220 protein-coding genes, 2 pseudogenes and 1 riboswitch (2 of these 223 cut by a window edge) are annotated in these 230,686 nt (G+C 48.9%); of the genes and pseudogenes, 204 read left to right on the top strand and 18 right to left on the bottom strand.

All coding sequences use genetic code 11. The annotated features are described in order from the left end of the window. The 15 genes from ACX1C1_RS21440 to ACX1C1_RS21370 all read left to right on the top strand — a co-directional run. A protein-coding gene (locus ACX1C1_RS21440; RefSeq protein WP_458954174.1) for a phage tail tape measure protein crosses the window boundary here: on the top strand, positions 1-2,790 show its 3' portion. The gene continues 1,026 nt to the left of window position 1, outside the view; 2,790 of the gene's 3,816 nt are visible here — the last part of the coding sequence; its start codon lies beyond the left edge, outside the window; the stop codon is at positions 2,788-2,790. Beyond that, positions 2,687-3,334 carry a distal tail protein Dit gene (locus ACX1C1_RS21435; protein WP_458954173.1) on the top strand — a complete coding sequence of 216 codons (648 nt, stop codon included), beginning with the start codon at positions 2,687-2,689 and terminating at the stop codon, positions 3,332-3,334. The genes ACX1C1_RS21440 and ACX1C1_RS21435 overlap by 104 nt, the downstream gene beginning before the upstream one ends. Positions 3,335-3,351: 17 nt before the next feature. Next, positions 3,352-3,750 (top strand): phage tail fiber protein, encoded by a 399-nt coding sequence (locus ACX1C1_RS21430; RefSeq protein ID WP_458954172.1) that lies wholly within the window; start codon positions 3,352-3,354, stop codon positions 3,748-3,750. 10 nt (positions 3,751-3,760) lie between these two features. Further along, a complete protein-coding gene (locus ACX1C1_RS21425; protein WP_458954171.1) occupies positions 3,761-4,999 on the top strand; it encodes a hypothetical protein in 1,239 nt (412 codons plus the stop codon). A gap of 14 nt (positions 5,000-5,013) precedes the next feature. Next, positions 5,014-5,517, top strand: a complete 504-nt coding sequence (locus ACX1C1_RS21420; RefSeq protein WP_458954170.1) for a hypothetical protein — start codon at positions 5,014-5,016, stop codon at positions 5,515-5,517. Positions 5,518-5,524: 7 nt separating this feature from the next. Next, positions 5,525-7,333 (top strand): phage tail spike protein, encoded by a 1,809-nt coding sequence (locus ACX1C1_RS21415; RefSeq protein ID WP_458954169.1) that lies wholly within the window; start codon positions 5,525-5,527, stop codon positions 7,331-7,333. 54 nt (positions 7,334-7,387) lie between these two features. After that, the gene (locus ACX1C1_RS21410; RefSeq protein ID WP_458954168.1) at positions 7,388-7,951 is read left to right on the top strand and encodes a hypothetical protein; all 564 of its coding nucleotides are present in this window, start codon (positions 7,388-7,390) and stop codon (positions 7,949-7,951) included. Between the two features lie 72 nt (positions 7,952-8,023). Beyond that, positions 8,024-8,269, top strand: a complete 246-nt coding sequence (locus tag ACX1C1_RS21405) for a hypothetical protein (protein WP_458954167.1) — start codon at positions 8,024-8,026, stop codon at positions 8,267-8,269. Further along, complete coding sequence (locus ACX1C1_RS21400; RefSeq protein WP_458954166.1) at positions 8,205-8,969, top strand: hypothetical protein; 765 nt, start codon at positions 8,205-8,207, stop codon at positions 8,967-8,969. Before ACX1C1_RS21405 ends, ACX1C1_RS21400 begins: the two co-directional genes overlap by 65 nt. 45 nt (positions 8,970-9,014) lie before the next feature. Further along, a complete protein-coding gene (locus ACX1C1_RS21395) occupies positions 9,015-9,857 on the top strand; it encodes a hypothetical protein (protein WP_458954165.1) in 843 nt (280 codons plus the stop codon). A gap of 64 nt (positions 9,858-9,921) precedes the next feature. After that, positions 9,922-10,218, top strand: a complete 297-nt coding sequence (locus ACX1C1_RS21390) for a hypothetical protein (RefSeq protein ID WP_458954164.1) — start codon at positions 9,922-9,924, stop codon at positions 10,216-10,218. A gap of 5 nt (positions 10,219-10,223) precedes the next feature. Continuing rightward, positions 10,224-10,427, top strand: coding sequence for a holin (locus ACX1C1_RS21385; protein WP_458954163.1), 204 nt, complete (start codon positions 10,224-10,226; stop codon positions 10,425-10,427). Beyond that, positions 10,414-11,904 (top strand): phosphodiester glycosidase family protein, encoded by a 1,491-nt coding sequence (locus ACX1C1_RS21380; protein WP_458954162.1) that lies wholly within the window; start codon positions 10,414-10,416, stop codon positions 11,902-11,904. Before ACX1C1_RS21385 ends, ACX1C1_RS21380 begins: the two co-directional genes overlap by 14 nt. Positions 11,905-12,083: 179 nt before the next feature. Continuing rightward, positions 12,084-13,169 (top strand): hypothetical protein, encoded by a 1,086-nt coding sequence (locus tag ACX1C1_RS21375; protein WP_458954161.1) that lies wholly within the window; start codon positions 12,084-12,086, stop codon positions 13,167-13,169. Positions 13,170-13,241: 72 nt separating this feature from the next. Then, entirely contained in the window at positions 13,242-13,625 is a 384-nt protein-coding gene (locus tag ACX1C1_RS21370) for a hypothetical protein (RefSeq protein WP_458954160.1), read from the top strand. Between the two features lie 221 nt (positions 13,626-13,846). Here the strand turns inward: ACX1C1_RS21370 and ACX1C1_RS21365 are convergent, their stop codons facing one another. Next, a complete protein-coding gene (locus ACX1C1_RS21365) occupies positions 13,847-13,963 on the bottom strand; it encodes an excalibur calcium-binding domain-containing protein (protein WP_458957758.1) in 117 nt (38 codons plus the stop codon). A 183-nt stretch (positions 13,964-14,146) separates the two neighbouring features. Then, positions 14,147-14,515: pseudogene (locus tag ACX1C1_RS21360) on the bottom strand (NucA/NucB deoxyribonuclease domain-containing protein); the annotation flags it as partial. Positions 14,516-14,905: 390 nt separating this feature from the next. On the opposite strand from ACX1C1_RS21360, the gene ACX1C1_RS21355 reads away from it, so the two are divergent. The 4 genes from ACX1C1_RS21355 (at position 14,906) to coaD (ending at position 17,433) form a co-directional block, all read left to right on the top strand. Further along, positions 14,906-15,691, top strand: a complete 786-nt coding sequence (locus ACX1C1_RS21355; RefSeq protein ID WP_458954159.1) for a restriction endonuclease — start codon at positions 14,906-14,908, stop codon at positions 15,689-15,691. Between the two features lie 23 nt (positions 15,692-15,714). Further along, positions 15,715-15,909, top strand: coding sequence for a hypothetical protein (locus ACX1C1_RS21350; protein ID WP_458954158.1), 195 nt, complete (start codon positions 15,715-15,717; stop codon positions 15,907-15,909). 383 nt (positions 15,910-16,292) lie between these two features. Next, complete coding sequence (gene rsmD / locus ACX1C1_RS21345) at positions 16,293-16,892, top strand: 16S rRNA (guanine(966)-N(2))-methyltransferase RsmD (RefSeq protein ID WP_458954157.1); 600 nt, start codon at positions 16,293-16,295, stop codon at positions 16,890-16,892. Positions 16,893-16,914: 22 nt separating this feature from the next. Continuing rightward, positions 16,915-17,433 carry a pantetheine-phosphate adenylyltransferase gene (gene coaD / locus ACX1C1_RS21340; RefSeq protein ID WP_458957757.1) on the top strand — a complete coding sequence of 173 codons (519 nt, stop codon included), beginning with the start codon at positions 16,915-16,917 and terminating at the stop codon, positions 17,431-17,433. Positions 17,434-17,466: 33 nt separating this feature from the next. Here the strand turns inward: coaD and ACX1C1_RS21335 are convergent, their stop codons facing one another. Then, the gene (locus ACX1C1_RS21335; protein ID WP_458954156.1) at positions 17,467-18,729 is read right to left on the bottom strand and encodes a nucleoside recognition domain-containing protein; all 1,263 of its coding nucleotides are present in this window, start codon (positions 18,727-18,729) and stop codon (positions 17,467-17,469) included. A 101-nt stretch (positions 18,730-18,830) separates the two neighbouring features. Here ACX1C1_RS21335 and ACX1C1_RS21330 point away from each other — a divergent pair, with 101 nt between their 5' ends. Beyond that, the gene (locus ACX1C1_RS21330) at positions 18,831-19,667 is read left to right on the top strand and encodes a S16 family serine protease (RefSeq protein WP_458954155.1); all 837 of its coding nucleotides are present in this window, start codon (positions 18,831-18,833) and stop codon (positions 19,665-19,667) included. Positions 19,668-19,687: 20 nt separating this feature from the next. Here the strand turns inward: ACX1C1_RS21330 and ACX1C1_RS21325 are convergent, their stop codons facing one another. After that, the gene (locus ACX1C1_RS21325) at positions 19,688-20,929 is read right to left on the bottom strand and encodes a nucleotidyltransferase (protein WP_458954154.1); all 1,242 of its coding nucleotides are present in this window, start codon (positions 20,927-20,929) and stop codon (positions 19,688-19,690) included. A 177-nt stretch (positions 20,930-21,106) separates the two neighbouring features. Here ACX1C1_RS21325 and ACX1C1_RS21320 point away from each other — a divergent pair, with 177 nt between their 5' ends. From ACX1C1_RS21320 to trmD, 18 genes are all read left to right on the top strand, one after another. Then, the gene (locus tag ACX1C1_RS21320) at positions 21,107-21,637 is read left to right on the top strand and encodes a YceD family protein (protein WP_458954153.1); all 531 of its coding nucleotides are present in this window, start codon (positions 21,107-21,109) and stop codon (positions 21,635-21,637) included. A 202-nt stretch (positions 21,638-21,839) separates the two neighbouring features. Then, positions 21,840-22,013, top strand: a complete 174-nt coding sequence (gene rpmF / locus ACX1C1_RS21315) for a 50S ribosomal protein L32 (RefSeq protein ID WP_116043433.1) — start codon at positions 21,840-21,842, stop codon at positions 22,011-22,013. Between the two features lie 214 nt (positions 22,014-22,227). After that, complete coding sequence (gene fapR / locus ACX1C1_RS21310) at positions 22,228-22,824, top strand: transcription factor FapR (RefSeq protein ID WP_458957756.1); 597 nt, start codon at positions 22,228-22,230, stop codon at positions 22,822-22,824. After that, positions 22,808-23,797, top strand: a complete 990-nt coding sequence (plsX, locus tag ACX1C1_RS21305; protein ID WP_458954152.1) for a phosphate acyltransferase PlsX — start codon at positions 22,808-22,810, stop codon at positions 23,795-23,797. The genes fapR and plsX overlap by 17 nt, the downstream gene beginning before the upstream one ends. A 10-nt stretch (positions 23,798-23,807) precedes the next feature. Further along, positions 23,808-24,794: a beta-ketoacyl-ACP synthase III gene (locus ACX1C1_RS21300; protein WP_458957755.1), complete on the top strand. Its 987-nt coding sequence runs from the start codon at positions 23,808-23,810 to the stop codon at positions 24,792-24,794. Positions 24,795-24,829: 35 nt separating this feature from the next. Then, positions 24,830-25,762, top strand: coding sequence for an ACP S-malonyltransferase (gene fabD / locus ACX1C1_RS21295; protein WP_458954151.1), 933 nt, complete (start codon positions 24,830-24,832; stop codon positions 25,760-25,762). A gap of 48 nt (positions 25,763-25,810) precedes the next feature. Next, complete coding sequence (fabG, locus tag ACX1C1_RS21290) at positions 25,811-26,560, top strand: 3-oxoacyl-[acyl-carrier-protein] reductase (protein ID WP_458954150.1); 750 nt, start codon at positions 25,811-25,813, stop codon at positions 26,558-26,560. A gap of 90 nt (positions 26,561-26,650) precedes the next feature. Next, positions 26,651-26,884 carry an acyl carrier protein gene (gene acpP, locus ACX1C1_RS21285; protein WP_087572610.1) on the top strand — a complete coding sequence of 78 codons (234 nt, stop codon included), beginning with the start codon at positions 26,651-26,653 and terminating at the stop codon, positions 26,882-26,884. A gap of 164 nt (positions 26,885-27,048) precedes the next feature. Continuing rightward, positions 27,049-28,290, top strand: coding sequence for a beta-ketoacyl-ACP synthase II (fabF, locus tag ACX1C1_RS21280; protein ID WP_458954149.1), 1,242 nt, complete (start codon positions 27,049-27,051; stop codon positions 28,288-28,290). Next, positions 28,280-28,981: a ribonuclease III gene (gene rnc, locus ACX1C1_RS21275; RefSeq protein ID WP_458954148.1), complete on the top strand. Its 702-nt coding sequence runs from the start codon at positions 28,280-28,282 to the stop codon at positions 28,979-28,981. Before fabF ends, rnc begins: the two co-directional genes overlap by 11 nt. 264 nt (positions 28,982-29,245) lie before the next feature. Then, complete coding sequence (smc, locus tag ACX1C1_RS21270; RefSeq protein WP_458954147.1) at positions 29,246-32,833, top strand: chromosome segregation protein SMC; 3,588 nt, start codon at positions 29,246-29,248, stop codon at positions 32,831-32,833. Positions 32,834-32,893: 60 nt separating this feature from the next. Then, positions 32,894-33,901 (top strand): signal recognition particle-docking protein FtsY, encoded by a 1,008-nt coding sequence (ftsY, locus tag ACX1C1_RS21265; RefSeq protein WP_458954146.1) that lies wholly within the window; start codon positions 32,894-32,896, stop codon positions 33,899-33,901. Between the two features lie 227 nt (positions 33,902-34,128). Further along, positions 34,129-34,533, top strand: coding sequence for a putative DNA-binding protein (locus ACX1C1_RS21260; RefSeq protein WP_458957754.1), 405 nt, complete (start codon positions 34,129-34,131; stop codon positions 34,531-34,533). Then, complete coding sequence (ffh, locus tag ACX1C1_RS21255) at positions 34,512-35,900, top strand: signal recognition particle protein (protein ID WP_458954145.1); 1,389 nt, start codon at positions 34,512-34,514, stop codon at positions 35,898-35,900. The genes ACX1C1_RS21260 and ffh overlap by 22 nt, the downstream gene beginning before the upstream one ends. A gap of 39 nt (positions 35,901-35,939) precedes the next feature. Further along, complete coding sequence (gene rpsP / locus ACX1C1_RS21250; RefSeq protein WP_068686962.1) at positions 35,940-36,212, top strand: 30S ribosomal protein S16; 273 nt, start codon at positions 35,940-35,942, stop codon at positions 36,210-36,212. Positions 36,213-36,239: 27 nt separating this feature from the next. Then, positions 36,240-36,470, top strand: coding sequence for a KH domain-containing protein (locus ACX1C1_RS21245; protein ID WP_308093152.1), 231 nt, complete (start codon positions 36,240-36,242; stop codon positions 36,468-36,470). A gap of 91 nt (positions 36,471-36,561) precedes the next feature. Then, a complete protein-coding gene (rimM, locus tag ACX1C1_RS21240) occupies positions 36,562-37,086 on the top strand; it encodes a ribosome maturation factor RimM (protein WP_458954144.1) in 525 nt (174 codons plus the stop codon). A 4-nt stretch (positions 37,087-37,090) separates the two neighbouring features. After that, positions 37,091-37,843 carry a tRNA (guanosine(37)-N1)-methyltransferase TrmD gene (gene trmD / locus ACX1C1_RS21235; protein ID WP_458954143.1) on the top strand — a complete coding sequence of 251 codons (753 nt, stop codon included), beginning with the start codon at positions 37,091-37,093 and terminating at the stop codon, positions 37,841-37,843. Between the two features lie 42 nt (positions 37,844-37,885). Here the strand turns inward: trmD and ACX1C1_RS21230 are convergent, their stop codons facing one another. Continuing rightward, the gene (locus tag ACX1C1_RS21230) at positions 37,886-39,268 is read right to left on the bottom strand and encodes a CAP domain-containing protein (protein WP_458954142.1); all 1,383 of its coding nucleotides are present in this window, start codon (positions 39,266-39,268) and stop codon (positions 37,886-37,888) included. 214 nt (positions 39,269-39,482) lie between these two features. Here ACX1C1_RS21230 and rplS point away from each other — a divergent pair, with 214 nt between their 5' ends. From rplS to ACX1C1_RS21195, 7 genes are all read left to right on the top strand, one after another. Continuing rightward, positions 39,483-39,824, top strand: coding sequence for a 50S ribosomal protein L19 (gene rplS / locus ACX1C1_RS21225; protein WP_308093146.1), 342 nt, complete (start codon positions 39,483-39,485; stop codon positions 39,822-39,824). 184 nt (positions 39,825-40,008) lie between these two features. Next, a complete protein-coding gene (gene lepB, locus ACX1C1_RS21220) occupies positions 40,009-40,629 on the top strand; it encodes a signal peptidase I (protein ID WP_458957753.1) in 621 nt (206 codons plus the stop codon). Between the two features lie 32 nt (positions 40,630-40,661). Next, the gene (ylqF, locus tag ACX1C1_RS21215; RefSeq protein ID WP_458954141.1) at positions 40,662-41,555 is read left to right on the top strand and encodes a ribosome biogenesis GTPase YlqF; all 894 of its coding nucleotides are present in this window, start codon (positions 40,662-40,664) and stop codon (positions 41,553-41,555) included. A 46-nt stretch (positions 41,556-41,601) separates the two neighbouring features. After that, positions 41,602-42,219, top strand: a complete 618-nt coding sequence (locus tag ACX1C1_RS21210) for a ribonuclease HII (protein ID WP_458954140.1) — start codon at positions 41,602-41,604, stop codon at positions 42,217-42,219. Between the two features lie 145 nt (positions 42,220-42,364). Next, complete coding sequence (locus tag ACX1C1_RS21205; protein ID WP_458954139.1) at positions 42,365-44,425, top strand: hypothetical protein; 2,061 nt, start codon at positions 42,365-42,367, stop codon at positions 44,423-44,425. Further along, positions 44,422-44,730, top strand: a complete 309-nt coding sequence (locus ACX1C1_RS21200; RefSeq protein WP_458954138.1) for an EscU/YscU/HrcU family type III secretion system export apparatus switch protein — start codon at positions 44,422-44,424, stop codon at positions 44,728-44,730. The genes ACX1C1_RS21205 and ACX1C1_RS21200 overlap by 4 nt, the downstream gene beginning before the upstream one ends. Beyond that, positions 44,720-45,091, top strand: a complete 372-nt coding sequence (locus ACX1C1_RS21195; RefSeq protein WP_458954137.1) for a YraN family protein — start codon at positions 44,720-44,722, stop codon at positions 45,089-45,091. Before ACX1C1_RS21200 ends, ACX1C1_RS21195 begins: the two co-directional genes overlap by 11 nt. A 106-nt stretch (positions 45,092-45,197) precedes the next feature. On the opposite strand, the gene ACX1C1_RS21190 is transcribed toward ACX1C1_RS21195, so the two are convergent. Continuing rightward, complete coding sequence (locus tag ACX1C1_RS21190) at positions 45,198-46,781, bottom strand: YifB family Mg chelatase-like AAA ATPase (RefSeq protein ID WP_458957752.1); 1,584 nt, start codon at positions 46,779-46,781, stop codon at positions 45,198-45,200. A 329-nt stretch (positions 46,782-47,110) separates the two neighbouring features. On the opposite strand from ACX1C1_RS21190, the gene sucC reads away from it, so the two are divergent. From sucC to ACX1C1_RS20695, 99 genes and pseudogenes are all read left to right on the top strand, one after another. Continuing rightward, positions 47,111-48,271, top strand: a complete 1,161-nt coding sequence (sucC, locus tag ACX1C1_RS21185) for an ADP-forming succinate--CoA ligase subunit beta (protein WP_458954136.1) — start codon at positions 47,111-47,113, stop codon at positions 48,269-48,271. A gap of 111 nt (positions 48,272-48,382) precedes the next feature. Next, a complete protein-coding gene (gene sucD / locus ACX1C1_RS21180) occupies positions 48,383-49,315 on the top strand; it encodes a succinate--CoA ligase subunit alpha (protein ID WP_458954135.1) in 933 nt (310 codons plus the stop codon). A 183-nt stretch (positions 49,316-49,498) separates the two neighbouring features. Further along, on the top strand, positions 49,499-50,623 hold the full coding sequence (gene dprA / locus ACX1C1_RS21175) for a DNA-processing protein DprA (protein ID WP_458954134.1): 1,125 nt from the start codon (positions 49,499-49,501) through the stop codon (positions 50,621-50,623). A gap of 28 nt (positions 50,624-50,651) precedes the next feature. Next, on the top strand, positions 50,652-52,751 hold the full coding sequence (gene topA, locus ACX1C1_RS21170) for a type I DNA topoisomerase (protein WP_458954133.1): 2,100 nt from the start codon (positions 50,652-50,654) through the stop codon (positions 52,749-52,751). A 162-nt stretch (positions 52,752-52,913) separates the two neighbouring features. Next, entirely contained in the window at positions 52,914-54,242 is a 1,329-nt protein-coding gene (gene trmFO / locus ACX1C1_RS21165) for an FADH(2)-oxidizing methylenetetrahydrofolate--tRNA-(uracil(54)-C(5))-methyltransferase TrmFO (RefSeq protein ID WP_458954132.1), read from the top strand. 169 nt (positions 54,243-54,411) lie between these two features. Continuing rightward, positions 54,412-54,957 (top strand): ATP-dependent protease subunit HslV, encoded by a 546-nt coding sequence (hslV, locus tag ACX1C1_RS21160; protein WP_458954131.1) that lies wholly within the window; start codon positions 54,412-54,414, stop codon positions 54,955-54,957. 24 nt (positions 54,958-54,981) lie between these two features. Beyond that, positions 54,982-56,385: an ATP-dependent protease ATPase subunit HslU gene (gene hslU / locus ACX1C1_RS21155; protein WP_458954130.1), complete on the top strand. Its 1,404-nt coding sequence runs from the start codon at positions 54,982-54,984 to the stop codon at positions 56,383-56,385. A 29-nt stretch (positions 56,386-56,414) separates the two neighbouring features. After that, positions 56,415-57,185, top strand: a complete 771-nt coding sequence (gene codY / locus ACX1C1_RS21150) for a GTP-sensing pleiotropic transcriptional regulator CodY (RefSeq protein WP_458954129.1) — start codon at positions 56,415-56,417, stop codon at positions 57,183-57,185. Between the two features lie 220 nt (positions 57,186-57,405). Then, entirely contained in the window at positions 57,406-57,813 is a 408-nt protein-coding gene (gene flgB, locus ACX1C1_RS21145) for a flagellar basal body rod protein FlgB (protein ID WP_458954128.1), read from the top strand. Between the two features lie 5 nt (positions 57,814-57,818). Beyond that, positions 57,819-58,271: a flagellar basal body rod protein FlgC gene (gene flgC / locus ACX1C1_RS21140; RefSeq protein ID WP_458954127.1), complete on the top strand. Its 453-nt coding sequence runs from the start codon at positions 57,819-57,821 to the stop codon at positions 58,269-58,271. A gap of 27 nt (positions 58,272-58,298) precedes the next feature. Further along, on the top strand, positions 58,299-58,601 hold the full coding sequence (gene fliE / locus ACX1C1_RS21135) for a flagellar hook-basal body complex protein FliE (RefSeq protein ID WP_458954126.1): 303 nt from the start codon (positions 58,299-58,301) through the stop codon (positions 58,599-58,601). Between the two features lie 42 nt (positions 58,602-58,643). Further along, the gene (fliF, locus tag ACX1C1_RS21130) at positions 58,644-60,227 is read left to right on the top strand and encodes a flagellar basal-body MS-ring/collar protein FliF (protein WP_458954125.1); all 1,584 of its coding nucleotides are present in this window, start codon (positions 58,644-58,646) and stop codon (positions 60,225-60,227) included. Between the two features lie 11 nt (positions 60,228-60,238). Beyond that, positions 60,239-61,255, top strand: a complete 1,017-nt coding sequence (gene fliG / locus ACX1C1_RS21125) for a flagellar motor switch protein FliG (protein ID WP_458954124.1) — start codon at positions 60,239-60,241, stop codon at positions 61,253-61,255. After that, positions 61,248-62,087: a FliH/SctL family protein gene (locus tag ACX1C1_RS21120; protein WP_458954123.1), complete on the top strand. Its 840-nt coding sequence runs from the start codon at positions 61,248-61,250 to the stop codon at positions 62,085-62,087. Before fliG ends, ACX1C1_RS21120 begins: the two co-directional genes overlap by 8 nt. After that, positions 62,074-63,402 carry a flagellar protein export ATPase FliI gene (gene fliI / locus ACX1C1_RS21115; RefSeq protein WP_458954122.1) on the top strand — a complete coding sequence of 443 codons (1,329 nt, stop codon included), beginning with the start codon at positions 62,074-62,076 and terminating at the stop codon, positions 63,400-63,402. Before ACX1C1_RS21120 ends, fliI begins: the two co-directional genes overlap by 14 nt. A gap of 8 nt (positions 63,403-63,410) precedes the next feature. Further along, positions 63,411-63,857, top strand: a complete 447-nt coding sequence (gene fliJ / locus ACX1C1_RS21110) for a flagellar export protein FliJ (protein ID WP_458954121.1) — start codon at positions 63,411-63,413, stop codon at positions 63,855-63,857. Between the two features lie 82 nt (positions 63,858-63,939). Next, positions 63,940-64,845, top strand: a complete 906-nt coding sequence (locus ACX1C1_RS21105) for a MotE family protein (protein ID WP_458954120.1) — start codon at positions 63,940-63,942, stop codon at positions 64,843-64,845. A gap of 63 nt (positions 64,846-64,908) precedes the next feature. After that, the gene (locus ACX1C1_RS21100; RefSeq protein ID WP_458954119.1) at positions 64,909-66,279 is read left to right on the top strand and encodes a flagellar hook-length control protein FliK; all 1,371 of its coding nucleotides are present in this window, start codon (positions 64,909-64,911) and stop codon (positions 66,277-66,279) included. Positions 66,280-66,326: 47 nt separating this feature from the next. Then, positions 66,327-66,812: a flagellar hook capping FlgD N-terminal domain-containing protein gene (locus ACX1C1_RS21095; protein ID WP_458957751.1), complete on the top strand. Its 486-nt coding sequence runs from the start codon at positions 66,327-66,329 to the stop codon at positions 66,810-66,812. After that, a complete protein-coding gene (locus ACX1C1_RS21090; RefSeq protein WP_458954118.1) occupies positions 66,809-67,201 on the top strand; it encodes a TIGR02530 family flagellar biosynthesis protein in 393 nt (130 codons plus the stop codon). The genes ACX1C1_RS21095 and ACX1C1_RS21090 overlap by 4 nt, the downstream gene beginning before the upstream one ends. Before the next feature lie 96 nt (positions 67,202-67,297). Further along, positions 67,298-68,110: a flagellar basal body rod protein FlgG gene (gene flgG / locus ACX1C1_RS21085; protein WP_458954117.1), complete on the top strand. Its 813-nt coding sequence runs from the start codon at positions 67,298-67,300 to the stop codon at positions 68,108-68,110. 75 nt (positions 68,111-68,185) lie between these two features. Continuing rightward, positions 68,186-68,413, top strand: a complete 228-nt coding sequence (locus ACX1C1_RS21080) for a flagellar FlbD family protein (RefSeq protein ID WP_458954116.1) — start codon at positions 68,186-68,188, stop codon at positions 68,411-68,413. Then, positions 68,410-68,874 carry a flagellar basal body-associated FliL family protein gene (locus tag ACX1C1_RS21075; protein ID WP_458954115.1) on the top strand — a complete coding sequence of 155 codons (465 nt, stop codon included), beginning with the start codon at positions 68,410-68,412 and terminating at the stop codon, positions 68,872-68,874. Before ACX1C1_RS21080 ends, ACX1C1_RS21075 begins: the two co-directional genes overlap by 4 nt. Before the next feature lie 35 nt (positions 68,875-68,909). Beyond that, positions 68,910-69,911, top strand: a complete 1,002-nt coding sequence (fliM, locus tag ACX1C1_RS21070; RefSeq protein WP_458954114.1) for a flagellar motor switch protein FliM — start codon at positions 68,910-68,912, stop codon at positions 69,909-69,911. Further along, complete coding sequence (fliY, locus tag ACX1C1_RS21065; RefSeq protein ID WP_458954113.1) at positions 69,901-71,148, top strand: flagellar motor switch phosphatase FliY; 1,248 nt, start codon at positions 69,901-69,903, stop codon at positions 71,146-71,148. Before fliM ends, fliY begins: the two co-directional genes overlap by 11 nt. 20 nt (positions 71,149-71,168) lie before the next feature. Then, complete coding sequence (locus ACX1C1_RS21060; RefSeq protein WP_087570964.1) at positions 71,169-71,531, top strand: response regulator; 363 nt, start codon at positions 71,169-71,171, stop codon at positions 71,529-71,531. 15 nt (positions 71,532-71,546) lie between these two features. Next, positions 71,547-72,179, top strand: coding sequence for a flagellar biosynthetic protein FliO (locus ACX1C1_RS21055; protein WP_458954112.1), 633 nt, complete (start codon positions 71,547-71,549; stop codon positions 72,177-72,179). 7 nt (positions 72,180-72,186) lie between these two features. Continuing rightward, entirely contained in the window at positions 72,187-72,930 is a 744-nt protein-coding gene (gene fliP, locus ACX1C1_RS21050; protein WP_458957750.1) for a flagellar type III secretion system pore protein FliP, read from the top strand. 21 nt (positions 72,931-72,951) lie between these two features. Further along, entirely contained in the window at positions 72,952-73,221 is a 270-nt protein-coding gene (gene fliQ / locus ACX1C1_RS21045; protein WP_458954111.1) for a flagellar biosynthesis protein FliQ, read from the top strand. Between the two features lie 13 nt (positions 73,222-73,234). Beyond that, a complete protein-coding gene (gene fliR, locus ACX1C1_RS21040) occupies positions 73,235-74,029 on the top strand; it encodes a flagellar biosynthetic protein FliR (RefSeq protein WP_458954110.1) in 795 nt (264 codons plus the stop codon). 13 nt (positions 74,030-74,042) lie between these two features. Next, on the top strand, positions 74,043-75,134 hold the full coding sequence (flhB, locus tag ACX1C1_RS21035) for a flagellar biosynthesis protein FlhB (protein WP_458954109.1): 1,092 nt from the start codon (positions 74,043-74,045) through the stop codon (positions 75,132-75,134). A gap of 27 nt (positions 75,135-75,161) precedes the next feature. Further along, positions 75,162-77,192 (top strand): flagellar biosynthesis protein FlhA, encoded by a 2,031-nt coding sequence (gene flhA, locus ACX1C1_RS21030; protein ID WP_458954108.1) that lies wholly within the window; start codon positions 75,162-75,164, stop codon positions 77,190-77,192. Beyond that, positions 77,189-78,502 (top strand): flagellar biosynthesis protein FlhF, encoded by a 1,314-nt coding sequence (flhF, locus tag ACX1C1_RS21025; protein WP_458954107.1) that lies wholly within the window; start codon positions 77,189-77,191, stop codon positions 78,500-78,502. The genes flhA and flhF overlap by 4 nt, the downstream gene beginning before the upstream one ends. Further along, the gene (locus tag ACX1C1_RS21020; protein ID WP_458954106.1) at positions 78,495-79,358 is read left to right on the top strand and encodes a MinD/ParA family protein; all 864 of its coding nucleotides are present in this window, start codon (positions 78,495-78,497) and stop codon (positions 79,356-79,358) included. Before flhF ends, ACX1C1_RS21020 begins: the two co-directional genes overlap by 8 nt. Positions 79,359-79,385: 27 nt before the next feature. Then, positions 79,386-80,846: a protein-glutamate methylesterase/protein-glutamine glutaminase gene (locus ACX1C1_RS21015; protein ID WP_458954105.1), complete on the top strand. Its 1,461-nt coding sequence runs from the start codon at positions 79,386-79,388 to the stop codon at positions 80,844-80,846. A 44-nt stretch (positions 80,847-80,890) separates the two neighbouring features. Further along, positions 80,891-82,948, top strand: coding sequence for a chemotaxis protein CheA (locus ACX1C1_RS21010; protein WP_458954104.1), 2,058 nt, complete (start codon positions 80,891-80,893; stop codon positions 82,946-82,948). Positions 82,949-82,961: 13 nt separating this feature from the next. Then, a complete protein-coding gene (locus tag ACX1C1_RS21005) occupies positions 82,962-83,423 on the top strand; it encodes a chemotaxis protein CheW (RefSeq protein WP_458954103.1) in 462 nt (153 codons plus the stop codon). Between the two features lie 3 nt (positions 83,424-83,426). Next, on the top strand, positions 83,427-84,050 hold the full coding sequence (locus ACX1C1_RS21000) for a chemotaxis protein CheC (protein ID WP_458954102.1): 624 nt from the start codon (positions 83,427-83,429) through the stop codon (positions 84,048-84,050). Next, the gene (locus ACX1C1_RS20995) at positions 84,047-84,544 is read left to right on the top strand and encodes a chemotaxis protein CheD (protein WP_458954101.1); all 498 of its coding nucleotides are present in this window, start codon (positions 84,047-84,049) and stop codon (positions 84,542-84,544) included. The genes ACX1C1_RS21000 and ACX1C1_RS20995 overlap by 4 nt, the downstream gene beginning before the upstream one ends. 1 nt (position 84,545) lies before the next feature. Then, positions 84,546-85,010 (top strand): hypothetical protein, encoded by a 465-nt coding sequence (locus tag ACX1C1_RS20990; RefSeq protein ID WP_458954100.1) that lies wholly within the window; start codon positions 84,546-84,548, stop codon positions 85,008-85,010. Between the two features lie 4 nt (positions 85,011-85,014). Beyond that, positions 85,015-85,800 (top strand): FliA/WhiG family RNA polymerase sigma factor, encoded by a 786-nt coding sequence (locus ACX1C1_RS20985; RefSeq protein ID WP_458954099.1) that lies wholly within the window; start codon positions 85,015-85,017, stop codon positions 85,798-85,800. A gap of 16 nt (positions 85,801-85,816) precedes the next feature. Then, on the top strand, positions 85,817-87,223 hold the full coding sequence (locus ACX1C1_RS20980) for a DUF342 domain-containing protein (protein ID WP_458954098.1): 1,407 nt from the start codon (positions 85,817-85,819) through the stop codon (positions 87,221-87,223). 43 nt (positions 87,224-87,266) lie between these two features. Then, on the top strand, positions 87,267-87,593 hold the full coding sequence (locus ACX1C1_RS20975) for a hypothetical protein (RefSeq protein ID WP_458954097.1): 327 nt from the start codon (positions 87,267-87,269) through the stop codon (positions 87,591-87,593). Positions 87,594-87,616: 23 nt separating this feature from the next. Continuing rightward, complete coding sequence (locus ACX1C1_RS20970) at positions 87,617-88,222, top strand: DUF6115 domain-containing protein (protein WP_458954096.1); 606 nt, start codon at positions 87,617-87,619, stop codon at positions 88,220-88,222. After that, a complete protein-coding gene (locus tag ACX1C1_RS20965) occupies positions 88,215-88,724 on the top strand; it encodes a hypothetical protein (RefSeq protein WP_458954095.1) in 510 nt (169 codons plus the stop codon). Before ACX1C1_RS20970 ends, ACX1C1_RS20965 begins: the two co-directional genes overlap by 8 nt. Positions 88,725-88,919: 195 nt before the next feature. Next, the gene (gene rpsB, locus ACX1C1_RS20960) at positions 88,920-89,618 is read left to right on the top strand and encodes a 30S ribosomal protein S2 (protein WP_068681116.1); all 699 of its coding nucleotides are present in this window, start codon (positions 88,920-88,922) and stop codon (positions 89,616-89,618) included. A gap of 131 nt (positions 89,619-89,749) precedes the next feature. Next, complete coding sequence (gene tsf / locus ACX1C1_RS20955; RefSeq protein WP_458954094.1) at positions 89,750-90,400, top strand: translation elongation factor Ts; 651 nt, start codon at positions 89,750-89,752, stop codon at positions 90,398-90,400. A 111-nt stretch (positions 90,401-90,511) separates the two neighbouring features. Continuing rightward, positions 90,512-91,240, top strand: a complete 729-nt coding sequence (gene pyrH / locus ACX1C1_RS20950; RefSeq protein WP_458957749.1) for a UMP kinase — start codon at positions 90,512-90,514, stop codon at positions 91,238-91,240. Next, positions 91,240-91,794, top strand: coding sequence for a ribosome recycling factor (gene frr / locus ACX1C1_RS20945; RefSeq protein WP_458954093.1), 555 nt, complete (start codon positions 91,240-91,242; stop codon positions 91,792-91,794). The genes pyrH and frr overlap by 1 nt, the downstream gene beginning before the upstream one ends. Before the next feature lie 95 nt (positions 91,795-91,889). After that, positions 91,890-92,663 (top strand): isoprenyl transferase, encoded by a 774-nt coding sequence (locus ACX1C1_RS20940; RefSeq protein WP_458954092.1) that lies wholly within the window; start codon positions 91,890-91,892, stop codon positions 92,661-92,663. A 28-nt stretch (positions 92,664-92,691) separates the two neighbouring features. Continuing rightward, complete coding sequence (locus tag ACX1C1_RS20935; RefSeq protein ID WP_458954091.1) at positions 92,692-93,486, top strand: phosphatidate cytidylyltransferase; 795 nt, start codon at positions 92,692-92,694, stop codon at positions 93,484-93,486. Between the two features lie 18 nt (positions 93,487-93,504). Next, positions 93,505-94,644: a 1-deoxy-D-xylulose-5-phosphate reductoisomerase gene (locus ACX1C1_RS20930; RefSeq protein WP_458954090.1), complete on the top strand. Its 1,140-nt coding sequence runs from the start codon at positions 93,505-93,507 to the stop codon at positions 94,642-94,644. A gap of 91 nt (positions 94,645-94,735) precedes the next feature. Next, complete coding sequence (gene rseP, locus ACX1C1_RS20925; RefSeq protein WP_458954089.1) at positions 94,736-96,010, top strand: RIP metalloprotease RseP; 1,275 nt, start codon at positions 94,736-94,738, stop codon at positions 96,008-96,010. A gap of 10 nt (positions 96,011-96,020) precedes the next feature. After that, positions 96,021-97,469, top strand: coding sequence for a proline--tRNA ligase (proS, locus tag ACX1C1_RS20920; RefSeq protein ID WP_458954088.1), 1,449 nt, complete (start codon positions 96,021-96,023; stop codon positions 97,467-97,469). A 276-nt stretch (positions 97,470-97,745) separates the two neighbouring features. Then, complete coding sequence (locus ACX1C1_RS20915; protein WP_458954087.1) at positions 97,746-102,053, top strand: PolC-type DNA polymerase III; 4,308 nt, start codon at positions 97,746-97,748, stop codon at positions 102,051-102,053. Between the two features lie 201 nt (positions 102,054-102,254). Then, positions 102,255-102,716 (top strand): ribosome maturation factor RimP, encoded by a 462-nt coding sequence (gene rimP, locus ACX1C1_RS20910; protein ID WP_458954086.1) that lies wholly within the window; start codon positions 102,255-102,257, stop codon positions 102,714-102,716. A 36-nt stretch (positions 102,717-102,752) separates the two neighbouring features. After that, positions 102,753-103,850, top strand: a complete 1,098-nt coding sequence (gene nusA / locus ACX1C1_RS20905; RefSeq protein WP_458954085.1) for a transcription termination factor NusA — start codon at positions 102,753-102,755, stop codon at positions 103,848-103,850. A 39-nt stretch (positions 103,851-103,889) separates the two neighbouring features. Beyond that, the gene (gene rnpM, locus ACX1C1_RS20900) at positions 103,890-104,207 is read left to right on the top strand and encodes an RNase P modulator RnpM (RefSeq protein WP_458954084.1); all 318 of its coding nucleotides are present in this window, start codon (positions 103,890-103,892) and stop codon (positions 104,205-104,207) included. Continuing rightward, positions 104,197-104,550: a L7Ae/L30e/S12e/Gadd45 family ribosomal protein gene (locus tag ACX1C1_RS20895; RefSeq protein WP_458957748.1), complete on the top strand. Its 354-nt coding sequence runs from the start codon at positions 104,197-104,199 to the stop codon at positions 104,548-104,550. The genes rnpM and ACX1C1_RS20895 overlap by 11 nt, the downstream gene beginning before the upstream one ends. Beyond that, positions 104,519-107,332 (top strand): translation initiation factor IF-2, encoded by a 2,814-nt coding sequence (gene infB, locus ACX1C1_RS20890; RefSeq protein ID WP_458954083.1) that lies wholly within the window; start codon positions 104,519-104,521, stop codon positions 107,330-107,332. Before ACX1C1_RS20895 ends, infB begins: the two co-directional genes overlap by 32 nt. An 8-nt stretch (positions 107,333-107,340) precedes the next feature. Continuing rightward, positions 107,341-107,697, top strand: a complete 357-nt coding sequence (gene rbfA / locus ACX1C1_RS20885) for a 30S ribosome-binding factor RbfA (protein ID WP_458954082.1) — start codon at positions 107,341-107,343, stop codon at positions 107,695-107,697. Further along, positions 107,694-108,683, top strand: coding sequence for a DHH family phosphoesterase (locus ACX1C1_RS20880; RefSeq protein WP_458954081.1), 990 nt, complete (start codon positions 107,694-107,696; stop codon positions 108,681-108,683). Before rbfA ends, ACX1C1_RS20880 begins: the two co-directional genes overlap by 4 nt. Positions 108,684-108,685: 2 nt before the next feature. After that, positions 108,686-109,594 carry a tRNA pseudouridine(55) synthase TruB gene (gene truB / locus ACX1C1_RS20875; protein ID WP_458954080.1) on the top strand — a complete coding sequence of 303 codons (909 nt, stop codon included), beginning with the start codon at positions 108,686-108,688 and terminating at the stop codon, positions 109,592-109,594. A 32-nt stretch (positions 109,595-109,626) separates the two neighbouring features. Beyond that, on the top strand, positions 109,627-110,574 hold the full coding sequence (locus ACX1C1_RS20870; RefSeq protein ID WP_458954079.1) for a bifunctional riboflavin kinase/FAD synthetase: 948 nt from the start codon (positions 109,627-109,629) through the stop codon (positions 110,572-110,574). 180 nt (positions 110,575-110,754) lie between these two features. Then, positions 110,755-111,024: a 30S ribosomal protein S15 gene (gene rpsO / locus ACX1C1_RS20865; RefSeq protein ID WP_116043562.1), complete on the top strand. Its 270-nt coding sequence runs from the start codon at positions 110,755-110,757 to the stop codon at positions 111,022-111,024. Positions 111,025-111,129: 105 nt separating this feature from the next. Next, a complete protein-coding gene (pnp, locus tag ACX1C1_RS20860) occupies positions 111,130-113,235 on the top strand; it encodes a polyribonucleotide nucleotidyltransferase (RefSeq protein ID WP_458954078.1) in 2,106 nt (701 codons plus the stop codon). 199 nt (positions 113,236-113,434) lie between these two features. Continuing rightward, positions 113,435-114,442 carry a polysaccharide deacetylase family protein gene (locus tag ACX1C1_RS20855; RefSeq protein ID WP_458954077.1) on the top strand — a complete coding sequence of 336 codons (1,008 nt, stop codon included), beginning with the start codon at positions 113,435-113,437 and terminating at the stop codon, positions 114,440-114,442. Between the two features lie 90 nt (positions 114,443-114,532). Further along, on the top strand, positions 114,533-115,798 hold the full coding sequence (locus ACX1C1_RS20850; protein ID WP_458954076.1) for a M16 family metallopeptidase: 1,266 nt from the start codon (positions 114,533-114,535) through the stop codon (positions 115,796-115,798). Beyond that, entirely contained in the window at positions 115,779-116,225 is a 447-nt protein-coding gene (dut, locus tag ACX1C1_RS20845) for a dUTP diphosphatase (protein WP_458954075.1), read from the top strand. Before ACX1C1_RS20850 ends, dut begins: the two co-directional genes overlap by 20 nt. A 186-nt stretch (positions 116,226-116,411) precedes the next feature. Next, the gene (gene dpsA, locus ACX1C1_RS20840) at positions 116,412-117,311 is read left to right on the top strand and encodes a dipicolinate synthase subunit DpsA (RefSeq protein ID WP_458954074.1); all 900 of its coding nucleotides are present in this window, start codon (positions 116,412-116,414) and stop codon (positions 117,309-117,311) included. Then, a complete protein-coding gene (locus tag ACX1C1_RS20835) occupies positions 117,308-117,898 on the top strand; it encodes a dipicolinate synthase subunit B (RefSeq protein WP_458954073.1) in 591 nt (196 codons plus the stop codon). The genes dpsA and ACX1C1_RS20835 overlap by 4 nt, the downstream gene beginning before the upstream one ends. 196 nt (positions 117,899-118,094) lie before the next feature. Next, positions 118,095-119,309, top strand: coding sequence for an aspartate kinase (gene dapG, locus ACX1C1_RS20830; protein WP_458954072.1), 1,215 nt, complete (start codon positions 118,095-118,097; stop codon positions 119,307-119,309). Between the two features lie 129 nt (positions 119,310-119,438). Then, positions 119,439-120,314 (top strand): 4-hydroxy-tetrahydrodipicolinate synthase, encoded by an 876-nt coding sequence (gene dapA, locus ACX1C1_RS20825; protein WP_458954071.1) that lies wholly within the window; start codon positions 119,439-119,441, stop codon positions 120,312-120,314. A gap of 278 nt (positions 120,315-120,592) precedes the next feature. After that, complete coding sequence (locus ACX1C1_RS20820; RefSeq protein WP_458954070.1) at positions 120,593-122,275, top strand: ribonuclease J; 1,683 nt, start codon at positions 120,593-120,595, stop codon at positions 122,273-122,275. Positions 122,276-122,446: 171 nt separating this feature from the next. Beyond that, positions 122,447-123,286, top strand: a complete 840-nt coding sequence (locus ACX1C1_RS20815; protein ID WP_458954069.1) for a ClpP family protease — start codon at positions 122,447-122,449, stop codon at positions 123,284-123,286. Then, a complete protein-coding gene (locus ACX1C1_RS20810; protein ID WP_458954068.1) occupies positions 123,283-123,501 on the top strand; it encodes a YlzJ-like family protein in 219 nt (72 codons plus the stop codon). The genes ACX1C1_RS20815 and ACX1C1_RS20810 overlap by 4 nt, the downstream gene beginning before the upstream one ends. Positions 123,502-123,565: 64 nt before the next feature. Continuing rightward, positions 123,566-126,337: an FtsK/SpoIIIE family DNA translocase gene (locus ACX1C1_RS20805; protein WP_458954067.1), complete on the top strand. Its 2,772-nt coding sequence runs from the start codon at positions 123,566-123,568 to the stop codon at positions 126,335-126,337. A 117-nt stretch (positions 126,338-126,454) separates the two neighbouring features. Further along, entirely contained in the window at positions 126,455-127,267 is an 813-nt protein-coding gene (sleB, locus tag ACX1C1_RS20800) for a spore cortex-lytic enzyme (protein ID WP_458954066.1), read from the top strand. Positions 127,268-127,445: 178 nt separating this feature from the next. Next, entirely contained in the window at positions 127,446-128,720 is a 1,275-nt protein-coding gene (yfmF, locus tag ACX1C1_RS20795; protein ID WP_458954065.1) for an EF-P 5-aminopentanol modification-associated protein YfmF, read from the top strand. A 5-nt stretch (positions 128,721-128,725) separates the two neighbouring features. Further along, entirely contained in the window at positions 128,726-130,012 is a 1,287-nt protein-coding gene (gene yfmH, locus ACX1C1_RS20790; RefSeq protein ID WP_458954064.1) for an EF-P 5-aminopentanol modification-associated protein YfmH, read from the top strand. Further along, positions 130,009-130,755 (top strand): elongation factor P 5-aminopentanone reductase, encoded by a 747-nt coding sequence (ymfI, locus tag ACX1C1_RS20785; RefSeq protein ID WP_458954063.1) that lies wholly within the window; start codon positions 130,009-130,011, stop codon positions 130,753-130,755. The genes yfmH and ymfI overlap by 4 nt, the downstream gene beginning before the upstream one ends. A gap of 101 nt (positions 130,756-130,856) precedes the next feature. After that, positions 130,857-131,108, top strand: coding sequence for a DUF3243 family protein (locus tag ACX1C1_RS20780; RefSeq protein ID WP_458954062.1), 252 nt, complete (start codon positions 130,857-130,859; stop codon positions 131,106-131,108). A 179-nt stretch (positions 131,109-131,287) separates the two neighbouring features. Next, positions 131,288-132,055, top strand: coding sequence for a DUF3388 domain-containing protein (locus ACX1C1_RS20775; RefSeq protein WP_458954061.1), 768 nt, complete (start codon positions 131,288-131,290; stop codon positions 132,053-132,055). Between the two features lie 69 nt (positions 132,056-132,124). Beyond that, positions 132,125-133,033, top strand: a complete 909-nt coding sequence (locus ACX1C1_RS20770; RefSeq protein WP_458954060.1) for a RodZ domain-containing protein — start codon at positions 132,125-132,127, stop codon at positions 133,031-133,033. Positions 133,034-133,128: 95 nt separating this feature from the next. Continuing rightward, positions 133,129-133,620, top strand: coding sequence for a YajQ family cyclic di-GMP-binding protein (locus ACX1C1_RS20765; protein ID WP_458954059.1), 492 nt, complete (start codon positions 133,129-133,131; stop codon positions 133,618-133,620). 70 nt (positions 133,621-133,690) lie between these two features. After that, positions 133,691-133,873: pseudogene (locus ACX1C1_RS20760) on the top strand (TRAM domain-containing protein); the annotation flags it as partial. Next, positions 133,873-134,448, top strand: coding sequence for a CDP-diacylglycerol--glycerol-3-phosphate 3-phosphatidyltransferase (gene pgsA, locus ACX1C1_RS20755; RefSeq protein ID WP_458954058.1), 576 nt, complete (start codon positions 133,873-133,875; stop codon positions 134,446-134,448). The pseudogene ACX1C1_RS20760 and the gene pgsA, both read left to right, overlap by 1 nt. 111 nt (positions 134,449-134,559) lie before the next feature. After that, positions 134,560-135,813 (top strand): competence/damage-inducible protein A, encoded by a 1,254-nt coding sequence (locus ACX1C1_RS20750; RefSeq protein WP_458954057.1) that lies wholly within the window; start codon positions 134,560-134,562, stop codon positions 135,811-135,813. A gap of 306 nt (positions 135,814-136,119) precedes the next feature. Further along, a complete protein-coding gene (gene recA, locus ACX1C1_RS20745; protein ID WP_458954056.1) occupies positions 136,120-137,178 on the top strand; it encodes a recombinase RecA in 1,059 nt (352 codons plus the stop codon). Between the two features lie 90 nt (positions 137,179-137,268). Continuing rightward, on the top strand, positions 137,269-137,973 hold the full coding sequence (locus ACX1C1_RS20740; RefSeq protein WP_458954055.1) for a regulatory protein RecX: 705 nt from the start codon (positions 137,269-137,271) through the stop codon (positions 137,971-137,973). A gap of 180 nt (positions 137,974-138,153) precedes the next feature. After that, positions 138,154-139,704 carry a ribonuclease Y gene (gene rny, locus ACX1C1_RS20735; protein WP_458954054.1) on the top strand — a complete coding sequence of 517 codons (1,551 nt, stop codon included), beginning with the start codon at positions 138,154-138,156 and terminating at the stop codon, positions 139,702-139,704. 113 nt (positions 139,705-139,817) lie between these two features. Beyond that, positions 139,818-140,612, top strand: a complete 795-nt coding sequence (locus tag ACX1C1_RS20730) for a TIGR00282 family metallophosphoesterase (protein WP_458954053.1) — start codon at positions 139,818-139,820, stop codon at positions 140,610-140,612. A 143-nt stretch (positions 140,613-140,755) separates the two neighbouring features. Next, positions 140,756-141,016, top strand: coding sequence for a stage V sporulation protein S (locus tag ACX1C1_RS20725; protein ID WP_006036664.1), 261 nt, complete (start codon positions 140,756-140,758; stop codon positions 141,014-141,016). Between the two features lie 120 nt (positions 141,017-141,136). Continuing rightward, entirely contained in the window at positions 141,137-142,072 is a 936-nt protein-coding gene (locus ACX1C1_RS20720) for a dipeptidase (RefSeq protein WP_458954052.1), read from the top strand. 218 nt (positions 142,073-142,290) lie between these two features. Next, positions 142,291-144,039, top strand: a complete 1,749-nt coding sequence (locus tag ACX1C1_RS20715; RefSeq protein WP_458954051.1) for a 2-oxoacid:acceptor oxidoreductase subunit alpha — start codon at positions 142,291-142,293, stop codon at positions 144,037-144,039. Continuing rightward, a complete protein-coding gene (locus tag ACX1C1_RS20710; protein WP_458954050.1) occupies positions 144,026-144,892 on the top strand; it encodes a 2-oxoacid:ferredoxin oxidoreductase subunit beta in 867 nt (288 codons plus the stop codon). Before ACX1C1_RS20715 ends, ACX1C1_RS20710 begins: the two co-directional genes overlap by 14 nt. A gap of 118 nt (positions 144,893-145,010) precedes the next feature. Beyond that, positions 145,011-145,583 (top strand): phosphate propanoyltransferase, encoded by a 573-nt coding sequence (gene pduL / locus ACX1C1_RS20705; protein WP_458957747.1) that lies wholly within the window; start codon positions 145,011-145,013, stop codon positions 145,581-145,583. A gap of 106 nt (positions 145,584-145,689) precedes the next feature. Continuing rightward, positions 145,690-147,240, top strand: a complete 1,551-nt coding sequence (gene miaB, locus ACX1C1_RS20700) for a tRNA (N6-isopentenyl adenosine(37)-C2)-methylthiotransferase MiaB (RefSeq protein WP_458954049.1) — start codon at positions 145,690-145,692, stop codon at positions 147,238-147,240. Positions 147,241-147,261: 21 nt separating this feature from the next. Continuing rightward, on the top strand, positions 147,262-147,750 hold the full coding sequence (locus tag ACX1C1_RS20695; protein WP_458954048.1) for a RicAFT regulatory complex protein RicA family protein: 489 nt from the start codon (positions 147,262-147,264) through the stop codon (positions 147,748-147,750). 86 nt (positions 147,751-147,836) lie between these two features. Here ACX1C1_RS20695 and ACX1C1_RS20690 read toward each other — a convergent pair whose 3' ends face one another. Beyond that, the gene (locus ACX1C1_RS20690) at positions 147,837-148,460 is read right to left on the bottom strand and encodes a biotin transporter BioY (RefSeq protein ID WP_458954047.1); all 624 of its coding nucleotides are present in this window, start codon (positions 148,458-148,460) and stop codon (positions 147,837-147,839) included. 119 nt (positions 148,461-148,579) lie between these two features. Here ACX1C1_RS20690 and ACX1C1_RS20685 point away from each other — a divergent pair, with 119 nt between their 5' ends. The 16 genes from ACX1C1_RS20685 (at position 148,580) to add (ending at position 172,586) form a co-directional block, all read left to right on the top strand. After that, on the top strand, positions 148,580-150,922 hold the full coding sequence (locus tag ACX1C1_RS20685) for an ATP-binding cassette domain-containing protein (protein WP_458954046.1): 2,343 nt from the start codon (positions 148,580-148,582) through the stop codon (positions 150,920-150,922). Positions 150,923-151,139: 217 nt separating this feature from the next. Beyond that, positions 151,140-151,703, top strand: coding sequence for a signal peptidase I (gene lepB / locus ACX1C1_RS20680; protein ID WP_458954045.1), 564 nt, complete (start codon positions 151,140-151,142; stop codon positions 151,701-151,703). A 133-nt stretch (positions 151,704-151,836) separates the two neighbouring features. Beyond that, complete coding sequence (locus ACX1C1_RS20675) at positions 151,837-153,321, top strand: sensor histidine kinase (RefSeq protein ID WP_458954044.1); 1,485 nt, start codon at positions 151,837-151,839, stop codon at positions 153,319-153,321. Further along, complete coding sequence (locus ACX1C1_RS20670) at positions 153,321-154,010, top strand: response regulator (protein WP_458957746.1); 690 nt, start codon at positions 153,321-153,323, stop codon at positions 154,008-154,010. Before ACX1C1_RS20675 ends, ACX1C1_RS20670 begins: the two co-directional genes overlap by 1 nt. A 24-nt stretch (positions 154,011-154,034) precedes the next feature. Further along, positions 154,035-157,076: an efflux RND transporter permease subunit gene (locus tag ACX1C1_RS20665; RefSeq protein ID WP_458954043.1), complete on the top strand. Its 3,042-nt coding sequence runs from the start codon at positions 154,035-154,037 to the stop codon at positions 157,074-157,076. A 185-nt stretch (positions 157,077-157,261) separates the two neighbouring features. Then, entirely contained in the window at positions 157,262-157,558 is a 297-nt protein-coding gene (locus ACX1C1_RS20660) for a DUF3889 domain-containing protein (protein ID WP_458954042.1), read from the top strand. A gap of 214 nt (positions 157,559-157,772) precedes the next feature. Beyond that, positions 157,773-160,166: a DUF7408 domain-containing protein gene (locus tag ACX1C1_RS20655; protein WP_458954041.1), complete on the top strand. Its 2,394-nt coding sequence runs from the start codon at positions 157,773-157,775 to the stop codon at positions 160,164-160,166. A gap of 80 nt (positions 160,167-160,246) precedes the next feature. Then, positions 160,247-161,179 (top strand): ABC transporter ATP-binding protein, encoded by a 933-nt coding sequence (locus tag ACX1C1_RS20650; RefSeq protein WP_458957745.1) that lies wholly within the window; start codon positions 160,247-160,249, stop codon positions 161,177-161,179. Beyond that, positions 161,172-162,104, top strand: coding sequence for an ABC transporter permease (locus ACX1C1_RS20645; RefSeq protein WP_458954040.1), 933 nt, complete (start codon positions 161,172-161,174; stop codon positions 162,102-162,104). The genes ACX1C1_RS20650 and ACX1C1_RS20645 overlap by 8 nt, the downstream gene beginning before the upstream one ends. Before the next feature lie 80 nt (positions 162,105-162,184). Next, entirely contained in the window at positions 162,185-163,939 is a 1,755-nt protein-coding gene (locus tag ACX1C1_RS20640; RefSeq protein ID WP_458954039.1) for a hypothetical protein, read from the top strand. A gap of 25 nt (positions 163,940-163,964) precedes the next feature. Beyond that, entirely contained in the window at positions 163,965-164,954 is a 990-nt protein-coding gene (locus ACX1C1_RS20635; RefSeq protein ID WP_458957744.1) for an AAA family ATPase, read from the top strand. Further along, positions 164,951-165,943: a DUF58 domain-containing protein gene (locus ACX1C1_RS20630; RefSeq protein WP_458954038.1), complete on the top strand. Its 993-nt coding sequence runs from the start codon at positions 164,951-164,953 to the stop codon at positions 165,941-165,943. Before ACX1C1_RS20635 ends, ACX1C1_RS20630 begins: the two co-directional genes overlap by 4 nt. 58 nt (positions 165,944-166,001) lie before the next feature. Further along, entirely contained in the window at positions 166,002-168,005 is a 2,004-nt protein-coding gene (locus ACX1C1_RS20625; RefSeq protein ID WP_458954037.1) for a vWA domain-containing protein, read from the top strand. After that, positions 167,989-170,943, top strand: a complete 2,955-nt coding sequence (locus ACX1C1_RS20620; RefSeq protein ID WP_458954036.1) for a VWA domain-containing protein — start codon at positions 167,989-167,991, stop codon at positions 170,941-170,943. The genes ACX1C1_RS20625 and ACX1C1_RS20620 overlap by 17 nt, the downstream gene beginning before the upstream one ends. A gap of 92 nt (positions 170,944-171,035) precedes the next feature. After that, on the top strand, positions 171,036-171,347 hold the full coding sequence (locus ACX1C1_RS20615; protein WP_458954035.1) for a rhodanese-like domain-containing protein: 312 nt from the start codon (positions 171,036-171,038) through the stop codon (positions 171,345-171,347). Positions 171,348-171,539: 192 nt separating this feature from the next. Then, positions 171,540-172,586 carry an adenosine deaminase gene (gene add, locus ACX1C1_RS20610; protein WP_458954034.1) on the top strand — a complete coding sequence of 349 codons (1,047 nt, stop codon included), beginning with the start codon at positions 171,540-171,542 and terminating at the stop codon, positions 172,584-172,586. Here the strand turns inward: add and ACX1C1_RS20605 are convergent. Further along, positions 172,579-174,222, bottom strand: coding sequence for a PucR family transcriptional regulator (locus ACX1C1_RS20605; RefSeq protein ID WP_458954033.1), 1,644 nt, complete (start codon positions 174,220-174,222; stop codon positions 172,579-172,581). The two genes, add and ACX1C1_RS20605, sit on opposite strands and share 8 nt — an antisense overlap. 233 nt (positions 174,223-174,455) lie before the next feature. Between ACX1C1_RS20605 and ACX1C1_RS20600 the strand changes: the two genes are divergently transcribed. The 15 genes from ACX1C1_RS20600 to ACX1C1_RS20530 all read left to right on the top strand — a co-directional run bounded on the left by ACX1C1_RS20600 (position 174,456) and on the right by ACX1C1_RS20530 (position 190,509). Next, positions 174,456-175,469 (top strand): aminotransferase class V-fold PLP-dependent enzyme, encoded by a 1,014-nt coding sequence (locus ACX1C1_RS20600; protein ID WP_458954032.1) that lies wholly within the window; start codon positions 174,456-174,458, stop codon positions 175,467-175,469. A 2-nt stretch (positions 175,470-175,471) separates the two neighbouring features. Continuing rightward, positions 175,472-175,978 carry a 2-oxo-4-hydroxy-4-carboxy-5-ureidoimidazoline decarboxylase gene (uraD, locus tag ACX1C1_RS20595; RefSeq protein ID WP_458954031.1) on the top strand — a complete coding sequence of 169 codons (507 nt, stop codon included), beginning with the start codon at positions 175,472-175,474 and terminating at the stop codon, positions 175,976-175,978. Between the two features lie 97 nt (positions 175,979-176,075). Next, positions 176,076-176,450 (top strand): hydroxyisourate hydrolase, encoded by a 375-nt coding sequence (gene uraH, locus ACX1C1_RS20590; protein ID WP_458954030.1) that lies wholly within the window; start codon positions 176,076-176,078, stop codon positions 176,448-176,450. Between the two features lie 45 nt (positions 176,451-176,495). Continuing rightward, positions 176,496-177,821: a 5'-deoxyadenosine deaminase gene (locus tag ACX1C1_RS20585; protein ID WP_458954029.1), complete on the top strand. Its 1,326-nt coding sequence runs from the start codon at positions 176,496-176,498 to the stop codon at positions 177,819-177,821. Between the two features lie 30 nt (positions 177,822-177,851). Beyond that, complete coding sequence (locus tag ACX1C1_RS20580) at positions 177,852-178,886, top strand: XdhC family protein (protein ID WP_458954028.1); 1,035 nt, start codon at positions 177,852-177,854, stop codon at positions 178,884-178,886. Next, positions 178,786-179,460 (top strand): nucleotidyltransferase family protein, encoded by a 675-nt coding sequence (locus ACX1C1_RS20575; RefSeq protein WP_458954027.1) that lies wholly within the window; start codon positions 178,786-178,788, stop codon positions 179,458-179,460. The genes ACX1C1_RS20580 and ACX1C1_RS20575 overlap by 101 nt, the downstream gene beginning before the upstream one ends. A 16-nt stretch (positions 179,461-179,476) precedes the next feature. Beyond that, entirely contained in the window at positions 179,477-181,009 is a 1,533-nt protein-coding gene (locus ACX1C1_RS20570; RefSeq protein WP_458954026.1) for an ABC transporter ATP-binding protein, read from the top strand. Next, entirely contained in the window at positions 181,006-182,163 is a 1,158-nt protein-coding gene (locus tag ACX1C1_RS20565; protein ID WP_458954025.1) for an ABC transporter permease, read from the top strand. The genes ACX1C1_RS20570 and ACX1C1_RS20565 overlap by 4 nt, the downstream gene beginning before the upstream one ends. Position 182,164: 1 nt before the next feature. After that, positions 182,165-183,094 (top strand): ABC transporter permease, encoded by a 930-nt coding sequence (locus ACX1C1_RS20560; protein ID WP_458954024.1) that lies wholly within the window; start codon positions 182,165-182,167, stop codon positions 183,092-183,094. A gap of 32 nt (positions 183,095-183,126) precedes the next feature. Then, complete coding sequence (locus ACX1C1_RS20555; protein ID WP_458954023.1) at positions 183,127-184,008, top strand: FAD binding domain-containing protein; 882 nt, start codon at positions 183,127-183,129, stop codon at positions 184,006-184,008. A 31-nt stretch (positions 184,009-184,039) separates the two neighbouring features. Then, on the top strand, positions 184,040-186,328 hold the full coding sequence (pucD, locus tag ACX1C1_RS20550; protein WP_458954022.1) for a xanthine dehydrogenase subunit D: 2,289 nt from the start codon (positions 184,040-184,042) through the stop codon (positions 186,326-186,328). Beyond that, positions 186,325-186,786: a (2Fe-2S)-binding protein gene (locus ACX1C1_RS20545; protein WP_458954021.1), complete on the top strand. Its 462-nt coding sequence runs from the start codon at positions 186,325-186,327 to the stop codon at positions 186,784-186,786. Before pucD ends, ACX1C1_RS20545 begins: the two co-directional genes overlap by 4 nt. A gap of 20 nt (positions 186,787-186,806) precedes the next feature. Then, positions 186,807-187,970 (top strand): BMP family ABC transporter substrate-binding protein, encoded by a 1,164-nt coding sequence (locus tag ACX1C1_RS20540; protein ID WP_458954020.1) that lies wholly within the window; start codon positions 186,807-186,809, stop codon positions 187,968-187,970. 67 nt (positions 187,971-188,037) lie between these two features. After that, on the top strand, positions 188,038-189,021 hold the full coding sequence (locus tag ACX1C1_RS20535) for a Rieske 2Fe-2S domain-containing protein (protein WP_458954019.1): 984 nt from the start codon (positions 188,038-188,040) through the stop codon (positions 189,019-189,021). A 168-nt stretch (positions 189,022-189,189) separates the two neighbouring features. Continuing rightward, entirely contained in the window at positions 189,190-190,509 is a 1,320-nt protein-coding gene (locus ACX1C1_RS20530; RefSeq protein ID WP_458954018.1) for a deoxyguanosinetriphosphate triphosphohydrolase family protein, read from the top strand. Positions 190,510-191,347: 838 nt separating this feature from the next. Here the strand turns inward: ACX1C1_RS20530 and ACX1C1_RS20525 are convergent. Together ACX1C1_RS20525 and ACX1C1_RS20520 are read right to left on the bottom strand one after the other, a co-directional pair. Beyond that, positions 191,348-191,755: a hypothetical protein gene (locus tag ACX1C1_RS20525; RefSeq protein WP_458954017.1), complete on the bottom strand. Its 408-nt coding sequence runs from the start codon at positions 191,753-191,755 to the stop codon at positions 191,348-191,350. After that, a complete protein-coding gene (locus ACX1C1_RS20520; protein ID WP_458954016.1) occupies positions 191,712-191,915 on the bottom strand; it encodes a hypothetical protein in 204 nt (67 codons plus the stop codon). The genes ACX1C1_RS20525 and ACX1C1_RS20520 overlap by 44 nt, the downstream gene beginning before the upstream one ends. Before the next feature lie 235 nt (positions 191,916-192,150). Between ACX1C1_RS20520 and ACX1C1_RS20515 the strand changes: the two genes are divergently transcribed. Together ACX1C1_RS20515 and ACX1C1_RS20510 are read left to right on the top strand one after the other, a co-directional pair. Further along, positions 192,151-194,568, top strand: a complete 2,418-nt coding sequence (locus ACX1C1_RS20515; protein ID WP_458954015.1) for a heavy metal translocating P-type ATPase — start codon at positions 192,151-192,153, stop codon at positions 194,566-194,568. Further along, positions 194,565-195,257 carry a sulfite exporter TauE/SafE family protein gene (locus ACX1C1_RS20510; RefSeq protein WP_458954014.1) on the top strand — a complete coding sequence of 231 codons (693 nt, stop codon included), beginning with the start codon at positions 194,565-194,567 and terminating at the stop codon, positions 195,255-195,257. The genes ACX1C1_RS20515 and ACX1C1_RS20510 overlap by 4 nt, the downstream gene beginning before the upstream one ends. Positions 195,258-195,271: 14 nt before the next feature. On the opposite strand, the gene ACX1C1_RS20505 is transcribed toward ACX1C1_RS20510, so the two are convergent. Then, positions 195,272-195,760: a hypothetical protein gene (locus ACX1C1_RS20505; RefSeq protein WP_458954013.1), complete on the bottom strand. Its 489-nt coding sequence runs from the start codon at positions 195,758-195,760 to the stop codon at positions 195,272-195,274. A gap of 183 nt (positions 195,761-195,943) precedes the next feature. Then, a riboswitch (cobalamin riboswitch) is annotated at positions 195,944-196,157 on the top strand. Positions 196,158-196,370: 213 nt separating this feature from the next. On the opposite strand from ACX1C1_RS20505, the gene ACX1C1_RS20500 reads away from it, so the two are divergent. From ACX1C1_RS20500 to ACX1C1_RS20425, 16 genes are all read left to right on the top strand, one after another. Then, complete coding sequence (locus tag ACX1C1_RS20500) at positions 196,371-197,384, top strand: ABC transporter substrate-binding protein (protein WP_458954012.1); 1,014 nt, start codon at positions 196,371-196,373, stop codon at positions 197,382-197,384. Positions 197,385-197,390: 6 nt separating this feature from the next. After that, complete coding sequence (locus ACX1C1_RS20495) at positions 197,391-198,428, top strand: FecCD family ABC transporter permease (RefSeq protein WP_458954011.1); 1,038 nt, start codon at positions 197,391-197,393, stop codon at positions 198,426-198,428. Position 198,429: 1 nt separating this feature from the next. Next, on the top strand, positions 198,430-199,215 hold the full coding sequence (locus ACX1C1_RS20490) for an ABC transporter ATP-binding protein (protein WP_458954010.1): 786 nt from the start codon (positions 198,430-198,432) through the stop codon (positions 199,213-199,215). 421 nt (positions 199,216-199,636) lie between these two features. Further along, positions 199,637-200,704, top strand: coding sequence for a nicotinate-nucleotide--dimethylbenzimidazole phosphoribosyltransferase (gene cobT, locus ACX1C1_RS20485; protein ID WP_458954009.1), 1,068 nt, complete (start codon positions 199,637-199,639; stop codon positions 200,702-200,704). A gap of 12 nt (positions 200,705-200,716) precedes the next feature. Next, positions 200,717-201,304 (top strand): bifunctional adenosylcobinamide kinase/adenosylcobinamide-phosphate guanylyltransferase, encoded by a 588-nt coding sequence (gene cobU, locus ACX1C1_RS20480; RefSeq protein ID WP_458954008.1) that lies wholly within the window; start codon positions 200,717-200,719, stop codon positions 201,302-201,304. After that, positions 201,301-202,278 (top strand): adenosylcobinamide-phosphate synthase CbiB, encoded by a 978-nt coding sequence (cbiB, locus tag ACX1C1_RS20475; RefSeq protein WP_458954007.1) that lies wholly within the window; start codon positions 201,301-201,303, stop codon positions 202,276-202,278. The genes cobU and cbiB overlap by 4 nt, the downstream gene beginning before the upstream one ends. After that, entirely contained in the window at positions 202,260-203,072 is an 813-nt protein-coding gene (gene cobS, locus ACX1C1_RS20470) for an adenosylcobinamide-GDP ribazoletransferase (RefSeq protein ID WP_458954006.1), read from the top strand. The genes cbiB and cobS overlap by 19 nt, the downstream gene beginning before the upstream one ends. A gap of 21 nt (positions 203,073-203,093) precedes the next feature. After that, entirely contained in the window at positions 203,094-204,206 is a 1,113-nt protein-coding gene (cobD, locus tag ACX1C1_RS20465; protein ID WP_458954005.1) for a threonine-phosphate decarboxylase CobD, read from the top strand. Beyond that, positions 204,203-204,913 (top strand): adenosylcobinamide amidohydrolase, encoded by a 711-nt coding sequence (locus ACX1C1_RS20460; protein WP_458954004.1) that lies wholly within the window; start codon positions 204,203-204,205, stop codon positions 204,911-204,913. The genes cobD and ACX1C1_RS20460 overlap by 4 nt, the downstream gene beginning before the upstream one ends. Positions 204,914-205,171: 258 nt before the next feature. Further along, on the top strand, positions 205,172-206,965 hold the full coding sequence (locus ACX1C1_RS20455; protein WP_458954003.1) for a stalk domain-containing protein: 1,794 nt from the start codon (positions 205,172-205,174) through the stop codon (positions 206,963-206,965). A 212-nt stretch (positions 206,966-207,177) separates the two neighbouring features. Then, a complete protein-coding gene (locus tag ACX1C1_RS20450) occupies positions 207,178-208,005 on the top strand; it encodes a hypothetical protein (RefSeq protein WP_458954002.1) in 828 nt (275 codons plus the stop codon). Between the two features lie 23 nt (positions 208,006-208,028). Next, on the top strand, positions 208,029-210,509 hold the full coding sequence (gene hrpB, locus ACX1C1_RS20445) for an ATP-dependent helicase HrpB (RefSeq protein WP_458954001.1): 2,481 nt from the start codon (positions 208,029-208,031) through the stop codon (positions 210,507-210,509). A 43-nt stretch (positions 210,510-210,552) separates the two neighbouring features. Beyond that, a complete protein-coding gene (locus ACX1C1_RS20440; protein ID WP_458954000.1) occupies positions 210,553-210,849 on the top strand; it encodes a DUF1294 domain-containing protein in 297 nt (98 codons plus the stop codon). A gap of 71 nt (positions 210,850-210,920) precedes the next feature. Further along, complete coding sequence (locus ACX1C1_RS20435; RefSeq protein WP_458953999.1) at positions 210,921-213,038, top strand: HelD family protein; 2,118 nt, start codon at positions 210,921-210,923, stop codon at positions 213,036-213,038. A gap of 83 nt (positions 213,039-213,121) precedes the next feature. After that, positions 213,122-214,267: a DUF3900 domain-containing protein gene (locus ACX1C1_RS20430; RefSeq protein WP_458953998.1), complete on the top strand. Its 1,146-nt coding sequence runs from the start codon at positions 213,122-213,124 to the stop codon at positions 214,265-214,267. A 102-nt stretch (positions 214,268-214,369) separates the two neighbouring features. After that, the gene (locus ACX1C1_RS20425; protein WP_458953997.1) at positions 214,370-215,689 is read left to right on the top strand and encodes a hemolysin family protein; all 1,320 of its coding nucleotides are present in this window, start codon (positions 214,370-214,372) and stop codon (positions 215,687-215,689) included. 92 nt (positions 215,690-215,781) lie between these two features. On the opposite strand, the gene ACX1C1_RS20420 is transcribed toward ACX1C1_RS20425, so the two are convergent. Together ACX1C1_RS20420 and ACX1C1_RS20415 are read right to left on the bottom strand one after the other, a co-directional pair. Then, the gene (locus ACX1C1_RS20420; RefSeq protein ID WP_458953996.1) at positions 215,782-216,075 is read right to left on the bottom strand and encodes a DUF3817 domain-containing protein; all 294 of its coding nucleotides are present in this window, start codon (positions 216,073-216,075) and stop codon (positions 215,782-215,784) included. Between the two features lie 31 nt (positions 216,076-216,106). After that, positions 216,107-216,727: a TetR/AcrR family transcriptional regulator gene (locus tag ACX1C1_RS20415; RefSeq protein ID WP_458953995.1), complete on the bottom strand. Its 621-nt coding sequence runs from the start codon at positions 216,725-216,727 to the stop codon at positions 216,107-216,109. Positions 216,728-216,893: 166 nt separating this feature from the next. Here ACX1C1_RS20415 and ACX1C1_RS20410 point away from each other — a divergent pair, with 166 nt between their 5' ends. Then, positions 216,894-219,119, top strand: a complete 2,226-nt coding sequence (locus ACX1C1_RS20410) for an MMPL family transporter (protein WP_458953994.1) — start codon at positions 216,894-216,896, stop codon at positions 219,117-219,119. A 187-nt stretch (positions 219,120-219,306) separates the two neighbouring features. Next, complete coding sequence (locus ACX1C1_RS20405) at positions 219,307-219,969, top strand: hypothetical protein (RefSeq protein WP_458953993.1); 663 nt, start codon at positions 219,307-219,309, stop codon at positions 219,967-219,969. Between the two features lie 11 nt (positions 219,970-219,980). On the opposite strand, the gene ACX1C1_RS20400 is transcribed toward ACX1C1_RS20405, so the two are convergent. Beyond that, positions 219,981-221,393 carry a hypothetical protein gene (locus ACX1C1_RS20400; protein ID WP_458953992.1) on the bottom strand — a complete coding sequence of 471 codons (1,413 nt, stop codon included), beginning with the start codon at positions 221,391-221,393 and terminating at the stop codon, positions 219,981-219,983. 182 nt (positions 221,394-221,575) lie between these two features. Here ACX1C1_RS20400 and ACX1C1_RS20395 point away from each other — a divergent pair, with 182 nt between their 5' ends. Next, a complete protein-coding gene (locus tag ACX1C1_RS20395) occupies positions 221,576-221,860 on the top strand; it encodes a hypothetical protein (protein ID WP_458953991.1) in 285 nt (94 codons plus the stop codon). A 108-nt stretch (positions 221,861-221,968) separates the two neighbouring features. On the opposite strand, the gene ACX1C1_RS20390 is transcribed toward ACX1C1_RS20395, so the two are convergent. After that, a complete protein-coding gene (locus ACX1C1_RS20390) occupies positions 221,969-222,592 on the bottom strand; it encodes a DedA family protein (protein WP_458953990.1) in 624 nt (207 codons plus the stop codon). Positions 222,593-222,793: 201 nt separating this feature from the next. On the opposite strand from ACX1C1_RS20390, the gene ACX1C1_RS20385 reads away from it, so the two are divergent. From ACX1C1_RS20385 to ACX1C1_RS20350, 8 genes are all read left to right on the top strand, one after another. Continuing rightward, positions 222,794-223,048: a hypothetical protein gene (locus ACX1C1_RS20385; protein ID WP_458953989.1), complete on the top strand. Its 255-nt coding sequence runs from the start codon at positions 222,794-222,796 to the stop codon at positions 223,046-223,048. A gap of 47 nt (positions 223,049-223,095) precedes the next feature. Continuing rightward, a complete protein-coding gene (locus ACX1C1_RS20380) occupies positions 223,096-224,034 on the top strand; it encodes a serine hydrolase domain-containing protein (RefSeq protein ID WP_458953988.1) in 939 nt (312 codons plus the stop codon). A gap of 246 nt (positions 224,035-224,280) precedes the next feature. Beyond that, complete coding sequence (gene fosB, locus ACX1C1_RS20375) at positions 224,281-224,709, top strand: metallothiol transferase FosB (RefSeq protein WP_458953987.1); 429 nt, start codon at positions 224,281-224,283, stop codon at positions 224,707-224,709. Further along, positions 224,696-225,502, top strand: a complete 807-nt coding sequence (locus ACX1C1_RS20370) for a GNAT family N-acetyltransferase (RefSeq protein ID WP_458953986.1) — start codon at positions 224,696-224,698, stop codon at positions 225,500-225,502. The genes fosB and ACX1C1_RS20370 overlap by 14 nt, the downstream gene beginning before the upstream one ends. A gap of 203 nt (positions 225,503-225,705) precedes the next feature. Further along, a complete protein-coding gene (gene hisA, locus ACX1C1_RS20365) occupies positions 225,706-226,461 on the top strand; it encodes a phosphoribosylformimino-5-aminoimidazole carboxamide ribotide isomerase (RefSeq protein ID WP_458953985.1) in 756 nt (251 codons plus the stop codon). A gap of 159 nt (positions 226,462-226,620) precedes the next feature. Continuing rightward, positions 226,621-227,430 (top strand): inositol monophosphatase family protein, encoded by an 810-nt coding sequence (locus ACX1C1_RS20360; RefSeq protein ID WP_458953984.1) that lies wholly within the window; start codon positions 226,621-226,623, stop codon positions 227,428-227,430. A gap of 7 nt (positions 227,431-227,437) precedes the next feature. Beyond that, the gene (locus tag ACX1C1_RS20355; protein WP_458953983.1) at positions 227,438-227,983 is read left to right on the top strand and encodes a hypothetical protein; all 546 of its coding nucleotides are present in this window, start codon (positions 227,438-227,440) and stop codon (positions 227,981-227,983) included. Between the two features lie 12 nt (positions 227,984-227,995). Continuing rightward, on the top strand, positions 227,996-228,727 hold the full coding sequence (locus ACX1C1_RS20350) for a ZIP family metal transporter (protein ID WP_458953982.1): 732 nt from the start codon (positions 227,996-227,998) through the stop codon (positions 228,725-228,727). Between the two features lie 686 nt (positions 228,728-229,413). On the opposite strand, the gene ACX1C1_RS20345 is transcribed toward ACX1C1_RS20350, so the two are convergent. The 3 genes from ACX1C1_RS20345 to fabZ (ACX1C1_RS20335) form a co-directional block, all read right to left on the bottom strand. Next, positions 229,414-229,860, bottom strand: coding sequence for a GNAT family N-acetyltransferase (locus tag ACX1C1_RS20345; protein ID WP_458953981.1), 447 nt, complete (start codon positions 229,858-229,860; stop codon positions 229,414-229,416). A 138-nt stretch (positions 229,861-229,998) separates the two neighbouring features. Further along, a complete protein-coding gene (gene fabZ / locus ACX1C1_RS20340) occupies positions 229,999-230,439 on the bottom strand; it encodes a 3-hydroxyacyl-ACP dehydratase FabZ (protein ID WP_458953980.1) in 441 nt (146 codons plus the stop codon). Between the two features lie 142 nt (positions 230,440-230,581). Then, a protein-coding gene (gene fabZ, locus ACX1C1_RS20335; RefSeq protein ID WP_458953979.1) for a 3-hydroxyacyl-ACP dehydratase FabZ crosses the window boundary here: on the bottom strand, positions 230,582-230,686 show its 3' end. 336 nt of this gene lie beyond the right edge of the window; 105 of the gene's 441 nt are visible here — the last part of the coding sequence; its start codon lies beyond the right edge, outside the window; its stop codon occupies positions 230,582-230,584.

The following is a 230,686-nucleotide window of genomic DNA, read 5'->3' as shown; positions in this document are numbered from 1 at the left end:
TACACCGGAACGCAGGCTTCCTTCCAATCCACGATGCAGGAAGCGAGGGTTGAGCTTGGAGAAGCTTTCATTCCTGCTTTGGAACGAATTCTGGAATTGCTGACTCCGATAATCAAGGGATTCGCGACCTGGGCAGATGGGAATAAGAACACGGTTACTGGTTTGACGGCGGCAGCTGCCGCGGTTACCGCACTTATCGCTGTAGTCGGTGCGCTGGCAGTTGCATTCGTGGCACTCAATGCGGTAATGGGTCCAATCGGATGGACTATTCTGGCAATAGGTTCATTGATTGCAGGGGTAGGAGCTTACACGATCGCATCCAATCAAGCCTCTGAAGCTGTTCGGACTTTTACCGCCAACCAAGAGCAGCTTAATAAAGCCCTCAGAGAGTCACCCATTAATCTGAGCGCAAATGAATATAAAATGCTTCAGGGTAATATGGAGCAACTCAACGAGATCATGGAACGTCGGAACAAACTCGAAGAAGAGTATAACAAGCGGATGTCCGATGCCCAGAATGGGCTCGGCTCCATTGAGAACACACATGCCTTATTAGATGTGGCTGATGCAATTAAAGCGATCGATAAGGAGCTTAAGGCTCTTGACTTCGATAATGTGGAAGAAGCACGATTCGCGCTTCGTGGGATGCAGCAGGCTTCTGAACAGGCACTTGGTGCCAAAGTCGCCCTTACACGTGAAACGATGCGCGAGAAAATCGCATTGGCCGATACCGTGTCCGAGCTTAAGACGTTATCCGATGAATATGACAAGCTCAATTCCATTGCGAAATTGACCGAACAGCAGAAGGCGCGGCTGGCCGAGGTGATCAAGCAGCTCAAGCAAGAATACCCCGACCTAATCGCCGAGTTGGACGAGGAGAATCGCTGGCATATTAAGAATAAAGACGCACTCGATGGATACATCTCCGGTGAGGAGAATCGAGTGAATGCTGCTATTAAGTCAGCGAAGACGGTCATACAGGTTGCGAAAACGGAGGCGGAAGAACGTGTTCGCCTTGCGCGTGAATCGATTTCGGAGTTGGAACGGCTGGAGGGGAAAGGGGATTCCGCCAAAGCGGCGCCGTTTATATCCGGGGCTCTTGGAAATTTCTTGGGATCTCAGTCGGAAGCTGCTGTCGAAGGCGCTAAGAAGCGCTTGGTCGATCAAATCAGCCAAGGCAATTACGATATAAACGAAGCATCGAAGTTGCTTGATGATCTGACCGTTGGTATTGATGCATTTCGTACTCCGGATCCGCCCGGCACTCCTGTAGAAGAGAAGAAGAGCGGAAGTAAGCCGAAAACCAAAGCCGAGCTCGAACGTGAAGCCTTCCAGGAATCGTTAAAGCTGCTTGAGTACAAGCACAACATGGACCTGCTAATTGAGCAGCAGGAAGTCGAATCGCTCGAGCGCCTCCGGAAGAAGTACGAGCATAACGCTGACATCCGGATGGAGCTTGAAGTTAGGATCCACCAGCTCAAGAAGCAGATGGCCGATGACGAAGACAAGCGCCGCGAGGAGGAAACGAAAAAGACGGAGCAGGCCGCGCGGGATCGTTTTGAACACTCGTCGAATTGGATCCTACAGGAGGAGCGCCGGATGGTGTTGGCCGGCGAGTCGGAGGAAGCGATTGCCAAGATGAAGATGGAGGCGTGGACGCGGGTACGAAACAGGTACGCTAAGGATAGCGACTACTACAAGCAGGCGGACACACAGTTGTACAATCTCCGAGTGGAATTGATCCGGAGGACAGAGAAGGAGCAGCAGGAAGCGGCTCGGGAGCAGGAGACGTTGGCGAAGGATGCGGTCAAGCGCACCATCGATGCGATCGACAAAGCGAAACGTGCGGAGTTGGACTCGCTGGATGACCGCCGGATGGCGATTCAGGCGTTCTATGATGACCAGGCAGAGGCCATAGACGATTCCGAGCGGTTGAAGGAGCGCAATGAGCTCGTCGCCGAAATGGATAAATACCAACACGCTACGTCTGAGCGCGGCCAGAAAACATATTTGGAGCTTAAAGAGAAGCTCCGCCAGATGGATGTCGATCAGCAGAAGCGAAATCTTGAGGATCAGCGCGATCAGGAACTCGATGCGCTGGACAAGCAGAAGAAGGACATCGAGTCATTTTATGATGACCTTCGGTTATCGACTGAGGACCTGGCCGGCGACCTGACCAAATTGTATAAGCTTGCCGACGATGAGCGCCTGAAGTCATTTAAGACGACAAATGAACAGATCAAGCTGGAGATGGCCACGCTGGTGCAAGCACTGGCATCCTACCAGTCTTCCATTTCAATGCCCTCATCTGGTGGGGGAGGCGGTGGATCGTCGGGAGTGGATGCTTCTAAAATCGCTCAAATGCAAGCGAACAGCGCCGCGTGGCATACAGCCGATGCCGCGGGCAAAAAGCGGTTATCCGAAGATAACAAAGCGATCGGGGAAAGTATGGGGGCGGCGTACAATAGCTCAGAGGGCAAATGGTATAAGAACGGCGCGCCATTGTATCACACAGGTGGTATCGCCGGCGAAATGAATTTCCGCTCGCCCTATGATCTCGCTCCTGATGAGATCACCGCTATTCTGCGTCGCGGTGAACCGGTATTGACGAAAGACCAGATAAGCAGTTTGGTTTCCTCTCAATTCGGTGGTAGCAACATTCATATCGAGAAGTTCATGGAGGTCTATGATCCGGTCTTTGAAGACGGCATTGACCTTCGTTCGTTTGGCCGGGATGCTGGCGGAGAAGCGGCCGAAATTCTCCGCAAGCAGCTTGCTGGAGGTGGATGAGATGTATGGTTTTACGTATCGAGGCCGACATTGCTCCGAGTTGGGACTCGATCTGCTATCGTATAGCGTTAACTCTCCGGAATTGCGCGAGGCTGAAGACGAAGTCACGGGTAAAGCCGGCACAGTTGACTATGGTACCGAATGGGGGAAACGAACCATCGATCTGAAGGTCGACATGAAGCAGATAGGAACTCCTGTGAAGCTTCAACAGTCCCTCATTCTGAATTGGATCAAACCGACACTGCCGGCGGCCTTACTTGTCTTCGACGAGATGCCTGACCGGTTTTATTATGCAAAGTTCACCGGCAAGTTGGGGACGCAGCAGTTCGGTAGTTATGGCCAGTTCGATTTTGCAATGAAGTGCACAGATCCATATGTTTACGGACCTGAACAGATACATGAGATGCTCGTCACTAATAGCCCGCAAAGTATGTTTGTGCCGGTGGGCGGAACGGAGACGTCATATCCAGTCATCCGCTTGACCAATGTGGGGAGCAATACAATTAACGGCTTTACGGTAAAAACCATTTCAGAGGTCGATTGACCAGGGAGGCAATACACATGGGAGCAATGAGCAATTATCTCGAAACAGCAATCCTTAATGCCGTTTTTCGCAACACGGCATTCACTTCGCCATCTACCGTTTATCTCGCGCTTTATATAAGCGATCCGACCGAGGCCGACTCGGGGACGGAGGTTACAGGCGGATCATATGCGCGGCAATCTGTTGCGTTCTCGGCGCCTACGCAAGTAAGCAACAAGGCCACCATTTCAAATTCGGCGGACATTACATTCCCCATTGCGACTGCTAACTGGGGCACGGTGTCGCATGTTGGATTACGCAGCGCGTCGACAGGTGGTAACTTGCTTTATTACGGCCCAGTTACGAATGCCAGATCAATTCTTTCAAATGACCAGCTCAAATTTTTGGCCGGGGAGCTTGTACTCGACCTCGACTGAGGTGACGTAGATGTTCAACCTAGCCGGATTTAATCGGCAACCCTTCAACCGCAGCGAAGTACAGGAGGTACTTTGTTCCGCTACTCTTTCGGCAGATTCGGGCTCTGGTGCTACATTTCTCCGTACGGTTCGGGGGGGATCGGGATCGTCCGCAGATTCGGCGATAATCGCTGGCAATAAACTTGAGCTCGGAGTTCGCGCCGCTCTGTCAGCAGACTCGGTGCTTTCCGCTGCTCCTCGACTTGCGCGTTTGATGAGAGGTGTGCTGGTCGCGGAAGGAATGTTGGAAGCGTCTGGCCGCTCTGTACTACGTCCGCGCGCGCTTATATCAGCGGTTGGTGAGTTGTCCGCACGTAGTCTGTTGACTCGGGCGACGAAAGCGGCAATTTCAGCCGACTCAGGGCTTGCTGCAAACAGTCGGCGAGTAGCTTACTTTGAAACAGATTTGCCTGCTGAAGCTTCGTCTGCTGCTGTAGCTGTTCGGGTCGTTCGATCTGACTCCGTATTATCGGCTAATGCCAGTTTATCAGCTGGTGGTAATCTGACACGGTTATTCGTCGCAGACTTATCTGCTAAAGCGTCGGTAGTAGCAAATGAAATGCGAACCGCAACCATGGCGGCTGTGCTCAGTGCGGATTCATTAATTACAAGCAAAACTATACACGTCATCACCTGTGCTTCCTCGCTTATAGCGGACGCAAATATCCAAGCGGGCGCCGTGCGGCTGTTGAGGGGGAGGGTCGATCTTTCAGCAGATGCATCAATCATATCGAAAGTGACGCGCATAGTGCGTAATGGTGGGTTATATACTGCAAGCGGAAGCATGACCTCCGATACCGCATTGGTTGCTGTTGGCGCTGCCCGCATGAGCGGGAGATCAGTAATTCAGGCTATATTTCACCGAGCGCTGATGTTTGAAGTGGCGTTGTCAGCAGATAGCGCGCTAAATGTAGCCTTGAAACGCATCCAGTACAGTTCCGTGGGTTTGTCTACCAATTCGAATTTACTGGCTCACTTCAAACGATACAAAGCTTACGAGGTGGTATTCACCGGTTCTTTCGCACCGGGCGATTTCATAATGGTTGATTCGCGCAAGCTGCTATTTTTGTTATATGGCGAAGATGCCCGCCATCTGATGAAGGGCGACTGGTTTGGCATATCGCCCGGAGTGAATCACATTGAATACAGCGATGTAGAAATGCAAAGAGGCGTACTACTGCGGGTAACAGCGCGGGACACTTTATCTTAGTAGGGAGGTCAAGCATGTTTAATCGATCACAGTTTAACAGCACAAGATTTAATCAGCCCGATGAGATGCTAAGCCTCTCCTCCGAGTTGAGTGCAACCGCCGAAAGTTATGCTGACCCAACTGTTCATATACAGTTGGAGCTAAATTTGTCAGCCGAATCCGGACTGCGGTTTTTCGTCGTAAGTGCCGCGAGATTGTCGGTGGAAGCTGCGGTGTCCGTGAATTTGTTCCGGTTGTCGCTCCAGAAAGCAAGTCTATCAGGCAAGGCTAGTCTGCGCGGCAACTTATCTCATTACCGGATCAACGAGATAAGCTACTCCGGCATCTTGCCCCCTAACGGGATTGCAGAGATTAACTCTAAGGAGATGACTTTCACCATTGACGGGCAGAATGCCATTCCGCTAATGGAAGGGGATTTTCTTCTTCTGCCACTGGGTATGAATCAGCTCGTTTACGTGGACGGGGAAATAACGCGCAGCGTGTTGCTACAAGTCATCAATCAGGAATTGACCGTATAAGGGGGCGTTGGCCATCAAACAAACGAATCAAACATTGGAATTGTGGTCGGGCGGAACCCGGAGAGCATTCCTTCTCAACGCCATGCAAGTAATGGTTCGAGAAGTGGTGAACGGTGAATTTTACACTCGTTTCACATATCCACGCCTAGACAACGATTCGGAGAGGTACAGTCTGCTGGTTGAAGGTAACGACATCAAGTTTCCCAACGACGTGGAGCGCGGACAGATTTTCCGCATTCGCAATGTACAAGAAATACGGAAGGGCGGGAAGATTTACAAAGTGGTTGAGGCTCACCATATTGCATTCACGCTCGGCAATTATTTTCTCGACGACTATATTGATTTCGCAGCGGGGAAGTCACTCGTAGAGATGTTGACAATGCTTGGAGCCAATACGCCGTTTTCGTTTTCTGTCGAGGGCAGCTTCCCGGCACAGGATATTTTTGATTGGGGCGAAGATATCAAAATAAATCTGCTGCAGCAGCTCCGACAACTGTACATTGCGGAATTGTCCTTCGACAACTATGATATCACCCTAACCACACGTAAGGGCGGAAACCATGGTGCGCGCGTGCGCTATCGGCATAACATGGTTGGGATTAAGCGTAAGAGCCATGACATGGAGAGAATTACTCGACTCTATGGCTACGGGAAAAACGGACTAACCATCGAGGGGCTGCCAAGTCATTCGGTCAAATATATCGATTCTGTATACTTTGATCCAACCAATCCTTTCATGGGCAAAGTTGAATTCCCTGACATCGAGACACAGGCCAGACTGCTGGATGAAATGCAGAAGCATCTCGTCAAGTATGAACTGGCGTCGATCTCGTATGACGTCGATTTCGTCCAACTTGAAAAAATCGATCATGACTACTTAGACGAGCAGATCCGTGAAGCTGGCGACACGGTGACTTGCTTCGATGAGGTGCTTGGGTACTCGTTCGATGCTCGCGCAATCGAATTTGAGCGGTTCCCGTTCGAGCGAAAGTCAGGACGTGTCGTTTTAACAAACTTCCGAGAATTCAAAACGGCAGATTATATTTTCCAAGCGACGGTTGGATCCAAGAAGGCCATCTCGTTTACGAATCGGAACGCAGTGCTGAAGGGCCAGAAATATGATGACAGCATCACGCTTGTAGATGGATATGGAATGCGTGTCGCTGATGATCAAGACCGGACGATGGTACGGATCGGCCAGACAGCTCCGGGAGAGTATGGACTTGCGTTATTTAACAAGTCAGGCGTCCGTACGATATGGCAGGATTCGGCGACGGGGAATGCGTATTTCAGCGGCACGTTGCAGGCGGCTAATGGTAGCTTTTCGGGATCGATTACGGCGACCTCCGGCACGATTGGCGGCTGGACGATTAGTAGCGGAAACTTATCCGGGTCAGGCTCGATTGTCGGCGGGAGTATAATCGGGAGTATCGTTATGGGGACGACGATAACAGGCGGTACGATTACGGGTACGACTGTGCAATCAGCGGTGAGTGGAGACTTCGTTCGTTTAACTAGCGGGTTCGCTACTATTACGATTCACAACGATAATAATCTTCAAGCGAGTTTGCAAATACAAGGCGGAGGTTCTGGCGGTCAGATTTGGAGCCCTCGGGGTGGAGCGATACAATTAGGCGTCTCGGGTGGGATACTAAATTCGATGGCGAACCATAACTTTTATGCCTACACAACGTTTAATGCGGGAGTTCATTTCGACCTATCCGCGACTGTTACCGGACTCACAATCGCTCGCGTTACCGGGCTTCAAGCCCAACTAAGCTCGTTGGATGCAAGAATAACGGCATTAGGTGGATAGTCGTCCGGAGCCTTCCGTTGTATAATGGTGGAAAACTACCGGAGGTATGACGACATGAAGAAGTTATCGTATTTTATCGTGGGGACACTTGTAGGAGCAACGGTTATGACAGCCGGTTCCGCATTCGCAGCGGAGATTAATCAGCTCGTCGGATCGAAAGTAGGCAACGTATGGGAACTTCACGTTGACGGAGAGAAGGTTGGTGACGTGCCAATCATAAACAATAGTAGTTACGCACCGGTTCGTCAGATAGCGGAGATAGCAGGTATGGGTGTCGATTTCGAACAAGGTAAGGTGTTCCTTGAAACGAAGGAAGAAGGCATGAACTCATACGAGCCAACGAGAGTAGAGATTATAGAGTCCAGGCTCCGGTATCTAGATGCAGTTATAGTAGGCGAGAAGAACGCTATTTTCGGGTATGAAACTCTTATTAAACAGGAGTCTTCGCCGGAAAATGAGGTAGTCGCAATCTACCGCGGCAAAATTGTGGACATCAAAGGGCGAGTCGCCGAGTACGAGTCCGAAATCACTGAACTCGAAGCGGAACTTGCCGAGATTGAGAAAAATCCTTTGTATTCAGAGTCGGGCACGACAGGAAACAATCCGCTGCATAAGTAATATTTAATACTATAATTCGCTTATTGTCCCAGCCCTAACAGGTTTGGGCTTTTTGCGTTGGGAGGAATTCGATTGGCTGTCATTAATCAGAAACTTGTCATTGAGGCGGATCCGAATCGGCCGAAAGAAGAAATTTCGAACATTATTACGGGTTTCCTCCATCTCTGGCCGGGAAGCGAGGCGGTTATTTTGAAGTCTGTGCGAGCGGAAATTGACAGAGCGATTGAATCGTTTGAGAAAGGAAGTGAACAACATGCAAATGATGTACTCGGGGATGGTCAACAGTCCGGTCACGGAACTGGCTGCGGCGATCAATAACAGCCAAACAACGGCGACGCTGGTTAACGGTGCAGCACTGCCAGCAGCTCCGAACCTTGCTGTAATCGGGCAAGGTGAGCTTGCTGAAACGATTCTTTACACAGGCAAATCTGGCAATAACCTGTCAGGCATTACACGTGGCCTTCAAGGCAGTCCGCGATCGTGGGGCGCCGGTAGTAAAATTGCGCGTAACTTCACCGAACGAGATTATGAATCAATGCGCCAGAATATTGAGAATCATGATGCGCAGTTGGCGGATATTACGAATCCTCCTCGAGCTGAGTATAGAAGTAACTTGAATAAGGCTTGTCCAACATTTGAATGGACATCACCTGACTGGAATGTACAAACTTATGATACGGATGAATTTCTTGATTCGCTAGATCCAACAAGGATTAATATCAATACTTCTGGTGTTTATCTTATTAATGCGTGGATCACTATTGAGGAAAATGTAAACGGTCAACGTAACATTCAAGTTGTGAAAAATGCAGACAATGAGGCAATTGGATATATCACGGGTTTTGGATCGGCGAACGCGACGCGTCTTAATGTTACAACAACCGCATACTTAAATGTTGGTGAATACATTAGAATCAGAGTGTATCAGGATGATTTCCCTAATACACTGAATATATTAGGGACATCTTCGACGGGACCAGGTTCAAAATTTTCGATTATTAAGTTATGCCCACCTTGAAGGGATGAAGCGTACGGAGCTAGGCTTTACGCGCCTACGCAGATTGTGAAGCTTGACAGTAAATACTTTATTGTTGACTGCTGGCATCACCGTATAATTTGGACTGAGGATAAAACAAAGCGAATTGCGGAGTGGAATACAGTAGATTATGAGTTTGCGGGCCCGCATTCGATTGCAAGCGATGGCGATTTATATGTCGTAGATAACACAGGTCGCGGTGAGGTTATAGTTCTTGACTCCGAACTGAAATTTCTGCAAAAGTTCACTGCAGACTCGCCTGAGCTGCCGCATAAAGTTCTTTATGACTCTGCAACACATTCTTTTTATGTACTATCCACACCTTACGTTATGTGTTTGAAAAAAACTGGAGGAACTCTGTATTTAGATTACAAGAAATATCTGCCGTGGCTAGATGGTACTTACCTGCGTTCAATACAAATAATTGACGGTCTTATGTACTTTATATCCGGTCCAGCAAAAATCATTGTTACAGACTACGCTAACGAATCGTTTGATATTGTAAATGAGTATCCTGTACCACATGAATTGCAGGGCATGAATGACATTAACAAGGTGGGCAGTTATTTCTACCTCACTTCGACGCAGAATAGCTTAGGTGACATTGTTCCTATGATAGTACGCCTGCAAAACCTATCCAGCCTTGCCAGTAGCAATTTTGAGGATGTTTACAACACAATTGGATTTACGTATCGACCGTACTACATCAGCATTTTTGATAGCAGGGTGTATATTACTGAGATCGGAGATAACAATGGGGTGTTCTCATTCCCTGTAGCCGACACGGCTCTTTCGTCGGTTACACATGACATAAGCTTTACAGGGGTTACACCTTCTGATACTAAGCGCAGGGCAATGTATCCCACATAAGAATCATTTGGCGCAACAACGGCTCCGCATAAGCGGGGCCTATTTTAATAGGGGAGGTAATGCGGTGGACATACAAATGATTTTCGCCCTCATTGCTGTAGCTGGTACGCTTAGCGGACTATGGCTAGGGTGGACCGGGAAATCGCGGACGGTCAAACAAGATACAGCCGCAGAAGTCGCCCAAGACATCACGATTAAATCAGACATGGAATATTTAAAACGCGGCGTAGACGACATCCGATTTGAACAACGGACTCAAGGGCAGCGCATTGATGCGATGTCTGAAAGGTTAACCCGAGTCGAGGAAAGCACAAAATCAGCGCACCGACGCATTGATCGCGTCGAGGCTAAGGGAGATTGATACTAATGACGAAAACGTGGATAAAAGCAGCTACGGTAAGAGCGGTTAAGACGGCAGCGCAAACGGCAATCGCATCAGTTGGAGCGACAACTGTATTTAACCAAGTGGACTGGCGTATTGTTGGTGGCACGGTGTTGCTTGCTACCGTCTCCAGCTTTTTGACGTCGCTGGCGGGACTGCCGGAGGTTACAGACGATGATCGGTCATAAGCGTATCCGGATCAGGTCTGGAAAAGTCGAGGAGGGGCCGCTGACGTATCCGCGCAGCGGCCAGTACAGCAAAGGTGAGGGCTGGACGGATATCCGAGTTGCCGACGTCCCGGCGGCGGCGATACTGCAAGTGGAGTTGGTGACGGCCAAGGGAAAAACCGTGAGTCAGATCCTCGCCGACATGGTTAAAAAGTACGGTGGCAACTGGATATGCTTCAACGCCCCCTATTTCGCCGATGACGGCAGGCTCCTCGGTTTGACTCATCGCGACGGCAAGGCGATATATCCGGACGTTGCCGGCAAAACGGAGCAGCGGCCGCACCTGTACCGCAAGGATGGCCGATTTGGCATCGGCCGCCAGGACAAACCGGAGGGGCTCAGACTGGCTGTATCCGCCGTCCCAACACTATCCGCTGGGGGGAAAGCTATTGATCCACCGCGCGCCTCCGAAAAAACTCCGTCAGACGTGCAGGGCACAAACCCGCGTATGATTGCCGGAATCAAGCCTGACGGCACGCTCGGCCTAATCGTCGTTGACGGCCGCGGTACCTATGATAAGGGGCTGACGACTAAAGAGGCGGGCATCATGGCCGTGCATTACGGCTTTCCTGAATCTGTCAACCTGGATGGAGGCGGATCAGTGTCGCTGGCAACCAACAACCGGCAGCTGCTCGATGCGCTGGAGATCGACAAGGCCAACCGCAAACGGCAGCACCACGTCGCGGACATGTCGGAGGATTATAAGGAGCGAGTCGTGCATCACGCCGTCTGCATCCAGTTTGACCCGGACAAGCTGCTTCCGGATTATATTGTCGATCATATCCCGCGCGACACGCCGCATGATCGCCGCCCCGGACATAAGCTCCAGGCGACGACGATTACGATACACAATACGGCCAACCCCTCAAGTACGGCACGGAACGAACGGAACTGGCTCACTAATACGAGTAACGATGCGACGGCATCGTACCATATCGTATTGGACGAAACGAATACGATCGAGTGTATCCCATTGAATGAGTCTGCCTGGGCGGCCGGGGACGGCACCAACGGGGCAGGGAATCGCACATCGATCCATATCGAGATTTGCGAGAGTGGCAACTATGCGTGGACGGTGGAGCGAGCCGTTGAGCTCGTTGCAAAGATGCTCAAGGAGCGCGGGTGGAGAGCCGATCGTTTGCGCCGCCATTACGATTGGCCGCGTGCAGACGGGTATCGCAAAATATGTCCGCGACTCATGCACGACGGCGGCAGCTGGGCGGAATGGGATGCATTTAAGTCACGCGTCGCGATTAAGTTGGAGCTTGAACCTGTAAGCGATCAGGTGGATATCCGCGTTAATGGAAAAATATTGGAGCAAAAGGGAACGCTGAAAAACGGAGTGACGACGGTGCCGGTGCGCGCGATCGCGGAGGTATTCGGAGCGGTAGTCACTTGGGACGGGGAGTCTCGGACTGTTCAAATGCAGATTAAATAAGAACGACAATTCACCACGCAATATTCATTTCGGTAAATACTAATCGTTTTTTCGTGTTCCACTTTCATGATGGATGTTATATTATTTAGGCTAGCTAGCATCTTTTGGGATTGTAGGAGATTTTTATGATTAAGAGACTTTGAAACCTCGCAGAAAACAAAAAAGGAGAATTGGTGTCATTGAAAAAGATAATAAGTCTTGTTCTAACCTTCGCATTATTTTTTGTAGCCGTAACTTCATCAGTAGGAGCAGATTCTAGCAAGGAATTAAATGTAGCTCCACAAATTCCAGCAGAGGGAATTACTAAAGAGTATTTGGAGGATTTCACAAACTCATTCACAAAAGAATATCTAAAAGAGAATCCGGAATTTGCTGGTGCTCTTAATGAACTAAAAAAGATATTGAAATCTAATGAAACTGATGTGAAAATAATTGAACAACAATTGCTCCAAACTGATGCTATGATGACACTTGCTAAGAAGCTTGGGGACAATGAAACAGTATTGCGCGCTGCAATTAACTCACCAGAGAGCCAAGAACAATTTACAAGGATTGATGCCTTGGCCCAAGAATATTACGAGCAATACAAATTGACTGGAATTTTGCCAGAAACTGATTTCCCTGAATTAGTAACTTTTGCAGCGACAGAAGAAAGAGAGTATGGTAATGATTATATTTATAGTGTAAACACCGGTGATGCTGTAATCGCTCTATCAACAGTGGGAATAGTTGAAACTGAGGCTAGATTAGCTACAAGACTTGTTACACTCGGAGCGCTTTCTACTGTTGATGGTCCATTACCAGTTGCAGATTTAGTTTGTCTGGTTATAGGTATTTCTCTACTTTGGCATCATACCGCTAGTAAACTAAGCACGACCACTACCGCAGTATCAAATCAAATAGGTACTTATTATGGTGCTACAGCAAAAGCAAATGCCCAAAAGGTACAAATTGGCGCAGCTGTAGTTACAGCCAAAATAAGACAAGGATTCAATCATTTTGAGGCTTTTAGAAATAATGTGAAGCCAGGCGGGATACTATTAGGAGTAGAATTGACTTTTGCTTTAGCATCAGAGCGTCTTAAAAAGAATGGTGATGTTTGGTCTATCCAAAAATCATCAGCTAAAGCATTAGCCGCCAATATTTCTTTTGGTTCAAGTCCTGAAGAAGACCCAGCTCACATCTCAAATGGAATGTTTATGAATCGCCCACATTTTCATGCTACAGTCGTATACGTGCGAACAGGTGGTCATTCCTTCTGGTAATCGAAAAATAAAAACAGCTAATCCCAGTGCATTTTTTTTGCACTGGGTTGACTAATTGGAGGTGTATTTATTATGTGCAATTTTTTGTATATTGTGACTGATGACGAAATTCCAGGAAATCTTCTTGATTATTATCAGGAAAACCATGATATTCATTTTAATAAGATTAATGAATACCTAAAAGAAAAAGTTTCTCAACACTATTACCTGATACACAGACAATGTTCCTGTGACTTTATTAGAGATGTAGATAATAATTATACTGAAGTTTCATCTATTTTGAGACAACTTATAAGGCCATTTGAGGTTATATTGCTGGATCAAACTAAACATCCTAATATTGAAATAGATGATGTAATTGCAAATGGGTTAGCATCAGAAAAGATATCATTGGATAATTTTTTGCTAATTTATCCTACAAAATTAATTAGTTCAAAGAAGTATTTAATTACTTGACTCTTGCAAAAAAGCTAACTTGGTCTTAAAACACACAGACTGGCTTTGTTAGCTGTCAAATGGCGTTATGAGATTATCTTCAGACCTCTCTTCTGCATTGCTTGTTCAATGACAGCAGTATTTGCCCCTTTTGCTCATGACGAAATCTTCGGACTACATTGAGAGCCCCTTTCGGGATGTCCTTTCCATGGATTGTGAAGCATTTTTGTTTAAATTTTTTTTTATTCGCATCCTACCCCATCACCATCCCGATCTAGGTGTTTAGCATAACCAGGATCACCAACATATATTGGGTCAGCTCCGGCTGCGCGAACAGCTGTGCAGTTCTTGTAATACACATCTGAAACTGGTTCTTTGGTCGGAATAGGAGTGGGCTTGGTTGTAGGCCTTACTGTAGGCTTTACAGTAGGTTTCGCCGTTGGCTTAGCGGTTGGTGCTTTTGTTGGTTCTTTCGTAACTACAGGAACCTCTGTTGCTTTTGCAGTCGCATTTAGGAGAGGGAATAGGTTCTTAGGCTTTTCCACAATGAATAGAATCTTTGCGCCGTCTGGATAGTCCTCTAGTTGATTGCCTACCCAACTGCCTGCTCCTCGGTTGTCGCTCGCATCTATGTATGCCACACTTGCCCCAGCACCACCTTCCTCACACATGGCCATCGGCCATTCATCACGATCGTAGCCGTCTTTAGTCTCGATACCTGCTAAAGACATCTTGCGGTTCCGTTCAGCTCCGTCTCGATCGATCGTACACACATCGGTGTATCCCTGTGCGATGGCTCCCTGGATATGCAATGCAGTCTCAGGATACTTATCGCTTGGAAAAATGAGTTCATAATCATATTCATCTGGTACGTTTTGAGTAGTAGGAGAAGGAGTTACTGCTGCAACCACTTCTTGCGATTGAATTGTAGCTGTGGGGTTTAATACGGTTTGGTTGCCGGGCTCTTCTTCAGAATTCCCAAAAATAATTGCGAGCAGGGCGATTGCTGCCCAAGCAGAACCCAGAACCCTCATTGGAGATTTAAGTCTCTTCCATTGAAACAGAATCATAATATAGGGAATTGCCAACCAGCCAAATAACTTCAGTAGAAACTTCATTCGACTTCTCCTTTTAATTTGATTGAGATAAGTTTACAGCAAATGACGAAGTATGGCGATATATGGAATGAACTGATACAAAAGATTTATCAGCTTGGGCACTTTAATAGTTCATTTCGACTACACATCTCTAGAGAAATAGATATAATAGGTAGTAATTAATAACTAAGGAGATTTGTGGATATGGCGAGGAGAAGAAAGAAGGAACAGCTCGATCCAGCTCAGGCTATGGTTGGTTTACTGATGCTCGGATCATTTTTTGGGATGTATAAACTGACTAATTCATTCATTAGCGGCTCGATTGCCGCTGGGTGCATTCTCGGAGCGTATATTGCAGTTGTCCTATTGTACAATCAAAAGCGAATTGAACGATTAAAGCGGTCCGGCATTGCAGAAATCGATAAGATGGGATGGCGTGAATTCGAAATTTACTTAGGCCATCTTTTTAGAATGCATGGATACACTGCAGAAGTAACTCAGGCGGCAGGTGATTATGGAGCCGATCTAGTCATCAAAAAAGATGGTAACAAGATAGTTGTCCAGGCGAAGCATTATGCGAAGAATGTTGGACTAAAGGCTGTCCAGGAAATCCGTACGGCTATGGATCATTATGGTGCTTCAGCGGCATGGGTTGTGACAAATCGCGATTACACTCAACAGGCATACACGCTAGCCAAGTCAAACGGGGTGGTGCTTGTAAACCGTGAACAGCTTATTGAGATGATATTGGCGGTCAACCCGAATCAGTCTTCTCGGAGCAAGTCGCCTGCAAGAGTCGAGCCGGTACCTGCTCCGGTCCCTGTGGCGCCAGTAGCTGCTGCTCTAGAGGAACCAGATGATTTCGAATGTCCGAAGTGTGGTTATTTGCTGGTAAAACGGAAAGGAACGCGAGGCGAGTTTTACGGTTGTTCCAACTTTCCAAAATGTCGGCATACACGAGCAATTAATGACATTGCAGAAAGCATTTGATGAAGAGGAGGCTTGTTGATACGATGAGTGTAGAAGAATTTTTGAACCAGGTTGTCGTGGTCGATCTATACGATGGTAGCAGACATCAAGGGATTCTGAGATTAGCTGGCACCAATCCTGAAACAGGGGAAGAATTCGTAGAGGTGCATGGCGGTGGAGAAGTGTACTATGTGCCGGTGGTTGACATCGCTACCATAAAGACAGCGTTCCTTAATTGAAAAGTCACATTGAACAAAAAGCGGATTATTGAAGAAAATGAACGATTGGGTACGATGAATTTAGAACCCAATTAGAACCCGACAAGCTCATTATACATACGTAGACAGGCAACAAACCGCATAAAATCAACAAAAAATCGGAGCCCTATTGCTAGGGCTCCTTTTCATGGGAGAGGAGAAACCGGACGAAGAGCTTATGGGGAAACGTAAGTCTTCTCCGCGGTTGTCTACGACATCTTGCGACGCCGATAATGATAGCTTGTCCGAATTCGGAAATATTATACATCTGGGAATTGGAGAAAGTAGCTCATGTGAGCTTTTCTTTATTTGAGAAACGATTGTGTGGTACGATAGGCGGGAATGTATCGAAAGGGGCAATTGGAGTGAGAGTCATATCCGGAGTGGCGAAAGGACGGCCGCTCAAAGCCGTGCCCGGCAATCATACGAGGCCGACGACGGACAAGGTGAAAGAAGCGATTTTTAGCATGATCGGCCCTTATTTCGACGGTGGGGCGGCGCTCGATTTATTCGCGGGAACCGGCGGTCTTGGCATCGAAGCATGGAGCCGAGGCATGGAACGAGTCATATTCGTAGATCGGGAGAAGCTCAGCATTGATATTATCCGCCTCAATATTGCTGCCGCTGGAGCTGAACAGGCTAGCGAAATCTATCGCAATGACGCGGAACGTGCGCTTAAAGCACTCGCGAAACGGGGCCTGCAATTTGATCTCGTCTTCCTAGATCCTCCTTATAAGATGACTACGATGGATACGGTGATGGAAGAGTTGGCGAACAAAGGTATGTTGTCTGAGGACGCGACTATCGTGGTCGAGCATGACGCGGAAGTTTCCTATCCGGAGGAGATGACATCCTTCCGGCAAATCAGGCAAGCCAAATATGGCGATATCGCCGTTTCTATTTATACATATATAAGCGACATTAACAGTGCCGATGGGGGAGATGCAAGTGATGATGAACAATGACAACGGGCAGGCCGGCGGAGAGATGGATACAGATATTGTCAATGTCAAGAAAGAGCGTGTGGCCGTTTATCCGGGGAGCTTCGATCCTGTAACGTTTGGACATCTCGATATAATTAGAAGATCGGCAAGGCAATTCGATCGGTTAGTGGTGGCAGTCCTGAACAATACGAGCAAGAATCCGCTCTTCACGGTCGAAGAACGCAAAGCGCTTCTTGCCGAGGTGACCAAGGATCTTCCTAATGTGGAGATTGACAGCTTCCGCGATTTGACGGTCCGACTCGTGAAGTCGAAAGATGGCGATGTCATTATCAGAGGTATTCGATCTGTAACGGATTTCGAATACGAGCTTCAGCTGGCATCGACGAATCATCTGCTGGATCCGGAAATCGACACAATGTTCATGATGACGAATCCCAAATACTCTTATTTGAGCTCAAGCATCGTCAAAGAGATCGCGATGTTCGAAGGCGAGGTCCGTGAGTTGGTTCCCCCTGAGGTTGAGGTGCAGCTAAAGGCCAAAATCGCTTCTCGTAATAAGTAGCTGAAAGGTGCTTCGTCTTTGCCACGGGGGCAATTAGCTGCTTCGAGGCCCATCTAGTGCTTTTACTACACGGAATAATAATATCGCGAGGGCAGCGAACACCGCTAGCGTCAAGCAGATTCCTGGCGTATACGCCCACAAACCATGCCAGTTCGAAGCCATGACGCTATCGTACGGTAATCGGACTCCGATTGAGGACTCATAATAGATTCCGTTTGCGATAACCGGAAAGCTTGCATGAGGGAATAGCACTTTTACTAGCGAGCTGATTGGCTGCCAGAGCAATAAAGTTAGCAAGAATGCATGCAGCGCGTGGCTTAATCTATGCAGGACAAATGGTCGCAGCATTAAATCTGTACCAGAGATGGAATATGCGGTTTGCATGATACTGCTTAATCCTCCCCAGGACAAGACCGCGGCGATCACTGCGCAGACCATGGCTATATCTGTGCCAGGCAAATCCCATACAGAGGCAGCATATGCGCCGAGATGACCCTCGAACATAGCGGGACCGGCAAAGGTTAGTCCCAGTTTGACTACTGGTGCGAACAGAGGTTCAGCCAGCTTGGCAATCATGGATGCGATAATCATAAATCCGCCGATCATCATTAGTTTCTGAACGCTGACCGTGACGGAATCACCTAATACTTTGCCAAGGCTGCGACCGTCGTTTTCTCGCCCCTTGGCCATTTCGTGAGCGGCGAATCGGAGCAGATATATTTTTGGGCCGGGAGCGGGAGCTTGGGTCGAAGATTCGTTTGTTTCATTACGATTTGTGATGACTTCTCGTTGTTTGGCTCGAAACAAGGAGGAGAGGAAAAACAACCATATTGCTGACATCCACACCGCTCCAGCCACCAGAATACCTGCGAGCGGCTTGTGCAGGAAACCAGCGCCTACAATAACGAGCATAAATAGAGGGTTAGGCATATGTGCAAATGCGAGCAGCTGCTGTCCTTGTCTCTGAGTCACCCGTTCTTGCTTGCGAAGCCTAGCGACGGCTTCCGCGCCTGCGGGATATCCGCCCAACCAGCCGATGACAATGGGCAGCGCCGCGTCACCTGGCAGGCCGAAGATTCGTCGCATGAACGGCTGCAGCAAAGCGCTGAGTCCGTGTGCGAGTCCGAACGCGGTTATAATCTCAAAGAGGACAAGGAAGGGCAGAAGTCCGGGGAAGACGATATTCCACCATACAGTCAACCCTTGAAGAGAAGCTTGGAACGATGCGTCAGGCTGCGTAATGATAGCACCGACAAGCATGATGGAGAGGATGGCGAAAGTGATTGTTTTGAACAAGGCCGTTCAACTCCTTTGGTACATACGCATTACTTCATATGTACGCTTGATTCGGACAAGTTAGACCTTCTGATCCGTGAAGTGAATGGGGGGGGGGAGATATGCGGGAGAGAGGATCAATTGCAAGACGTATGTTCGTGTCTGCGGGAGTAACTACATTTGTGATGTGGTTATTGTTATACGCGCCGACTCCATATGTTGTTTATGAGCCAGGCATCGCTGTGGCAGCCGCACAGCTTGTTTCTTTGCAGCAGAATACGGGACAAATGGAGGACGAACATCCAAACGAGACAGTCGCTCCTACCGGAAACAACAGGATATCGGACGACGGTGGCTCATTTGTTCTTACGGCGGTCAGGCTGACGGGACCTAATCTTTGGGGGGTTGTACGGGCAGGATTTGATCCCAATAAGGACATCCAATATCGAAGTAAAGTTTTCGGAGGGCAATCAAAGCAACAATACGTGGAGCGGATCAACGTGGTGATGAGCGACTCTCAAGCGACAGCAGTACAAGCTGCCTACGAATTTGCCGGCATCTCTTATCATATGGATCATGGAGCGGTTGTACCCGATAACACCAAAGATAAGATTGAAATCGCAGCAAAGGAGATCGGCGGACCTTCCGCAGGACTGGTGTTCGCCTTACAATCGATCGACTTGCTGACGGATGGTGATCTGACCCGCGAACTGCGAATCGCGGCTACGGGAACGATTGATGCCCAAGGGAGCATTGGAGCAATCGGCGGCATCAAACAAAAGACAGTGTCCGTCAGCCGAGATGGCGCCGATCTCTTCTTGGTTCCCAAGGATAACGAGAAGATGGCGAAGAAAACGGCGAGCCGGTTGTCAAGCGACACTGTCATTATCGGAGTCAGTTCGTTGCATGAAGCCGTACAGACCATCGAGGATTTCGCGAAACGCGAGCGGCAACGATAGTTCGTTAAGAAACGTCTTGCTTACATCATGATCGGGGCGTCTCTGTAGTCCCGGTACAAATCCGATGGATTTGCTCCAGGTACACCAAGCATATAGGCAGCGCTGGCAGCCGTATCGAGCTCCAGATAACGATAATTTGCCTGCGTCCGTGCCGCACTCATCAGAACAGGAATGGATGCGGTATGTTTCATTCGCTTTAGTAACTCGCGTCCCTTGTCAGTAAACCCGAGAACACGCAAATATTCGGTGCCTGCCCTTAGTTTGTCTGCAGTAAAGTCTGCCTTGGTATGACCCAGTAGAACAGCTAACAATGCGCGTTGCAGCTTCGTGCGCGTGTAACGTTTCGTCTTGAGTGAGCCAAGCAACGACTCCACCGAGTAATTAGTAAGCAGAGACATGCTCTGGAGTAAACGATGCTCAAGCCCTTCCGAAATTTCGTGCAACTGACGAACCTGTTCGGCGGTACGGGTGATCAGGCTGTGCATGAGTGGATGGCGATAATTGTCCCAACTGATTGGCGCGAGTTGTTGCTCCGTGGATTCAATCATCAATTTGAGCGTAGAGTCAGGTACGTAAGAGGCGATTTCCGGCAAGGAGCGCTGCTCTAGCAAGAGCTTCCGGATCGCTGTGGCGCTTGCTATACGCGTATCGGTGATCGTCGCTTGGTTGTATTCGGCCTTCTCCCTCGCTATCGTATAAGGCTGCATCTTGCCGCGGAGACGTCTATGGGCGATCAAATAATGTAAACCTAACGTATGATTAGGTTGGCCATAATCGAATTCAGCGGCCACGGGGTCACCTTGTTGCTTGGCATATTCGGCAATAGCCCCGCTGTATGCCTGGGGATATGCGACACCGGTCTCAAGCCGCTGCTTCAGCAGCTGCTTGAAAGGCTCTGACTCGTCAGCGGCTAGCTCTGCCGCCCGAAGCAACGGGGAGAGTTGTCCGCTCTCCGTGCCGAAGCAGAAAGCATCGACAACACCTGTAGCTTCGAGCAAGGATACAGCTCCATAAGCGAACCACTCAGCTGCTTGTGTCGCGTATGCGACAGGCAGCTCAATGACAAGATCACATCCTCCGGCAAGCGCCATGCGGGTACGCGTCCACTTGTCGACCAGAGCGGGCTCGCCGCGTTGCAGGAAGTTGCCGCTCATGACGGCAACAACTGCATCTGCTTCCGTTATTTTGCGTGATTGTTGCAAATGATAAGCATGTCCATTATGGAACGGATTGTATTCGACAATCAGCCCTACTGTGCGCATGGTTAGAATCCTTTCATTCGTTGGATGTTCTTACCACTATATCACAAAGCTTGCGACTCATTACAGAGTGAGCTGCATCGCTTTCGATAGGTGTCAAGTAAAAAAGCTTTACGTGAAATTGTTGACAAAACGTAACGAGAATAGATATAATAATCTTTGTTTGTTTGGGGTGATAATATGTTGTTTCATATGCGAGAGATGATGGCCAAAGGCTTGAAGACAACGGTTAAGGAAGACCTGGATGTTAGCGAACTGTTTAAGGGACGTTCGGACGTCATTAAGGCAGGTCCGTTACATGTATCGCTCGAAGTGACAGGCCACGACGGCTACGTAACTGCCGAGGGAGAGCTAAGTGCGGATTTGGAGCTCGCTTGCTCTAGGTGTCTGGACCCGACTAGCGCGCATACGGTTATCCCGTTCTACGAACAATTCAAGATCGGAAGCAAGGAGATCTCTAAGGACGAAGAGTCTGACGAGGAAGATGCGGAAGACGAGAATTTCGTAGAATTGCCGGGAGACAAGCTGGACCTAAAGCCATATCTGGAAGAGGCGCTGCTGCTGTTTATGCCGTTTGCACCACTTTGCGACAAGGATTGCAAAGGACTTTGCCAGGTATGCGGACAGAACCTGAATGAGCACACATGCAGCTGCAATAACGAGAAGATTGATCATCGTTTCGCAGCACTCAAGGACTTGTTTAAGGAGTAGTTTATTTAAAAATCAGGTTCAAAAAGTTCGGTTTTCAGCACCGAGAAGGTTGGACGAAGCCGAGAACTGAGAAGCGGAGCGTAGCAGCGCTACGTGAGCATCGGAAGTTCCGGCTGAGTCCAAGATTCGAAGACGAGTTACTCCCTGAGAAGCTTCGTGATCAAAATCGGACTTTTTGAACTTCACTAAGGAGGTGGGAAATATGGCAGTACCTCAACGTAGAACATCCAAGACTCGCCGCGACAAACGTCGTACGCATTTCAAGCTGGCAATACCGGGCATGGTGAAGTGTGAACAGTGCGGAGAGCTGAAATTGGCTCACCACGTATGTAAAGTGTGCGGATATTACAAAACAAAAGAGATCATTTCCCAATAAGAAGGGTCTCGAAAACGATAGCACTTCATCTTGCGATGGGGTGCTATTTTTTTTCATGAAATCGCGAACCCTATATAACGTACATCAGCTTATTTTCTATCCGCATTGCGTCGGACGAGTTTTTTTTATATACTGTTTTAGTACCAGGTGATAAAATTTACTCCTATACATATATCTTAATGAAGCGCAGGAGGCGGTGCCGATCATGGACCGAATGCCCAAACGGCAGCGGCATCAGCAGCTGACCCAGCATATAGATGAAAATCCTTTTATAACGGATCGGGAGCTTACTCGATTGTTGAAAGTAAGCATACAGACGATTAGACTTGACCGAATGGAGCTTGGCATACCTGAGCTTAGAGAGCGGATGAAGCTGATGGCGGAGCGTTCGTACGACTCCGTGAAGTCGCTGCCGCTGCATGAGGTTATCGGGGAGATTGTAGATCTCGAGCTCGACAAAAGCGGCATCTCGATCTTCGAAATTCGTGATGAGCACGTATTCTCCCGTACATCTATCGCCAGGGGGCATCATGTGTTCGCACAGGCGAATTCGCTCGCGGTAGCTGTTATTAACGATGCGATCGCGCTTACCGTGACGGCGGATATACGATTCATTCGTCCCGTAAGGCTCGGAGAGAAATGTATCGCCAAGGCTTATGTGCGTTCGGTTTCGGGAGAACGCAGTAAGTCAAAGGTCGAATTGTTTACGTATGTGGGTGACGAGATGGTGTTCCAAGGCAATTTCGTCATCTTCCGCTCAACGGGTAATTCAGAAGGTAAAGGAGGCGAGAGCTATGCGGATCGCGATTGACGCCATGGGTGGAGACCATGCGCCAAGTCTGATCGTGAAAGGGGCTCTGGAAGCCGCCTTGGAATGGCCAGACACAGAATTATTATTGGTCGGCGATCAGGCCACGATCGAATCGCTGCTCGGAGGGAACAAGCCCTCCAATATTACGATTCATCATGCCGACGAAGTCATCGGACCGGATGATGAGCCGGTGCGTGCTGTACGCAGGAAGAAAGGCGCGTCGATGGTCGTTGCAGGAACGCTTGTAAAGGAAGGCAAGGCTCAAGCGATGCTTTCCGCAGGCAATACCGGGGCGCTCATGGCGACGGGACTTCTTGTGGTGGGGCGTATGGACGGTATCGAGCGCCCAGCGTTATCGCCTATGCTCCCGACAATGGATGATGTTGGAGTGCTCGCGCTCGATCTTGGCGCCAATATGGACGCGAAGCCCGAGCATCTAGTGCAGTATGCCATCATGGGCAGCATCTATCGTTCCAAAGTACATGGCATCACGAATCCTCGTGTAGGTCTCCTGAATGTCGGCACTGAGGCGATGAAGGGCAATGAAATGACCAAAGCAGCATATGAATTGCTGGAGAAGGCACCGATTAACTTTATCGGCAATGTGGAAGCGCGCGACGTGCTGAATCGCAACTGCGACGTACTCATTTGCGACGGCTTTGCGGGCAATATTATGCTCAAAGCGATGGAGGGCGCAGCAGGGACGATATTCTCCTCGCTCAAGGATGCGTTCGGACAATCGTTGTTGACAAAAGTCGCTGCAGCTATTATGCTTCCGAGACTCAAGCAGCTTAAGAAAAAAATGGACTACAAAGAGCATGGCGGCGCACCGCTGCTTGGCGTGAACGGCCTAGTCGTAAAGTGTCACGGCTCATCCGATGTCGTGGCGGTCAAAAATGCGGTCCGGCAGGCGAGAGTAGCGCTTCAAGTGCAATTAATCGACTCGATAACCGCAGAAATCAACGGGAAGTGAGTGTTCAATGATGAGTTTGCAACCTGTCGGCATTATTGGAACGGGCAAATATGTGCCCGAACGAATTTTAACGAATCAAGAATTGGAACAAATGGTGGAAACAAACGATGAGTGGATTGTCACTCGGACTGGCATTCGCGAGCGCAGGCTGGCAGCAGAGTCGGAGGCAACCTCTGATCTCGCTTATGAAGCGGCCAAACGCGCGTTGGATGCAGCTGGACTAACCGCTGAGGATCTCGATTTGATCTTGGTGGCGACGATCACGCCGGATATGTTTTTCCCATCGACGGCTTGTCTGCTTCAGAATAAGCTCGGTGCGAAGCAAGCGGCAGCATTCGATCTGTCGGCGGCTTGCTCAGGCTTTATCTACGGTCTGGCGACAGCGTCGAATATGATTGCAACAGGCATGTACAAGCATGTGCTTGTTGTCGGAGCCGAAACTTTATCGAGAATTACCGATTATACAGACCGCAACACGTGCATTCTGTTCGGAGACGGAGCAGGAGCAGTGGTGCTGGGTCCGGTCGAAGAGGGACGAGGCTTCCTTTCTTTCGAGCTTGGAGCTGACGGCAGCGGCGGTGAGCTTCTCAAAGTAAGCGGCGGCGGTTCCCGTCTGCCGGCATCAGCGGCATCCATCGAGGACAAACAGCATTACATTTATATGGCTGGCAACGATGTATTCAAATTCGCCGTTCGAATTATGGGGAGCGCGGCTGAGGATGCGCTCGCCAAAGCGGGCAAAACAAAGGAAGATGTGGATCTGCTCGTACCGCATCAAGCGAATATTCGTATCATTCAATCCGCGCTAAATCGTTTGAATCTGCCAGAAGAGAAGGCCATGATTAATCTAGATAAATACGGCAATATGTCTGCCGCTTCGATCCCGGTTGCACTGGCAGAAGCCGTGGAGCAGAATCGGGTCAAAGCTGGAGATTGTCTTGTGTTAGTCGGATTCGGCGGCGGTTTGACTTGGGGTTCATCCGTCCTTATTTGGTAATAATCGGATTTTGAAGGATTGTGGAGGGAACGCATATGGGGAAAACGGCTTTTGTATTTCCTGGGCAAGGAGCTCAGGTAGTCGGAATGGGCAAGGACGCGTTTGATACAAACGAATCGGCTCGCGCGATTTTTGAACGGGCTAACGAAGCCATAGGGTTTGACTTGTCTGCTGTCATATTCGACGGACCGGACGATGTTTTGAAACAAACAGCCAATACGCAGCCTGCTCTGCTAACGGTCAGTATTGCTTACCTGGAACTTCTCAAGGATAGCGGATTATCGCCGGACTTTGTTGCGGGACATAGCTTGGGCGAATACAGTGCATTAGTCGCGGCAGGCGTCATAAGCTTCGAGGATGCGGTGAGAACCGTACGCGCACGAGGCCAATTTATGGAGCAGGCTGTTCCCGGTGGATTAGGCGCCATGGCCGCGGTATTGGGCTCGGAACGCTCGGATTTGTCCAAGCTTTGTGAAGATATTTCGGCTGAAGGCAATGCTGTCGAGCTGGCAAATATCAATTGCCCTGGACAGATCGTTGTATCAGGGACAGCCGCTGGGGTACAATCCGTCGTGGAACGAGGGAAGGAAGCGGGAGCAAAGAGAGTGATTCCGCTTGAAGTAAGCGGTCCTTTCCACTCTTCGCTGATGCGGCCGGCAGCAGAACGTCTTGGCGAACAGCTTGCTGGCGTCGCTCTGACGGATTCAAAAGTGCCGGTCATCGCTAACGTAACAGCTCAAGCGGTTACTTCTGCGGACACGATTCGCGGCTTGCTCGTTGAGCAAGTGTATTCGCCTGTACTATGGGAAGACAGTGTTCGTTATCTTATCGAACAAGGCGTGGATACGTTTGTTGAGATTGGCTCAGGTACCGTACTCGCTGGCTTAATCAAGAAGATCGATCGCAACGTGCGTGTGGTATCCGTTAACAGCGTAGCCTCGCTGGAAGCGATTGAGGTCAATCAATAGAATGGATTGGATTTATGCTATTTGAATTTGAAAAAGGAGGGATTACATATGTTTGCAAACTTAGATGGCAAGAAAGCGCTTGTGACTGGGGCATCACGCGGCATCGGCAGATCGATCGCGATTGCGCTGGCGGAAGCCGGAGCGGACGTCGCAGTCAATTATTCGGGCAGCGAAGCAGCTGCGGCTGAAACGGCAAAAGCGATTGAAGCTTTGGGACGCCGTGCCATTATTGTCAAAGCGAACGTCGGCAAAACATCCGAGTTCGATGCCATGGTCAAGGAAACGATCGAGCAGCTTGGCGGATTAGATATTCTGGTGAATAACGCTGGCATTACAAGAGATAATTTAATTATGCGTATGAAAGAAGAGGAGTTCGATGAAGTCATCGAAACGAATCTCAAAGGCGTATTCAACGGCGTGAAAGCTGTAACCCGCCACATGATGAAGCAGCGCTCGGGCCGGATCATCAATATCTCATCCGTCGTTGGCGTGCTTGGCAACCCTGGTCAGGCGAACTACGTCGCTGCCAAAGCCGGTGTTATCGGTCTGACAAAGGCGAGCGCGCGCGAGCTGGCATCGCGCGGGATTACGGTTAACTGCGTCGCTCCGGGCTTCATCCAAACGGATATGACGGATAAGCTGCCTGAGGAAACTAAAGTAGCGTTATCTGGACAAATTCCGCTTGCTCGCCTTGGTGATGCGTCCGATATCGCGAATGCGGTGCGGTTCCTGGCTTCCGACGCGGCATCTTATATGACAGGTCAGACCGTTCATGTGGACGGCGGCATGTACATGTAACGCCAAAAGGAAATTTCCGGGATTTGCGCAAAGGTAAGGATGGCATTTTAATTACAATTCTCGTATAATACGGTGGAGGAGGTGAACCGGATGTCCGAAGTAGTAGATCGCGTAAAACGTATTGTCATCGACCGCCTTGGCGTAGACGAAGCAGAAGTAACGCTTGAAGCTTCCTTTAAAGATGACCTCGGCGCTGACTCTCTTGACGTTGTAGAATTGGTCATGGAGTTGGAAGACGAGTTTGATATGGAAATCTCTGACGAAGATGCAGAGAAAATCACGACGGTGGGAGAAGTTGTAACTTACATACAATCTCATACCTAATGATGGACAAGTCCCGTTTCAAGGAGCGGGACTTCTCTCCATGTTAAGCGCTTTTATCGTCCTAGAAGCTGAACCTATTTAACTTTAATGATTGGCTTAATTGCTATTAATATAGATCGGGACGGCGAGATGCCGTTATATGTCTGTTTATCGAGGTGACTGAAGTGAAACATAGAGTAGTCGTGACGGGCATGGGTGTAATGACCTCGCTCGGTTCAAATATCGAACAATTTTGGAACAACCTGCTTGAAGGTAAGTCCGGGGTTTCCGTCGTCGAAGCATTCGATTTCTCCGAATATCCGACGCGTATTGCAGCAGAAGTAAAAAACTTCAATCCAGAGGACTATGGTATCGAGCGCAAGGAAGCGCGTAAGATGGACCGTTTCGTTCAATTTGCGTCCGTCGCGAGCAAGCTGGCCGTACAACACTCCGGATTGGAAATCGGCACCAATGCTGATGCAGAGCGCGTTGGCGTAATGATCGGATCTGGTATTGGCGGACTTGGCACATGGGAAGACCAGCATAATGTCCTGCTGGAGAAAGGCCCTAAACGTGTCAGCCCGTTCTTCATCCCGATGATGATCGCGAATATGGCTTCCGGTCAAGTATCGATGTTAACCGGCGCCAAAGGTCCTAACAGCACGGCTGTTACCGCTTGCGCAACAGGAACACATTCTATTGGCGACTCTTATAAGCTAATTCAGCGTGGAGATGCGGATGTGATGATCGCTGGCGGCGCTGAAGCGACTATTCGTCCAACAGGCATGGCTGGTTTCTGTTCGATGCGGGCGATGTCGACTCGCAATGAAGAGCCAGCAAAGGCAAGCCGACCTTTTGATGTCGATCGCGATGGTTTCGTGATGGGCGAGGGCGCAGGCGTGCTTGTGCTTGAATCGCTTGAGCACGCGCAGGCGCGCGGAGCGAAGATCTACGCAGAAGTCATTGGTTATGGCATGAGCGGAGATGCATTCCATATGACAGAACCTGATCCGGATGGAGCGGCACGCTGTATGGCGAAGGCGCTTAAGGATGCCGGAGTCGAGCCTGCTCAAGTGGATTACATTAACGCTCACGGAACCTCGACGCCAGTAGGAGACCGTTCGGAGACGACAGCGATCAAGAAGACGTTTGGCGACCATGCGTACAAAGTAGCTGTCAGCTCGACGAAGTCGATGACAGGTCACTTGCTTGGCGCTGCAGGCGGAGTAGAAGCCGTTATTCTGGCTCTCACGCTGCAGAACGGTGTTATCGCTCCGACGATCAACTTGGATAATCAGGATCCCGAGCTCGATCTGGATTATGTCCCTAACGTACCACGGGAAGCGGATGTACGCATTGCGTTGTCCAATTCATTTGGTTTCGGCGGGCACAATGCCACGATTGTGATGAAAGCGTATGAAGCGTGATAATTTAGACGAGCTGCAGCAGAAGCTGCAGCTCGATTTCAAACGGAGCAGATTGCTGCGGCAGGCGTTCACTCATACATCGTACGTCAACGAACATAAACGTGGCTCGATACAGGACAACGAACGACTGGAGTTTCTTGGAGATGCTGTCTTGCAGCTTCTTGTATCCGAATATTTGTTCGCGACCTATCCGAAGCGTCCTGAGGGTGAGCTTACGCGCATGCGTGCTTCTGTCGTCTGCGAACCATCGTTAGCGATGTTCGCCGAACGGCTGGAGCTCGGCAATCATGTTCTGCTTGGCAGAGGTGAGGAGCAATTAGGCGGAAGACATCGCCAAGCGCTGCTTGCAGATTTGTTCGAATCGTTTATCGGAGCGATCTTCTTGGACTCCGGCATTGACCGCACGCGCGAGTTTCTGGCGGAGCACATGTTCCCGCATATCGAGTCGGGCGACTTTGGTTTGATGATGAAGGACGCGAAGTCGAAGCTTCAGGAGCGTGCCCAGCATTATGGACTGGGACCAGTGGAGTACCGAATTGTTGAGGAACGTGGTCCTGCACATGATCGCGAGTTTATCGTTGAGGTGTATCTAGGCGAAGAACGTTATGGTCTTGGCGCTGGCCGAACAAAGAAGGAAGCCGAGCAACGTTCAGCTGCTGAAGCTTGGAACAAGCTGGCTCAAGAGGCTTAATTCGCTCCCTGAAAGCACGATATGTAGGAAGTCATTCCGATATAGAAACTTTCAGCAAACATAACCGCTAGGTCCTAGAGACTTAGCGGTTTTTTGGTATGTTTTGCGGCCGTGGTCGGCGGATGTTGTGCAGAGGGAATTCGAGTCAAAATGATTCACATATTATCGTTCGTTTAGCTGCGGCAGCTAATGAGGTTGGATGTAATTGATATAACGCAAATAATGAAATTGTGTTACAATGTGGGGTGAGGTGAAACTGAGGTCATGTTTCTGAAACGTATAGAATTAGCGGGATTCAAGTCGTTCGCTGACAAAACCGAGATGGAATTCGTCACGGGTATAACGGCGGTTGTCGGTCCCAATGGATCGGGGAAAAGCAATATCTCCGATGGTATCCGCTGGGTGCTTGGCGAACAAAGCGCGAAGAGTCTACGCGGCGGCAAGATGGAAGATATCATTTTTGCCGGAAGTGATGCTCGGAAGGCAGTCAATTACGGCGAAGTATCGCTTACGCTGGATAACGCCGACGGCGCGCTCCCGCTGGAATATAACGAAGTAACTGTAACTCGCCGGGTTCACCGGAGCGGTGACAGCGAATATTTGATCAATAAGCAGCCTTGCCGGCTCAAAGATATTACCGAACTATTTATGGACACGGGAATCGGCAAAGAAGCTTATTCGATCATCGGTCAGGGCCGCATCGAAGAGATATTGAGTACACGATCAGAGGATCGTCGAGGAATCTTCGAAGAAGCATCTGGCATCGTAAAGTACAAGTCACGTAAACGCGAAGCACAGAAGAAGCTGGATGAAACGGAACAAAATTTGCTCCGTATCCACGATCTGGTGTCGGAGCTGGAAGATCAAGTGGAGCCTTTGCGTAAACAGTCGGAGAAAGCGATTCACTTTAAGGCGCTCAAAGAAGAGCTGAAGACTAAAGAGATATCGATGTATGTACATAATATCGAGACGGTGCACAGCGCCTGGTCGGAAGCGACGGACAAGCTGGAGAAGCTGCAAGAAGAACAGCTTATGTTGTCTACCGTTGTCAGTAAACATGATGCGCATCTCGAACAAGACAGGCAACAGCTCAGGGAGCTCGAGATGCAGCTAGATCAGCTGCATGCTTCGATGCTTGAGCTCAGCGAAGATGTAGAGAAGTGCGAGGGTTACGGCGAGGTGCTCAAGGAGCGCAAGCGCAACCTGGATCAGAATAAACGCGGATTAGAAGAATCGATGGCTGCGCAGGACACGCGTATTGTTGCGTTGACGCAGGATGAGGCTGAATTCCGGAGCAGAGCGGCGGCGCTTGAGCTGACGCTGGCAGATATCCGTGTCAAGCTGGCTGCAGAAGAGTCGAATTTGATTGGCGTAGCAGGCGGCGCTGTCGTAGACGCCGAAGAAAAGCTGAAGAGCGAGCTGTTAGATGTGCTGAGCTCGATGGCACAGACGCGAAATGAGATTCGTTATACGGCGCAGCAGCAAGAGTCGCTGCAACGGCGTATGGAGCGGATTAGCGATGACGAATCGAAGTGGTCGGAGCAACAAACAAAGCTCGATGAACGAAATGCAGAGCTGGAGCAAGCTCTTCAAGAGAAGTTATCTGTTCTGGACAGCGTCAGGAATAAGCTGTTGTCCGAGACGGAGAAAGGTCGCGGGCTTGTTGCGAGTCTGGATGAGGTAACTGCTGCAATCAGAAAGTGGGAGCAGCGCTTGGATAGCCATATTTCGCGTCGCGATACAATGAAAGAAATGCAAGATGCGCTTGATGGCTTCATGCAAGGCGTCAAAGAAGTGCTGAAAGCAGCTCGTCGTGGATCTGGCGGGATATCTGGCGTCCATGGCGCTGTGGCCGAGCTGATTCGAGTACCGCAGCGCATCGAAGTAGCAGTCGAGACTGCGCTAGGCGGAGCGCTGCAGCATATCGTCATGGAAGACGAACGTTCTGCGCGTGCGGCTATCGGGTTCCTGAAACAGCGGCAGCTTGGACGGGCAACGTTCTTACCATTGGATGTCATCCGTGGTCGAATGGTGCCAGAGAACGACAAACGAAATTTCCAGGCTGAGGAAGGGTTCGTAGGCGTTGCTGCGGAGCTGGTCGGTTGTGACGACCGGTATCAAGCCATCGTCAACAACCTGCTTGGCAATGTGTTGCTCGCCGAAACGCTTGAACAAGCGAATCGGATCGCTTCGAAATGCCAATACCGTTACCGCGTTGTAACACTCGAAGGTGATGTTGTGAATGCCGGCGGTTCGATGACCGGCGGCAGCTTACAGAAGCGTGGGGCAAGTCTGCTCGGCAGGGGCCGCCAGATCGAAGCGCTTGATGCTGAGATTAAGGAAGCAGAGACGACCGTTCAGCAATTAAGAGCGAAGCTCAGCGACTTGCGCAAGGAACAATCCATCACGTCTCAGAACGTGGAGGAGCTGCGTACGGAGGCAGAGAAAGGCCGCATAGACGAACAAGCGATACGTTCCGAGCTGCAACAGCTGAAGTCAGAGGACAAGCTCCTGACGGAGCAACGAATGTTGTCTGCCTCTGACAAAACATCGCAAGCGAATGAAAATGAATTGCTGGCGAAGTCGGGTGAGCAGGCGGAGTTGAGGTTAGAATCGCTTATCATCGACGAAGCTAGATTACAAGAAGCGATCAGGCTTGCGGAAGAACGGCGTAAGGCAAGTGAATCGGCCAAAGAAGAACTGCAAGTGCAGCTGACGGATCTCAAAATCGCAGTCGCAAAGACGGATCAAGAGAAACAGAGTTTCGAGGATCAAGCGAGTCGTGTACGCAGCGACATTCATCGAGCCAAAAACGAGCTTGCTAGCTTACGCGCTGTTTCTGCACAGCAAGAAGAAGAGCTGCTCCGTCATAGCGAAGAGAGTGTGGCACAGATCGCCCAGCTTAATGATTTGCGCATCAAGAAGGCGAACTGCGTAGAGAATACCGATTTCAAGCGTGCCGCTCGAGCCCATCGGATCGCCGAGCTCGACAAAGGCGAAAGCGAGACGAAGGAGCAACGCGCCCAACTTCGCGTCGTAGAAGAGAAGATGCGTCAGACGGAGATAGCGTTGAATCGGCAGGATGTTGAGCTGGACAATCTACTTCGCAAGCTGAGCGAAGAATATGAGCTTAGTTACGAGTTGGCCAAAGAAACGTACCCCGTTCCGGAAGATATCATCGGAACACAGGCTGAGGTTCGTGAGCTTAAACGCAAAATTACATCGCTTGGCGAAGTCAATCTTGGTGCTATCGAAGAATATGAGCGGGTGAAGGAAAGATACGAGTTCCTATCCGAGCAAAAAAACGATCTGATCGAAGCCAAAACTGCGTTGTATCAGGTTATCAAAGAGATGGACGATGAAATGTCCAAGCGATTCCGCACGACATTCGAAGCCATCCGCAAACATTTTGTCGTCGTATTCAGCAAGTTGTTCGGTGGCGGGCGTGCCGACCTTGTGCTAGTTGAACCGGATCGCGTGCTTGACACAGGCATTGATATAGTCGCCCAACCTCCGGGCAAAAAGCTGCAGAACTTGCAGCTGCTATCCGGCGGTGAACGCGCGTTGACGGCAATTGCGCTGTTGTTCGCCATTTTGCAGGTCAAACCTGTTCCGTTCTGCGTGCTTGACGAGGTTGAAGCCGCTCTTGACGAAGCGAACGTTGCACGTTTTGCCCAGTATTTGCGTGAATTCTCGGGTCTAACTCAGTTCATCGTCGTTACGCACCGTAAGGGAACGATGGAAGAAGCCGATGTATTATACGGTGTCACAATGGAAGAAGGCGGCGTGTCCAAGCTTGTATCGGTACGACTTGAAGAAGATAGCCGAGACGAGGAATTTGCATCTGCCTAATCGTAGCCAAGCAATTAGTGTGAGATAGATTAATGGATGGCAGGATGGAGGAAACGATTCATGAGTTTTTTTAAGAAGCTGAAGGAAAGCATCGCCGCTAAGACAGAGGCAGTCACTAACGTATTTAAGGAAGGACTCTCAAAAACGCGTACGGCGTTCGTAGAGAAGGTTGAGGAGCTCATCTCCCGTCGGAAAAAAATCGATGAGGATTTCTATGAGGAGCTTGAGGAAATATTGATCGGGGCCGATGTAGGCGTCAATACGGTCATGAAACTCATCGACGAGCTTCGTGCTGAGGTGAAGAAACGCAAGATCGAGGATGCATCGGATTTGCAGCCGATTCTCTCCGAGAAACTCATCGAGCTGCTAAAAGGTGATGATCATGCCGAACTTCGTATGGCGCCAGAAGGGCAAATCACTGTCATTTTGTTTGTTGGTGTTAACGGGGTCGGTAAGACGACGACAATCGGCAAGCTGGCGCATAAGTTCAAGAGCGAAGGCAAATCGGTATTGATGGCAGCGGGTGATACATTCCGCGCAGGAGCGATCGAGCAGCTTGAAGTATGGGGGCAGCGAGTTGGGGTCGATGTGATTAAACAATCGTCCGGCTCGGATCCTGCTGCTGTTATGTTCGATGCCGTGCAGGCAGCCAAGCAGCGCAAGGTTGACGTGTTGCTGTGCGATACGGCGGGCCGCTTGCAGAACAAATCGAATTTGATGGAAGAGCTTAATAAAATTTTCCGCGTGATTCAGCGGGAGCTGCCGGAGGCTCCGCATGAGGTACTGCTTGTGCTTGACGCGACAACGGGTCAGAATGCACTCAGCCAGGCCAAGCTGTTCGGCGAAAAGAGCGGGGTAACGGGACTTGTCCTCACGAAGCTTGATGGAACGGCTAAAGGCGGGATCGTGGTAGCAATCCGGAACGAGCTTAATTTGCCGGTTAAGCTGGTCGGTCTCGGCGAAAAAATGGGCGACCTGCAAACATTCGACTCGGAGCAATTTGTTCATGCCTTGTTTGCTGGGCTGATTAGCAAAGAAGAAGATGATGAAACGAAAACGGCTGACTAATGAGGTCGAATTTCGGTCAATTAGGGATTGGAGGGACGGAATACCGTCCCTTTTGTGCACCTCCAGGTTCAAAAAAGGTTCTACGAAATGTCATGTCAAAGTGACAAGGAAATTAACTTGACAGTGCCATGGGCAATCAGGTATGATAAGTGACGTTGATCATGCTGTAAAGGTTATAGCCTTTACGGTATGGAATTGGAACGGCGAAGGAGGCAGCGGCGATGGGGATGGAACAAGCGGATGCCTTAGCCCGTACGACGAGAGTGAATTTGCTCTTCGACTTCTACGAACGCCTGCTGACTGACAAACAACGAACAATCCTTTCTTATTATTACCACGATGATTTCTCCCTTGGCGAGATCGCTTCGGAATTCGGCATTAGCCGGCAAGCCGTATATGATAATATTAAACGGGCCGAAGGTACGCTAGAGGCCTATGAGGACAAGCTCCTATTGCTGGAGAAGCACGAACGCCTGATGCAAGTCACGGACTTATTGGAACGCGGCATCGATGAGATCGTAATGAATGAATCAGATAGAAACAAGCTTATGGCGGCCATTACGCGACTTAGGGCCGCGGAAGATACGGCGAGAGAAGGAGGCGATGATTCATGGCAGCATTTGAGAGCTTAAGCAGCCGACTGCAGAATGTATTCAGTAAGCTGAAGGGCAAAGGCAAAGTATCCGAAGCCGATGTCAACGATGTGATGCGCGAAGTACGCCTGGCGCTTCTGGAAGCCGACGTTAACTTTAAAGTTGTGAAGGACTTCATTGCGAAGGTGAAGGAGCGGGCTATCGGTCTCGAAGTATCGAAGAGCTTTACACCCGGCATGGTCATCATCGACATCGTCAACAAAGAGCTAACGGAATTGATGGGCGGCACACAGTCGAAGTTAGCCAAGGCGAACAAGCCGCCGACAGTCATTATGATGGTCGGTCTGCAGGGCGCCGGTAAGACAACTACGTCCGGCAAGCTGGCAAGACTTCTCCAGAAGAGCAATCACAAGCCGCTTCTGGTAGCATGTGATATCTATCGTCCTGCCGCGATTAAGCAGCTGCAAGTGCTTGGCGAACAGATTAATGCGCCGGTATTCGCGTTAGGCGACCAAACTTCGCCGGTCGAGATTGCGAAGCAAGGTCTGCAGCACGCCAAGGAAAACGGTAACGATTATGTGATTATCGATACTGCGGGACGACTGCACATTGATGAAGCGTTGATGGAAGAGCTGAAGCAAATTCATGCCAACCTCAACCCTGATGAAGTCTTACTCGTTGTCGATTCGATGACTGGACAAGATGCTGTTAACGTGGCTCAAAGCTTCCATGAGCAATTGGAACTGAGCGGTGTCGTATTAACGAAGCTTGATGGCGATACACGCGGCGGAGCGGCGCTATCGGTCAAAGCTGTTACAGGTCGGCCAATCAAGTTCGCAGCACTCGGTGAGAAAATCGATGCGCTTGAGCCATTCCATCCAGAACGGATGGCATCACGGATACTCGGTATGGGCGACATGTTGTCACTGATCGAGAAGGCGCAATCCAGCATCGATGCTGAGAAAGCGGCCGAGATGGAACGTAAGATGCGTACTGCTGAATTTACGTTCGATGATTTCCTGGATCAGATGGAGCAGGTACGTAAGCTTGGTCCACTGGATCAGATTATGGATATGCTTCCCGGCATGGGCAAGATGAAAGGCGCAATGAAGGACATGAAGGTCGATGAGAAGCAGATCGGTCGGATTGAAGCCATTGTACGATCCATGACGAAGGATGAGAAAGCGAAGCCGGAGCTATTGAACCATAGCAGGCGCAAGCGCGTCGCAGCTGGAAGTGGTACAACGATCGTTGAGGTCAATCGTTTGATTAAGCAGTTCGACGATATGCGCAAAATGATGAAACAGTTCTCATCGATGATGGGTCCTAAAGGGCCCAAAGGTCTTAAGGGCGGCAAGAAAGGCCTGAAAGGCATGCTTGGCAAAAATATGCGGTTCCCGTTCTAACGGTGACCGGATCGATTACTTGAAGGAGGTGAATTTATCATGGCAGTACGTATTCGCTTGAAACGTATGGGTGCTCACAAAGCTCCATTCTACCGCGTAGTTGTATCGGATTCCCGTTCGCCGCGTGACGGACGTTTTATTGAAGAGATTGGTACTTACAACCCGGTTGCAGTTCCGGCTCAAGTCACAATCGACGAAGAAAAAGCGTTGAAATGGCTACAAACAGGAGCGCAAGCTTCTGACACTGTTCGCAACCTGCTCTCCAAAGCTGGAGTTCTTAAGAAATTCCACGAGCTGAAGCAACAGAAATAATCGGATAGAGATACGGAGGGCTTTGTTATGAAAGATTTAATTCTTGTCATTGCGAAGGCTTTGGTTGATCATCCGGACGATGTGCGAATCCATATGAAGGATGATGACCGCACGACGATTTACGAGCTTTCCGTACATCCCGAGGATGTCGGCAAAGTAATCGGCAAGCAAGGGCGTATTGCCAAGGCAATGCGAACAGTCGTTACTTCGGCATCAGTGAAATCGAGTAAGCGTGTCATCGTCGACATTATTTCATAAATTCACACGCGTGAGAGGGCCGGGACAGATGTCCCGGCCTTCTTGTACGTGTTATAATAGTGCGAGTTCAAATAGGAAAAGGACTGATAGCATGAACGGCAAATGGTTTACGGTTGGCAAGCTTGTAAATACGCACGGCATTCGTGGTGATGTAAAGATATTGCCTCAAACGGATTTTGCGGAGCAACGATTCGCGCCAGGCAGTAAGCTAATGCTTGTTAATGAACAGAGCGGCGAACATCAGCAAGTGAAGATCACGAGCTCAAGACTACAGAAAAATGTATATGTCGTTAAACTCGAAGGGTTTAATAACATTAACGAAATTGAAAAATATAAAGGCTGGGTGCTGAAGATCTCTGAGGCGGATCAAGGGCAACTGGATGACGGCGAATATTATTATCATGAAATTATCGGTTGTCGAGTCGTTACGGAAGAAGGCGAAGATCTCGGAGAAGTGACTGAAATTCTAAGTCCGGGCGCGAATGACGTATGGGTCGTTAAAGCAGCTGGCCCTAAAGGGAGAGAATTGCTGCTGCCGGTTATTGATGATGTAGTATTGCATGTTCAGCCATCGGACAAGCTCATCACCGTGCGTCTTATGGAAGGACTGATTTAGCGCGATGAGAATCGATGTGTTAACTCTCTTCCCTGAGATGTTTGAGGGCGTATTCGCAGCTAGCATCCTGGGCAAAGCCAACCATAAAGGTATCGTATCGCTGCAAGCCGTTAATTTCCGCAACTATTCGGGCAATAAACATAATACGGTCGACGATTACCCGTATGGCGGTGGCGGGGGAATGGTACTGAAACCAGAGCCTGTATTCTCGGCCGTCGAGGATCTCTCAGTTGAACCTGGAGTGACTCCCCGTGTTGTACTTATGTGTCCGCAAGGGGAGACGTTTACTCAGCGCAAAGCAGAAGAGCTAGCGCAAGAGCGTCATATCGTATTAATCTGCGGTCATTACGAGGGCTATGACGAACGAATCCGGGAGCATCTGGTAACGGATGAAATCTCGATAGGTGATTACGTGTTAACAGGCGGAGAGATACCGGCTATGACGGTCATCGACAGCGTTGTTCGTTTGCTGCCTGGCGTGCTCGGCAATGAATCCTCGGCAGTTACGGATTCTTATAGTACAGGCCTGCTGGAGCATCCTCATTATACGAGACCGCCGGAATTCCGAGGCTGGGCTGTGCCGGATGTGCTTGTTTCAGGACATCACGGACGTATCGACGAGTGGAGGCGCAAGCAGTCCTTGTTGCGTACGTTACAAAGGCGACCAGACCTGTTAGAAGGCGTTGAATTGACGAAGAAGGAAGCCGTTTGGCTGAAGGAACAAAAACTTGCTTTACAAGCAGAGGAAAACGAATAAGGGAATGCGGCTTCCGATCGGAGGCTGCATTCCCTTATTCGGTTACGGTGTATAATAATTTTGTGTGAAATACACCTGGTATTTGCCGCCAAATGCTACTCCTGTTCCTAACCGTTCCAACTTGGCATTCAGAATCGTTTTGCGATGACCAGTGGAGTTGAGCAAGGCATAATGGGCGTATAGGCTGTTCGAATAACCAGCGGCAATGTTTTCGGATGCAAGCGAATATCGGATTCCAGCGCTTTTCATTCTATCGAACGGTGTTTTATTGTTTAGATTCGTATGGTCGAAATACGCGTTTTTCATCATATCCGCACTATGCGCGCGAGCCGTCGAGCCAGCTATGCTGTCCCAATTGAGTGTAGCGATGCTCCGTTGCGCGCGTTCTGCGTTAACCAGATCGAACAGTTGTTGTTCCATTGCGACCCGTTCCTTGTCGGCAAACAAAGAGGACTTCCGTGGGGATAACGATTGCAACTGAATCCATATCCCAGCTACCCGGTTATTCTCTTGACTATCCAAGAACAATACGTGTTTGTAGCTACTCGAAGCATATTCGTAGTAATGACTTGTTTGTTTGGCTGAGTTCTTGGCCGCTGATGGCAGTGAAGAGAGCACTGCGGATAACGTCATGTCTACATTGACGCCGGCTGTGTACGTCCAGCTGCCGGCATCGTTTGAGAACATGGCTACGATTATACCGCTCCGCACACCAAACATGGCATATTCGGTATATTTGCCGCTGTATGTATGCCATTCGTAATCAAATTCACTTACATCAATCCTTGAAGCCTTCCCAAGCCGATATTGGAGTTCGCCTAGTGAGTCACCGATCATCATGCCCTTTAGGTTCACCAATTGTGTTTTCGGAATCGTCTGGTTGGAGAGCGATTGTACGTTTTGTTTCATTGCATACAAGAAGGTTAGGGCCTCCGCGCGTGTGACACCGCCTGCAGCGTCGTATCCAGCTACAGTGGCTGAAGTTCTTCCTTTGGAGATGCCTGTTTCCAGCAGCCAACCGATGGCGTTGTTCTCGCTGTGGGATACGCCTTTGACTGCAGAGGCGATAAGTAGAGCAGCTTGTCCTCTCCGGAAACGGCCTCTGTCATTGTTAAAGGTGATCGGCCAACCGTGCGAATCCGCGTACTGATAGTAGCTTCGTCCCCAATCGGACGGAATTTCATCTTTTTTGGTTACGTTGCCATAAGCACGAAGCATCAATGCGAGGAACTCGACCTCTGATATGGGATCGTCTGGACGGAAGGTTCCGTCTTCGTATCCATTCGCAAGCCCCTGATCCAGCGCCCAGTCAATATAGGGATTGGACCAATGTTGGGAAACATCAGCGAAAGGTGCGGCGTTCACTGTATAAGATTCCGCAGAGATGGCTAGAATAAAAAATAAAAGTACTAACTTTCGTTTCATAATGGGATGTCCCTCCATGTTGAATTTCGTCGCTGCCAATTAAAGTCAGTATACCCCATCCAGCCTATCTGAGAAATAGGTTGATTTGTGCGCCTGTGTATGATAGAATTTCTAATGTTGTTCGTAAAGTCGGACGGTCCGCTATAAGTGTAGATCGGTTCCCGAGGAACCAGGAGCTTACATGAACGTCTATGGTGGAAGGAGTGAACTCACAATGAATATCGTACAAGCAATTACTCAAGAACAATTGCGTAAAGATCTTCCTAACTTTCGCCCAGGCGACACGCTAAAGGTGCATGTTAAGGTTATCGAGGGTTCGCGCGAGCGTATCCAGCTGTTCGAAGGCGTCGTTATTAAACGTCGCGGCGGCGGCATCAGCGAAACTTTCACAGTTCGTAAGATCTCTTACGGCGTTGGCGTAGAGAGAACGTTCCCGCTTCATTCGCCTAAGATCGACAAGATCGATGTGGCTCGTCGTGGTAAGGTTCGTCGCGCTAAGCTGTACTATCTCCGCGAACTTCGTGGTAAAGCAGCTAGAATTAAAGAGATTCGTTAAGATCAAACGACAAGAGGGGCTTGCGCAAACAAGCTCCTTTTCGTTTTCTACAGGGATGGATACATAACTTCAAGAACGAAAGAAGGCTGAGCCGATGGATTCGCAACACCGTAACGACGATGGAATCAACGAAACGGAAGTGAAGGAAGATACGTCAGTAGAACATCATTCAACTTCAGAACCGATGCGTGATCGATCCGCTACCCACGGAGCTTCTGCCAAGAAGGGTGGAGCGTCGAAGGAAATCGTGGAATGGATCAAGGCGCTGGTCATTGCTGTTGTTCTTGTGTTCATTATCCGCATGTTTTTATTCGAGCCTTTTATCGTAGACGGACCTTCGATGCAGCCTAACTTCGAGACAGGCGAGCGTTTAATCGTCAATAAAATATTGTATTCCATTCGCGAACCGCACTTCGGCGAGGTTGTCGTATTCGATGTTCCGGAGCAAGGTCGCAAATTTATTAAACGAGTGATCGGCGTGCCTGGCGATAAGATTCGTGTAGAAGGCGACGAATTGTATATTAACGACCAGAAGGTCGAAGAGCCGTATATTGCTGAAGCGATCGCAGAAGCTAAGGCAGCAGGCGGAATGTATAACGGTGACGGTCCTCGTTATAACTTCCCTAACGACACAGTGACAGAAATGACTGTGCCTGAAGATACAATCTTCGCCATGGGTGACAACCGCAGCAATAGTACGGACAGCCGAATGATTGGTTTTGTCAAGGATGACGAAATTGTCGGTCGAGCGGATGTTATTTTCTGGCCGCTCAATAAGATCGAGTTTATCAAGCACAAGTACTAGCTAGCTATAGCAGAAGCAATCGAGGTGAAAGCATGGCGATTCAATGGTTTCCGGGGCATATGACCCGCGCCAAGCGTCAAATTCAAGACAAATTAAAGCTGATCGACATTACGATTGAGCTGTTAGATGCCAGGGTACCTCTATCTAGCAGGAATCCGATGGTTGATGAAATATTGCATGGGAAGCCGAGATTGATCGTTCTGAATAAGTCTGATCTGGCCGATCCGCGCACAACAGAGAAATGGATGACTTACTTTGCTCATGAAGGGCACCAATGTGTATCGGTTGACTCGCACACGGGTACACGAGTGAACGAAATCCCGCTTAAAGCGAAGGAAATCCTGCATGAGAAGATTGCGCGTCAAATTGCCAAGGGTATGAATCCGCGTGCGATTCGCGGTCTGATCGTAGGCATTCCGAATGTTGGCAAGTCGACGCTTATCAACCGGTTGGCTGGTCGCAATATTGCTTTGACGGGCGATAAGCCAGGCGTGACGAAAGGTCAGCAATGGATCAAGGTCGGTACTGAGATGGAGCTGCTTGATACGCCAGGTATTTTGTGGCCGAAGTTTGAGGATCAGCTGGTTGGCTACAGACTGGCGATGACAGGCGCAATACGCGAGCAAATTCTCAATGTAGACGATATCGCGTATTTTGCGGTCAAGGAGCTTGTTGATCGATATTGGCCGACGCTCGAAGAACGTTACGGTCTTGAGAACAGACCTGAGGATATCGAGGACAATGAGGAAATTGTTCGTGTGATGGAGGACATCGGCAGGAAACGCGGCTGTTTAATGGGCGGCGGTCGTGTCGACTTGGAGAAAACGTCAGGTATTATTCTGCGCGACTTGAGGGCTGGCAAGTTAGGTCGTATTACGCTTGAAGCGCCGTACGACGACATGCCGGCTAGAAAACCAAAGTCTTAGCTTTGTGCTATTCATGTTCGAAGCATGGGAACGGGGGATAATCGACATGTTGCAATATGAACAACAAGCCTGGGGGAACGGCTTCTCCGCTATTGCAGGGGTTGACGAAGTAGGACGCGGCTGCTTGTTCGGCGACGTCGTTGCAGGCGCGGTGATTCTGCCACCTGGATTAATCATTGATGGAATCGACGACTCCAAGAAGCTTTCTGAGAAGAAGAGAGAGCAGCTGTACGACATTATCGCGGAACAAAGCGTGGCATGGTCGGTCGCTCGTATCGACTCTGTAACGATAGATCGGATAAATATTAAGCAGGCATCACGTCTCGCAATGAAAATGGCGGTCGAATCGCTCAAGATTTCCGCTGACTATTTGCTGGTAGATGCAGAAACTGTGGATCTCGCATTGCCGCAAGAATCGATCATTAAAGGCGATGCGAACAGTCAGAGTATCGCGGCTGCATCGATTATGGCAAAGGTTACTCGTGATCGGCTGTGCATGCAGGAGTGGGAACAGACCTATCCTGATTATGGTATTGCCATACATAAAGGGTACGCCACGAAGCTGCACCGAGAGAAGCTTCTGGAGCATGGCCCGAGCAAGCTGCACAGATTAACATTTTTGAAAAAATTGCTTGGTGAAGAGATCGTTCAGATTGCGTTATAGAATCGCGATCATTATAATACGCCCGCCCATTCTGTTGGCAGCCGGTACTAGCCGGTCAACTTCAGAACAGGCGGGCGTTTCTTTTGATAACAAAATAAATGTTTGTAAAACTGAAAATTGTCCTACAGGTACAGGAGTATAGACGATGGGACTTGCGCAAGGATATCGAACAACTCTTCAGACAGGAGTCATTTTGACCGATATAAACGTTAACGAATCAATGACGGGAATGTCCGGATGTACAGACAGAGGAGTGATGCAAGTGAATATCGGCCAACTGATGCGAGGATTGCTGGGAGATGTAACAAGTGGGGAAACTCGCACGATGGAGCTGAAGGTTGGGCAGGTGGTGCGTGGCGTTGTGCTGCAGACGCTGGAGAATAATGAAGCTATCGTCAATATCAACGGCGTGCAGGTACGGGCCAAGCTGGAAATGGCGCTCGAGCCTGGTCAATCAGCGATGCTGCAAGTTCAGCCGGAATCAAATGGCTCCCTCGTTTTGCTGAAATCGGTTGATCTCAATACTTCGGGACTGCTGGACGATACATTTCGCGAAATCGCCAAACAGCTGGGTTTGCCTGATCAGAAGTGGGCACTTTCTCTAATCCGAGACTTGCGTCAGGAAGGTTTCGCCTTTAATCGGACAACAACAATTGCCTTTCAGCAGGCTGCTATGGCAATGCCGAAAGGCGCCGATACCGAGCAATGGATGACGGCAGCTGCAACAGCCTTCAAACGAGGTATGCCCATGACTGTTACTACGATTGCGTCCTTGCAACAGGTGATGTTCGGCAAGCCGGCACATGAGCTGCTTGATCAACTGCAGCGACAATTAACAACGATGACAGCGACGAGCGAGCATGCAGGTGACTCTCCTGAACGAATGTCGACAAACACGGGATCGCGTGTCCTTACCTTGCTTCAGCAGGGGGCTTCGCTGCTGAGCAATGCTTTGACATTACCCGAGACCGATGCTTTTGCAACAGGGCGCGGTATTGGACAAGGGGGGCCTGCTTCCCAGTTGGAGGGGAGAACCGGAGGTAAACTGCAATCAGAGCCGGCACTCATGACTGGTGGAACTACCGCTGATGGCCGTGGCTCAGCATCTGAGGCAGTAAGCGGAGGGATGAGACAGGGTCAAGCTCTGACCTCAAACAATTGGTTGGGTCAAATGATGAAGTGGATGGGGGTCGACCACGAGCTTCAGTTGGCCAAATCGGCTACGGATTCAGGCTTGCAAGCTGCTGGAGGAAAGGCAACTCCAACAGGAACAAACGATCCTTCTATGAGTCGTACAACTGGGCAGACAACGGCTGAGGCAGCGACATCCAACGCCAGAAACATTGCTTCACCTCAAGTTGGCGTGACGATACAACCGCAGGGTTCGAACGCCGCCGCTATTGTTCAACCTGGCCAACTTGTTGCAGAGCAGCAAGCTGGCGGAGAATCGTCGGCAAGAATTAACACTCCAGATACTGTTACAAGTAAAACGGATATAGGCGCTGGAGCATCTGCAGCAAAACTGGTTGGTTTGCAGGATGGCGACGGGCCTTTGCGCAACGAACTTTCCCAAACGGTACAGGCAAATAACGCCGCCGCACCTGCGAGTGCGAATGCTGGCTCGGAATCGCTTAAAAGCGCGTTAATGAATTTAGTGAACGGATCGGATGTGCCCCCGCAGATTAAGGAAACAGCACAGCAGTTAATCCAGCAGATCACAGGACAACAGCTGCTGCTCGCGCCAGAACGCAATAACTCTGTCTTTACACATGTCACCATGTTCATTCCGCTCAAGGATGCGAGTGGGGAGCAAACAGCTTCCGTCCAGATTCAGACGAGGAGGGGACGGAGAGGTGAGCTTGACGCGGACAATTGCAGGCTGTTATTTAGTCTGACAATGGGTTCGATTGGGGATACCCTAGTGGATGTACAGATTACCGACAAAATCGTTAGCCTACAGCTTTGGAACGATCACCCTGCTATCGCAGATCTGGTCGAGACATCGAGAGAGGAATTATCCAACCGATTAGGCGGAGTAGGCTATCAGCTGCTGTCAATGCGGACGAAACCGTTGCCGCAGCGGGATGACGCGGGGCAGAGCGACAATCAGTCCGTGTCCGGCGGGTTAATCAACAAGCAAACCGCAGCGTCAAGTTCTCCATGGTTAACTGCCACACGTTACAAAGGAGTCGATTACCGGGCATGAACGATGATCACAACGCAGGACAGCGTCCGCACACAAAAAAAGCTGTCGCACTGAAATATGAGCCTGGCAATCGACAAGCACCTGTATTGGTTGCTAAAGGCACTGGTCATATCGCAGATCGAATTTTGGAGAAGGCCAAGGAAAGTGGAGTCCCAGTACAAGAAGATCCTTCTCTTGTAGAGGTGTTATCCAAACTAGACGTCGATCAAGAGATTCCGCCCGAGCTTTATACGCTGGTTGCAGAAATATTAAGTTTCGTCTATCAGTCGGATCGAAAAGCAAGGGAGATTGGTCATGTCGATTGAACGGCAGAGAATTGGGAAGCTGGGGGAAGCAGAGACGGCGCGGAGATTTATACAATCGGGCTTGACCATTCTCTCTTTGAACTGGCGATGCCGAAGCGGCGAGATTGATCTGATCGCCAGAGACGGTGAGATCATCGTATTTGTCGAGGTGCGAAGCAGAAGCGCATCAAGTGGCATGAAGTTCGGTATGGCTGCCGAATCCGTTGACGTCCGCAAACAAATGAAAATCAGATCCGTTGCGCAAACGTATCTCAAACAACATCAACTTCAACAAAGCCGAATCCGATTCGATGTCGTCACCATTACGATCGGGCGAGGGAATGAGGTTGAGCTTTATCGTCATTATGAAGCGGCTTTTTAGCCGCTTTTTTTTGTTGCTTTGTTGCTTTCACAAATTGAAGTTAGGCAAAGATGAGAAAGAAAGGCCGGCGGAAGAGGATCCGTCGGCTAGAACCCGTTGAACAATATCATCCATAACTCGTTTCCAATCTTCGATACTGAATGGCCTCTGCCACATGCTCGTCTTCGACACTAACCGAACCCTCTACATCTGCGATAGTCCGCGCCAGCTTTAACAACCGGTCATAGGCTCTTAAACTGATGCCCAACGCTTCGAAAGCATGCTCCAGCAAGCGTGCGGCAGAAGGCTTGAGATTGGCGGCTTTACGAAGATTTCTGCCAGATAACTCATTGTTGCACACCGCTCCATATGCGATGTTACGTTCTTTTTGCCTGAGCCTTGCTTGGAGTACGCATGCTCTTAACTCGGCCGTCGTCGTCATGCCTCCAGCTTGCTGATTACGATCTAGTGAAATCGGTTTGGGGATGTCCAGTTGCAGATCTATTCGATCTAACAGGGGACCGGATAACTTCGCCTGATATCGAGCGATGTTGGCTGCAGTGCATACGCAGCGCTTATCTCCGTTATCGTGTCCGTAGTAACCGCATGGACATGGATTATAAGATGCCGCAAGCAAAATGTTTGCAGGGAAATGGACGGTTGCTCGCGCGCGAGCGATCGAAATCATTTTGTCTTCCAGAGGTTGTCGAAGAAGCTCCAATACGGATCGTGGAAACTCAGGGAGCTCGTCCAAATATAAGACGCCGTGATGGGCTAGCGTAACCTCTCCTGGACGAGGAATTGATCCTCCGCCAATAAGTCCTCCTGTGGATATGCTGTGATGCGGGGCGCGGAATGGAGGTGTGGTCATTAATCCAGGGGCATTTTCTACAAGTTTGCCTGCCACACTGTATATTTTGGTTACCTCCAATGCTTCATGCTCATCGAGTGGCGGAAGAATACCTGGAAGCCGCCTGATCATCATCGTTTTTCCGGTGCCGGGAGGTCCGCACAAGAGCAAATTGTGTTTGCCAGCGGCAGCGAGCAGCATAGCTCGTTTCCCTTGTTGCTGTCCAATGATATCGGCAAAATCATCGTGAGAATGATCGGCTTCTTGTTCATTGTCGAAATTCGTTCTTCGCACTTTGTGTCCATCATCATGTTCTCTTTGTTGTTCAATTCTTCGATCCCGGAGGTTGTCCCATATCGAATCAGCATGGGACGAGTCTCTTAGCTCGCAAAGATGTGTAATTGCGAACAACTCTATCCCGCTAATCCACTCTGCCTCAGCGCGATTAAGGAGAGGGAGCAGAACGCGTCGTATTCCGGATCTGCGAGCCTCCTCCAACATAGCGAGAACACCGGTAACCGGACGAATTGCTCCATTAAGCGAAAGCTCGCCGATCAGCAAAGTTTCCGCGAAAGGAGCTCCCTGGAGTTGTCCGCTGGCAATTAATATACCGGCTGCGATAGCTAGATCGAATGCCGTTCCTTCTTTGCGGAGATCGGCAGGGGCGAGATTAACGGTGATTCGTTCCATTGGGAACTGAAAGCCGCTGTTCTTGATAGCAGCGCGCACCCGTTCGACGGATTCTCGTACGGCGGGATCCGGCAAGCCAACTATACTCACTTGCGGCAAACCATTGGCGATATCAACTTCGACAGATATTCCTCGTCCTTCTACACCGTAGACGCTGGAGCTTTGAATCATAGTAAACACAACAAAAGCACCTCCCATAGGCAATATTAAATAGCCTGCAACGGGGGTGCTTCCCTACATTAGCGATTATTTTTTATACTTGTCTGCTTTCAAATTATATTTATACTACCGTCATCGAAGCGAAGTGTCAATGATTCCAGGTTGTGCGATTAAATCCAGAACATTGGGTGATACTACTTGGGCGCGGTCCGGTTTAATCTCATTTTGAGATGATATCCATATCAAAAAAGCGTGCGCTTTCAATGAAGAAAAATGCTACAATGATAAAGGTTTGTGTACATAGGACAGATCTCTAGTCTGTGAAATGGAGGATTTCAACAATGAATATCCATGAGTATCAAGGCAAAGCAGTGTTAAAACAATACGGGGTAGTCGTACCTGAGGGTAAGGTAGCTTTCTCCGTGGATGAAGCTGTTGCGGCAGCTGAAGGATTGGGAACTCCGGTCGTCGTCGTGAAGGCGCAAATTCACGCAGGGGGTCGCGGTAAAGCTGGCGGCGTTAAAGTCGCGAAAAACCTGGACGAGGTTCGCGCTTACGCCAGCGAAATTCTGGGCAAGGTGCTTGTAACGCATCAAACTGGCCCTGAAGGCAAAGAAGTAAAACGCCTTCTGATCGAGCAAGGCTGCGATATCAAGAAGGAATATTATATCGGCGTAGTTCTTGACCGCGGCACTGGCCGTGTTACTATGATGGCTTCAGAAGAGGGCGGCACAGAGATTGAAGAGGTCGCTGAGCATTCCCCTGAGAAAATTTTCAAAGAAGTAATTGATCCGGCTGTTGGCATGCAAGCTTTCCAAGCTCGCAAACTGGCATACGCAATCAACATCCCTACGGAGCTTGTTAACAAAGCAGTTAAATTTATGCTTGCATTGTACCAAGCTTTTGTTGAAAAAGATTGCTCGATCGCTGAAATCAATCCACTCGTTGTAACAGGCGATGGCAATGTTATGGCGCTTGACGCAAAGCTGAACTTCGATTCCAACGCTCTATATCGTCATAAAGACATCATCGAGCTGCGCGATCTCGAAGAAGAAGATGCAAAAGAAATTGAAGCATCCAAATACGACCTGAGCTACATCGCACTTGATGGCAACATCGGTTGTATGGTTAACGGCGCTGGTCTTGCGATGGCTACGATGGACATCATCAAGTATTACGGCGGCGACCCTGCCAACTTCCTTGACGTTGGGGGCGGTGCTACCAAAGAGAAAGTAACAGAAGCTTTCAAAATCATCTTGTCTGACGAGAAGGTTAAAGGCATCTTCGTTAATATCTTCGGTGGTATCATGAGATGTGACGTTATTGCAGAGGGTGTAATCGCAGCTGCAAGAGAGCTTGGTCTTGATCGTCCGCTTGTTGTACGTCTTGAAGGTACAAACGTTGAGCTTGGCAAGAAACTGTTGAATGAATCCGGCCTGAACATCGTGGCTGCTGATTCCATGTCCGACGGTGCTCAAAAGATCGTTGCTCTTGTGAAATAATGCTGCCAATGCGCAGTTGACAATAAGTTATTGTTTGATAGAGCCATAACAATGGGTCTGTTGAACCAACCTCGATAAGCAGTTGAATTCAATCAGGGGATGTGAGTTAAGTTGAGTATTTTGGTCAATAAAGATACAAAAGTCATCACACAAGGCATCACGGGCAAGACGGGCATGTTCCACGCGAAAGGAGCGCTCGACTACGGCACGCAGATGGTTGGCGGCGTAACACCTGGCAAAGGTGGCACGACGGTTGATATCACGCTGGAGAACGGCTCCGTTGCTACGCTTCCAGTATTCAATACTGTTGTTGAAGCCAAACAAGCAACTGGTGCTACAGCATCCGTTATTTATGTGCCGCCAGCATTCGCGGCAGATTCCATAATGGAAGCAGTCGATGCGGAGATGGATCTTGTTATCTGTATCACAGAAGGTATTCCTGTTCTGGACATGGTTAACGTGAAACGTTACCTGGAAGGCAGCAAGACGGTACTGATCGGACCGAACTGCCCAGGTGTTATCACGCCAGGAGAGTGCAAAATCGGTATCATGCCTGGTTACATCCATACTGTAGGTCACGTAGGTGTCGTATCTCGCTCCGGAACGTTGACTTACGAGGCTGTTCACCAGCTGACGACTCGCGGAATTGGTCAATCGTCCGCAGTTGGTATCGGCGGCGACCCTGTTAAGGGCTCCGAGTTCATCGACATCTTGAGCCGCTTCAACGACGATCCAGACACGTATGCGGTAATTATGATCGGCGAGATCGGCGGTACTGCAGAAGAAGAAGCAGCAGAGTGGATCAAAGCGAACATGACGAAACCGGTTGTTGGTTTCATCGGCGGCGCTACCGCTCCTGAAGGCAAACGTATGGGACATGCTGGCGCTATTATTTCCGGTGGCAAAGGTACTGCAGCTGAGAAGATCGCAACGCTTGAAGCTTGCGGTATCAAAGTTGCTCCAACACCGTCTGACATGGGCTCCACGCTTGTTAGCGTACTGGAAGAGCAAGGTCTTCTTGAGAAATGTATTACGCGTAAGTAATATCATAAGATCACAATTAAGGTAAGCAACCTTTCTACCCAATATGGGTCAGAGAGGTTGCTTTTTTTGTTGGCCTAGAATCTGCGAATCGGCGATAAAATAGGGGCGACTTGCATTCTTCCTCCATGTAACGCAAAATAGATAAGAATGCAAACCCGCCCTGAATATGAGAGGGATGGGTTAATGGACGACAATAGAAATGAAATCCGGAAATTAATCATGATGTTATATAACGTTCCGGGAATTGGATGGCACACGATTGACAAGGCCATTAAGCATCGGCTGTGGACCATGGATGTTAGAACTGTGGAAGCTTGGATATCAATAGGCTTTCGCCTTGAGCAAGCACAGAAGTTTGTAAATGCCTTAGCACGCGAGAATAGTAGAGAATCTGTCATTACAAGTAACGACGAAGCTATTACTGCATTAACTCCGTGTGACGACGAATTCCCTGTGAACCTTCAACAGATTGCACAGCCGCCTTGGGTGTTGTATGCTAAGGGTCGTTTGGAATTACTGAATCGTCCAATTGTAGCGATCGTCGGGACACGTTTGCCTACAGCATATGGTCGAGAGATAGCTGGCAAATTAGCTCAGGAGCTCTCAGATGCCGGTGTAACCATTGTGAGTGGGCTAGCTAGAGGGATAGACAGCAAAGCACACGAAGCAGCTCTAAACGGCGCTGGAGGTACGATAGCCGTATTGCCTACACCAATCGACACCTGTTATCCTCCGCAAAATCTCTCATTGTATCGCAGTTTGCATCAGAGAGGACTTGTGATATCAGAAACGCCGATTGGCACTAAACTTCATCCCGGACAGTTTCATCAGCGTAATCGAATCATTGCCGGATTAGCTTGCGCAACAATCGTCATTGAGGGCGCAGAGAAAAGCGGCTCCATGATAACCGCCAAGTTCGCACTCGAGAGCAATCGCGAATTGTTTGCAGTGCCTGGTCCGATTACTTCTCCCAAGAGCGAGGGACCGCATGCGCTTATCCGTGATGAGAAGGCTCGCATTATAACCAAAATAGATGATCTATTCCATCAAATATTGTGGCTGAGAGAGTCAGCAAATCGATGGAGTAATTCCGCTGCCGGACGTGCAGGTAAGACGGTTCAAGGGGCAGAAATGTTAAAGCCGGAAGAAGAAAAACTGCTCCGCTTGATACGGGATCGATCGATGTCGATCGATGAACTGCATGAACGCTCAGGTATTCCGTTTGGACATTTGAACGCACATCTGCTAAATTTATGTATAAAACGGAAAATTGGGCTTCAGCCTGGTTCCATATATATGATATTGTAACTTGTCGCATAGAGAGGAGGCACCTCGCATGGCCGATTCATTAGTTATTGTAGAATCACCCGCCAAAGCCAAGACGATCGGCAAATATTTGGGCAGCAAGTTTATTGTGAAAGCCTCCATGGGTCATATCCGCGATTTGCCTAAGAGCCAGATTGGCGTTGAAGTCGAAAACGATTTTAATCCCAAATATATTACGATTCGCGGCAAAGGCAGCGTGCTTAAAGAATTGAAGGATGCCAGCAAAAAAGTGAAACATGTTTATCTGGCAGCTGACCCGGATCGCGAAGGTGAAGCAATAGCTTGGCATCTGGCTCATTATTTGGAATTAAATGAAGGGGACACCTGCAGGGTTGTCTTTAATGAAATTACGAAACAAGCGGTAAAGGATGCATTCAAGCATCCTCGCAAAATCAATATGGATCTCGTTAATGCGCAGCAGGCACGCCGGATTCTTGATCGTCTAGTCGGCTACAAGATCAGTCCGCTTCTCTGGAAGAAAGTGAAGAAGGGCTTGTCCGCCGGACGTGTACAATCGGTTGCAGTTAAACTCATTATTGATCGCGACAATGAGATTGACGCATTTGTGCCTGAAGAATATTGGTCGATTACGGCAAAGCTGAAACAAAAGGGCGTTGCGCTGGAAGCCAAATATTATTCGATCCGCGGAGAGAAACGTGAGCTCGGCAAGGAAGCGGACGTAAACGAAGTACTCGCTGCAATGAATGGCGAATCCTTTGTCGTACAAGAAGTGAAAGAGAAGGAACGTCTGCGTAATCCTGCGCCACCGTTCATTACGAGTTCGCTTCAGCAGGAAGCTGCACGTAAAATCGGCTTTAGAGCATCTAAGACGATGTCTGTTGCTCAACAACTGTATGAAGGCGTCGAGCTAGGCAAAGAAGGTACAGTTGGTCTAATCACTTATATGAGAACGGATTCGACCCGGATCTCTCCTGTCGCGCAAGAAGAAGCGAAGACGTATATATCGGATAAGTATGGTTCGGATTATGTGCCTGAGCAGCCTCGCGTATATACGAAGAAAAACAGCAATGCACAAGATGCGCACGAAGCAATTCGCCCAACATCGATTTATCGCGATCCGGAGTCTGTGAAAGCATTCCTGTCCCGTGATCAATTGCGACTCTACAAGCTCGTCTGGGAACGATTCGCTTCTAGCCAAATGTCCTCGGCCGTACTTGACACGATGACGGTAGATCTAGGAGCGGGAGAGACCGTGTTCCGCGCTTCAGGCTCCAAGATTAAGTTCCCAGGCTTCATGAAGGTCTATGTCGAAGGAAATGACGATGGTACGGAAGAAGAACATAAGTTCCTACCGCCTCTCGTTGCTGGAGACAAGGTCGAAACGGATTCGGTAGAGCCGAAGCAGCACTTTACTCAACCACCGCCACGCTACTCGGAGGCGCGTCTCGTCAAGACGCTCGAGGAGCTCGGAATTGGACGGCCAAGTACATATGCGCCTACGCTTGAGACGATTCAGAAGCGCGGATATGTCGCCATGGAAGAGAAAAAGTTTATGCCAACCGAGCTTGGTGAGCTGGTCATTCAGTTAATGGAAGAGTTTTTCCCGGAAATTCTTGATGCTGAGTTCACAGCAAATATGGAAGGAAATCTCGACCATGTGGAAGACGGTAATGAAGATTGGGTAAAGGTACTCGCGAAATTCTACGAATCGTTCGAGAAACGGTTGGAAGTCGCTGAAGAAGAAATGAAGGAAATCGAAATTCAGGATGAGGTTTCCGACGAGATATGTGAGAAGTGCGGCAAACATTTAGTCTACAAAATGGGACGCTTTGGAAAGTTTCTTGCTTGCTCTGGATTCCCTGATTGCCGCAATACCAAACCCATCGTCAAAGATATTGGCGTCGCATGTCCGAAATGTGCTGAAGGAAAAATCATCGAAAGACGCAGCAAAAAAGGCCGAATTTTCTATGGCTGCGATCAATATCCGGGCTGCGATTACGTCTCATGGGATAAACCAACGGGCAAACCGTGCCCAAGCTGCGATGCCATGTTAGTTGAGAAACGTAGCAAAGCAGGCGTGAAGCTGAACTGCCCGGCTTGCAGTTACTCCGAAGAAGCGCCGGAAGATGATCAGGATGATCAAGATTAATCAGGTCATGCAATTTGTAATGGAATAGGCTAGCCCAGATTCATAACTCGAATTCAAACACGCTGTGCCGCCAACAACGGCGCAGCTGTTTTCACCTTGGCCAAATTGTGCCAATAAACGTCAGAAATTTCTAATAGTTTCTTCGAAAGGATTGAATCATTGATGTCACAGAGAGTTACCGTGATCGGAGCAGGTCTTGCGGGAAGTGAAGCTGCTTGGCAGATCGCGTCCCAAGGCGTGCCGGTTACATTATACGAGATGCGTCCAGTCAGGCAGACGCCTGCCCATCATACGAATCAATTTGCAGAGCTAGTATGCAGCAACAGCCTTCGCGCTAACGGGTTAGCTAACGCGGTAGGCGTACTTAAAGAAGAAATGCGTCGTTTGAACTCACTGATTCTTAGCAGCGCAGACCGGCATGCCGTGCCCGCAGGCGGAGCGCTTGCCGTCGACCGCGACGGATTCTCTGGCGAGGTGACTAGCAAGCTTCGCGAGCATCCGTTGATAGAAGTATTAAACGAAGAAGTGACTCAAATTCCGACAGATGGCATTACCGTCATTGCTACTGGTCCATTGACCGCTCCGGATCTATCCAAACAAATTCAAGGACTGCTCGGCGAAGAATATTTTTATTTCTATGATGCGGCGGCGCCTATCATCGAAAAAGATTCAATCGACATGTCCAAAGTTTATTTGGCTTCTAGATATGACAAGGGTGAAGCTGCGTATCTAAATTGCCCGATGACGGTAGAAGAGTTTGACGTTTTCTATGAAGCCCTTATCCAAGCGGAAACGGCTGAACTTAAAGAGTTTGAAAAGGAAATTTATTTTGAAGGCTGTATGCCGATCGAAGTGATGATGAAACGCGGCAAACAAACGGCGTTGTTCGGTCCAATGAAACCAGTCGGCCTCATGAACCCGCATACGGGCAAGTTGCCTCATGCTGTTATTCAGCTGCGCCAGGATAATGCTGCTGGCACGCTGTACAATATGGTCGGCTTCCAGACCCATCTGAAGTGGGGAGAGCAGAAACGGGTATTCCAACTCATTCCTGGACTAGAGAATGCCGAATTCGTCCGCTTTGGCGTCATGCACCGCAACACGTTTATCAATTCACCAAAGCTGCTTAAATCAACGTACCAAACGCAAACGCGTGAATCGTTATTCTTCGCGGGTCAGATGACCGGCGTTGAGGGATATGTCGAATCGGCAGCGTCTGGTCTGATTGCAGGTTTGAACGCTGGTCGTCTAGCGCGGGGCCTTGAGCCGCTTGTGCTGCCGGAGCAGACGACCCTTGGCAGTATGGCGCAATATATAACAACAGCTGATTTCAAGCATTTCCAACCGATGAACGCCAATTTTGGACTGTTTCCACCGCTCGAGACACGTATCCGGAACAAGAAGGATAAGAACGAAGCGATCGCGAACAGGGCGCTTGAGACTCTGGAATCGTTTAAAGAGCAACATTTGACGCATCTGGCCGTACAATAGTTGATGTCTTTGTGTTATTAGCGTTTTCTAAGCAGTAATTCGTGCTGTATGGCGTTCTATCATCATAGAGTAGAACATGCGGACTTTTATGGTTTGACGTCTTTTGGACACATGAACTAGGTCTATCGGCCCAGTGAATCGATTGAATATCATGGATGGAGGCGGAAAGATGGAAATGAAATTTCATGCCACCACGATTTGTGCAATTCGCCATAACGGGAAAGGCGCAATCGCTGGCGATGGCCAGGTCACATTCGGTAACAGCATGGTCATGAAAAATACGGCGAAAAAAGTTAGACGATTGTATCGAGGCCAGGTTGTAGCAGGTTTTGCTGGATCTGTGGCTGATGCGATAACGTTATTCGAGAAGTTTGAGGCGAAGCTGGAGGAGCACCATGGCAATTTGCAGCGTGCTGCTGTCGAACTGGCGAAGGACTGGAGATCGGATCGCGTGTTGCGTAAGCTTGAGGCAATGATGTTAGTGATGGATAAATCCGGTATGCTGCTTATTTCAGGAAACGGTGAGATCATTGAACCGGATGATGAAATATTGGCGATCGGCTCAGGCGGCACGTTCGCTTTGTCGGCGGCTAGGGCTCTCAAACGTCATGCAACAGGTCTGGAAGCCAAAGAAATGGCGAGATCGGCGCTCGAAGTTGCTGCCGAAATCTGCGTTTACACAAATCATAATATTATCGTGGAAGAAATCGGTTAGACCATTTGCGGGAGGCGATATTGGATGGGGAATGATGTGTTGACGCCGCGCCAGATCGTGGCTGAGCTGGATAAGTATATCGTCGGTCAAAAAGATGCGAAACGTTCGGTTGCGGTTGCGCTGCGCAACCGTTATCGTCGAAGCAGATTGGATGAGGCGCTCAGAGACGAGATCGTGCCTAAAAACATTTTAATGATCGGACCTACAGGTGTAGGCAAAACGGAGATTGCCAGACGTCTCGCCAAACTAGTGAAAGCTCCATTCGTCAAGCTGGAAGCGACAAAATTTACTGAAGTCGGTTATGTTGGTCGCGATGTGGAATCCATGGTGCGAGATCTTGTAGAAACGGCGATTCGGATGGTCAAATCCGAAAAAACGGATCAGGTCCGGGAAAAAGCAGAGAAGCAGGCTAACGAACGCATTGTGTTGCTTCTCGCTCCTAGTGCCGTCAAAGCCAAAACTTCCAAAAATCCGTTTGAGATGTTATTCGGCGGGAATCAGGAAGAAAAGGAAGAAGAGAAGGATACCGAGCAGGATGGCGCTTTGCAGCTTAAACGGTCACAGATCAAGGAGCAGCTGGCAGCAGGTAAGCTCGAGAACGAAATCATCGAAATCGAGGTCGAGGATACGACTCCGAATATGATGGATATGTTGTCTAACGGTCAAGGTCCTGAAGGTATGGGGATGAATATGTCCGAGTTGTTCGGTCAGCTCATGCCGAAGAAACCTAAGAAACGCAAACTCCCTGTGAAGGAAGCCAGGAAGGTGCTTATCCAGGAAGAAGCGAACAAATTAATCGACATGGACGATGTCGTGACCGAATCCGTAGTGCGAGCGGAGCAAAGCGGCATTATCTTTATCGACGAAATTGATAAAATTGCAAGTCCGTCCAGAGGATCAGGCCCAGACGTATCTCGTGAAGGGGTTCAGCGAGACATCTTGCCAATCGTGGAAGGCTCGACGGTAATGACCAAATATGGACCGGTAAAAACGGATTATATATTGTTTATCGCAGCTGGCGCGTTCCATATTGCGAAGCCGTCGGATCTGATACCAGAGCTCCAGGGGCGTTTCCCGATCAGAGTAGAATTGACATCGCTCAGCTTAGACGACTTCATAAGTATTCTAACAGAGCCCAAAAACGCGTTAACGAAACAATATACAGCGCTGTTGCAGACCGAGGGAATCGAAATCGAATTTTCGCCAGAGGCTATCCGTGAGCTCGCTTCGATTGCAGCGGATGTAAACCGAAATATGGAGAATATCGGTGCGCGAAGGCTGCACACGATTCTTGAAAAGCTCTTAGAGGATTTAAGCTTCGAAGCGCCTGAATTATCGCTGGAGAAAATGGTAATCACGCCAGAATATGTGCGAGAAAAGCTTGGCAGCATCGCCAAAGATCGAGATTTAAGTCAATACATCTTGTAGTTGTTACAGTTCCGGGAGGCACATTAGAAATGAGTTTATTGAACAAAACGAGAACGCTTAACCGGCTGCTCCAACGAGCGGCCGGCAAGGCACTTAGCTTTAGAGAAATGGCTGAGGTGTTATGCTCGACGATTCAGAGTAACGTCTTTGTCGTCAGTCGTAAAGGTAAAGTATTGGGCTGCGCCGCAGTCGATATCTATGATCACGATTATATCCGTTCTTTATCGGGGGACGAGCTTAGATTCTCACAGGAATCTAATCATCGATTCCTTGGTACATCGGAGTCTTTGACTAATGTTGAACTCGATTCGGGCATTATGGAAACGTTCACCAAACTCGGGATTCATGAAGTTATGACCGTAGTCCCGATAACTGGGGGCGGTGACCGGCTGGGAACACTGATCCTGACAAGAGCATCTGGGGCCTTTAACGATGATGATCTCGTATTGGCAGAGTACGGCTCAACAATCGTTGGTATGGAAATTTTACGTGAACGCGCCGACGAGATTGAACAAGAGGTGAGAAGCCGCGCAGTTGTTTCCGTCGCGGTCGGATCCTTGTCATTCAGCGAATTAGAGGCGGTTGAGCATATTTTCGAGGAGCTGGATGGCAAAGAAGGATTGCTCGTAGCTTCCAAGATTGCGGATCGAGTGGGTATTACTAGATCTGTAATCGTCAATGCATTGCGTAAACTGGAGAGCGCAGGAGTTATCGAAACTAGGTCGCTTGGAATGAAAGGGACTTACATTCGAATACTCAATCACCAGCTTTTGCAAGAATTGAAAAAGATAAAATCGTAGTCCTAGTTCAATACGTACAAGTAAGTCCTATCTTTTTCAAAAGATAGGGCTTTTTTCTTATTGTAATATTTTAGGGAATTGAAGAAGATATTCCTGTCAGCAAAAAACGACAGAACCGTCTCATTTTTTTAATAATTATTTGTCGAACGAAGAAGGAATGAGAGTTAATCTGTTGAATATTTAAACTAAGATTTTCAAAGCGAAAGTGGTGAAACGTAAAGTGAAATTGTTGAATGGCGCAGCGTTTGGGCGCATGGAAGCGGCTCTATACGCGGCTGAATCCAGGCAACGAGTTATTTCGAACAATATCGCAAATGCAGAAACGCCGTACTTCAAACGCTCGGAAGTTTTATTCGAGGAGCTGCTCGAGCAATCGATGGACACGAGTCGTCTTTCGGGTAAAACGACAGATGTTAGGCATATCCCAATCGGAGCCAATTCTACCAAACTACCTGTGCCTCAAGTCTTAACCGATGATTCGACATCGATGGGCAACAATCAGAATAACGTCGACGTCGATCGTGAGATGTCTCTACTCGCCAAGAATCAGCTTAGCTATAACTTTTATATTCAACAGATCAACCATGATTTAAAGATGATGAGAACTGGCATAGACGGGAGGGCGTAGCTTAAGTGAAACTATCGAATGGATTTGATATCAGTGCGTCGGCTCTCACCGCTCAGCGAATGCGGATGGATGTCATTTCCTCCAACATTGCCAATGCAGAGACGACCCGGGGAAGTTATGTGAACGGGAAGTTCGAGCCATATAAACGGAAATTGGTAGTCCTCGAGCCCAACCAGCAGTCATTCTCGTCAATGCTCTCTCAGCAAATGGGGGGCAAGGAGAAAGTCTCAGGTGTGCGAGTCAGCAGAATTGAGGAAGACCAAACGCCTAATAAGCTGGTCTATAATCCTTCACATCCTGATGCAGATGAGAACGGATATGTACATATGCCTAACGTTGATGTAGCTAAAGAAATGGTCGATATGATCGCAGCCTCGCGAGCGTATGAGGCAAACGTAACAGCGATTAATGCGACTAAAGCCATGTTTGTAAAAGCGCTCGAAATCGGAAGAGGCTAAGTAGACTACTAATACGGAGTGTGAAAAATGATACAAACGATGCAGTTAGGGACGATTGCCCCGACACAATCGCTGGTTAAGCCGGTAACACAAGCGACTCCAGCGGAGCTTACACAATCCTTTGGGCAATACCTGCAGACAGCGATAGAAAGTGTAGGTAATCAGGAGAAGAAGGTACATGCACTAAACGATCAATATTTGCTAGGCAAAGTGGACGTCACACAAGTGCTGATTGCATCGGAACAAGCGCAACTTAGTCTGCAATTAACCTCGCAGGTCCGCAATAAAGTGGTGGAAGCGTACCAGGAAATGATGCGGATGCAACTTTAATTCTGCAGTTATGATCAGCATAGTATTGGGTGAGGTGACAATGTGAACGAGAGAATCGCCCACTATCGCGAAAGGCTCAAGCAGTTCTGGGGCCAGATGGGCAAAAAACAAAAAATATGGTTGGGGGCATCGATTAGTGGATTGTTGTTGGCGGTCATCCTGTTAACCATCGTGTTCACCAGGACGGAGTACGAGCTTGCGTTCAAAAATATGGACGCTACGGACGCCGCGGCCGTTATGACTTACCTTGACGGAAATGGCATCCCGTATGAGCTCAGCAGCAATGGCACTAGCATATCGGTACCAAGCACGGTTGCATCTAGAGTAAAAGTAGATGTAGGATCGCAAGGCTTGGTGCAGAACGGATCGATTGGATTCGAAGTATTCAGCAATAGCGCTTCACAATTTGGCAAAACACAAAACGAGTTCGATGTAATTTACCAAACAGCACTCAATGGTGAGGTTCAGAAACTCCTTAACGGACTTCAAGGAGTGGAAAGCACAAAGGTTCTCATTAACCGACCAGAGAAAAGTGTGTTTCTGACACCGGAGAACGAACCGCAGGCAACAGCAGCGATCGTAATGAATTTCACGACCGGATATCGCCCTTCGCAGAAAGAAATTGACGGTTATTATAATCTGGTCAAAGCGACTGTGACGGATCTTGCTATCGAGAACATTACCATCTCAGGTCCACAAGGCGAGTTAGTATCCTCTGCAGTTGGCGGTGCAGGAGCTGGGAGTTCGGACGCAGTCGAGATGCAATTCCAGATTCAAAGCAAATACGAAACAAGCTTGAAAAACGAAATTCAACAATTTCTTGGACGGATCGTTGGACCAGAGAATCTGGTGGTAAGCGTCGCAAGCTCAATGAACTTCGACAAACGCAGAACCGAAGAAAATCTCGTTCGTCCTCTAACTGACAACGACAATAACGGAATTAAGGTAAGCGAAGAGTCGAATAGTTCATCCTCGACAGGATCATCTACTCCGGCAGGTGGGGTAGCGGGTACGGGTGAAACCGATATTCCCGGCTACGAGGCAAGTTCGCAAGGTCAAAATACCTCGGAATCCAATTCTCAAGTTACGAATTACGATTACGACCGTATCAAAAACAATATTGAATCTGGGCCATACGTCCTGGAGGACCTATCAATCAGCATTGGTATTGAAGAGGCTCAATTAAGCGATGAGAATGCTAGAACTGACATCATGAATTACCTGACTACTGTTGTAAGAGGTCAGCTGGCTGGTTCGGGACAGGATGTTAATGATGACGCATTGGTCAGCAAAAAAGTTTCGTTAATATCCAGAACTTTTGCAGCAAGCAGCTCGCAGACTTCGGGAAGCGGATTGTCGACAGGCTGGGCAGTTGGACTCGGTGTTGCAGCACTAGCACTGATTGGCGGACTCGTGTTCATGTTGAATCGCAGAAGAAAACAAGCGGCGATCGAAGAAGTTGAAATGGTTCCTTCTAATTCTTCTAATTCCAGAGTTGAATATCCGACGCTCGATCTGGAGAGTGTCAATAATGACAGCCAAGCTCGCAAAAATCTTGAAACACTCGCCAAACGCAAGCCTGACGAATTCGTCAACCTCCTTCGCACATGGCTTGTGGATGAATAGAGGTGCCAACAATGTCCAAGAACATGATGCAGGGCTTGACCGGTCGTCAGAAAGCAGCGATTTTGCTCATTACGCTCGGTCCGGAAGTGTCGGCGCAAATATTCAAGCATTTACGGGATGAGGAAATCGAACAACTAACGCTCGAAATTGCGAATGTCCGTAAGGTAGACAGCACTGATCGTGAAAACATTTTAAGTGAGTTCCACCAGATCTGCCTTGCTCAAGAGTATATCTCTCAGGGCGGCATTAGTTACGCGAAAGAGATATTGGAGAAGGCGCTTGGCGAATCGAAAGCACTGGAAGTAATCAACCGATTGACGGCAACACTTCAAGTGAGACCTTTTGATTTTGCGAGAAAAGCAGAGCCGGCTCAAATTCTCAACTTTATACAGAACGAAAATTCGCAAACTATCGCACTCGTATTATCTTACCTACAATCTGAACAATCGTCCCAAATTCTATCCTCGCTGCCGCAAGATAAACAAGCGGATGTGGCTCGTAGAATCGCATTGATGGACAGTACTTCACCGGAAGTCATCTCTCAAGTTGAACGAGTATTGGAACAGAAGCTAAGCGCGACGGTTACACAGGATTATACAAATGCTGGCGGCATCGACTCGATCGTTCAGATTCTGAACGGCGTAGATCGCGGAACGGAACGGACCATTCTCGATGCACTCGAGATACAGGATCCGGAGCTGGCCGAAGAAATCAAGAAACGGATGTTCGTATTCGAAGATATTGTCAACATCGACAATCGTTCTATCCAACGTATTATTCGCGATATCGAGAATTCCGATCTACAGCTTGCGCTCAAAGTGGCTAGCGAAGAAGTTCGTGAAGCAATTTTCCGCAACATGTCCAAGCGGATGGCCGAGTCGTTCAAGGAAGAAATGGAATTCATGGGGCCTGTCCGGCTGCGTGATGTTGAGGAAGCCCAGACTCGAATCGTCGCTACGATTCGCAGGTTAGAAGAGTCGGGTGAAATTATTATCGCGCGCGGCGGAGGAGATGATATCATTGTCTAATTTGATAAAATCCTCCAGTGTTATTCCGGTAGAACAGCTTAAGACCTTGCAATGGCATAATCCATATGCGGCAGCCGCAATGGAACAACAAACGTTAGAAGCTCCGGAAGAACCACAGCCAGATCAAGAAACGATAGCGCTGCGCGATCAAATATTGTCTGATGCTGAATCGTTTGCACAGGAGCGCCTTCAGGAAACATCCCAGGAATGTGAACGCATGCTGGCTGAAGCAGAACAACAAATCGATGTCTGGTGGCTGCAGAAACGCACCGAAGACGAATTGGCATTCGAATCCTCCCGCAAGGAAGGGTACGAGCACGGTTACACGCAAGGATCTACTGATGCTCAGGAGCATTTGCAATCCAGCTGGGAGCTCAAGATTTCCGAAGCAGCGAATGCGCTTAAAGGCGCTTATGCAATGAGAGAACAAATCATTCAGGAAGCAGAACCTTTTCTCGTAGAGCTAAGTGTTGCTATTGCCGAGAAAATCATAGGCAAGCAGTTGTCAACTTCACCGGATATGGCGATCGAGTTGATCAAAAAGTCGCTATCTCGCAGAAGAGAGCAAGGCGTCATCACATTATGCGTCTCACCAGCGCAATTAGCCTTTGTGCAAGCTGCGAGAGAAGAGTTGCATGCCGCGATCGATTCGCAGGCGGAGCTGCAAATATTGCCGGATTCGAGCGTGAAGGATAGCGGTTGTGTGATTCGCTCAGCCTACGGCAGCATTGATGCGAGAATCGATACTCAGCTATCCGAGATCAAACGTGAGTTAATCCAGCTTGCTCATCAAAGTAGTGAAGAGCGAGGTGTGGACGATGATCGGGAATAAGCCGATGGACGTTCAAAAGTATCTGGACCATCTGAGACCGATTGATCCCGTGAGGGTTAACGGCAAGGTCACCCAAGTCATCGGACTAACGGTGGAATCGGAAGGACCGGATGCCAGCATTGGCGATCTCTGCTATATTTACCCTTCGAAGTCTGCCAAGCCATTGAAAGCAGAAGTAGTAGGCTTCAGAGATAACAAAGTCATTCTAATGCCGCTTGGTGATCTGCATGCGATTAGTCCTGGCTGTGACGTAGTTGGAACGGGCAAACCGCTTACTGTACAAGTAGGTTCTGAACTGCTTGGCAAGGTGCTTGACGGTTTAGGGAATCCGCTGGACGGCAGCTCGCTACCTAGTCGGATGCAACATTATTCTACGCATAACGAACCTAGTAATCCGCTTAGTCGCCCTAGAGTAACGAAACCCTTGAGTATCGGCGTAAGAGCTATTGATGGACTGCTTACAGTCGGTCAAGGTCAGCGCGTAGGCATTTTCGCAGGTTCAGGTGTTGGCAAGAGTACATTGCTTGGTATGATAGCTCGTAACACATCGGCGGACGTCAACGTCATTGCGCTTATCGGCGAACGTGGCAGAGAAGTGCTGGAATTCATCGAAAAGGATCTTGGTCCTGAAGGTCTTGCCAGATCTGTTGTCATTGTTGCCACTTCCGATCAGCCTGCATTAATCAGGATGAAGGGGGCGCTAATAGCGACTACGATTGCCGAATATTTCCGAGATCGTGGGCTTAACGTGATGTTGATGATGGATTCAGTCACTCGTTACGCCATGGCACTCCGAGAGGTTGGACTCGCGATTGGTGAACCGCCGGCTACTAGAGGATATACCCCGTCCGTATTTGCTGCTTTGCCAAAGCTTTTGGAACGTGCAGGCACTGGTCCCACAGGCTCCATTACAGCGTTCTACACCGTCCTTGTTGATGGTGACGACATGAACGAACCGATTGCAGATGCGGTCAGGGGCATATTGGATGGACATATCGTCCTCAGCCGCCATTTGGCCCACAAAGGTCATTTCCCTGCTATCGATGTGTTAGCCTCCGTCAGTCGTGTTATGAAAGAAATCGTAACCGAGCAGCAGCAAGATGCGGCTAATGAATTAAAGAGATTGCTTTCTATTTATAGAGATTCGGAGGATCTTATAAATATTGGGGCGTATCAAGTCGGATCGAACAAAGAAATTGATAAAGCGATTGAAGTGATCGAAACGATTCATGCGTTTGCGAAGCAAAAGACGACCGAGAAGGTGACGCTGAGCGAGTCACAAGAGCGGCTGATTGAGCATTTTGACAGGAGTTGAGTGATAAGGTGGCAGCGTTCCAATACTCATTTCAAAAGGTTGTAGATCTAAAGGGCAGTCAGAAGTTGCAGGCGGAATGGCAGCTTTCGGACGCATTGTCCGCGTTGTCGGTGCAGGAGATGTCCCTTCGTGAGCTATTGCTAGCCAAAGAAGAGTGGGAGCAGAAGCTGCAAGAAGCTTCGCTGCAAGCCATCCCGTTATCCGAGGTCGTCATGATTGGTCAGTACATTGATCATCTGCAATCGTGCATTGAGAAAAAACGTTTGGATGTGCTGAAAGCCGAGCGAGTGGTGGAACAGAACAGATCCAAGCTAGCGGACAAGGTTAAGGACGAAAAGGTTTGGCTGAAAGCCAAAGATCATGCTTGGGATAAATTCCGACATGCCCTTCAGATTAAAGAACAGAATGAGCTGGATGAAATGGCCACCGTACGCTTTATGATATCGACACCATAAAGTGGATTTGATCAACGTACTGCAAGAATGCTCATTGCTACTGGCAACGGAGCTTGCTACGCCGGCAGAGGAGTGAATGAAATTGGCGGAGACGGGTGTAGAGAAACAAAATTATAATGCGTTCGAACGATTCATGTTTTTGATGATTCCGATCCTGTTCGTAATTGTGCTGCTCGGTGTGTTATATGCGATGTTCGATATGGAATTTCGTAATAAGGCATTGGAAGTAGGCAATTCGATACCGGTTTTAAAGGAAGTGCTGCCCGAACCTAAAGTTTCCGGAAGCATGATGGATGACGAATCTATCCGCAACATCAAGATGACGGAAAAGATTGAAGAGTTGGAAGCTGAGCTTTCTACCTTGAAAACTGAACTGGCAGCGGCAACTGAGACAACTGCTGCACAAGAGCAGACTGTAAAGGGACTTGAGGACGAGAATGCGCAACTGAAGCAATTGACGGAGTCAGAATTGCTGGAATCTGAGCAATATACGGCAAAGATCGAAGAGTTGTCCAGCATGTTCGCCAAAATGACGCCAAGTAAAGCTGCGCCAATCGTTCAAAATATGAACATTGACGAAATCGTACTGTTGTTTGCCTCCATGCGCTCGGATGACCGCGTGAAAATCATGGAGAAAATGGATCCAAAGATCGCAGCAGAAGCAACGATGAAACTGAAGGATAACGTCAGCGTAAAGGATCTGCAAATCGCTGCGCTGCAAACGAGATTAAATGAGTCGGCCGGATCCGACGAAACACCAGTATCCGCAACGCTTAATCAGGAGCAGCTAAGCGCCACATTTGAAACGATGGATGCCAAGAGCGCAGGCGAAATGCTGCTTAAGATGAAGGACATCAGCCCAAGCAAAGTCATTCGAATATTGAATTCCGTTAGCAACACGGCAAGATCGGGAATTCTTACCGAGATGTCAGGGATTGACGAGGCGGCTACGGCAACGATCGTGACGAAGTTAATGGCCGGTTCCTGATCGGCTTCAAGAAGTATAGTTGAGAAGTCGAACGAATCCATTAAGAAAGGAGGTGAATAGACAATGGAAATGATGATACCAGGAATGGCGACTACTTCCGTGCAGACGCCTGTCGCTAATGTACAAGCAGGAGCAAAGGGTCAGGCAGCTTTTCAGCAAACGTTAGTTCAACAGATTGCTGGAGAAACAAGCACAGAGTCATCTTCCACTCAAACGGGAACTGTTGCAATGGTCGCTGGTAAACCAGGTGTTCAAGCAATTAATGAGACCTCCGCACTTGCTCCTTCACTGGAAGAACTAATGGCTACTATCGATGGTTTAATCGATCAGCTTGATGGAACAAGCGAAGAAGCAGAGGCTGTAACCGAGCATGAGCTCGATGAGCTGACTGCAACGTTGGAAAACTTGAATGCGCTCCTGGCACTTCTCGGCGCACCGGTCGTAAAACTTCAGGCTCAATCGGTGCAACAGGCTTCGGAAGGTCTCGAAGCAATCAGCGCACAGGAATCTTCGGCACAATTGAAGAGCAGCATTCAGGATGCTCTGCTTCAGTTGCAAGCGACTCTGCAACAAGGTTCTCTCAAGCAATTACATGGACAAGCTCCTTATGCCATGATTGCCGAACAGTTGCAAGTCCTGGGTGCTAAGCTGACAGGCGGTCAAGCTCAAGAAACACAGGGAACAAAGGACGTTTCGAAAGTGGATGTGCCGGATTGGTTGGCGGCATTGCCATCAGGAGTGAAGGAAACGCAAACCCATCTGCAACGATTAAGCCATCAAAGCGTGCATCCAGCGTTCATACAAGCGTTGACTGAGCAACAAGTACAGTCTGTCGAAGCAGCTTCCTTACAAGAAGGAATGTCCAGTGGCGGTGACTCGCAATCACCAACTCAATTGCCGCTCATCCATGCAGACAATGTGAGAGATTTTGCTTCACTGCTCAAGGGAACGAGCACGCCAAGCGCCTATGTGCTGGCTGACGAGTTCGCAGAGACGATGGAAGGGCTAATCGTCCAAAAGTTCGATATCAAATCGATTAGCGGCGGAACGGAAGCTAAACTCATATTGTTCCCGGAGCATCTTGGTCAAGTAGATATTAAAATCTCCATGCAGAATGGAATCTTGACAGCCGTGTTCCAAGCGGACAATGCAATGGCGAAGGATATGCTCGAAAATCAAATGCTTCAGTTAAGGGCTGCGCTTCAGGCGCAAGGATTGAATATTGAAAAGCTGGAAGTGACGCAAAGCAGCTCAGCTTCGCATTTAACCAATCAACAGTTCAGCAATGGCCAGCAAGGTGGTAAGCAATCCGGTGATCGCCAAGGCTTCCGAGACGGTGAAATTGTAACGGATACTGCCTTTGAGCAGGATATGGCCGAGCAGGCTGCAATTCAAGGACTCGGATTTGGCCGCTCAATTAATGAGACAGCTTAGAAATAACCGATCGAAGCAGCTAGAAGCCTAGTCGAACGGAGGTGAATATAGTGGCAGACGCAGTATCTACCCGTAATGTATGGCCGAATTACTCCCAATCCAATGTGCAGGCGGCAGCTAACAGGACTCCGTCAGATACACTTGGAAAGGATCAATTCCTTTCGATTCTAGTAACGCAGCTTAGAAATCAGGATCCGATGCAGCCTATGCAAGATAAAGATTTTATTGCGCAAATGGCGCAGTTTACATCCGTCGAGCAGTTAATGAACATGTCGGGCGAGCTAGCGCTCATGCGTCAAAGCATCGGCTCAGCATCCAGTCTAATCGGCAAGTTTATCGAGTGGTATGAATATGACAATCAAGGTAACGTCACTTCGTTAACAGGGAAAGTAGACTCCATTTTGTCCAAAGATGGTTTGTTATACGCCAAGACTGGAGACAAAGAAGTTGCGCTTGATTACGTTGTTGCGATCTCTGAGACTGAGATTACAGCCCCTGCTTCTCCTGATGAAGGGGAGGAGGAGAGCGTATGAGCGAACGAATGACAATCGGTCAGATGTTTCCACTCAAGTCAACACCGTTGCAGCTAGACAAGTCGGACAAAGGCAATGGAGCATCGGGATCAAAGCCAACATCCACCGAGTTTCGTGATCTGCTGCAGTCAAAAGTATTAAAGTTTAGCCAGCATGCGGCGATGAGGATGGAACAGAGAGGCATCAACCTTCAGCCGGATTCGTTGTCACAGATTATGCAAGCTGTGGACGATGCTGCTTCCAAAGGCGCCAAAGACTCCCTAATCGTATACAAGGACGTCGCCATGATCGTGAATGTGCCAAGTCGCACGGTTGTAACGGCAATGGACGGCAACCAAATGAAAAGCAATGTATTCACCCAAATCGACAGTGCGATCATCTTGAGCTAAGGCTGGACCTCTATGAGGGAGCCTAAGGCCGTGGACCGACTGAAGCGGCCGCAGGGCAAGGATCGCGATCATATGGACCATTGGAGGAATTGAGCTATGTTAAGATCGATGTATTCCGGCGTTTCCGGCATGAGAGGATTTCAAACCAAACTTGACGTAATCGGCAATAACATTGCGAATGTGAATACGGTAGGCTTTAAAGCAGGCCGCGTCATGTTCCAAGATATTCTGAGTCAAACAGTATCTGGCGTAACCGCACCTGAAGATGGAGAACGTGGCGGCGTTAATGCTAAGCAGATCGGACTCGGAGTTTCGATCGGCGCGATTGATACGATTCACACAGCAGGCAGCGCAATGACTACCAACCAAGCTACCGATCTTCGTATCGATGGCGACGGATTCTTTGTTGTTTCGGCTGGAGAAGATGCTGAAATGCTTTTAACCCGTGCTGGTAACTTCACGCTTGACGCTGCAAGGCAGCTAGTCACATCCGATGGGATGTTCGTATTGGGAGCAGACGGTGCCCCAATTGTTCTTGACGAAGAAGTTACGGCATTCTCGATCAGTCAAGACGGTACTGTAATTGGTGTTACGGCCGATGGCCAGGTAGAAGTAGCACAGCTTGGTATCGCGAAGGTTGTCAATCCAGGTGGACTTGAGAAACTGGGCGGCAACTTGTATCGAATGACGGTAAACGCTAATCCAGACGGCGAATTCGAAGTGTTGACAGCCAACGATCCAGAGTTCGGCACTGGTGCCATTATCTCTGGCCAGCTTGAGATGTCGAACGTTGACCTTACGGCAGAGTTTACTGAAATGATCGTTGCTCAACGTGGTTTCCAAGCCAACTCTAGAATTATTACAACCTCTGACGAAATTCTGCAAGAAGTTGTAAATTTGAAACGTTAATTTTCTAACCGATAGCGGTTAAGAATCGGGAGGCCGGACCGATCGGCCTCCTCCTACATAGCAAGGGGGTAGCTAATGATTACCGTAACGCGTTTGAATGGAACCAAAGTTATCATTAATGCGCTTCTCATTGAATTGATTGAAGAGGCTGCCGATACCGTGATCACACTCACAACAGGTAAAAAATTGGTGGTGAAGGAGAAGTCCTCCGATCTGCTTCGCTTGAATCAGCAGTTTCTTCAAACAATAGGCCTCGTCGCAGCGGCCCAAAAGAGTGAACAAACGGAGGGTCCTACGTCATGAAAAAAATGTTGCCTTGGTTAATAACAATTCTATTATCCATTACGCTTATCGCTATCGTTTCGATTATATTATTCCGATCCTTGTTCAACGATCCGGCTGACACGGCCGCCGACAAGGAGCAGGTCGAAATCGAGGTGCTTTCGGCAGATGAGCGGGTAGAGGTGACGGCCGAACTCAATGATTTCCGCCGCAATCTGAAGGATCCTGAAAAAGTGGTCATCATCAGCTTTGCGTTCCAGCTCGACGCGAAAAAGACGAAAGAAGATTTCGACAAACTTCTGGAAATCGAAATTAAACCTATGATCAGCCGCACACTAGCGGATACGACTGCAGAGGAATTAGTTGGATCGCAGGGCGAAGACGCTTTGGAGAGCAAGCTGCTCAATATGATCAATCCGGCTATGCCTAAAGGCAAGCTGATTAAAGTAGAAATTACTGATTTTATCATTACCGAACTATAATTCACTAGGCATAATCCTCGAAGGGGGTGAGAGAATTGGTTGATGTATTATCGCAGAACGAGATTGACGCCCTGTTAGCAGCGTTGTCATCCGGAGAGATGGACGCGGAGGATCTGAAGAAAGAAGAAATTACGCGCAAAGTCAGCGTGTACGACTTCAAACGGGCTGTTCGTTTCTCAAAGGACCATATCCGAAGCTTGACTCGCATACACGAAAACTTCGCGCGATATTTGACAACCTATTTCTCGGCGCAGCTTCGTACCTTTGTTCAGATTAACGTCGTAGACGTAGAACAATTGCCTTACGACGAATTTATTCGCTCCATTCCGAAGATGACGATTCTGAACATTTTCGAAGCGGAGCCGCTAGAGGGACGTATGGTGCTCGAGGTGCATCCGAACGTCGCTTACGCGATGCTGGACCGCATGTTGGGTGGACAAGGTACTGCACCGTCCAAGATTAACAATTTGACTGAAATCGAAACGACCGTCATGGAGCGGATATTCGCTAGAACCTTCGATAGCCTGCAAGAGGCTTGGAAGACGATCATAGACATTTCGCCAAGATTAGAAGCACTTGAGACGAATCCGCAGTTTATGCAGATCGTATCTCCCAATGAAACGATTGCTCTTATTTCTTTCAGTACAAAGATCGGCGATACGACTGGGATGATTAACCTTTGTATCCCGCATGTTGTTATCGAGCCTATTATGTCTAGATTATCTGTCCATCATTGGTTCGTGTCTCAAAAGAAAGAACGTATACCGGAAGAAGTCGAAATTCTGGAGCAGCGCGTCAACAAAGCAAAGCTTCCGATCGTTGCTGAACTAGGGGAGTCATCCATTACCATTCAAGAGTTTCTATCACTAGGTATCGGAGACGTATTGTCGCTTAACAAGTCGGTGGATGAGGGAATTCGAATTAAGGTTGGCGATAAACTGAAGTTTATCGGCAGTCCTGGATCCGTAAGAGACCGCATTGCCGTGCAGGTAGACGAAATTGTTAGCGAAGGAGCGGAGGAATATTATGATGAGTAAAGATTATTTATCACAAGAGGAAATTGATGCGTTGCTTCGTCAATCCTCCAATGAACCCGATGATATACAGGGACCTTCAACAGAGGTTCAGCTATCTGATTTTCTCTCTTCGATCGAACAAGATGCATTGGGAGAAATCGGGAATATAACGTTCGGAAGTGCCGCAACAGCGCTCTCGACACTCTTGGGCAAGAAAGTTGACATTACGACACCTCAAGTTACTTTGGTCAGAAGAGAGGAACTCGGGGAAATTTTCCCGAAACCACATGTAGCAGTCAGTGTGCAGTATGTTGACGGCTTTGAGGGCATCAATTCGCTTGTCATCCGTACAAAAGATGCCCAAGTGATTGCAGATTTGATGCTTGGTGGAGAAGGTCTTGTCGAAGCTGGCGAATTAAATGAAATTCATATTAGCGCAGTGCAGGAAGCTATGAACCAAATGATGGGGTCATCAGCGACTTCCATGTCTACCATTTTCAATCGTTTTGTCAACATTTCTCCTCCTGGCATCGATATTCTGGATGTTAGTAAGGGAGATGGAATCGGGCACTTGCCGCCAGTGGATGTATTTATCAAAATTTCGTTCCATCTGACGATCGGCGATTTGATCGATTCGACAATCATGCAGCTCCTCCCTGTATCGTTCGCGAAACAGATGGTGGCCACGCTTATGGGCGAAGCGGAACTTCCGGCAGAGCCGGCTCCAACTCCAGCTCCTGCCAAAGCGGCAGAGGCTGAGCAACATGCTGCGATGCAGCAAACGGCAGCCGCAGCTATGATGGCTCCACCACCGCACGCTCCACAGGTCGAGCAGCCTATGTACGCGAATGGTGGCTACGGTATTCCGGCACCAGGTTACGACATGCATGGCGCATATCCGGGACAACCAGTGCATGCAAATAGTCTCAATCGGAATGTGAATGTACAGCCTGTTCAGTTCGCTAATTTCAACAATGCGCCTTTTGTCCCTCAAGACGCTACGAATCTTAATTTATTACTCGACATACCGCTGAAAGTCACTGTAGAATTAGGTAGAACCCAAAAGCAAATCAAAGATATTCTCGAGCTGTCCCAGGGCTCCATCATTGAGCTGGACAAGCTAGCAGGTGAACCTGTCGATATTCTGGTCAACAACAAGTTAATTGCCAAAGGCGAGGTTGTTGTCATCGACGAGAACTTCGGCGTCCGCGTTACGGATATCGTCAGCCAATGGGACCGCATTCAAAAATTACAATAACATCCTAGGAGGAAATGAACATGGCAAATCGGATTCTAATAGTTGACGACGCGGCTTTCATGCGCATGATGATTCGCGATATTCTGTCCAAGAACGGCTACGAGGTTGTAGGTGAAGCACAGGATGGAGCGCAAGCAGTAGAGAAATACAAGGAACTGAAACCGGATCTCATTACAATGGATATTACAATGCCAGAGATGGACGGGATCTCTGCTCTCAAAGAGATCAAGAAGATGGATGGTAACGCCAAAGTGATTATGTGCTCCGCAATGGGCCAACAGGCAATGGTAATCGACGCCATTCAAGCAGGTGCTAAAGACTTCATCGTTAAGCCATTCCAAGCGGATCGCGTCATCGAAGCGATTAAGAAAACGTTAGGCTAAGGCAGCGACGGTGTTATGAGATTACTAATACGTTCCGCCTTGTTGGCAGCGGTCGGCTTGTCGGCATTGCCGTTGGTCGCTGCTGCCAACAGCAACGCCTTAGGCGAAACTCCTGAGCCGATCCCCGGATCGGAACCTAGTGATTTGCTAGGAGGTATGGTGTGGGTTATCGTCTCGCTTGCCATTGTTATTACATTGATTGTTCTGGTCATCAAATGGTTATCCAATCGTAGCCGAGCATGGGGATCGAATCGGTCGATGCGTTCTCTGGGCGGAGTTGCGTTAGGACAGAACAGCTCTATGCAGGTTGTAGAGATCGCCGACCGCATCTACGTGGTTGGTGTAGGAGAAACAATTACACTGCTAGACAAATTCGAGGATCCGGAACAGGTTGCTGCAGTTATCGCCGCTCTCGCGAAACAAACGGAAGGTTCTTGGAATCCGAAGGATGTTACGGCGTTGATCCGTCGCTGGCGCTCGGGTAAGACAGAAGAGAAGCAGCCGAATGATGAACGCTGGAACGAATCTGCATCCTTCCAACAATTGCTGCAGAACAAATTAAGTCAGCAATCGGGCCGTAAGGAGCAGCTCGAAAATCTATTCAACAAACAAAATACGAATGAACGGTTGATGGATGATGAGAAATAAAAGATGGATGTCCTTCTTCGCCGTTCTACTGCTCTCATTACTGCTTCAAAGTCATACCTTTGCAGAACCGTTGCCCGATATTTCTATTAATATCGGCAACAATGGGGAAGATGGAGGACAGCCAGGCACAAGTGCATTGTCACTTTTGCTTCTAATAACGGTCCTAAGTATCGCACCAGCGATCATGGTATTGATGACTAGCTTCACACGTATCGTCATCGTACTCGGATTTGTCCGTACATCGTTAGGTACACAGCAGATGCCGCCAAACCAAGTATTAATTGGACTCGCCATGTTCCTGACGTTTTTCATCATGGCTCCAACAATTGGCCAAGTTAATGAGGTTGCGCTGCAACCCTACTTAAAAGGTGAGATTTCACAGACGGAAGCATTTGAGGAAGCGGCAATTCCAATGAAGAAGTTTATGTTTTCTCACACGAGGGAAAAGGATTTACTTCTGTTTCTAAACTACACCCAAACGGAAAAACCTTCTACATATGAAGATATTCCTCTAACCGTGCTTATTCCGGCTTATGCAATAAGCGAACTTAAGACTGCATTCCAGATGGGCTTTATGATCTTTATCCCGTTCCTAGTCATCGACATGATTGTCGCCAGCACTTTAATGGCGATGGGGATGATGATGTTGCCGCCGATCATGATATCACTGCCGTTCAAGCTATTATTGTTTGTACTTGTGGATGGCTGGTATTTGATAGTCAAGTCGCTGCTGCTCAGCTTCAACACATGATGAATCGGGAGGGAACCGTGTATGAGTGCTGACTTCGTTATCGGGTTGGCTGGTGATGCGGTGTACACGGTACTGAAAGCCAGTGCTCCAATGCTGGTTCTCGCATTAGTCGTTGGATTGCTAATCAGCGTCTTTCAAGCGACAACTCAGATTCAAGAACAAACACTCGCTTTCGTGCCTAAGATCGTAGCCGTCTTTTTCGCAATTATTATTTTTGGTCCATGGATACTAAACACGGTTGTCGACTTCACTTACCGGCTGCTGAACAATCTCCATCATTACATCGGTTAGGTTGTGAGAGTTGATGAATGCAATCGTACAAGGGTTTCCTATTTTTTTGCTTATTTTTTGTCGAATTACAGCGTTTTTCGTCATAGCGCCTGTCTTTTCTTCGCGAGGCGTGCCGAATACATTTAAGATTGGCTTAGGTTTTTTTATCTCTTTTATCGTATTTCTAACGTATGGGATGGATCAAACTGTCGTTACGGATGCGGAATATGTACTTGCAGTCATTCGGGAAATTTTGATCGGCGTATTGTTGGGATATGTTGTCTACCTATTTTTTATGATCGTTCAAATGGCCGGTTCCATAATGGACATGCAGATTGGTTTCGCTATGGCGAATGTCGTAGATCCGCATACTGGTGCATCTGCGCCGTTACTGGGCAATTTCAAGTATATGCTGATGATTGTCGTTTTTCTATTAATGAACGGGCATCATTACTTGCTGACAGGTCTAATGGATAGCTATCAATGGCTTCCGTTAGCCAATGATATGTTCAGCCGGATGATGAGCGGTGGCATTACTGAATTTTTGACACGTACATTCAGCAATACATTCCTGCTTGCGTTGCAGGTATCTGCTCCCCTCGTAGTAGCGATGTTTTTGACGGATCTAGGTCTCGGATTCCTTACTAAGACGGCACCGCAATTTAATATCTTTGTCATTGGCATCCCGCTTAAGATCATCGTTGGTCTCGTTCTGATGTTCTTGCTGTTGCCTGGTATGGCTGTACTGTTCGAAAAGCTGTTCTCGCTGATGTTTGATTCCTTAGAGCAACTTTTCGGCATTATACAAGTACCACCCGACGCAACCTAGGAGGCCGCTGCTCTTGCGTACGTATCGTTACAAGCTGGATCTTCAGCTCTTCAACCAGGAGAAAACGGAGAAGGCGACTCCAAAGAAACGTGGTGAGTCCCGAGAAAAGGGCCAAGTAGCCAAATCGTCAGATTTGGCTGGCGCTTTGATCCTGTTATTCGTATCAGCATCTTTTATGATGCTAGGGGATTATTACAATACAAGAATCATGGCCTTGTTCGGTAGTTTGTTCCAAGATTGGTTAACGCTGCAGCTGACGACTGAAAACATTATGGAGTTGTTTATCAACTTGTTATGGCAGTCGTTGATGATTCTGTTACCGATTTTTGCAATTGTTATTGTAGTCGGAATCATAGGCAATGTCGTTCAATTTGGATTTCTGTTCACAGGCGACCCGCTTAAGATGAAATTAAGTAAATTGAATCCTATCGAAGGATTTAAACGAATTTTTTCGATGAGAAGTCTTGTCGAGTTTTTGAAAAGTATTCTGAAAGTCATTATTATCGGTGTACTAGTCTACATGGCTATCGCCCAGCAATGGGACAGGTTGTTGAATCTATCGATGCAGCCCATCCAAGAAATTTTCGCCTTCACGGCGAGCATAACCCTTAAGTTAGGGGTCCAGATCGGCGCTGTCCTCGTCGTTCTAGCATTTCTCGATTTCATGTACCAGAAATACGAACATGAAAAAAGTATAAAGATGTCAAAACAAGATATTAAAGATGAACATAAGAAAACGGAAGGTGATCCTCTCACGAAAGGGCGTATTCGTGAACGACAACGAAAGATGGCACTCCAGCGGATGATGCAAGAAGTGCCTAAAGCGGATGTTGTCATTACGAACCCGACCCACTTTGCGATTGCGCTTAAATACGATGCAGCCAATATGGAAGCGCCGACGATTCTTGCGAAGGGGATGGATCATGTTGCATTAAGAATTAAAGAGATTGCCAAGGAACATGGCGTCATAACGATGGAAAACAAACCGCTTGCAAGAGCACTGTATGACAGGGCAGAGATCGGTGATGCCATACCCGGAGATCTGTTTCAAGCAGTAGCCGAAGTGCTTGCGTATGTATATAAATTGAAAGGCCGTGTCAAATAGCGGTCGTTCGCGGGAGGAGGCAGCATCATGAAAGCAAAGGATTTATTAATCATAGTTGGAATTATCGGAATCGTGCTCATGATGATTATCCCGATCCCGATCTTCCTAATCGACCTGTTGCTTATTCTCAACATTTCGATCGCGCTGATGATTCTACTCGTTGCGATGAATACGAAAGAAGCTTTGGATTTCTCGATATTCCCAGCAATCCTGCTCATTACAACATTATTCAGGCTTGCACTCAGCGTATCTACTACTCGAAGCATTCTCCAGCATGCTGAAGCAGGGGAAGTTATCGAGACTTTTGGACGCTGGGTAGGCGGCGGTGAAGTCGCTATCGGATTTATCGTATTCTTAATACTAGTCGTCGTTCAATTCATCGTTATCACGAAAGGCTCTGAGCGGGTAGCAGAGGTTGCTGCAAGGTTCACGCTAGATGCGATGCCGGGCAAGCAGATGAGTATCGACGCCGATCTGAATTCAGGTCTGATTAACGAACAGCAGGCGCGCGAGCGCCGTGCGAAGATCGAGAAGGAAGCCGACTTCTATGGCGCCATGGATGGTGCGAGTAAGTTCGTTAAGGGCGATGCGATCGCTACCATTATCATTCTTATTATCAACCTCATTGGCGGATTTGTAGTGGGTATGGCGATGCATGGTATGGGCTTTGCCGAATCGCTCGAAACCTTCTCGATTCTGACAATCGGTGATGGTCTAGTTGCACAAATTCCAGCGTTATTGATTTCTACTGCTGCCGGCTTGATCGTAACAAGAGCAGCTTCCGAAGGCAGTTTGGCAGATGATGTAACAGGACAATTATTCAGATATCCCAAAATGTTGTACATCGCGGCTGGCACCATTGCTGTACTCGGTCTTACTCCAATCGGACTGTTCAGCACGTGGCCATATGCGATCATCCTCGTAATTGGCGGCTATATGATGCAGAAGCGGCTTGTTCAGAAACAAGAGCAAGATGAGTTGCTGGTGGAAGAACAGCAGATTGAAGAAGTACGAAGCCCCGAGAGTGTTATCAGCTTACTGCAAGTGGATCCAATCGAATTCGAATTCGGTTATGGATTAATCCCATTGGCAGATTCGCAGCAAGGCGGAGACTTGCTGGACCGGATTATTATGATCCGTCGACAATGCGCCTTGGAGTTAGGGCTTGTCGTACCGGTCATACGGATACGAGATAATATTCAGCTTAAGCCTAACGAATATGTGATTAAGATTAAAGGAAACACTGTTGCGCGGGGGGATTTGCTCCTTAATCATTACCTGGCAATGTCTCCTGGGTTCGAAGATGATTCGGTCATTGGCATTGAGACGACTGAGCCGGCATTCGGACTTCCTGCGATCTGGATTGACGAAGCGATGAAAGAAAGAGCGGAGTTATCCGGATATACGGTTGTCGACCCACCATCGGTAGTAGCAACTCATTTGACGGAAATAATTAAACGACATGCACATGAGCTTATCGGTCGTCAAGAAGCGAAGATGCTGGTCGAGAACGTCAAGGAATCGTATCCTGCACTCATCGACGAATTGATTCCTTCTATCTTGACTGTTGGCGACGTGCAGAAAGTACTAGCTAAGCTGTTAAAGGAAAAAGTATCGATCCGAGATTTGGTGACCATCTTCGAGTCGCTTGCCGACCATGGACATTACACCAAAGATCCAGATATTCTTACCGAATATGTACGACAATCACTGTCTCGTCAAATTACTCAGCAGTTCTCTCCAGGAGGAGATACATTGAGAGTAATCACTGTAGGACCGCAGCTAGAGAAAAAAATTGCGGAAGCCGTGCAACAGACCGATCAAGGCAGTTATATTGCTCTTGATCCTATCTCGACACAGCAAATCTATCAGAAGATCGGTGAATATGTCAGCAGGCAGATCCAATCCGGTCAACAACCAATCGTACTCGCTTCGCCTACCATACGAATGTATTTGAGACAGATTATCGAACGTACGATGCAGGAAGTGCCGGTATTATCCTATAGCGAGCTAGAGCCTAATATTGAAGTCCAAAGCGTAGGAGTGGTAAATCTATGAGGGTGAAACGATATGTTGTGGGCGCGTTGCCAGAAGCCGTTTCGATGATACGGACGGATCTTGGCAGCGACGCGGTCATCCTCGAGACCAAGGAAATTAAAGTCGGCGGTTTCATGGGCATGTTCCGCAAGAAGAAGATGGAAGTCATAGCTGCAGTAGAGACTGGCTCGGCGAACCAGCAAGAAATCAATTCGCGCAAAGTTCAGCCAGATGTTTCAGCCATGGTGGAGCAAATATTGCAAACGGCACAACGGACTGGAGCTGCAACAGCCACTATGGAGCAGCCTGTAAGGCCCAAAGCCGTTCCAGCTAGCACGGCTGTGAATCCTTATCAAGAGCAGAATAGAAGCTATCAGGCTGCTATGAGTAACAACGCTCAACCTCAAGTTTCGACTAAGGCAACTGCCGTAGCAGACGCTCGGATGGAGAAGGAACAATTCATCATCAACGAGATTCGTGATTTGCGCGAATATATGGTGAAGCTGACCAGATCTAGGCAAGAAATCGAATCGATGTCTGACTCGTTCATCGCGCTCAAGAATCGGCTGAATGTTCAAGAAGTAGATCCGATTTGGTCAGAGAAGCTAATTCAGGCGTTGTTGGAAGAAGAGAAGATGAAGGGTTCTACATTTACAGGTGAAGAGTTATGGCGTGAAGCTATGATTATGCTTGAGGAATGGATGAAACCATATTGCCATCATGGTATTCGGGCAGATGCAAGAGTGCTTTACTTTGTTGGACCAACCGGCGTCGGGAAAACGACTACAATCGCAAAGCTCGCAGCCGAATATACGATTAAGCAAGGGCGGAAGGTCGGCTTTATTACCTCTGATACCTACCGGATAGCGGCTGTCGACCAATTGCGTACGTATGCAAATATTCTCAATGTGCCGCTGGAAGTCGTTTTCTCGCCTATGGATTTGCCCAAAGCGTATCAAGCTCTTAGCAGCCAGGAGCTGATCCTAATGGATACAGCGGGCAGAAATTTCAGAAGCGAGCTTCATGTATCAGAGGTCAACAGTCTATTGCAGTCGAACGAGACTAGTGAAACCATACTAGTTGTTAGTTTAACGGGCAAGACGGCTGATATGGTCGCCATCGCCGAGAGATTCCAAAAGTATGGGGTTTCGAAAATCCTGTTCACCAAGCTTGATGAGACCTCGGCATTCGGTGCAATCTTTAATCTAGTAATGAATTTGGAACTTCATCCTACTTATATCGCCAGTGGACAGAATGTTCCGGATGATGTTGCAAAATTTGATAGCCGTTCATACCTATCCCTTCTGCTTGGAGATCCTGCTCATGAATGATCAGGCGGAAGCACTGCGATATTTGGTCAGGCAGCAGGAGGTTAACCGGCAGGATACTCGAATCTTGACGGTCACGAGTGGCAAAGGCGGTGTCGGTAAATCGAATTTCAGCTTGAACTTCGCGCTTGCTCTTAAACGGCAAGGTAAGAAAGTCCTTATATTCGATGCCGATATCGGAATGGCAAATATCGATGTGTTAATGGGTTCTTCTTCGACTTACAGTCTCTATCATTTGTTAAAGCAAGAAAAGACGATCTGGGATATTATCCAGCTTGGCATTGAAGGTATACATTATATCGCCGGCGGTTCCGGATTCAGAGATTTGCTTGAATTAACTTCAGATCAAATTGACCGATTCGCGACGGAAGTTGAGAAGTTGCATGGAGAATATGATGTGATTCTGTTTGATACCGGGGCCGGTTTATCCAAAGAAACCGTTCGATTCATCTCTGCAGCACATGAGACAATTGTCGTCACGACTCCTGAACCGACTTCGATTACCGATGCTTACGCGCTAATCAAAATGGTGAAATCGATGGGGATCGACGCCAACTTTAAGCTAATCGTCAATCGCGCATCCGATCCGCGAGAAGGTAGAGAAACGGCTCAGAAAATTAGCTTAGTTGCAAGTCGATTCTTGCATTCAGAGCTCCCGTCACTTGGATATTTGCCGGATGATGTTCATGTATCCAAAGCTGTAAAACGGCAAATACCGTTTCTGATTGCTTATCCTGCTAGTGAAGCTGCGATTGCGCTAACGCGGATCGCTGAAGCCTACCTAGAGCTGCCGAACTCTGGAACGGAGAATGGCGGCGTCAGAGGATTTTTGACAAAATTGTTCAGACTAGCAAGGTAATCCTTTGTTGCTTGAGGAGGAAGGTGAATGGCTCCATATCGCGTATTGGTTGTCGACGATTCGGCTTTCATGCGTAAGATCATAAGTGATCTGATTGTACAGGATAGTCAATTCACGATAGTTGCGACGGCTTCCAACGGGATGGAAGCAATAGCTGCTGTGAGAGAACATCTACCGGATGTCATTACGATGGATCTGGAAATGCCCCAAATGAATGGGCTTGAAGCGCTTCAGCTCATTATGAAGGAGCATCCAAGACCAATCATCATGTTGTCTGGCATTAGCGAAGACAACACCCGCGACACAATTAAAGCTTTGCAATTTGGTGCATTTGATTTCATCCGGAAACCTTCGGCAATCGGCTCTGATAATATTCAGGCTGTGGGAGAACAGCTTCTGGACAAGCTTAGGACTGCTGCATTCGTTAAGACGAGCAAAGAGTTGCTATCGCAACGAAAGTCAGAATTGACGCCAACAGTAGCTCCATTAGACTACAGTGGACTAGTAGGACAAATAACAGCACAACGGAATGACTCAGCTTCCTTAGCCAAAAGTACTGCTTCCGTTCGAAAGAATGAAGTACCTATCCATTTGAAGCATTCAAGGTTGAGAGAAAAGGAAGTTTCGAATCTCGAATCCGACAGGAAAATTATCAAACCTCCTGCGAGTCTGAGTTCGCGACTAGGATCCGAACCGTCAGCTACAAGACCTTCAATAAAAAATGACATCAAGAACGTGTTGAAGTCGGATACTGAGGTTAATCCAGCATCAACACGGTTACATACAAAGGTAGGTTCGAATCAATATACACTCCGAAATGAAAGAAACGTTGACAATTCGTCTGCTGACAATGCCGATTTCAATCGATCTAGCAGCATAAAGTCGAGACGTGTTGGCGGCGAGGGTTTCCGTGATATTGTTGCAATTGGTACTTCTACCGGTGGACCAAAAGCATTGCACGAAGTGATCTGCTCCTTGCCGCAGGACTTTCCTGCACCGGTGTTAGTTGTTCAGCATATGCCGCCCAAATTTACGAAGTCTCTTGCTCAGCGGTTAGATAGTTTTAGCCCTCTAACGGTTGTAGAAGCTGAGCAAGGCATGAGAGTGAAGACCGGTTTTGTATATGTAGCTCCCGGCGGTCAGCATATGGAGCTAGAGAAACAAGACAATGGCTTCGTCATTCGGCTAGGGGAACAACCCCAGCGCAACGGTCACCGGCCATCGGTGGACGTGATGTTCGAATCGCTGGTGCCGTTCCACGAGCTGAATATCCATGCGGTCATAATGACAGGAATGGGAAGTGATGGCGCAAAGGGCATGAAGCTGCTAGCTGATCAAGGAGCAGCTTCGCTTATTGCAGAGTCGGAGGAAACATGCATCGTATACGGAATGCCTCGATCAGCTGTAGAAGCAGGCTCTGTACGAACCGTATTACCACTTGGACAAATTTCTTCCGAGCTAGTGAAAGCCATTAACAATATTGAATAGATTTGCGGAGTATGAACCATCATCCTATCAGGAGGTGCAAGTGAATGGATATGAATGCTTATCTGTCCATGTTTATCGACGAATCAAACGATCATCTTCAAGCCTTAAATGAAAATTTGCTTCAGCTGGAGGGCAGTCCTGAAGATTTGAGCATCGTGCAGTCGATATTCAGATCTGCTCATACGCTCAAAGGCATGTCAGCAACGATGGGCTTCGAAGATTTGGCTGCGCTCACTCACGAAATGGAGAATGTGCTTGATCTAGTCCGCAACAGTAAATTAAAAATGGATCCTTTCATTTTTGATACACTGTTCAAGGGACTGGACGCGCTCGAAGCAATGGTACAGGATATTGTCGGAGGCGGTACTGGTAAAGCAGATGTCACTTCTATTGTCGCCTCGCTGCAAAACATACTGAAAGGCGATTATAAGCTAGAGTCGGCAGCTGCTCCATCCAGCAAGCCCAATGCACAAGCAAATTCAGCTTCCGTATATTTGGATCAGTTCCAATCCTCCATCTTGCTTCAATCCATCGAAGCTGGGCAAAAGCCATTTTATGTTCAAGTAAGTCTGGAAGAGAGCTGTGTGTTGAAAGCTGCTCGTGCCTACATGGTTTTCGATTTGCTTGAACGAAATGGAGAAATTATTAAATCGGATCCGGCTGTCCAGGATTTGGAGCAGGAGAAGTTCGATCGATCGTTTTCAATCTTCACCATATCGACCTTGTCGACGGAACAGCTCACAGAGCAAATTCAGAACATCTCTGAAATTGCTACCGTAACCGTTACACCACTAGACGCTGAGACGCTGGACTCTCTAACTGCTGCACCAGCTGCAGCCGCAGTTGAAGCTCCTGAGAAGCCAGTTGAGCAGGCAACGCCAGCACAGAGTAATAACGAGCAAGACACTGCGCGCAAAACACAGGCAACAGCGCAATCGGCACCTGCGGCCATGAACAAGACAATTCGGGTGGACATCGATCGGCTTGATACGCTTATGAACTTATTCAGCGAATTATTAATTGATAGAGTGCGTCTGGAGCAGCTCGCAAGCGAGATTAAGCGGAACGAGTTGACCGAAACGGTAGAGCATATGTCACGCGTAAGCTCCGATCTGCAGAATATCGTACTTAAGCTTCGAATGGTACCTGTAGATTCGGTATTCAATCGTTTCCCTCGACTAGTACGAGATTTGGCCAAATCTCTAAATAAGAAAATGGAGCTTATTATTACAGGCGCCGAAACTGAGCTGGATCGTACGGTTATTGATGAGATTGGAGATCCGTTAGTCCATCTGATCCGTAATTCAGGCGACCACGGCATCGAATCTGTAGCCGATCGAATTGCTGCAGGCAAACCAGAGACAGGAACGATTCATCTTCGCGCTTATCATAGCGGCAATCATGTTTTCATCGAGGTAGAGGAAGACGGTAGAGGGATCAATCAAGCGAAGGTTTTGCAGACAGCAATCAAAAACGGCGTCGTTTCGGAAGAACAGGCAAGTAAGCTGACTCCGGAAGAAATTCAAATGCTGATCTTTGCACCGGGCTTTAGTACCGCGGACAAAATATCTGATATATCCGGACGCGGAGTAGGACTCGATGTTGTAAAAACAAAGATTACATCGCTCGGGGGCAACGTGACAGTTACTTCGGCTGAAGGAAAAGGTACGAAGTTCTCTGTACAGCTTCCGCTTACTCTATCGATCATATCCGCGATGTTGATTAAGCTTGGCTCGGAGAAGTATGCAATCCCGTTATCATCGATTGTAGAGACAGGTATTATTCAACGCAGCAATATCTTAAATGTTCATGGCAATCAAATGGTCGAATTCCGCAATTCTATCATTCCTCTCGTTTCGCTCAGCGGCGTGTTGCAATCACCGGACTTCGATGAGCGTAATGAGCAAGAAACAGAAATTGTCGTTATTCGCAAAGGAGATAAGCTTGCTGCCGTCATGGTTGACGAGTTTATTGGCCAAAGTGAGATCGTACTTAAGTCGCTCGGCAAATACTTAAACCATATTTACGCCATTTCTGGCGCCACAATTCTTGGCGACGGTTATGTTGCACTTATAATCGATCCTAACGCATTGATCAAATAAGGAGGGTTTACCAATGGGAGAAGAATTGAAAGTCATCGTATTCGCGCTTGGTAAGGAAGAGTATGGAATCGAAGTAGACAAAGTGCGCACGATTGAACGTTTGATACCAATTACACGCGTCCCGAAAACAGCCTCGTTCATTAGAGGAGTCATCAATTTGCGTGGTGTTGTTGTACCTGTCATTGATCTGCGCGGCAGATTTAATCTTACCGAAACGCAATCGACTGAAAATTCTCGTATCATCGTTGTAGCAGTTAATGAGATGGAAGTTGGATTCATTGTTGATTCAGCTAATGACGTGATTGATATCGACACCGATACGATTGATAATCCACCTGAGATCGTAGGCGGCATTAAGGCCAAATATTTGCGCGGAATCGCTAAGCTCGGTGAAGGCAGACTTCTTATTATGCTTAATCTGTCCGAGGTGTTAAACCGAAACGAGATTATCCAGCTCGAGCAGCTGGAGGTATAGGAAGTGACCGAATTTAAATCCTTTGAAGCGTTTGAACTAGATGTACTGAAAGAAGTCGGCAATATCGGTGCCGGCAATGCGGCTACCGCCCTATCTACTCTGCTGAATAAGCCAGTGGATATGGCGGTACCGAAGGTAAGCTTGCTGCCCTTCGAGGAAATTGCCGAATTGGTTGGCGGCGCCGAACAAATCGTTCTTGCCGTTTTCCTGCGTGTAGAAGGTGAAGCGCCAGGCAATATGTTTTTTATTATTGAAGAAGCTTCTGCGAAACGAATGCTGAACCAATTATTATCGATCCCTCATGGCGAAGAGGTTGCTGAATATTCCGAAATGGAATTATCCGCCTTATGCGAAATCGGTAATATTCTTGCAGGATCCTACTTGTCGTCGCTGGCTGATTTTACACGACTTTCGATGGTGCCGTCTGTACCTGCAATTGCTCATGATATGGCAGGTGCCATCCTGAGTTACGGTCTTATGCAATACGGAGAAATGGGCGACTCGGCTTTATTAATCGAAACGACCTTTCTCGAAGACCACCAATCGTTGGAAGGCCATTTCTTCCTTATTCCCGATCCTGGCTCCTTCGGTAAAATATTCAAATCACTGGGAGTCGGTCAAGAATGACGGAACAAACAATGGTTAAGGTAGGTATGGCGGATTTAAATGTAGTAGAAGGCGGCATCTCAGTATTGAAAACAACTGGGCTTGGTTCTTGCGTAGGGCTTACATTGTATGATGCCACAACCAAGGTTGCGGGTATGGCGCATGTTATGCTGCCCTCGTCGGATATTGCGAGAGAAGCACAAATCAACTTGGCTAAGTATGCTGATACCGCAATTCCAGAAATGTTAAGCCGTATGAAAGCTCTTGGAGCTAAGATTGAAAGACTGGAAGCCAAGATGGCGGGTGGTGCGCAAATGTTCGCATTCGCAGGGCAATCGGATACACTTCGGATTGGTCCACGCAATGTGGAGTCATGTATCATTATGCTTGATCGACTGCGGATTCCAATCAAATCTCAAGATACTGGGGGAAATTACGGTCGTACGATTGAATTTGACAGCAGCAATGGAAAGTTGTCTGTTCGGAGTGTGCAGTTTGGAATAAAGGAGATATAAGATGCTTGGAACTTGGAGATGGAACGCGGGATTCGGAATAGCGGGAGTTGGATTGACCGTGATCTTCTCCTTGGGGAATAACCCTATATCCGTCATATTGATGAGATGTATATATGCTTTTGTTTCTTTTTTTATCATTGCTTTCATTGCGAGATTCGTTCTGGCTATCATCCTGAAGCCGCCAGGTATCGCACCGGAATTCTCTGACAGCGAATTAGCGGATCAGCGGGGAGTGGAGCTGGATTTGAAGACGCCGGACGAGTCTGAAGCGTTGAATCAGTTACTTAAGGAGCAGCTGCAGCCTCATACAATTCCTGCTCAGAAGCCGGTTCCTGAGCCTGCTACGTCTGGTGATAGCAACGGTTCGAACAGCTTTAAGCCGTTAAGTCCGCCTCAACTCGTATCTACTGCCGGCAAACAACCCGAAGAACTGGCGAAAGCCGTACGTCATCTGACAGGAGAGTGAGTCAATGCCTGAGCTGAAGACGCCTCATTTGACGAACATCCAGATGTGGCAAGCATGGAAAGAACATGGGGATATTGAAGCCAAAAAAAGTCTGATTGAAAATTATTTGCCATTAGTTGATTTCGTGACAAACCGGATGGCAATCGGATTACCCAAAAATGTGATTAAAGATGATCTGGCCAGCAACGGCGTAATGGGATTAATTGATGCGATTGAAAAGTTCGATTATTTGAGAGGGCTTCAATTCGAGACGTATGCTTCTTGGAGAATTCGCGGATCGATTATCGACGGACTGCGCCATGGCGATTGGGTTCCACGATCCGTGAGAGAGAAAGCGAAGCGTGTTGAAGATGCTTATCAAGTGCTGGAGCAGAAATTCATGCGGTCGGTTACGGATTCTGAAGTAAGTCATTATTTGCAAATTACAGAAAAAGAGTTTACGACGATGTTACAAGATATCTCAGTCGCATCGATCTATTCGCTTGAAGATCCCATCCGGGAAGAAGAATCCGAAACGAGAATGTCATTGCTTGTCGATGATCGAGCCAAAAATCCGGATCAAACGGTTCATGAGGTTTATTTGAAGGAATCGCTCATTAAAGGGATTGAACGATTGACTGAGAAGGAACGGACGGTCGTATCATTATTTTATTACGAAGAACTATCGCTCAGCGAAATAGCCGAGGTTATGTCGCTTTCACCTTCGAGAATTTCCCAATTACATTCGAAGGCGATTCTGCGCCTTCGCGGTGCTTTGGCTAAACATAAAGATCAATTAATGCAGCATTAGGAAGGGCGGAAGTCAGGTGGATAATCAGCAACTGGATTCTTATCTTCGAATACAAACCTCGGCAGACAAACTGTCTGCCTTCATTTCGTTCACTCGTATCACGGACGAATTTGCATGTTCGGCGGAGGAGCTGGATCGATTTGTCCGAAGCAAAGGAGTTATCCATGGTCTTCGTTCCGATATGCTGGTCCAAATCAGTCAAAATCCGCTTGCCTATTGCAGAGAACAAACGATTATTGCACAGGGTTCAAGTCCTATTCCGGGTAGGGATGGAATGATACGTTTTGTATTCGATATGAATAACGAAGATCGCCGCCCTACTGAAAGCGATGATGGCAAGGTTGATCTGAAGCAAGTGAACCAACTAAAGAACGTCAAGCGTGGTCAGTTAATCGCTGAACTGGTTGAACCAACAGCAGGTCCTGCGGGGAAGACGGTTACCGGTGAAGAAATACCACCGAAATTCGGCAAACGTGCTCGATTCAAAATTGGCAAAAACGTCGTTCCTAGCGGAGACGGTGTAGCGCTGTATGCCGCCATAGATGGATTGATTACCATAACGGATAAAGCCAAGATCAATGTGTTTCCTGTCTATGAAGTCAATGGCGATGTGGATTATCGAGTCGGTAATATCGACTTTGTAGGTACAGTCGTCATACGTGGTAATGTGCTGAGCGGATTCCGTGTAAAGGCATCCGGCGACATCCGAATTATCGGTGGTGTTGAAGGTGCTGAACTGGAGTCAGAGGGCTCTATCGAGATTACAGGCGGTATTATGGCGGGGAACAAAGGTTATGTCAAAGCAAACTGCAATATTAAGAGCTCGTTTATTCAAGATGGCAATGTGATTGCCGGCGAGGACGTGCTGGTTTCTCAAAGTATCATGCATTCGAATGTAAAAGCTGGGCATAGTGTCGTATGCTCAGGTGCGAAAGGGCTGATTGTTGGCGGTATCACCCAAGCGGGTGAGTCGATCTCAGCTAGAACAGTCGGCAATGCCATGTCAACGACAACCGTCCTCGAATCCGGTGTCAATCCTCAACTGCGGGACGAGCTGTTGGAGCTGCGTGGATCCATTAGAGCTTCAAACGATAGTTTGGATAAAACGGAGAAAGCGCTAGTTATTCTGGACCAAATGGCGGCAGCTGGTCAATTATCACCAGATCGATTAGCTATGCGAGTAAAATTAAGCGCAACCAAACGTCAAACGGTTGCCTCTATCGACGAGTCTAAAGCGCGAATGTTAGAAATCGAGAAGATGCTCGAGGACTCGGGGCGGGCGAGAATTGATGTTGGCGGCATTGTTTTTGGCGGGGTCAAAATCGTAATCGGTCGATACACCAAATTCGTAAAAGACAGCGCACAGCGCGTCTCATTCCGACTGATGGAAGGCGATATCGCGCTCGTGCCATATCAGCCATAACGAGAATTACGAATGGTTCGGCAATGGTGGAGGAGGAACTGAAGTGACATTTAAGCCATTAGATCTTCAAATGTCCATCCCGAGATTGCAAGAGTATAGCGGTCTGCAGCAACAAGCAGCCCAGAGACCGATCACTGAGCAAAATATGCTCGCCAATCAAATGCAAAAAAACACCGAGGAGCAGCGATTCCAGAGCGCTGCTGTGGAACAATCGTCCAACAATGGTGTAAAGGCCGATCAAGAAAGCGGCGGTGGAGCAGATCACAGCCAATCGGGACGTAATGGCCGATCCAAGGTGGAACAGCCAAATAATGAGGTTCCGGAGACTCCGCATCCTTACAAAGGGCATCGCTTTGACATCAAGTTGTAAAAACAGGAAAGGCGGCGAGCACGTTGGAGCCATGGCATTATATTGCTTTGTTGGGGGCTGTAGTAGCGGTTGGTGCGCTAAGTATGCCTAGAAACCGAGCAGCGAATCAGCCTGTTCAATCCGTGCAAAACATGGAGACGGCACTGGAGCAGTTTATGGAGAATATGGAACGGGATAACGATGATCTCTTGAAGCTAGTGGCCAAGTCACAGGCCGATGCCAAAGCCGAAGGGGAACGAAAGGACTCTCGGATTGCGGCGCTCGAGCAACGTTGCGAGACGTTAGACAATCAGTTGACCGTCACACTGGACAAATTGGCACAAACAGCTGCTACTCCCGTAAGTCATGTGAATTCCGATGCAGGCAAGGAGCTTGATTCTCGAACCATCTCCTTAGGGACATCTACAGCTGCAAGACCTGAATGTAACCTGACTATCGAAGAAATAGAGCGTCCTTCCTCTGTTGAGACAGCTCAGTCGAATACGATCGTCTCCAGATACTCGGAACTATTCTACTTATATGAGCAAGGCAAGTCGATCGAAGCAATCGCCAAAAAGTTAGGCATGAACAAAGGTGAGGTACAATTAATCATCGGGCTCGCCAAGCAGGAAGGGGCTGCCCATGTTTAACAAACGTTCATTTGTGTTAGGTGTTGGAGTTGGTATCATTATCGGCGCTATGCTTCTTCAGTTGTTCCGACTAGGAGAAGAAAGCCAGAATCAACTCGATGAGATCGGACAGCAGATCGAACAAGGAGAATTGCCTACTGCAACGATTGCACCTACAGAAACAACAGTTACTCAGCAGTCTCCTACACAGGAACCGGCACCGACAGCGTCTGCAGATGTCAAGGATGAGACATCGCAGGCCATACAGGAGCTGGTTCCATTCGTCGTTCGGATCGAACCTGGCACTAAACTTAGCGAAACCGCGGACATTCTTTTGGCTTCAGGAGCGATCGAAGACACAGCAGCTTTCATTAATGTCATGAAGTCTTCCGGGTTTGTAGTACGTGCCGGTTATTTTTTGTTCGAGAACGGATTGGTTGAGCCTGAAGAAGCGGCTGCAATTGTTTCAGGCACGCCGATTACAGCAGAAGAGTCCAAACAGTTCAATGGTGGTATAGAGTAAATCCTGCACGATATTAGTAAAAAGTCGTGTAAAGCTTGTTGCACCATGCTTTCGGATGTGATATATTAATTGACGGTGTTAAAAACACACGCCAATCAATTCCGTTGACGGTGCTTTCGCTCGGCGAAAGTTTCGACGGAAGATGCGAATGGCGGAGGGACACACAAAAAAACCATTACAGGAGGTGTTGAAGAAATGGCGGTTATTTCCATGAAACAGCTTCTAGAAGCTGGTGTTCACTTCGGTCACCAGACTCGTCGCTGGAACCCTAAGATGGATCGTTATATCTTCACAGAAAGAAACGGAATCTACATCATTGACTTGCAGAAAACGGTTAAGAAAGTTGACGAGGCTTACAACTTTGTTAAATCGATCGCAGCTGAAGGCGGCACTATGCTGTTCGTAGGCACGAAGAAGCAAGCTCAAGATTCGGTTAAAGAAGAAGCAGAGCGTTGCGGCAACTTCTACATCAACCAACGTTGGCTCGGCGGCACGCTGACTAACTTCCAAACTATTCAGAAGCGTATTGATCGTCTGAAGCAATTGGAGAAATGGGAAGAGGACGGTACTTTCGAGGTTCTGCCTAAGAAAGAAGTTATCATCCTTCGTAAAGAAAAAGATCGTCTTGAGAAGTTCTTGGGCGGCATCAAAGGCATGAAGGGCCTGCCAAGCGCACTCTTCATCATTGACCCACGCAAAGAGCGTATCGCAGTTGCAGAAGCACGCAAGCTTGGTATTCCAATCGTAGGTATCGTTGATACAAACTGCGATCCAGATGAAATCGACTACGTTATCCCAGGTAACGACGATGCAATCCGGGCTGTAAAACTTCTGACGGCTAAGATGGCTGATGCAATTGTTGAAGCTAACCAAGGTGAGCAAACAACGGCGTAAGCTGATTGCCGAACTGACAATTTAGTAAACAACAAAGGGTGGTCAGATGGTGCAAACCTCTCGCTACCCTTTTTTTTAACAAGATGAACATTAGGAATCCCAGGATATATAAACATTTAGGAGGGTTTTTCATGGCAGTTAGCGCTAGCGCGGTTAAAGAACTTCGTGAGAGAACGGGAGCAGGAATGCTCGATTGCAAAAAGGCATTGGACGAAACAGGCGGCGACGTTGATAAAGCGATCGCATTGCTTCGCGAAAAGGGTCTTGCTGCAGCAGCAAACAAAGCTGGACGTATTGCTACTGAAGGCGTTGTAGAGTCTTATATCCACGCAGGCGGCCGTATTGGCGTGCTTGTTGAAGTAAACTGTGAGACTGACTTCGTTGCTAAGACGGATCAATTCCGCGAATTCGCTAGAGATATTGCAATGCAAATCGCAGCTGCAAATCCGAAATTCGTTCGTCGCGAAGAAGTTCCAACTGAAGAGCTTGAGAAAGAAAAAGAAATCCTGAAAAACCAAGCACTCAACGAAGGCAAACCTGAAAAAATCGTTGAAAAAATGGTTGAAGGTCGTATCTCCAAGTACTACGAAGAGTACTGCCTGCTGGAGCAAAGCTTCATCAAAAACCCAGACAAAACAATCAGCGAGCTGCTGAATGAAAACATCAGCAAAATCGGTGAAAACATCTCGATCCGTCGTTTCGTTCGTTACGAACTTGGCGAAGGTCTAGAGAAAAAAGTCGACAATTTCGTAGAAGAAGTTATGGCTCAAGCAAAACTGTAATCCGAACGCGAGAGGCGGGGCGGGGCGTCCGCCCCGCCTCCATTTTTTTGCCGCAATTGCTGAATACAAATAGAAGGACCTCGTAAGAGGTGCGTGATGGAGGTTAACAAGTTGGAGCATCCTGTATACAAACGTATCGTGTTGAAAGTAAGCGGAGAGTCCCTGTCCGGCCAGGAGGGCTACGGCATTGAGGCGTCGGTCATATCGTCAATCGCCAATCAAGTGAAGGAAGTCGTGGCTTTAGGTGTTGAAGTGGCCATCGTCGTTGGCGGAGGCAACATCTGGAGAGGTATTGCCGGGACGGCTAAAGGTATTGATCGTGCCACTGCGGATTACATGGGCATGCTGGCAACCGTCATGAACTCGCTTGCGCTTCAAGACGCGCTAGAACAAATTGATGTGCCAACACGTGTTCAAACTTCGATCGCCATGCAACAAATTGCCGAGCCTTATATTCGCCGTCGCGCAATCCGTCATTTGGAAAAGGGACGCGTCGTAATCTTCGCTGCAGGAACGGGCAACCCGTTCTTCTCGACAGATACGACTGCTGCTCTACGCGCTGCCGAGATCGAAGCAGAGGTTATCCTTATGGCTAAGAACAAAGTAGATGGCGTATATTCAGCTGATCCATTCAAAGACGAAACGGCAGAGAAGTTCGAAGAGTTAACCTACCTCGATATGCTGAACCGTAATCTAGGAGTTATGGACTCCACAGCGTCATCTCTCTGTATGGACAATAACATTCCGTTAATCGTATTCTCGATTACAGAAAACGGAAATATTAAACGTGTTGTACTAGGGGAGAAAATCGGTACGATTGTGAAAGGAAGTGCGAAATAATGCCGCAATCCGTTAAAAAAAGCGCTGATGAGCGCATGGATAAAGCGATTGGCGCGTTCAAACGCGACCTCGCGACTCTACGTGCTGGCAAAGCCAGCCCTGCTCTGTTTGACCGTATTCAAGTTGAATATTATGGATCTTTGACGCCTCTTAACCAACTTGCTAATATTAATACGCCGGACAGCCGGACATTAATGATCCAGCCTTGGGATAAATCGTCTCTTGCGGCAATCGAAAAAGCAATCTTGAAATCTGACCTGGGTTTAACACCATCTAACGATGGTCTTTCGATCCGGATCTCAGTGCCGCCGTTAACGGAAGAACGTCGTTTGGATCTGGTCAAGAGCGCTAAGAAATTTGCAGAAGAAGCTAAAGTAGCGATTCGCAATATTCGCCGCGATGCCAACGACGATATCAAGAAGCTTGAGAAAACAGATATCTCTGAAGACGAATCCCGTCGCCATCAAGAGGATATTCAGAAGTCGACGGATAAGTTTATCGCAGAAGTCGAAAAAGTATTATCCGCCAAAGAAAAAGAGATCTTGGAAGTATAATTGGCGATTAAACTGCCTCTAGCCGCAGCCGCGCTAACGCCTGCGGCTCCGATAGAGGTTTTCTCATTTCTTATTTGTGATTGGGAGGAAGTCAGATGATTAAGCGGCTTTGGGCAAATCGAAGCAAAGCGAAAGCGTCCTTACCGCAAAACGATGAAAGCATTCCACCCGATAATGTGCCCGAGCATGTTGCGATCATTATGGATGGGAACGGCCGCTGGGCGAAACGCCGCGGTTTGCCTCGCATGGCGGGTCACCATTCTGGGATGAAGGCAGTCAAACGCATTACGATCGAAGCCAATCGGCTCGGGGTTAAATATTTGACGTTATACGCTTTCTCGACAGAGAATTGGAAGAGACCCAAAGCAGAGGTGGATTTCCTCATGAAATTGCCGCAGCAATTTCTGGAGATCGAGCTGGATGAATTAATCGCAAATAACGTGCAAGTTAAAATGATGGGCCATCGTGAGGAGCTGCCGCCGCATACGTTAAGCGCTGTCGAAGAGGCCATTGCGAAAACTTCTGGCAATACCGGACTTGTGCTTAACTTCGCACTCAATTACGGCAGTCGCAAGGAAATGCATGAAGCCATACAAAGTATCGCTGCTGATGTTCGTGACGGCAAGCTTCAGCCGGATGACATCGACGAGGAAGAAATTGGTCGTCGTTTGTTGACGAAAGATCTCCCCGATCCGGATTTATTAATTCGGACAAGCGGAGAGTTGAGGCTGAGCAACTTTATGTTATGGCAGCTTGCGTATAGCGAGTTATGGTTCACCGATGTATATTGGCCGGAATTTACGGAAAAACATTTTAATGAAGCCATAGAAGAGTACGGACGCCGCGCTCGCCGTTACGGCGGCGTGTAGCACCAGTCAGAATGGGTGTGACCTTCCTTTGAAACAACGCTTGATTACGGGCATCTTGGCAGGGGCACTGTTTGTCGCGCTTACGATCGCTGGAGGCGCCTTTTACACCGGTTTGCTCATACTGCTTGCTCTTATCGGATTTACTGAATATGTAAAAATGAACGGATTAAAGCCGACTCATCCAGCTGCCTTAATCGGATATGTTGGAGCACTCTTTTTGGTGCTGCCATGGTCGGATTGGGGAATCGATGTTCCTTCATTAATTACGATCGTTTGGATGCTGATGTTTTTGTTGCTAGCCGTTACGGTGTTAGGGAAAAATCAGTTTACGATCGATGGTGCCGCGCTCATGCTGCTTGGCGCTATTTATGTCGGATATGGTTTCTCTGCCATGATTGAAGTACGCGATATTAGCGACAACGGTTTGTTCTGGTCGTTCTTGTCGTTTGGCTGTATTTGGGCTTCAGATATCGGCGCTTATTTTGTGGGTAAAGCAATCGGCAAACATAAGTTATGGCCTACGATCAGTCCGAACAAAACGATTGAAGGCGCTCTTGGAGGAGTGGCTCTGGCATTGATCGTATCCGTTGTATTCGCTTTGTCTGCGCCAGATGTGATCTCCATTCCGAAAGCACTGCTCATCGGACTAGTTGCGGCAGTTGCAGGTCAATTTGGGGACTTAATTCAATCCGCATACAAACGTATTAGATCGATTAAAGACACTGGGAATTTGCTGCCGGGTCACGGCGGTGTACTCGACCGTTGCGACAGCTGGATCATCGTGTTCCCGCTGCTGGTACTAAGCGGACTCATACCGGTTTAAGGCGATGGGGGATGTAAGATGAAAAAAATAGCATTGTTAGGGTCTACCGGCTCAATTGGGACCCAAACACTCGATATAGTCAGACATCAGCGAGAGCGATTTTCTATTACTGCTCTGTCCGCAGGGACGAACCGTGATTTGGTGATCGAGCAGGCGCGAGAATTTAATCCTTTGCTTGTAAGTGTGGCTACAAAGGAACTTGCCGAAGAAGTCAAACTTCATCTGCCTTCAGGCACACGGGTTGTTTATGGTGACGAAGGACTAATCGAGGTCGCAGCGGGAACTGATGCAGATACTGTCGTCACCGCGATTATGGGAAGCAGAGGATTGCCAGCGACTCTTGCCGCAATTGACGAAGGTAAAGCGATTGGACTAGCCAATAAGGAAACCCTTGTTACAGCGGGTCATATTGTGATGGCTCGCGCTAAGGAAAAAGGAGTATCCATCATCCCAATTGATAGTGAGCATTCTGCTATTTTCCAATGTTTGAACGGAGAGCGTCGCAGCGGAGTCCACAGTATTACTTTGACCGCTTCGGGTGGTTCGTTCCGGGATCGGACGCGCAACGAGCTCGAAGGCGTCACCGTAGCAGAAGCACTTAATCATCCCAACTGGGCGATGGGCGCCAAAATTACGATTGACTCTGCGACTATGGTGAATAAAGGTTTAGAGGTTATCGAAGCCAGATGGCTGTTCGATCTTACATACGATCAGATCAGTGTGTTGATACATCCAGAAAGCATCATCCACTCTTATGTAGAATTCGTCGATCGAAGCATCGTTGCCCAGCTCGGCATGCCGGACATGCGCGTTCCGATTCAGTACGCGCTGACCTATCCCGATCGGTATGACACGCCGACGGCTAGGCTTGATTTGGCGTCGATTGGCAAGCTGCACTTCCGTGAGATGGACTTCGACAGATATCCTTGTCTGCGATTGGCATTCGACTGCGGCCGGTTAGGTAATTCGGCACCAGCTGTTTACAATGCAGCTAACGAAGTGGCAGTAGATCGATTCCTGAAGGGTGCAATCACTTTCCTGGATATCGAACGTGTCTTAGAGACGGTAATCGAGCGTCATGAAATCGTCAAGATCAACGATTTGGCGAGTATCGCGGAAGTGGACGCATGGGCTCGCCAACTGGCGGCAAACGTCTGATTACCCGTACCAGAAAGTGGTTCTCTTGTTTCGTACGTGAGAATAATGATAATCTATGTACAGGCCGTAACGAACAGGAGGCAAAACTACTATGGGAACCATTCAGGTCGTATTTATGACCGTGCTCGTTTTTTTCGTAATCGTGACGATTCACGAATGGGGTCACTACTATTTCGCTAAACGGGCAGGGATACTCGTTAGGGAGTTTGCGATAGGTTTTGGGCCCAAGCTGATCTCCGTCAAACGTGGAGAAACTAGATATACATTACGGTTAATACCTGCAGGCGGCTTTGTCCGAATGGCGGGAGAGGATCCCGAGATCGTGGAGGTTCAGCCTGGTCAGACAGTCGCGCTTCGCATCAAGGATAACCAGGTAACGCGGATTTATCTCGATCGATTAGATGAGCGAAGCGACACCGTACGCGGTGAAGTGGAACATGTCGATCTAGAACGTGCATTGGCTATTAAGCTAAACGTAGAGGGCGAGCAGGAGTCTTATGTGGTTCACCCACAGGCACTTGTTATTGCCAGAGGCAAAGATACTCAGATCGCGCCAATCGATAGGCATTTTGGCAGCAAATCGTTAAGAGCCCGTGCGATGTCACTCTTTGCTGGACCTATGATGAATTTTATTCTTGCGTTTGTGCTGTTCGGAGCTTATGTCCAGATGGTTGGGGTTCCGGTAGAGAATCCAACATATATGTCGATCACGAAGGTAGAGGAAGATGCGCCGGCATCGGATGCTGGACTGGTGAAGGGCGATATCGTTAATGCCATTAATGGTGTGCCTATCGGTACCGACCTTGACAAAATGATTGATATTATCGGCAAATCACCGAACGAACCAGTAAAGATTGAAGTCATCAGGGATGGCACGCCGATCAGTCTAAATGTAACGCCTAAACCAAATGAAGATGGTGTTGGCAAAGTCGGAATTAGCGCTGCTCCTCCAATGCGAAACGCAACATTCGGCGAGACCATTACTCGTTCTGCTACGCTAATGAAAGATATGACCGTCTATATTTTTGAAAGCTTTAAAATGCTTATAACCGGCCAGTTTAAGCTGGATGACCTCGGCGGACCAGTTCGTACGGCAGAGATGACAAGTCAAATTGCCAAACAAGGTATTGTGCAACTAACCTCATGGACCGCGCTGCTCAGCTTGTATCTCGGTATTTTCAACCTGTTGCCTGTACCTGCGTTAGACGGCAGCCGATTACTTTTCTTGGGACTCGAAGCCGTAAGAAGACGGCCGATTGATCCCAATAAAGAAAGCATGGTCCACTTTATTGGTTTCGCAATGCTGATGCTGTTAATGCTGGTTGTCACCTATAACGATATTTTACGATTAGTACGAGGGGAGTAGTCTGTCGCTCATGTCGAAGGATAAAGGATTCGTAACGGAAATTACGCCACAAAGCGAAGATTTCTCAAGATGGTATATCGATGTTATCAAGAAAGCGGATTTAATGGATTATTCGCCGGTGCGCGGCTGCATCGTATTCCGTCCTGATGGTTATGAGCTGTGGGAAAATATGCAGCGTGAACTGGATTCGAAGTTTAAGGAAACGGGGCACCGTAATGCGTATTTCCCGCTCTTCATTCCCGAGAGCTTCTTCCAGAAGGAAAAGGAGCATGTGGAGGGCTTTAATCCGGAGCTCCCATGGGTAACGGAAGCAGCCGGAGAGAAGCTGGAAGAACGTCTTGCCATTCGACCGACTTCTGAAACTATGTTTGGCCACATGTATGCGAAGTGGATTCAGTCATATCGCGACTTGCCACTACTTATCAATCAATGGGCTAACGTGGTTCGCTGGGAGAAGCGGACGTTACCATTCTTGCGTACTAGTGAGTTCTTGTGGCAAGAAGGTCATACGGCCCACGAGAATGAAGAAGAGGCACGTCAAGAGACGATGCAAATGCTTGATGTGTACACAAACTTCGTAGAGAACTTCTTGGCCATTCCGGTCATCAAAGGCGAGAAAACACCTTCCGAACGCTTCGCAGGCGCTGTCGATACGTATTCGATCGAAGCGATGATGAAGGATGGACGTGCGGTGCAAGCCGGCACATCTCATTACCTGGGTACAAAGTTTGCGGTTGCATTCGATATTAAATATTTGGACCGTGAAAATACATTACAATTCTGCCACACAACATCGTGGGGCGTTAGTACAAGACTGATCGGTGCGCTTATTATGGTGCATGGTGACGATCGCGGTCTGGCTCTGCCACCTAAGGTGGCTCCTACTCAGGTCATAATGATTCCGATCGGACCTGCAAAGACACGTGAGCAAGTTGTAGGTCGAGTGGACGAGCTACACGCTGAGCTTAAGAAAGCTGGCGTACGTGTGCGCGTCGATGATCGCAGCGACGTAAGCCCTGGCTGGAAGTTCAATGAATATGAGATGCGCGGCGTGCCGCTTCGCCTTGAGCTAGGACCACGCGACATGGAGAACGGGGTAGTCGTACTCGTATCGCGTATTACTGGGGAAAAACGAATTGTGCAGCAAGAAAATCTAGTACAAGAAGTTCAGAAGATGCTGGATGAAACGCAAATCGAAATGTACGAGCGTGCCAAGTCATTCCGCAGCAGCAACTCGCGTTCCGTCGAAACGCTGGATGAGATGAAAGCATTCCTCGAGGAGCAACGTGGTTTCGTAGAAGCGGGCTGGTGTGGATCAGCAGCATGCGAGAAACAAGTGAAGGAAGAGACGGGGGCGACGAGCCGTAATATTCCGTTTGAGCCTGCAACTCACAAATCAACTTGTTTGGTGTGCGGCGACGAAGCCAAACATACTGTCGTATTTGCGCGCGCTTATTAATCTTACGCGTTGCACGTGAGACCTTAAGTGAGTGTTCAAAAAGTTCGGTTATCAGCACCGAGAAGATTGGATCAAGGTAGAAGCTGAGGAGCGGAGCGTAGTGGAAGCTATGTGAGCACCTGCAATGTTTCCGAAGGAAACATACATCGAAAGCATACGCTTAGTTTCGCCTGAATTCTATATTCGATGTCGATTATGCACCTTGGCATCCTTTGTGATGGAAAGTGGACTTTTTGAACAACCTCTTTAAGTACGAATCGACAGGAGTGAACGATTATGACCAACGACAAGCGTCAGCGCTTCGAGCTGCTATTGCAGCAAGCGGGGCTGCCGCAGGAGCTTATTCATACTTATTTCCAAGATGGCCATATCGAGCAAGTCATTGTCAGCGAGACCAACCGTGAATGGACGTTTTGCATCCGCAAAACGTCCATGGTTCCTTTACAGGCCTATACCGGTTTCATACAAGCTGTACGTCAGAAGTTTAGTCATATTGCGGACATCACGTTTGTATTTCAATATGAGCTTGCCGTTGAAACGGAAAATATCGTCATGCAATATTGGCCGCTATTCATGGAATGGGCCCAACGCGAAGTCGCATCTGTCAACGGCTGGCTGCAGAAGGCATCCCTCGAAGCTTCGGGCGACAATATTTCCCTGTCGCTAACGGATGCAACAGGGTTAGAGCTCGCACGGAAGAAGAAAGTGGACGAGGCAATCGTCTCCTTCTACAAAACGAACTTTGATCGGGAATGCAGGGTGAAACTTGCCGTAGGCGAAGCGAATCAGGAAGTGTACGACCAGTTCATGATGAAGATCGAGCAGGAAGAACGCGAAGCCGTGCAGCAGCTGATGGCGGAATCACAATATGATTCGGGTGAAAACGAGGACGGAGATGAAGCCGTTCGACTAGCGGTCGGATACGATATTCGAGAAGAGCCAGTGCCGCTCATGAACATTCTCGACGAAGAGAAAAAGATTACGGTGCAAGGCGCTGTTTTCGGTCTGGACGTCAAGGAGCTTCGCAATGGCAGCACATTGTTTACTTTTAATGTCACGGATTTCTCGGATTCCATCGCGATGAAGATGTTCGCCAAAACAAAGGACGATGTGAAGATCTTGTCCCAGCTTGAGAATGGCAAGTGGGTAAAGGCTCGCGGCAGAATCGAATATGATCGGTTCATGCAGGAGCCGGAACTTGTGATGATGCCTAACGATCTTCATGAAATTGGATCTCCACCTGAACGGAAGGACCACGCCGAAGAAAAACGTGTCGAATTCCATCTGCACACCACGATGAGTACAATGGATGCAGTTACTTCAATTGGCGATTATGTGAAGACGGCGGCGAAGTGGGGACATAAAGCAATTGCAATCACGGATCACAGTAATGTGCAATGTTATCCTGATGCAGTTAAAGCAGGCAAAAAACACGGCATCAAAGTATTGTTCGGTGTGGAAGCAAATATCGTGAATGATGCGGTTCCGATGGTGCTGAATGCTCGGCCGGAGCCACTGGCTACTGCAACTTATATTGTTTTTGATATCGAGACGACCGGTTTATCCGTCGTAAACAATAAAATTATCGAGCTTGCGGGAGTCAGAATGCGGGAAGGTAAAGAGGTGGACCGGTTCTCGACCTTTATCAATCCCCATGAGAAGATTCCATACCATATCAAGCAATTAACGAATATCAATGATGAGATGGTCAAGGATGCACCGGAGCTAGAGCCCAAATTGCGCGAGTTCGTCGAGTACATCGGCGACGATATTCTTGTCGCGCACAACGCACGATTTGACATTGGTTTTATCCAAGCCAACTGCAGAGCGATCGGTTTGCCGGAAGTGACCAATGCTGTATTGGACACACTCGAGTTTGCAAGGTTCCTTCATCCAACGATGAAGAACCATAGATTGAACACGTTGTCTGACAAATATAAAGTGAGTCTGGACAACCATCACCGAGCGATTGATGACTCCCTCGCGCTCGGAGGCGTGTTATTTGGATTGATCGGCGATGCTGCTGAGCGTAACGTACGCGATCTGAATCAGTTGAACGACTATGTCGGTCTCGACTTATCGAATCAGCGGCCGTTCCATTCGAGTATCTACGCGCTTAATGCAGTAGGAAAAAAGAACTTGTTTAAACTCATTTCGTTATCCCATACCGAATATTTTAAGCGTGTTGCTACGATTCCGAAGAGCAAGCTTGTCGAGCTTAGAGAAGGTCTTCTTGTCATTTCCGGTTGTGAAAAAGGCGAGTTCTTCGAAACGGTGCTCAATAAGTCGCACGAAGAGGCAACGGATGTCGCAGAGTTCTACGATGTGCTCGAAATTCAACCTCTTGATTTCTATATGCATCTCGTGGAGAAGGGGCTTGTAGGAAGCCGTGCCGAAATTGAAGATGCGATGCGCCGCATTTGCCAAATCGGAGATGCACTTGGTAAACCGGTTATTGCAACGGGTAATGTTCATTATTTGAACCCGCGCGATAAGATGTACCGCGACATTACAATCCATGGCATTACAGGGTTCAGTCCGCTCAAAAGCATGCGAAAGCCGGATGCGCATCTGCGCACGACGGAAGAGATGCTGGAGGAGTTCGCTTTTCTTGGAGAGGCGCGTTCGCGTGAAGTCGTTGTGACGAATACGTCGCAGCTTGCTGACCGATTCGAAGCTTTTGACATGTTCCCTAAGGAATTGTTCGCTCCGATTATCGAAGGCGCGGACGAAGAAATACGGAATACCTGCTACGATACGGCGAAGTCGATGTACGGCGATAATCTGCCGCAAGTCGTTATCGATCGATTGGAGAAGGAACTTGTCCCTATCATTAAATTCAAATTTTCTGCCAACTATCTGATCTCTGAGAAGCTTGTGAAAAAGTCGAATCAGGATGGTTATCTCGTTGGTTCCAGGGGCTCCGTTGGTTCTTCCGTTGTAGCTACATTCCTTGGGATATCCGAAGTTAATCCGCTTCCCGCGCATTATCTGTGTTTGAACAAGGATTGTAAGAATAGCGAATGGTTTCTTGATGGTAGCGTGCCGAGCGGGTTCGACCTTCCTTCGAAGACTTGTCCGCATTGCGGTCAGATGATGAAGGGAGAAGGACAGGATATCCCGTTCGAAACGTTCCTTGGGTTCAAGGGGGACAAGGTTCCCGATATCGACCTTAACTTCTCAGGCGAATACCAGCCCATTGCTCATAACTATACCAAAGTGCTTTTCACCGAAAAGTGCGTATTCCGAGCAGGCACGATTGGAACAGTAGCGGAGAAGACAGCGTATGGCTTCGCCAAGAAGTATGAAGAAGAGCATCAAAAGAAGTGGCGCGGCGCTGAGCTTGCCCGGCTTGCCAGTGGATGTACTGGCGTCAAACGTAGTACGGGTCAACATCCAGGTGGTATCGTGGTTGTGCCGGACTACATTGACGTCGAGGATATCACACCGGTGCAATATCCAGCCGATGATACGAATGCCGAATGGAAGACGACACACTTCGACTACCATGCATTCGATGAAAATTTGCTTAAGCTGGATATACTAGGACATGACGATCCAACCATGATGCGTATGCTTCAGGATTTGACCGGCGTAGATCCGACGACGATTCCGATGAATGATCCAAAGGTCATGAGCATGTTCAACTCTTGCGCGGCGCTCGAAGTTTCGCCAGAGCGAATCCGTTCATCCGTTGCGACTTATGGGGTGCCGGAGATGGGGACGAAGTTCGTTCGCCAAATGCTTCAAGAGACGCAGCCGTCATCTTTTGCCGATTTGCTGCAAATCTCGGGGTTGTCGCATGGCACCGGAGTTTGGCTCGGCAATGCGCAAGAACTTATCAAAAACGGAACTTGTAATATCAAGACGGTAATTGGCTGTCGTGATGATATCATGTTGTATTTAATCTACAAAGCGGGTATGGATGCGGGGCTTGCGTTTAAGATTACGGAGAGTGTGCGGAAAGGTAAAGGTCTTACGCCAGAGTGGATTGAAGAAATGAAACGGTGTAAGGTACCTCAGTGGTATATCGATTCATGTCTGCGGATCGAATACATGTTCCCGAAGGCGCACGCGGCTGCATATGTCATTTCAGCTGTTCGCACCGCCTTTTTCAAACTATATTATCCAATCCAATATTACGCAACGTACTTTACTGTCCGTGCTGATGATTTTGATTTGGAGCTATTGTGTCAAGGCTATGATGCCATTCTTCGGAAACTGATCGAGATTGAAGCCAAGGGTTTCAGCGCTACGCCGAAGGAAAAAAACATGGTTTCGCAGCTTGAGATGTCGTTAGAGATGACGGCGCGTGGCTTCACGTTTAAGCCGATTGATCTCTATCGCTCTGATGCTATTAAATTCCAGGTCGACGGAGAATCTCTGATCCCACCTTTTGCTGCGATAGCTGGTATTGGTGATAATGCGGCACGAAATATTGCCGCTGCACGAGGCGGTGGAGAGTTTCTATCCATCGAGGACTTCCAGATGAAGTCCAAGGCGACGAAAACGATCATCGAAGTGCTGAATGGTATGGGCTGTTTCCGGGGATTGCCAGAATCCAACCAACTGTCGTTATTCTAAAGCAGATAGCGCTAGAAATCATTTCTTGTCACCTTTTTGGGATTATGTTATAATTTTTGTGGCAATGATGAAGATAGAATCTTTGATGCAGAAGAGTGGGGAAACCCACTCTTTACGTTTTGTATTCGGACATTCTCGTTACTCACAACCATCGGATTCACAATATCCGTTTATGCAACCATTACAGGAGGTTTACCCAATTTGAGCACATCCACTATCAAATCCGCGATTGAGACGATGGTGACACCTTTTCTCAATGAACATGGTTTTGAGCTGGTCGATATCGAATACATCAAGGAAGGCAGTAACTGGTTCCTGCGAATCTTCGTCGACAAAGACGGAGGCATCGACATCGATGAATGCGGACGGATTAGCGAGTTCGTTAGCGAGCAGTTGGATAAAAACGATCCAATCTCCGACGCATATTTTCTGGAGGTTTCGTCTCCTGGGGCAGAGCGTCCGCTTAAGAAACCCGAGGATGTAGTGAAGGCAATAGGCAAACATGTGTTCATGACTACATATGAGCCTGTTGATGGCTCTAAGGAATTCGAGGGGTTGCTCGTATCGTTCGACGGCGTGCAAGCTGTTGTTCGCGTAGGCAAAAAGCAGCATACGCTGCCTTACACCAAAGTAGCAAGCGCTAGGTTGGCCATCGTTTTTTAAATCGGTTTTTATTTCGAAAGGAGGAACAACGTTCCAATGAGTATGGATTTTATTGAGGCGTTGCAAGAGATCGAAAGAGACAAAGGGATCGCAAAGGATGTGCTTCTCGAAGCGATCGAAGCTGCACTGATCTCTAGCTACAAACGCAATTTCAACACTGCGCAGAACGTTAGGGTTGATATTAACCGCCACACTGGCGTGATCAAGGTATATGCTCGTAAGACTGTCGTAGACGAGGTGCTGGATCCGCGTCTAGAAGTAACGGTTGAAGCATCCCGCGAGATTAACCCGCATTATCAACTCGATGATGTTGCTGAAATCGAAGTTACGCCTCGCGATTTCGGACGGATTGCTGCCCAAACGGCCAAGCAGGTTGTGACGCAGCGTATCCGCGAAGCGGAGCGCGGCCTGATCTACAACGCATTTATCGATAAGGAAGAAGATATTGTGAACGGTATCGTACAGCGTCAAGACGTTCGCAATTTGTTTATTGACTTAGGTAAAGTTGAAGCGGTCATGCCGCTGACAGAACTTATGCCAACGGATAAATTCAAGCACGGTGATCGTGTGAAGTCGTTTATAACGAAAGTCGAGAATACGACTAAAGGGCCTCAGATTATTTTATCCCGTACACATCCCGGATTGCTGAAACGACTATTCGAGCTTGAAGTTCCTGAAATATACGATGGCGTTGTGGAGATTCGTTCTGTTGCTCGCGAAGCAGGCTTCCGCTCCAAAATTGCCGTACATTCCCGTAATGACGAAGTCGATCCAGTCGGTTCGTGCGTCGGTCAGAAGGGCATGCGCGTACAGACAATCGTTAATGAGCTGAAGGGCGAGAAAATCGATATCGTGCGTTGGTCCGAGAATGTCGAAGAGTACGTAGCGAATGCGCTCAGCCCGTCCAAGGTGCTTGAAGTGATTGTGTTCGAGCAAGAGAAGATGGCTCGTGTAATCGTACCGGACTACCAGCTGTCGCTCGCGATCGGCATCAAGGGGCAGAATGCTCGCCTTGCAGCGAAGTTGACGGGCTGGAAAATCGATATTAAAAGCGAGACACAGGCCGAGCAAGAATATGGGCGTCCGAAGTCTGCAATGGGTACGATGCATCAGGATTCGATTTCGATCGATTAGATTAGCAGAGCAATAGCCGGTGATGAAGGAGGGTGTGCGGTGAAACCGAGAAAAGTACCGCTTCGCAAGTGCGTCGCCTGTCAAGAGATGATGCCAAAGAAGGAGCTTATCCGCGTTGTTCGGACACCGTCCGGAGAAGTCGCGATCGACCTGACGGGGAAGAAGGCTGGGCGCGGCGCTTATCTGTGCGGCAAAGTAAGTTGCTTTAAGTTGGCTAAGAAATCGAAGGCGCTGGATCGGGCGCTTAAACAGTCCGTCGGCGATGATATATATGATGCACTGGAAAAGGAATTTATTGCGGTGGAGGATCAATTCATCGCGGCCAAGGAGCTGGAGTCTGATGACGATGAAGGCTGACAAGGCATTGTCGGCGCTAGGCATGGCCATGCGCGCAGGCAAGTTGATCACGGGAGACGAGATTGTACTCAAGGCGGTTAGGGCTGGCAAAGCTTGTCTGGTCATCATAGCCGGTGATGCATCTCCGAACACGAAGAAAAAATTTAAAGACAAGTGCGGCACCTACGGAATACAACTCGCCGAGGCATACAACAGGGAACAGCTAGGAATGGCGATAGGTAAGGCCGAACGCGTTGTTCTTGCCGTGACTGATGTGAACTTCGGAAAAATGATCGGAAATCATCTGAGCCAAAATACGGAGGTGGATCCTATTGAGCAACAAACAGGACAGCAAGGACAATAAAGATAAGCTTCGCGTTTATGAGTATGCGAAGTCGCTTAATATGAGCAGTAAAGAAATTATTACCATTCTTAAAAGGTTGAACTTGCCTGTTAACAACCATATGAGCGTCATGGAAAATGAGATGGTTCATAAGGTTGAAGGCTTCTTCCGAGATATTAAGTCAAATGCGGCGGCGAAACGCGCTCAAGAGAGCGGCGGAGCGGCGGTTTCAACAGCTCAAGCTAGACCGCAGGCCGCGCAGCAGCAAGGCAATCGCGGCAACACAACTCAAGAGAGACAGGGGACAATGAACTCTATTAATACGAAAACTCCAACAACCGAACAGCAACAACAACCAAGAGACCAACAGCAACAGCGTGAGCAAAGACCACAGCAGAATACTCGCCCAGCAGGGCAAGGACAAAGCCAAGGCGGCAATCGTCCATCTAGCGGACAGGGAGGCCAAGGTGGCAGCCGTCCGTATAACGGTGGAGGTCAAGGGCAAGGTCAAGGCGGCAGCCGTCCATACAACAGCGGCGGGCAAGGTGGACAGGGCGGCAATCGTCCGGCAGGTCAAGGCAGTCAAGGTGGCAGCCGTCCTTATAACAGCGGCGGCCAAGGTCAAGGTCAAGGTGGACAGAGCAGTAATCGTCCGTCAGGACAAGGTGGTCAAGGCGGAAGCCGTCCGTACAATAATGGCGGCGGGCAAGGTCAAGGCGGCAATCGTCCTGGCTATGGTCAAGGCGGCCAAGGCGGACAAGGTGGCAATCGCAGCGGTGCTCCAGGCGGCGGCGGTCAAGGTGGCAGTCGTCCAGCAGCAGCGCCTCAAGGACAAAGCCGCAGCTTTGATTCGCGTCCGGCTCCTGCACGCTCCGGCGGCGGCGACGATCGTTTCAACAAAGGTGGCGGCGGTGGCGACCGTTTCAACAAAGGCGGCAATACGAAGCGCTTCGAAGACGGCCGTGGCAGCAGTTTTGGCAAAGGGAATAATCGCGGCGGCAAAGGTCGTGGCAAAGGTCCACAGCAGCCCCCACGCGAGAAAATTGACAATACACCTAAGAAAATTATCGTTCGCGGCACGTTAACAGTCGGCGATCTCGCCAAGCTGCTTCACAAGGATGCATCTGAAGTGATTAAGAAGCTCCTATTCCTTGGTGTAATGGCAACAATTAACCAAGAAATCGAAATGGAAGCTATTTTGCTGATTGCAGGCGAATACGGCGTTGAAGTCGAAGTGAAAATTCCTGTTGAGGAAGATTCGTTCGAAACGGTAGAAGAGACGGATGAAGAAGAGAACCTTCAAGTACGTCCACCGGTAGTTACGATTATGGGTCACGTCGATCATGGTAAAACGACACTGCTGGATGCGATTCGCAAAACGAATGTTACCGGCGGCGAAGCTGGCGGCATCACGCAACATATCGGTGCGTATCAAGTCGAAATCAACAGCAAAAAGATTACGTTCCTCGATACACCTGGTCACGAAGCGTTTACGCTTATGCGTGCACGCGGTGCTCAAGTAACGGATATTACAATCATCGTTGTAGCAGCAGACGACGGCATCATGCCGCAAACGGTTGAAGCCATTAACCATGCCAAAGCGGCTGGCGTTCCGATTATCGTTGCTGTCAATAAGATCGATAAGCCGGAAGCAAATCCGGATAAAATTAAACAAGAAATGACTGAGTATGAGCTGGTTCCAGAAGAGTGGGGCGGCGACACGATCTTCGTAGAAGTTTCTGCGAAACAACGTATCGGCTTAGAGGGTCTGCTTGAGATGATTTTACTCGTTTCTGAAGTAAATGAATTCAAAGCGAACCCGAACAAACGCGCTCGCGCTACAGTTATCGAAGCCGAGCTCGACAAAGGTAAAGGCCCAGTTGCTCGTATTCTGGTACAACACGGTACGCTACGTATCGGAGATGCGTTTGTTGCGGGCAACTGCTTTGGACGTATTCGTGCCATGGTTAACGACCGCGGTCGTCGACTCAAGGAAGCGGGACCTTCCACACCTGTTGAAATTACAGGTTTAACAGAGGTTCCACTTGCTGGCGATCCGTTCATGGTATTCGAAGACGAGCGTAAGGCACGCGCGATTGCAGATCGTCGTTCCATCAAACATCGTCAATCCGAGATGGGCGCCAATACTCGCGTTACGCTTGATGACCTGTTCAATCATATCAAAGAAGGCGAAATCAAGGATCTTAACGTCATTATCAAAGCTGACGTGCAAGGTTCGTCCGAGGCACTTAAAGGCTCCTTGGCCAAAATTGATATCGAAGGCGTGCGCGTCAAGATCATTCATAGCGGCGTAGGTGCAATTACGGAATCCGATGTTATCTTGGCTGCTGCTTCTAATGCAATCGTCATCGGCTTCAACGTACGTCCTGATCCACAAGCGGAAGCAACAATCGCGCAAGAAAAGGTTGACGTTCGTATGCACCGCGTTATCTATAACGTAATTGACGAGATCGAGCAAGCGATGAAAGGTATGCTTGATCCAATCTTCAAGGAAGTTATCATCGGCCATGCCGAAGTCCGTAACGTATTTAAAGTTACGAAGGTCGGTGCTATCGCTGGTTCCATGATTATCGATGGCAAAATTACACGTTCGGCGGAAGCTCGCATTGTGCGCAGCGGTATCGTTGTGTACACGGGCAAGATCGATTCCCTCAAGCGTTTCAAGGACGACGCTAAGGAAGTTGCTCAAGGCTATGAGTGCGGTATAACGCTGGAACGCTTTAGCGATATTAAAGAAGGCGATATAATTGAAGCCTTCGTTATGGAGTCGGTAGAGAGGTGATTAAATAAATGGCGAAGATAAGGGTTGGCCGCGTAAGCGAGCAAATTAAAAAAGAGCTTAGCAGCATTATCCAGATGGAGCTGAAGGATCCGCGAATTGGATTCATCACCGTTACTGGTGTTGAGACAACAAGTGATTTGTCCCAAGCCAAAATCTATCTAAGCGTTCTTGGCAACGACGAACAGAAGGAAGCAACACTCAAAGCGCTTGCTAGCGCCACGGGTTTCCTTCGTTCGGAGCTTGGCAAACGGATGAAGCTTCGACACACGCCAGTGCTGTTGTTCAAATTCGATAGCAGTATCGAATACGGCAGCCGAATCGAGTCGCTTCTCGACGAATTAAACAAAGGAAGCAGCGCGAAGTGACCGGGGCAGAGCGTTATAGCGTTTCATTGAAAGAAGCATTGACCTTCATTGAAGGTCATGCTTCCTTTCTTGTTGTCTCACATGTTCAACCAGATGGTGATGCGATCAGCTCAACGGTTATCGTGGCATGGCTGCTCAATAAGCTCGGGAAAAGCGCTGTACTCGTGAACGAAAGTCTGTTGCCAGGCCGTTTATCCTTTTTGCATCGTTATGACGACATTCAATCACTCAAAGCAACAAAGATGACAGGCTCATTTGATGCCGTTATCGCGGTTGATTGCGCCGATTATCGCAGAATCGGAGAGGCATCGGCATTATTTGCCCCGGATGCAGCACTCCTTAACATCGACCACCATCCAACCAATGATGCTTTTGGTACGGTCAATATTATTAAGCCTGATGCAGCTGCAACCGCCGAAATATTGTATGATCTCATCGAAACAGCAGGTTTGACGCTTGATTTGGATAGCGCGACTGCCCTATATACAGGGCTTCTGACAGATACGGGAGGTTTCCGGTATTCGAATACAAGTCCTCGAGTCATGGAAATCGCTGCAAAGCTTCTGGCCATAGGCGTTTCTGGCAGCGAGCTGGCAGATCATTTGCTTGAGAAGATGACGATCGGCAAGCTTAAGCTGCTGCAGACGGCGCTCAGCAGGCTCACCTTTTCTGATAACCTCGAGATCGGTTGGCTCTACCTGACGAAAGATGATCTTCGCGAATGCGGTGCGGTGGCGGATGACCTGGAAGGTATCGTCAATTATGCGTTGAATGTGGACGGGGTTGAAGTCGGCATTCTCTTTAAGGAGACGGAAGCGGGTCAGGTGAAAGCGAGTCTGCGTTCAGCTGGCAAAGCCGATGTTGCATCCATCGCTCAGTCATTCGGCGGGGGCGGTCACGTTCGTGCATCGGGTTGTACGATGGAAGGACCAATTGCAGTGGCATCGGAACGGTTGGTCGAAGCGGTTAGAAAGGCGTTGGTTTAAGGATGGATGGAATACTAGCGGTGTGGAAACCGGCGGGGTGGACTTCACACGATGTAGTAGCAAAGGTGAGAAGACTGCTTAAACTCAAGCGCATCGGACATACAGGTACGCTTGATCCTATGGTTACTGGCGTGTTGCCTTTATGTCTGGGACGATCTACACGAGTCGTGGAATACGTGCAAGAGAGGCCCAAAGCGTATCAAGCTGTGCTGAAGCTCGGCATTGCTACGGATACAGAAGATATGACAGGCGAAGTGCTCGCATCCGAATCCGTCAGACCGTTGACACGCCAAGATATCGAAGGTGTTCTACAAACGTTTCTCGGCGAAATTGAGCAGGTACCTCCCATGTTCTCGGCAGTCAAGGTAGATGGCAAACGGCTGTACGAGCTTGCGCGAGAAGGAAAGTCTGTCGAGCGCAAATCCCGTAAAGTAACGATTCACAGGATCGACCTGGGTGCCTGCGAGCTTGATATGGAGCAACCGGAAATAACGTTTTCCGTCGAATGCTCCAAGGGAACATATATCCGTACGTTATGTGTAGATATTGGCAAGGCGCTTGGTGTACCCGCTACGATGAAAAGTTTGATACGAACGATGTCAGGCGGCATAACAGCCGAACATTGTTTGACACTGGAGCAGATTGAGGAGCTTCAGGCAACGGGTGATCTGGAGAGCAGGCTTGTTGCTGCTGAACAAGCGATCTCGCATATCCCGAAAGCGATCGTAACCGAGGAAGCTGCCTTGAAGGCGCTTCGCGGGCAGAAGCTGTCGTTGCGTACGGTAACGGTTCATGAGCCGTGGTTGCATGGCACGTTATATCGCATCACGGACACGAACAATTCGTTTCTAGGTATTTTTCAATGCGACATGGAAATTTTCGGATTAAGACCTGTTAAGGTATTCTCATAAACTACGTTTAACGGAAATGCAGGTGTATCGCGATGGAACTTATCTCTATCTCTTATCCCTTTACGAGCTTGACGGAGTTAACGCAGGAGAAGCCGGTCGCCATTGCGATCGGACACTTCGATGGCGTACACCGAGGCCATCAGAACGTTATTCGCCAAGCTGTCCAGACGGCTCGCGAACAAGGGATGTTATCAGCGGTCATGACATTCTCGCCGCATCCCAAGGAAGTACTCGGTCACGGGGATCAATATTACAGTTGTCTGACTCCGCTATCAAAGAAAAAGGAGCTCTTTGAAGAGCTTGGCGTAGATCTCATGTATGTCATGCGTTTCGATTTAAGCTTCGCGGCGGTATCGCCTGCGGAATTCGTTAACGACGTGCTGCGTCCGCTTGGCGTGCGACATGCCGTGGTCGGATTCGACTTTACGTTCGGCTACAAAGGAGCCGGTAATGCCGCCGCACTTCTAGAGCTTTGTGAGGGCGACATTGGCGTAAGCATCGTTGAGCCGCTTTATGAGAACGATGTGAAGGTCAGCAGCACATACACGAGAGAATCGCTTGAACTAGGTGATTTAATGATGGCAAACGGCTTGCTCGGTCGTCCGTATGAAGTGACAGGTACGGTCGTTCATGGTGACGGCAGAGGCCGGACAATCGGGTTTCCGACAGCTAACTTGGAGCTGCATGATCCTTATGTGGCGCCAAGACTTGGTGTATACGCGATTACGGCTAGTATAGATGGCGTATCATACCAAGGCGTCCTCAACCACGGGATGAAGCCGACCTTTAACAAATCAGAGATTAAGCCGGTTATGGAAGCGAATCTGTTTGATTTTGATCAGGACATTTATGGCAAAGAGATGACGGTTCAATTTAATCATTTCATTCGTCCCGAGCAGAAGTTTAGCTCCATCGATGAATTAATCAACCAGATCGCGATTGATGCAGAGCGGGCCAGGACGTTGAATCAGCAACCCTAATTCACAAAAAAAGTGCGATGCTCGACAATGATTGATCATTTATGTTATACTATTCGAAGTTGTGACCGGACCTTGTCCGTTATGGACAATGTTCGACAACAGCCGAACCTTGGCTTGGTTGTCCGCTCTCACCGGCGGCGGCGAGGCTAATGGCGATTATGAAAGAAGGAGGTGAAAAGGATGGCAATTACACAAGAACGTAAACATGAGCTGATTGAGACTCACAAGACGCATGCAAGCGACACGGGGTCCCCTGAAGTTCAAGTCGCTATCCTTACGGAAAACATCGTGAACTTGACGCAACACTTGCGGGAGCATAAGAAAGATCATCATTCCCGTCGCGGTTTGCTCAAGATGGTCGGTCAACGCCGTAAGCTGCTGGCTTACCTGAAGAACAAAGACGTAAGACGTTACAGCGCATTGATTGAAAAACTCGGCCTTCGCCGTTAGAACATGCGTAACAGAAAGCAACCTGATTGTCCCTAGGATTAGGGCTACGGGTTGCTTTTTGTAAACTTATAAGTTTTTTGACTATACATGAATGGAGGTTCGCGAATGATACATAAAGTAGATATGATGCTTGGCGGTAGACCATTTAGCTTGGAGACAGGCCGATTGGCGAAGCAAGCGAACGCGGCCGTCACGGTCCGCTATGGCGAGACTGTTATTCTGTGTACCGTTACTGCTTCCACGGAACCTAAGGATTTGGATTTCTTCCCATTGACCGTGAACTACGAAGAACGTTTGTATGCCGTTGGCAAAATTCCAGGCGGATTTATTAAACGTGAGGGAAGACCAAGTGAGAAAGCGATCCTGTCCAGCCGTTTGACGGACAGACCGATTCGTCCATTGTTCCCGGAAGGTTTCCGTAATGATGTCCAGATCGCAAATATCGTCATGAGCGTGGATCAGGATTGTTCGCCTGAGATTGCTGCAATGATCGGTACTTCTGCAGCGCTGACGATCTCCGACGTACCGTTTGACGGTCCGATTGGCGGAGTAGTAGTGGGACGAATTGATGGACAATTTATCATCAACCCGACTGTCGAGCAAGAGACAACATCCGATATCTTTGTAGTCGTGTCTGGCACGAAGGATGCCATCATGATGGTAGAAGCGGAAGCTAACGAAGTTTCCGAAGAAGTGATGCTCGAAGCGATCATGTTTGGTCATGACGCGATCAAAGGCATCGTAGCTACAATCGAAGAGCTTAAAGCAACAGCCGGCAAAGAAAAGATGGCTGTTAAATTACATGCCGTAAATGAAGATGTGAACACTGCAGTTCGTGCTTTCGCATCAGCTGGTTTGGTCGAAGCGATCAAGATTGCAGAAAAACATGCTCGCCAAGAAGCGATTGACGCTGTCAACGGTGATACGGTTGCTCATTTCCAATCGCTATACGCAGAAACGCCAGAACTGCTCTCCGATGTGAAGGAAGTACTCTATGACATCGTGAAGGAAGAAGTTCGTCGTTTGATTACGCATGACAAGGTACGTCCTGACGGTCGTGGGCTTGACGAAATCCGTCCGATCGAATGCGACGTTAATTTGTTGCCTCGTACGCATGGTTCTGGTTTGTTCACACGTGGACAGACACAAGCACTGAGCATTTGTACGCTGGGTGCTATGGGCGACGTTCAAATTCTTGATGGCATCTCGCCAGAAGAAACAAAACGATTCATGCACCACTACAACTTCCCTCCATTCAGCGTTGGCGAAGCTAGACCACTCCGTCCTCCAGGACGCAGAGAGATTGGTCATGGAGCGCTCGGCGAACGCGCATTGTCCAAGGTTATTCCGTCTGAAGCAGACTTCCCTTACACGATTCGTCTTGTGTCAGAAGTATTGGAGTCCAATGGCTCGACCTCGCAAGCTAGTATTTGCGCAAGCACACTTGCCATGATGGATGCTGGCGTTCCGATCAAGGCACCAGTAGCAGGTATCGCTATGGGTCTGATCAAGGACGGCGATCACTTCTCCATTTTGTCCGACATCCAAGGTATGGAAGATCACCTCGGCGATATGGACTTTAAAGTTGCGGGTACGGCAGCCGGCGTAACAGCGATCCAGATGGATATTAAGATCGATGGTATTGACCGCGCAATCCTGCAACAATCATTAGAGCAAGCACGTCAAGGCCGGATGCATATCCTCGGCAAGATGCTTGAAGTCATGCAGGCACCTCGTACGAACTTGTCCAAGTATGCGCCTAAGATCCTGACGCTTCGCATTAACCCGGACAAGATCCGTGATGTAATCGGCGCAGGCGGCAAAATCATCAACAAAATTATCGAAGAGACCGGCGTGAAAATCGATATCGAACAAGACGGCATGGTATTTATCGCTTCTTCTAACGAAGAGATGAACCAGAAGGCCAAATCGATTATCGAAGGGATCGTCAAGGAAGTCGTAATTGGCGAAATTTATCTTGGCACAGTCAAACGTATCGAGAAATTCGGCGTGTTTGTTGAGATTCTGCCGAACAAAGACGGTTTAGTCCATATTTCACAGCTTTCCACAGAACGTGTGGCCAAATGCGAAGACGTTGTGAAGATCGGCGATCAAATTACGGTCAAAGTAACTGAGATCGACCAACAAGGTCGAATCAATCTATCGCGCAAAGTGCTGCTAACGCCGGAAGTGCCAGCTGAATCCAAATAAGATTCGCGGCTATCCACAATTTCATCGATTCAAGCGAAGAGTCAGAGTCTATCTGTCTCTTTTTGTTTTGTATTCAAGACAAGCTGCATAATCTTGTCCTCCTGCTCATAGGATGGTTCATAAACGCATATCGGCTTTGCTGCGGTTGACTTCGATCGCATGCCGAATGTCGGAATGGGATACGCTGGGAGTGAGAGGAATGGCTCTTCGCAAGGCGACTGCGATTGCGGCAAGCATATTAATGGTGCTCGTCTTTGTTCGATTAAACGGGGATATCCTTTCCTTTATCCACGCGATCAAAGCTGGCGAAGATGCGTCCTTTGCTTTTGGCCCGCCATCCTTGTCAGAGGACGAGAAGCGCGAGCTGTATAACCGGATTGTTGCAGAAGCAGAAACGAAATACATAGAGCCTGTCAATGCAAGGATCGATCGGGTGTGGCATGCCATTCCCGGCTATAATGGGCTGGAGGTCGACATCGAGCGCACCTATGAGGAAGCGCTCAAGTCCGCAAGAGCTGAACCGATACCTTTTCGTTACAAGGAGATTGAGCCGAAGATCGGACTTGAGGATTTAGGAGCACATCCGATCTACAAAGGAAATTCGAACAAACGGATGATTGCCTTTATGATTAATGTTGCTTGGGGCAACGAATACTTAGATCCAATTCTAGAGACCTTGGCACGAGAGAATGTGCGGGCAACCTTTTTCTTGGATGGTTCGTGGTTAAACAAAAACGGTGAGCTAGCACAAAAAATAGTGGATGCTGGGCATGAATTATCAAACCATGCATATTCCCACCCGGATATGAAAAACTTGAACCGAAGCGATCAATATTCGCAGATCATGCGGACCGAGAAATTGCTTAAAGAGCGGTTAGGAATCAACAATCGTTGGTTTGCTCCGCCGTCTGGCTCCTACAATGGAGCAACCGTGCAGATCGCGAAGGAACAGGGTCTCCAAACGGTGCTTTGGACGATTGACACTGTTGACTGGATGAAACCCCAGCCTCAGACGATCGTGAATAAGATCAATTCGAAGCTGGAGCCTGGCGCACTTATTCTGATGCATCCGACAGCATCTTCTAGCGCGGCGCTACATGGCATGATTGCCAGCGCCAAGTCAAAGGGATATTTTATTGGCACGGTCAGTGAGACATTGTCGTCTGCCCGAACGCCTGCCGTTCTTGAGGGCGGAGATGGATTCTGATATAGTGGAATCATTCGTGTTAGTGATTGGCAATGTTCGGTCATAGTAAGAATACGGCTTAACAAATCGCCATTAATAGGGGGACGCTCGGTGAACAAATACATACTTAGCAACGGCTTGCGCGTAATGGTGGAGAATATCTCCACTGTTCGTTCAGTCTCATTCGGTATTTGGGTAAAGACGGGATCGCGAAACGAGACGCCGGAAAATAACGGAATCTCACATTTTATCGAACATATGTTGTTTAAGGGAACGGAGAAACGTACAGCTAAAGATATCGCAGATCTGTTCGACGGTATTGGAGGCAACGTTAACGCCTTTACTTCCAAAGAGTATACCTGTTATTTCGCCAAGGTGCTGGACGAACATCTGCCGCTGGCTGTGGATGCTTTGTCGGATATGTTTTTCCATTCGCAGTTCGACGAGCAGGAGCTTGCCAAGGAAAAAAACGTTATATTGGAAGAAATAGCGATGTACGAGGATACACCTGATGACAAAGTACATGATGAATCATCGCGTGCCGCATACGGAGATCATCCGCTTGCTTATTCGATTCTCGGGCTGAAAGAACGTCTTGAAGCCATGGGACCTGACGCATTGCGGGGTTATATGAATGAACGGTATACGATTGAGAATACAGTCATTAGCGTAGCGGGAAATGTAGAGGATGAGAAGCTGCTAGCGATGCTGGAGCAATATTTTGGAGCGTTTAACCGTCACTCTGAGCCCGTTCTTCTTACACCACCTGCGTTCCATGGCGATTATTTGTTCTATAAGAAGAAGACAGAACAAAACCATCTCTGTATTTCGTTCCCTGGCTGCTCGAACGCGGATCCGCTTCTCTATCCCATGGTACTGCTCAACAATGCGATGGGCGGCGGGATGAGCTCACGTCTCTTCCAGGAAATTCGAGAAAAACGCGGTCTTGCTTATTCCGTCTACTCGTACCATACGGGATATGCGGATTCGGGACTATTTACGGTCTATGCGGGAACAGCGCCTAAGCAAACAAAGGATGTGCTTGAGCTTACGATGGAGCAACTTCATGAGTTGTCCGTCAAAGGGCTTGCCGATGATGAGCTCCACCGCGGCAAGGAGCAGCTAAAAGGTTCGTTAATATTAAGTCTCGAGAGCACAAGCAGCCGAATGAATCGTATTGGCAAAAACGAGCTTATGTTAGGCCGACATTATACGCTTGACGAGCTTCTGGCTCGTATCGATAATGTAACAATGGATCATATCCGCGAAGTGACGAAACGGATGCTGGCAACGCCATTCGCAGTCGCAACGGTAGGAACAACAGATAAAGAAATTGCAGGGTTGAGGAGAGATCAGCTTGTACCAGGTTCTGTTTAAACGGTTAGAAGGCAACGAAGATATCGCGATTCCGCGAAAAATGTCAGAATGGGCGGCAGGCTTTGATCTGCAGGCCGCGGTTGACGAGCCGGTTGTACTTGCCCCGGGAGAACGTAAGCTAGTTGCAACCGGATTTGCGATGGCCATGCCAAGTGAGTTGGAGGCACAGATTCGTCCGCGCAGCGGACTTGCGTATAAACACGGTATTACTTGTCTCAATTCGCCAGGAACGATCGATGCGGATTATCGCGGCGAGGTGAAAGTGCTGCTTGTTAATCTCGGACAGGAACCGTTTACGATAACTCGCGGTGAGCGCATCGCGCAGATGGTATTCCAGGTTGTGCCACAAGTTTCGATCGAAGAGGCGCAAGAGCTTCCTGATACGGTTCGTGGTGCAGGTGGATTTGGCCATACTGGGGTTAAATAAGATCATTAAACAAGATGATTAGGTCCAAGAAAATAAGTTGTCCTTAGTAGTCATTGGAACATGACGACTGGGGCGGCTTTTTTTTGTTGCCCGCAACTGTTCACCCCGCTTTGGGCGATGGCATATGATGGTCTATACCTTTTTGCTTAACTTTACATTCAATGGCTTAGAGAGGAGTGAAGCCTGATGCTTACTGGCGTTCAAGTGCTTATGCTCGGTGGCGATGCCCGGCAGCTGGAGGTCATACGCAAGCTGAGCGAGCTGGACGCTTCCGTAACGGTATGCGGCTTCGACGGTTTACATTCGTCGCTGGACGGCGCGGTACATGCTGAATTCGAGGAGGCGTTGTTCGAGAACGTCGATGCGCTGTTGCTTCCTGCCGTAGGAACAGATGACAACGGCCAGATCCATGCGGTATTCAGCGACCTAGAGATTGTGCTTACTGAGCAGCATATGGCTAAGCTGCCTTCGCATTGCACCGTTTACACCGGGATGGCGAAACCTTATTTGAAGCAACTATGCACACAGTTCGGCCTTAAATTGGTCGAATTATTTGATCGCGACGATGTCGCCATTTATAATTCTATTCCGACAGCGGAAGGCGCGCTTATGATGGCGATTCAGCACACGGATATTACGATTCACGGCTCCCAATGCATGGTTCTCGGATTCGGAAGAACCGGGTTTACGATGGCTCGAGTATTGCATGGATTAGGGGCGAAAGTCACAGTTGGCGTACGACGTTCCGAGCATTATGCGAGGGCGTCAGAGATGGGCTTCGAGCCGTTCTACACAGGGGCTTTGCTCCAAAAAGCGGGCAATATTGACTTGCTTTTTAATACAATTCCGACTATGATAGTCACAGCGCAAATTATAGCGAATTTACCATCGCGAGCGGTCATTATCGACCTCGCTTCGAAGCCTGGCGGCACAGATTTCCGCTTCGCTGAGAAACGTGGCATTAAGGCCATGCTTGCACCCGGTCTCCCCGGTATCGTCGCTCCCAAAACAGCTGGACGTATCATAGCGGAATGCTTGGCACAGTTGATTACGGATGATACGAACATGCGGGGGAATGGGATATGAACTGGAATGGAATTACGGTAGGTTACGCTTTGTCCGGCTCTCATTGCACATTTGCAGAAGTAATGCCGGAGATTAAGCGTTTCGTCGATGCTGGCGCAAACGTGGTGCCGATCGTATCGAATACGCTCATAACGACTGACACAAGGTTCGGCACGGCAAAGGAATGGCAAGAACAGCTAACGAGCATTACGGGCAACGAGATCATCTCGACGATCGTGCAAGCCGAACCTCTGGGACCTTCCAAGCTGATTGACGTACTAGTCATTGCTCCTTGTACGGGGAACACGACGAGCCGTCTGGCGAACGCGATTACGGATAGTGCCGTATTGATGGCGGCCAAAGCGCAGATGCGTAACGGTCGACCGATTGTATTAGCCATTTCGACAAACGATGGATTAGGGCTTAACGCCGCTAATATAGCAAAGCTGTTGGTGGCTAAACATATTTATTTTGTTCCATTTGGTCAGGATAATCCGGTACAGAAGCCGAATTCATTGGTGGCACGTATGGATTTGGTCATGGAAGCCTGTGAAGCTGCACTGCAAGGAAAGCAAATTCAGCCTTTACTCGTGGAGCGACACGGTTAAGCGGACAGATTAGATCGTTGCATTAGCAAATTGTGTTTGATGATGTCTAGCAGCTGCCTATGATTTCCGCCATCGTGTAGCATTCACAACAAAAAGTTAAAGCTCAGGCCTAATTTTAATTTTAGCAGCCAATAGTATTAAACAACGGATCATGCGCTGCTCCTCATCATCAGTAGATGATAGGAGGAAAGCGGCAATGCGAATCCTCGTACAGAAATTCGGAGGAACCTCAGTCTCTAGCCTGCATGCTAGAGAACGTGTCATTCAACATATTAAGAGGGAACGCGACGACGGATACCAAATCGTCGTCGTTGTGTCCGCAATGGGGCGTAATGGTGACCCCTATGCAACGGACACGCTGCTCGGACTTGTCAGAGAAGAGGGCGACAAGCTCCCGGCGCGGGAGAAAGACATGCTGATCGGTTGCGGAGAGATTATCGCCGCAGCCGTGTTGTGCGCCATGCTTAATGCCGCCGGCATACCCTCTGTTGCGTTAACAGGCGGAAGCGCGGGTATACTGACCGACGAAGGATTTGGCTCTGCACGGATCAAACGAGTGAATCCAGACCCTGTGATTCAGCAATTGGAACGTGGCAACGTAGTTGTCGTTGCAGGGTTTCAAGGGATATCGACACAAGGTGATTTGACCACTCTCGGCAGGGGCGGCAGCGATACGTCCGCAACGGCGCTAGGTGCAGCTCTAAGAGCTGAGATGGTGGATATTTATACGGATGTCATTGGGATCCTGACCGCTGATCCTCGTATCGTAACAGATGCCAAGCCTCTGCCAGTAGTGAGCTACGCAGAGATTTGTAATATGGCAAGACAAGGGGCGAAGGTAATCCACCCTCGCGCAGTTGAAATTGCTATGCAAGCCAAAATACCGGTACGGGTGCGATCGACCTTCTCCGAAGAGACGGGCACGCTTGTAACAGACGACCTCGCGCTCGCAAGCGAACGTCCCGTCAGAGACAAACCGGTAACAGGCATTGCGCATGTTGCGGGCATTACTCAAATTGCTGTTAAAGCGATAGATGGACGTAACGACATGCAATTGCAGGTTTTCCAGACGATGGCACGACATCATATCAGTGTGGATTTTATCAACGTTACACCAAGCGGTGCCCTTTATACGGTGTTTGACAAGGATGCTGAAGTCGCTGGAACCTTGCTCAAGGAAGCGGGCTTTGCTCCTGCATTAGTGCCAGGCTGTGCCAAAATTTCCGTCATAGGCGGAGGGATGAACGGGCAGCCAGGCGTCATGGCTCGGATCGTGGAGGCTTTGACGGAGCAAGGCATTTCTATCATGCAATCAGCCGATTCCAATACAACGATATGGGTATTGGTTCGGGAAAGTGATATGGCTGTTGCGTTAAGGGCATTACACACGAAATTCGATCTTCATTTATGAAGCAGTAGACATAAAAGATTGTTCGAATCGTTCGATATGCGTGTACGAGACTAATTCATGCTTCAATTCATTGAAAAACGAACGATATGAACACTCACATAATGATTGTTATTTCTAGGAGGAGTCACTATGGATTTCGGAAGATTGATTACAGCGATGGTCACCCCCTTTGATGAAGAAGGGCAAATTGATTGGCAAACCGCAGGCAAGCTGATTGACTATTTGATCGAAGAGCAAGGCAGCGACAGCATCGTTGTGTCCGGCACAACAGGCGAGTCGCCAACTTTGACTGAGGAAGAGAAAATGAAGCTCTTCACATTTGCAGTTGAGCGTGCGGCGGGACGCAGCAAGATCATCGCCGGTACGGGAAGCAATGATACGGCCCATACTATTCATTTGACCAAATCCGCAGAGAAATGTGGAGTAGACGGTATACTGCTTGTTGCCCCATATTATAACAAACCCTCGCAGGAAGGCTTATACCGTCATTTCAAAGCCGTTGCCGAATCGACAGCGCTGCCAATTGTGTTGTACAACGTTGAAGGTCGTACTGGCATTAATATCTCCGTCGATACAACGCTGCGCTTAGCACAGCTGTCTAATGTTGTTGCTACAAAAGATTGTGCATCGCTGGAGCAGCTAACCCAAATCGTCAGCGGCGCACCAGATGGATTCCGTGTGTATAGCGGCGATGACGGAATGACACTGCCGGCTTTATCGGTAGGCGCATTCGGAATTGTAAGTGTCGCGAGCCATGTAATCGGCTCTGACATGAAATCTATGATCGAAGCATATGTTGCTGGCCGCGTGGAAGAAGCCGCTAAGCTGAACGGAAAGCTTTTCCCAGTATTTAAGGGTCTGTTCCATTGCCCGCATCCTGTACCTAATCCCGTCGCGGTTAAATATGCATTGTCGCTCAAAGGACTTCCGGTTGGCGGCGTTAGATTGCCGTTAGTCGAAGCGAGTGAAGCGGAGCAAGCCTTTTTGCGTAACCTGATTGGGTAATTTATCCATAGATACTTAAACCGCAAACCACGAATATTACACTGAACCGGTGCCTGGAGCATCGGTTTTTTTATTTTGGTCATCCTAATCGGTGTAGGTTTAACGGCTAGTACTTGTATTCCATCTTTTTCTTCATGTATAATGGTCACAAGTGATTGGGTGCGGCAAACAGAATCAATTTGAGTAAATACCGTCAGAGCGGCATCTGGCGTTAACTGTAATACCAATAATCGGATAAATCATGAAGAATTACACTTTTGTAGGAGGTATAGATACACTTGTCTAAGAAAAACAACAACCAAGATAAGCTACTTATATTCGCATTGGGCGGAGTAGGCGAAATCGGCAAAAATATGTACGTAATCCAATACAACAATGATATCGTTGTTGTGGATTCGGGTCTTAAGTTCCCAGAAGAGGACATGCTTGGCATCGACATTGTTATCCCGGATATTTCATATCTGACGGAAAACCGCGATAAGGTTCGCGCTATTCTCATTACGCACGGTCATGAGGATCATATTGGCGGTTTGCCATATGTGCTGAGACATCTGAACGTTCCCGTATACGGCACGAAGCTAACACTCGGCCTTATTGAAGGGAAACTGAAGGAAGCAGGTCTGCTTGGCGAAACGAAACGTATTCTGATCAATGCAGACTCAGAGATTCAACTCGGCACCATCCGAGCAAGCTTCTTCAAAACTAATCACAGTATCCCGGACTCAGTTGGCGTCTGCTTGGATACACCGGAAGGCATCGTGGTTCATACTGGCGACTTCAAATTCGACCACACGCCGGTCAACGATCAATTCGCTGACTTGCAGCGTATTGCCGAGATCGGAAGCCGCGGCGTATTGGCGTTATTGTCAGACAGCACAAACGCGGAACGTCCAGGATACACGCCTTCGGAGAGCAACGTAGGGGACGAGCTGGAAGATATCTTCCGCAAATCCACCCAACGCGTCGTGGTTGCTACATTCGCGTCCAACGTGCACCGTATTCAACAAATCATTAACGCTTCGATCGCAACACGCCGTAAGATTGCAGTCGTAGGTCGCAGCATGGTGAATGTTGTCGGAATCGCGTCCGAATTAGGTTACCTCAATATTCCAGAAGGAATGCTGATTGAGCCTGAGGAAGTGAACAAGCTTGCAGCAGACCGTGTCGTTATTCTATGCACAGGCAGCCAAGGCGAGCCGATGTCCGCACTGACGCGGATGGCGCGCTCTACGCACCGCAAAGTCGATATTCTGCCAGGCGACACCGTTATTATCGCAGCTACACCGATCCCTGGTAATGAACGTTATGTAGGCCGTACAGTGGACGAGTTGTTCAAGCTTGGTGCAAACGTTATCTACGGACCGGGTTCCGTATCTGGCGTTCACGTTTCGGGACATGGCAGCCAAGAAGAGCTCAAGCTGATGCTTAACCTGATTAAACCGAAGTACTTTATTCCGATTCACGGTGAATATCGTATGCTTCGTCTGCATGGCAGATTGGGCGAACAGATCGGTATGGAGAAAGAAAACATCTTCATCATCGAGAATGGCGATACAGTTGAATTCCAAGGTGGATCCGGCCGTAAGGGATCCAAGGTACCTGCCGGCAACGTTCTGATCGACGGTCTCGGAGTTGGCGACGTAGGGAACATCGTATTGCGTGATCGCAAGCTGTTGTCGCAAGATGGAATCCTCGTTGTCGTGGTGACGTTAAGCAAACAAGACGGAACGATCCTATCCGGACCAGATATTATTTCTCGTGGCTTCGTGTATGTAAGAGAGTCCGAAGGACTTCTGGACGAGGCAAACCGGATTGTAACTTCCACATTAAACAAATTGATGAACGACAAAGTTAATGAGTGGGCATCGCTCAAAACAAATGTAAAAGACGCGCTTGGACGTTTCCTATACGAACAAACACGCCGCCGCCCTATGATATTGCCGATCATCATGGAGGTTTAGTCGGTATAGACATACCCATCACGATTTTCCATATCGCTTCATTGACCTTTATTGGGTCATTGAAGCGATTTTTTTTGTAACGGATAGGCGGCGCCTCCCTCGTTTGTTGTATATTTTCCGGCGTGAATTCCATACTATGACAAGCTGTAGTACAACATAGGGGGAATTGTTATGATGGATGAAATAAGCGCTAACAAAGGGAATCAATCAGATCCGCAGCCACAGACCCTGCCGCAGGAGCAACCACAAGAAGAGAAGAAAAAAAGCACGGCTATTGAGAGTATTCAACAGTTAGGTACAACGGGACCGCCGGTTCCGGCGGAATCCAACATTTTTTGTATGACAATAATCGGACAGGTCGAAGGTCATTTGATCTTGCCGCCGCAAAACAAAACAACCAAATACGAACACATCATCCCACAATTAGTTGCAGCGGAACAAAATCCAAAGATTGAAGGCGTGTTGATCGTATTAAACACGGTTGGCGGGGACGTAGAAGCAGGTCTTGCAATCGCGGAAATGATCGCTTCCTTGTCGAAACCAGTCGTCACACTCGTATTGGGAGGCGGTCACTCGATAGGTGTTCCGATCGCAGTATCGGGAGATCGATCCTTTATAGCTGAAACTGCCACTATGACGATTCACCCCATACGCCTTAATGGTCTTGTTATTGGAGTCCCTCAAACCTTTGAATATTTGGACAAAATGCAAGAGCGCGTCGTACGGTTCGTAACGTCACATTCTCAAGTTACTGAGGCTACGTTTAAGGAGCTCATGTTCAAAACTGGAGAGCTCACTCGCGATATCGGAACGACTGTAATTGGTGCTGATGCAGTCAAGCATGGACTAATCGACGAAATTGGAGGATTAGGCGAGTCGCTTAGAACGTTGAACCGACTGATTGACTCCAAACGTGCTCCTAAAGAAGCAATGGCGGGTATGGATGTTGTAATCGCAGCAAACACCAATGCGATGGACGGCACAGGAATGGAAGCAGGTGCGCCGCAATGACGCTGCACACGATTATGCCTCTTGAGCTAGTCCTTCAAGGATATGAGAATGAGGGGGAGCTAACGCTTGATGTGCGAGTCAAAGGTATTAAAATGACGGTCGTGCCGGTGGCACCGGGTTATGGGAAGATCGTACGATTATTAGAATGTTCGTTGTACGATTACCTGGATCCCACGCTTGCACCAGGTACATTGATTTCCTACGATTTCGAATAGACGTTCGGGTACAAATAGTCCGTCACCCGGAACTGTGCTATAATGGAAATCCGAGGTGACGGCATTGGCAAAGAAAAAGGGACGCAAAAAATCGATTGGCGCAGCGCTCAAATACGAAGTATATGGCATTCTGATTATTACGGTATCCATTATCGCATTATCCGGAGAAGCAACTGTAGGCCGAGCCTTATCCAAGCTGTTTGGCTTGTTTTTAGGCAAGTTTTATTTCGTGCTTGCGCTTGTCGGCATTTACATAGGTCTTACAGTCATGGTGAAGCGGGCATGGCCTAGCGGTTGGACGAACCGCAGGACAGGTCTGCTTATTGTCGTGCTTGCATTGGCACTTAGCAGTTCCATATCTGACATCAATGCTCGATTCCAAGGTATCGAGCGTGAAACGTTGTCTGGCGGAGTGATTCTAAGTACGTTAAGCACGAGTCTTCAGGAACAGCTATTAACCTCCTCATCGGATGGCGTAGATCAGGTAGCTATACAGGACAAACAAATTAGCGGAGGTTATTTAGGTGCGCTGATGTTTGCTATGTTATTTAGCTTGTTTGGGTATTACGGTGCTCTTATTATCGATTTTGTAATGTTCGCAATTGCAGTTATGCTGATAACCGGTAAGTCGTATGTGGAATTGATTCGCCTTGGGCGCACGCGGTTCATTCGGATGGTTAAGTTGCTTAATGCGAAGCGGAGCAGCCGAAGAGCCAAGCGCGAAGCAGCTGCAGGTGCTGCGGCTGCTACACCGCTGGCAGACGGTGTATATGACGATGATGGCACAATTGAAGACGATGAGTTATATGCAAAGCCAGAGCCAAAGAAACGCAAATCATTGTTTTTCTCCTGGCGAAACAACGAACAAGAGAGCAAAGATCATTTGCATGACGATGATGAATGGGAGCTATCCCGAGATGATGACACGAGAAACGGCAATGAAGTGAAATCGTGGGACAACGAAACAGTGCAGCAGCCTTGGGAGAAAACAGGTGAAACTTATCAGCAATCCGAACCCTATAACGAGAAATTCGACGATGGGCTTCCTCCTTGGGCGCAAGATGAACGTTCGGAATCCACTGAATCCCAATATCCCATTACGGATCAACAACAATACCCTGACCTAAATCAAGTAGGAGAGCAAGTTGAAGGGCAGAGTTGGGGAGATTCGGATTGGAGAAATGAAACGGATCATGGATCGGATATGTTTGAGAATGAACATGAGATCGAAGGTCGTACGGATGCCGTAATTACGGGATTGGAAGTGCCTTTGCACCCTGAGATTGACGCTGAGCTAGAAGACACTCTTCCTGCTGAATCCATCGAAGGTGATGAAGCGTCGACCGCACCTCGCAGACCGATTGGCGAGTCTGGCGACGCAATGGTTACCGGTGGCGGCAAACCTGTGCCCAAGCCGTATCTACTGCCTCCGTTTTCGCTACTTCAGAAGCCGGTTGGCATGAGCAGAGGGTCGGACGCAACCGATATGTACGATTCCAGACGCAAGCTTGAAGCCACTTTAGAGAGCTTCGGTGTACGTGCGAAAGTGTTGGACGTAGTGCGTGGTCCAGCTGTTACGCGATATGAAGTGCAGCCAGCTACAGGTGTCAAAGTAAGCCGTATCGTCGGTTTGACGGATGATATCGCTCTTGCTCTAGCTGCTAAGGATGTTCGGATGGAAGCCCCGATACCTGGCAAATCAGCTATCGGTATCGAGGTGCCGAACATGGAGGTATCCGTTGTTACGATGCGAGAAGTTATGGAGACGCCAGCGTTCCAGACGGCAGCCTCCAAGATGTCCATCGCATTTGGCCGAGATATTTCTGGACAGACCATTGTTGGTAACCTTGCGAGAATGCCCCATTTGCTAGTTGCGGGTGCAACAGGTTCCGGCAAATCGGTATGTATTAACGGTATCATTACAAGCATTCTGTACAAAGCCAAGCCCGATGAAGTTAAATTCTTGATGATCGATCCGAAGATGGTCGAATTGAACGTATATAACGGCATCCCGCATCTGTTAGCGCCCGTTGTTACAGATCCAAGGAGAGCTTCACTCGCGCTCAAAAAAATCGTGGTAGAGATGGAGAAGCGGTATGAGCTATTCTCCAAATCCTCTACACGTAATATTGAAGGTTATAACACGTTAATGGCTGACAATCCGGCTGCGGTCTTGCCTTATATCGTAGTTATTGTGGACGAGCTTGCAGATCTTATGATGGTCGCGGCAGGCGATGTCGAGGATTCCATTGCGCGGCTTGCACAGATGGCACGGGCAGCCGGCATTCATCTCATCATTGCTACCCAACGTCCGTCAGTCGACGTAATTACCGGGGTCATTAAGGCGAACATTCCTTCACGAATCGCATTCGGCGTATCCTCACAAGTCGATTCTAGAACAATTCTTGATATGGCTGGTGCGGAGAAGCTGCTCGGCCGTGGAGATATGTTGTTCTTACCGGTGGGCATGTCGAAGCCGATACGTGTACAAGGTGCATTTCTTTCCGATCAAGAGGTAGAAGCGCTTGTGGCGTTTGCACGTGATCAGGGAGAGGCTGAGTATAAGGAAGATCTTGTCCCAGAACTCGATGCTGAAGCGGACAACCCAGATATGCAAGTAGACGAATTATTTGATCAAGCTGTGCAAATTGTCGTCGAGGCCAAGCAAGCCTCCGTATCACTGTTACAGCGCAGAATGAGAATTGGTTATACACGTGCCGCAAGATTGATCGATCAAATGGAAGCTCGTTCGATCGTCGGCCCATATGAGGGCAGCAAACCGAGAGAGGTGTTACTGTCGCTGGAGCAGTTCCAAGCCAACAAAGCGAGCTCATAACACTGCCTCATTTGCGAATATTTGCATAGAAGGGAAGGAACTTTCTCATACTAGTTGCAGGTAACGCTATAACGTCGTTGCAAACAACTATTTTGCATGAGAAAGGCAGATCCCTACATGAGAATTCGTTTGATCGTGGTGACTTCGATTATCGTGCTGCTCGTATTCGGTTCTTTCGCCGCCCTTAAGGGACCGCTTGGACCCGTTTCGGAGACGTTCAGCAATGCGACGCTTAAAGTCGGCTCATCCGGCTCTGACGTGCAGGAGCTTCAAGGCAGACTCACGTATCTCGGCTATTATAACGGCAAAATCGATGGGGTCTTCGGCTCCAAAACGAAAGGGGCCGTTACCTGGTTTCAGTGGAAATTTGGACTCAAGTCTGATGGTGTAGTCGGATCGGAAACCAAGACGAAGCTATACAACGCTTCGAAAAGCTGGAAACCTGGATCTACTAGTAACAGTGGATCAAATAATGGAGCGGGTACCGGGACAGCCGGAGGAACTGGTAGTGGAGAAAATGCCGGCGGGTCTGGTAACTCAGGCAGCAATCTGGCGCAATCGAACCGGCTCGGATTATCTGAAAACGATCTAAAAATCATGGCGAACGCTGTATATGGCGAGGCCCGCGGGGAGCCGTACGAGGGACAAGTTGCAGTCGCTGCCGTTATCTTGAACCGCGTTCGATCGGAGAGCTTCCCGAATACGGTGTATGGCGTTATTTTCCAGCCAAGAGCCTTTACGGCGGTTGCTGATGGTCAGATTTATTTGACCCCAAACGAGAAAGCGCGAGAAGCTGTTGAGGATGCGCTTAATGGCTGGGATCCTTCAGGCGGCTGCCTGTATTATTTTAATCCCGACACGGCAACATCTGCTTGGATTTGGACGAGAACACAAATCAAGACGATTGGTAAGCATATTTTCTGCATGTAGATGCCAGGAACGATAAGCTGGACCAGCCCTGAAGCAGCCGCTTCTGCTCGAAAGCAGGAGTGGTTGCTTCTTCCATTTCTGATCGGTTAGAATGGTAAAAACGGCTATGCAATTGGTGTATGTCCCAGAGGTTAGCATAACAGCCATTTGGAACAACTCTCGAAAGGAGCAAAATCGCGTGACTATATTCCAAAGAGGGCAACTCGAACGAATTCGCATTCATGTGCTGCCCACAAATCGGTTCAAGACGTTTGCGATTTCGTTATTTGCTGGACTTCCTCTCGAAGAGGAAACGGTAACTCCCGTTGCTTTGATTCCGTTTGTCCTTCGCCGGGGAACTGCTACTACGCCGGAGACAATCCACTTCCGAGAGAAGCTCGACGATATGTACGGTGCCGGATTCGGATTTGACGTGTACAAGAGGGGAGACTCACAGATTGTACAGTTCCGTATGGATGTCATCAATGATGCGTTCGTTTCCTCCGAACAGTCGTTGTTGGCAGCTTCGATTGGATTCTTGGGTGATGTAGTAACCAATCCGTTGATTGAAGAAGGCGGCTTCCGCTCCAAATACGTGGAAGCTGAAAAAGATACACTTCGCAAACGGCTGGAAGCGATTGTCAATGACAAGATTCGTTATGCAGCAGAACGCTGCATCGAAGAAATGTGTGCGGGAGAGCCTTACCGACTGCATGCTTTAGGACAACGCAGCGATATTGCCGCGATTACTTCCGAATCGCTATATGCGTCTTATGAGCATTGGCTGGACAATGCAGCACTTGATTTGTATGTTGTCGGTGACACGACACTCGAAGAGGTGACTGAGCTCGTACGCGGGTCATTCCGACTGAAAAGCGGAGTTCCTTCTAACTACAATCGCCCTGTTACGAAACATAATGTAACAGAAGTTAAACATGTGGTTGACCGGCTGGAAGTGAGCCAAGGCAAATTGAATATGGGTATGCGAACTGGCGTTGGATACGATGACGCCTTATATCCGGCAGCCCTTCTATACAACGGTATTCTTGGGGGTTATCCGCACTCCAAACTCTTTATCAACGTCAGAGAGAAGGAAAGCCTCGCTTATTATGCGGCTAGTCGACTGGATGGACACAAAGGCATTTGTACCATTCAATCCGGCATTGAGTTCGCAAATTATGAGAAGGCGGTTGCCATCATCAAAGAGCAGTTGGATGCGATGAAGCAAGGGCAATTGTCTGAGCTTGAGATCAATCAGACCAAAGCGATGATTTCGAATCATTTGCGCGAGATGCAGGATTCGGCCTATGAAATGTTGTCGTACGACTTCAACAGCGTACTGACCGGCAAGGAACGTTCAGCTGCCGAGCTGCTGAAGCAGGTACAAGGCGTGACGGTGGAGGATATCGTAGCGGTGGCGAAGCAAGTGCAGCTCGATACGATCTACTTCTTGCGAGATCGGAAGGAGGCATAGACGCCATGGAAACGTTACATTATCCGCATGTCCAAGAGACATTATATCGCGAAGTTATGAGCAACGGGCTTGAAGTGGTCGTACTACCCAAGGAAGGCTTTCAGAAAACGTATGCGACATTTTCAACCAAATACGGTTCAGTCGACAATCGGTTCTCCGTAGGCGACCAAGAAGCGGTTAAAGTGCCGGACGGGATCGCTCATTTCCTCGAACACAAAATGTTCGAAGAACCGGAAGGCGATATTTTTGCCGTATTTGCAGCGCAGGGCGCATCCGCAAACGCCTTTACGACCTTTGATCGGACGGTCTATCTATTCTCCGCAACGGAGCAGATTAATGAGAATTTAACGACGTTAATTAATTTCGTGCAGAATCCTTATTTTACGGATGCTAACGTGGATAAGGAGAAGGGAATTATCGAGCAAGAAATTAATATGTACAGAGATAATGCGGATTGGCGCGTCTATTTCGGTCTCATCGACGCTTTGTATCATACGCATCCTGTTCATATCGATATTGCAGGTACGGTGGAGTCGATCTATCAGATCGATAAGGAAACGTTATACCGCTGCTACGAAACGTTCTACCATCCGTCCAATATGATGTTGTTTGTTGTAGGTGGCGTTGATGCGGAAGAAGTGTTCAAGCTTGTCCGCGATAATCAGTCAGGCAAGTCTTTTGCATCCCAAGGGGAAATTAGTCGTTACTTCGATCAGGAACCTACGACCGTCAAGATCCCGCGCAAAGTATCCAAGCTTCAGGTTTCTTTGCCGAAGTGCATGATGGGATTCAAAGAGAAAACGGTTGGACTTCAGGGAGACGCGCTAGTGAAGCGCGAGGTTACAACCAAGCTGATGCTCGAAGCGCTTATTGGTCCGAGTTCACCTTTATACCAATCGTTGTACGAACAAAATTTGATCTCCGACTCATTCGGTCACGAATACAATTCCAGTTCGGACTATGGATTCTCCGTCATCGGCGGAGACACGCCAGAGCCGGATAAATTGATCGAATCGATAAAGTCCGCCGTAACTGAGGCACTTACCAGTGGAATTAATTCGACTTCGTTCGAACGCACCAAACGCAAAAAGATTGGCGGTTATCTGCGTATGCTGAATTCCCCCGAATCCATTGCAGGCGAATTTACAAGGTACCGCTTCCGGGATAGCGACATGTTCGATGTCATAACGTTCTACGAGCAATGTACGCTGGAAGAAGTGAACGCACGGTTGCGCGAACACTTCGACTTTGGTCAACTCGCTGTATCGATTGTGGAACAAGAAGCAGAATGAAAACATTACAGGAGACGACGGTATTGATTACCGGGGGAAGCCGCGGAATCGGCGCTGCCATCGCGCAGCGCTTCGCCGCGGAAGGTGTCAATATCGTTCTCCACTATCTAGAATCGCATGAAAGCGCCAATGAAACAGCCAGGCGCTGCATGGCTTTAGGCGCAAGTGTCATGACCATCTCGGCAGACTTAAGATCGCGAGACCAGCTCTCACGGATGTATGATAAGTTGTCCAGCCACAATATTTATCCTGATATACTGGTCAATAACGGGGGCATCGCACATTACGGCATGCTCTCCGATGTGACGGAGGAAGAATGGGATGACGTTATGGCTGTTAATTTGAAGGGAATGTTTTTGAGCACGCAATTATTTATGCCGCATATGATTGCCCAGCGCTTTGGAAGAATCATTAATGTATCTTCGGTCTGGGGAATGTCGGGCGCTTCATGCGAAGTGTTGTATTCAACGACCAAGGGTGGCGTCAATGCGTTCACGAAGGCTCTGGCCAAAGAGCTTGCTCCGTCAGGAATAACGGTGAATGCTGTAGCTCCCGGTGTTGTCGATACTTATATGATGGATGGTTTTAATCCGGAAGAAAAGGCTGCATTGCAGCAGGAAATTCCGGTAGGCAGATTCGGATCCGCAGAGGAAATTGCTTCGCTTGTTTACTTTCTTTCCTTACCAGAATCTTCTTACATAACAGGTCAAATTATTAGTCCTAACGGCGGCTGGCATACTTAACCTGTGAATTGTCTTGAACGAGCTGTATAAGGCCGAGGCGAAAAGCGTAGAATAAGGACTGTTGATGATTCTTTTCCAAACCTAAGAGGAGGCGAAGAGCTGTGTCAACTGTCCTTTCGAATTTCGATACGTGGAAACATTTTTTGTCCGACCGAGTGTCTCAAGCCAAGAAAATGGGCCTGACGGAAGAAACGATTTCCAATCTGGCTTATGAGATCGGTTCCTTCTTAGATGAGAAGGTCGATCCGAAGAACGATGAAGAAGGCGTACTGAAGCAGCTGTGGGATGCTGGCGACGAATCGGAGCGGAAGGCCATCGCAAGCTGTATGGTCAAACTGGTCGAGCAATCGTAGAGTCTCATAACGTTTGCAGAAAGCCTCCCGAAACGGGGGCTTTTCTGCAATGTTTAATTTATATTTGCAGGAAGCTGACGAAATTTGTAGAATAGAGAATTAGGGATACCTAACCTTGTGCAACGGTAGTATCAGCCCTTATTACATACATTTACGCTTCAAGGGACGGTGAGAACGGATTGGAAACAAAGCAATGGTACATGGAGTACAAGATACATAAGAATAGGCCCGGCTTGCTAGGCGACATTGCTTCATTGCTTGGTATGCTAGAAGTGAACATCATGACGATCAATGGTGTAGAGGATCGTACGCGTGGCATGCTTCTGCAAACGAATGACGATGAGAAGATTGAGCTGCTCGGGAAGATGCTGCAGAAGGTCGACAATATTACGGTGAACAAGCTTCGTACACCAACGATTGTCGATATATTAGCCGTGCGCCACGGTCGTTACATCGAACGGGATTCGGATGATCGCAAGACATTTCGTTTCGTAAGAGACGAACTAGGCATCTTGGTCGATTTTCTCGGCGAAGTGTTCAAACGCGACGGCAATCATGTCATCGGTCTAAGGGGCATGCCCCGCGTCGGCAAGACGGAATCCATCATCGCAGGAAGTGTGTGCTCCAATAAACGCTGGACATTCGTATCCTCCACGCTTCTGAGACAAACGGTGCGCAGCCAGCTCTCTGAGGAAGAGATGCAGCCGAACAATATCTTTATCATTGACGGAATCGTAAGTACCATTCGCTCTAACGAAAAACATCATGCGCTCCTCCAAGAGATTATGGCGATGCCGTCAACCAAGGTGATCGAGCATCCCGACATTTTTATTAAGGAATCGCAATATGATTACAGCCATTTCGATATTATTATCGAGCTTCGTAATACGCCAGACGAAGAAATTACGTATGAGTCGTTTACGGCAAACTACACGGACGAGTTTTGATTAAGTTTGTTGTAATCCGGGTATAGTCGGATTGAAACGATCGCCCACGCTCGAAAGGAGGATGTCCACATGTCAGAGCTCGGAGCGCTGCTCAGGAGGGCCAGAGAAGAGAAAGGATTGTCGCTCGATGATATTCAGGAGTTGACGAAAATCCGGAAACGATACCTGCAGGCGATTGAATCTGGAGATTACAGTGTTCTTCCCGGATCATTTTATGTCCGCGCATTCGTCAAAAATTATTCGGAAGCTGTAGGCCTTGAACCCGATGAAGTATTGCGACTCTACCAACACGAGATTCCCGCCGCGCCGATCGAGCATGTTGTGGAACCGATTCCTGCACGCAAACCCCGCCGAGTGAAGTCCCAAACTTCGGAAAGGTTCGGAAAGATCGGCTTCAATTTGGTTATGTGGCTATTCCTGGTTGTGATCGTAGTTGTTGTTTGGTATTTCTACATCAACAACGAGTCCACAGAGCCAAATACGGTTGATCAGACGCCTATAACTGAAAACTCGGAAGCGCCCACGGAGACGAATGCGGGCTCCGCGACAGAGACACCAAATGTTGAACCAACGCCACCGCCTCCGACGCAGGCGCCTACAACTGTTGTATTTAACAGCAAGGTAGGCAAGGCAACTGATCAATATGATATTGGACCGGCTGGTGTCGCTCATGTATTGGAGATCAAAGTATCCGGCGGACGCAACTGGATTGAAGTTCGAGAAGGCGGATCTACCGGCACGAAGCTGTTCTACTCCAATGCAGAAGATGGCGCATTGCAAACTTACGAGTTGACTGGACCTATTTATGTTAACGTTGGTCGTGCGGATCTTGCAGAGATTAAGGTAGACGGCGTTCTGGTACCGGATGGAGATCGCGCCAATTCCAAGAAACTGCTGCTCAAGCCGATAGAGGCCGTCAACACCCCGTCCGACGGCAACGGAGCAGGTACACCAACAACGAATACTAGCGGAGAATAACGTAAAGTGCTATTACGGCATGAATAGCCGGCCGCATTACACAATTGTTCGAGTGCAGACAACTGATCAGTTATGTAAGGAGAGGAGAGCAAGATATGAGTTCGGAAAGTTCATTTGATATCGTTTCGAAAGTAGACATGCAGGAATTGGCGAATGCCATCGTACAAGCGGAGCGTGAAATTGAGACTCGGTTTGACTTCAAGGGTAGCAAAAGCAGTATCGCGCTTGAAAAGGAAGAGCTTATCGTTGTATCAGACAGCGAATATAAGCTGAAGAACGTAATCGATATTCTGCAATCCAAGATGATGAAGCGTGGAGTCCCAATTAAAAATATGGATTATGGCAAAATCGAAGGCGCTTCAGGTGGTACAGTCAAGCAAAGAATCAAGTTGAGACAAGGTATCGAACAAGATATTTCTAAGAAAATCAATATTCTTATCCGTGATTCCAAGCTAAAAGTGAAGAGCCAGATTCAAGGGGATCAATTACGCGTCACTGGCAAGAGTAAAGATGATCTTCAGGCTGTTATGACGTTGCTGCGCGGTGCTGACTTGCCGATCGAGCTTCAATATACAAACTATCGTTAAGAAGGTTTGTAGAACGTAATTCAGCTACTATCCGTGCAACAAGCAATAACAGCACAATCTAGGCAAAGAAGTTGATGTTTTGGTCGAACAGTACGATGGTAGAAGCGATATTTGGGTCGGTCATTCCATGTATGACATCCCCGTTATAAACGGTGTGGTGTTCATCTCGAATTGCAGCGCGGAAATCGGTTCCATCCAGAAGGTTCGCGTAACGCATGCCTACGAGTTTGACCTTTCTGGGGAGGGAATGTAGTGAATTTAGCCAACAAGATCACACTGGCTCGAATCTTTTTAGTGCCAGTCATCATGTTTTTCTTATTAATCAAAATCGATCTGGGGTCGGTTAGCTTCTCTGACTTTACGATTTCGTATAACCAGATCGTAGCCGCGATTATCTTCATTATCGCAGCAAGCACAGACGGGCTGGATGGATACATAGCTCGTAAGAACAAAATAGTCACCAATCTCGGCAAGCTGCTGGATCCGCTCGCGGATAAGCTGTTGGTTGCAGCCGTTCTGATCTCCTTAGTGGAGATGGACAAGTTGAACGCGCTTATCGCCATCATTATTATTAGCCGGGAATTCGCGGTTACTGGTTTGCGCCAGATTGCATTGCTTGAGGGCTCCGTTATGGCGGCTAGCACATGGGGCAAATGGAAAACGGCCATTCAGATCACGATGATCATCGCGCTTCTCATCAACAACTTTCCGTTTGCGCTGCTCCATTTCCCGTTTGATATTATTGCAAGCTGGGTTGCAGCCGCGATTACGGTATATTCCGGTGTCGATTATTTCGTTAAGAATAAACATTTGATACCTGTCGAGTAAGTATTTCGAAACACTAATAGAGCACTTCCCTTTCATGGGAGGTGCTCTTGTCCTTCCGATTGGAGATCATGTAAATTTTCATCATAAGTGATGGATGAGGGGGAGACAAAGTTGAAAGCAGAAATTATTGCGGTCGGTACAGAGCTGCTTCTCGGCCAGATTGTGAACACAAATGCTCAGGCAATCTCGCAAAAGCTTGCAGAGATCGGTATCGACGTATATTTTCAAACTGTTGTAGGAGATAATGCGAATCGGTTAAGGCAAGCCATCGAGATTGGTAGAGGCAGAGCGGATCTGCTTGTGTTTACCGGGGGACTAGGACCGACACAAGACGATCTAACAAAGGACGTGCTGGCCGATTATCTGGGACGCGAGCTAGGCATACATGAGCCTTCAATGGAAGCGATTAAGGAGCTGTTCTCCTCGCGAGGCGCGCATATGGTGGAGAGCAATCGGAGACAGGCGCATCTCATTCTCGGTGATGGAAGCGAGCCGCTGCACAACGCTACTGGACTTGCGGTTGGCAATGGGGTAGAGGCGGATGGCACTTTATACATGCTATTGCCTGGTCCGCCCAAAGAAATGCTTCCGATGTTGGATGGTCCTGGCGTGGATTGGCTAAGGTTGAAGTTTATCGATGAGAAGCCGCTGTATTCCAGAATTCTAAAGTTCGCTGGCATTGGCGAATCCAATCTGGAAGCCGCACTCATTGATATGATCGATGCGCAGACAGATCTCACAATCGCTCCATATGCCAAAGAAGGAGAAGTAGCACTGAGACTGTCGACGAAGAGTGCAAGTCAGTCTGAGGCGGATGCCATCATTGACGCGGCTGTTGCCGAGATCATGTTACGCGTCGGGGACCATCTGTATGCGCAGGAGGATGTTCCGCTCGAAGCCGTTATCATACAGCAGCTGCGAACAGCAAAAAAACGGGTTGCAAGCGCCGAGAGCTGCAGTGGCGGATTGTTCGCAGAGCTCGTAACAAGCATTCCTGGCAGCAGTGGAGAATTCCTTGGCGGTGTAGTGACCTATACCAATCTCATGAAACATAAACTTCTGGGGATCCCCATGTCACAGCTAGAGGGGGACGGCGCACCTGGAGCTATCAGTGAATCAACAGCCAAGCTAATGGCTGAACAGATCATGAATATGACAGGAGCGGATTATGGCGTTTCGTTAACCGGAGTGGCTGGACCTGCTGAGTCAGAAGGCAAGCCGGTAGGTCTCGTTTATTTTGCCGTAGCCGAAAGAGGCAAAGAAACGATTGTCTACACGTCCAACTTCAGAGGCGGACGCGAGATGATACGGATCCGTGCTGTAAAGTCGGCCATGCACCGATTATGGCAAACGATAAATGCGTAACGAACGGATTGCGATTGCTGCTGTTTAAATATGGTTGCCAATTGTCGAATCCTGCGCTATAATGAGGACTAGTTACCGGAAGAACCGTGGCGAAGATTACTTTGCTGCGGTTTTTTTTATTTTTGTTGCTTGTTGGTGCGGATACAGGGATACAGAATACCACCATCGTGTGAAGGGAGTGAGCTGCTGCAATTATAGCGTGACTGTGGGGAAAACAATTTTACGAATGTGTGTTCGAAAAAAAGGTTGGCAACCCTTTCGAAATAAGGTATCATACATATATAAATGATGAAGGATGTGAGTGAGTTGGCGGATCGTCGCGCTGCTTTGGATAATGCTCTACGTCAGATTGAGAAGCAATTTGGCAAAGGCTCCATTATGAAATTAGGGGAATCAACTCATATGCAAGTAGAGACCGTGCCGAGCGGCTCGCTTGCTTTAGATATTGCACTCGGGATCGGCGGATTGCCGCGCGGCCGGGTTATAGAAGTATACGGCCCAGAATCATCGGGTAAGACGACAGTGGCATTGCACGCAATCGCCGAAGTGCAACGTATCGGTGGACAAGCTGCCTTTATCGATGCGGAGCACGCACTTGATCCCTTGTATGCAAGCAAACTCGGTGTTAACATCGACGAGCTGCTGCTTTCACAGCCTGACACAGGTGAGCAAGCGCTTGAAATCGCAGAAGCGCTCGTACGAAGCGGCGCCGTTGACATTATCGTTGTCGATTCCGTCGCAGCTCTCGTGCCTAAGGCGGAGATCGAGGGCGATATGGGCGACTCCCATGTAGGTCTTCAAGCACGACTTATGTCGCAAGCATTGCGTAAGTTGTCAGGTGCCATCTCCAAATCGAAGACTATCGCGGTCTTCATTAATCAGCTCCGTGAGAAAGTCGGTGTTATGTTCGGCAACCCGGAGACGACGCCGGGCGGACGCGCGCTTAAGTTCTATTCCAGCGTCAGACTGGATGTACGCCGCATAGAGACGCTTAAACAAGGCAACGATATGGTCGGTAACCGGACACGTATCAAGGTCGTCAAGAATAAGGTAGCCCCTCCGTTTAAGCAAGCGGAAATCGATATCATGTACGGCGAAGGGATATCCAAGGAAGGCAGCTTGATCGATATCGGCGTTGAGATGGATATCGTTCAGAAGAGCGGTGCCTGGTTCTCCTACAATGGCGAGCGCTTGGGCCAAGGACGCGAGAATGCGAAGCAATTCCTGAAGGAAAAAACAAACTTCGCTGCTGAGATCGAGAAGCAGATTCGTGATGCCAGCAATTTGTCGGCGACAGCATCTCCAGCTAACTTCTCTGGCGATGACGACGAGGACGAAGACGAGTTCGACGATCAGGACGCATAAGATCATTTCATATTCGCCGCTCCCTAGAGGGGGCGGCGAATATTGTTTTGTCCCAATCCTTAGAACGGGAAAACGGAGGATACGAAAGTAATGGGTAATGAAGAGCTGGAAGTATATCGGATCCATGTCATCCGAAGGGACAAAAAGGAAAAAAGGCGCTTTCACCTGTATGCGAGCGAGGGGATGGAGGATGAGCCTTTTTTGAGTGTACATGAAGATATATGGATCAAGTACAGCTTGATGAAAGACGAAGAGGTAACACAGGAGCAAGTCATCATCATTCAAGATGAGGATCGTCGTTATCAAGCATATATTCTGGCAGTGGCTTATTTGGGCGCGAAACCGAGGACAAGTAAACAGATTCAACAGTACCTGACAAGAAAAGAGCTTGAGGAGCATCACATCGAATATGCAATCGAACGTTTAGAATCGGAGAAGCTGGTAGATGATGATCAATATGCGCGTCAATTCGCAGATAGCCGAGTACGCTCAGGCTCGAAGGGACGGCTCATGATTCGGCAGGAATTGCAACAGCGCGGAGTATCCAAGCAGGCTGCCTCCGACGCACTTGCGTTAATCGACCGAGACAGCGAGCTGGAGTCTGCAACAGCGCTTGCGCATAAGAAAGCAAGGTCGTTATCAGGCGATCTAATGAAACAAAGATCCAAGCTCATGGGATTTCTGCTGCGCCGTGGATTTCCAGGAGATATCGTTCGAGAAGCCGTGAAGACGGTTCACTTATCGACAGGCGATGACTCGTATGAGGAAGATGATGGCGTTTTGCTTGACAACTGAAATTGCAAACAGATAAAATGAGGTTGTATTCCTTTACATTTGAATCGATTTTTCTTCCAAAAGTTGATTCAAAACGCTTATTTTCGTCAATTTTGTACATGATGAAACGGTTGGAAGCCGGTTAAAACCTAATAACATCCCAAGCAATGCCTTGGTGTATGCAGCAAGGAGGTGAACAAGATGGATGGTATAAACATCTGGATCTTGATTCTGATTTGTATCCTTGTTGGCGCAATTTTCTTTGGGATTGGTTATTTTTATCGCAAGTCGATTGCCGAAGCCAAAATTTCGACTGCTGAGCAAGCCGCGGTCCAAATCGTAGAGAATGCGAAAAAAGACGCGGAAGCACAAAAGAAAGAAACCGTGCTAGAGGCGAAAGACGAAGTCCACAGACTACGTGCAGAAGCTGAAAAAGACATCCGCGAGCGCCGCAACGAGGTGCAGCGTCTGGAAAGACGGTTGCTCCAGAAGGAAGAGTCGCTGGATAAAAAGTTGGAAGCGCTAGAACGCAAAGAAGAGACCGTAGCCAACAAGGAGAAAAGAATCGAAGAAACCCAAGAACAAATCGACTCCATTTACAAGCAACAGCTTAGTGAGCTAGAGCGGATTTCCAGTCTGACGATGGAAGACGCCAAGTCGATCATCCTGAGCAATGTCGAGCAGGAAGTTCGTCACGAAACAGCTCAAATGATCAAAGAGATCGAGCAGCAAGCGAAGGAAGAGGCCGACAAAAAAGCGCGTGACATTATTTCTCTGGCTATTCAACGTTGCGCAGCCGATCATGTGGCAGAAACAACGGTATCCGTTGTCACATTGCCGAATGAAGAAATGAAAGGCCGCATTATCGGACGTGAAGGCCGCAATATCCGTGCTTTGGAAACATTGACCGGTATCGATCTCATAATCGACGATACACCGGAAGCGGTCATTTTGTCCGGCTTTGACCCGATCAGACGCGAAATTGCACGTACTTCCCTTGAGAAACTGGTTGCTGATGGACGTATCCACCCGGCCCGTATCGAAGAGATGGTCGAGAAATCCCGTAAGGAAATCGACGAGCGCGTTCGTGAATATGGCGAGCAAGCGACCTTCGAGGTTGGTGTACACGGACTGCATCCGGATCTGATCAAAATTTTGGGTAGACTGAAGTACCGGACAAGCTACGGTCAGAATGTGCTTAAGCATTCGATGGAGGTTGCCTATCTTACAGGCTTGATGGCAGCGGAGCTCGGCGAGGATATTACGCTGGCGAAGCGTGCTGGATTGCTGCACGATATCGGCAAAGCGCTTGACCACGAAGTAGAAGGTTCCCATGTCGAGATTGGCGTGGAGCTTGCTAAGAAATACAAAGAACATCCGGTTGTCATTAACAGTATCGCTTCCCATCATGGTGATACGGAAGCTACATCCGTTATCGCGATGCTGGTAGGGGCTGCAGACGCATTGTCGGCTGCTCGTCCGGGCGCACGCCGCGAAACGCTGGAAACGTATATTAAGCGACTGGAGAAGCTCGAGGCGATTACCGAATCGTTCGACGGCGTCGAGAAGTCCTACGCGATTCAAGCAGGACGCGAAGTGCGTGTTATGGTACAGCCTGAGAAGATCGACGATACAGAGGCATTCCGTCTTGCTCGCGATATTACGAAAAAAATCGAGGGTGAACTCGATTATCCGGGACATATTAAAGTTACGGTCATTCGTGAGACTCGAGCAGTGGAATACGCCAAATAAGCAATGGTGGAGAAAAGTGGCTGCTAGTCAGCCACTTTTTTGAATTCTAAATAGTAATAAGTTTTAGCCGTTTCACTTTGTATACTGGGCTTTGAATAGAAAGGGTTTTGAATATGAAAGTATTATTTATTGGCGATATCGTCGGCAATGTAGGAAGAAATGCGCTCAAACAAGTGTTACCTGCGTTAAGGACCAAACACAATCCGAATTTGATCGTTGTGAACGGCGAGAATGCCGCCGCGGGCAGAGGGATTACAAAGGCGATCGCCAAAGAGTTTTTTGATGCTGGCGTGAATGGCATTACAATGGGCAATCATACCTGGGACAACAAAGACATCTTCGAATGGATTGACGACGAGCCGCGAATTGTTCGTCCAGCAAACTTCTCTTCGGAAGCACCGGGGCAAGGCATGGCGATCATCGGATCCGGAAGCAAGAAGCTGGCGATCATCAATCTGCAAGGTCGCGCGTTCCTGCCTCCTAACGATTGTCCGTTCCGTAAAGCGGATGAATTGATCGAAGAAGCGAGTAAACATACGAATGCGATATTGGTTGATTTCCACGCCGAAGCCACTTCAGAGAAAATAGCGATGGGCTGGTATTTGGACGGACGAGCTTCCGTAGTGTTCGGTACCCATACACATGTTCAGACAAACGATGATACGATATTGCCAGGTGGAACGGGTTATTTGACAGACGTTGGAATGGTCGGCTCCAAGGAAGGTGTGCTTGGGATGGAGAAAGAAGCCGTCTTACATCGCTTCTTGACAGGCCTCCCTGCAAGGTTCGTCGTAGACGAAGGCAAGTGGCATCTTCATGGACTGGTGATTACGATTGATGATGCAAGCGGCCGGACGATGAAGCTGGAGAAGATTCGAATGACAGAAGAAGATTGGCTTCTCATGTAGAGAAGTCTTTTTTTTGTGAATAAAAGACAGATATTTCAGAATTGTAAGATAAGTTGACCTAAGAAAAGCAGGAATCTTTCTCCTTCTCTCGAATACTATTTTAGAAGTGGAATCCATCCAACATTCTAGGGGAGGTACTATTCATGGACGTATTAAAGGTATCAGCGAAGTCCAATCCAAATTCTGTCGCAGGCGCGCTCGCAGGCGTTCTACGCGAACGGGGTGGTGCTGAGCTGCAAGCGATCGGTGCAGGCGCCCTCAATCAGGCGATTAAAGCGGTTGCGATTGCCCGTGGATTTGTGGCCCCAAGCGGGGTGGATCTCATCTGCATTCCGGCCTTTACGGATATTGTCATCGACGGAGAAGACCGTACGGCTATCAAATTGATTGTCGAGCCGAGATAAGGAGCAATGAAGAATCGACAAGTCGCCTAATCTGCCTGTTTACGCTGTAGACAGGTTTTTTGCTTTGTTTGGCAGAGATCGATTAAGTATAAATTGCAATATGCGAGAGGGGGAAGTCCTATGATTGATTTTCATTGCGATGTTATTAGTAAAATGTTGAAGGATCGCGGGATCCAATTTAAAGGGAGCGAAGCAGGACAACTTGATGTTACCTACGAGCGATTACGAGATTCGGGTACGCTGCTACAAACCTTCGCCATCTTTATCTCGCCGAAACTACCGCAGACGATGGAGCCTATATTGGAATCGATTGATATTTTTTATGAGCAAATTCTGAGCTGTGACGGGATGAAGCTGGTTAAAAGTACGGCCGATCTGGATGAATGTGTAGAAAGCGGACAGACAGGGGCGTTATTATCTTTGGAAGGTGTAGGTGGACTGCAAGGCAGATTGTCGACGCTTCGTTTGTTGTACAAGTTAGGTGTCAGGGCGGCAGGATTAACCTGGAATCATAGTAATTGGGCGGCTGACGGCGTGATGGAGTCTCGCGGTGCAGGCTTGACTGGCGAAGGGCGATCGTTTGTATCGGCCTGTAATGAACTAGGGATTATTGTTGACGTTTCGCATTTATCGGAAAGGGCGTTTTGGGATGTCGCGGCGTTATCCGTCAAACCGATTATAGCCTCACATTCCAATGCTCGCAGCATATGCGATCATCCGCGTAATTTAACGGACAGGCAACTAGAAACGTTGATCCAAGGCAATGGAAGGATCGGTTTGACGTATGTACCTTGGTTTGTCTCTGAGGAGCCTCAAGCCAATATAACGGACTTGACCAAACATGTTGACCATATTTGTGGTTTGGGCGGGGTACAGCATCTGATGTTGGGCTCTGACTTTGATGGAATTGATCGATATATGACAGATCTCATCCATCCAGGCACAGTGTATCAATTACGCGATGAGTTATTGAACCACTATTCGGCTACGCAAGTATCAGGATTTTTTCAGGATAACGCACTTGCTTTTCTACGAGAGCAATTACCGACAGTATAAAGGTACGAAACAACGAGGTAGCGACTGGCTGACCAGCTACTTGTTATCTCGAAACGATATCGTTTTCATCGAAACATGTTATGTTTAAATTAAGCGTTTACATATTGCAATTTACCGACTTCCAACATAAAATTGTTGTGACGATATAGCTTCTATTATATAATGGCTCAAGTTATCGAATAAGAGGGGCCCTTTATGAAGCAGAGGAGATGGACATTTTGATTAGTCAACTGTCTTGGAAGATCGGGGGGCAGCAGGGAGAAGGGGTCGAAAGTACCGACCGTATTTTCTCTACCGCACTAAACCGGCTAGGATATTACTTATATGGTTACCGTCATTTTTCGTCCCGTATCAAAGGCGGACATACGAATAATAAAATCAGAATCAGCACAAAGCCGATTCGCGCAATCTCAGATGATCTGGACATCCTGGTCGCATTCGACCAAGAGAGCATCGATCTTAACGCACATGAGCTTCGCCCAGGCGGAGTTGTGGTAGCGGACGCTAAGTTTGGTCCGACGATCCCAGAAGGAATCGACGCGCGTCTGTTCGCGGTACCCATTACGAAGATCGCCGAAGATCTAGGCACATCACTCATGAAAAACATGGTAGCGTCCGGCGCATCTTGGGCGCTTCTTGGACTGCCGCTCGAAGTGTTTAATAAAGCAGTTGAAGAAGAGTTCGGTCGCAAAGGTCCCGCTATTGTAGAGAAAAATATCGAAGCAGTCAAAAATGGCGCCGAATTCGTGCTTGAGCAGGCCGGCGGTCCTCTGGACGATTTCAAGCTTGGTGAAGCAGACGGCGAGCAAAAGCTGTTTATGATCGGGAACGAGGCGATTGGACTTGGTTCGATTGCTGCTGGCTGCAGACTAATGTCCGCCTATCCGATTACGCCTGCTTCCGAAATTATGGAATATTTGATTAAGAAGCTGCCCAAATTCGGCGGCACAGTTGTGCAAACGGAAGACGAGATCGCAGCGGTCACGATGGCAATCGGCGCTAACTACGCTGGTGTTCGCACGATGACAGCTTCGGCAGGACCTGGTTTGTCGCTTATGATGGAGGCAATCGGATTGTCCGGCATGACGGAACAGCCGCTTGTTATTGTGAATACGCAGCGCGGCGGTCCATCAACAGGACTTCCTACTAAGCAAGAACAATCGGATCTAAACGCAATGGTGTACGGTACACATGGAGAAATTCCAAAAATCGTAATCGCGCCAGCATCGATCGAAGATTGTTTCTATGATATGATCGAAGCCTTTAACTTATCTGAGCAATATCAAGTGCCAGTTATCGTTATGACGGACCTGCAGTTGTCGCTCGGCAAACAATCCTGCCAGCCGTTTGACTTCTCCAAGATCGAAATTAAACGCGGCAAACTCGTGACGGAGGCTCCGCCACTAGAAGGCAATGAGCTGTTCAAGCGCTACGAGTTGACCGAAGACGGCATTTCTCCTCGTGTACTTCCTGGCGTTAAAGGCGGCTTGCACCATGTAACAGGTGTGGAGCATGACGAGATCGGCAGACCGTCGGAGAATGCGAAGAACCGTCAGCTGATGATGAATAAACGTCTTGGCAAGCTGAATGGCTTGCAAGTAAGAGACGCGATCCGTGTAGACGCTCCGCATGACCAGCCTGATTTGCTTATTATCGGTATGGGATCCACCGGCGGCACAATTGATGCAGCAAGGGAGCATCTCCAACAGGATGGCATTAGCAGCAATCATATTACAATTCGTCAAATTCATCCGTTCCCAACCGATGCGTTGATGCCTTATTTGCAAAAAGCAAAACGGATTATCGTCATGGAAAATAATGCAACTGCACAGTTGGCGGCGCAAGTGAAGATGAACGCCGGCTTCGGCGAGAAAATTAAAAGTTTGTTGAAGTACGACGGTAACCCGTTCCTGCCGCTCGAAGTTTATCAAGCTTGTAAGGGGATGAGCGAAGATGGCAACATTTAAGGAGTTTCGTAACAACGTTAAGCCGAACTGGTGCCCTGGCTGCGGCGATTTTTCGATCCAAGCAGCAATTCAGCGTGCAGCCGCTAATGTCGGTTTAGAGCCAGAGGATCTTGCGGTGATATCCGGAATCGGCTGTTCGGGCCGGATCTCCGGTTACATTAACGCATATGGCTTACATGGCATCCATGGCCGCGCATTGCCAATCGCACAAGGCGTTAAGCTCGCCAACCGCGAGTTGACTGTTATCGCATCGGGCGGTGACGGTGACGGCTTTGCAATTGGTATGGGGCATACCGTGCATGCTATACGTCGTAATCTGAACATTACGTATATCGTAATGGATAATCAGATCTACGGCTTGACCAAAGGTCAAACTTCTCCACGGAGCGCGGAAGGCTTCAAGACGAAGTCAACGCCGGAAGGTTCTATCGAGTCTACGTTGTCACCGCTTGAGATTGCGATGTCTGCGGGAGCAACATTCGTTGCCCAGTCCTTCTCCAGCGACTTGAAAGGTTTGACGAGTTTGATCGAACAAGGAATCAAACATGAAGGATTCTCGTTGATCAACGTGTTCAGCCCATGTGTAACGTTCAACAAAATTAACACGTACGACTGGTTCAAAGAAAAAATCGTCAGCCTGGATGGTTACCCGGACTATGATTCGAGCAACCGCATGGCGGCTATGAATATGATCATGGAAACAGGCGGAATGTTGACAGGCCTCATCTATCAGAACACGACTCGCAAGTCGTACGAAGACATGATTACAGGCTTTAATGCCGAGGGATTGGCGAAACAAGATCTGCAAATCTCGGAAGAGCAATTCAGTCAACTTGTCGCGGAATTTAAATAAATGGTATGATGGGCATACGACCGTATTGGTCGTATGCTTTCTTTTCGAATAATCGAATAGAAGCGGGCTACTCATACATAACAAGCAGCAACCTCTAATAGATAATGGAGTGAGCATGATGAAAAAGGAAGTACCAGTAGGTGTATCGGCAAGACATATCCATCTCTCGCAAGAACATGTTGAGCAATTGTTTGGTGCTGGATACCAATTGACAGAAATGAAGCCGTTATCGCAGCCTGGACAATATGCCGCGAACGAAACAGTAGCAATCCTTGGGCCCAAAGGAACGTTCCCAAAGGTCAGAATTCTCGGTCCGGCGCGCAAAGCAACCCAACTGGAAGTTTCCCGCACGGATGCGTTCGCAATTGGCATTAAACCGCCGGTTCGCGAATCGGGAAATATTGCAGGCTCCGCCGGCGTTACGATTAAAGGACCAGCAGGTGAAGTAACGATTGATGAGGGAGTGATCGTGGCGGCACGCCATATCCACTTCCATACCAGTGACGCCGAGCGATTCGGGATTGCGGACAAAGCGAAGCTGCGCGTACGGGTCGGCGGCGAACGCGGCGTTATTTTTGAAGAGGTGATTGCACGGGTGTCGACTGATTACGCACTTGATATGCATATCGATACGGATGAAGCCAATGCTGCAGGCATTGCGAATGGCGATCTCGCTGAAATTATCGAATAAGTAAAGATTCCTCCATTCATTTATGGTATAATCTTGTATTGAAGTTTCACTTCGAGCCAATATCATCGCCATGGAAAGATTAGCGGACAGGGATGTGTGATATATCATGACGACGAAGGATTACTCCAAATACTTTGATTTCTCCGATGCCAAAATCTTAGGAGAAGAAGATGGCAAAACAACGATCAGGCTTGGCGGGCGGAATATTCAACTGAATGCGTCACCTTCGCTAAAAGAAGAGAAACGCCGCGGCAAAGAAGAAATAGAGATTCATTATGATTTCTCCATATCGGACGAGCTCCGTTCGATGGGAATCGGCAAATTTTATTTCATTCAGACCTATGGCTGTCAGATGAATGAACACGATACCGAGGTCATGAGCGGCATGTTTGAGAATATGGGCTACCAGCCGACGCGTGATCGCGAGCAAGCGGATGTTATATTGCTGAATACTTGCGCGATCCGCGAGAATGCAGAGGACAAGGTGTTTGGCGAGCTAGGCCACCTGAAACGTCTCAAGAAGGAAAAACCTGGATTGATCTTAGGCGTATGCGGATGTATGGCGCAAGAGGAGACGGTCGTCAATCAAGTGCTGCATAAACACTCGTTTGTTGACATCATCTTCGGTACGCACAATATACATCGGCTGCCTCACTTGCTCCAAACGGCTTATTATAGCAAGGAGCTTGTCGTTGAGGTATGGTCCAAGGAAGGCGATATCGTCGAGAACCTGCCTAAGAAACGGGAGGGGCTGCGAGCTTGGGTGAACATCATGTACGGTTGCGACAAGTTCTGTACCTATTGTATCGTACCGTATACACGAGGCAAGGAACGAAGCAGAAGACCGGCGGACATCATCGCAGAAGTGCGTGATCTTGCACGACAAGGTTATCAGGAAATTACGTTGCTAGGTCAGAACGTGAATGCATACGGTAAAGACTTTGAGGACTTGGAATACCGTTTCGGACATCTGTTGGATGAAATCAGATCCATTGATATACCGCGAATTCGTTTTATGACCAGCCATCCACGAGATTTCGACGATCATCTGATCGAGATATTAGCTAAACGAGGAAACCTCGTCGAGCATATCCATCTACCCGTACAATCGGGCAGTACGGAAATCCTTAAGAAGATGAGCCGGAAGTATACCAGAGAGAAGTTTATCGATCTTGTAGCGAAGATAAAACATGCGATACCGGACGTCGTACTGACATCCGACATTATTGTCGGATTTCCCGGCGAGACGGATGAGCAATTCGAAGATACAATGTCTCTAGTCCGTCAGGTTGCCTTTGAAGCGGCATATACGTTCATCTATTCACCTCGTGAAGGTACACCGGCCGCGGAGATGGAAGACAACGTGCCGATGGAGATTAAGAAACAAAGGCTTAAGCGGCTGAACAGTCTGCTCGCCGAGATTGGCCGCGAGAAACATGAGAACATGCGAGGCAGCGTGGTAGAAGTATTAATAGAAGGCGTGAGCAAAAATCATCCCGATATTTTATCCGGCCGTACACGAACCAATAAGCTCGTGCACATTGAAGGGCCAAAGTCCTGGATTGGTTCATTGGTACAAGCGCGGGTTATCGATGCGCAAACCTGGTATATAAAAGCAGAGATTGAGGACACGGCTTCAGAAGAAGCCGTCAGCTAACCGACTGAGGAGAGATTATGAATGGCAGCACAAGGCGGACATACACATGAACACGGAGTGGCTTGCAGCCACGTAGGCGGCACAACGGACATTCCATCGTTCCATACGAGAGATCTAATCGTCAAAGAAGATATTATGGCCAAAACAAAGGAATTGGCAGAAGTGATTTTTCATTCTGCCGAGGTACAGCAATACCGCAAAGCGGAAAAACAGATAAACGAAAACGAACGCGTAAAGGATCTAATTAACAAAATTAAGAAAAAACAAAAAGAAGTTGTCGCCTTTGAAAAAACGTTCAAGAACCCCGATATGGTCAAAAAGATCGAAGGGGAAATGGAAGTGCTTCAGGACGAGCTGGACGGCATACCGATCGTATCGCAGTTCCAACAAAGCCAAACGGACATCAACTATTTGTTGCAATTGGTTGTAACAGTCATTCGTGATACGGTGTCTGATCGCATTAACATGGAGGATGTTACTCCAGAGGAAGCACCGGAGAATTGTGATTAACCAATACGCAATGATATATAACAAATGCCCATAGGGAGATCCTATGGGCATTTGTTATGAATGAAAGGATTGAATGGAAGCTAGACTTAACGAATCGTCATTGCTTCTTGTTGAGACGAGTAAACGGATTGTTCCGTACCGCGAATGCGTACGATCTGCGGAGCTAAGCCGAGCGCAACAGCAACGCCTAGCGCGGACTTGACGGCGTCGCCGGGGATGAAAGGATAGAATCCGGCAGCCAATCCTTTGCTAAGTGAGAAATCCAGCACATGCATCATCCAAGGGATTCCAGGTGCATAAGCAAGTAGTGAGCTGAAGCATTCGAAGACTAGGAACAATAGGACTGCAGCGAGTATCTTGTTCTGCATCAGTTTATCATTGTTCATTATTTTTCCTGCCACGATGCTTATCAACATGGCGCAGAACGGGAATGCGAACAGAAAACCACCCGTATAGCCGGTCAACAAGGATAGACCGCCTTTGCCGCCGATGAGGGGCAAACCAGTTGCAGTCAATGCCAAAACTGCAAAAATGCTTATAAATGCTTGCTTGGGTCTTAGGAACAATCCGGCTAAAATAACCGCGAAAGTCTGAAGCGTAATCGGAACGGGCGTCAACGTGATCTTCATTTGTTGAATACTTAGTACAATAAACAGTGCAGCAAATAGTGCAGTAAATACGAGACTGCGAATAGATGTAACAGATTTCAAACCATATCGACTCCTTATGTATTGCGCTTTTATTGTTAACCAATTATCATTAATTATGGTTAACGATTTGAATTTTATCACAGGGTTTAACGATTGGGAAGAGGTTGGGGTGATTTTTTTTGGAGTCGGAAATTATTGTTCGTATAAATCAGTTGTCTGTCGCGCCTCTTGCTTCTAATGGAAGAGGGCGCGATCCGATTCTGAAGGCGGTTGACTTATCGATCACGAGAGGCGAGTGGATCACCCTAGTCGGCAGTAATGGCAGCGGAAAAAGTACGTTGGCCAAAGCGATTGCCGGTATGCCGCTGGACGGTTTATCTGGTCGAATAGAACGACATGCAGGTTCATTAAGCTCGTTTCCAATCGTCATGCAGCATCCGGATGCAGCAATCGTGGGGGCAACGCCTTGGGAAGATGTTGTCCTTATGCTGGAGCAGTGGGGGACTGTCGAAGCAAACCAAATTCCAGTGGCGGCCGAACGAGCGCTTCAAGCATTACGGTTAGGTGAGAGGCAGCATCAGCCAATCGAAACGTTGTCTGGTGGACAGAAGCAACTGACCGCTATTGCGGGTTGTCTCGCAGCATCACCTGAACTGCTCATTCTAGATGAGGTAACTGCAATGCTCGATCCCGAAATGTCACAATATGTGCAGCAACAAGTTAGACGATTGAACGCAGCAGGAATGACCGTCATTTGGATTACGCAAAGGCTTGTCGAAATCGAAGATCATGACCGTATTCTGATCATATCGGATGGAACTTTGACGTACGAAGGTGAAGGTATCGATAGGTTAAGACGAAGTTTACCGGGAAACAATGACAGTCCAGCCGAAAGGTTTGGTTTGGATCAGCCTTCTCGGATGAGCGCCAAGAGTTGGTCGCTGCAAGACGTGACTGTCATGACTGAGGATCGTTCTACAGTTCTTTTGCACCATTTGAATGCTGAATTTCATACTGGAGAAATAACGCTCATCATCGGGAGCAATGGTGCTGGCAAATCGACTTTATTAGAGACGATTGCAGGACTACGCAAGCTCGCAAGTGGTCATATAAGATTGGGTGAATATCCGCTTTGGCTCCCAAAACGCAGGAGGATCCTTAATCTCGATGTATTACTGCATTTGGGCATTGCGATGCAGCAATCAGAGTCGCAATGGTTCGCTGCGAACGCTCGCGAAGAGCTATTGTATTCGATGAAACCATTTCAAATCAAAGATGGGGTAGAGCAGGAGCGAAGAATCAAGTCTGCTCTTGATACAATCGGACTACCGCTCTCCATACTGGGACAAGATCCATGGACGCTTAGCGGTGGACAGCAACGGAGGCTGTCTCTTGCATGCCTGCTTACTTGTGAGCCGGACTGGCTGCTGCTTGATGAGCCTACAGCAGGACTGGATGCTAGCGGCAGGGCGGCATTATGCAGCATGTTAACCTCACATCGCGATTCTGGTAGAGGAGCGATTATCGTCACGCATGACCTGGATACCTTGCTTCCGATTGCGAATAAGGTGATGATCGTAGAAAACGGTTGCTTGCGAGACGCAGCACCAGAGGAGCTCCCGCTAATCGAATCGCCGGGAGAAACAGCCATACGTCTGGCAGAGCAAGCAAAAAGGGGCTTTGGGATCAATGATCGTATGGTCGATTACCAGAAGGCTTCTAAACGAATCGAAAGTCAAGCGGCAGCTCACTGTAATCGAAGGGATGCGAGCCCCCAAAAGGTTTGGCAGCAACCTCATACATTCGATCCGCGTGTCGTTGTAGCATCGTATTTGATTCTGTCGGCCGTTCTTCTATTACAAGATTCTTTGAATCAGCTTGCCGCAGCTGCTGTTGTCGTAATCGCCATTGTGATGCCGTTCTGGCCGCTATTCCGTCAGTGGATACCTGTTATCCGTGGTTATGCCATCCTGTCTGTTATTCTAATCACAATTGGCGGGTTATCATTTCAACCCTTCGCACTTGACGGGGGGCGGATGGAAACGACAGCTGTTCGGCTCGTACAGCTCATGCTTATTATGGTGCTTGGGATGCCAATCCTTGGACTGATGACGCCATTAAGATTGCAACGAGCGTTGGATCAGACCTTTGGATGGCTTGCAAAGTTATCAGTGCCTGTGCATGCTTTCACTTTGCTGGTAACGCTTATCTTCCGATTTATTCCGTTGTTAATGCGAGAATGGAGCCGATTCTCCAAGCTTGCACGCGCTCGTGGCAAGGTCACGACAACAAGCGGAGGTGTTCCTGTTAAGAAGCTTCTACCGTTGCTTATCCCATATCTGAGAGCCATGCTTCGACTTGCCGAAGAAATGGCCTCTGCTCTTGAAGCGAGAGGAATTGGACGCTCCGAATCAGTACCTGTGTATGGATTCAAGCTTAAACCAGGTGCTGCGGATGCTTGGCTGATCATCGGAGCCTTGCTCGGCTGCGGACTGTTATATATTGTTCAACTTCTGTTCTAGGACATACATGATTATAAGAGATTACTCCATCGTATATGTTGATACTGCAAGCAGGAACGGAGACTCGGCTCGCGAATCCTTCCTGCTTTTTTCATTGCAATGTGAGGAAGAAGACTAGCATATGGGAACTTTCGCCAACGTACTTCGTATAACGTATAGGTTAAGCACCAAATGTTGTTATCGATTCTTACATTCGAAGCAAGAGGAGTGGATACTTATGGAAGATAAAGGGGTTAACGAATCTCTTTCACGCAACAACGGGAATGGCGGCAGATGGATAAAGGAAATTCGAGACTGGACGTTGTCGCTCGTCGTCGCCGTCATCGCGGCAATGTTGTTCCAGACGTATGCCTATGCGCAGACTGAAGTACATAATGTTTCTATGCAGAATACGCTTGTGGAGGGCGAGCGGTTAATTGAAGACAAATGGTCATATCGGATAAGTCATCCGGAGCAAGGGGACATTGTCATTATTCATGGTCCTGAACATGAGCTGCGATTGGTCAAAAGGATCGTTGCTTTGGAAGGGCAGACTGTTGATATGAAGGACGGACACGTTTACGTGGACGGGATCAAGCTGGAAGAGTCTTATGCGAAGGGGAACACGGAGCCAGGAACACTAGATGTTCCGATAAAAGTGCCTGCTGGTCATGTTTTTGTGTTGGGAGACAATCGAGAGCATAGTCTGGATAGTCGTTCATTTGGTCCTGTTGCATTGTCTAGTCTGGAGGGCAAGGCCGTTCTACGCGTGTGGCCGTTTGACAAGATCGGTTCTTTGTAGGCGCTTATCCTTACTTATCCGTAAAATGGATCATAACGTAATACTTTTGTAAGAATTGATTTCAATTTCGTTTAGAAATGGCAAGTATGATAAACCATAGTTAGAACAACAACGCTGGAAACGAGGCTGGTACATGTCAATTCGTCTAAAATTGTATATGTCCTATCTCGCGATGGCCATTGTCCCGTTTATTCTGCTCATTGTGTTCATCTTGTTGCTATTCATCGGCAGCGGGAAAGAAGATATTCGCGAGATGAGCGAAGTGAAGATGAACGAAAACTTTAATCAAGCGCTCGTATACGGAGAATTGATGTATGTGCTTAGGGAAGACACGGGCATGCTGCAGAACCAGGCATTTTTGTCGGATCTCCAGGAACGGTTAAGCGAGCAATGGGCAGGTCTGATTATCTCCAATAACGGCGCAGTAACGGAAGTGTCGCCATTCTTGCAGTCACTGTCGGAGGACGAAGACTGGGAGAAGCTTGCACAAGCACAAGGACCGCAAGAAAATTTGTTTTTCCAAAATTACCGGTTCTCATCGCATGAGCTCGATTTTACGTATCCCAATGGCGATTCGGGCAAGGTTCTGTTGCTGTACAGGATTGAACAAATCCCGTTCTTCTGGCATCCGCTCACGATGATTCTAGGATTGCTTTCCATCCTATTGACGAGTTTGCTGCTGACCTATTTTGTCTCGCGAAGTATCATTAAGCCGTTGCATTCACTCCGATCGGCAGCGCTTCAAATTAAAGACGGGAATTTGGCACAGCCTCTGTTGCCGAAGAAAAAGCGCAGGCGAAAGAAGTGTACAAACGGAGACGAAGTCGCTCAGCTAAGTTCTGCATTCGAAGAGATGAGGGCGAGACTCAAACATTCGATCGATCAGAGTCTGCAATACGAGGAGAACCGGAAGCAACTATTGTCCCATATTTCTCACGATCTCAAGACACCGATTTCGGCGATCAAAGGATACGTCGAAGGCATTATCGACGGGATTGCGAATACGGAAGAGAAACGAGATCGATATATGGGGACGATCTATCGTAAGGCATCGGAGATGGACCATCTTATCGACGAATTGTTCCTCTTCTCCAAGCTCGATATGCAGAGAGTCGCTTATGACTTCAAGACAGTTGACATCGCCAAGTACGTCGACGATTACCTTGAAGAACAGAGGTTTGAGCTTGAAAAATTTGGGATTCAGCTGGTCTATCGCAATGCTGCGAACAAACTAGGGTTACAAGTTGCCGCGGATCCGGACAAGCTGAATCGGGTATTCGCAAATATCATTTCGAACAGTATCAAATATATGAATCAGCTGACGGACCTTGACATGCATGGCATTGTGGTGGAGATTTCTCCATCTGGCGACGACATTCTGATCTCCTTTGAAGACACTGGTCCCGGAATCGACGATGCCGATCTCCCGCATATATTTGAAGGATTTTACCGGGCAGAGCAATCACGTAATTCCGAGACGGGGGGCAGCGGGCTGGGGCTCGCTATCGTCAAACAAATTGTCGAAGGGCACGGCGGCACAGTATGGGCGGAGAATGTGGCAGAAGGCGGAGCGAGATTCTGCTTGAAGCTGCCAGTAATCAAGGCGGTGAATGAATGATGAAAAATATTCTAATTATCGAAGACGAGAAGTCCATTGCCGAGCTGGAAAGAGATTATCTGGAAAGTCATGGTTATACGGTGGAGATCGAGAGCCGTGGCGACATTGGCTTGCAACGAGCAATGGAAGCGAGACATGATCTCATCATTCTCGATGTTATGCTTCCGAAAATCGACGGCTTCGAGATTTGTCGGCAGATTCGAAGCAAACATAATATGCCGATTCTAATGGTTACATCCAAGAAAGAAGATATCGACAAGATTAGAGGACTCGGACTAGGAGCAGACGATTATATGACCAAACCGTTTAGTCCAAGTGAGTTGGTCGCACGGGTCAAGGCTCATTTGGCCAGGTTCGAACGATTAACCTCAGATAAACCTACTACGGATCAGATTATCCAGATCAGAGGTTTAATGATTGACAAGACGTCTCGACGAGTCACGATTCATGACAAAGAAGCGATGCTTACCTCAAAGGAGTTTGAACTGCTGCTCCAGCTCGCGTCGCATCCTAATCGCGTCTTCGAGAAGGAAGAGCTGTTCGAACGTATATGGGGGCTGGATTCGAATGGTGACGCCGCAACGGTGACTGTCCATATCCGAAGGCTCCGCGAGAAAATCGAACATGATCCGTCCAATCCGCAATATATCGAAACGATATGGGGCATTGGGTATAGATTTAAAATTTGATTATAGACAGAGGAGTGGAATACGTTGAAAAGTGTCATACAGTTTTCACTGAACAACAAATTTGCATTATGGATCATTACGCTAATCATCTTGTTCGCGGGCTTGCAAGCGGGAACAAGCATGAAGATGGAGACAATTCCGGATATTACGATTCCGATCGTCAGCGTGACGACCGTATATCCTGGCGCAGCGCCGGAAGAGATCATGGAGAAAATTACGAAGCCGATCGAACAACGTACTCGTAATTTGACAGGTGTTAACAATGTTTCGTCGACATCGTTCGAGAATGCATCGTCTGTCGTCATCGAATACAATTATGAGACGAATATGGACGAAGCAGAGCAAGAGGTTAAAAGTATTCTGAACGAACTGAGCTTCCCGGAAGGTGTACAAGCGCCTGATGTTTCCCGGATCAGTCTCAATGCATTCCCGGTGCTGTCTCTGAGTATCTCCAATGACACACTGGACTTGGCTGCACTCACGAAGCAAGTTAATGAGAGTATATTGCCGAAGCTGCAAGGGCTTGAAGGCGTAGCGAGTGTACAAATTTCCGGTCAAAATGTAAAAGAAGGAATATTGGCGTTCAAAGGTGATGTTCTGGCCGATATCGGAATGACGGAAGACATGGTCAAAGGTATCATTCAAGCTTCCGCTCTAACCGTGCCGCTAGGTATCTTCGAGTTCGGAGCTTCTGAGAAATCTATCATGGTGGATGGTAACATCGTAAGCGAAGACGACCTGCGCAACCTTACAATCGTTCCAGGCGTCAAGCTAAGCGACGTTGCTGATATCACCGTTGCCGATAAGGCCGAATCTATCTCACGCACGAACGGCAAGGATTCCATTGGCGTTAGTATCGTGAAATCGGCAGACGCGAATACGGTTGAAGTCGTTAATCTTGTGAAGGAAGAGATGGAGGACATTCAGGCGAATGTAGACGGCTTGACTGTCGAGTTGTCATTCGACCAAGGCGAGCCAATCGAAGAATCCGTTCACACGATGATTAGTAAAGCCATCATCGGAGCTTTGGCAGCGGTTGTAATTATCTTGATGTTCCTGCGCAATATTCGTTCAACCATCATTTCCGTTGTATCTATTCCGTTATCAATTCTGATGGCGATGCTTGTCCTTAAGCAAATGGATATTACACTCAATATTATGACGCTTGGCGCGATCACGGTCGCAATCGGCCGGGTTATCGACGATTCCATCGTCGTTATCGAGAACATCTATAGACGGATGTCGCTGACTGGCGAGAAGCTGAGCGGTAAAGCGCTTATTGTAGATGCAACTCGCGAGATGTTCGTACCGATCATGGCGTCGACAATTGTTACGGTTGCCGTATTCTTGCCGCTTGGATTTGTATCAGGCATGGTTGGCGAAGTATTTATGCCGTTCGCTCTTACAGTCGTATTCGCTCTTGCCGCATCGTTGATCGTTGCGATCACGGTTGTTCCTATGATGGCGCACATGATGTTCCGCAAAGGTCTGAAAGCCGGTCACTCGCATGAGGATAAGCCTGGTCGTATGGCACTGTGGTACAAAGGTGTGTTGAACTGGACGCTAAATCACAAGTTAGTTACTTTTGGTGGTGCAGTTCTTCTGTTGATAGGCAGCTTCGCGCTTGTCCCTGTCATTGGTGTCAGCTTCTTGCCAGGTGACGAGCAGAAGGCGATAATTATAACCTACAATCCTGCTCCTGGCGAGACGAAGGAGCAAGTGGTTGAGATGGCGCTTAAAGCGGAAGAGCTTCTTGTTCCGGAAAAAAGAGACGGCGTTAAAGTATTACAATATGCAATCGGCGGCGCTAATCCGATGAATCCGGGCGCATCCAAACAAGCCTTGTTCAATTTGAATTACGAAAAAGATTTCACTGGTTTGGCTGATGAAAAAGCAGAAATCTTGGCCTTGTTGCAAGAGCTAGGTGGTCAAGGCGAGTGGAAAGAACAAGATTTTGGTGCTGGCGGTCTTGGCGGATCAGGTATTACGATGCAAGTATTCGGTCCTGACATGAAAGCTCTGCAGCCGGTCGTAGATGAACTGGTTACAAAGTTGCAAGCGAATGAGAATCTGGAAAAGGTCGATTCCAGCTTGGCTAAGACGTATGAGCAATACCGCATCGTTGCAGACCGTGACAAGCTTAGCGGTTATGGCCTCACGGCAGGACAAGTTGCAATGGCTCTGAGCCCTGTACGCAGCAATCCTGTATTGACGACGATCGATGTTGATGGCGAAGCTGTTGACATTCACGTAGAAGCTGAAGCAAAGACCTACAATAATCTGTCCGATCTGGAGAATGTCATGATTATGACACCAGCCGGTACAGAAGTTGCACTCAAAGATGTTGTAACCATCGAAGAAGGCGAGTCTCCGAACACGATCACGCGTCTGAACGACCGTGTATATACGGAAGTGTCCGCGGATGTCACATCCTCTGATGTCGCAGCAGCGTCGAGAGAGGTTCAAGAAATCGTTGACGCGATGGAATTGCCAGGCAACATGGAAATCTCGATGGGCGGCGTAACGGAGCAAATCAATGAAACGTTCAGTCAGCTTGGTCTAGCTATGCTTGCGGCGGTTGCCATTGTGTATCTGGTCCTTGTATTGACATTCGGCGGCGGTCTAACTCCGCTTACGATTCTGTTCTCCTTGCCGTTCACGATTATCGGCGGATTGGTCGCATTGTGGATCGCCGGCGAGACAATCAGTGCCACAGCGATGATCGGTGCCCTCATGTTGATCGGTATCGTTGTAACCAACGCCATCGTATTGATCGACCGGGTTATCCACAAAGAAAACGAAGGCTTGTCTGTACGTGAAGCGTTGCTGGAAGCGGGAGTTACCCGTCTTCGTCCAATCCTGATGACTGCGATCGCAACGGTTGGCGCATTGTTGCCACTTGCGCTTGGATTCGAGTCCGGCGGTCTCATTTCGAAAGGAATGGCGGTTACGGTTATCGGTGGATTGACTAGCTCGACATTGCTGACGCTCATTATCGTTCCGATCGTTTATGAAGTGCTTAATCGCAAAAAAGCGAAAAAAGGCGCTGCAGCGACTGCAGAATAATACCATCTTGTATTCATCATGAATATATCTTGCGCCAATAGGAGACACTATCGATTGCCCGCTAATTGAGGCGGAATGCGAGGTGGAACGATCTGTTAGGGAATGTGGTGGTAAAAGCCATCCTTCTACTCATCAGTTTGGCGCAAGGTGACGCGGTAACCGCATCACCGAATGGAATATCTATCATGCAACACGAGGCGATGCATTTGAGCGGTACTGCTGCCATTATGCAAGTCGCTGCTCCCGATTATGCCAAATGGGGGCGGCTGGCTATGCAGGAGACAGCTAAAGCCTATGAAGGTGCTTCGATTGTGGACTACAAATATGAAGGCAGAGTCGACACAGGGCAAGGTTTGGCAGAGGAGAAGTTCCGATTGTGGCTGCAGCATGGAGGCCGAGAATTCGGTGTTCGTGTCACGATAACCGTGGAAGTGGCGACAGATCAATCACGGAACATCCGAATAGAGGAGTTACGTCTTTAATCATTAAAGCATTACAGCGATTCGAAAGAATGAAACAGCGAATACGGGGAACATCGGAATCCACTCCGAAAGTTACTCGATGTTCGCTGTTTTTTGTTGTGTTCACTTATTTTTGGGAAAAATAGCAACTTTCAGGTATGAATTACCGTTACAATAGAGGGAGTCATTCGTACATTCGTATAATCTTGGGATGAATAGAAAGAGGGGTAAAAGTGTGAAGAGAGGACTTACCGGTCAAAAGTTGTGGATTGCGAAAACATTAATCGCTGTATGTGCCTTGGTCCTGGTCTGGCCGACCTTGTTCGCGAAAGCGGAAGGGGACGAGGCAACCATCGACCTGCAAGCGAACGTCGGGTTTCAAGGCATGTTCAAGGAAGGGCGCTGGTATCCCGCTCGACTTACATTGACAAACGAAACGGACAAGGCATTAAAAGGCGACATCGTATTAAGTTACATAAATGCAAATAATGGAACGACTGATGCAGTTGTACCTGTCGAGCTGCCGCCTGGCTCACCAGTTGACGTCACGATCGGAGTCCCTGGCGTAATACTTAATAAGGATTCCAACCGAATCGCCTTCTATGAAGGCGGTTATCAGAGCGGCAAAAAGGAAATCACACTGGAGGGTAGAGGTTATCTGGATTCTCGTAACACACTCAGTTATATGATTGGCGTTGTGTCGCGAGATCCTGATACCTTTAACTTCATGCCTCAGCTGAATCAGAGAGGCTATGATATTAATGTTACGCTCCTGCGTCCGGAGGAATTACCAGATGTGAGCTCGCTGCTCGATACCTTCGACACCTTGGTCATTAATGATACGTCAACATCTGATTGGAGCCAAGCTCGCGTCACAGCAATCAGGGACTGGGTAACGCGCGGCGGCACGCTAGTGTTGTCTGGCGGGGCAGGATACGAGGCGACTGCAGCAGCCTTCGAGGAGCTTTCACCGATTGTACCAACCGGAACGGTGCAACTTGACAGTGCTGCATCGCTTATAGCTGCTACAGGCGAGGAGCTAACGATGCCTAATGGGTTGACAGTCTCTATCGGCGAAGCTAGGCGTGGTTCGGCTATAGCTGTCGAAGGTGATATACCGTTAGCCATTATAGCCGAACAGGGATTCGGACATGTTCTTTATTCAGCCTTTGATCCATCGCTTGAGCCGATGGCATCTTGGTCGGGCAGCGCGATGTTGTGGGCGAAGCTGCTCAGCTCATCGCTGACTCCCTTGCAGCAATTTAACGGGGGTCCTAATTATAATGGTTATATGGACATGCAATGGCAGTTAAATCAAATTCTTGATTATTTCCCTTCGATTAAGAAGCCATCGTTTTTTCTCATGATTGTTATGTTAGCGATATACATCTTAATTATCGCACCAATTTTGTATATTACCCTCTCGAAGCTTGACCGTAGAGAGTGGGCATGGTGGCTCATTCCGGCATTATCGATTGTGATGGGGATTACCGTGTTTATGATCGGGGCGGGAGACAAAAGGAATGTCATTACCCATTCAATTGAGCTTGTTGAATTATCAAGTGATGGACATGCGGTCATTACAGGTGGAACGGCCGTTTTCACACCAACCGGTGGCACGGTGACAGCCGACTTCGATGAAGCTAAGCCGATCCGTATGATCGGGTCAAATGACATGAGCAATGGCTTAAATGGAAATGGTTATAACCAATTAACGAGTGGTTTGAGCGAAACGAAAGTGCGTTGGAAATCAGTTCCGTATTGGTCTACGAGAAAGTTATTATTTGACCGAAAAGTAGCTGCGTCTGAAGAGACAGGTACTTTGGACGTCGAGTTTCATGAAGATGCCGGAGGCACGAAATTAACGGTCACTAATAACACGCCTGTCGACCTTGCGCATGTTCATTATTTGGTACAGGGTCAAGCCGTTAAGATAGGTGATTTGTTGGCAGGGGAGAGCGGAGATATCGTCCAGCCTGCGCAGTCTCTTGGAGGATTCTCTTATTATAATTATGGAGGCTCTGTGTTCCCTTATTCGAATAACGCACAACATGATGAATATCAAAGGGAACGTCAGCTCATTGAATCGTACTTTGGCAGGTATAACGGAACGACGTTTCCGGTAAAACCTGTCGTCATTGGCTTCAGTACGGATCATGAGAGTCGCTATAAGGTTAATGGAAGCGGGATCCAGTCAGATAATTTAAGGATGTGGATTCAAGAGCTTTCTGCGCTGGAGCAGACTGGAAACCGGATCACCGTGCCGCCTTATGCGATGATGCCGATCGTATTGTCCACTACCTTCAAGAATTACTCCACTTACGGGGATGGGAGCATGCAGATTGGTACAGGCGAGATGGAACTGGAGTATATGGTGCCTAACGGTTATAACATCGCCTTCGACAAAATCGATGTAGCGTTTCTGAATGGCAATGGTGGACCCGGAATGACGTGGAGCATCTGGAATAGTGAATCAGAGCGCTGGGATGGCCTTCAGATTGGTCAGCTAGGAGCGCCGACGATTTATTTGACCTCCTCACAATCGATTCGCATGAAGCTGGAAAGTACTGGAGAAGGCATGGTAACTTTGCCTCAGGTGACGCTAGAAGGAGAGGTGCTGCAGCCATGAAAGAAGAACAAGTTGCCTTCGAGCATGACCACAACCTTGAACCATCATTGAATGCTGCTGAGTTGGCAAGTGAAACGCCGATGATCGAAATTCGTGGTCTGGCGAAATCGTTTGGTCAATTCCATGCCTTGAAGGGTATTGATTTAACGATTAAGAGAGGTTCCGTATTCGGCTTCGTCGGACCCAACGGTGCAGGTAAATCAACAACGATGTCCATCCTGGCCACGCTGCTGGCCCCTAGTGCAGGCGTAGCCAAGGTAGATGGGTTCGACGTGACGAAGCATCCGCATGAGGTTCGCAAACGGATCGGCTACATGCCGGATTTCTTCGGTGTATATGATCAATTCAAAGCAATCGAATATTTGCATTTCTATGGCGCAAGTTATGGTATTCCGAAAGCAGAGCGTGAAGTATTGATCCCTCAGCTGCTTGAGCTGGTTAATTTGACGGATAAACGTGATGCATATGTAGACAGCTTGTCTCGCGGAATGAAGCAACGGTTATGTCTGGCGAGATGCCTCGTGCATGATCCGGATCTGCTTATTCTCGATGAGCCGGCATCCGGATTAGATCCACGAGCGCGTATCGAGATGAGAGAGATATTAAAGGAACTCAAGTCGATGGGCAAAACGATCATTATATCTTCGCATATTTTGCCCGAGCTGGCCGAGATGGTCGACGAAATAGGCGTTATTGAACATGGACAGATGGTGGCGGTAGGCAACGTAGCTGATATCCAGAACAGATTGCGTGTTAAGCGGTTTCTGCATATTAGGCTCCTCGACCGTCAAGCTGAGGCGGAAGCTTATTTGCAGGAGCAACCGCATGTCAATCGACTACTAAGCGATGATCACGGAATTCAGGTGCATTACGGCGGCGATGATAATGATCAGGCGGAGCTGCTTGCAAGGCTAATGGCTTCAGGCTTCCGCATTATATCCTTCAGTGAGGCACAGACGAATCTGGAAGATGTATTCTTGGAAATAACGAAAGGAGGCTCCGCAGATGAATGAGCAAGCGGCGGCACGCAGCGGCAAAACACCTTGGCGCAATCGCCTCATCAATCCAGTGCTAGACAAAGAATTCCGTCTTCGGATGCGGACGCCTCGCGCGATGTGGACATTATTTTTCTACCTATTTGCCCTTAGCCTGTTATCGCTTAGCGCGATTTATTTGACACAAGGGATGTCGGGGAGAGGCGCTGCCTTCGATCCTGAGCAAAGCAAAGTGTTGTTTTATTTTCTCAGCATGGCGCAATTAGGATTGATCGCCTTTATGGCTCCTGGCTTAACGGCCGGTGTTATTAGCGGGGAGCGCGAGAAGCAGACGCTGAACCTGCTTCTGACTACACAGCAGAGCTCCTCCACCATCATACTGAGCAAGCTGGTGTCGTCACTCAGCTTTATGCTAATCATTGTATTCGCGACGATTCCCGTCTACAGTATGATGTTCCTTTACGGCGGTGTATCACCAAAGCAGCTAGTGCTTGTGTTTGTATTTTATGTATATATGATGCTGCTGCTCGGTTCGATCGGCGTCTTGTTTTCTACTCTGCTGAAGCGAACCATGATTTCGGTCATTGTAACGTATGGCGTGACGCTGTTTATGTTCGTTGGGACGGCCATTATCTTTTTTGTCGCGCAGAATATTATGCAAGAAACCGTCTATAACAACCGGGGGACCGGGGCAGTTACCCAATCTGATACATGGGTCGGTCATATTATCGCATTAAATCCTGCAGGGGCTTTATATAGTATTCTGGACCCTCAAATCTCTGATCAAGTATTCACGATAGGTTGGGGCGGTGGAGTGACCAAAGGGGCACCGATGGCGCTATGGCAGGAATTTATGATCGTGTACGGAATCATCACCATCCTCGTATGCTGGCTGGCGATACGAAACCTAAGACCGAAGTTAGGTGGACGAAGACGGGGATAGCTTGGGTGGAAGGGCGCTAAGAGAAGCTTGAAATCGCACACATACAATGATTGTAACCTGCTGAGAAAGGAGGGAGTTAGATGAATAAGGAACCACTGTTGCTGGATATCAACAAGGTCCGGCTTCGGCTGTCATTGTTCAGTTTGTCGCGAATGGTCTTGAATGGACTGCTCGGAGGCAGTATCTTAGGCGTTATCGTACTTGTCGCCAGTCGGATATGGCCGCTCCTTTATTCGAAGCCACTGTTTATTGCGGCAGTGGCAGCAGGGCTAGTTGTTGGGTTGATTTTGGGGCTGTTGCGACGAGCGAGTGTGACGACTGCCGCGAAGGTGATGGATCGCGGCGAACCTCAGGATGCAATCATGACTGCGCTTGACGGACTGACTCCACGTGGAGCGAATGCCGGTACTGCTTCTCATCCAGCGATTGTTCGTCTGCAAAGGGAAGAAGCCACGGAGCTTGCGAGACGGTATACGGCAGATCTGAGCCGAACGATGCCATGGCCATCTTGGAAAAAATGGCGCGCACTCATATTTGGTTCGATTGCAGCATGGCTGGTGATTACCGTCTTGCTGCTATTGCCCAATCCGCTAGACGAGCGGGCAGAAGCGCTTGCACTGACGAAGGCAGCGCTTGATGAGCTCGAGAAGGAACAAGCAGAGCTTGAACAAAAGATCGAGGAGCTGAAGCTGCCTGAAGCGCAAAAGAATGAGCTCTTAACGCCGTTAGACGAGCTTCGCAAAGCGCTGCAAGAGTCGGGCGCTCAGCCCGCGCAGGCGCTTGAAGAGCTGGAAGCGGCAATGAAAGAGCTCGAGCTCGCGGCGAAGGAAGCCGAAGCGGGCGCCCAGCGGCTGGAAGCCGCCGCGGACGCGATGACGGAGCAGCGCGAGCTTAAGCCGCTTGGCGAAGCGGTGCAAGCCCGCAGCGCCGAAGCCCTCGCAGGCGCGATCGACGAGCTCCGCTCGCGCCTGCGGGAGCTGACGCCAGCGGAGCGCGAAGCGCTGGCGCAAGCCTTGGAGCGGCTGGCCGAGCAGCAGCCGCAGGAAGGCGCCGCCGGCGAGCTCGCGGCGGCGCTGGAGCAGGCGGCGCAGCAAGCGCGCGCCGCCGGTGAATCGGCGGCAGGCGCCGGCGCCGCCGATTCCGAGGGCGGCGATGGCCTCGCCGCCCTGGAAGAAGCGCTCGCCCGCGGGCTGACGCAGGGCGAGCTTGCGGCGCTGGCCCGCTCGGCTGCGGGCGAGCTTGCGCGGAGCGGGCAGCAGCTCGCGGAGCAGCTTGCCGCGCAAGGCGGAGCAGTGCCGCCGTCATGGGCGGGCGGCAGTGGAGGCGCCGCTGGGCAAGGCGGCGCGAGCGGCGCCGGGCAGGGCAGCGGAAGCGGCGCCGGTCAAAGCAGCGGAAGCGGCGCCGGGCAGGGCAGCGGAAGCGGCGCCGGTCAGGGCAGCGGAAGCGGCGCCGGGCAGGGCAGCGGAAGCGGCGCCGGGCAAGGCAGCGGAAGCGGCGCCGGGCAAGGCAGCGGAAGCGGTGCCGGGCAGGGCAGCGGAGGCGGTGCTGGTCAAGGTGGAAGCGGAGCAGGGCATGGTGTGGGTGGTCGAGAACTTATTACGACACCAAGAAATCTGCAAGGTGAGGGGCAAGTTGAACACGATGGCGGTCCATCTACAGGCGGCCAAACGCAGACCGGCGGCAAGTCGCCAATGATTGATGGCACGACCAGACCATACTCGGAAGTGTATAACGATTATGCGACGGAGGCCAGACGATCGCTTGAACGTTCTCAATTGCCGGCGAGTATGCAAGAGAAGGTCAAACAATATTTTGATCAAATACAACCGGACTGACGGTGGCGATGCGAGGGAGGATATGATGATAGAGTCGAAAGAGCAACTGGCTGCCGCGGCCGAACGGATCGCAGCGTTAAGAGAAGAAGTAGGCAAAGTTATTGTCGGACAGAAAACGGTTGTCGACCAGCTGTTTTGGTGTTTAATCTCCGGTGGGCATGCCTTGCTGGAGGGGATCCCCGGTCTCGGCAAAACAATGCTGGTCCGTACTGTAGCCGATGCAGTGGATTTGCAATTTTCCCGCATCCAGTTCACACCGGATCTGATGCCGTCAGACATTACAGGTACAACGCTTATAGATTTCGGAGCGCAAGGAGGAGCGAAGCAGCGGTTCCAGCCTGGGCCGATATTCGGCAACCTCGTATTGGCGGACGAGATTAACCGTGCGACGCCCAAGACGCAAAGCGCTTTGCTTGAGGCCATGCAAGAGGGCACAGTTACGGCAGGCGGAGAAACACATAAGCTGCCTCGTCCCTTCTTTGTTCTGGCTACACAGAATCCGATTGAACAAGAAGGTACGTACCCGCTACCAGAAGCACAGCTAGACCGTTTTTTGCTAAAGATCGCAGTGGATTACCCAACACGAGATGACCTAAAGGAAATTGTGCGTCGGACGACGTCGCTAGAGCAACCGAGAGCAGGGACCGTATTAACTGGATCGGAGCTTCTTGAATTGCAAGCCGCAGCCAAGGCGCTGCTAATCGCCGACGATTTACTCGATGCCGCAGTGAAGCTGGTCATGATGACCCATCCTGGCGAAGGGGACTCTCCTGAGGAGATCAAACGTTATGTCAGATTCGGTGCTGGCCCCCGCGCGCTTCAAGCGCTTGTATCCGTGGCCAAAGTCAAAGCGTTAGCAAGCGGACGATTGCATGTGTCATGGGGAGATATACGGGATGCAGCGATCCCTGTTCTTAGACATCGTATCGTACTTAGCTACGAAGCTCAGGCGCTAGGGATGGATACGGATGCCATGACGATGTCGATCTTACGGGTCATTGAGGCGAATCGATGAAAGGTCCGCAGCAAACTAACAGCAGCGGCAGTTTAAGTAATGATTCTTTCATTTATTTGTTTCCCGATGCAGGACTGCTTGCGAAGCTCGAACGAATGAGCTTGGTTGGCGGAAGCCGTGTGAAGGGGACGCTGGCGGGCAAACGCCGCTCCACTTCGCTTGGCGGCTCGCAAGAGTTCGCAGATTATAGACCTTATGCGCCAGGCGATGATGTCAGGCGGATTGATTGGAATGTTTATGGTCGAACGGGTAAGCCCTATCTTCGTCAATATTGGGACGAGCAAGAGCTGTATGTGTCTCTTTATATAGACGTATCCCGTTCGATGGCCGACTTTGGCGGAGAGCATGGAAACAAGCTGACGAGTGCGCTGCGGCTTGCTGCCGCGGTCGGATATGCGGCGTTATGCGGAGGTGATCGTCTTGCGGTCCGTTCATTCAACGGATCCATGATGGACGAAGGCATTCGTTTAGCAGGTGGCAGAGCTTCATCATTGCCGCTCTTTCAATATTTGGCTCTGCAACGGCCCAATTCGCAAGTGTCAGCGGATGAAACTACAATCTCTAACGACGAACCCGCCATTACGGATCTATCAGCAGCTTTCCGGTCTCCGGGGCGATTGCCGAGGCGAGGTGGTGTCAGCTGGGTATTCACGGACGGCTGGTATGAACAGGGGATAGCAGAGACGTTGCTAGCGTTGAAGTCTGCAGGACAACATGTTGTATTCGTCCAGCTATTATCGCCGGAAGAAATAGAACCTCGCATGGATGGTGAGCTCCGACTCGTCGATGCAGAGATTGGTACGGGCAAAGAAGTCGCTTTATCTGCGGGCAGTCTAAGGGCATATCGTGAAGCCTTGGCGTCCTACAGGGAAGAGCTTCGGACTATTTGTGCAAATCGCGGCATCCCTTATGTGTTTATCGATACATCCCGTTCTTTGTCAGACGCCGTTGCTATGCTGACTACAATTCCGAACACACTGCGACACTAACATGAAGATCTGACATTCGAAGAGAGCATATCCCATAAGAGGAAGGAGGGCAGAGAGGATGCAATTCCTGTCGGCAGCATCCGCGTGGTTCGCGGCGGCATTACCCGTGATCGCACTGATGTACATACTCAAGAAAAAATATACCGATACGCTTGTGCCGAGCCATCTCCTCTGGAACCGCCTCCTCAAGGAGCAAGAAGCCAACAGACCATGGCAGAAGCTGCGGGGCAGATTGTTATTGCTCCTGCAATTGCTTGCCGCTCTAATTGCCGTTATCGCCCTCATGCAACCGGTACGATTCGGTCCCGCGATTGCAGAAGGTCATGCCGTACTGATGATCGACCGCTCCGGAAGTATGAGTGCACTTGTCTCTTCTAGCGGGTCCGAGCGGCAATCTCGTTTGGAATCAGTCATTCAATCTGCCACATTGTGGCTTGATCAGCAGCCTTCGGACAGGCCGATCTCCGTCGTTGTGACCGGCCAAGAGCCGGAGGTGATCGCCTCCAGCGAACGTGATCATGCCAAGCTGCGGGAACAATTGAACGCGATTACCCCTTATTATGGTCGGTCGGATAATGCGGCGGCATTATCGTTCGCAGATTCGTTACATGGCAATGAGAAGGATGGCATGACTTACATTCTGACAGATGGCGAATGGTTGGACGGCGGGGAGGCGACAGCGATCCGTCTTGGCACGACTGCGGAGCAATGGACCCCTGCGACAGAATCTGCTTCACCAGCTGCATCGGATACAATGTTCGAGAACGGTTCAATTCTGGGGTTAGGATTACGAGAAGACAGTCAATCTCCTGGTTATCAATTCGCATCCATAACGGTACGCAACGACAGTTTGCGCATGCGGACGTATGGCATTGATCTGTTTGGTTATTCCGACAACGGCGACGAAGTATTCCGCACGGAGCTGTCCTTGGAGTCAGAAGCCGAAGGATGGCAAAACGTCGAGTCCGGTCAACTTCCGCCTGCGGCGTATTACAAAGCTGTACTTAGAGGTGAGCCGGATGGGATTGCGGCAGACAACTTCGCCTATCAATTCCCGCAGCAGAAGTTGACGGGCAAGGCACTCCTTGTAACGGATGGAAACATGTTCCTAGAGAAGGCCTTATTGCTCGCAGGCGTTGAAGTTGTAAAAAGCAGCCCTGAGCTGCCGCCTCCGGCTGGCGAACTCGCTAAGGGGATCCAATATGTCGTCGTCGATGGCTATTACGAGAAATTGCAAGTCAAGGAAGGATGGTCGGAGTGGCTGAAGGAGATGCCGCTCTGGATTATCGATCATCCCGTTGAAGGAGATCCTCGAAGCGTTGTGCCTTCGACTGCGGAAGTAAAAAAGGAAGAGCATCCCGTCGTCTCCTATTTGACGCTTCAGGATACCCATATTGGCAGACTGTTTACGCCCGAAGAATCTTCGGTTGCATGGGGAGATCCCATTCTGCGTTATGGCGGCTACCCGGCGATATATGCAGGAACTTTGGCGGGACAACCTGTCTTACGCTTCACTTTCAGTCTGCAGGACACCGATCTGCCGCTTCGCCCGGAGTTTCCTGTTCTTATCGTGCAAGCTTCTGAATGGATGAACAACAGTGTAATGCCGCAGCTTGGCGTAGGAGTCGCAGGCGAGACCATGCAGATTGCCTTACAATCGGAGACTGAGCAGGCAGAATGGAAGCTGGTGGAGGGGGCGACCCGAAACGGTATAGAGCGAGATGCTGCTGCTGTCCCTCTTGCATGGGAGCAGATCGGAGAACTAACGCGTTTGCCTGCTTTACCGGGTCTGTATCGGCTGGAGGAACGGAGCGCTGCTGGAGAAATAATTGCAGCCAGGCTGCTTGCCGTTTCGCCAGATCTTGCGGAGCTGGAAGCGATACGTTTGGCGGATGAGCGGTTGAAGCTTACTGCAGGAAGCATAGGCGAAGCCGAATCAACAAGCGATCTTCAGAACAAGCGATCGATGGAGCCTTATTCTATGGTCGCGTTAGCGTTGGCGATGTTGCTCGTTGTCATGCTCGCGGAATGGGAGGTGTACCGTCGTGGGCATATCAGTTAAGTACGGATGGGTGCTGCTTCTCCTGATTCCGCTGGTTGTGTATATGTATGGGATGTTTCGTACAACGACCCGTTTAACGGGTTCGCGCAGAGTTATGGCGATTTCGATCCGCTCATTGATTATGTTATTGGTCGTTGTACTGCTGGCTCAAGTACAGCCGTATCGATTACACGAGAACCGTAATGTCGTGTTTGTTGCCGATAGATCCGCCAGTATGAATGAGGATGAGCGGATCGGACAATGGATTGCTGATGCCTGGTTGACCAAAGATCATGAAGATCATGGCGGAATTGTCTCTTTCGGCGAACACGCGGTTGTCGACCGCGGATTGACACAAGATCATTTGCCCGAGGGAGATGCCTACCATTTCGTAACGGGTCTCAAATCCGGGTATACGGATATAGCCAAAGGTCTTCAGCTCGGCGGGGCCTTATTAAGCGATCAGGGAGGCGGACGAATTGTTCTCCTCTCCGACGGATCGGAAAACAGCGGTGACGGAGTTCGCGCCGCAAGAATGCTGAAGGACAGAGGGATCGTTGTTGATGTCGTGAATCTGGTATCCGAATTGGCTCGTGATGCGGCTTTCGAGAGTCTGAACGTACCAACCTCACTGAAGCAAGGTGAAACGTTTGGATTTGAAATCTCGATCGAAAGCACCTTCGCAGGAGAAGGAGAGCTTCGTATCTATCAAAATGATCAACAGTTGAGCGTAAGCCTCGTACAATTAGAAAAGGGCAAAAATCACTTTCTAATGCAGAGCACAGCGCTTGAACCCGGCTTTCATCGATTCCGCGCTGAAGTGCATGTGCAAGGCGACGAGAGGCAAGCCAATAATAGCGCATTCGCGTTCAGTCGCGTGAGCGGTCCGCCCAAAGTGCTGCTGGTCGAAGGAGAACCGGGTTCTTCATCAAACTTGGAGTCTGCGCTTACTTCATCGTTGATCGGTTATGAAACGATAGCTCCTGAGCAGTTGTCGCAGGAGCTAGCGGAATACGCAGCTTACGATAGCATTATTCTGAATAATGTTCCCGCAACACGAATCGCCAAGCTGCCCATGGATTGGCTGGGGAAAGCTGTGTCTGATTATGGCGTAGGTCTGATGATGCTCGGCGGCGATCAATCTTTTGGTCTTGGCGGATACTTTCAGTCTCCTGTCGAAGAGGCGCTTCCTGTGTATATGGATCTTAAAGGTCGCAAAAAACTGCCTTCACTTGGACTCGTACTTGTCATCGACCGATCAGGGAGTATGTCGGATGGTAAGCTGGAGCTGGCGAAAGAAGCGGCCATACGAACCGTTGAGCTAATGAGGGATGAAGACACAGTAGGCGTAGTGGCCTTCGACTCTGCTCCGTGGTGGGTTGTGGAGCCGACAAAGCTTAGTGATCGCGCTTCAGTGATTGAGAGCATCCAGGGCATTCAACCGGAAGGCGGCACTGAGATCTACACCGCTCTAGAAGCAGGTTACCAGGGATTGCTCAAGCTTGAGGCAGAACGCAAACATATGATTTTGTTGACAGACGGTCAATCTGGCACGACTAAACCTTACTCGGTGATTACAGATGCGATGAACGACAATCAAATGACGTTGTCCACTGTAGCAGTTGGCGACGGCGCGGATCAAGTACTGCTCAAGCAGCTGGCGGATGCAGCGAAGGGACGATACTATTTCACGAGAGATCAAAGCACGCTGCCCGCCATCTTTAGCCGAGAGACCGTATTGATGTCTAGAACATATATCGTAGATGGCGAGTTTGTCCCCGCAATCGGTGGCGCAGGCAATTGGTCTTCATTATGGAAGGACGGAGTGCCTCCCGTACAAGCGTATATTGCAACGACATCGAAGGAGCTGGCGGAGGTTGGACTGTGGTCGCCTGATGGTGATCCCTTGCTGGCCAGATGGCAATACGGTTCGGGGCGAACGGTTGCATGGACGAGTGATGTAAGCGGAAAGTGGTCGTCCGACTGGATCCAGTGGTCTTCGTTCCCAAGCGTATTCGCAGAGTGGGTGAAGTGGACCTTCCCGCAATTCGATCACGCACCTTATCAGATTAAAGTTTCCGATAGCGGCGGCAAAGGACTGCTGACCGTCGAGACCGGTAATGAAACCGGAACTGGGATCTCGAAAATAGGTGTGACAATCGAAGGAACAGAGTCAGACCCAGACAAGGCTCCACTGGCGTTAATGCCGGTGGCTCCCGGTCGTTATGAAGCGGAGATTGGCAGCTTCGAACCAGGCGCGTACTTGGCGAGAATTGGAGTGCGCAGCAATGACGGAAGCTTGACAGCTGAAGGCGGACAGACGAGCGGGATTGTGATCCCTTATTCTCCCGAATATCGAATCGAAAGTGGAGAAGGGGAGCGAACCTTATCCCGTATTGCATCCATCACAGGTGGACGAGAACTACGATTGGAAGATGTTATGCTGAGTTTTCGTGGCGAGCGGATCGAGACGCGTGAGCTTTACGACTGGACGAGAGAGCTGTTGGTCACGATTCTGCTATTGTGGATCATGGATATAGCGGTTCGCCGGTTGTCCATTCCATGGACGCGACTACTCGGAAAAATGATTAGCGGTATGAGAGTAGGGGGCATGAGTAGACCTGCTCGAGTTGACGTGCCTAAGGCGGAGGGCGCCTTATCACGACTCAAGCATGCTGCTGCATCCCGAACCGACTTTTATGATTCGCAACGAGCGAAACAAGGCGGACAAACGCGAGTTCAGTCTGCTGAACGTCATGTAGAGGAAGGAACTCATCGCTCGAACATTCTTAATGACAAGGAACAGCGGCGTGTTCCTTCGAATATGTCGCCAATGAAGGAAAGTGCTCAGCCAAACAAAAGTGACAAGGCGAATAATCATGAACCGGTTCCAGGTAAGGAAGAGGGGACGGTCAATCGACTGCTTGCGGCCAAAAGTCGTTCGAATAACAGACGATAGGGAGAATTCGATTTAAGGATTGGACATGTAAGGCTCTATCGCGTTACAATGCATAGAACGTGTAATTTTTATGTGAAAGGTGTTGAACATCTATGTACCGTGAGATGACAACCGGCGAGCTTCAAGAAAAGCTTGCTGCCGGAGAATCCTTAAATTTGATCGATGTTCGCGAACCGGATGAGTGGGAAGATGGACATGTTCGTGAAGCTCGCAGCATCCCTTTATCACAATTTCAAGCGCGCGCGAACGAAGTGCATGACGTCGAAGGCGAAGTTATATTTATTTGCCGAAGCGGAGGGAGAAGCGGTCGCGTTTGCGAGTATCTAGCTTCACAAGGCTTCGATGTTGTGAATGTCGCAGGCGGTATGTTAGCGTGGCAAGGCGAGGTCGTTGAAGGCGAATAACGGATGCGATAACAGCCAATCGTCAACCTGGACGGTGTCGAACGAACGGAATTCCGTTTGTGAGATGCCGTCTTTTTGTTATCTGCATGTCATATACGAAAGGTGAAAATGGCTAAACGTACATATTTACAATCCTTTAATCGGTATTATATAGTAAGGACTAATTCTATACGCTGAAAGGAGAGGAAAGAGATGAACACGTATAATCGCAACATCAAGAGTATGCCGAAGGTCGATCTGCACGTGCATCTCGACGGCAGTGTCATGCCTGAGACCTTAATCGACTTGGCCAAACAACAAGGTTACGAACTGCCGGCAACAGAACCTCATCAGCTGCTTCCATACATGCAGGTAGAGGGCGAATGCGGAAGCCTCTCGCAATATTTGGAGAAGTTTTCGTTCGTTCTGCCTTTCATGCAAACCGAATATGCGCTTGAACGAGTGGCTTTCGAGTTGGTGCAGCAAAGCGCGGAGCACGGCTGTCGTTACATCGAAGTTCGTTATGCGCCGCAATTGCATGTCGATAAGGGGTTATCCGTCAGAGAAACAATTGACAGTGTACTTCGCGGACTAGCTGCAGGCGAATCGCAATTCGGCGTGATCGCACGTTGCATTGTGATTTGCTTGCGTGGTCATTCGCAGGAACGGAACATGGAAGTCATCCGTGCCGCCTCCGGTTATTATGGACAGGGCATCGTTGCGGTGGACTTGGCAGGTTCCGAAGCGATGTTCCCGCCGGAGCTTTACGAGACGGAGTTTCGATTGGCTATCGAGCTGGGATTGCCGATTACGATTCATGCAGGGGAAGCTGCTGGCGCAGAAAGCGTAGAAACTGCCGTTGTAAAGCTTGGTGCCACCAGAGTTGGGCATGGAGTACGTATTCACGGCAACCAAGCTGTGACCGAATTAATTCTTAAACGCGGAATTCCGCTCGAGATGTGCCCAATGAGCAATATGCAGACCAAAGCCTGCTTGGACTGGAAGGACTACCCGCTTCGCGCTTTCTTTGATGCAGGTATACAAGTGACGGTTAACACGGATAACTTGACTGTTTCGGGCACGAATATGACGATGGAATATGAGGCGTTGCGCCAGCATCTATCCTTTACGGATGCAGAGCTTTGTTCGATTGCACGTAATGGAGCAGCAGCCGCCTTCTTGGAGCAAGAGAAAAAAAGCGAATTTATTTCGAAATTCTCCGAAGAGCTTCAAAGCTGGCTGGACGAAACGATTAGCTAATCAGCTCTTTAATCATTAACGCCATACGAATTCGAAGGCTGTCGGCGGAGTTCCGAATATGGGCTCCCGTCAGCTGCTCGATTCGGTTAATTCGATATAGGACGGTGTTGCGGTGAATGTAGAGCTGTTTCGCCGTCTCCCCGATATGACAATGTGTATCGTAGAACACCTTTAATGTTCTGCGCCATTCTCTTTGTTCACCCTCATCGATCCCGCTCCAAGCTTCGAATGTATCCTCAACAAATTCCTTCAAATCCTCGGAAGGAATCAACTTCAACAAATCCATAAGTTCTTTGGTGTGATAGAACTGCACAAACTTTTGTTTATTATGGCTTCGACCAAGACGATAGGCTTCCAATGCTTGTTTATAAGCAGTCGGAATATCCGCAAGCTTGTTGATCGGAACGCTAATACCGAAGGACAAAGAATGATGTTGTGATGCGGACAGTCTGGCTTCAATGGCTTGAAGCTGCTGAGACAGCTTTATTTTACTTTCGGCGCCGGTTCCGATTAATGCTTTGGACGGGATCAGCGCAATAAATTTGTCTTTAAGTGTGAACAGCACAGTATCGGAATTAAGTTTGCTATATTCCTTCATCATCAAATGATAGAGGTTGTCGATGTCTCTTGCTTTACGTTCGGTCGCGACATGGTCTTTGGGGGATTCTTGATCGATTTCCTCGGTATCTCTGCCACAGATGACGCAGATTAACGCATCGGAAGGGAAAAGTCCATACTGCTTGCCGCGATGTATAATTTCTTGCTCCGACTCAATCTCTCCCTGCACCAATTCCGTAAAAAATTCAATCTTGAAGCGCCTCGCACGATCCTTGACCGCTTGTGACTTCAAAAGTTCGAACCCCATCACATTGGCCGCTTGCTCCAGTGCCAGCGAATACAATTTGTTCTGCTCCTTCTCTTGCAAGAAAGCGATGATATACCCCTGGTTGGGGGAAGTCGGGATGGGCTGAATCATTGCATAGTAGATTTGATTGCCTGAGACAAGGGGATAGGTTCCGGCTTCAACCTTTGCGCCGAAGGTTGGCCACTCAGCAATACATTGATTGAGAAGGGGGATGTTGGTTCTCGGTGTAGACGATAGGCTGATCAGCTCCAGTCTCGAACCCAATATCACAACCGGTGACGCGATTAACTCGGCCAGCTTGTTGACGATTTCGGAGATACCTTCGCCGTTCAAGATCAAATTAAAAAAGGTATGATGCGTGTCGAGCGCATAGCTCAGCTCTTCTGTGCGATTCTCCAGAATGCGGCTTAACGCTCCGTTAAGCACTTCGCCAAGTGAATATTCGAGCGACAGTTCCAGGATAGGGAAGTTGCGGCGATTCGCTTCATCGATAACGGATGCTGGGATTTCCTCGAAAAAACGTTTGGTTTTGATGGCGAGACCAGCGCATCCCGCATCTGCCATATGAGTCACTAAAGCTTCGAGCGAATCTGGTTGGTCCTTTATCGCATATGCAGTCGTAAGCAACAGCTCGTCAGGTTTCAAGTAATGGATGATGTCGGGAGCGTCCATCATATTAACCGAACTAACGCTGCGATGGAGACCTTGTTCACCGGCGGCGACCCGCGCGTTTCGGAGTGAGGGAATATGAATCAAATCTTTTAACAGCATCGCAACCGCTCCTCATGTTAGATTATATAACACATCATACTGTATAAACTCACTTTTCGGAAGTGGTTTTGAAAAATTGTTTAGATAAGATGCACCGACAACTCTGTTATATCTATACAAATTGTACAATGACAAAACATAAGTCTCGTCATATGATAGTTTCAATTCCACTAACGTTGTTAAGTTTCATGACATATACTTTCGAAGGAGCGCGACAGGAAGGAGGGGCGATCATGCAGACACCTGATGTTGCAGGACTGAGCAAACAGCTCCGAACTACCCGTACTCAGTGGCAGAGACTCATCTGGGGAACCGATCATGATGTCCTGTATCCCAAACTTCCCGCGGGTGGTGATGCAGTCCAGTGGCTGCTGAAGAGAATGCTTCGTCATAGCGAGTCCGTACTTGTCCCTATATTCGGGCCTGATGGTGAACGACATGCAGATCTTTGCGAGAAGATCGGTGCGGATGTGATGACTTTGGAACAGAAATTTGGCGAAGTGTTCGATCAGGAGACGATTATCGCAGAGCTCCGCCAAAGGAAACCATCCGTCCTGTTAATCGCTCATGGCGATTCCCGCATCGGTCAGCTTCAGCCGCTTTACAAGCTTGGGCGCGTATGTCTCGAGCTGGACATTCTGTTCCTAGTGGATGTATCGGCGACGAGCGGCATTGTACCGATCCATGCTGACGAATGGTATGTAGACGCGATTCTAACGGGAACTGCGAGCGAGCAATCAGGAAAGGAACAACCGCTGGCCATTAATGAACAAGTCGCAGCCAGAATTTGTGGAACGATTGAGTCAAGGATAGACGCAGAAGATCTTGTCTTGATGGTCGATACGCTAAAGTTGCCAGGGTTTATCTGCAATCGGTTAGGTCGAACCAGCCTCAAGGATCAAGAGCTAAATGAAATCTATGCCATTCGAAAAGGTAATGTCGTTTCGATAGAAGCGGCTTTGAACGAAATTGGTATTCGGTTATATGGACAGCAGAGCAGCCGGTTGCCTTCAGTAATCTGCATCGAAATACCGGCAGGAGTCGAAGCGCAAAAGCTGCAAGAACGATGTCGTACGGAATACGGGATGACATGCCATAGCTACCGACCAAGTGCTCAGTCCATACCGCTATTAGTGTTCGAGCTGCAGGATGGATTAAGGCGCAGTCGCGATGATGTCCTCGAATGGTTAGTTGCTTTGGAATCGGCATTAGCAAACGAGGGATACGAAGTCAACAAGGAGGAATGAAGATGGATGCATTGATTGCAGTATCTAACTTGGATGGTAAAGCGGCTTTCGCCGCAAAGTTTGGCTCGATATTCGAGCATTCGCCATGGATTGCAGAAGAAGCTTGGGGCTACAGGCCGTTCGCCTCAAGAAACGAGCTTCTTGAACGAATGTCCGAGATTGTAAGGAATGCCGATGAAGAGAAGCAACTCGCATTGCTGAGAGCTCACCCGGAGTTGGGGGCCAAAATCGTGATGACGGAGGAATCGGTCAGCGAGCAACGCGGAGCGGGACTAGATCGGCTTGATCGAGATGAAGCCTATATTTTGGGTCAACTGAACGCGAAGTATCGCGATCGATTCGGATTTCCATTTATTATCGCGGTTCGAGGGTTGACCTCCGATATGATCGCTGATTCTATGCAAACGCGGATGAAGAACTCGGAGGAAGAAGAGCGGAGCCGTGCTTTGCAGGAAGTCATGAAGATTGCAGCATTCCGCATGGAACATTTGGAGCTGCAAGCAAGTTGAAACGAAAACCAAAAAATAGAGAGATAAATAGATAGAGAACAGGGATATGGAGAGGGCAAAGGACGGATAGAAGTAATGGTAAGAGGGAGGTTGTCGCATGTCGAATGAGGAACGACTCGGTGGTCGAATTACGACCCATGTGCTGGATACCGTGCTTGGTGAACCTGCTCAGGGGATGGAGATTATGCTCTATCGAATGGTTGGTGATACAACAGAGCTGATAGCGGTGTCGGCAACGAACAAGGATGGCAGGGTAGACAGACCACTGCTTGAAGGTGCGGAAATGGTGGAGGGAATGTATGAAATTTCCTTCAAGGCCGGCAAATATATGACCAGACAAACGAGATACACCTCGAAACAAAGTATCTGGAGCGATATTCCCATTGTGTTCAAAGTAGAGGATGCCGCCGGTCACTATCATGTGCCTCTCTTATTATCGCCAGGAGGATATAGCACGTACAGAGGCAGTTAGCGAGTAGTCTGACGTTGCAGAAGCAAGCAGAGAGAAGGGATTTGCATGGCAAAAACACTCATTAAAGGCGCGCAAATCATCACCATGGATGCAGTGGGTCAGGTGCTGACCGGAGACGTGCTGATCGAAGGCAGCAGGATTACGAGAATCGCTGCGGTCATTGAGGAGCAAGCGGATACGGTTATTGACGCAAAAGGCAAGATCCTCCTTCCCGGCTTTATACAAACGCATATTCACCTCTGCCAGACATTGTTCAGGGGGAGAGCGGACGATCTCGAGCTGTTGGATTGGTTAAAGGAGAAAGTATGGCCGCTCGAAGCAGCGCATGATGAGGATTCCGTGTATTATTCTGCGATGCTCGGCATTGGCGAGCTGATTCGAAGCGGAACGACTACCATTCTGGACATGGAAACGGTGCATCACACCGACTCGGCATTCAGGGCGATTGAAAGCAGCGGGATTCGCGCTTTGTCAGGCAAGGTCATGATGGATTACGGCAACGAGGTACCGCTTGCTCTGCAAGAAAAAACCGCTCAATCGCTCCAGGATAGCGTCGACCTGCTTGAGAAGTGGCATGGCAAATCAGACGGACGTATACAGTACGCATTCTGCCCTCGGTTTGTAGTATCTTGCACAGAAGAACTGCTAGTTGGAGTAAGGGATCTTTCCAGACAATATGGCGTCAAGGTGCATACGCACGCTTCCGAGAACAGAGGCGAGATCGCGCTGGTGGAGCAGGAGCGCGGGATGCGCAATGTCCTTTATCTGGATCATATCGGATTGGCGTCGCCGGATCTGATATTGGCGCATTGCGTCTGGCTGGATGAAGCAGAGAAACAATTAATTCGAGAACGGGGAGTAAAGGTAACCCATTGCCCAGGCTCCAACTTAAAATTATCTTCGGGCATTGCGGAGATACCGGATCTGCTCGGCAGACATGTGCATGTTGGTATCGGATCTGACGGAGCGCCATGCAATAATACTTTGGATATGTTCTCCGAAATGCGAATGACGGCGCTGATACAGAAGACGCAGCATGGTCCGACTGCTATGGATGCCAGATCCGTTCTACGAATGGCGACGATGGGCGGTGCAGAGGTGCTCGGGCTCGAACAAGAGATCGGAAGTATCGAGATTGGGAAACGTGCCGATCTCATCCTGCTAGAGCTGGATGAATTTCATTCCTACCCATCGTTCGAGGTGGATCCATACTCTCGAATCGTATACTCCGCAGGTTATAGCGATGTGGACACGGTATGGATCGATGGTCGTATGGTGATGCGAAACAAGACACTGCTTACCGTTGACAAATCCATCGTGTTACGAGAAGCAGATCGTTCCATCGAACGATTATTGAAGCGGCTTGCATAAGATCGGTTTTTGCCTCGAGGGGGGATCAGTATGGAAGCGGAGGATATTGTACGGAGGGCTGCCGCGCTTGAAGGCAAAGCGGTGCTTGCAACGATTGTAAGCGTGGAAGGGCATGCCTATCGGAAAGCGGGCGCGTCCATGCTGCTCGAAGCGGACGGAAGCCTCAGCGGATCAGTAAGTCCGGGCTGCCTGGAATCAGATCTGAAGCATTATGTCGATTCCGTGCTGGGACATGGAGGATGCCAGTGGGCCGAATATGACATGCGTTCTGTGGATGATTTCTCTTGGGGAGAGGCGATTGGCTGCGGCGGCTATATTCGTATCTTGTTAGAGCCAATATCCGGAGCGCTTGCAGTTGCTATAAGTGAAATTAGTCGTCTACACGAACAAGGTCGCGATGCACTGTTAATCCGTCAATTCGGCGAAGCGTCGTTACCCCAGTCGTACGCTGTTAAAGCGGCGTATAGCTATCACAAAAACGAGCTGTTTGATGGTGAACGGCAACCCTCTTATCAACGTTTTGCGATTAAGCCTCGTGTTGTTTTATTTGGGGGCGGCGATGATGCCATACCTGTTGCAAAGCTCATTCAGCTGGCAGGATTCCAATTAACGGTCGCTGATTTTCGCGAATCGGTGTTAACGCCGATCCGTTTCCCAGGCGCCAAGTTGCGGCTTGGGTTCCCGCATGAACTTGCAAGCGAGCTGCGGCTTACAGGTCAAGAATATGTCATTATCATGAGTCATCAATATCAGAGAGACTATGAATTTCTGCAGCTAGCGCTTCAAAGCTGTTCCCGATATATCGGCGTCATGGGGTCTGCATCACGTACGCGGCGTATGTTCCCGGATGGCGATATTCCTGAGGCAGTTCATTATCCGGTAGGGATGGCAATTGGGGCGGACGGTCCAGAAGAAATCGCAGTCAGCATAGCGGCAGAGTTAATCGGCGTGAGGAGGAGGGGAGATGACAACTTCGAGCATACGAATCGCGGGACTATATCTGGCAGCCGGCTTAAGCAGACGTATGGGAAGACAGAAGCTGCTTATGAGCGTAGAAGGCTGTAATCGTAAGTTGGGGATGTATGCCCTTCTACAAGCTGGTCTTTCGGGTATTGATGATTTGTCAATTGTATCTAGAACGCAGCTTATGTCGTTGTGGATGGAAGGCTCATCCGTTTATTACGATGGCGGCTTGTACCAGAACGCTAAAATTGTCGATTGTATCGTAGAAATCTCAGACGAAGCAGCGGAGCAAGGATTATCGCAATCGATTCGTGCGGGAATGAATGCCGCGCTCCGCAAGGAAGCAGGAGCTGTCGTCATCTTGCTGGCTGATCAGCCGCTGGTGACATCGACCATGATCGACAGGCTTATCAGCAGCTTCCTGGCGGATCCCGGTCTTCATTATGTTGCCTATAACAATGGAGAGGCACTAACGCCCCCTATGCTGGTATCTTCGGCATTATTTCCGTCTTTGAGAGAGTTGTCAGGAGACAAAGGGGCGAGAGAAATACTACGAAACCCGGATTATCGTGGACTTAGCCTGAAGGCAGAGCATCCCGAGCATCTGCTGGATATTGACAACGAACAAGATTGGTTAGCATTCGAAGCTTTATTATCCGCCAATGAAAGAGTTTAAGAGGGGACGAAGCAATATGATGAAACTCGCGATCGAGATGACCGGTATTGTCAAAACTTTCGGGGCGGTTGTCGCTAATGACCATGTCAACTTCTCAGTGAGTCAAGGAGAAATTCATGCGTTGCTTGGTGAGAACGGCGCGGGTAAAAGCACGGTCATGAGCTTGTTATCAGGCTTGTATCGAGCGGATGCGGGCGTGATAGCAGTCCATGGCAAACCTGTCGTCATTGCTTCTCCCAAAGATGCGATGAAACTCGGAATCGGCATGGTGCATCAAAATTTCAGGCTGGTGCCCACGCTCACGGCTCTGGATAATATCATTCTCGGTGAGCGGAGCGAGCCATGGCGCGGAGGAAGCTGGAAGAAGAGAAAGCTGGCGCAAGTCGCAGAAATTTGCGAGCGATACGGCTTAACCATACCGCTGGAAACTCCGATCTGGGCGATGTCAGTAGGTGAGCAGCAACGTGTTGAGATCGTAAAAACATTGTATCGCGGAGCGGATATTATATTGCTCGACGAGCCAACTTCCGTCCTGACTCCGGGTGAAGCGGAGGCGTTGTTCCAGACACTTCGGGAGCTTAAGACCGCAGGCAAAACCATGATTATTACAACACATAAGCTTAAAGAAGTGATGGCAGTCGCCGATCGAATCTCCGTTATGCGCAAAGGCCGAATGATTGCCTCACTCCATTGCGAAGACACGAATGCAAACCGTCTTGCGGAATTAATGGTGGGTAGGGAAATGCGTGAGGCTGAGCCTGTCATGCAAGGTTTGACCGGAGAGACGATCCTTGATGCAAGCGGTATGACTGTCCTCTCCGATCATGGACATCCTGCTCTGAACGACATTTCGTTCCAAATTCGAGAAGGCGAGATTGTCGGAGTAGCGGGTGTAGCTGGCAATGGTCAGAAGGAGCTTGCCGAAGCACTTACGGGGCTGCGTCCTTGGAGCAAGGGGAGCATGGTGCTTCGCGGCGAGCAGATGAATAAAGCCAGTGTCAGAGTGTTGATTGACAAAGGTGTGGCCCATATTCCCGAGGATCGGATGAAAAGCGGGTTGTCCGGCAGTCTCGGCATCGTCGATAACTTAATGCTCAAGACGTATAGAACGAACAAACATTTTCGTTTCGGACTGCTTAGGTCCAAGAGCAATGAAAGCTGGGGCAATGGATTGGCCGAACGATTCGATGTCCGGCATGGCGGTCTTGAACAGCCCGTCAGGCAAATGTCGGGGGGGAATCAGCAGAAGTTGCTCCTTGCCAGAGAGATTGATCAACAGCCCAAGCTGATGATTGCCGTACATCCGACTCGAGGTCTCGATGTCGGCGCTGCCGAAACGGTGCATCATATGTTGCTAGGTCTTCGGGATGCGCAGGCCGGCGTATTGTTAATCTCCGAGGATCTGGACGAAGTGCTGCATTTGTCCGATCGCGTCATAGTATTGTTCGGTGGCCGCATTGTCGGTGAGCTGGATCGGCAGAGCGGGGATCGAGAGCTAATCGGTCGCATGATGGCTGGTATCGATGATAAGGAGGTAGCCGTGCGATGAATCAGAAAGTGATGGCCGAATCGACTGCTTCGTCCGTGTCGCCGCGCCACAAACGAAAACGAACATTAGCGATGCCGTATTCATTGAAATACGATCCGCTGAAGAAAGGCGGAGCATGGTGGGTGCCCGTTGCTTCCGTTGTTGCTGCGTTACTGATCTGCGCGATATTTATTTGGCTGAATGGCATGAATCCCATAACGGTATATACCAAGATGGCCAAAGGCGCATTTGGCTCAACCTTTGGAATAAGCGAGACACTGGTAAAGGCGATTCCGCTTCTGTTATGCGGTCTCGGCGTCGCCGTCGCCTATCGAATCTCAATCTGGAATATTGGTGCGGAGGGTCAACTTGTCGTTGGTGCAATTGCCGCATCTGCCGTTGCTTTATATTTGCCAGGACTACCAGGCGTATTGTACATCCCGGTTATGGTTATCTCGGGCATGGCAGCCGGAGCGGTATGGGGGCTGCTTACAGCGGTGCCTCGTACATACTTTGGCGTAAACGAGTTGATTACTTCACTCATGTTGAATTATGTAGCTCTGTTGCTGCTGGATTATTTGGTATTTGGTCCATGGCGCGACCCGGCTGGCTTTAACTTCCCAGGTACAAAAGTATTCGGGCTGGAGCAGCAATTAATGACCTTCTCCGGATCTCGTCTGCATTATGGATTAATGTTCGCACTCATTGCGGTCGTTGTGTTCGCCTTCGTCTTCAGCAAGACGAGATGGGGATACGAGATGAAGCTGCTTGGCGCGAATCCGCAAGTAGCCAAATACGGCGGGATCAAGATCAACAAACATATTCTGCTCGTGATGATGATCAGCGGCGGGCTAGCGGGGTTGGCTGGTATGAGCGAAGTATCCGGGGTATCCCATCGATTGATGTATGGTATCTCGCCAGGGTACGGATACACGGCGATTATTGTCGCTTGGTTAGCCAAGCTGAACCCGTGGGGCATGATCGTGACATCGGTTTTCATCGGTGGACTTATCGTTGGCGGATTCAGTGTACAGACAATCGGATTGCCGTCATCCATGTCGATGATGCTGCAAGGCGCGATTCTCATCTGCCTGATCGGCGGGGAAATGTTGAGCAGATACAGGTTGGTGCGCAGGACGCCAAGTAACCACGAAGCGAAAGGAGAGCTGGCTTGATATGGACTTTTATTCCAACCTCATTATAGCCGCCATCTCTTCTGGTACGCCGCTTCTATTCGCGGTACTCGGCGGCATCTTGAGTGAAAGATCCGGCGTGATCTTCTTGGGTACGGAAGGAACGATGTTGATTGGAGCGGTTGTCTCCTGTTTAACCTTCATGCAGACGGGCAGTATGACGGCCGCCCTGTTCGCTTCATTGGCTGCAGCAGGAGGCATAGGGCTGCTGCATGCATTCTTGACGGTGACGTTAAGAGCGAATCAAATCGTATGCGGTCTGGCATTAACGTTATTTGGTACAGGACTAAGCGCTTATCTAGGCAAGCCGGCTGCGGGAGCTGCTCTTGCGGTGCAAGTCCCGAGATGGGACCTCGGATTTCTAGAGGCGATTCCCTTTATCGGACGCATCTTCTCCAATCTGGATATATTCGTTTGGTTCAGCTTTGTGTTGGTAGGCGGGTTATATGTGTACATGTACAAAACGTCTTGGGGCTTGCATCTTCGGGCGGTAGGCGACAATCCAGCTACATCGGATGCCATGGGATTGTCCGTGACGGCGTCGCGATACGGTCATGTTATCGCCGGCTCCATGTTGATGGGCCTCGCCGGCTGTTATCTCATCATGGTCTATTCGCCAAACTGGATTGAAGGCATGACGGCAGGAAGAGGTTGGATCGCGATCGCTCTAATTATTCTGGCAGCGTGGAACCCGTTATTGGCATTGGGCGGCGCGTACCTATTCGGCGGATTGGACGCACTTGGCTTCCGAATGCAGTTGATGGATATTGGCATCCCTTCGTACTTCCTCAAGATGACGCCTTATATTGTTACCATACTGGTGTTGATGGTTGTCGGCTGGAGAAATCGCAACAAACCATCCGAAGAACCCAAGGCACTTGGCATTCCATATATTCGTGAACAACGATTCTAGAGGCAAGCTTCAACTCTCGGAGGTGAACGGAAATGGCGATGGAATATAGACAATCTGGCGAACAATCGATCGTGTGGGAGCCTCGCACGGTGGAAGAAGCGTGGGCGCTGAAGCGCAAATTCGGGGAAACGGCTGCTTACGTGTCAGGAGGAACGCTGATTCGGACGCAATGGGAGAACGAGACGCGCCCACGAGGCGAGCATCTTATTAGTCTAGCGAATATTGTCGAGATGAAAGGGATCGTACTGACGGAGGAGATAGCCAGTATTGGCGCCGGCGAAACGTTAAACGAGTGCAAAGGCAACCATGCTTTGGAAGCGGGCTGTCCGTTGCTGGTCACAGCGATCAAACAAATTGCCGCGCCTTCCGTGCGCAATCTGGCAACACTTGGTGGCAATATCGGTAGTCTGATCGGAGATTCGATCCCGGCGCTGCTCGCGATGGATGCGGAGGTGCTCATGTATCAAGATCATACTAGGCGGCGACTGTCGGTTCGCGAATGGCTGGAGGGTGCTGCAGGGGTACGGCAACGGGATGACCTTGTCATACGAGTGTTTGTACCCGTGAGGATCCAAAGCGATCAGCAATTTGCCTTCTACGAAAAAGTCGGTCGCCGAGAAAGCTTTATACCTTCGCTCACTACCGTAGCGGGCACCGGAACGGTCCGCGGCAATGGAGAATTTCAGGATGTTCGACTATCTGCGGGCGGCGGGGCGGCTATACCGCACAGATTGACGCAAGCGGAAGCCGTACTCAATGGGACTTCGTTAAGCGAAGCAACGTTGTCTGGCGTTCATGAAATGATCAAACGTCAATACGCGGCCGCTGGCGATTTATTCGCAGGAACTGACTATCGCAAAGAAGCATCGGCCAATCTCATCACCGCCCAATTCTGGAGAATGCTCAAGAAATAGTGTCCGACACCCGTGCAAGGAGGCGAGTCACATGCTGTTGAACAAACAATCAGCCGGATTGCGATGGAGACAGCGACCGGACGGACCGGATAAAGTATCTGGCAAGCTGCGATATCTTACAGATCTTGCACTTACAGATATGTTACACGGCAAGGTTCTGCGCAGCCGGGAGCCACATGCCTTTATTCTCGATATTCGAACCGATCAAGCGATGAAAGTACCAGGTGTTATTACAATCATCACGCATGCCGATGTGCCGGGACTGAATGCCTTCGGAATCGTTACACCTGATCAGCCCGTCTTATGTAAGGATCGTGTGCGATATGTTGGCGATGCGATCGCTGCAGTAGCGGCGGAGACGCGGGAAGCCGCGGAGAAGGCGCTCGGCCTGATCGAAGTCGATTACGAGCCACTTCCGCTCGTAATTGATCCAGAAGCAGCGATGCAGCCGGGTTCGCCGCTGCTTCATCCTGGCGGGAACGTTCTGCATCGTACGTTCTATGAACAGGGAGAGCTGGACGAAGCGTTCGCAGTGTGCGCGCATATCGTCGAAGAAACGTATACGACGCCTCGCCAAATGCACGCCTATATGGAGACCGAAGGCGGCTTGTTCGTCCCGGAGAAGGGTGGACGGCTGACCGTATATGCGGCAACGCAACACGGATTTAAGGATCGTATGCAATTATCCCGCATCCTAGCAATGCCTGAAGAGGATATCCGAATCGTATCCAGCCCCATAGGCGGATCGTTTGGCGGCAAGGATGAGCTGAATGTCCAGCCGTACGGAGCGCTTCTTGCGCTCAAGACAGGACGACCCGTTAAGCTCCATAATACTAGACGCGAATCCGTAAGGGCGGGACTTAAACGACATCCCATGAAGTTGACCATGAAGACGGGGATGGCTGAGGATGGGCGGTTACTTGCGCATCAAGTGCGAATCGTTGCTGATACAGGCGCTTATAGCACGCTAGGCGCGCCAGTGCTGAACTTCGCGACGGAGCATGCGATGGGTCCTTACCGGATTCCGAATATAAAGGTTGAAGGTGTATCTGTATTTACGAACAACGGTGTGTCTGGCGAATTCCGGGGGTTTGGCGGCAATCAATCGATCTTTGGCGTCGAAAGTCAGATGGATCGGCTAGCGGATGCGGCCGGTATGGATCCTTGGTTATTCAGGAAGCTGAATCTCCGGGAGCCAACGGATCCGGGGCCGTTCGGCCATCGTATCTTGCCGACGCAAGGCGTAACGAGTGTATGGCACTCGGTTGAGAGCTCCGAGTTATGGAAACGAAGACAGCTGAGCAGCGATTCTTCTGAGCCTTGGCTTCGCAGAGGGATAGGCGCTGCGATTGCGATGCACGGTTCGGGGCTTGGTTACGGCATTCCGGATCCCGGCGGCGGACGATTAAGTTTAACGAAAGAGGGGAAGCTTGAGGCGGCATTCAGCTTCGAGGAATTTGGTCAAGGCATAACGGCTACGCTCGATATTATGTTAACCGATATGCTGGGATGCAGCAGCGAAGACTTGAGCATCGTCATTGGCGATACGGATCGAACGCCGCATTCTGGCTCCAGTACAGCTTCTCGCTCCACAACGATTGCATATATGGCCCTTCGCAGATTGGTACCGATGCTGGTGGAACAGCTCTTATCTCTTGCCGAGATTACGACAAGTATACCGCGGGGATCGCTAACCATGGGGCCTGTAGGGCTGTGGACAACGGAGCAGGATGGTCAGAAGCGGCTAGCCGCATCGTATCTGGAGTTATCGGAGCACTCGAAGGAACAACTGGTCTGTGAAGCCTCATTTGCTTTCCCTACGACACCGGATGAAATTGTCGGTGGTCATTACTTGTATACAGGCGTAGCCATTGCCGTGGAGGTTGAGGTTAACGTCTTGACCGGAGCCGTTCGGATCTTGGATCAATATCATGCCATTGCTGCCGGACCAGCGATTAATCCCATGGGATATATCGGTCAGATCGAAGGAGGCAGCGTGATGGCGCAAGGCTTCACGTTGTTCGAGGATGCTGTGATGGCTGAAGGACGGTACAAGACAGAAAATTTGGATACGTATTTGATCCCCACCATAACCGATGCCGCCGGAGGATTTGCCCTCCATGCCATCGAAGAGCTGCCGCCGGATGATCCTTACGGTCCGCGCGGTATTGGAGAAGTTGGAACGGTTGTCCTCGCACCGGCTGTTACCGCGGCGGTGTTTCATGCCATAGGAACAAAGATAAAAAGTTTACCGATTCGCAGGGAAGAGCTCATCGCGAGCTACGACGGCTTGTTCGCCAAAGGAGTGAAGTCATCATGAGCAATTACACATGGAAGGGCATCGTCAACGGCCTTGAAGAAGAGGTGAATACACATCCTACGGCAAAGCTGCTCCATCTGTTAAGGGATGATCTCGGGCTAACCGGTACAAAAATCTCTTGCGAGCTTGGGCGGTGCGGGGCATGTATGATCCTGATGGATGGAAAGCCCGTTAATTCGTGCCTCGTGATGGCCTACCAATGCGTGGGAAAGACCATCACGACAATCGAAGGGTTGGCGGAGGATGTTCAACATCCCATTCAACAGGCGTTTTTAGAAGAAGGGGGGTTCCAATGCGGTTATTGTACGCCGGGGATGATCATGTCAGTCAAAGGTTTGCTTGATGAAACGCCTAATCCGACAACCGAACAGATTACAGAGGGATTGTCGGGCAATCTCTGTCGTTGCACGGGTTACGGCGGGATACTGCGAGCCGTGCAACGATGCTGCCATACTTAGAATCCAGGAGGAGAAGCCATATGTCCAAGAAATCATACAAAAAGATGTTTGCAGCCGTTCTCGTATTGATGTTTGTATTCGTTACCGCGTGTTCTCAAGCCTCCACGACCAAAGAAAGCCCGTCGCCGTCAGCATCTCCTGCTGCAACGCCCGAAGCATCCGCTGCTGCGGAAGAAAGCGAGAAGCCTGCTGAGCTGCCTAAGGTAGCATTTGTTTATATCGGTGTGCCTGGTGATGGCGGTTGGACGTTTGAGCATGACAAAGGCCGTCAAATGGTCGAAGAAAAGTTCGGAATTAAAGCGACGATCGTCGAAAATGTACCGGAAGGACCAGACGCGGAACGCGTGTTCGAGGAGCTGGCTCAGGATCACGATTTGATCTTCGGTACCAGCTTCGGCTATATGGATCCGATGTTTAATGTCGCGGAGAAGTATCCGGATGTGAAATTTATGCATGCGACAGGCTACAAGACGGCGCCTAACCTTGCCACTTACCAAGGCAAAGGCTATCAACCAGGTTACCTGGCAGGTCTTGCTGCAGGCAAACTGACGAAAAACAACAAAATCGGTTACGTAGGCGCCTTCCCGATCCCTGAGGTTATCTATACGATTAATGCCTTTACACTAGCGGCACAAAGCGTTAATCCGGATATAGAAGTTTCCGTCGTATGGAGCAACACTTGGTTCGATCCGGCTACGGAGCGCCAAGCGGCAATCAGCTTGCTGGACCAAGGCGTAGATGTGCTCGCGAACTATCAAGACTCTCCAGCCGGTATTCAGGCAGCACAAGAGAAAGGCGTCTGGGGCATGGGCAACGATTCGGACATGAACCGTTACGCGCCGGAAACGTATGTGACCAATCCTGTCCTCAACTGGGGTCCATATTACGTTGATGTCGTTCAAAGTGTAATAGACGGAACGTGGGAGACGCATCAATATTATGGCGGTTTCAAAGAGAACATGGTTGATATCGCACCGTTCGGCAAGAACGTGCCACAAGATATCCAGGATCTAGTGAATGCGAAGAAAACAGAAATTCATGACGGAACATTCGAGGTATTTACGGGTCCGATTATTGATCAATCCGGCGCTGAGAAGCTTGCTGCAGGCGAGACGATGAAGCAAGAGGATATTTTGGTCATGAATTATTTTGTCAAAGGCGTGAAGGGAACGATTCCGCAGTAATTTATATCATTAACTAATGATTTTATTAATGACATTAACCAATGAAAAGCGAAAGGATGATCCGAGAATGCCGGTACTTGATCCCGTACTTCTGAACGCATGGCACCCCGTCCTCTTCTCGTCCGGCTTGGAGGATCGTCCACATCCAGTCGAGCTGCTTGGCCAGAAGGTTGTTTTGTTCCGAACGAGCAGCGGCGTTCATGCGCTTAAAGATTTATGTATACACCGAGGCGTTCCGCTTTCGCTCGGGAAGGTGCGCAATGACGAGATCGTCTGCGCATATCATGGATGGAGCTATAATGCTTGTGGAACTTGTACGCTTATTCCATCCTTGCCTAAGGGGACCGCGATCCCGACCAAAGCCAAGACACCGTCCATTGCATGTCAAGAGGTACACGGTATCATCTGGGTATGTTTGGGAGAACCAACTAGCGGCTTGCCGACTATTGGAACACGCGGCTTGCTGACGGATTTTGTTCCCGTATTTATGGGCCCCTATGAGGTGGCTGCCGCTGGTCCACGCGTCGTGGAAAACTTCCTCGATGTGTCTCATCTGATGTATGTGCACGAAGGGATGCTTGGAGACAGTGAGTTCTCGGAAATCAATGATTATCGCGTGCATGAAGCAGAAGATGGAGCGCTGCGTACGGACGAGATCGAAGTGTATCAACCAGATCCCGACGGTCGTGGAGTAGGCGTGAACACCTTCTACACGTACGAGATTTATCATCCGATGAGCGTGTCATTGACGAAACGGATCGAAGGCTCTGATGATGTGTTTAACCTGTATCTGTTCGTAGCTCCCAAGAACGAAGAAAAAAGCCTTGTGTTTATGATAATGGAACGTAATTACGCATTCGACGAGCCCGACGAAACCTTTATTACCTTCCAGGACATTCTGCTCGAGCAAGACAGGTTAATCGTCGAGAATCAGAAGCCGGAGTTGCTGCCGCTAGATTTGCAAGCAGAGCTGCACCTCAAATGCGACAGGCTGGCAATCGCCTATCGCAAGCTGTTATCCCGTGTCGGCGTGTCGTTCGGCACCGCTTAGCCGGACCTTAAGCGTCGCGGAGCCTCGCAACAGGTTTCGCGGCGCGTTTTATTAAGGTGTTACGCCTCACCTTTGCCATGAAATGACCAGGCTTTTGTCTATCTCTTTTGCCAAGAAGGCCCGAATATGCCATTATCAACATAGACAAAGCTGAAAAGGTGATGACAGATGAACATTCGCAAGCTTAGGCTGCATGATATAGGCAATACGTTGTCGAGCGAGGATCGGGATGAATATGAGAAGGATTACGCAAGACTCATCCAATCGCCGGCATTCCGGCGACTGCAAGGCAAATCGCAAGTGTTTGGGGCAGGCTCCGGCGATTATTACCGAACTAGGCTGACGCACTCATTGGAGGTGTCGCAGATTGCGAGGGAGGTGGCTCGCAGGCTTGGCAAGACCTATACCTTTCTCGCCAAAAACGAACATCCCGGATTGATGCTGCTGCCCGAAGTGGTCGAATGTGCCGCGCTCGCTCATGATCTTGGACATCCGCCATTCGGGCATAAGGGAGAAGAGGTGCTGGATTCTATCCTGCGTACTCGCTACGGCATCCCGTACGAAGGCAACGCACAAAATTTCCGAATTCTGATGTTCCTCGACAAACGAGCAGGCAGCGAGCGGGGCTCCGATTTAACGGCGGCTGTGCTGCTAGCGATCAACAAATATCCATTCTGTCTCGATGATCCAGCCCGCATGAAGGGCGTGTACCCGATGGAATGGGCGGGGATCGATTATTTGCGTGGATTATGGGGAATGCCAGAGGGCTGCAGCACATTAGAAGCTCAGCTGATGGATCTATGCGACGACATCGCTTATTCGACCCATGATATCGAAGACGGCATCCGCGCTGGCAAAATTCTGTTGTCGGAAGACTTTTTCGAGGACGATCGGTTAGTGAAACGTGTAGTGCAGGAGGTTATCGACGATCCAGCCACGATGAAGGCGGTGCAGTGGGAGCAAGGTGATCTCAATGCCATGGTGAAACGAGTACTGGATGAATATTACCGTCAATGGAAGGAAGTGTACGTCCAATACGGTCGCGAGGCGTCGCGTACCAGACGTGAGATGAAAGCTCGCTGGGTGAGTAAATTTGCTAATAGCGTAGGCATCATCGATGATCCGCGTACTGGTTGGAAACGGATCACGTTCGTGAAGGATGGAGCGGAGGATCTGGAGCTGCTGCGGACGATGGAAATTTTGAAGAAGCTCGCTTGGGTTACGCTCATCAAGGACTTCAGGGTACAGCGACTGCAGAAGCGCAGCGAAAACATGTTGCATCGTTTATGGGATAGTCTCGAGAATGATTCGACGGGAAGACTCATTCTGCCGCCGGACTGGGTGGAAAGTTATGATCGGCAGAAGGGGACATGGCCCTGGGAGCGTGTCGTCGCCGATTATATCGCCGGCATGACAGACGCTTATGCAGAGAAGGTCTATACAGAATTGTTCGCAAGTCGTATCGGGTCGATCTACGAGCGGGATTAAGGAGCGCATATGAATAGATTTACGAACAAGGATACGGCAGAGAAAGTCGTCTGTTAGCTGTGTACCGAATATATCCATGTGTGTGTATGTGTGTGTTGGACGTATCACACATGGATTCGGAGTAGTAGAAGTCAAGGATAAGCTTGCACAAATGTTCGATGAACGCTACCGGCAGCCAATAAGAAACCAGTAATTACGGGTAAGAGTAAAGGCGGGCTTGATCCGCCCCACTGTAACATCGCAGGCACATTCGATCATCGTTTCCCATCTTGCTGCTACCTATATGCTAGAGTCGCAGCACATTGTATGTAGAATTCTACATACGTTGGGGCCATATGGAGGGGGCGCAGCACATTGTATGTAGAATTCTACATACGTTGGAGCCATATGGAGGGGTCGCAGCACAGTGTATGTAGAATTCTACATACGTTGGAGCCATATGGAGGGGTCGCAGCACATTGTATGTAGATTTCTACATGCGTTGGAGCCACATGGTTGGATCGCAGCACATTGTATGTAGAATTCTACATGCGTTGGAGCCACATGGTTGGATCGCAGCACATTGTATGTAGAATTCTACATGCGTTGGAGCCACATGGTTGGGTCGCAGCACATTGTATGTAGAATTCTACATACGTTGGGGCCATTCGGCTGGGTCGCGCCATATTGTATGTAGAATTGCACATACGTTGGAGCCATATGGAGGGGTCGCAGCACATTGTATGTAGAATTTTACATACGTTGGAGCCACATGGTTGGGTCGCAGCACATTGTATGTAGTTTTCTACATACGTTGGAGTCATAGGGCGGGTCATATGCGGTGGTGTTTTCGTATTTTCTACTTGGACACCGCCGGAAATGGGTAATTGGAGAGAAATTGATTATATTCCTTCAACACACGCTTAATTTGTTTAGGATTTGAGTCCAGTCCGAGGACTTCCGTTATATGGATAGCTTGATTAATTGCATCTGTTAAACCGTTCATGTTCTGTTCTTCGATTGCAACTAAACAATAATCCATAAATCCTTTTATATCTGAATGTGACTGATTAAAATGCAGACCGATATATTGTAAGGTGATAAGCTGTCCTTTTAAATAATCATTTGTTTTACCTTTTAATCCTCCTGTGAACAAACGGTAAGATGAAAGACAGTCATCTCCCCACTTTGTTGCTGCAATATGACTGCAAAATACCGCATGATTATTTGTAAATAATATCGTGACGATCCAGCTTGCCTTGCTCATCAAATTGAAATTGTAACAACGAAACTTTAACCCCGGACCCTGCATAGCCTACAAAATAAAGGAGTTGTCTGGATGGCTCATCCAGCGTCTCTGCGGGTTCGCCAAGCACCTCAATCAGTTCTTCCTCCGTCATGCCTTCCAGATTATATTTTTTGTACAAGCTGCTCAGCATCTCCGCTCTGTTCTCGGGCTCCTCAAGCCACCTATCTTTCTGAAATGTGGTATTTCCACAAGAACAAAGGATGAGCATTACAATCAGGATAATAGGGATCATTTTCATCGGCATCTTCAACGACTGGCTCCTCGTTTCTTGAAAAGATATGAAAGACAAGTAAATTTTAGCTTAAGCGTCAATTATTTAACGTCTATATATGGAATAAAGTTGCGGCTTATACATGTTGATAAGTCGAGGTGCTGGCAAGACTCGTCTGGTGTCCGTCATGATGGTTGTGTTTTGCGCATATAGTGTAGGGCAGAGGTACGAGCCCGCCAATGCGGCAGGTCTCGGTCCTTCGGATCGGGAGGCGATGGATATGAGTAATGGCGCGTCAGCCGGTCATGCTGACCATGGCGGAGATGTGACCGAGTTCGATTTCACCATACAAGGGATGAGCTGTGCGGCGTGTGCGGTTCGGATAGAACGAGCAGTCGGCCGAATGGAAGGCGTACGTAACGCGGCGGTCAGCTTCTCGCTCCGGACGGCATGGGTACAGCTTGAAACAGGAGATACAACCAAGGAAGAGATTGCTGGAAAAATTGGACAACTCGGCTTTACAGCGATGACGACGGAATCTGCAGGCCTTGGGCTTCGGAAGGAACGTAAAGCGCTTCTGTTCCGATTCGCAGCGGCGGCACTGCTGACATTACCGCTCCTTAGCACAATGCTCCAGCATGTGCCTATGTTGCAGCCGATTGCCGGTGTTGTGCCCGTCTGGATTCATCAACCATGGTTACAACTCTTATTGGCGACGATTATACAATTCGTGATCGGGATGCCGTTTTATTTTGGTGCGTACCATGCCATTCGCCAGCGCAGCGCGAACATGGACGTGCTTGTTGTGCTTGGAACGACGGCTGCGTATCTTTACAGCCATTATATCGTGTTTACCGAAGGGCTAATTCATGGGGCGGATTGGCCGCATCATGGTGCGCCCCTTTATTTTGAAACGTCGGCGGTTGTCATGACGGCAATCCTTCTCGGTAAGCTGATCGAAACAAACGCGTCACTCCGAACATACGACGAATCCTTTGGTTTCGGTCAACTGCATAGCAGAACGGCTGTAGTCGAACGAGATGGCAACCTGACAGAGCTGAAGACGGAGTTCGTCCGCGAAGGTGACATCGTCATTGTGAAAGGCGGCGAAATGATCCCAATTGACGGCGTGGTTCAAAGTGGTGAATCGATGATCGATGAATCTCTGCTGACAGGCGAAAGTCTGGGAGCAGCCAAGATAGCTGGCGATCCGGTATGGGCTGGGACCCAGAATATTTATGGGACACTTCGCATCGAGACCAAAGCAGCTGGACACGACACCATGATTAATCGGATCGCAGAGCTGGTCCGGCAAGGGCAACGGTCGAAATCGACGATCCAGTCGCAAGTCGATGCGATGGCGAGGTGGTTCGTTCCTATGATGTTAGTTTGTGCATTGACAGCCTTCGTAGGCTGGGGTTTATGGTTGTCTCCCGGAGACTGGGGAAAAGCGACAATGTGCGCAATCGCCGTCCTGCTCGCCGCCTGCCCATGCGCACTTGGCCTCGCGGCTCCGATCTCGCTTGCGATCTCTTCGGGTCGTCTTGCGAAGCGGGGCATTATCGCGAAAGAAGCCAGCGTGCTGGAACGACTTGCCGCTATTCGCACCATTATTTTGGACAAAACAGGTACGTTAACAGAAGGCAAACCAAAAGTCAGACATATTGAGTCGTTCACAATGGGGAAATCGGCATTGCTTCGTATTGTCGCATCGCTGGAGATGAAGTCGACCCATCCTCTCGCAGAAGGGATTCGGGAGGAAGCGAACCGGTTAGGCATGCAGGTAAGAGAAGCGGAAGGGATCGTCATGACGGCAGCTGGCGGAGTACAAGGAAGGATGAATGGATCTGACTATTCTTTCGGTAATCTGAGACATATCGAACGGGAGGGTTGCCGCGTAGGAGCGGCAGTCACTCAATCAGCAAAGCAACGGGAGAAGTTCGGTGAAACAGTATTGTACGTTGCGAAGGATGGGGAATGTGTCGGTATTATCGGTTTTGCTGATCGGCTTAAGGATGATGCTGTATTGACGACCAAGGCACTTCGTGCGCTTGGCGTTAAACCGATTGTCGCAACCGGCGATCATGAAGCTCCAGCCAAAGCGGCAGCCACGTTAATCGGTATCCGAGACGTCCATGCATCAATGATGCCTGAGGGCAAGCTCGCGCTCGTGGAATCGTTGAAGTCGCGGGGAGGGAGAGTGGCGGTGGCAGGCGATGGTTGGAATGACGCTCCTGCTCTTGCCGCCGCCGATGTAGGCATCGCGATGGGCAGTGGAACAACTGCCGCGCTGGCTGCAGGTCATATGACGCTGTTATTCTCAAGGTTATCTGCCATCCCCGAAGCTATTCGTATTAGTCGCTTAACCCTTCGTAATATTAAACAAAATCTTGCATTCGCCTTTCTCTACAACGCAATTATGATACCATTCGCGGCGGCAGGCCTGTTGCAGCCCTGGATGGCTGGAACTGCGATGGCGCTTAGCTCCGTGTCCGTGGTCGGCAACGCACTGAGGCTGAATGTGAGTCTACGAGCAGCAGAGCAGAGGCGAGTCCGATGACTTTAACATGGCATGCCGTCAGCCTGATCATGTTAACGGGATTATTCAGCGCGCCTCATTGTATCGGCATGTGTGGTGGAATCGTATCCACCGTCTCGTTGCAATCGGGGATGAAAGCGTCGAGTTCGATGTTTCTCTATAACGGCGGTCGAGTCTTGTCCTATTCGGCGATGGGAGCGATTATGGGAGCCGTCGGATCGTTTGTTGATGTAGCTGGCAAGCTTGCGGGCATCCGCGGACTTGCATCTATCATCGGCGGACTGTTCGTCTTGTTATGGTTGTGGCGCAGGTTCCAGCTGCCCGTGATGGGCAAAATATCAGGAATTCTTCATCGCAAGCTGGCGAGCGGCGCCAGTAAAGAGACAAGTGTAAGAAACAACGCGATCCATGTTCTGTTGACAGGGATCGCGTTCGGTTTTCTTCCTTGCGGCTTAACCTATGCAATGGGGATGAACGCTGCGGCATCGGGCAACGCGTTGGAAGGGGCGGCTATCATGGCCTTATTCGGACTCGCTACCTTTCCCGCATTAGCTGCAGCGGCTTCCATTGCAGCGTTCGCGAATCGCAAGTGGCGACGTTTCATGCGGAGGGCAGGTGTAGTGACGGCCGTTTTAGTTGGCATTTTGTCCATGATGAGAGGACTTGCTGCTAATGGTCTCATTCCATCCATCACGCCATGGCTCTGGTAGAAGGTAATGATGATTCAATAGACCGCCTTGAGGGTGCGCCGGATCTCAAAGGGCGTGCCGGACTCGGGCTGTATCGTTGCGATCGCTCTCCATAAACCTGGCATTAGCGGGACGCCGTCTCCTTCGTAGATGCCGGGACTTGTTTCGCGAAGCTCGAAGTCATAATCGCCGCATAACATGTCTAACATTTCTAGCTTGATGTGGACTTGTGCGTCTGCAAAGGGCTGCGCAGCTGAATCCAACAGTTCAATTCGAAATCCGTTGTTCTCAAGGACAACGGCCGGATATTGCTGAATATTCCATTGTATCTGCACATCGGCAAATTGATGGCTTGTAAACGCAGGATCTGCAGCAGAGGCTGAAGATGCTCGCAGGAGGGTGAATAGCCCTGCAGCGATGATGATGGTGACGATAGCCCACAACATATATATGGTTAACCGTTTCTTTCGACTATAGGGAACTGATGATATATGTTCTTGTGAGGAAGATTCTTGGATCTCCATGGATGATCAGCCTCCTAGCCACTCAGTCTTTCCATTACGGATATGCTGGACCAAGCGTTGATTATGCGTATGATCCATCTTTCTTGTTCGTGAGCAATAGACAAATGGGGTAGACAGGTGTATAGTAACTACTGACCAAGTTGAATAGATCATGAAATAGGTGTCATGATGAGAGATATGTTGTGTTGTAAGATGCAACTGATCGTTTCATCAAGACTTAATAGGGAAGCCGGTTCAATCCCGGCGCGGACCCGCCACTGTAAGGAAGAGGAGCAGCTTTGACGCAGAAGCGTCAGGTTCTCCACGGATTCGGCAAGATGTCACTGAGCAATGTGCTTGGGAAGACGCCGAATACCCTATTCCGAGCCAGGATACCTGCCTGTTGTCATCTCGCCGTAACCTACGTGGAATTAGGTTGGTGTTGGAAGAGGCATGTTGCCTGCCGCCTCGGCAGGTTCCCGCAAGCATTTCCGGCACAATTGCCGGAAATGCTTTTTTTGATTCTAAGAAATCATAAGTTTAATACTTATCAGGGCTTAGAAATGTTAGACAACCTATGATCATGTCTGTTCGGAAGGGTCCAAAGAAGAAGAGAGAGCGGGGATGGGAAATGAAAGAAACGAAAGAAATGAAGAAGCAGAAATGGACGGGCCGATCGGCATGGACGTTGCTGCTAGTTGTCATGATGTTGATGCTAGCCGCTTGTTCAAGCAATAATGGCAATAACGGAGAGGCTGTTTCAACACCGACAGCGCAAGTAGAATCACCGGCACCGACGGCAACTGCCGAAGCGCCGAAGACGGATACTGTTTATCCGCTGACGATCGTGGATGATACAGGTACAGAGCTTGTATTGGAGAAAGCACCGACAGCTGTCGTTTCTATCGCCCCAAGTGAAACTGAAAGTATTTTTGCCATTGGCGGAGGAGACATTGTTGTTGGGGTTGACAGCAACAGCAATTATCCAGAAGAAGCTACGAAGCTGGCTCAAGTCGGCGATTATATTACGAACATAGAGGCAGTTGTCGCGCTGAACCCTGATCTGGTACTCGCTTCATCCTCGATGAATGCGGACGCGATTACAAAGCTGAGAGAGCTGAACATTCCTGTTTATGCGAAGGATCCTAAATCCTATGATGGCGTTATTGCTAAACTAGAAGAACTTGGTACAATAATGAATAGAAGCGAAGAAGCAACGGCAGCAGCAGATAAAATGCGCGAAACGTTGGAGCAAGTGACTGCAGCCATTAAAGATGCTGCGAAGAAAAAAGTTTATTTGGAGATGAGCCCAGGCTGGACAGTTGGCTCTGGCGAATTCCTTAATGAAATGATTACGCTGGCCGGCGGAGAAAACATTGCGGCTGCGCAGCCTGGCTGGTTCGAAGTTAACGTCGAAGAAGTCATTACACAAAATCCGGAAATTATCATCTACCCGGACATGGGAGAGGAGAAAAGCTCGATTGTGACTGGCATCGAAGCTCGACCGGGCTGGTCGGAAATCGACGCGGTGAAGAATGGTAACATGATCGCAGTGGCTAACGATCCGCTCGTACGAGTCGGACCGCGTCTTGCAGACTCGTTGCTTGAGCTGGCCAAAGCCATTCATCCCGAGCTTGTGAAATAAACGGATATGAACATCAAAGGAGTAGGATATGGAGGAGCAGCCCTGCTCCTTCTTGCTGTTTCTATTACCGCCAGCTTGTCACTAGGCTCGGCGGGTTTGTCGTTTGCGGATGTATGGGGGATTCTCTGGCATCAGCTTCCTTGGAACGATGATGCGGAGGGAATCTGGACGCGGGGAGAGATCGCGATCGTGATGGAGGTTCGATTGTCACGGGTTCTGCTTGCCGTGCTGACAGGCGCATGTCTTGCTCTCGCGGGAACGGGGTTTCAAGGCGTGCTGCGTAATCCGCTAGCCGATCCATATACGCTCGGTGTCTCATCTGGTAGCTCTGTGGGAGCTGCTTTTCTCATTTTGTTCGGTCTTCAGCTTGCGATTGGAATTTGGACGATTCCGGTTGTGGCGTTTTTGACTGGTATCGTGACGTTGATCGGCGTCATCGTATTATCCCGCTCCAATGGCATTGTTCAGATCCAGACGCTTATATTGGCCGGTGTTATCATTCAATCGTTTTTAGGCGCTTTTGTATCGCTGATGGTGTCCATGTCGGATGGCGTGATCAACCAGATTTTGTTCTGGATTATGGGGTCGCTTGCTATGCGGGGATGGGAGCACGTGACGATGCTGCTTCCGTTTCTGCTGATTGGCGTATCCGTTCTAATCGCTTATAGTCAAACCTTAAATTTGTTTGTTCTTGGCGAACGTCATGCGGCACATCTCGGCGTCCATGTAGAACGAACAAAGCTGATCGTATTAATCGCTTCTACACTGCTCACCGCTGCGGCTGTTTCCGTCGCCGGCGTTATTGGATTCGTGGGACTTGTCGTACCTCATATCATCCGGCTTATCGTCGGTCCGGATTATCGCTATATTACACCGCTTTCTGCCTTTGGCGGCGGGATATTCCTGCTGTGGTCCGATACACTCGCACGTACATTGTTGTCACCTAAGGAGTTGCCGTTAGGTGTTGTGACAGCGCTGCTTGGAGCTCCCTTCTTCGCTTACCTGCTGCATCGCCGCATGAAGGAAGAAAGGGGAGGAGCGTAAAATGACACTAACGTTAAGGGATGCCGATTATAGCGTCAATGGTACTCCGGTGCTGCAAGGCATTGATCTTCAATTCGAGCAGGGCAAATTCTATGGTATTATCGGTCCCAATGGCGTCGGCAAGTCGACAATGCTTCATCTATTAACTGGCGTCGAGAAGCCGGACAAAGGCGAGGCTTTGCTTGAGCAGCGGTCATTGTGGGCAATCCCGCGCAAGGAGCTTGCTCGCAAACTTGCCGTATTGCAGCAAGGGGGTCTGGTTCCGGTCTCTTTCACAGTTAGAGAAATCATCGAGATGGGGCGTTATCCGTATCAAAGCTGGTTGGGGAGCGAACGTGACGATCCTGGTCCATTGATTGATTCAGCGCTGGAAGCCATGGGTTTGTCAGAATTACAGTTCAGGCGGCTCCACCAGCTAAGCGGCGGTGAACGTCAGCGTGTCGCGCTTGCCAAGCTGATGGTGCAGGAGCCGGAAATTCTATTATTGGATGAGCCGACCACTTATTTGGATATTGGCTATCAAATACAGCTGCTGGACAATGTGCGATTATGGCAGCGACGGGATAACTTGCTCGCGATTGCCGTGCTGCATGATTTGAATTTGGCAGCATTGTATTGTGATGAATTGATTGCGCTGCATGGCGGCAAGGTGCTGGCAAAGGGAACGCCTGCTGAAGTGATAACACCAGAAAACATTGAAACCATGTACGATACGAAGGCGATTATTATCCCGCATCCTGATTATGGCGTTCCGCAGGTTGTACTTCAACCGGGTACGAATCGATGAGGGTAGGGGTGTTTCTTGCGGGTACGAATCGAAGATCGAGAGTCGCACTTAGGAAATGATCTCAGGCAGTGAGTTACATAATATTAGTTATGTAAACATATTCGACTCAGAGGATGGATGGAGCTCGATGAGATCGATATTTCGATCTCAAGATGACCCTGAGGCAAAGTGTTACTCGAGGCAGGACGTTTCCGGATGTGCTCGATATAGCGATGCTGTTTATGGAAGACAAACGATGCCAGAGTGTACTATAACAAGACAGTACAATATCTAGACAGTATAATATCTAGACTATATTTTACATATACGGCGGATCAACCTATTTCGATCGACGTAGCATGAATTTATTACTCACACCTGTCACATAAAGCTTAGAAAGAATAAACATCACACTTTCAATGAGAATAAGGGAGTTCGGCAAATGGATAAGATGGATCGAGAGCAACTACTGATGGAACGGATCGCCGCGATCCCTGCCTTTGATACGCAGGCGGCCGAACAGGCACAGCAACACTCGAATCAATTGACGAAACCTCCGGGGAGTCTTGGCAAACTGGAGGAAATGGCCGCAACGTTAGCCGGAATCAACGGCGGGTTATGGCCGGATTTGTCACGGCGTGCTGTCATTGTGATGGCAGGCGACCATGGCGTATGCGAGGAAGGTGTCAGCGCGTTTCCGGCTGCTGTTACACCTCAGATGGTCATCAACTTCTTGAACGGCGGCGCAGCCGTTAATGTGCTTTCGCGACAAGCGAATGCGGAGGTTGTATGCGTCGATATCGGCGTCGCAGCAGAGTTATCGCATCCCGAGCTGATAAGCCGAAAGGTTGTCTACGGGACCAACAATATGGCTCGTGGCGCGGCTATGAGCCGAGAAGAAGCGCTGCAAGCCATCTGGACAGGCATCGACATTGTTGACGAGAAGGTGAGACAAGGGCTGAGAATGTTCGCCACTGGCGAGATGGGGATCGGCAACACAACAGCTAGCGCTGCTATTGCTTCTGTGCTAGGTGGACTTGCACCAGATACGATGGTCGGAAGAGGCACTGGTATCGGTGACGTGGTTCTCGCGCATAAGATCGAAGTGGTTCGCAAAGCAATTGCGATCAACGATCCACGTCCTGACGATCCGCTGGATGTGCTTGCTAAGGTGGGAGGAGCCGAAATTGCCGGCCTTGTCGGTGTCATCATTGGCGCAGCGGCGAACCGTTGCCCGGTCGTTATCGACGGGTTTATTTCATCTGCTGCGGCACTCATCGCTTCACGACTCGCCCCAGCGAGCCTGCAGTATATGCTTGCGTCTCATTTGTCCCATGAACATGCGCATGGCGCATTACTCCATGTGATCGGATTATCTCCGCTAATCCACCTGGAGATGAGACTCGGTGAAGGAACAGGCGCCGTACTGTGTTTCCATCTTATAGACGCAGCGCTTAACCTCATGCAAGAGATGGCGACTTTCGATAGCGCCGGCGTGTCACAAGGATAGGAGGGAAACCGTATGGCCATTCTCGTGACGGGCGGAGCTCGGAGCGGCAAGAGCTCTTTCGCAGAACGTTATGCTCGTTCTATTAGTCATGAAGGCATTTATTTGGCATCCGGAAGAGCGTATGATTCGGAGATGGAAGAGAGAATAAGTCAACATCGACTGGATCGCGAGCTGCAGAGCGGGATGAATTGGACAACAATCGAAGAACCATATGCCGTCGCCGCTTGGCTGCAACAACGAACCAAATTGCATTCTCAACAACAGCAGGAGTCGTTTCAACCGGTTGTTGTCATGGATTGTTTGACACTCTGGCTAACCAATTGGCTATTGCTAGAAGAAGAGGACTGCACGGTCGATATCCAGCAAGAAGTCGAACGACTCATTGCTGCGATTGCAGCATACCCTTGGCCGCTAATCCTGGTTACTAATGAAGTTGGAGACGGTATTGTGCCAAGTTATCCGCTTGGTCGTCGTTTCCGAGACGAGGCTGGTCGACTTAATCAGCGGATTGCCGCTATTTGCGAAAAAGTGTTCCTCGTCACCAGTGGCATTCCAATTGATTTGCGTTCCATCGCGTTCCGATTCGAGGACGAATCGTGATCTATGGATTCCAAGAGCTGCTGTTGCTCGCTGCTGCAGCAATCATGATAGATTGGGTAGTCGGAGATCCCAAATGGCCGGTACATCCCGTCATCTTGATCGGGAAATGGGTTCGTCTGCAAGAGAAACTGTTGATAAGAGATACCAGGCGCGATCATGCAATCGCGGCCCGACTGCTAGGCATTGTGCTAACTGCCTCGACGCTAGCCCTTAGCTACATTCTTCTTTGGACGATAGTCGTAGTTATGGATTGGATACATCCGTGGCTAGGATATGTGGTTTCGGCATGGTTCATCTCAACCACGATTGCGGTGAAAGGGCTTAAGGATGCGGCCATGCTTGTCTATCGACCGTTAAAGGCTGGGAATCTGGCAGACGCACGCAAATACGTAGGATATATTGTTGGCCGAGATACATCGCAGCTTCAAGAACAAGAATTGGCTCGTGCAACGATCGAAACGGTCTCGGAAAATACAGTTGATGCATTCGTCGCGCCGATTCTATTCGCTCTCATAGGTGGAGCTCCGCTTGCGATGTTGTATCGTGCTGCTAACACACTTGATTCAATGGTAGGGTACAGAAATGACAAGTATCGCTACTACGGCTGGAGCTCCGCACGGATGGATGATTTATTGAATCTTATACCTGCGCGTGTTACAGGCTTGCTGATGGTGGTTGCATCCTGTGTGTTGCCAATGATGAATCCGTGGAGAGCCACGAAATCAATCATCGTTTACGCGCACCGTCATCCTAGTCCGAACAGTGGTATTCCGGAATCGGCAGCCGCAGGAGCAATGGGCATCGAGCTGGGAGGACGTAACATCTACTTCGGCGTTGCAAGTGAACGAGCGCGTATGGGGTATCATACGCGTCCAATCGCAACCGAGGATATTCGTGCTGTCATACGATTGTTATACACAGTGAGTGTCATAGTAGGAGCGGGGGTGATGTTGACGTGGTTCTTCGTACGCTGAAATTGGAGGTACAATCTATAATTGTCGCTTTGCAGTTTCTTACTCGCCTCCCGATCAAGGCGACGGTTCCCTTCGAACGGCCGCAATTAACGAGGAGCGTCACTTATTTCCCCCTTGCGGGAGCAATCATCGGAGTGATTACGGCATGTGCGGCATGGCTCTTAGCATATGCGTTGCCAGCTTGGCCTGCGGCTGTTCTGACGCTAGCCATTTGGCTCGGGCTCAGTGGAGGACTTCATTTGGACGGCTGGATGGATACGGCGGATGGCGTACTTAGTCATCGTCCCCGCGAGCGAATGCTAGAAATCATGAAGGATAGCCGAGTGGGCGCGATGGGCGTGACAGCGGCTATTCTTCTCTTGATGTTGAAAGCATCCTTATTGGCCGAGTTAATCGGCAATGAAAAGGAATGGCTATTTCCTGTAATGGTAGGTTCAACATGTATGGGGAGATTAGCGATGTCTATCGCGATCGTATCTTGGCCTGCAGCACGTAAGAATGAAGGGCTTGGCGCCATGTTTAATGGCATTAACAAAATCAGAATTGTTGCAGGATGGCTCTCATTTGTAATGGTTTCGATTTTAATTCTTTTGATTAATGAGGTTAATTATACGTGGATGCTGTCGACAGTTGCCGCCGGAACATTATTAATGTTGTTAATTGTCGGTTCGTTTGGATCTTGGTTGAATAACAAATTAGGCGGACTGACAGGCGATACTTATGGAGCTATTAATGAAGCTGTTGAAGCGGTGCTGTTACTAGCAGCCGTATGTTGTATTCGGATATGTGCATAAGAGAGTCGGGGAGATGGGACGATGCTGGAGAGATACGGTCATGGCGGAGATTTGAAGACGGCACAGGAGGTGTTCGGCATCTCGATGGATTCGTTGGTTGATTTCAGCTCGAATATGAATCCGCTAGGTCCACCAAAGGTGGTAAGGGATGTACTGACTCAGTATGCAGATAACATACACCATTATCCTGATCCTGCATCTCGTGCATTAAGGACAAAGCTTGCAGAGCGGCATGGTATTCCGGAATCGTCCATTCTCGTCGGCAATGGGGCAGCCGAATTGATCGATTTAGCCGTTCGGGCGATCTCGCCACCTGTAACCGCGCTGGCTATGCCTTGTTTTGACGAATATGGGGATGCGGTACGCAAGATCGGCGGCTCCATCTATCCAATGCCCTTACATGCGGAGGACGGATTCGTGCTTGCCGAGGAAACCATTCGGGACGCAATCGAACATTCGGGTGCTTCATTGTTCGTATTAGGAACACCTAATAACCCGACAGGGCGACTCGTTGATCCTTCATTGATCCGGCTGCTGCTGGACAGCGGGGTCACGGTTGTATTGGATGAAGCGTTCCTCGACTTCTCACATGAAGAGGAGACCCTTTCGCTGGTAAGCGAAGCGGCAAACCGAGACAGATTTATTGTCATCCGGTCGATGACGAAATTTTATTCGGTGCCGGGTATTCGTCTTGGTTACGCAGTGGGACGAGCTTCAACGATCGCAGCTCTGAAGCGGCTGCAAGTCCCTTGGAGCGTGAATTCGCTCGCCCAACAAATCGGTGAAGCCGTTCTGCCGGACAAAACGTTCGAGACAGCTACACGAACTTGGCTAGTTACGGAACGTGATTGGCTAATGACGGAGCTCATGAGCATAGGTTTCGGTGTGACTCCGAGCGCTGCCAACTACTTGCTTCTAAGGCTTCCGGAGCACACGTCGCTCAGTGCCAGCCAGCTTCAACTGGAGATGGGACGACGCGGCGTCTTAATTCGAGACGCATCCCGCTTCCAAGGGCTGGATCATCGTTATATTCGGGTTGCGATCAAACTGAAGCAACAAAATCTCAAATTATTACAGGCACTGGCCGAATGTGTAAGTGAAGCCGCGTCAGACGGAGGAACGCAGCCGCTATGACGCAACCTTTTCGAACGGGTCATGTTTATCACTCCACCATCTGGGAGGGCCTTCACTTTAGGATGGATGACGACGTGCTGCATGTGAATTTCCCAGAACCGCTGTATTCGCTCAGCAGTGCCATCATGCCAGGCGGCTTCTCCATGTCCGACGGTCTGTTGAATTGGAAAGTCCCGCTTGACTATGGCGGCGGTGATCCATTGGAGCATTTGCATGCGAGATGCGAGAGGGCGGGAGCCTCTCGTGATCGGACAATTGGTTTTATGACGGCGGCCAAGCTTACTCATGCATCCATTCAAGAGGTGGAAGGGGATCAGTTTAGGCTTGTATGCTGCGCGACGGCCGGCACACGTAATGCTGCCCGTGCCGGTGATTCTCGTACAACCTATTCGGCTTATCTGCCAGGTACGATTAATATCGGGCTGTTCATTGATGCTGGATTGACCGAAGCAGCCATCGTAGGCGCTATGATTACGGCAACAGAAGCGAAATCAGCGGCGTTGCAGGAGCTTGGCGTAATCGAATGGGAGTCAGGACGGATCGCAACCGGCACGACTACGGATGCCATTGCCGTGTGCGTTAGTCAACAAGCAGCATGGGGGGATCCGCATGCATATGCCGGCAGTGCAACGACAATCGGCTGCGCGATTGGCGAGATGGTATATCATGCTGTAAGCGAAGCGGTGCGAACACAAGGGGAACGCTAAGGTTTTATCTGAGCCTATCGCGGCAATGCTGTGAAGAGCGACATCCAGCACTATTTAGAAATAATCCTGCAACTTTTCCAAATTTTGAACGTCTATACGTTAGCGCCTAGGAGTTCGCAGGGATTTATATCATTAGGTTCGATCATTATTCCTCTCTGATATCGTACGAAGGCGCAGCCGTAATTACATATCATGCTGCTCGCTTCATATCGATATCGGTACTCGACTAGGCGATCATAGACAGAGGAGTTGTAGGTTGTGGAGAAGAGGAAATGGCAACGAAGATGGAACGGGAAACGATCGCTTATTGCGTTATTCACATCGGCTACCTTGCTGGCTACGCCAGCTTTGCACGTTTCGGCGCTTGACGCTCCGATTACTTCAGGAACACGATACGTCGTCTTGTATTTGGACAAGCAGGAAGCTTTTCTAAATGGTGAGCAGGTTTCGCTTGATGCGCCAGCCACGATCAGGGACGGTCGGACTTTCGTGCCCGCCAAGTTTCTGGGTGACGCCTTCGGCATGAAGGTCGAATGGCAAGAGAAAACGCGCACCATTCTGATGGAGACACCATCTTATGAAATATTGCTCGACTCGGACAATAAGGCCGCGTGGGTTAACGGGATTCAATTCAAATTCGATGATGTCGCCATGATTAAGAACGGTCGACTTATGGTCAAGCTCACTTGGTTGTCGGATTATATGGGGGCCAGCTATACCTACAATCACGAGCTTCGGCGTGTCGATGTGCTGTTTGTCAAGAAACCCGAAGGCAACTATGATCCGGATCAGAACAACTCGAAGCCGGTTGCGAAATTCGCATTTGGCCAAACATCGTACCGGATCGGCGAACCGATCAAATACGTCAATCTAAGCTACGATCCAGATGCAGAAGGGGTCAGGATGGAGTGGGAAGGCAATGAAGAGGTGTTCTTCAAAGCTGGCACATACCCTGTAACCCTGACAGTGACGGACGGCAAAGGCAACAAAAGCAAGCCGTACACCAGACATCTTGTTATCGAGGATGAAGTGTATCTGAGTAAAGTAGAATACCCGATCTATACCAAACCAATCGGCGGATATATCCCAACAGACTGGCAGACGTTGTACGCGCATTATTTCAATTTGCCTGATCTAGTCAAAAAAGTAACCGAGGACAAATCGCGAACGTTGCTCCTGAGCGACAGCCCCGAGACCTTCACAGAAACGGGCATCCTGTATCAGGATACCATCAACGGCAAAGGTCGTTTGTATGCCGATCACTTGAACGGCACGCCGAACAAAGTCGGCTTCACGATTCTTGCAACCAATACGACGGATCAGCCGGTTACGATTGTCACAACTAACAAAGGCGAGGTTTATCCATCCATCTATGCACATTTGATTGGAAGCGAAGCGATGGTAGATTTCTTGGCGAATGATGCAAGTCCTGAGACGATGACCGTGCCTCCAGGAGAGACGTTTATTTATAAACAATTCCCGGACTTCTACGCGGGTCAAGGCGTCAATCTGATGTATGATGTCGAAACGGATGGCGAAGTGCAGTTTACATTCGCAGCCGCGGAGAATGTGTCGAAGGACATGCTCTCGATGACGAAACTCCCGTTTAACGGACATATTCGGGGTACATTCGAGATCGCAGGTTTCGATTGGCAGGTCGATGTGTCACAGAACGGACTAAAGAAACCAACCAAGCTGGTAATCGGCGATGGAAAAATCGATCCGTTCCAGATGGGCTATGATCCGCAGCGCGGCGAGCAAGCTACATTGTGGGGCAATTATGGCACGGTATACCGGATTCACTCGGACAAACCTCGCAAGATGGCGATCATGATTTTGGCCAAGGGCGGCGCATTCAAAGGGCCGTTCAAAATTAATGGCGAGCTGGTTAAAGTTCCGGCATCCGGTGTGTTGACGGCCTTTGACGGAATGGTTATGCTGCATAAGACAACAGGCAAAGAAGAGAGCCTCGACATCGAATTTAGCCCGCCGGCTGGCTCAGCGTTCCCGATTAATTTGATCTTCTATCCGCTTGACGATCGGGCACAATAACTGTCGAATGTACAGGCAGGCATCGCAATCCTTCTCATCGAGGAAGGCGATGCCTGCCTTCGCCTTGTGCGCCTTCCGGGATGCCCGGCAGGCGTATGGACAAACGCTGGATGTTCATATTAAACTATGAGTTCGGGTATGAGAATCAGAGCCCAAAGCCGCGGCTTGTTAGGAGTCGCATGTATACATATGGCGAGTCAAGGAGAATGGATATGAGCGAAGGGGCGCAGCCGCCTGTCAAGACGCAAGGCAAGCAGATCGTAAAAATCGTGTCGGTGTTAGTGATCATCATGGTCGCCGCAGGATTATTATTGATGCTGCTCATTCAAGCATTAAGTCAGAAGTCGGAACGCCATGGTGCCGCGATTGATAAGATCACTTCTTATGCGTATGGATCGGAGGAAGCGAACGGGATGAAGCTCCACATTCTGAAGACCAAGCCGTCGAACGTGACGCTGGACGTGATCTCAAATAATGTCACGCTTGCTGATAAGGTCGGTATCAATGGAGGTTTCTTCTACGGTAAGGCGTTAGTAAGCATGGCTGTAGTAGGAGGCAAGCCGATCAACGGCACTAAGGCCGACTATGGAAGCGGCTGGGAAAATATGAAGTACGCGCGCGGCACGCTGGTCTGGGATGGAGAAGCCGATTCATTAAGCGTTCATGTAGTAAGCAAGGCAACCGAGGTAAAGGTAAAGGACGCTACTCGATTCTGGGCGCAGGGCGGGATCAGCATGTCGCTTGGCAATGATGCGGGCTGGGAAGCCCAAGCGATGCTTGAGCAAGCTCCGTTCGCAGACGATAATCGATTGCGATCCGGTGCAGTCTACGACGTAAATGGTTTCTTGTACCTCATCGTGAGTGAAACGCCCGGTACATTAGAGGCATTCCGTACAGCGATACAGCAATCGTTCGCCGATCAACAGATCGTGGATGGAATATTCCTTGATGGAGACGGCTCTTCGCAGCTGCTCAGCAAAGAAATGAAGCTTTCGGGCGATAATCGTCCCGTTGTGCAAATGATACGAATCATGAAGTAAGAGGCAAGGGAGGTTGAGCGGACATGATGCCATTGCCAATCGACGAAGTGTTGCCCGAGCTGCTTGAAACGCTGGCTCGTGGAAGCAATGCCGTGTTAGTTGCAGAGCCCGGCGCGGGGAAGACAACGAGGGTACCGCTTGCTCTGCTTGACCAGCCTTGGTTGACGGGACAACGTATTATCATGCTTGAGCCGCGCAGGCTGGCTGCGCGATCTGCCGCGATCTATATGGCAAGAGAGCTGGGCGAGCCTGTAGGCGAGAGAATCGGTTATCGGGTCAGATTGGATTCGAAGGTGAGTTCGCGTACCATCGTCGAGGTGGTTACGGAAGGTGTACTTACCCGCATGTTACAGGACGATCAGGCTCTGGCTGGCGTTGGCGCTATCCTGTTCGATGAATTCCATGAGCGGCATCTGCACGGGGATCTCGGTCTTGCGCTGGCTATGCAGACGAAGGCTCTGCTTCGAGAGGATTTGAGGCTGCTCGTGATGTCTGCGACGCTTGATGCAGCACCAGTAGCCGAACTGCTCGGCAACGCGAAGGTGATCACGAGTAAAGGCAGAGTTTTCCCTGTCGAAACGGTATATAGGCCGAGCAAAGGTGCAAATGTCTATCTGGATCAAGCCATGGCAACTGCAATTTCTTCCGCAATATACGCTCATGACGGCGATGTGCTTGCATTCTTACCTGGTGTTGGCGATATTCGTCGCACTGCGAGGGCACTGCAATCGTTAGGACTGCCGCCAAACGTTGACGTACGCGAGCTTCATGGCAATATGCGGTTGGAAGCACAAGCAGAGGCCGTTGCTCCATGTCAGGAAAATAAACGAAAGATCGTGCTCGCCACATCGATCGCAGAATCCAGTCTGACCGTCGCTGGGGTCAGAATCGTGGTCGACAGCGGTCAAATGCGCATCTCCCGTTTCTCTCCGCGCACGGGAATGAGCCGGCTCGAGACTGTGCCTGTTTCCAAGGCGTCAGCCGATCAAAGGCGAGGCCGGGCAGGCAGGCTCGCGCCAGGTATCTGTTATCGGTTGTGGAGCGAAGAGGAGCAGCGGTACCTGCCCGAGCAAGGGAAACCCGAAATCGAGGAGACTGATCTCGCTTCACTCGTGCTTGAGCTGGCTGTATGGGGCATCCGTAATCCAGCCGAACTGGATTGGCTTACGCCTCCACCGGCTCCGGCATATGAGCAAGCGGCAACGCTTCTTCAAGCGCTTGGCGCAATGAGCCTTGCTGGCTTTCCCACGGAGGAAGGAAAACGGATCTGCTTGCTTGGTTTACATCCGCGACTCGGATCTATGCTGCTTCGATCGGCGGAGCTTGGTGCTGAACATGTTGCCAGCGAGCTGGCAGCATTGATCAGTGAAAGAGATATTCTGCCTGCCGAACGTAATCCCGACATGAGTCTTCGGTTAGCAGCACTACGCAAGCTCAGCGGTCATGACGCTGTCGCACAACGGATCCTGCAGCAAGCAGAGCAATGGAGACGTATCATCAGCACTGGCGAGAAGATGAGCAGCAACGAATCATCGCCTTCTATCGGGCGGCTTCTCGCGTTTGCCTTTCCTGACAGGATCGCGCAGCGCCGAGGCGACGGGCGTTATCTGTTAGCTAATGGCCGTGGCGCCGTCATGGCGACAGATCATCCATTAGCTCAACTTCCTTACATTGTTGTTTGCGAAATCGACGATGCAGGAAACGAAGCGAGAATACGAGTTGCCGAGGGTATCTCATACGCTGAAATCGAGCGGGGATTGACCACATTCCTCAGACGCGAGGATACGGTGGATTGGGACAGCTCTGCAAAGGCCGTTCGGGCGTTAAGCCGACTTAAGTTAGGTGCAATTACGCTGCAAGAGAAGCCGCAGCAGGATGCAGATCCAGAAACGATTGCAGATGCGCTGCTGCGCGCAATACGCGAGCGAGGGCTGTCGATGTTGCCCATGTCGAGACAAGCAAACGGGCTGCTTGGACGGATCCGGCTGATGAGCGGAGGCGCGGGTACAGAATGGCCTGATGCAAGCGAGGAGCAGCTACTAGCTACGCTTGACGATTGGCTCAAGCCGCATATCTATGGCATTCGTAAGGAGTCGGAGCTTCAGAGGCTCAATATGCTCGACATCGTCGAAGGATTGTTAACTTGGAAACAACGTCAAGAGCTGGATGTAGAGGTTCCGACTCATTATGTCGTGCCTAGCGGTTCTCGAATCCCGATCGATTACAGCGAACCGCAATCTCCGGTACTCGCCGTTAGGCTGCAGGAGATGTTCGGCTTGCGCGAGACGCCTCGTATAGCAAGAGGAACATTGACGCTGACGCTCCACTTGTTATCGCCATCTCAGCGGCCCGTTCAAGTGACGCGTGATTTGGCGAGCTTCTGGGAATCGGCTTATTTTGAAGTGAAAAAGGATCTGAAGGGGCGTTATCCGAAACATGTCTGGCCGGATAATCCTTACGAAGCCGTGGCGACAAACCGAACGAAACCGCGGCCGAAGCCTTGATGAATAAGTGCCGACTGAACGTATTGGGGAAAGGAGCGGGTTCATGACCATTATTTATGCCCTCATAGTCGTACTGATTGGTTTGAACGGTTGGACGTTCATCCTGATGGGATGGGACAAAAACAGGGCGAAGCAACGAGGCAAACGCCGTGTGCCTGAGAAACGGATATTCCTGCTTGCTGCAATTGGAGGAGCTTTCGGCGTATGGTCCGGGATGAAGATGTGGCGGCACAAGACGCAGCATCGTTCGTTTACCGTCGGAATTCCGTATTTGGCCGCACTTAATATCATTGTGTATTTGACGTTGATTGGATTTGTCGGCATGAACGCAATCAAATAATGGATATAATCATGACATAGATGCTGAGTCTGAATGGACTCGGCTCTTTATGGTTGGGAGGAACGACCCGTATGGGAGAACAAGAAACTTATCAACAGGAGCAACAGCGGCTTGCCATGTCGCTTGCTGATATTGAGAAGCAATTACGTGAAATCGGTCCCAAATATACAGGCGATGACTTCACGGAGCAAATGCTTGATCTACAACGAGAAGAACGAAAGCGTCGTCTCGAGATCGCGAGAAAGGAGCCCTATTTCGGTCGAATCGACTTTCAGGAGCTCCCGCAGAACAGTCAAACGTCAGAGGCGGAAGGTGAACAGGCCCTACCGTTATATATTGGCAAAGCTGGGGTGGCCAAAGACGGCAGCAATGAATTACTGGTGATTGACTGGAGGGCTCCGGCTGCGAGCTTGTTCTATTCGTTCACTGGCGGCGACGCTCCTGCGGAATACACGTCACCCGATGGCGCAATAATCGGCTTTGTTCACCTCAAGCGTAACTTGATGGTACGAAGCGGTGAGCTGCTTCGTGTCGTCGACAGCTATGTTCGAGGGCAGGAGGAAGGCGCGGTGTCCGATGAATTCCTTCTTTACCGTCTCGGGGAGAACAAGGATAACAAGCTGAGAGACATCGTCTCCACGATCCAAGATGAGCAGGACCGGATTATCCGCGCAGAACGTAACAAAGCGTTGTTCATCCAAGGCGTTGCGGGAAGCGGTAAGACGACGGTTGCCTTGCACCGGCTCGCCTTCTTGTTGTATCAATATGAAGGGCGAATCAAAGCGGAACGAATGATTATTTTCGCGCCTAACCGCATGTTCCTGGATTATATTTCTGGCGTCCTTCCTGAGCTTGGCGTAGGCGATATCAGTCAGACGACTTACGTGGACTGGGCGATCCAATTATTGGATCATGGAGTAACCTTAACAGATCCATCCGATACGATGGAATATTGGTTCGAGCAGCCGCGTAAGGCAGAGGAATTAGAGCATGCATCTGGTCGTTTCAAGGGAAGCCTCGCATTCAAGGAAGCCATCGATGTGCGGCTTGCCGAGCTGGCTGACCATATTCTGCCTGAGCTGTCATTCCAGCCGCTGCCCAGACTTGAGTTGAAGCCGGAGCAGATGAAGGAGTGGCATGATACCGATTATGGTGAAGAGTCGCTGATGCAGAAGCGTGATCGGCTGGCCAGCCGCATCCGTCGTTGGCTGGAGTCGGAGCTTAAGACTAGAGGGATTGCCGACAAGAAACTGCGAGCCTCTGCCATGACCAAATTAAATGCCTTTGTCAAAAAAATTCCGGCTTATACAGCGCCTCAATTGTACGCCTCATTGTTCAAGGGGAAAAATGCGCTGCCGATGGTCCCTAAGGCTATCGCCAAAGAAACAGCCGATCGCCTCGCACGCGGCGAGGCAGCGGCGGAAGATCTAGCCGCACTGGCGTACATCGAGCTTAAGTTAAACGGTCTTCGTGATGCGCCATTCGATCACATTGTAATTGACGAAGCGCAGGATTATTCTCCGTTCCAGCTAGAGACGCTGGGGTTATGTCAGCGCACAGTATCCATGACGGTGCTTGGCGACTTGCAGCAGGGCATTCATGGGTATACAGGGATCCAGCACTGGAACGAGTTGATGGAGCTGTATGGAGAAGAAGTGACCGGATTCTATGAGCTAAACCGCAGCTATCGTTCTACGATGGAAATCATCGAATTCGCAAACCGTATCCTGCGTGGTATGACGGGTGGTGTGAAGCCTGCCGTACCCGTATTCCGGAGCGGGGACCCTGTAACCCTTATCGATACGGGCTCTTCTGCTGAGAACTGGCTCCAGACACTTAAAGAAACTGTCAATCAATGGAAAGCGGGCGGCGAGTACGATACCATTGCCGTCATTGGGCGGACGGCGCGCGAATGCGAGGAGATCCACCAGTACTTCCGGGCACAAGGGATGGATGCATCACTTGTCCTGAGCAAGCAGCCTGCCTATAACGGCGGATTGACGGTGGTACCGGTATACATGTCCAAAGGTTTGGAGTTTGACGCTGTGTTGATTGCGGATGCCAGCGCCGATGCTTATGGCGAGATGGACGCCAAGCTGCTATACGTGGGCTGTACGCGTGCGCTGCATAAGCTGATGCTGCTTCATCGCGGCGAGCGGACAACGCTTCTGATGGATGATCAGGTTTAAACTTTAAACGGTAATTCATAGGAAACTGTAGCTTTTCGCATAGAGTATGAGAGCTGACGACAGCAAACGGGGGGTTCGATCAAGTGGATTTTCGAATGGAATTTCTATCTTTTTTCGTCATCTTAACCGATGGCGAAGGGGAGGAGTCCTCAGGCAGACGATTCAAGCATTATCAAACATTAGATGGAGACGACTACGAGCATAGCGAAATCAAAAAGTTTCTGGACGAGGAATTTAAACGAATCGTCAAACGAAAAGTAGAACGGAATCCCAATTCTGCAGGTGCTCCGACTAAAATCGGACGCTTCATGGTAGAGCCGGGCTATGAGCTTGGCAGCAATCAGAACTACAATTTGTTCCAGCGTCTGCGCGACGCCGATACGCGCGAGCGGTACATTGGCATCGCCGACGAGTTAGTTCGCATCTATATGGACACAAGTGCGGTTCGCGGCGGCGCATTTGTGATAGCTCGATCCAAGCTCAACACCTATTTCGACGAACCGTTCCTCTTCTTGTTGAAATGTGATTTCGAACCCAAGATTGCGCGGATCTCCGATGAACGTAATTTGATCTCGCATGTCGAGATGGCCATTAGCGCGCGAAGCATCAAGTCCATTCAATATCCCCATATGCCGGAGGAAGGATATCTGGATCAGTGGGAGCTGAAGATCCATCAAGCATCGCATGCCAGATACTTCGAGGATTTCTTGAAGTATGTGTCGTACGAGAAGCCGCTGCCCGAAGTCATAGGCGATCAAGTGGTCGAAATGGTTCATCAATATATCGCGGACAAGTGGCAGGAAGAAACAAGCACGGAGAGAAGCCAAGAAGAAAACGCCGTGGAGGTATGGGCTGCCAGTGAGAAGCGGGAGCTGCAGGAGATGTGGTCGCCGGAGCAAGTAGAGACAGCCGCAGCTGCGCTAGTGGAGCAGAAGCCGGACTTGCCGTTTACCTTCAAGCTTGGAGGCGTGACAATTAAGGGACTGTTGTCAGACTTCGGGGACACGGTTCGATTCGCCAAACATAACGGTCGATACGTGGCTGTCATCGAGGGCGATGCCTTCCAATTCGAGAAGGGGATGTCGCCTGTTGAGCTTCTTGCGCCTATGGAGCTCGAAGATGTGATTCCGTTGATTGGTTCCAAGGCGGCGCAAGCGAATGAAGAGGCAGCGGGCCGGTATGACGAAGAAGTGGCCGCTGGCGGCAGCGACGACGATGTTCCGTGGTAAACGGAGGTATGTCAGCTCTCTGAACGGGTAAGGATGTATAAGTGGACGAATAAAGGCTCTTGAAGCTGCCGTCCCAACTGACCCGAAGGGAACTGATCCTCTATGATATTGAAACTGTCTGCCTTTGCCTTATTGCTCGTTTTTACCGCCTTCTTTGTTGCAACTGAATTCGCGATCGTTCGGATGCGTGCGAGCCGCATCGCTCAGATGGTCGATGAAGGAGTCAAAAACGCCAAAGCCGTCCAGCATGTCACCACGCATCTGGACGGCTATTTGTCTGCCTGCCAGCTCGGGATTACAGTGACTGCTCTTGGACTTGGCTGGCTCGGAGAGCCGACAGTCGAGGCGCTGCTGCATCCATTGTTTTCTCGTTTCGGCATCGAAGGCAGCACGCATGCGATCCTGTCATTTGTCATTTCGTTCATGCTCGTTACCTACCTGCATGTCGTGCTCGGAGAGCTTGCACCTAAGACCGTTGCTATCATCCAGCCAGAGAAAATCAGTTTGTGGACAGCGCCGATTATTATTGCGTTCCATAAGGCAACATATCCGTTTATCTGGTTGCTGAACGGCTCAGCCAACAAATTAGTGAGACTGTTAGGGTTGCGTCCGGCAGGCGAACACGAAGCGCATTCGGAAGAGGAAATCAGGCACATCTTGTCCGAAAGCTACGAAAGCGGCAAAATAAACAGCAGCGAATTCGGTTATGTCAGTCGGATCTTTGATTTCGACGAACGGTTGGCTAAGGAGATTATGGTGCCAAGAACAGACATGGTCTGTCTATTCGTTGGTCAGACACGCGAGGAGCATATCGCCATCATTAAGCGAGAGCAATACACGCGATATCCGGTTGCGGATGGTGACAAAGACAACATCGTGGGTGTATTGAATACCAAACATCTGTTTCTCCACGATTTCGATGAAGATGAAGATGAGCCGAAGGTCAAACAAATCCTACAGCCGGTAATGGCGATCCCTGAGGTAATGCCGGTGAACAAGCTCATGGGCATTATGCAGTTGAATCGGGTACATATGGTCATTCTGCTCGACGAATACGGCGGAACTTCAGGGCTTCTTACGATGGAAGATATCGTCGAGGAAATCGTCGGAGAGATCCGTGACGAATTTGATCAGGACGAGATCAAGGAGATTGAGCGACTAGAGCCTGAACATTATGTAGTTGATGGCAAAGCATTAATTAGCGACGTTAATGATGCGGTTGGGATGCGGCTTAGCAGCGAGGATGTGGATACGATTGGCGGCTGGTTGTATCAGCAGAAGCCTTTGCTGCCAGAGGGCGAGCCATGGCGCTATCATAACATCCGGTTCGTCATTCGGGAACGTGATGAACATCGAATCCGGCGTATCGAAATTTTTACGGATAATGCGGAAAGTGAAATGGGCGAATATGGACATGCTTAACAAAACATCCGTTATCAACCGAAGGGTGTTCATCGGTGATAACGGATGTTTTGCGTTTCGACATATTGAAGTTGAAGTAGATGCTGCGTAACTTAGTGATCGTTCTTGAGCAGCTTGCGGTCCATAATGAATGGGCCGAATGGAAGAACGGAAGCGATGCACGCCGCCGCTAGCTTAAGGATGGACCAACGATATTGAATCGTCGCCCATATGGCCGCCAGGATGTAGAGGACAAACAGTCCGCCATGAAGTGCGCCTGTCACAGCTACAGCCTCAGGGATGTCTGCCCAATACTTAAGGGGCATGGCAATTAACAGCAGGAGCAAAAATGAAGTACCTTCCAAATAGCCGATGAAACGAAGACGGCCAACAGTCGTCTTTAACATGGATATAACCTCCGAATGAATAAATGTCGTATTAAGATTCGGGAGGCGCAATGCCAGCCCATATCAATTGTACGATTTCTTCGGCGGCTTGTCCCGCTGTTCTCACATCGTTCACAATTTCCGCTCGGTTACGGACAGTCATCATGGCGACGAAAGCGTGAGAGAGCAGGAGAGGGTCCGAACGTTTCATCTCTCCATTGTCCATCGCCTCTGCGAACAAACGTGCGAGAAGGCGGTGGATGTCTGCTTCGCGGTCGCGTACTTTAAGAATCTGTTCCTCGGTCAACTCTGCTTGGGCTTCTCTCATCATCGTCTCGAAGTCGACATGTTGATTGCGCATATGTCTCCGAGCTACTTCCTGTAGCCGTTCCTTTAAGGTGCCTGGTCCTACAATGACAGAAGCTGTCTGTTCATAAGCCATCTTAAGGACAAATAATAACGCCTCGGTAAACAAGACGGATTTGTTGGAGAAATAATAATAGACACTTGCTTTCGTGAGACCGCAAGCCTGTGCTACCGATTCCAGTGACACCTTCTCATATCCATGTTCCATAAATAGGAAAGATGCGGTCCGCAATATCTGCGTCATTGTACTTGGCGATTCGCTTGCTCTTGGGCGTCCCGGTTTTCTTTTCACTCGCTCTTGATCCATTCGTAACCCTCCCGTGCATACCCGTTCAAACAATGTTAACAAATTGAGGATTGATTAATTAACCTTTGGGTATATATAATATTATCGTGATCTACTTATTTTACCACGATTTGTTCCTTAAGATGAAGTCTCGCTGCTATCGGATCTATTGAAGGAGGAATTTGTCATGCTAGAGAAAATGGGGAATTGGTTTACAGGGCCTCGCACGCGCTGGCTCACATTATTGGTTTGGATCGCTGTGGCGGCTATTCTGACTTTCACACTGCCGGCGGTTGGCGACAAAGAGGTAAACAATGCGCCGAATTTGCCTGAGGACAGTCCGTCCGTCGTTGCAGGCGAATTCATTCAGGAGCACTTTCCCAATGAATCGGGCTTGCCTGCACTGTTAGTCTGGCACCGAGAAGGCGGTCTGACCGAACAAGATTTCAAGCATATGCAATCCTTTACTTCAGAATTAGCGGCCAATCCATTGGAAGGCCAGGATTCCGTCATACCGCTGCATGAGATGCCTGCTCAAGCTTTGATGGGTATGGCGTCGGAGGATGGAAGCACGTTCGTGCTGCCTGTTACGTTCGAAACCTATCTGGATACGGAGATTGTGAAAGAAAATCTTCACGCAATGCAAGAATCGATCGATACGTTAACGGGAGCAGCTCCCTTTGACACTGCAATCGATTCTCCTTCGGAGCTGAGTGTTCGCGTCAGCGGTCCAGCGGGTATCGGGGTCGATGCTACGGGATTATTCGAGAATGCTGACTTTGTGTTAATGCTTGCCACGGTACTTCTTGTTCTTGTTCTGTTGCTCCTCATCTACCGGTCGCCTATACTTGCCGTTATTCCACTCGTTGGCGTTGGCTTTGCTTATATGGTTACGAGCCCGATTCTTGGCTGGATGGCAGGAGAAGGCTGGATTACGGTGGATGGTCAAGCCATTGCGATCATGACTGTGCTGCTCTTCGGCGCAGGTACAGACTACTGCTTATTCTTCATCACTCGGTTCCGTCAAGAGCTGGAGCGGGACGGCAGCAGATGGTCCGCGCTGAGACGTTCTTATCGGAATGCTACAGGCGCAATCGCGATGAGTGGCTTTACCGTTGTATTGTCGTTGTTCGCTTTGCTGTTCGCGGAGTACGGAGCGGTACACCGCTTCGCCGTTCCGTTCAGCTTATCCATCCTGATCATGATGATCGCCAGCTTGACGCTTGTACCTGCATTATTGTCTATTATAGGAAAAGCATCGTTCTATCCGTTCATCCCGCGTACGGAGGAAGAAGAGCTTACCCGTGCAGTAACGAAAGGGAAAACGTATGTTCGCAAGGATCCTGAGCGCAAATTCAGTGCAAAAGTCGGCAATATTGTTATTCGTAAACCATGGACGGTTGTCATCGTTTGTTTCGTGTTGTTAGGCTCGCTTGCATCATTCGCGCTGCCGATCAAGTATACGTATGATTTGTTATCGACTTTCCCGGATGATATGCCTTCCGTAGAAGGATTCGAGGTTATCTCTGAGGCGTATACGCCAGGAGAACTTGCGCCTGTGACGGTTGTCGTGCGATCAGAAGGCGGGGCTCCTTCAGAAGTAGCCGCCAAGCTTGCCGAACATACGCTCGTCGATCATGTCGGTGAGCCTGTAGTCAGCGCTAGCGATCCCGATCTGACGTCTTATTCCGTAATCTTTAATATTAATCCATATAAGCAGGAAGCGATGGATGCGATTCCGGAGCTGAAAGCAGCTGCCGCAGCTGCCCTCTCAGAAACGGGTACTAGCCAAGCAGAGCAGCATGTATGGATTGGCGGCCAAACGGCTGAACAACATGATACCGAGCAAGTTACGACCCAGGATAATAAGCTTATCATTCCGATCGTCATCGGACTTATCGTCATATTGCTGCTAGCCTACTTAAGGTCGATTACAGCAACAGCTTACCTAGTGGTAACCGTATTGTTGTCTTATGCAGCAGCGCTTGGTCTCGGCTGGATCATTCTTCATTATGTGATGGGCGTCGATGCGATACAGGGCTCAATTCCACTTTATTCGTTCGTGTTCTTAATTGCCCTGGGTGAGGACTATAACATCTTTATGATCTCAAGCATCTGGCAGAAGCGCAAACAGATGCCACTGCGCCAAGCGATCAAAGAAGGTGTAGCGGAGACAGGCGGCGTCATTACATCCGCAGGTCTAATCCTTGCCGCGACATTCGCGGTTCTGGCAACGCTGCCGATTCAAGTGCTTGTCCAATTCGGGTTAATTACCGCAATCGGCGTTCTGATGGATACGTTTATCGTTCGTCCATTCCTCGTGCCCGCCATTACCGCAATTCTTGGCAAATATGCGTTCTGGCCAGGCAAAGCAGAAGTTGTTCAGACACATGAGAAGCAGCTTAACCAATAGAGAACATACTTTATTACATGTTTATGATCGGAAATCATGATAGAAAATGAATCACAAAGAGGCTGTTGCAACAATGGATATCTCACATCCATCGGTGTAACAGCCTTTTTTGCTGCATCTATGCAACATTTATTCCCAATTATTCGTCATATTGAGAAATCACAACAACGAACAGGGGGGATTTTCCTTGAAACCAAAATGGTCAAGGTTGGTTGGCGCACTTTTGGCATGGATCATTATTATGTCTGGATCAGTCCTTATCCCAAAGCAAGCATATGCATGCAGCTGCATGCAACCAGTTACGGTCGAGGAGGAAAAGGAGAGAAGCGATGCCATATTTGACGGAACGGTCATATCGAGTAACAAGCCCAAATCGTCAAAAATATTTTCCAGTGCTGACTCTATTACTTGGACGTTCGAAGCACATGAAGTTTGGAAGGGAGAAGTTACGCCTATCATTAATGTGGCTTCAGCGCTCAGTAGTACGAGCTGCGGTTACGAATTCCAAGAAGGTAAACGTTATCTCGTCTACGCACATATGGTGGATGGTTCGCTGGAGGCCAGCTTCTGCAGCCGAACCGCGCTCCAAACCTCAGCGACCACTGATATTAACGAGTTTGGTAAGGGGGCGATACCTGATCCCGTCATCATTTCGGTAGAAGATGACATAGGAAAACCATTTGAAACGGCTGCAGCTGACAATACGAAGGCTACAACTGGAGCTGAAGTTGAAACCACGACAGGAAATCCATCATCCCATATTTGGCTCAAAGTTTCCGGTATCACCGTTCTAATCGCGGCAGCCGTTATGCTTCGGTTCTGGATCAAACGGAATCGGCTAAGAAAGTAGGTAGCTGCTGCTTAAATCAGGAACATGGCTACAATCGTTGTCACAGCTAGACCCAATAATACGGGCTTGAGATTGCGGCGTGCCAGCTCAAACGGGCTGACGCCGCAAATGGCTGCGGCCGGAATAAGCGCCCACGGGATAATGGTTCCGCCGCCGACCCAGATTGCGGCAACTTGACCGAGCGCAGTCAGTGTGTCAATTCCTGTGCCGATCGCATGACCGAATAGCTGAGCGATGGAGCCAGCGAGTGAAATACCAGAGAAACCGGATCCGTCGAGACCCGTTATCGCACCTACAACCGTTAAAGTAATCGCCCCGACAACGCCGTTAACCGGCACCTCACCTGCAAGCGCTACGCCAAGGTCGTTGACGATACCCGCAGATGCTTCAGGCAGCTTCTCGCCGAACATCGCAAAGAATCCTGCGTCCCCAAGATAGAAGAAAGCCGCAATCGGAATGACAGGTCCGAATACCCGGAAGCCGAACAAAAATCCTTCGATTAAATAACCCGTTGTTTTCTCGAGTCCTTTGCCTCTATGCGCCATCATCGTGATGACGAGCATAATGAGAATCGACGTGCCGCCGATCAACGCCGTCGCATCTCCGCCTTGCAGGTCGAGGATAAACATAGCCGCAACATTGGCCGCATATAGAAGCGGGATGATAATCGCCATGGTTCGTTTCGTAACCGGTGACAACAACTCGCCATCGTCACCCTCTGATCCAGAGCTGCCTACGACGGTAGGCTCTACGGTTGCGATTAGTCCGTCATTCCATCTGCCGAGACGTTGGTCTCTTCTCATCATACAGAAGGCGGTAACGGTTGTGACGACACCCATTACGATGACAAGCGGAATGCTCGCCGCCATCACATCGGAGACCGGAATGCCAGCGGCATCGGCTGTAATATTAGGTGCGCCTTGTATAATATAATCGCCTGACAATGCGATGCCATGGCCGAACAAGTTCATAGCTACGGCAACTCCGAGCGCTGGCAAACCAACGCGCATAGCCACTGGAAGCAGAACCGCGCCAATCAGCGCAACGGCCGGTGATGGCCAGAAAAATAACGAAACGGTGAACATGATGATACCGATACCCCAGAAAGCAAGTGTTGGCGTTTTCATGAAGCGTGTAAACGGCGAGATCATAATTTCGTTAATGCCGGTTCGAATTAAAATCCGACTAAGCGCAACAATAACGGAAATAATGAGAATCGTTCCGATCAATTCTTTAATGGCATAAATAAAGCTGTTAAATATTCCGCTAACAGAACCTTCGATCGATACAGTTGCTAATATACCGATACCGAGTATGCCCGCGATACAAATTAACGTTGTGTCCTTGCGCATCAGCATAAAGCCGATGATTGCCACAACGAAGCACAAATAGACCCAGTGCAGTGCGGTCAGTTCCATAACCATACTACTTCATCCCCCCGGCGATTGACGGCAATCTAGATCCATGCCGTATTGTACTGTATGCAGGATGTCGGATAGGCGTTAATCCCTGTTATCGACAGATTTCAATGAGCAGTATGCGGTTGCGCTTCTGCAGGGAGCTATGCTATTCTACATAGCAGACAGACAAGGTCGATTAGAAGGGATTGGGAAACAACATGCTGCCAATCGGCATTATTGATGCTTCAATGACGTATACCAAGGAAGACGGATACGTGGGTAAAGTGCAGTTCCGAGTTGAAGGACACGACAATGAATATGAGATTGCTTTGCATAGCAAGCGAGGTTCGGACTGGGGATACGGCTTATTTTTCCTCAATAAGTCCGGCAAAGAAGAACAGCTGTTAGCGCTGGAAGACCAGCTGGAAGAAGATGACGAGTTGTTCGAACAACTGATCCATGCTGCACAGGAAAAGCTTGAGACGCCCTAAAGGGGAATTAGCTCTAGCAGTAATATAAAAAAGCCTCGGAGGAAACGGAATTTCGCCGTTTGAACTCGGAGGCTTTTACTCAGTGGAGCGTATCAAGAGGATCCAACCTTACATATGACGTTCGACTGAAGAGGATTTCTGGGAGCGGGACTTCTGGAATCGATAAACGATATACCCGGCAACGACTGCAACCAGGACACCGATGATCCAAATGCCATACTGGTAGATGAGTTCTGCAATACGTTCGACTTGATCACCTACAAGACTGCCGATGACGAAATAGATGAGTGTCCAGATAAATGCTGACGGGTAAGCGAACATCGCGAATCGTCCGTATTTCATCTTGTTCATTCCCATGACGTATGGGGTCACATGACGCAGGAATGGGAGACATAAGCTGATACTAATGGCATATCCGCCGAATTTATGACTGAGTTCTTCCGATTTATCGATAAACGTGCCGATATTTTTTCGCTTGCGAAACCAATCGGCAAGCTTGGTTCCGGCAAACCGACCGACACTATATCCAAAGGTCATTGCGGAGCAAATACCAAGGCATGTCATGATAAATGCAGGAACCGGAGATAATACACCAGAAGAAGCTAACGCACCGCCCGTCATGACTACAGCTTCGTTAGGGATCGGAAGGCCGATAATCCCCAGGCAAAGCACAAGAAACAAGGCAATATAACCTAATTGTTCGATAATAGATAATAGTAGTTCGTATCCCATTGGCATGATCCCGCTTTCTGTTCGTAAGCAATATCCGATTGTTAGTGATCTCTATAAAATATCATATTCCGGTCGCAATGAGAACCTGCAAACATTCCCGGTATGATGCCAACTCCTGATTTAACCATTTCGTAACTATTTTCGGCTTGCTATGGGCTAAGATAAGAGCAGAGAATTGGGAGTCCGAGGAGAGAGATCGCTTTGATCATGTTCGAGCAAAAGGTGGAAGAACTTAAACGAGTGGAAGCAATGGTTTATACAAATTGTTTGACCTTGACAGACAATGAAGCAGCTGCATATACGACCGCTGAACGTGCGTTGCTGTCCTTATTCCAAGATAACGAATATTGGTTGCTAAGCGAAGGTATGAAGAGACAACATATCTTGAAGGTTTGTTCCTTCTTCTGTATGCAGCATGCACAAGTAAGCAATCATTGTATCCATTCTGTTGTATGAAACGTTGTATACTAAGTGAAATCCGAACAATAATCAGGAGTAATGATATGTTACGATTAGACATAAAGCCATTGCTGAAAGATTGGCGAATTGAATCCGTCATCATTTATCAAGGAGATACATGTGTAGCAGAGTGGTACGAGCGGGGGGAAGACGCCGTCAGACCGCTCTATTCGTGTACCAAAAGTGTGTTGTCGGCATTAATCGGTATTGCCATCGACAGAGGCGACCTATCTGGTGCTGACTCGAGATTAGGCTCATATTTGAAGTCACATATTGAGAGCGGGTCAGAGCCGTGGTTGGATGTAACGATTAAACAACTGTTAACCATGACGCCGGGATTCCATTGGCCGGATTTCGATAAACCTTATAAAGAGCTTCGTAGTGCGCAAGATCCAGTAACATTCGCTTTGTCTCAGCCAATCGTTCATGTACCTGGACAGTCCTTCACTTATAATTCAGGTGGTTCGCATTTATTATCGGCCATCTTATCGCATGCAACGGGAATGTCGGCCATGCAATATGCCAGAAAATACTTGTTCGAGCCGCTCGGGTTCCAAGCCGCCAAATGGACCGAACGGAATGGGATTAGCGAAGGAGGAACAGGACTGGCTCTGACTGGGACCGATCTCGCTCGCTTTGGACTCTTATATTTGAGGAGAGGGCGATGGGGTCCCTCGAACATTCTGTCCAGCTCGTGGATCGATGAGTCTACTGCACTACATCATCGTGCTTTGCTTCAGTATGAGCCACACATCTATGGAGGCTACGGCTACCATTGGTGGTGCTCACCGGAAGAACATAATGGAGCGATGAATGTTTATTTTGCCTTCGGTCATGGCGGTCAATATTTGATGATACTCCCAGATATCGATGCTGTTATTGTTGTACGGAAGCGCATTACCAAAAGAAATGACGCGATCTATTCGCGTAGACTAATATTTGAACATATAGTTCCATGGCTAAGGGGAGTTACAGTATCGTAATGCAATGTTCGACGAACATCGCGCATCTCGACAGAACCACAATTCTCAATCTGCTTTGTTCGTCATGAATCCACACGATCATTAGGCAAAATTTACTATAAATAGCAAAACGAGAAGATTAGGGCTTTCTTGGTAGACGCAATAGATGTATAATCATGGAAGCTGACAAACGAAATGAACCCAACCTGAAGTGAATGCGCATACCTTGGGCTGGGTTGTTTTCATTAGGAATGGAGATCAATTGCCATGAACGTACACTCTATCAATCATTTATGTTTTTCTGTCTCCGATCTTGACCGATCCATCACATTCTATCAGCATGTATTCGACGCAAAGTTAAAAGTTAAAGGAAGAAATCGAGCTTATTTTGACCTCAATGGATTATGGATATCGTTAAATCAAGAGGATATAGACCGGAGCTCTAGCGCTCGCACATATACGCATATTGCGTTCACGATTTCAGAAGAAGAGTATGAAAGTGAAGTCAGAAGACTTGAGGGGCTCGAAGTGGACCTTTTCACAGGTCGACCCAGAGACGATCGCGATAAAAAATCGATCTACTTCCTCGATCCGGATGGACATATGTTCGAATTGCATACCGGCACCTTACATGATCGACTTACCTTCTACAAAACGGATATGAACCATATGGAGTTTTTCGATGAAGCCGAATAAAAGGGCAGAAATACTTGTGCAGTCTGAGATGGACTATATGACGGATCGTATGACGGCGATGATGGAACAAGCGGACAATCCCATGGGAGTCGAGCTCTATCGCAATGGTGACGCTATCGCTTATTATAGCCGTGAGATGCCTTGGCCGTTGTTTAATCATGTTAAAGGAAATGTATTGCCGGATGAGGTCGAGACATTGATCTCCTACTACGAACAACGGGGGCGACATGCAGAGTTTCATGTTGCACCAGGAGTGACTGATCCCCGTACACTGAAGGTGCTTGCGGAGCGGGGATTTTATCAATCCAGCTTCCATGTGTGCATGCACGGAGACATGGATGAGCTTGAGGCGCTTCATGTACAGAATAAACAGGATGATTCCCTTACAACAAGATTGTTAGAAGCGGATGAATTTACAACGTATGCAGAAATCCACTGTTTAGGCACAGGACTGCCGTTGTCTGGTGTGTCTCATGTCGCGGAGAATAACAAGCTGCTCTACAAACGAGGTAGCTGGCGATATTGGCTCAGCCATCTAGAAGGTAATCCGGCTGCGGTCGGTGTCATGTTTGTGAAAGACGGGATTGCATCGTGTACATTTGCTGCGACACTACCCGAGATGCGCAATCGCGGTCTCCATACCACGTTGTTGCATGCACGGATCGCTCAAGCAAAAGCTTTGGGTTGCAGCATGATCGTCGCACAGTGTGCATATGGTTCAACCAGCCATCGTAATATGGAGAGTGTCGGATTACAGATCGGGATGACTCGGGCGACTTGGACGAAGTTATAACTCGAAAGTTAAAATAATGCCGATTGTTTACATAACGATAATTATGGAACCTATTCAGTGCGGCGACTAAGGATATCTGCAAGTATATACATCATGAATGAACAGAATGCGTTGCGGAATAAACATGGTCTGTGTCACAATAGATACAGAGAAGCGAGTCCTTATCCTACAAATGAAATTAAATACAGAATCGAGGGTTAGCGTTGAAATTCAGACCATGTATCGATCTTCACGACGGCAAGGTGAAACAAATCGTTGGTGAAACGTTAAATGAAGGCGTTATTGTTGAAAACTTTGTTTCTACCCATGATTCTGCCCATTACGCAGACCTCTTCAAGCGTGACGGATTAACAGGTGGACATGTAATCATGTTAGGGCCGGGGAACGAAGAAGCTGCACGAACAGCACTTGGCAAATACCCAGGTGGTATGCAGGTTGGCGGAGGCATTAACGCGGATAACGCAACACAATATCTTGAACATGGAGCATCACATGTCATCGTCACGTCTTATATTTTCCGGGACGGTCGACTGGATGAACAAAATCTATCCCGCATCGTTGAGGCTGTGGGCAAAGATAAGCTTGTTATTGATCTCAGCTGCAAACAGAAGGATGGCAAATGGTTTGTCGTCACGAATCAATGGAAGCAATTCAGCGACTTCGAAGTCAATCTGGACAATATTCGCTTCCTGGAGCAATACTGCGACGAGTTTCTAGTGCATGCGGTCGACGTCGAAGGCAAACAAAGCGGCATTCAGCAAAGTCTGGTGACGGATCTTGCTAAGTGGGTATCGATACCCACTACGTATGCCGGTGGCGCCAGGTCTATTGCAGATATGGAGTTGTTCCAAGAATTATCTGGCGGTAAGCTTGATCTGACAATCGGCAGCGCGCTCGATATATTTGGAGGAAAGCTGTCTTATGATGAGGTCGTCCGTTTCTGCGGTCATACCGTATAGCAGCAAGCATGAAAAGGAAATAAAACGATTGTAGAAGAAACCGATGTTCCTATTTGGAACCCGGTTTCTTCTTGTCTTTGCGCATGACAAAACGTAGATGGTGCTTTATAATTTGTAACGAAAGTGAATTCTGGAGATATCATAGGGGGAGCTTACTCCATGTTGCATCTTGCTAAAGAAGTAGCAATTGCCGCGGCATACGAAGCAGGCACATTGATTAAACGAAGATTTGGTTCGCATGTAGGAATCGAAGAAAAAGATGAGCATGGCGATGTTGTTACCGAGGTTGATCATGCGGCGGAACAAATCATTTTGACCAAAATAAAGTCCATATTCCCTGAACATCGGATATACTCGGAGGAAGCCGGAGATAATGGTACAACAAGCGAATGGATGTGGCTAGTTGATCCGCTTGACGGTACTAATAACTTTGCTGTTGCAATGCCACTTTTTGCTGTTTCTATTACACTTATGTACGAATCACGACCTGTCGTTGCCGTGATCTTTGAACCTATGACTGATCGTTTGTATACAGCTGTTGCTGGAGAAGGGGCATGGTGTAATGGCCAGCTCATTCATACTATTCATGAAAATCCTGTGACGAAACCCAAAGTTGGTTGGATTCAAGGCCATCAGGTACAGAATGCTCCGAAAGCCGTGAAACTGCGCCATTATATCGATGTGACGGTTAGACGGATGATGCGGTTATGGGCACCTACTTTGCAATGGACGATGCTTGCTAGAGGGGATCTGGATGCTATTATCGTCTATGATTCGGAAGGTGAGGATCTGTATTCCGGTATATTGATTGCACAAGAGTCGGGCTATGTTGTGATGGATTATGAAGGTCAAATGATTAGTGACATTAATAATAATCGATATTTAATCGCTTGTTTACCTGTTCATGCAGCCTATTTTCGTGAGATGGTTGAGTCCGGTATAACGCTAGAGGAAGCGGGAGTGGAATAACATACATATGGAATTGATCAAAGAGATCTATGAGCTAGAGCTTGGAATCAGCGAGCAGCATGCAGCATCTATCCGCCATGGCGGTCAATTCTGGTTTAGCCGAATGGCGGTAGGCATACTATATAATGAAGCGTACGAGATTTTGCTCATCCAGATGGACGATGGCCAAATCACACTTCCAATCTGTCCGATACAGTCTCAACAAAATATTGGCCAAGCTTTGGTTCAGGCATGTATATCTGCGGCTTCAACAGAGGAAGAGGCACAAAGCTTTGAATCCATGAAGATAAGTGAACATCAAGATTTAGGTCTCGTTATTGAATATTTGGACAAAGCCGAGTCCATGAGATTCGCATACGGTTACACGGCTCGTGCTTACATAAAGAAGTCACGAATGAATGAGGACCAAGCTGGGACGTTAAGCGGTCTTGTATGGATGACACCACAAGAGGCCTACGCCAAGATCAATCGTTATGAACCGACCAACTATGAAGAAAAATTCGATCGGGCTAGAAACTTGGCCTTTATCCAGCACTTGCTTCAGCTTAGATAGGAGGAATGCAGATTGACCTCAGCGTTACTTGGCAGCTTTATATCCGCGATGGCTACCGTGCTAGGTGCTGTCCCGCTATTATTTGTCAAATCATTATCCGAACGATGGAAGGATATTCTCGTCGCCTTTACTGCAGGGATTATGGTTTCTGCATCAATGTTCGGTCTATTGCCACAAGCTCTAAAGGAATCCGGACTGTTCCCGTTAACGATAGGGCTGATCCTTGGTGTTGTTGTATTGGACTGGATCGAGAAATCAATCCCGCATATTGATGTCGAGCAGAAAAAATATGTGAGCTCCTTTGATTCCAAATCATTGCTGGTTATGTTCGCATTATTCATCCACAACATCCCCGAAGGTCTCAGCACGGGATTCAGTTATGCGAGTGCCAATGAAGGATTAGGTCCTATGGTCGCGATAGCGATCGGTGCGCAGAACATGCCTGAAGGACTAGTGCTTGCTGTTTTTCTGACGCGTTCGAATGTCAGTAAGATGAAGCTCATGTTAATCGTAACAATAACCGGACTCATGGAGGTCGTTTCGGCGATTGCTGGTTATTTTGCAGCCAGTTACATCAATGCTTTGATTGGATATGGACTTGCATTCGCATCCGGCGCTATGTTGTTTATCGTTTATAAGGAACTCATACCTGAATCGCATGGCCACGGATACGAAAGATCCGCCACTTATTCCTTTATGTTGGGACTTCTACTGATGATCTATATTGGACATTTCTTTGGATAAATCGAGAGATATACCGATAATGTAACCCAGTGCCGAGATGGTGCTGGGTTTTTGATTGAATACAGGATAGGATCCTTGCAGTTTTCGTTAAAACGTATTCATTACGGATAACAGAGATGGGCTTTAATTATAAGAGATTGAAGGCATTTGATTACGGAATAATTATTATGTTAACAAATTATTACATTGGAATTCAGTCCGCAAATTGATTCTGTTCAGGAAATATCTGTTCAACTGAAATCTAAAGCGTATCATATGAAACTGAACATGAAGTATCAGGCGGATGAAAATATCGAAACATTAATACGAAGACAACTAAAAGAAAAAAGCAATAAATATAACGAAGATCAGAAGCAATTAAAACATAGCAGAAACATGACGGATATATGAATTAAAGCAAATCCAGATGATGTCTATATCCTTTGCGTTATACTTTTACACAAAACTCGTATTTTGTACATATGTATATAATCCGTCATAAAGCCTTATTCTATAAGCTTCCGTATATAATGTCATACATTATATACGGACTTTTTAAATCTGCAGTTTATAAGTTAGTTCGTTCTTTTTGTTTGTATCACATTTTTCCGGCACCGGCCCGTTAACGCAACGACGGCAGCCGATCTTTCTATTAGGCTGCCGTCGTGTCTTGTGGAGCTATTGTCTCCAGTTAGCGTAATTATCAATTATAGAAACATTCCCATTTCCTTCGTTGCTGTAAAGCCTATTGATTCATATATTGGTCTTGCTTGATCACTTGCTACAAGTCTAAATAATCGAATATTTCTTTCAGTAAACCAGTCTAATGTTGCATTAGTTAATGTTCTGGCTATCCCCTGCCTTCTGAATTCTGGCTCTACATATACATCAGCAATAAATCCATAAGAACGAAGTTTAAGATAACGATAAGGTGCATCATCTTTAATAAAAGCTCCAGCACATGCAATAATTCGACCATTATTTTCAACTACAAAATGTTGTGCCGTCTTTGCCAAATATAACTCTCTGTAGTCTTCCTCAACAATTGTATGGAAATCAGGGAGTAATCTTTGAGCCATCCCTGTTTCTTCAAACATCTTATATTTCAAATTAACAATGCTGGGAATATCATCAAAGATAGAAGATCTAAACATTTCCCCCACTCCTTTTTTGATAATAATTTTCAAAGTAATTCCACAATAATATCAAACAATCCTGCCAGTTACTTCAACGAATAACGGCAACCGATCTTGTGGCCGGCTGCCGTCATGTCATGGTGCTATCGTCTCCCGTTAGGTTAATGGCTCAATTGAACTGAATGCAAACATTATTTCAGCTTCACAAATCAATTCATTATCAACCGTTGCTATGCCATTTCCTTTGACTATCTGCCCTTTAACTCGAGTCACCTCAAATTCAAGATGAAGTTGGTGTCCCGGCTTTACTTGTTTTTTGAAGCGACAATTATCAATACCGGTTAATAATCCGATCTTGTTAGGATTGCTTAACCCATTAGACATGGCGATTCCACCAACTTGTGCCAGTGCTTCAACAATCAAAACCCCGGGCATAACTGAATAATCGGGAAAATGACCAGTGAAGTATGGTTCATTGACTGTCACATTTTTAATACCAACTGCTTTCTTTCCATCAACAACTTCTATGATTTTATCGAACAGAAGAAAGGGGTACCTATGGGGGATAATCTCTTTAATTTTATTTATATCAAACATGATTTGCCTCCTCTGATATTGGCATCATATTACCCATTATACTGCTAACTGGTAATATCGACCATATTAATGCAGCCTGTTACAGCAAAGGCAGCCGATCACGTATCCGGCTGCCGTCATTTCGTGGCGCTATCGTCTCCCGTTAGGTTAATGGCTCAATTGAACTGAATGCAAACATTATTTCAGCTTCACAAATCAATTCATTATCAACCGTTGCTATGCCATTTCCTTTGACTATCTGCCCTTT

It is taken from the genome of Paenibacillus sp. strain BS8-2 (assembly GCF_054483835.1).
This window is presented reverse-complemented; position numbering and strand designations above follow the sequence as displayed.

What these genes read in the sequence shown, in the direction of transcription:
- ACX1C1_RS21435 (WP_458954173.1), top strand. Translation starts at nt 2,687, where the DNA reads ATGATCCGGTCTTTGAAGACGGCATTGACCTTCGTTCGTTTGGCCGGG.
- ACX1C1_RS21430 (WP_458954172.1), top strand. Translation starts at nt 3,352, where the DNA reads ATGGGAGCAATGAGCAATTATCTCGAAACAGCAATCCTTAATGCCGTT.
- ACX1C1_RS21425 (WP_458954171.1), top strand. Translation starts at nt 3,761, where the DNA reads ATGTTCAACCTAGCCGGATTTAATCGGCAACCCTTCAACCGCAGCGAA.
- ACX1C1_RS21420 (WP_458954170.1), top strand. Translation starts at nt 5,014, where the DNA reads ATGTTTAATCGATCACAGTTTAACAGCACAAGATTTAATCAGCCCGAT.
- ACX1C1_RS21410 (WP_458954168.1), top strand. Translation starts at nt 7,388, where the DNA reads ATGAAGAAGTTATCGTATTTTATCGTGGGGACACTTGTAGGAGCAACG.
- ACX1C1_RS21400 (WP_458954166.1), top strand. Translation starts at nt 8,205, where the DNA reads ATGCAAATGATGTACTCGGGGATGGTCAACAGTCCGGTCACGGAACTG.
- ACX1C1_RS21385 (WP_458954163.1), top strand. Translation starts at nt 10,224, where the DNA reads ATGACGAAAACGTGGATAAAAGCAGCTACGGTAAGAGCGGTTAAGACG.
- ACX1C1_RS21380 (WP_458954162.1), top strand. Translation starts at nt 10,414, where the DNA reads ATGATCGGTCATAAGCGTATCCGGATCAGGTCTGGAAAAGTCGAGGAG.
- ACX1C1_RS21370 (WP_458954160.1), top strand. Translation starts at nt 13,242, where the DNA reads ATGTGCAATTTTTTGTATATTGTGACTGATGACGAAATTCCAGGAAAT.
- ACX1C1_RS21355 (WP_458954159.1), top strand. Translation starts at nt 14,906, where the DNA reads ATGGCGAGGAGAAGAAAGAAGGAACAGCTCGATCCAGCTCAGGCTATG.
- ACX1C1_RS21350 (WP_458954158.1), top strand. Translation starts at nt 15,715, where the DNA reads ATGAGTGTAGAAGAATTTTTGAACCAGGTTGTCGTGGTCGATCTATAC.
- coaD (WP_458957757.1), top strand. Translation starts at nt 16,915, where the DNA reads ATGGATACAGATATTGTCAATGTCAAGAAAGAGCGTGTGGCCGTTTAT.
- ACX1C1_RS21330 (WP_458954155.1), top strand. Translation starts at nt 18,831, where the DNA reads ATGCGGGAGAGAGGATCAATTGCAAGACGTATGTTCGTGTCTGCGGGA.
- ACX1C1_RS21325 (WP_458954154.1), bottom strand. Translation starts at nt 20,929, where the DNA reads ATGCGCACAGTAGGGCTGATTGTCGAATACAATCCGTTCCATAATGGA.
- ACX1C1_RS21320 (WP_458954153.1), top strand. Translation starts at nt 21,107, where the DNA reads ATGTTGTTTCATATGCGAGAGATGATGGCCAAAGGCTTGAAGACAACG.
- rpmF (WP_116043433.1), top strand. Translation starts at nt 21,840, where the DNA reads ATGGCAGTACCTCAACGTAGAACATCCAAGACTCGCCGCGACAAACGT.
- fapR (WP_458957756.1), top strand. Translation starts at nt 22,228, where the DNA reads ATGCCCAAACGGCAGCGGCATCAGCAGCTGACCCAGCATATAGATGAA.
- plsX (WP_458954152.1), top strand. Translation starts at nt 22,808, where the DNA reads ATGCGGATCGCGATTGACGCCATGGGTGGAGACCATGCGCCAAGTCTG.
- ACX1C1_RS21300 (WP_458957755.1), top strand. Translation starts at nt 23,808, where the DNA reads ATGAGTTTGCAACCTGTCGGCATTATTGGAACGGGCAAATATGTGCCC.
- fabD (WP_458954151.1), top strand. Translation starts at nt 24,830, where the DNA reads ATGGGGAAAACGGCTTTTGTATTTCCTGGGCAAGGAGCTCAGGTAGTC.
- fabG (WP_458954150.1), top strand. Translation starts at nt 25,811, where the DNA reads ATGTTTGCAAACTTAGATGGCAAGAAAGCGCTTGTGACTGGGGCATCA.
- acpP (WP_087572610.1), top strand. Translation starts at nt 26,651, where the DNA reads ATGTCCGAAGTAGTAGATCGCGTAAAACGTATTGTCATCGACCGCCTT.
- rnc (WP_458954148.1), top strand. Translation starts at nt 28,280, where the DNA reads ATGAAGCGTGATAATTTAGACGAGCTGCAGCAGAAGCTGCAGCTCGAT.
- smc (WP_458954147.1), top strand. Translation starts at nt 29,246, where the DNA reads ATGTTTCTGAAACGTATAGAATTAGCGGGATTCAAGTCGTTCGCTGAC.
- ftsY (WP_458954146.1), top strand. Translation starts at nt 32,894, where the DNA reads ATGAGTTTTTTTAAGAAGCTGAAGGAAAGCATCGCCGCTAAGACAGAG.
- ACX1C1_RS21260 (WP_458957754.1), top strand. Translation starts at nt 34,129, where the DNA reads ATGGAACAAGCGGATGCCTTAGCCCGTACGACGAGAGTGAATTTGCTC.
- ffh (WP_458954145.1), top strand. Translation starts at nt 34,512, where the DNA reads ATGGCAGCATTTGAGAGCTTAAGCAGCCGACTGCAGAATGTATTCAGT.
- rpsP (WP_068686962.1), top strand. Translation starts at nt 35,940, where the DNA reads ATGGCAGTACGTATTCGCTTGAAACGTATGGGTGCTCACAAAGCTCCA.
- ACX1C1_RS21245 (WP_308093152.1), top strand. Translation starts at nt 36,240, where the DNA reads ATGAAAGATTTAATTCTTGTCATTGCGAAGGCTTTGGTTGATCATCCG.
- rimM (WP_458954144.1), top strand. Translation starts at nt 36,562, where the DNA reads ATGAACGGCAAATGGTTTACGGTTGGCAAGCTTGTAAATACGCACGGC.
- trmD (WP_458954143.1), top strand. Translation starts at nt 37,091, where the DNA reads ATGAGAATCGATGTGTTAACTCTCTTCCCTGAGATGTTTGAGGGCGTA.
- ACX1C1_RS21230 (WP_458954142.1), bottom strand. Translation starts at nt 39,268, where the DNA reads ATGAAACGAAAGTTAGTACTTTTATTTTTTATTCTAGCCATCTCTGCG.
- rplS (WP_308093146.1), top strand. Translation starts at nt 39,483, where the DNA reads ATGAATATCGTACAAGCAATTACTCAAGAACAATTGCGTAAAGATCTT.
- lepB (WP_458957753.1), top strand. Translation starts at nt 40,009, where the DNA reads ATGCGTGATCGATCCGCTACCCACGGAGCTTCTGCCAAGAAGGGTGGA.
- ylqF (WP_458954141.1), top strand. Translation starts at nt 40,662, where the DNA reads ATGGCGATTCAATGGTTTCCGGGGCATATGACCCGCGCCAAGCGTCAA.
- ACX1C1_RS21210 (WP_458954140.1), top strand. Translation starts at nt 41,602, where the DNA reads ATGTTGCAATATGAACAACAAGCCTGGGGGAACGGCTTCTCCGCTATT.
- ACX1C1_RS21205 (WP_458954139.1), top strand. Translation starts at nt 42,365, where the DNA reads ATGGGACTTGCGCAAGGATATCGAACAACTCTTCAGACAGGAGTCATT.
- ACX1C1_RS21200 (WP_458954138.1), top strand. Translation starts at nt 44,422, where the DNA reads ATGAACGATGATCACAACGCAGGACAGCGTCCGCACACAAAAAAAGCT.
- ACX1C1_RS21195 (WP_458954137.1), top strand. Translation starts at nt 44,720, where the DNA reads ATGTCGATTGAACGGCAGAGAATTGGGAAGCTGGGGGAAGCAGAGACG.
- ACX1C1_RS21190 (WP_458957752.1), bottom strand. Translation starts at nt 46,781, where the DNA reads ATGATTCAAAGCTCCAGCGTCTACGGTGTAGAAGGACGAGGAATATCT.
- sucC (WP_458954136.1), top strand. Translation starts at nt 47,111, where the DNA reads ATGAATATCCATGAGTATCAAGGCAAAGCAGTGTTAAAACAATACGGG.
- dprA (WP_458954134.1), top strand. Translation starts at nt 49,499, where the DNA reads ATGGACGACAATAGAAATGAAATCCGGAAATTAATCATGATGTTATAT.
- topA (WP_458954133.1), top strand. Translation starts at nt 50,652, where the DNA reads ATGGCCGATTCATTAGTTATTGTAGAATCACCCGCCAAAGCCAAGACG.
- trmFO (WP_458954132.1), top strand. Translation starts at nt 52,914, where the DNA reads ATGTCACAGAGAGTTACCGTGATCGGAGCAGGTCTTGCGGGAAGTGAA.
- hslV (WP_458954131.1), top strand. Translation starts at nt 54,412, where the DNA reads ATGGAAATGAAATTTCATGCCACCACGATTTGTGCAATTCGCCATAAC.
- hslU (WP_458954130.1), top strand. Translation starts at nt 54,982, where the DNA reads ATGGGGAATGATGTGTTGACGCCGCGCCAGATCGTGGCTGAGCTGGAT.
- codY (WP_458954129.1), top strand. Translation starts at nt 56,415, where the DNA reads ATGAGTTTATTGAACAAAACGAGAACGCTTAACCGGCTGCTCCAACGA.
- fliE (WP_458954126.1), top strand. Translation starts at nt 58,299, where the DNA reads ATGATACAAACGATGCAGTTAGGGACGATTGCCCCGACACAATCGCTG.
- fliG (WP_458954124.1), top strand. Translation starts at nt 60,239, where the DNA reads ATGTCCAAGAACATGATGCAGGGCTTGACCGGTCGTCAGAAAGCAGCG.
- fliI (WP_458954122.1), top strand. Translation starts at nt 62,074, where the DNA reads ATGATCGGGAATAAGCCGATGGACGTTCAAAAGTATCTGGACCATCTG.
- ACX1C1_RS21100 (WP_458954119.1), top strand. Translation starts at nt 64,909, where the DNA reads ATGGAAATGATGATACCAGGAATGGCGACTACTTCCGTGCAGACGCCT.
- ACX1C1_RS21090 (WP_458954118.1), top strand. Translation starts at nt 66,809, where the DNA reads ATGAGCGAACGAATGACAATCGGTCAGATGTTTCCACTCAAGTCAACA.
- flgG (WP_458954117.1), top strand. Translation starts at nt 67,298, where the DNA reads ATGTTAAGATCGATGTATTCCGGCGTTTCCGGCATGAGAGGATTTCAA.
- ACX1C1_RS21080 (WP_458954116.1), top strand. Translation starts at nt 68,186, where the DNA reads ATGATTACCGTAACGCGTTTGAATGGAACCAAAGTTATCATTAATGCG.
- ACX1C1_RS21075 (WP_458954115.1), top strand. Translation starts at nt 68,410, where the DNA reads ATGAAAAAAATGTTGCCTTGGTTAATAACAATTCTATTATCCATTACG.
- fliY (WP_458954113.1), top strand. Translation starts at nt 69,901, where the DNA reads ATGATGAGTAAAGATTATTTATCACAAGAGGAAATTGATGCGTTGCTT.
- ACX1C1_RS21060 (WP_087570964.1), top strand. Translation starts at nt 71,169, where the DNA reads ATGGCAAATCGGATTCTAATAGTTGACGACGCGGCTTTCATGCGCATG.
- ACX1C1_RS21055 (WP_458954112.1), top strand. Translation starts at nt 71,547, where the DNA reads ATGAGATTACTAATACGTTCCGCCTTGTTGGCAGCGGTCGGCTTGTCG.
- fliP (WP_458957750.1), top strand. Translation starts at nt 72,187, where the DNA reads ATGTCCTTCTTCGCCGTTCTACTGCTCTCATTACTGCTTCAAAGTCAT.
- fliQ (WP_458954111.1), top strand. Translation starts at nt 72,952, where the DNA reads ATGAGTGCTGACTTCGTTATCGGGTTGGCTGGTGATGCGGTGTACACG.
- fliR (WP_458954110.1), top strand. Translation starts at nt 73,235, where the DNA reads ATGAATGCAATCGTACAAGGGTTTCCTATTTTTTTGCTTATTTTTTGT.
- flhA (WP_458954108.1), top strand. Translation starts at nt 75,162, where the DNA reads ATGAAAGCAAAGGATTTATTAATCATAGTTGGAATTATCGGAATCGTG.
- flhF (WP_458954107.1), top strand. Translation starts at nt 77,189, where the DNA reads ATGAGGGTGAAACGATATGTTGTGGGCGCGTTGCCAGAAGCCGTTTCG.
- ACX1C1_RS21020 (WP_458954106.1), top strand. Translation starts at nt 78,495, where the DNA reads ATGAATGATCAGGCGGAAGCACTGCGATATTTGGTCAGGCAGCAGGAG.
- ACX1C1_RS21015 (WP_458954105.1), top strand. Translation starts at nt 79,386, where the DNA reads ATGGCTCCATATCGCGTATTGGTTGTCGACGATTCGGCTTTCATGCGT.
- ACX1C1_RS21010 (WP_458954104.1), top strand. Translation starts at nt 80,891, where the DNA reads ATGGATATGAATGCTTATCTGTCCATGTTTATCGACGAATCAAACGAT.
- ACX1C1_RS21005 (WP_458954103.1), top strand. Translation starts at nt 82,962, where the DNA reads ATGGGAGAAGAATTGAAAGTCATCGTATTCGCGCTTGGTAAGGAAGAG.
- ACX1C1_RS20995 (WP_458954101.1), top strand. Translation starts at nt 84,047, where the DNA reads ATGACGGAACAAACAATGGTTAAGGTAGGTATGGCGGATTTAAATGTA.
- ACX1C1_RS20990 (WP_458954100.1), top strand. Translation starts at nt 84,546, where the DNA reads ATGCTTGGAACTTGGAGATGGAACGCGGGATTCGGAATAGCGGGAGTT.
- ACX1C1_RS20985 (WP_458954099.1), top strand. Translation starts at nt 85,015, where the DNA reads ATGCCTGAGCTGAAGACGCCTCATTTGACGAACATCCAGATGTGGCAA.
- ACX1C1_RS20965 (WP_458954095.1), top strand. Translation starts at nt 88,215, where the DNA reads ATGTTTAACAAACGTTCATTTGTGTTAGGTGTTGGAGTTGGTATCATT.
- rpsB (WP_068681116.1), top strand. Translation starts at nt 88,920, where the DNA reads ATGGCGGTTATTTCCATGAAACAGCTTCTAGAAGCTGGTGTTCACTTC.
- tsf (WP_458954094.1), top strand. Translation starts at nt 89,750, where the DNA reads ATGGCAGTTAGCGCTAGCGCGGTTAAAGAACTTCGTGAGAGAACGGGA.
- frr (WP_458954093.1), top strand. Translation starts at nt 91,240, where the DNA reads ATGCCGCAATCCGTTAAAAAAAGCGCTGATGAGCGCATGGATAAAGCG.
- ACX1C1_RS20940 (WP_458954092.1), top strand. Translation starts at nt 91,890, where the DNA reads ATGATTAAGCGGCTTTGGGCAAATCGAAGCAAAGCGAAAGCGTCCTTA.
- ACX1C1_RS20930 (WP_458954090.1), top strand. Translation starts at nt 93,505, where the DNA reads ATGAAAAAAATAGCATTGTTAGGGTCTACCGGCTCAATTGGGACCCAA.
- rseP (WP_458954089.1), top strand. Translation starts at nt 94,736, where the DNA reads ATGGGAACCATTCAGGTCGTATTTATGACCGTGCTCGTTTTTTTCGTA.
- proS (WP_458954088.1), top strand. Translation starts at nt 96,021, where the DNA reads ATGTCGAAGGATAAAGGATTCGTAACGGAAATTACGCCACAAAGCGAA.
- ACX1C1_RS20915 (WP_458954087.1), top strand. Translation starts at nt 97,746, where the DNA reads ATGACCAACGACAAGCGTCAGCGCTTCGAGCTGCTATTGCAGCAAGCG.
- nusA (WP_458954085.1), top strand. Translation starts at nt 102,753, where the DNA reads ATGAGTATGGATTTTATTGAGGCGTTGCAAGAGATCGAAAGAGACAAA.
- ACX1C1_RS20895 (WP_458957748.1), top strand. Translation starts at nt 104,197, where the DNA reads ATGAAGGCTGACAAGGCATTGTCGGCGCTAGGCATGGCCATGCGCGCA.
- rbfA (WP_458954082.1), top strand. Translation starts at nt 107,341, where the DNA reads ATGGCGAAGATAAGGGTTGGCCGCGTAAGCGAGCAAATTAAAAAAGAG.
- truB (WP_458954080.1), top strand. Translation starts at nt 108,686, where the DNA reads ATGGATGGAATACTAGCGGTGTGGAAACCGGCGGGGTGGACTTCACAC.
- ACX1C1_RS20870 (WP_458954079.1), top strand. Translation starts at nt 109,627, where the DNA reads ATGGAACTTATCTCTATCTCTTATCCCTTTACGAGCTTGACGGAGTTA.
- rpsO (WP_116043562.1), top strand. Translation starts at nt 110,755, where the DNA reads ATGGCAATTACACAAGAACGTAAACATGAGCTGATTGAGACTCACAAG.
- pnp (WP_458954078.1), top strand. Translation starts at nt 111,130, where the DNA reads ATGATACATAAAGTAGATATGATGCTTGGCGGTAGACCATTTAGCTTG.
- ACX1C1_RS20855 (WP_458954077.1), top strand. Translation starts at nt 113,435, where the DNA reads ATGGCTCTTCGCAAGGCGACTGCGATTGCGGCAAGCATATTAATGGTG.
- dpsA (WP_458954074.1), top strand. Translation starts at nt 116,412, where the DNA reads ATGCTTACTGGCGTTCAAGTGCTTATGCTCGGTGGCGATGCCCGGCAG.
- ACX1C1_RS20835 (WP_458954073.1), top strand. Translation starts at nt 117,308, where the DNA reads ATGAACTGGAATGGAATTACGGTAGGTTACGCTTTGTCCGGCTCTCAT.
- dapG (WP_458954072.1), top strand. Translation starts at nt 118,095, where the DNA reads ATGCGAATCCTCGTACAGAAATTCGGAGGAACCTCAGTCTCTAGCCTG.
- dapA (WP_458954071.1), top strand. Translation starts at nt 119,439, where the DNA reads ATGGATTTCGGAAGATTGATTACAGCGATGGTCACCCCCTTTGATGAA.
- ACX1C1_RS20815 (WP_458954069.1), top strand. Translation starts at nt 122,447, where the DNA reads ATGATGGATGAAATAAGCGCTAACAAAGGGAATCAATCAGATCCGCAG.
- ACX1C1_RS20810 (WP_458954068.1), top strand. Translation starts at nt 123,283, where the DNA reads ATGACGCTGCACACGATTATGCCTCTTGAGCTAGTCCTTCAAGGATAT.
- sleB (WP_458954066.1), top strand. Translation starts at nt 126,455, where the DNA reads ATGAGAATTCGTTTGATCGTGGTGACTTCGATTATCGTGCTGCTCGTA.
- yfmH (WP_458954064.1), top strand. Translation starts at nt 128,726, where the DNA reads ATGGAAACGTTACATTATCCGCATGTCCAAGAGACATTATATCGCGAA.
- ymfI (WP_458954063.1), top strand. Translation starts at nt 130,009, where the DNA reads ATGAAAACATTACAGGAGACGACGGTATTGATTACCGGGGGAAGCCGC.
- ACX1C1_RS20770 (WP_458954060.1), top strand. Translation starts at nt 132,125, where the DNA reads ATGTCAGAGCTCGGAGCGCTGCTCAGGAGGGCCAGAGAAGAGAAAGGA.
- ACX1C1_RS20765 (WP_458954059.1), top strand. Translation starts at nt 133,129, where the DNA reads ATGAGTTCGGAAAGTTCATTTGATATCGTTTCGAAAGTAGACATGCAG.
- ACX1C1_RS20740 (WP_458954055.1), top strand. Translation starts at nt 137,269, where the DNA reads ATGGGTAATGAAGAGCTGGAAGTATATCGGATCCATGTCATCCGAAGG.
- rny (WP_458954054.1), top strand. Translation starts at nt 138,154, where the DNA reads ATGGATGGTATAAACATCTGGATCTTGATTCTGATTTGTATCCTTGTT.
- ACX1C1_RS20730 (WP_458954053.1), top strand. Translation starts at nt 139,818, where the DNA reads ATGAAAGTATTATTTATTGGCGATATCGTCGGCAATGTAGGAAGAAAT.
- ACX1C1_RS20725 (WP_006036664.1), top strand. Translation starts at nt 140,756, where the DNA reads ATGGACGTATTAAAGGTATCAGCGAAGTCCAATCCAAATTCTGTCGCA.
- ACX1C1_RS20720 (WP_458954052.1), top strand. Translation starts at nt 141,137, where the DNA reads ATGATTGATTTTCATTGCGATGTTATTAGTAAAATGTTGAAGGATCGC.
- ACX1C1_RS20710 (WP_458954050.1), top strand. Translation starts at nt 144,026, where the DNA reads ATGGCAACATTTAAGGAGTTTCGTAACAACGTTAAGCCGAACTGGTGC.
- pduL (WP_458957747.1), top strand. Translation starts at nt 145,011, where the DNA reads ATGAAAAAGGAAGTACCAGTAGGTGTATCGGCAAGACATATCCATCTC.
- miaB (WP_458954049.1), top strand. Translation starts at nt 145,690, where the DNA reads ATGACGACGAAGGATTACTCCAAATACTTTGATTTCTCCGATGCCAAA.
- ACX1C1_RS20695 (WP_458954048.1), top strand. Translation starts at nt 147,262, where the DNA reads ATGGCAGCACAAGGCGGACATACACATGAACACGGAGTGGCTTGCAGC.
- lepB (WP_458954045.1), top strand. Translation starts at nt 151,140, where the DNA reads ATGGAAGATAAAGGGGTTAACGAATCTCTTTCACGCAACAACGGGAAT.
- ACX1C1_RS20675 (WP_458954044.1), top strand. Translation starts at nt 151,837, where the DNA reads ATGTCAATTCGTCTAAAATTGTATATGTCCTATCTCGCGATGGCCATT.
- ACX1C1_RS20670 (WP_458957746.1), top strand. Translation starts at nt 153,321, where the DNA reads ATGAAAAATATTCTAATTATCGAAGACGAGAAGTCCATTGCCGAGCTG.
- ACX1C1_RS20660 (WP_458954042.1), top strand. Translation starts at nt 157,262, where the DNA reads ATGCAACACGAGGCGATGCATTTGAGCGGTACTGCTGCCATTATGCAA.
- ACX1C1_RS20650 (WP_458957745.1), top strand. Translation starts at nt 160,247, where the DNA reads ATGATCGAAATTCGTGGTCTGGCGAAATCGTTTGGTCAATTCCATGCC.
- ACX1C1_RS20645 (WP_458954040.1), top strand. Translation starts at nt 161,172, where the DNA reads ATGAATGAGCAAGCGGCGGCACGCAGCGGCAAAACACCTTGGCGCAAT.
- ACX1C1_RS20640 (WP_458954039.1), top strand. Translation starts at nt 162,185, where the DNA reads ATGAATAAGGAACCACTGTTGCTGGATATCAACAAGGTCCGGCTTCGG.
- ACX1C1_RS20635 (WP_458957744.1), top strand. Translation starts at nt 163,965, where the DNA reads ATGATAGAGTCGAAAGAGCAACTGGCTGCCGCGGCCGAACGGATCGCA.
- ACX1C1_RS20630 (WP_458954038.1), top strand. Translation starts at nt 164,951, where the DNA reads ATGAAAGGTCCGCAGCAAACTAACAGCAGCGGCAGTTTAAGTAATGAT.
- ACX1C1_RS20625 (WP_458954037.1), top strand. Translation starts at nt 166,002, where the DNA reads ATGCAATTCCTGTCGGCAGCATCCGCGTGGTTCGCGGCGGCATTACCC.
- ACX1C1_RS20615 (WP_458954035.1), top strand. Translation starts at nt 171,036, where the DNA reads ATGTACCGTGAGATGACAACCGGCGAGCTTCAAGAAAAGCTTGCTGCC.
- add (WP_458954034.1), top strand. Translation starts at nt 171,540, where the DNA reads ATGAACACGTATAATCGCAACATCAAGAGTATGCCGAAGGTCGATCTG.
- ACX1C1_RS20605 (WP_458954033.1), bottom strand. Translation starts at nt 174,222, where the DNA reads ATGCTGTTAAAAGATTTGATTCATATTCCCTCACTCCGAAACGCGCGG.
- ACX1C1_RS20600 (WP_458954032.1), top strand. Translation starts at nt 174,456, where the DNA reads ATGCAGACACCTGATGTTGCAGGACTGAGCAAACAGCTCCGAACTACC.
- uraD (WP_458954031.1), top strand. Translation starts at nt 175,472, where the DNA reads ATGGATGCATTGATTGCAGTATCTAACTTGGATGGTAAAGCGGCTTTC.
- uraH (WP_458954030.1), top strand. Translation starts at nt 176,076, where the DNA reads ATGTCGAATGAGGAACGACTCGGTGGTCGAATTACGACCCATGTGCTG.
- ACX1C1_RS20585 (WP_458954029.1), top strand. Translation starts at nt 176,496, where the DNA reads ATGGCAAAAACACTCATTAAAGGCGCGCAAATCATCACCATGGATGCA.
- ACX1C1_RS20580 (WP_458954028.1), top strand. Translation starts at nt 177,852, where the DNA reads ATGGAAGCGGAGGATATTGTACGGAGGGCTGCCGCGCTTGAAGGCAAA.
- ACX1C1_RS20575 (WP_458954027.1), top strand. Translation starts at nt 178,786, where the DNA reads ATGACAACTTCGAGCATACGAATCGCGGGACTATATCTGGCAGCCGGC.
- ACX1C1_RS20570 (WP_458954026.1), top strand. Translation starts at nt 179,477, where the DNA reads ATGATGAAACTCGCGATCGAGATGACCGGTATTGTCAAAACTTTCGGG.
- ACX1C1_RS20565 (WP_458954025.1), top strand. Translation starts at nt 181,006, where the DNA reads ATGAATCAGAAAGTGATGGCCGAATCGACTGCTTCGTCCGTGTCGCCG.
- ACX1C1_RS20560 (WP_458954024.1), top strand. Translation starts at nt 182,165, where the DNA reads ATGGACTTTTATTCCAACCTCATTATAGCCGCCATCTCTTCTGGTACG.
- ACX1C1_RS20555 (WP_458954023.1), top strand. Translation starts at nt 183,127, where the DNA reads ATGGCGATGGAATATAGACAATCTGGCGAACAATCGATCGTGTGGGAG.
- pucD (WP_458954022.1), top strand. Translation starts at nt 184,040, where the DNA reads ATGCTGTTGAACAAACAATCAGCCGGATTGCGATGGAGACAGCGACCG.
- ACX1C1_RS20545 (WP_458954021.1), top strand. Translation starts at nt 186,325, where the DNA reads ATGAGCAATTACACATGGAAGGGCATCGTCAACGGCCTTGAAGAAGAG.
- ACX1C1_RS20540 (WP_458954020.1), top strand. Translation starts at nt 186,807, where the DNA reads ATGTCCAAGAAATCATACAAAAAGATGTTTGCAGCCGTTCTCGTATTG.
- ACX1C1_RS20535 (WP_458954019.1), top strand. Translation starts at nt 188,038, where the DNA reads ATGCCGGTACTTGATCCCGTACTTCTGAACGCATGGCACCCCGTCCTC.
- ACX1C1_RS20530 (WP_458954018.1), top strand. Translation starts at nt 189,190, where the DNA reads ATGAACATTCGCAAGCTTAGGCTGCATGATATAGGCAATACGTTGTCG.
- ACX1C1_RS20525 (WP_458954017.1), bottom strand. Translation starts at nt 191,755, where the DNA reads ATGAGCAAGGCAAGCTGGATCGTCACGATATTATTTACAAATAATCAT.
- ACX1C1_RS20515 (WP_458954015.1), top strand. Translation starts at nt 192,151, where the DNA reads ATGTTGATAAGTCGAGGTGCTGGCAAGACTCGTCTGGTGTCCGTCATG.
- ACX1C1_RS20510 (WP_458954014.1), top strand. Translation starts at nt 194,565, where the DNA reads ATGACTTTAACATGGCATGCCGTCAGCCTGATCATGTTAACGGGATTA.
- ACX1C1_RS20505 (WP_458954013.1), bottom strand. Translation starts at nt 195,760, where the DNA reads ATGGAGATCCAAGAATCTTCCTCACAAGAACATATATCATCAGTTCCC.
- ACX1C1_RS20500 (WP_458954012.1), top strand. Translation starts at nt 196,371, where the DNA reads ATGAAAGAAACGAAAGAAATGAAGAAGCAGAAATGGACGGGCCGATCG.
- ACX1C1_RS20495 (WP_458954011.1), top strand. Translation starts at nt 197,391, where the DNA reads ATGAACATCAAAGGAGTAGGATATGGAGGAGCAGCCCTGCTCCTTCTT.
- ACX1C1_RS20490 (WP_458954010.1), top strand. Translation starts at nt 198,430, where the DNA reads ATGACACTAACGTTAAGGGATGCCGATTATAGCGTCAATGGTACTCCG.
- cobT (WP_458954009.1), top strand. Translation starts at nt 199,637, where the DNA reads ATGGATAAGATGGATCGAGAGCAACTACTGATGGAACGGATCGCCGCG.
- cobU (WP_458954008.1), top strand. Translation starts at nt 200,717, where the DNA reads ATGGCCATTCTCGTGACGGGCGGAGCTCGGAGCGGCAAGAGCTCTTTC.
- cobD (WP_458954005.1), top strand. Translation starts at nt 203,094, where the DNA reads ATGCTGGAGAGATACGGTCATGGCGGAGATTTGAAGACGGCACAGGAG.
- ACX1C1_RS20460 (WP_458954004.1), top strand. Translation starts at nt 204,203, where the DNA reads ATGACGCAACCTTTTCGAACGGGTCATGTTTATCACTCCACCATCTGG.
- ACX1C1_RS20450 (WP_458954002.1), top strand. Translation starts at nt 207,178, where the DNA reads ATGAGCGAAGGGGCGCAGCCGCCTGTCAAGACGCAAGGCAAGCAGATC.
- hrpB (WP_458954001.1), top strand. Translation starts at nt 208,029, where the DNA reads ATGATGCCATTGCCAATCGACGAAGTGTTGCCCGAGCTGCTTGAAACG.
- ACX1C1_RS20440 (WP_458954000.1), top strand. Translation starts at nt 210,553, where the DNA reads ATGACCATTATTTATGCCCTCATAGTCGTACTGATTGGTTTGAACGGT.
- ACX1C1_RS20435 (WP_458953999.1), top strand. Translation starts at nt 210,921, where the DNA reads ATGGGAGAACAAGAAACTTATCAACAGGAGCAACAGCGGCTTGCCATG.
- ACX1C1_RS20425 (WP_458953997.1), top strand. Translation starts at nt 214,370, where the DNA reads ATGATATTGAAACTGTCTGCCTTTGCCTTATTGCTCGTTTTTACCGCC.
- ACX1C1_RS20420 (WP_458953996.1), bottom strand. Translation starts at nt 216,075, where the DNA reads ATGTTAAAGACGACTGTTGGCCGTCTTCGTTTCATCGGCTATTTGGAA.
- ACX1C1_RS20415 (WP_458953995.1), bottom strand. Translation starts at nt 216,727, where the DNA reads ATGGATCAAGAGCGAGTGAAAAGAAAACCGGGACGCCCAAGAGCAAGC.
- ACX1C1_RS20410 (WP_458953994.1), top strand. Translation starts at nt 216,894, where the DNA reads ATGCTAGAGAAAATGGGGAATTGGTTTACAGGGCCTCGCACGCGCTGG.
- ACX1C1_RS20400 (WP_458953992.1), bottom strand. Translation starts at nt 221,393, where the DNA reads ATGGTTATGGAACTGACCGCACTGCACTGGGTCTATTTGTGCTTCGTT.
- ACX1C1_RS20390 (WP_458953990.1), bottom strand. Translation starts at nt 222,592, where the DNA reads ATGGGATACGAACTACTATTATCTATTATCGAACAATTAGGTTATATT.
- ACX1C1_RS20380 (WP_458953988.1), top strand. Translation starts at nt 223,096, where the DNA reads ATGTTACGATTAGACATAAAGCCATTGCTGAAAGATTGGCGAATTGAA.
- fosB (WP_458953987.1), top strand. Translation starts at nt 224,281, where the DNA reads ATGAACGTACACTCTATCAATCATTTATGTTTTTCTGTCTCCGATCTT.
- ACX1C1_RS20370 (WP_458953986.1), top strand. Translation starts at nt 224,696, where the DNA reads ATGAAGCCGAATAAAAGGGCAGAAATACTTGTGCAGTCTGAGATGGAC.
- ACX1C1_RS20360 (WP_458953984.1), top strand. Translation starts at nt 226,621, where the DNA reads ATGTTGCATCTTGCTAAAGAAGTAGCAATTGCCGCGGCATACGAAGCA.
- ACX1C1_RS20355 (WP_458953983.1), top strand. Translation starts at nt 227,438, where the DNA reads ATGGAATTGATCAAAGAGATCTATGAGCTAGAGCTTGGAATCAGCGAG.
- ACX1C1_RS20345 (WP_458953981.1), bottom strand. Translation starts at nt 229,860, where the DNA reads ATGTTTAGATCTTCTATCTTTGATGATATTCCCAGCATTGTTAATTTG.
- fabZ (WP_458953980.1), bottom strand. Translation starts at nt 230,439, where the DNA reads ATGTTTGATATAAATAAAATTAAAGAGATTATCCCCCATAGGTACCCC.